We start from the raw sequence: 230,686 nt of genomic DNA, 5'->3' as shown, positions 1-230,686 counted from the left end.
ATCTGCAGCTCATAGAAACCGAACATGGACAGGGAGAGCAACACGAACAAGCCGCTGAACGTGATCAATATCCAGGGCTTCTGTACTTGCGCCTGAATGTTGGCGTCCTGACCCAGTTCGCCGAAGTGGCCTGCGGCGGCGCCCAGCGCGGTATATACGGCGGCCATGCCCATGATGTAACTAAAGGACAAGATAAACGAGCGCAGCATAGTGACTTCTTTCTGTCCGACGATAATGCTCGACAGGATAGGCACCATGGGGAACACGCAGGGTGTGAACGCCAGACCTATGCCCACCGCCATCAGAATGAAAAAGCTGAAGAGCAGGCCTTGAGAAATCAGATAGTCTGTAATTGATGTGGAGGACGTGAAATCAACACTCTCTGAACTGGGTTGCGCAGCGGGTGCGATTGCGCTCGATGAGACAGATTGCGCGCTCGTAACGGCGTTGGGGTCGGCAGGCGCTTCAGCAGAAGTAGGGGAGGGGGGGCTTCCTGAGTCGTCGCCAATAAATAGTGCGGATACTGTTTGCGGCGGGTAACACAGGCCGGCTTCTGCGCAGCCTTGGTAACGGACTTTAAACTCAACCTCCGTCCCATCCGGCGCGGCCACCGGCACGCGAATGGTGAGGTCGTCATGATATACGAAGACTTTGCCGAAATAGGGGTCTTCTTTCTCTTCGCCGGGGGAAGAGTAAGCCCAGCGGCCTTGCGCCACGCCTTCCGCGTCTGTCGTCACCGACGTGCGGTCTTTGTAGAGGTAGTAGCCTTCTTCAATTTTCCAATGGAGAATCAACTCATCGCCTTCCACCGATGACGAGAACCGGTAGGCCTCTTCCACAGGCAGGAATTCCGGCTCGGCCAGAAAGCCGCTATTGTCGCCGAACAGGTTGCTTTCCGCTCTGACTGCTGCGCAGCAAAGCAGCGTCAGTATGAATAGGGCTCTGAGTATTAGGGGCATGTTTCTCGCTACAGGTGCTTAAAATTAAAAGTGGCGCTATCCAGCGCTCCTGTTACCCGGGCGTCCCTTTGGTTGCGCGGGCATGGACTGGTTCAATATGACAATTTACCGGGCCGGAGGTTCAAAAAACTTGAACTTCTCGTTGAAATTACAATTGATTACCTTATCCATAAAATCGATAATCGGCCATCATAATCCAAGGCCCCTGTCTGCGCGACTTTCTGCGGTTAAGTTAAACTATTTTTAAGAACCGCCTGAATAAGTCGCAGCGCCTATACTCTAAGTGCTTCGCACAGGCGATGGGGCTTCCATAAGACGGGCATGCCGTCCGGCTTGATTGTAGCGACATGGAGCTGTCACGCATCGGGGTTTTTTACGCGTTGTCGAGTTATTCCAGATTAGACTTCTCCATGCCGGCCGCTACGGCGCATGACTTGCAGCTTTTGTTCGACGGTTTGTTCCGTGAAACACTGAATACAGTGCTGGTGCGCGGACAAGGCGAACCTGTTTACTTGCCCGCTTCCGCGACAGGTGGATGTAATGAAATTCATTTTGCTCATGGCTTTGTGAATAGCGCATTGCATGAGATTTCCCACTGGTGTATCGCAGGCGAAACGCGTCGCCAACAGGCCGACTACGGGTATTGGTACGAGCCTGATGGCCGCAGCGCTCAACGTCAGGCGGAGTTTGAGCGGGTTGAAGTCAAGCCGCAGGCGTTGGAGTGGATTCTGGCGGAAGCCTGTGGCGTAAAGTTTTTTATCAGTTTCGACAATCTCGACGGTCAAGGCGCCGCCGGGGAAGAGGCCTTCAAGGCCGCCGTTCATGAACAGGCGCGACGCTATCTGCAAGAAGGGTTGCCGCCGCGCGCCCAGCAACTTCTGGACTGTTTTTTGGACACATACATAGGGCGGGAAAATTTCGGACTGTCTCTGTTTGCACTGGATAAACTATGAATGTTTGCGGAGATCCCGGAATAACCCGAATAAGCGGTGCGCGATGGAGCGTCTGCGGATAAGCTTCTCAATATCCCATTCACTGGGCCTGTCGCAAAGAGCGGGCGGTTGGCGAATGAGGCGTTGGCGGGCTTGTTTTAAACAATTAATTGCAAACATTGCAGGTCCTGTCGCCCATCGCATAAAGTATGGGGTTTGGACTACGTCGGTTTGCCGGGAATATCTTCAAAAATCATGACAGTTAGTGATCAAACGACGGATAACGCCGTCCTCTTTTCTTCTCTGAATCTACACCCAAAACTTGAGCAGGCTATTAGCGATCTGACATTTGAGCGCTGCACCCCCATTCAGGGCCAGACGCTGCCGCACACGCTGCAGGGCGTAGACCTGATCGGTCAGGCGCAGACTGGCACCGGTAAGACCGCCGCGTTCCTGATCACTATCCTGCAGCGTCTGGTCTCCAATCCCATTCCGACTGAAGAGCGCTTCTCCAGCGAACCGAGAGCCCTGGTGGTGGCGCCGACCCGTGAGTTGGCGTTGCAGATTGAGAAAGACGCCAGCGCCCTCGCCAAACATTTGAAACTGAATATTATTTCCGTCATTGGCGGCACCCAGCTGGATCGTCAGCGCAGAAAGCTGCGCGACGAAGCCGTGGATCTGTTGATCGCAACACCAGGCCGTTTGCTCGATCATCTCACCAGCGCCGACATTTATCTGGATCAGGTGGAAGTGCTGGTGCTGGACGAGGCGGATCGCATGCTGGACATGGGTTTTATTCCCGACGTTAAACGCATTGTCCGGGCTACGCCGAGAGAGAGGCAGACTCTGCTGTTCAGCGCGACCTTCAGTGAAGACATCAAGAATCTGGCGCGGCGTTGGACTGAAGAACCGGTGGAAGTCATGCTGGCGGTGGATCATCTTCCCGCCAAAACGGTGGACCAGCGCATCTATATGGTGGAAAGCAGCGCCAAGCGCAAGCTGCTGGTGAATCTGTTGAAGGACAGTGAAACTCGTCGCGTGATTGTTTTTTGTAACCGTCGTGACGAAACCAGAAGCCTGTCGGAGGCCTTGAATCGCCACTCCATCAAAAATGAGCTTATCTCTGGTGAATTACCCCAGCAAAAACGCTTAAAGACGCTGGAGCGCTTCCGTAAAGGCGACTTCCGCGTGCTGGTCGCCACCGATGTCGCGGGCCGTGGTCTGCATATTGATGGAGTGACTCACGTGGTCAATTACAATCTCCCCGACGACCCGGAAGATTACGTTCACCGTATCGGGCGCACCGGGCGCGCGGGCGCGACGGGCGTTTCCATCAGCTTCGCCTGTGAGGATGATTCCTTCCTGATTCCGGAACTGGAGAAATATCTGGGTCATGAGCTGGCTCTGATTCACCCGGATGATGATTTACTGCAGTAGCCGAGCATACCGACCAAGAGGAAAGGGAAGATGAAAATAGTTGCAGATGAGAATATTCCCCTACTGCAGCCGTTTTTCGGATCAATGGGAGAAATTCATACGCTTCCGGGGCGTGAAATCAGCAATGAGCACCTGCGTGATGCGGATGTGCTGCTGGTGCGTTCAGTGACCAGGGTGGACGAACGTCTGCTGGAAAACACCAGTGTGAAGTTTGTCGGCTCCGCCACTATTGGCTGTAATCATGTCGACATGGACTACCTCACTTCACGGGGAGTGGGGTTCAGTAATGCGCCGGGCTGTAACGCCAGCGCTGTGGTTGAGTATGTGGTGAGCTGTCTGTCCGTACTGAGCGAACAGTTGGGCTTCGATCTGGAAGACAAGACCGTGGGCATTATCGGGCGCGGTGAAATTGGCGGGCGACTTGAGCGCGCGCTGACCTTGCTGGGGCTTGAGGTGAAATCCAATGATCCCCCCAGAGAGGCCGCAGGAGAGCAGAATCTGTTTTCTCTGGAAGAGGTGTTGCAGTGCGACATCATTACCTTGCACACCCCATTGACGGATTCCGGTCCCTGTCCGACGCGGGGCTTGTTGAACTCGGCGATGATCGAGAATTTGCGTTCGGACCAGATTCTGATCAACACCTGTCGCGGCGAAGTGATTGACGAAGTCGCACTCAAGGGCCGGCTGCAGAGAGGGGACGGCCTGACCGTCGTGCTTGACGTCTGGAACAACGAGCCCGCCATTGACGTGGAGCTGGCGATGCTGTGCCACTTCGCTACGCCGCATATTGCGGGCTACACGCTGGATGGCCGCACGGCGGGAACAGAGATTATCTATCAACACCTGAGCCGCTATCTCGGCTTGCCAGTGCGGCATAAACTGGGACAGTTCTTGCCTGAGCCGCCTTTGCGTAGAATGGCTTTCTCTTCTGGAGTTGATCCGGATTGGGCGCTGCATACGGCCATTAGGGCAAGTTATGACGTGCGTCATGATGACAGCCAGCTAAAGCGTACATTGCGTTTGGACGCGCCATTGCGGGCTCAGGAGTTTGATCGTTTGCGCAGAGAGTATCGCGTGCGCAGAGGGTTTGATCGGATCAAGATTGAACTCAAGGGCGGCAAAGCGGATCTCCTGGCCACCCTGAGCGCGGTTGGGTTTAATCTTAGCTCGAAATAGCTCAGCCCTTTTGCCGCTGGCCCATGCTCATGTGCTGGCGGCTCCACGGATTCCAATCATCTTCCATGGCTTTCAACGCCTGCTGAATCATCGCTTCAGTAATAGGGATTTCCTCACCGCTCTCCAAAATGATGGCGGCGCCGTTCATACGCTCGTCGTCGCCGGTTTCGCTTGCCGATTTCCGCCAATTGTTCGCTTGCATTTGCCCGGACCTCCAGAGTTTGCATCAGCCTAAACTTGTCTCATGACGATCCTGTGACACGAGATAGACGTCTGTTTTTAGGTCTGCTCCGTCCATTGCAGACGCCTTCATCTCTAAAGCTAGCCCATGGTGTCGGGTGGAGCCATCATCCTTCGAAAGGCGTTCCCAAGGCATTATGTGTCGAAAATGCGAAAAAGCTCGAAAAGTGGACGATAATATATTGAAAGGCCGATCAACCTGGATAGGCGATTATTTGTGAATCATTGCAAAAAAATACGCATTTGGGCTCACAAGCAGCGTCAGGCGGTCGATACTAAACTGTCGAAAATATCGTCACAGAATAATGAGGCGATCAATCCATCCGGCTTGAGCAATGGCGTTACAATATAGACGTCGTCGGATACTAGTCATGGAGAAATGGCTGAGTGGGTGATAAAGCAGCGGTGTATTCTCCCAAGGATGTGGAAATACCATTCGAAAAGCTGGGACTGCAAATTGGCGATCCATTGCATCTGGAGAGCATGGATCAGAGTGCGCGCTATCATGTGCGCTTGATTGGTTTTGCGCCAGGGCAGAGTGTGATGGTCACCGCGCCTGTTGTGGACGGCAAACAGTTGATTTTGAAAAAGGACCGGCCGTTCACTGTGCGTTCTGTGGCGAAAAACAAGGTGTGCGCCTTCACCAGTCAGGTTAAACACATGGCGCTACAGCCCTTCGCACACGTCCACTTGGAATATCCCAAGGAGCTTCTGGCGCTGCAAGTGCGCAATGCGGAGCGCCTGAAGGTCGAGATTCCCACTCAGGTCAACAGCGATTTCGACAGTGGCCTGGGGGACTGGCCTAAAGAGGCGGTGATTACCGACATCAGCAAAACAGGAGCAGGGATGAAGTCCGTCGCCAAGCTGGGCGACGCCGGAGAAGAGGTGATTCTGCGCTTCGCGCTTACGGTGGCGGATATTACCAAGACATTCAACGTCAACGGCATCATTCGCAATCGCACGATTATGGATCAGGATGATGCGCCTTTCAGATATCTCTACGGGGTGCAGTTTACTGGGTTGTCTGATGCGGCGAAGATCGTGATCAGCGGTTTTGTGCATGAACTGCAGCTGTCCAAGTAATCAACGGCAATAATATTGAAACGAGAAAGCCCGGCTCAGACGCCGGGCTTTTTTGATGGGGCTGGGACTTTCCTGGGCTCTCAGCGGTTAGCGACAAGAGCGGCGATACGCTCATCCAGGGGAGGATGGCTCGAAAACAGCGCTTTAAAGCCCTGTTTGACTCCCTCTGTAATGCCGAAAGCGGTCAGCGTGTCCGGCATTTCGTTCGGCATCTGAGTTTCTGCCTTCAGACGTTGTAGCGCGGCGATCATGGCTCCAGAACCCGCCAGTTTGGCGCCCATTGCGTCGGCGCGGAACTCGCGTTTGCGGGAGAACCACATGACAATAATGGAGGCGAGGATGCCCAGCACGATTTCGGCGAAAATAGTGGTGATGAAAAAGCCGATGCCATGACCGTTTTCATTTTTGAAAACAGCCTTGTCCACGACATTGCCGATGATGCGTGCAAAGAACATGACGAAGGTGTTGATGACGCCTTGTATCAGCGCCAGGGTGACCATGTCTCCATTCGCAACGTGACCGATTTCGTGAGCCAGCACGGCCCGTATTTCATCTTTACTGAAGCGACGCAGCAGCCCTTCGCTTACCGCCACCAGCGCATCGTTTTTATTCCAGCCTGTGGCGAAGGCGTTGGATTGCTGGGCGGGGAAAATGCCCACTTCCGGCATCTTGATGCCGGCTTCGCTGGAAAGCTCTCTTACCGTATCCAGTAGCCAGCGCTCCACCGCGTCCCGAGGTTGCTCGATCACTTGCGTGCGGGTGGACATCTTCGCTATCCATTTGGACAGGAAGAGAGAGATCATGGCGCCGCTCATGCCAAATACAGCGCAGAAAATCAAAAGCGAGGTGAGATTCAGTCCGCTGCCCTGCAGATAGGGTTCAACCCCCAAAAGCCGCAACGTCACGCTCGCTACAAGCACTACAGCAATGTTGGTTGCCAGAAACAGTAGAATCCTGAACATAGTCGCCTCAAACTAAAGGGATAAACCTAATGGAAAAATATGTTTCAGGTGGGGGAAAATCAATAAATCAGGGATTAAAGATTATTAACCGATCAGGGCGCAGGAGGATGCGCCCTATTTTGAGGTTAAACTCTAAACGTAGCCAAGTGTAAGTGGGTGATGTTTCTCATTTGGCCATCGCCGTCATTGCTACCTACATGGTATATTCGCTTGGTTTCGAAGTCCGAAGTGACGGTTTCTGCGTTGGCTGATTTTAAAGACTTTACTAATTCCTCGTGAGGAATTTTCTCATTAACCTTATTGCTGAATATCCATAGATTTATTGCTCCATGAATACCTAACAAGGTCGCAGCTTGTTGGATCGCCTGTGATACGCCTTTATAAAGGTGCTTGTTAGCTCTAACCAGAGCTTGCATTTCCATTTTGTTTTCACCCTCAGCATTGAGGTTTTTTACGTATATATCGCCAAACAGGTCACTTGCTTGGGCGTTGTAATAGTGCATGCCGATCCTGACTGCTATGCTTAAGTCCTGAGGCTTTGTCGCGTCAACTTCAAATACCCATATTTCGTCATCTATTTCGAATGCTTGCTTTGATGGGAAAGGGTTGTCATAGAGGTAAATTACCAACATTGGGTTGACGGAGTGTTTAGCTCTCCAAACGTCGAAGTGATCTAATGTGGTTCTTAATACGTATTCACGTGATACTTTATTAACACCAAGCACAACGGATGCATTAACTTTTTAATCGGTGTTTCCTTCGGCTATAGTCATCGCTCCCTTGCGACTAAGCATCTTATTCGCTCCCTAGTGCTATTAAAACTTCTGAAGATAACCCGCATGCGTAAAATACTTTGCTTTGTTCTTGCGCTTTCTTAATAGAGCGCTCTACTCCATTGGGGTCTTCGCTATCTAGGCCATAGTCATTTGCGTTGTGCTTAATACACTTCCAAATATCCAATAGTTGCATATGATTGTCTCTCAGATATTCGTGAAGCCTCGCCAAGGCCTCTTGCAGGTCTTTCCCAGGGGCGACTGCGATACCTACTGCATAGTTTGAACCATCCATGTTCATGGGGGTGTTAGGGCTTAATGACGCCTTGTGATGAATAAGCCAGATATCTTCAGTATTCATTTGATGTCTCCAATGTGTAAGCTAAGTGTGCAGTTTATTGTTGGGGGTCTATCCTGTCACTCGATTTTTTGCCAGCTATTTATTTGAATTATAAAGCTTGAAACGACATGTTTTTCAGAAATCGTTTGTGTGTGTTAGTTTGGTTCGTAGAGTTATGTTAGAGGTGGTTGTTTTTCGGATATTCTCGTATAAAGCCGCTTCGGACACTCGGAGTGTTTGTCTTTATTTGAAAACAAGTTTTTCTCTTTGTTTTTAGTCGTTATTTCATCATATTTCACTTTAGTGAATCAGGTATTCTCATTGTTTGTTTAAAGCATTATGTCGTATCACTGAGTATTTCGGGTTGGGATGAGTGACTGCATTGAGGTGTTTGCTTTCAATGACCTCAGCCCTTGTTCGTGGCGCTAATAAGTGGATTGGGGTTTGAATAGGGAGTGGAAGGAGCGTGACGGTTTCGATTTTTCTGGATGATGCAGGCAAGGAGTTGGAGAAGCGGGCCGCGGGGAAAAGGGTCGCTTTGGTGTTTCATTTGAAAATAAAGCGCAGCGAGGATTATCTGAGTTGGCTGCGAGAGAGTGTGAGTCAGTGTGGTGGTGAGCTGTTGTTTCGCGTGCAGGCGGACCCGGTCGCCAGGGAAGGGATGTGGCTGGATGAAATTCTGATTGATGAGTTTCCCTCGCCCAAGGCTGCTTTGAGCTTTATGGCGACTCATGGCGAAGCTTTGCGAAGGCATTGTGAGTCGTGGGCCGTGCTGGCGGTGGTTCCTGAATCGCCTTGGCTGTTTCGGATGGTGAGATGGATGTCTAGGCTGATTCAGGTGTTTAAAGGCGTTCGTGATACGGGGACGCCTGCTGCCGGGTGGGCGGCTGAAAATACGGCGATTTGGCCTGACCAAGCTCAAATGGCTGTCGCTCGAAGTCAAAGCCTGGATGATCCTTTGTTCGTCTACAATCTGAATAAATACAAAGCGGTAGCGGAGTATCAGGGAGAAGCGGAGTCCGAGCCTTCCGTTAGCGGTAAGGAAGCCTATGATCGCTACGCTAAATTGGCCGGATTTGAACTGATGCGACGAGGCGCGTTTCCCGTATATGGCGGAACGCCGGTTTGTTTGCTGGCGGGAGAACCGGACTGCATGCTGCAGGATAACTGGGATAAATTTATTTTTGTGCGTTATCCCCAGAGAAGGAATCTACTGGCTACGATAGAAGGCGATGCCTTCGGTGAGAGCCAGAAGTATCGCAATGCAGGGCTGGCGCGAGTGGCGATATTTATGGCCAGTTCGGTTGGCTCTGGCTGATTCTATTTCATGGCGGACGGATTCTCGGACTCCACCCGTTGCGCCAACCAGGCTTGAAACGCCTCCATCGCTGGGGTGGGCGACCGGGACTTCAGTCGCGTCAACCAGTATCCGCCTTCGGAAATGAAGCAGGAAAACGGCTGTTGAATGGTCCCGGAGGCGAGATGGCGGGCGAACATCAGTGGTGGCGCCAAAGCCACGCCCACACCTTGCAATGCCGCTTCCATCATGGCGATGGACGAGTCGAAAACAATGCCCTTTATCAGGTTGGCCGGTTGCGCCATGCCGGCGGCGGCGAACCAGTTGCTCCATTCGTTGGCGCGATAGGATCGCAACAGCGTGTGCCCGCTCAAATCTTCCGGCGTGCGCAACGTTTCCGCCAGGGCGGGGATGCACAGAGGCGTTAACGGCGCTTCGAAAAGCGGTGCGGCGTCGACGCCATGCCAGGCGCCATCTCCAAATCGGATGGCGTAATCCAGGCCTTCTGCAGCAATATCCACGCGATTGTTATTGGTCGACAGGCGTATCTCGACAAAGGGGTGCTTTTGCTGAAAGTCCGCTAGGCGCGGCAGTAACCATCCCAGTGCAAATGTCCCCACCACTCCCAGTGACAGCACCTCGCGAACTTGCCCGCCTTCCAGTCGGGACAGCGCTTCGGACATGCGGTCGAACGCCTGGTTAACGGTAGGCAGCAGGGCTTCGCCTTCCGGCGTGATCATCAGTCCACGGGGCAGCCGCCTGAACAACTTCACATTAAGTCGTTCTTCCAGCACCTTGACCTGATGGCTGACTGCGGCCTGAGTAACGCAGAGTTCGATGGCGGCCTGAGTAAAGCTCAGATGCCGCGCCGCTGCTTCGAAAGCTCTGATGGCGTTAAGAGGAAGGTGAGGTCTGGCCATGGATGCCCAAATTTAATTTATGTCTAATGCAAAAATTGGTCGTTTGTTATCGCATCTTTTGAATCATAAGCTATCCAACCCTAAGCGTTAAGGGCTTCGTCGCTGGTTTGGTATAAATATAATTTGTGCTCTATAAGCCAAACCCTTAGCTGGCGGTTATTGGGCCAACGCTTAGTCACTTCATTCAATATGACGAGTTATCTTGGAGATACTTATGAGTTTTAGGGTGACGCGTCGTCGTTTGACGGCGTTACTGGGATCAGCGTGCGTAGGCGGTTTATTGTTCTTTTCTGGCCTCAGCGCAGCGGCGGATAGGTCCGTTCAGTTGGAGAAGGTCTTCGCTAAGCTGGAAGATCGACTGGACGCCCGTATGGGGGTAATGGTGCTGGATACACAGACTGGCCGGACCTGGGAGCAGCGCGCACAGGAGCGTTTTCCACTGTGTAGTACTTTTAAGGTGTTGGCCTGTGCAGCCCTATTGGCGAAAGTGGACGCCGGCGAGGAAAATCTGGCGCGGCGCGTGCAGATTGAAGCACGGGATATTGTCACCTACTCTCCCGTCACCAAAGACCGTATCGGCGAAGAAGGGATGACGCTGGGAGAGCTGTGTCAGGCGGCGATGACCAAAAGCGATAATACGGCGGCCAATCTGGTTCTGGAGGCTGTTGGCGGCCCTTCCAGGTTGACGGAATATTTACGTGGGCTGGGAGATGAAACCACCCGTCTGGATCGCTGGGAAACTGAATTGAACGAGGCGACGCCGGGCGATCTGCGCGATACGACCTCGCCAGCGGCGATGGCGTCCACGTTGCAAAAGCTTTTTTTGAACTCGCCGCTATCGTCGGCGTCCCGTCAGCAACTGACGGCCTGGTTTCTCGCGAACGAAACTGGCGACGCCAAGTTGCGCGCAGGTCTGCCGCAAGGCTGGCGCATCGGCGATCGTACTGGCGGCGGCGCCTATGGTTCCACCAATGATGTGGCGGTGATATGGCCTCAAGGGCGCGAACCTTTGATCGTGACCGTGTATATCACGGAGACAGAAGCGGCTTTCGAAGATCGCAACAAAGCGATTGCCGATGTTGGTCGCGCGGTAGGGGCGGCGTTTCAGCCCTGAGGCCTGAATCGTTAAGACGAGCACCTAAAAACAAGGGTAAACCTGGTTTACCCTTGGTGTGCTTGAGTATGTTTGGCGGGCTCAGCGGAGACAGAGCGTAAGCTCTATCAATGCTGCGCTGGCGTAAACAGGACGCACTGCATGAGTTCCGCCAATTGTGTGGAGGTGGCTTTATGCAGCGCCTTCTTGATGAGCTGGATATTGCTCATGGCGGTATTGGGCGTGGCGTCGCCGCTTTCCTCCAGGGCGCTGATGAAGCGCTGCAGGGTTGGTGAGACTGCCTGATTGACGGCCAGGCTGTTGAGCTTCAAAAATGCCGGCTGGGTCAGCACCGCCTGATCAATCGCTTCCTGTCGGATCGTGTCCACAAAGCGAATCAGCCCCTCTTCCGACAACCAGATCATGGCCGCGAAACAGGCCTGGTGTCGCACGCTGTGCAGCCCGAACTCATCCGGCGTGTCCGCCCCGGATATATCCTCCACAAAGACAGCGTTTTTGCGGGGGAAGGAGTTGTAGAGCTGAATCAGGACTTTGGCTGCGTCCTTGTAGAACTCTTCTATGTGTATTTCTGGCACGATTCAATTCTCGGTTGGTTCGCTGTTTCTCTGCTAAGGCGGACGCATACCGAGTGCGTCCGCCTCAAGGACGACGAATTACTGCTCGTAGCCCTGCAGGAAGTGACTGATACGGCCGACTGCGCCCTCCAGTTCATCCACCCTTGGCAGGAACACCAGACGGAAATGCTGAGTGTCCGGTTGATTGAAGGCGGACCCTTGAACGATCAGGATGCGTTCCTGGCGCAGCAGATCCAGCACCATCTTCTCATCATTGTGGATGGTCAAAACCTTGGGATCAATTTTGGGGAAAAGATACATCGCCCCACGAGGCTTGACGCAACTGACGCCGGGAATCTGAGAGATCAGATTGTAGGCGATGTCGCGCTGTTCCCGTAGGCGTCCACCCGGCGCCACCAGGTCATTAATGCTCTGGTAGCCGCCCAGAGCGGTTTGAATGCCAAGTTGCGCCGGCACATTAGAGCATAGACGCATGGAGCTGAGCATGGTCAGGCCTTCAATGTAGTCATGAGCGCGTAATTTGGCGCCGCTGACGATCAGCCAGCCGGCGCGATATCCCGCCGCCCGATAGTTCTTGGACAGGCCGTTGAAGGTCAGGAACAACAGATCATCCGCCAGGGAAGCGATGCAGGTGTGCTCCGCTTCGTCATAAAGAATCTTGTCGTAAATCTCGTCCGCCAGAACGATCAGGCGATGGCGGCGCGCCAGCTCCACGATTTGCTGTAGCAACTCCCGTGAATAGACGGCGCCGGTGGGGTTGTTGGGGTTAATAATGACGATCGCCTTGGTGCGCTCGGTAATCTTGCTCTCGATATCCGCAATATCCGGGAACCAGTCCGATTGCTCATCGCAGCGGTAATGCACGGCGCGGCCACTGGACAAAGTGACGGCGGCGGTCCACAGGGGGTAATCCGGCGCTGGGATCAATACTTCGTCATTGGTGTTCAGCAACGCCTGCATCGCCATGACGATCAGTTCGCTGACGCCGTTGCCAAGATAAATGTCCTCAATGTCCACGTTGGCGATGCCGCACTGTTGGGTGTAATGCTGCACCGCCTTGCGCGCGGCGAACAGGCCTTTAGAATCCGCATAGCCCTGCGCGTGACTGAGATTATAAATAACGTCTTGCTGGATCTCTTCAGGAACATCAAACCCGAATGGGGCGGGGTTGCCGATGTTGAGTTTCAGGATTCGGTGGCCTTCTTCTTCCAGGTGTTTTGCTTCCTGGAGCACCTGTCCGCGAATTTCATAACAGACGTGGAGCAACTTATTTGATTTCTTTATTTCATGCATACTTAAACCGCTGCCGGGAACTGGCCTATAAGAAACATATATAGAACATAAAAGGGGGCTGCGTATTATTCAATTGATGTCCCCATAATTACAAGCGGGATGCGGAAAGTCGCATGTTTCCCGCCTGGGTCGACGCAGAGCGGCGGAACCATTCGTCAACGCCTGCGTCAAACAGTTGCAACATCGTTCAAGCGAGCAGAGAGTATTTGAGTCGGAGGTCTTATGGATAAAGTAAAGAAAAGCGACCAGGAGTGGCGTCAGCAATTAACGGATGAGCAGTATCGGGTGACCAGAGGGAAGGGGACTGAGCGTCCTTTCACGGGCGAGTACTATGACACTAAAGATGAAGGGGTGTATGTGTGTGTCTGCTGTGGCGAGCCACTGTTTGCATCGGATAATAAATACGATTCCGGCTGTGGCTGGCCGAGCTTCTGGGCCCCGATGGATAAAGAAAAAATCACGGAAGAAAAGGATTTGAGTCATATGATGGTGCGCACGGAAATCCTGTGCAGCAAATGCGATGCGCACCTGGGACATGTCTTTGAGGATGGCCCGCAACCTACCGGGCAGCGCTACTGTGTGAACTCCGCCTCGCTGCGCTTTCATTCCGCTGACGGCGACGCCAAACAAGAAGACGAATAACCGGCGCTCCGCGTCTCAGGAGAATTATCGTGAAATTTGCAGATCGGCTGGCGGCGGTGCGGGATCGTTTCGGCTCCGACGACGCCATGCGCGCCGCGTTGTCTGTGGCGGCGAGCGCGGAAGAGCTGGCGCAACAGTCCGACGCTTATTATCTTTCCAACATCAGTCGGCGGATATTTCGCGCGGGACTGAAACACAGCTTTGTCGATTCCCGCTGGCCAGCCTTTGAAGAAGCGTTTTTCAGCTTTGAGCCGGAAAAGGCGGAATTATTGTCGGAGTCGGATCTTGATGAGCGTATGAAAGATGCGCGCCTCATTCGGCATTGGGGCAAGATGTGTTCGATTCCATATAACGCCGCAATGGTGAGGGAAGTTTCCCTCGCCCATGACGGCTTTGGGCGTTTTCTGGCGCAGTGGCCGGAAACGGATATTGTGGGATTGTGGCGTTATCTCGCCAAGCAGGGCAAGCAAATGGGCGGGCAATCGGGAGCCCGCTTCTTGCGCATGGTTGGCAAAGACACCTTTTTGCTGACGGATGATGTGGTCGCCGCCCTGAAAGCGATGGGCGTAGTGGAGAAAATTCCGACTTCGCAGAAGCAATTACAGCACACTCAGACGTTTTTCAATGAGATGGCGCATACCTACTCATTGCAGCTCTGCCAGCTGAGTCAGATCCTGGCCTACAGTGTTGGCTAGGCGTCAGAAAAAGGAGCAGGGTGCGCAGCGATAGCCGCCTGGAGGTTGTCCGGCGGCGATGTTTTGTGACCCTGGACGCAAAAGATTTCAGGAGAGATTGAAAATATATATTGTGCACAATATTATTTTTTGAAATATAAAGGAGGAGCATATGAGCGTTTACGACTATCAGGTAGAAGACATCAAGGGCGCCAAGCGGGACATGTCCGAGTTCAAGGGCAAGGTTCTGCTGATTGTTAATACAGCCAGCAAATGCGGCTTTACGCCTCAGTTTTCCGGGCTGGAGTCTTTGTATGAGAAATACAAAGATCAGGGCCTGGAAGTGTTGGGCTTCCCCTGTAACCAGTTCATGCAACAGGACCCAGGCGAGAATGCTGAGATTGCGGAATTCTGTCAGCTTAATTACGGCGTCAGCTTCCCCATGTTCGCCAAGGTCGACGTCAACGGCGATAGCGCGCACCCGCTTTACAAGTTTCTGAAAAGCCAATCCAAGGGGCTTCTGGGAACGGAGGCGATTAAATGGAACTTTACCAAATTCCTGGTGGACAAGAATGGTAAAGTCCTTGAGCGCTTTCCGCCCACCGCTACCCCAGAGAAGCTGGAAAAGCCGATCAAGGAACTGCTGACGTGACCCTCCCTGCTTGTCAGGAGGAGAGGGAAGACCAGTTATTGGCGCTGGATAACCAGATTTGTTTTCTGCTGTACTCCTGCTCTCGCAGCATGACGTCTCTCTACCGTCCTTTGCTCAATGAGCTGGGGCTGACTTACCCCCAGTATCTGGCCATGCTTGTGCTATGGGAAGCGGACAAGTCCGGCGAGGCGATGAGCATCAAGCATATTTGCGAACGCCTGCTGCTGGATACCGGTACGGTGACGCCCCTACTGAAGCGGTTGCAGCAGCAGGGGTTGATTACCCGCCAGCGCTCAGCGAAAGATGAGCGCAGCGTTATGCTGGGGTTGACTGACGCGGGAAGGGAGCTTAAGGGGCGAGCGGCGAAGGTGCCGATGCAACTGCTGTGCAAGGCGAATGTGGCGATTGAGGAGCTTGAACGCTTGAAAGGCGATTTACGCGGTTTTCTGGACCGCATTCAACAATTGAGTTGAAGCGCGCTCAAGCGAATTTGCTGCTGGCGGCCGCTGCGACAGGGTCTTCCAGCCACTTCGCCAGCATTTGAGTGAGCGCTTTTTTCTCGTAGGGCTTGGTGAGGTAGTCATTCATACCACAGCTGAGACAGCGTTCTTTGTCGCCCTGCATGACGTTGGCGGTGACGGCGATGATGGGCAGCGCATCATATTTGGAATTCTGACGAATCAGTCGCGTGGCCTCGTAGCCATCCATGACCGGCATGTGGCAGTCCATCAATATGATGTCGTAATGGTCGTTGCCTACCAGATCCAAAGCATCTTGTCCGTTGTTGGCGATGCTGACCTCGTAACCCAGTTTGCGCAATATGGTTTTCGCCACCAATTGATTAACCTGATTGTCTTCCACCAGTAACACATGTTTCTTGCCGACCGGCGCCTCAGGTAAATCCGTCCCTTCTGTAATCACAGAAGTTCCGCCCGGGTTGGCGGCTTTGTATAAGGTGTCGTAGAGTCTGTCGCGACTGACTGGCGCGCTGATCATCTGCTCAATGCGCATGATTTTGAAAGCGTTGTTGTCTGAAGGGATATTCTGACGCGCGACCAGAATCATGTGCACATTTTCAATGTCCTGGTGCTCCACCAGCAGTGGAGACAGGGAGCGAGAGTCAAATAATATAATGGTGTTGGGCTCGAAGCGCTGCTCTTTCAGGTTGATATCCTGAGGGTGTTCATAGGGATAGGCTTCGCAGGGCAGTTTCCAGTTTTGCAGTTCGGCGCTGATGCACTCAAAGGTACGGTTCTCAGTCTGATGCAGAAGCGCAAAGCGATGTTTAAACAGGCTTTCGTCCACTTTTGGGCTGGGCGTGTTGTGGTCCGCCAAGAGGGGAAGGGTGACCATGAACGTGCTGCCGTGACTCCTCTCCGAAATCACCTCGATCTTGCCGCCCATATGAGTCACCAGTTGCCGGCATAGCGTCAGACCAAGGCCGGTGCCCCCGTATTTGCGGGTAATATCGGCGTCTCCCTGGGAAAATGGGGAAAAAATAGATTCAAGCCGGTCGGCTTCTATGCCGATGCCAGTGTCGGATACCCGGATTTCCACACTCTGATTTTTCAGAATGCTCAGGCTGACGGTCACGCTGCCTGTTTCCGTGAATTTGATGGCGTTGCCGGTCAGGTTGCTGACGATCTGTCGAATGCGCGTAGGATCGCCATAAACCCGCTCTGGGAAGGTGGGATCGATATTGGTGTACAACGCCACGTTCTTGGCGTGTGCGTTCTGCGCTAACAGGCGGGACACGTCTTCGACTGTTTTACGAAGATCAAAGGCGATGTTTTCCAGAGTGAGCTTGCCAGCTTCTACCTTGGATATATCCAGGATGTCATTGAGCAACTCCAGCAAGGCGACGCCGGAGCTATAGGCGACATTAAGCTGTTCCTTCTGCTTTTCGGACAACGGCTCCTCCAGCGTCAGGCTGATCATGCCGAGCACGCCGTTGAAAGGAGTGCGGATTTCATGGCTCATATTGGCGAGGAAGTCCGCCCGGGCTTTAGCGCGGCTGACCGCCTCTTCCTTGGCGACGCGGAGGTCGTGGTTACTCTTGATGAGCTGCTTGTTCTTCTCGGATAGTTCCTTGGTGCGGCTGTCTACAATCTGTTCCAACTGCTCCGAATAGGTCTTCAGGCGCGACTCCGCTTTCTTCAGCTTGTTGAGGTTTTCGTCGATGGCCTGCAGTTGGTTGTTGGTGGAGTTGACCAGCACGCCGATTTCATCCATCTCATGTCCTTTGGGCACCGGTAGGCGGATCTTCTCGGGTGTTTCCGGATCGACTTCACTGACTGCGGAAATCACTTTCACCAATGGCTGAGTCAGCATGATATAGAACAGAATCAGCAGCACGGCGGAGAGAATCAGACTGCGTAGAAAGCCTGACACCAGGGTGAATGCGGCTCGTTTAAGAAATTCTGCGCCGCTGGGATAGGTGTCCACGACCACATTCAGGTCGCCCAGGACAAAATCGTTCAGCTGTGGTACGAATAGTGTCTCAGTATAGGTGCGGCTGGGCTGGAACAGCAGGTCGCTGAGCCAGCGGTAAGCGGATGTCTGTGGTTCGCGCTCCTTACTGGCCAGCAACCGGTTGTCCGTATCGATAATTTCAGCATGAATAATCGACGGATGCTCAAGCAGCCCGTCCAGCAGTTCCGCGGCGAGTCTGGCGTCTATGTTGTAGGCGATTTGTGAGGCTGGCGCATGGCTGATGGCGACGACGGCGCGAATCTCCGCGTCCAGGGAGTTCTTTTCATTGAGGAAGTCGATGATGACCTGGATAAGGCTTAACACCATGCCCAGCAGTAAGGCGACGGCGACGGTATTGCGCGCCAGCCGAAAAGAAAGTCGGTTGTTGATGCTAATTTTCAAGGGTTATTCCCATGAACATCATGCGAGCGACGGAGACAGGCGAAACTGTCCGGCTCTCCGCCGGTCAGGAAAGCATAAGCGCTGTCCAGGCCGTCCGCTCTAATCATAAGACTGCTTTTTCTTCCACTTTTCTTCTTCTGTCATCATCTGGTCCAATTGCGCGCTCAGCCTGTCGCTCCCTTCTGCAACCGCCTCAGATTTAGTCTGCGCCGCTTCAGTGGCAAGTTTTTCCAGTTCTTTGATGCGTTGACGATAAATAAGCATGCTTTTTTGCGCAAGGGGATTCTTCTCTATTTTGCCCAAAGCCTCGATGGCGTCATGGTAATGGTGGATGGCGACGCGAACACGGTTAGTGGCTTGAGCGTGTTTTGCTTTATTGACGTGGGAATCCGCCAGGGAACGAACTATCAGGAATTGTGTGTTGAGGAGGTGTTTTACGCCGGTTTTCTTTTCTATGCGTCCTTTTTTAATCTGTGTCTCAATAAACTTATAAAGTCCTTTGAGCAGTTTGCGGACTTCTTGCATTACGGCTTGGTTCTGCAGGTCGAGTTGGGGGAAGTCGGCCTGACTTACTATGTTCTCCTTTATTTCCTCCCACTCTTCGGCCTGACTTTCAAAGTCGCCCCGATGACCCATATTGGCGAGCTCTTTGATGGTCGCCTGGGCGCGCGCGACTACCAGCAGACGGATGTCCTTGGGAGCGTATTGCGGCGGCAACCCTGTGGCTAACGCTTTGAGCAGGCGTAAACGATCGAGCAAAGCATTGAGCTGACGTTGCCGGGCGTCCTTCGCCTTTTCGCGCCACTGTCCCAAGTAAATCAGAAGCAACACCAAAATAATGACGCCGCCTATTATGGCGGTAATATTCGTTGCGGACATCTTGGTCGTATATTTTCTATATAAATTTAGAACTTACGGAAAGTATAGATGAAACTGGGAAAGTCTACGGGTTTCTGCAAAAAAATGTCTGTAAGTGAGGTGTGCGGGAGTGGCTTTATGCCGGTAAGGACTTGGGGGTTACAAAAAGCTGTAAAACTCCCTGGGTTTGAGGAAGGTCGGACCAGCGTTCTATGTCGAAGCGCACTTGAGCGACGCCACAGGTGGGCAAGTTAGCGATTCGACAGTCGGAAATAGCGTTCAGCAGATCTGTAAAACCGGGATTGTGTCCAATAATTGTGAGATTGACTTGCGTTTGCTGTTTGATCAGAGCCAGGAGTGTGGTGTAATCCGCCTCGTAAATTTTGGCGTTCTCCAGCACTACATTTAGTAGTACCGGGTTGTCTTGGCTCAGTAATTGCAGAGTTTGCCGGGTTCTGCGTGAAGGACTCAGCAGGCATATATCGGTGGAGAAATTCATTTTCTTCAAAAAGCCGCCGACTCTGGGCGCGTCCCGCAATCCTCGCTTTCCCAGCGGCCTTTCCACATCAGGCAGTTGCGGATTTTCCCAAGAGGATTTTGCGTGACGGATCAAGGTCAGGGTATGCATGAGGGGCTGCCGGAATTTGCGCGAACTCGTATTTATAACGTGAAAATTATTCTGCCATCAATTAATTCTGACGTGCGTCAACATTGTGCGTCGATGGAGAATTGTAATAGCATCCGCACTGTAATGATAAAAAGATCGTTCAGTCCTAGATCTACCAAGGATAATTATATGAAAAAAACTATAATTGCTGCTTGTATGGGGTTAACTTTGGTTCAGCCGGCGATCGCCGCGGACTTCAAACCGGCCGTTGTTTACGATAAAGCCGGCAAGTTCGACAAATCATTCAATGAAGCGGTTTTTCGAGGAGCGGAAAAGTTTAAAAAGGACACCGGCGTTGAAGTGAAAGAGGTGGAGCCTACTAACGAGGCTCAGGTTGAACAGGGTCTTGAGAAGCTGGCCCGTCGCGGCTCCAGCCCGATTGTAGCGGTTGGCTTCAGTCAGGCGAATGCGGTGTCTGCAGTATCCGCTAAATATCCGGACGTTCAGTTCACATTGATCGACATGGTGGTGGAGAATCCTAACGTTCACTCCATCGTGTTCAAAGAGCATGAAGGCTCATTTCTGGTCGGCGCATTGGCGGCGATGAAGTCCGCAACCGGTCAAGTCGGTTTTATCGGCGGCATGGACATTCCTTTGATTCGTAAGTTTGGCTGCGGTTTTGAGCAGGGCGCCAAGTACCAAAATCCGAAAGCGGAAGTTTTCACCAACATGATCGGCTCCACCGGCGCGGCGTTCAATAACCCGGGCAAAGCGGCGGAACTCGCCAAGAGCCAGTTTGACAGCGGCGCGGACGTTATCTTCGCAGCGGCTGGCAGCAGCGGCAGCGGCGTATATCAGGCAGCCAAAGACATGGGCAAATACGCTATTGGCGTAGACAGCAACCAGAACCATCTGCATCCAGGCACCATGCTGACCTCCATGGTCAAGCGCGTTGACGTTGCGGCGTACAGCAACTGGATGGCGGCCAAAGACGGCAAGTGGGAACCGGGCGTTCAGGCATTGGGATTGGCGGAAAACGGCGTTGATTGGGCGCTGGACGAGCACAACCGCGCGCTGGTGACCAAGGAAATGGAAGAGAAGGTCAATCAGATCAAGGCGGATATCATTTCCGGCAAGATCAAAGTGCACGACTACATGTCTGACAACAGCTGCAAATACTAATTAGCGGGTTGTGAATTTAACGACGGCCTTATAAGCGCCGCCACGTAAGAATATCGCCGGGCTTGAAGGGCCCGAAGCCGGGTTTTTAGACACCCCGGGACAAGTTTTTTCTTGCCCGGGTCTGTCATTTATCTTGACTACTTGGTCAGAAAAATGAGAAAAAACCCTGCGCGGGTGCTTAAGCCCGGCGGATTTCCGAGTAAACTAACAACCGATAAACCAATTCGGGATTTCCCATTTCCATGACTAGTAACGCATTGCAGCTTGAGAGTATCAGCAAGCGGTTCGGCGCTGTATTGGCTAATTCAGACGTTAGCCTTGCTGTCGAACAGGGAACTATACACGGCGTCATTGGTGAAAACGGCGCCGGTAAGTCGACCCTGATGAGCATACTCTACGGCTTTTACCAGGCGGACAGCGGTTCCATCAAAGTTTTCGGCAAGGAAGCAAAAATCCACGATTCCCAGGACGCCATCGACGTCGGCATCGGTATGGTGCATCAGCACTTCATGCTGGTGGATACCTTCACTGTACTGGAGAACATTACTCTGGGTTGCGAAGGCAGTATGCTGCTGAGCAAGGGCCAGGCGCAGGCGCGCGAGGCGTTGAGTAAACTGTCCCGGGAATACAATCTTAAAGTTGACCCTGACGCTTTGGTTGGCGAGTTACCGGTCGGCGTACAGCAACGGGTGGAAATCCTGAAGGCGCTGTACAAAGGCGCAAGAATTCTGATTCTGGACGAACCTACTGGCGTTCTCACGCCGCAGGAAACCGATGACCTGTTCAAGATTCTACTGTCGCTGAAAGAGCAGGGCGTTACTGTCCTTCTGATCACACACAAGCTGAAAGAAATCATGCACGTGACGGATAATGTGTCCGTTATGCGCCAAGGTAAAATGGTGGCCCATCGTCGTACTGCGGACACCAACCCTGAAGAACTTGCGGAGCTGATGGTCGGACGCAAGGTCGTTCTGCAGCTGGAAAAGCCCGCCACCGAAGCTGGCTCCAGGGCCCTTTCCGTATCCAACCTGACCGTGCGCGATGCGCAAGGCATTGAGCGAGTTAAAGGGGTTTCCTTTGAAGTCGCCGCCGGTGAAATTGTCGGTATCGCAGGGGTATCCGGCAACGGGCAGACGGAGTTGATGGAAGCGCTGGCGGGTATGGTCTCGCCGGAATCCGGGGAAATTCGTTACGGCGACCTGTTGATTTCCGCTGACCATAAAGTCTGTCCATCGGACATGCGTAAAACCGGTGTGGCCCACGTTCCCGAAGATCGCCATCGGGTTGGTTTGGTGACTTCCTTCAGCGCCAGTGAAAACGCCATTCTGGGCTATCATCGCAGCGCCGCCTGGAATAGTAAGGGCATATTAAGCGGCGCAACCGTCGGTAAACATTGCGCAGAACTGATGTCCGACTTCGATGTACGCCCCCAGGACCCCACTCTCAAATGCGCCAATTTCTCTGGCGGCAACCAGCAAAAACTCATACTCGCCCGCGAACTTGATCAGACGCCGAAGGTGCTGTTGGTTGGCCAGCCAACTCGCGGCGTGGACATTGGCGCTATTGAGTTTATTCATCAGCGTCTGCTGGATATGCGTAACCGCGGCGGCGCCATTCTATTGGTTTCCGTGGAGCTGGATGAGATTCTCTCTCTGAGCGACCGCATTATCGTCATGTGCGATGGCCGCGTCACTGGAGAGTTAGCCGCTTCAGAAGCGGATGAATGTACGCTGGGGCTGATGATGTCGTCGTCCCGGGATATCAACGCCAGCGAAGAGAAAGAATAATGAAAGGTCTGGATCGTAATTTGCCCACTTGGGTCAATGTCGGCTTATTGCCGCTATTGAACGTCGTTACCGCTCTGTTGGTATCCGCCGTGGTGTTCTGGCTGATTGACGTTAACCCGCTGGAAGCGGCTGAAATCCTGTTGTACGGCGCCTTTGGCTATCAGGAAGGCATTGGCTTTACGCTGTACTACACCACTAACTTCATCTTCACTGGACTGGCCGTGGCGATTGCGTTCCACGTAGGGCTGTTCAATATCGGCGGCGAAGGGCAAGCCTATATAGGCGGCCTTGGCGTCGGTCTGCTGTGTCTGGCGTTAGACGCCTCCGTGCCTGGGCCAGTGTTGCTGTTGCTGAGTGCAATGTCCGCCGCTCTGTTCGGCGCAGCCTGGGCGTTTATTCCAGGCTGGCTGCAGGCCTACCGCGGCAGTCATATTGTTATCACCACGATCATGTTCAACTTCCTGGCGTCATCGTTAATGGTGTACCTGATGGTGAACATACTGCGCGAACCCGGGCAGATGGCGCCGCAAAGCCGCGCCCTGGCGGAAACAGCCTGGCTGCCTTATATGCACGACTTATTCGCGGCGATTGGCGTTGATTTTGAGCGTTCACCGCTGAACATTTCTCTCTTCCTGGCGCTGTTATGCGCGCTTGGAGCCTGGGTGTTCGTTTGGAAAACCAAGTGGGGCTATGAAATCCGGACTGTGGGCAGCAACCAGCAGGCAGCGGTGTATGCAGGCATCAAACCCGCCCGCGTCATGTTGTTGGCCATGGCCATCTCAGGCGCTCTGGCGGGGTTCGTAGGCGTGAACGAAATCAATGGCGTACAGCATCGCCTATTGCTGGATTTCCACTATGGATACGGCTTTGCCGGGATTGCAGTGGCGTTGATGGGGCGTAACCACCCCATCGGCATCGTACTGGCGGCGTTGCTGTTTGGCGCGCTGTATCAGGGGGGCGCTGAGCTGGCTTTCGAGATGTCGAACGTGAACCGGGACATTGTCGTGGTGATGCAGGGTCTGGTTATTTTGTTCTGTGGCGCATTGGAGTTTTTGTATAAGCCCTTGATCGCCAATATGTTCAAGGAGAAAACAGCATGATCGATACCTTGATACTGACTCTGGACGCCACCATGCGAGTGTCCACGCCATTGATTTTCGCCGCTCTTGCCGGGATGTTTTCGGAGCGCTCTGGCGTTGTCGACATCAGCCTGGAAGGGAAAATGCTGGCGGCGGCCTTTAGCGCGGCGGCAGTAGCTTTTCTGACCAACTCCGCCTGGCTTGGCCTGGGCGCGGCCATCATGGTGTCAGTGAGTCTGGCGATGCTGCACGGCATTGCTTGCGTTACTTTCCGCGGCAATCAGGTCGTGAGCGGCGTGGCGATCAATATTCTGGCGGCCGGCTTGACCATGACTTTGGGGTTGAGCTGGTTTAAGCAAGGCGGACAGACGCCGCAGCTGACAGACGCTGCGCGTTTCTCCACCATCGACTTTCCCGGCGCTGAAATGATGCGCGAAGCGCCAGTGATCGGCGGGATCTACTCGGAAATGCTTAGCGGCCACAATATCTTTGTCTATCTGGCCTTCCTGGCTGTGCCGTTTACATGGTGGCTGCTGTTCCGCACCCGCTTCGGGCTGCGTTTGAGAGCGGTAGGCGAAAACCCCAAGGCGGTGGACACTGCAGGGATTTCCGTACATCGCATGCGTTATGCAGCGCTGTTGTGCGCGGGCATCCTATGTGGATTCGCAGGCGCTTATATCTCTTCCGCCCAGAATGCGCAGTTCGTGCGTGACATGACTGCAGGTCAGGGCTTTATCGCATTGGCGGCGTTGATTTTTGGTAAATGGCGTCCGCTTCCCGTATTGGGCGCCTGCCTGTTGTTTGGATTCCTTGATGCAGTAGCCGTGCGGCTGCAAGGTGTGGAAATCCCAGGACTGGGCAAAGCGCCAATACAGCTGATTGAGGCGTTGCCCTATATTCTTACTGTTGTTTTGCTGGCTGGCTTCTTTGGCAAAGCGGTTGCCCCTAAGGCGATCGGCTTGCCCTATGTGAAAGAACGCTAAGACGTAAAAACTGATAACAGCATACATCCGTCGTTACGACCTTCTTATGGTTGGGTCGTGGCGACGGAGTAAGGAAAACTATGAAAGTTCTGAACTTCGGATCGATTAATATTGATTACGTCTATCGGGTGCCCCATTTCGTGCGTCCCGGTGAAACGCTGGCCAGTGATTCCCTGACGACAGTTTTAGGCGGCAAAGGCGCAAACCAGTCAATCGCGCTGGCCCGGGCTGGCGTGGATACCATCCACTTAGGAAGGGTTTCCTCGGGGGATGCCTGGGCGGTGGATCTAATGCGGGACAGCGGCGTTAGCGTCGCGGCGGTCTCGCAAATCACTGAACCCAGCGGTCACGCGATCATTCAGGTGGATGACGCCGGTGAGAACGCAATTGTGCTGTTTGGAGGCGCTAACCGCAGTTTTACTCAGGAAGAGGTGGTCTCCGCTGTGTCCGCTCTGGATGAAGGCGACTGGCTGCTGATGCAAAACGAATGTAATGGCGTGGACTGGGCGATTGCCGCCGCCGCTGAGCGTAAGGTGAAGGTCGCGTTTAATCCTGCGCCAATGACGGAAGACGTCAAAAAGCTTCCTTTACATCACGTTGACCTATTGATTCTTAACGCCATGGAAGCCTGCGATCTGGCGTCGACCGACGATGCGGACGCCGCATTGCAAACGCTGGCGAGTAAATACCCTGACGCCACGGTGGTGGTGACGCTGGGTAGCGAAGGCGCCTTGGTGATGAGTGACGGCGAGACGGTCACGCGGCCGGCGGACAAAGTGACGCCTGTCGACACGACCGGCGCCGGCGACACCTTTGTCGGCTACTTCCTGGCTTCACTTATTTCCGGTTATGAACATTCCGCTGCTCTGGCCAGAGCAGTCAAGGCGGCTGGCATTGCGGTCACCCGCCCTGGCGCTTCTCCCAGTATTCCAACCGCCCAGGAGGTGGATTGAGTTATGTACCCGATTATTATCGATACGGACCCCGGTGTAGATGATGCGATGGCGATCGCTTTCGCCCTGGCGCATCCTGAGATTGAGCTGGTGGGCTTGACCACTGTTTTCGGCAATGTGCCCGTCGCCCGCGCCACTCGCAATGCGTTGGCGTTGGCGGAACACTTTGGCGCTCCCAACCTGCCGGTGGCGCAAGGCGCCAAATATCCGCTGGTGCAAACTCCTTTACCGCATCCGGATTTTGTGCACGGATCGGACGGTCTGGGCAACATGGATTACGAGGCTCCCAAAGGACAGGCTGTGGCGCAAAGCGCGGCGCAGTTTATTGTCGAGCAGGCCAATCGTTTGAATGGCGAATTGACTGTGGTGGCGATTGGTCCGCTGACTAATCTGGCATTGGCGCTCCAGCTGGACCCGGATCTGCCCAGCAAGCTGCGGTCTCTGGTGATCATGGGCGGCGCCGTCGATGAACCGGGCAATGTTTCTCCTATCGCCGAGGCGAATTTCCTATCTGACCCTCACGCTGCGGATGTGGTGCTGGGAGCAGACTGGCCGGCGGTTATTGTTGGCTTGGATGTGACGCACAAGATCATTCTGACGGACAGCAACCTGGCGCAACTGCGCGATAATGCAGGCGAAACCGGTAAGCGCTTATGGGAAACCAGCCGTTTCTACGTCAACTATTACTCCAATACCGGCGCTGCGTCCGGTCATCAAGAGCCGGGTTGCTGTATGCATGACGCGGCGGCGGTGGCCTATGTGGTGGCCCCGGAGTTGTTCACTTGCATCAGCGGCCCAGTGCGCGTCATCAGCGAAGGCGTTGGCGCAGGGCAGCTAACCATTAATCGCAAGGGCTACACATATCTGCTCAAGCATTGGGAAGGCCGTCCCGCCGCCAAAGTCTGTATGGACCTGGAGGTGGAGAAAGTACGTGCTTTGTTCCTGGATACGATCATCCAGCACAAAGTGCGCTGAACTGATAAATAGAATAATGACGGTAACGCATTTCTCATGATAAAAGGCCCTTGTACACCAAGGGCCTTTTGCGAAGTGAACGTTACTGAGCGGCCACGGGCGTTTAAAAATAACTCAGCTTAGGGCCCGGGTCTGTTGGCGATTGCTTTCGCCACCCCTTTTTGGCTATTTTCCCTTTCTCATTGCCGGAGACGCAATTTGGCGGCGTAGCCAGTCCGCCTGGGTTTCCACTATGAGTAATGAAAAAATGTTTCAAAATCGGCGCTGTTCCCAGAGGACAACGGGCCCGGATATAAAAACAGAAAGGAAAAACACATGGTAGCAAAGCAACGCAAACTGGGCTTGGCCATTCTGGCGGCCTGTTCATTGACGATCGTCGCCTGCGCCCCAATGCAAACGGGTCCGCAGAAAGACAAGACGTACCATATCACCCTCTTGCACACCAATGACCATCATGGCCGCTTCTGGGCGAATAAATACGGCGAATACGGTTTGGCGGCGCGTAAATCCCTGGTGGATGAAATCCGTCAGGAGGTGAAGGCGGAAGGCGGTCATGTGCTGCTGCTGTCTGGCGGCGATATTAATACTGGCGTTCCCGAATCTGATCTGCAGGACGCTGAGCCGGATTTCAAAGGGATGAACATGGTTGGTTACGACGCCATGGCGATCGGCAATCATGAGTTTGATAATCCCCTCGATATTTTACGCATGCAGGAACAGTGGGCGAATTTCCCGTTCCTGGCGGCGAACATATACGACTCCAATGGCAAGCGTCTGTTTGAGCCATACAAGATCTTCAACGTTGACGGCCTGCGTATCGGCGTAATGGGGCTGACGACCGAAGACACCAAAAAACTGGGCAACCCTGAGTTTATTGACGCAGTGCAGTTCACCAAGCCGACGGATGAAGCCGCGCGCGTACTGCCGGAGCTGAAGAAAAAAGCGGACATCGTTATCGCCGCTACTCACATGGGGCACTATGCTGACGCCGATTATGGCATTAACGCGCCGGGCGACGTGACCTTGGCGCGCACGGTCCCAGGCATTGACGTGATTGTCGGCGGCCACTCTCAGGACCCTGTGTGCATGACTGGCGAAAACCAGGCCAATGAGTCATACCAGCCAGGCGACGCCTGTATGCCGGATGTTCAGAACGGAACCTTGATCATGCAGGCGCATGAGTGGGGCAAATATGTTGGCCGTGCGGATCTGGAGTTCCGTAATGGTGAGTTGACGCTGGTTAAATATCAGTTGATTCCGGTTAACCTGAAGAAGAAAGTGAAGAACGCGCAAGGCGAAGATGAACGCGTGTTCGTCTCGAAAGAAATCAAGCCGGACCAGAAAGTACTGGCTTTCCTGCAGCCTTATCAGGATAAAGGCCAGGAGCAACTGAACCAGGTAGTGGGTGATGTAGACAAGCGTTTGGAAGGCGACCGCAATGTGGTGCGTTTCAAGCCGACTAACCTGGGCCATTTGATCGCAGCGGCGCAAATGGAAAAGGTTAAAGCGGATCTGGCGGTGATGAACTCCGGCGGCGTTCGCGACAGCATTGATGCGGGGCCTATCACTTACAAAGAAGTGCTGATGGTGCAGCCTTTCGCTAACATGGTCAGTTCGGTGGACCTGAGCGGTAAAGAGCTGTTGGACTACCTGCGCATCGTAGCGGAAAAGCCGGTGGATAGCGGCGCTTTCGCCCAGTTCGCCGGCGTACAACTGGAAGTGGTTGGCGGCAAACTGAAATCCGCCAAGGTCAACGGCAAGCCTATCAATCCAAAGCAAACCTATCGTATGGCTATCAACAGCTACATCGCCTCCGGCGGTGACGGCTATCCGAAGATTGACGCCCATCCTGGTTACGTAAACAGTGGATTTGTCGATGCGGAGGTGTTGATGACCTACCTGAAGAAACACTCTCCTGTTAAGGCGGCTGATCACGAGAAAGCGGAAGTTATTCGTAAATAAGCTTCTCTGAACTGAAAGCGCCTCAGCCTCCTCTTTCTCCCGGCATAAAGCTCAAAAGGAAGAAGGGGAGGCTTCGTCTCCCTTCTTTTATATTCCTCACTTAGAAATATTTAATCCACACGACGATACATTACATCGGTTCGAAGCACATATTTGATTCCAGCTTTGACTTCACAGCCTTCATGGACGATGTCGTGCTGGAACGCCAATCCTAATCCCGCCCTGGGTGTAATATTGATTTCCGGTTCTACGAAAAAAGCGGTGTCTCCGCCAGCTTCAACTTCATTCAGGTATAACAGAAAGGTGTAGAAGCTACGCTCGCTTTTCGTGCGCCCGTAAAAGCTGTCAGAGTGAGGGGCGAATTTCATTCCTGGCTTGTAACGGTAGCACCGGAACAGTTCGTTCAGTCCGGTTAGCGACCAGCCAAATACCGTCTGAGGCAGGCCGTTCTTTATTTTCTGGTACAGATAGTCGGCATAATCAGGATCGTTTTTCATAACCCTTTCATTATTTCGATAGTCTGGCTTATAAATTTCGCCTTTATGCGTATGAAGAGGAGCGATCTGAGGATTCTGATTATCAATGAACTGAATCCACTCATGGCATTCCTGCATCGTAATAATCTCTTCCACTGTGGAAATATATGGGGCGCTATGATCGATGTTCATATGGATTTTGCGGACGGGAATTATTAGGGGATGTGTACGTTTTATAATGGCGGTTATTATACCATTTTTAGCCTGTTTTCAGGCTTTTTCGTTAGTTCTTTTTCTTTGTTAACTATATAAAAATAAAGTATTTAATTTGACTTTATGTGAGGGTTTGTCTGGTTTTTTGGGGGATTCGTCAGAAGGCGTCATTGAAGTGTCCGTTGGACATTTTGACGGCCTAAATCCATTTGTTAATCCTGAAAATGACGGGACCTGCACATGGCGGGTCCCGTCTATGTCGCCTAGGGTTCGTCCAATACGCGCTGTAACTATTCCTTCTTCTTCAAATAAGCGCCCGGACATGCCCAGATATGCGCATCGGACAGTGGTTGATAGAAGACCCAGAGAGTGTCTTTAAGCGTCGCGATGGCGAGAGGCGTGTCAGAGTTGCGGAATACGCCGGAGACCGCGCTGGAGCCGCTCCAGCCCGCCTCAGCCAGGGTTCCGTATCCATTGCTGGTGGTGTCGTTTTCCGCCGGGTTATAGGAAACCGGATTGGCGGGCGTCAGCGTACCGCTGATGGAGAACGTTTCGAATAGCAGTTGACCGTTAGCCGGTCCATCGGAGCATCGATTGTGCGTTAGATAAACGACGCCATTCAGGGTTGCGGCGGCCAACTCTCCTGAGGCGCCGACGCCTTCCGCCACCGGCTCATCTTCATTCGGCGTCACCGGATTGGGCGCTTCGCTGAAGCGGCTCAGGGGGAAGGCGCTGGCGGACCACTGATTCACGGTGGTGTCGTCATAGGGGCCGGCGTATTTGCTGTTCTCCACTGTCACTTTATTGAATTCTCCGGTGTTGTAGCTCATGCAGGCTAACTGTCCGGTTTTCACAATTTTATAGATCAACAAAATGGTGGGCCCGAGGGCTGTGAGTGTGAAAGGGCCTTCGCTGTGGGTGCAAATCGCGGGGGAAGGACTCTGGCAGGCTCCATTGTTGAAGGTCAGGCTGTGCAATTGCTGGGTCGCATTATCGCGGTAGACCAGCATAAATCCTGACTGGTGCGGGATGCTGGTCAGAGCAATTTCTTCGACTTCTCCGGTATCGGGCGCTTCCGCCAGCCGCCAGCCGGTTTCAAGATCATAGTGCTTAATGATCAATCGCTTATTTGAATCCCGATAGGCCAGGGCGAGCCCGTCCGCATTGGAGGCCAAATGCAGATAGCCGTCGCCATCCTCGGCGACAGTGACTTCCGGCGACCATCTATGGCCGTCAAACACAGAGTACTTCAGCGTTCCATCCAGGTCCGCGCTGACGACATAGAGCTCATCCTGGTAGGCGGCGGCGCTCAGGTTCTGCTTGCCGCCAAGGGGCGTTTCCCGTGGAGGCAGCCATTGGAAGGATTTGCCCCACAGGAACTGAAACCAATTAGCGTCCCTGTCGTTTTTCTGCAGGTCGCCCAGATTGAAGTTCTTTTCGATGGTTTTAAGCAGGCTGTAATGGTTATAACCCTCCGCCTGTTTGCCGGGCTTGATCATGTCCCCGAGAAGAACGGTATAGATTTGATTGGGTCCATCGTAGGTGTACTTTTTGCCTTTGTCGTAAAAGGCTTCGAAGTCGGCTTCGTCGTAGGTGACCACCACCAGGGTTTTCGGCGGCAGTTTACTGTTGGGACCGGGAAAGTTCAGACCGGCGAAGAAGGATTGCAACCATCTCGCCTGCTGGTCGACCAATACCGGTGCGCGCTCGCCATTTAAGCTGTCATTGAGGGTGCCCACCAGGTAGTGGCCGTCGTTCCACATATTGGGCGTGAACCACGCATACTCAGGAAAGTCGTTATTGAGCAGGTCGCGCCAGAATCCGGCTTCGTTGTCTATTTTTTTCCAGCGCTCCTGATTGTCCAGGATGTTCTGGAAGGACGAAAACGGGTTGTGCTTGATCACGTAGGGATAGTGGTCGCGAGGCTTGAAGTTTTCAGGAACCCAGGGCGTATCGTCAGGGACATAGCTGTCCATATAGGCCTTCCAGCGCAAATTCAGCGGAGAGGCCTCGATAAGATCCACAATCGTCTTTTGTGGGAGCGGTTGAGGCTGGTCGTCATCGCTGACATTGCAGAGTTCTCCCGCAATGGAGGTAATGTAGTTGGTCTGAGAGGGATGCATGACGCCGAAGCTGTTGGTCAGCTCAATTCCCTGAGCGGCCAGATTACGCATGTATTCGTTTTCCTGTACGTAACCCCGGTACTCGTTCTCAAACATGATGATCAGGACATGATCAAAGACGCGCTCTTCCATAAAACCTCCCTGGCTTCGCTGACCGCTTCTTCATGGGCGCTGACTGATAGCCGTTTTTTACAGTCTACTGATGGTCAGTATAGACGTTTTTTTGATCACTCAGATGACTGGGTTTGGTTGTCAGGCCAGTAAGCTATGCGCGCCAGCCTGCTTGAGCTTGTGTGTGAAATGCAGTGTATAGTCGCCTATGGTGTGGAAATGAATGAAAAAGGAAAGCTTGACAGGGGGAAGGATGTAACGTTGAGATTATTAACGGGGCCTGACATAGGCAGGCCCCGTCGTCGCAGACAAATGGAAGGAAGTTATTTGTCCGCCTGATTAATAGTGTGACTTGAACAAGGTGACGAAATTTGGACAAAGGAATACAGGATGAATTGATCCAGGAAATAGGCTCATTGATCATAAACCATAAAAATTACGCCAAGGATCAATGGCGCGCTATCGCTTTGGTCGGCGACTTTTCCGATGGAATGGAGGCGATGCATGGCTATGCGTACTTTGAAGACGGTGAGTTTGCGTCACGAATAGCAGGCTTTGACTGTCTGGATAAAATTCAGGAATTGCGTGAGGAAATGATCAAGTGTGGCGACAAGGGGTGGAGCCAGTGTTTAATTCATATTGTCAGGCCAGACCTTCAAATAATAATTCGATTTGAGTACGAGAACCCTAAGCGCTGGTCTCCAGGAAAGGTGTCGCTTGATATGCGTGACTTTGCTGAACTCTTAAAGCCTTCCTTTTAAAGGTTGGCGAGTTCGGCGTTCGACCTGTTATTCGATGAGATTCGGAGACGTGTCAGCCTAACAAAAAAAGGCGACCTTGCGGCCGCCTTTTTTCGGGGACTTAGCGTGAAAATCGGTTCTTAGTGGAACTGATCTTCTTCAGTTGAGCCGGTCAGTGCGGTTACTGAAGACTGGCCGCCTTGAATAACGGTGGTCATGTCGTCGAAGTAGCCGGTGCCGACTTCTTGCTGGTGAGCAACGAAGGTGTAACCCCGTTCCGCAGCAGCAAATTCGGTTTCCTGCAGTTCCACGTATGCGGACATGTCGTTGCGAGCGTACTTGTACGCCAAGTCGAACATGTTGTACCACATGTTGTGGATGCCCGCCAAAGTGATGAACTGGAACTTGTAGCCCATGGCTGACAGTTCGCGCTGGAATTTGGCGATAGTGGCGTCGTCCAGGTTCTTCTTCCAGTTGAAGGAAGGAGAGCAGTTGTAGGACAACAGTTGGTCTGGGTATTCCTTCTTGATCGCTTCCGCGAATTTCTTGGCTTCAGCCAGATCCGGCGTCGCAGTTTCACACCACAGCAGGTCAGCGTAAGGCGCGTAAGCCAGACCGCGGGCGATGGCTTGGTCGATACCGGCTTTAACGCGGTAGAAACCTTCGGAAGTACGGTCGCCAGTGACGAACGGCTTGTCGTAGTCGTCGCAGTCGGAAGTCAGCAGGTCCGCCGCGTTGGCGTCAGTACGCGCCAGAACGATGGTGGAGGCGCCGGAAACGTCAGCAGCCAGACGCGCAGCGATCAGCTTTTGTACGGCTTCCTGAGTAGGAACCAGTACTTTTCCGCCCATGTGGCCGCACTTCTTGACGGAAGCCAACTGGTCTTCGAAGTGAACGCCGGAAGCGCCTGCTTCGATCATGGCGCGCATCAGTTCGTAAGCGTTCAATACGCCGCCGAAACCGGCTTCCGCGTCAGCGACGATTGGAGCGAAGTAATCAATGTAGCCTTCGTCGCCAGGGTTCAGGCCTTTTTTCCACTGAATCTGGTCAGCGCGACGGAAAGAGTTGTTGATGCGCTTAACGACTGCTGGGACAGAGTCCACTGGGTACAGAGACTGATCCGGGAACATGGACATGTAAGAGTTGTTGTCCGCAGCAACCTGCCAGCCTGACAGGTAGATAGCCTGGATGCCTGCTTTAACCTGTTGTACGGCCTGACCGCCAGTCAGAGCGCCCATGGCGTTTACGAAGTCCTTCTCAGGACGAAAAGTGGGTTTGGCGCCTTCATTGATCAGCTTCCACAGCTTCTCAGCGCCGCGCTTGGCGATAGTGTTTTCGATTTTCAGGGAACCACGCAGGCGCACTACGTCTTCAGCAGAGTAGGTGCGTCTTACGCCTTTCCAACGTGGGTTCTCCGCCCAGTCCTTCTCGATGGCTGCAATTTCTTCAGCGCGATTGTAATTTCCAGTTGTCATCGCTCAACGACCCTCTTTTGGTTTAGTTGAATTTTTGTACGAGACAAAGTGTACGACTTTAGTCATAATTTCTTAAATTTATAGTTTTTATTCTCGGTATTCGTGAAATGAATGTAAGTCGCATCGATTTGAATTTACTGGTTTTTTTAGATGTTTTATTGCGCGAAAAAAGCGTCACCAAGGCGGCGAATCACTTGGGAATCACTCAGCCTGCGATGAGTAATGGCCTGCGTCGTCTGCGGGATATGTTTGGCGATCCCTTGCTGGTGCGCACCAGCGAGGGTATGACGGCGACGGCGCGGGCGTTGGAGTTGCAGCCGATGGTGCGCTCGATCTTGTCTGACATTGATATGGTGGTGCAGCCGAAAGAAGTGTTTTCGCCAGCCACCAGCCGTCGCGTCTTTCGCATTATGGCCAGCGACTATGCGGAAAGCACTCTGATTCCCGCCCTGTTGCGGCGCCTGCGTAGAGTAGCGCCCAATATCATCCTGGATGTATTGACCCCCAGCGACGTTACGTTTCTTGATGTGGAGCAGGGTCGGGTGGATATGGCGATTAACCGCTTTGACAAAATGCCGCTGTCCTTTCATCAGAAAACCATCTGGGAGGATGGCTTTTCCTGCTTATTGAGCGTTCATAATCCGCTGGTATTTGATTTCACCCTGGAAAACTACCTTAACGCCAATCACATATGGGTCAGCAAAACCGGCTTTGGCGTTGGCGTCGGGGTTAATCCCAAGGATGTGCAGCGTCTGGGGTGGGTGGACGAGGCGCTGACGCGTTTGGGGAGTAAGCGGAAAATCAGCGTATTCACACGGCACTATCAGGTGGCGATGCTGTTGGCGCAGCAGCATGACTTGATCGCGACCCTGCCGAGCCGAGCCGCGCTGCTGACGCTGGATCACCCCGGTGTGGTGGTCAAGGAGCCGCCGTTTCCGATTCCGCCTATCGAGCTGAAGATGGCCTGGAGCCCCCTGCTGCAGAACAACTCAGATCACCGATGGCTGCGTCAGTTGATTACCGAAGTCGCTAACGAACCAGAAGAAAATGAAACCCGGGCGAAGGACTGACAGAACCGTCAGGTCTTTCGACTGGAGAATCAGGATTTTTGCATCACATCCACCAGCTTTTTGTTCAGCTCCAATATCTGCTTGGCCATATTTTCCATTAACGCCAGACAAGTGCGCGGCTGGTTGCGAATCAGAAAGATAAATTCGTCCATCGGCGCGGACATGACGGTGCAGGGTCGATCGGCGATGACCGTGGCCGTACGCGGCGTTTTGGTCAGCGCCGCCATAGCTCCGAAAATTTCATTGGGGCCGACTTTGCCCACCAGTTGATCCTTCACGTAAACCGAGGCTTCCCCGCTGATAAGGTCAAACACTTCGTCAGCAGGATCGCCTTCGCGGATGATGACCTCGCCTTGTTTGAAGGACTTGAAGGACGTGTGAGTCTCATTCTGGGTGTCGATTCCTTGGCAGCAGGCCTCGGCGAAGAAGGCCGAGATCTGCATGAGATATTCTTTGAAATGAACGGAGCCTGTCGCGGCGTCGCGAAATCGTTTTTTGCTGATTTGCGCCAGTGTGGCGGGACCGTCTGAGCGAATGACCGGCTCCGGAAAGCCTGATAACACCTGAATGCCAATTAAATCTCCCGGCTCGAAATGATAGATGGGACGGTCATCCGTGACGGCTTCCAGCTCGCCGGCTTCAACAAAATATAAGTAGTCGCCGTCGAATTCCCGGTACAGGTCGTCGATGTAGTCGAATTTGACGCTGTCGCACAGCATTTTGATATTGTCGTATAGTTTGGCGCTGCTCTGGGCTACATTAGCGCCCAGAGCTGTCAGTCTGTCCGTTGTGCCATTGATGAAACGCATGCTGTTAGTTCCCCCGCAGAGACGGACTTATTGTTGTTCCATAAGCAAAAGGCCTTCCACATGGACGTCAGGGTCGTCTATTTGCTGCAAATCGAAGGCGCCGGCGAAAGCGTCTCCCGGCGCCGCGAAAATGCCGTTGAGATTGCCGCTGACACAACTGCTGCAGTTGACTGATCCGCTGATGTTTCCGTCCAGCACGTTAAGGTATGCCTGCGCATCCTGGTAAGAACCTGAGAGTTGTGTGCTCCAGTTCTGGCTGGCTGTGCTGACGTCCAGCAGGCCGTTGCTGATGACGCCATTGTCGAAATCCACTTGGAAAGAGCCATTAACAGCAGTGACGACGCCGTCTGAACCGCTGCCGATAAAGTCCCCGGTTGTAGCGAAATTTGCGGTTCCCGTCAGGTCGGAAGTGTTGGCGGCTTCTGCTGACAGCCAGTAGATGGAGCGCTCCTCAGACCTGAAGATGCCGGGGTTGGACACGTCATCGTAAATTTCCACGCCAGCGCTGGCGGATGATTTCCAAAGCCCCCAACTGATATTGCCGCGGCCGCCCACGCTTGGGTCAAACTTTTCCAGGATGGCGTCGCCCCGTCGCACCACTGTGTAAGGCTCGGGGAAATTGTCCGGGTCAAAAAACATGTCTGTGGAAGACGGGCTGCCGGAGCCGGGATCGTCCACATCCGGCAGGATGAAAACCGGTTCGCCGTTAGTATCGAACACCATTTTTAGATTAGCGGACTGGGAGCCGTCGATACTGCCGTAGCCATACGAGCCTTCCATGATGCCGCCCAGGGTGCCGGCGATATCCGTGCTGGATGCGGAGGAGGAGATGGGGTCATAGGCCACCAGACCAAACAGTAAGCTGACGTCTCCAGTGGTAGTGTAAAACTCCAGTTTGCCGGGGTTTTGCATGGACTCGCGTACGCCGATAGGCGCGCCGGAGAGGGACAGGTCGTCGTCAATATCAGCAATGAGGCCGACCAGATCGGTAATATTGTCCTGCAGCATGATGGTGACGGTATTAATAGGCGGCGTGCCGCCGGAGCTGCTGAAGGAATATTCGATATTAAACGTCACCGGGCCGGCACTGGTGTAATCGAAAGGCGTTATTGTCTGGGGTGCGATGATGGTGGCGAGCACTTCTTCTCCGGCCCCAGCCACCACGGCTGCGCCGAATATGCGGTCGTTCATGAACTGCTCATACTCGGCGACGGTCAGGCGCGGGTCCTGAACAGATGGTCCAGAGCTGTCCCCGGATGACCCCGGCGTCAGTCCTCCGGCTAGATCCGGATTGGTGTCGGTGAAGTGGGTCGACTCCACATCATTGATAACATCGGCCGGGCTGGACGCGCCAAGCGCGGTTGCGTTAATCAAATCTCCGCCGCCAGTGCTTGAACCAGCGTCGTGGTTGGCGAACTCATCAGGAGAGGCTTTGACAGCGTCGGTTTGTGCGGTTTGTGTTGTGGACGTCGATGCGCTCTCGTCGTCTTCGCTGGACTCATTTGCAGTGGCTGGTGAGCGGGAGCGTCGGGCCTCTGCTTTTGGTACGGGCAGGCCTTGCTGCATTTCCGGCGGCGCCTGCAGTAGCCCCTCTGGGGCTTGGCCGGGGGTTATGGCGGAGAAGCGGAAGGCGACATCTTCCCCCAGATTCAAGGCGCCGGCGGTATTCTCCACTCTCAAGCCGCCTTGCCAGACCGCCAGCAGCAGCCTTTGTCCGCGGCTTTCCAGGGCTTCGTAGTGAGTGCCGCGGATACCAATGCTGGCGGCGTGAGTGGAGACTTTGTAGGCGTCGCTGTCGCCTTTGCCAATAGAGCCGGTAATAGTACGGAAGCCGCCTTCCAGCAGCTGCATGATAGCGGCTCCGCCTTTGTTTTCGTCCCCCGGTGAATATTCGGCAATGGTGAAGCGGGTGTTTTCTCGCAGCGTCATCAGCGCTTTATCGGTGAATCGTAGTTGCAGTATGGAGTCTGCCCCGGTAGTGAGCGTATCCCCCACATAAATAGCAGCGCGTCGATTCAAGGGGCGTTCCTCGCCGTTTTCTCCCAAGGCGGTGGCGACGCCGCGGGACATAATTACTTTTCCGGCTTCCAGTGGCGCGGCGGAGGCCATCGGCGCGAGCAAGCCGTAAGTCGTCAATATTGCCGCTATCGTACTGAATATGTGTTCTCGCATAAGGGGGACCTCCTTAAAACCGCCAACGGATGCGGAATTCTCCGCGCCATCGGGTGTAGTCATACAAGTCCAGGTTGCTTTCGTTGTCTGTGTAAGAAAGTTCGGCGAGCGCGCTTAGCTCGTGGTTGAGCTTCCATTCTCCGCCAGCGCTGAGCTGAGTGGATGTATCATCGCGGACTTCCCCGAATACCGGGTTTTCCGCCTTATAGTCAGCGAAAAAGCCGGAGTACCCCACATAAGGCGTCAGGGTGGGGGAGAGCTTGTAAGCGAGCCGATAGCCAAGACTATAGAAGTCTTTGGCGAGAGAAGACGCGTCCTGTTGTCTTGGGTTTTCTGTTCCTGCAAACAGGCTGAGGGTGTGCAATAGTCGCGCGCGAGGAACCAGAAAAGACAGACCCGTGAGAGGCTGGTAGTTGTTCAGGAGCGGATTGGCGAAGGAATCTTTGACAAAAACGCCAGCATAAAAAAACGTCAATAAGTGAGTATTCCACTGTTCCCGCCATTGCATGAAAACGCCGCTGTTACGCTGATAATCTTCCGAATCCAGCAGCACATGTTGATAGGACGCGCCGGCTTCCAACTCCCGATAAGCGCGACTGTTCTTCCATGAGGCGCTGAGGCGGGCGGAGTCTAAGTCGAAATCGCTGTTTTCAAAATTATGTTTATGCTGGCTGTCGAACTCCAGTCTGGCGGAATTCAGCTGAGAAACCGGGTAAGCATAGGCGAAGCTGGTGCGCAGTGCGGCGTAAGCGCTTTCGGTTTCCTGAGCTGAGTCGGGGAGTTCAAACAGGCCAACGAAGCGTTCGTCGGTGGCGTTGTTGATATTGCTGTCATAACCGCCCCCCAGGCCAATGTGGCCCCGCCAGCGACGTTGTAACTCGTACTCGCGTTCATCCAGCGCCGCCAGAAAGCGGGCGATATTGTCTTTTACCGCCTGTGGGGGGTCTCTGGCCAGGACAATAAGAAACTGCTCGCGGGCGGCGTTGTACTGCTGCAGGTTAAAAAGCGTTCTTGCGTATTCCAGGCGAAAGCGGTCATTGTCTGGATACAGCGCCGTAAGTCTTTCGAATACGAACTGGGCTTCTGGGTAGCGGCCGCTTTCTAAGGCGGACAGGCCGAAATAGAAATCGAACTCCGGGTCGCCTTCCATGCTTTCCATGCGCTCGACTCCAAGTCGATAAGCTTGCTCGTAGTCTCCGGCGGCGTTTAGCGACTTTAAGGTCGCTGCGATTGAGCTACTCTTAACAGAATCCTGGGCGTAGGCGGGCAGGCCCCAGATCATCAGCAAAATCAGTAGCAGGCGGCGGACTTTTTTCGTTATCAACAAAGCGATAATTCCTTTTGCCGATGGTGACGGAAACATCCAGTGCTTTAAGTCTAGAGAGAGAGGGTGATTTTGCCAGCCGCAGTTTTTTCGGAGTCGGCAATAAATTTATGAATTGCAACAGTTTCACATGCGAACGTATTCAGGGTTGCTCAAACATATCCCCGCCTTGCTGATCGCTGCGGTCTTTATTGGCTGGCAGTTGACCACTCAGGCTGGCGACCGTTCTTTATTAAATCGCCTTGACTATGTGTTCTATGACTGGCGGGCGCAGACGGCGGCGTTTTTCACCCGGGTGGAGCCATATTCTGACATTGTGATTGTGGATATTGACGAAGCTTCTATACAGCGTGAAGGTCGTTGGCCCTGGAGTCGCGCCCGTGTGGCGGCTCTGGTGGAGGCGCTGCAAAAGTCCGGCGCGGCGGTGGTGGCGTTTGATGTGGTGTTCTCTGAGTCTGAAAGCAATAACTTTATCGAATCCGTGGCCGCGTCCGCCGGGCCGGAGCTCAGTGAAGAGGATCGGGCGGCGCTCAATCGCATTGCTATGTCCTGGCGGCCGGATGAGCAGCTGGCGGAACGTTTGTCGGAGATTGATACGGTGCTGGGTTTTTTCATGCACCTGGACACCTCGATGCAAATCGGCAGATTGCCCGATCCTCTTGCGTCGGCGCCGACCGGCCATGTTCTGATCAACGCTTCCGGATACGCGGCGCCCCTGCTTGAGTTGCAAGACGCCGCGGCGGGGAGCGGTTTTGTCACGACCTTTCCAGATGCGGATGGTGTGATCCGACGCACGCCGGTATTCATGTCCTTTGATGGCGCTATCTATCCTTCTTTGGCGCTGTCCGCGGCGATGACGTATCTACTGGCGGATGAGGCGGCGCTTGAGTTCACGCCCCTTGGCGCGGTGCAAGCCGCGAGCGGAATGCGCCTGACTGACGTTCTCGTACAGACTGATGCGGTCGGCCGAGTGCTAATTCCTTATCGGCAGGGGCGAGGACAGTTTCGCTATATGCCCGCCTGGTTGGCGCTGGCGGGAGGGCTTGCGCCCCAGGAGCTGGAAGGCAAACTGGTATTTGTGGGGACTTCCGCTATCGGTCTCGCCGATCTTGTGAGTACGCCTTTCGCTACCGTCTTCCCTGGTGTGGAGGTGCAGGCGCTGGTGGCGCAAGGGCTGCTGCGAGGCGAATTTCCCTACCGTCCAGTATGGGAGCCAGGGGCGGTGTTGGTGTTTCAGCTGATTTTGCTGTTGCTGCTGGTATGGGTGCTGCCGGGGCGACGTCCCCTGACAATGGTGCTGGCGGCGATTATGATCAATCTTTTATTGGTGGCGCTGAACACCTTGATATGGACGCGCTGGCGTATGGATTTTCCCATGATCAGTACACTGTTGCTGGCCCAGAGCGTCTTTGGCTGGTATCTGGTGACGGAATTTATTCACGAGTACGCCATTGAGCGTCGCGTACGCGGCATGTTTGCGCAATATGTGCCGCCAGCCCATATCGACCGCATGCTGGATAACCCTGAGCAATATTCCATGGCGGGGGAAAGCAAGGAATTGACGGTGCTGTTCTCTGATATTCGCAGCTTCACCACTATTTCCGAGCAGTTATCCGCGGCGCAACTGAAAGAACTACTGAATCTCTACTTCACACCGATTACTGAGTCTATTTTTCGCAATGACGGCACCATCGATAAGTATGTTGGCGATATGGTGATGGCGTTTTGGGGAGCGCCAGTGGACGATCTGGAACATGCGGAAAAAGCGGTTAAGACCGCCATGGAGATGCAGGCGATCACCCGGCGTTTGTCAGTAGAGCTTTCCCAAAAAGGCTTTCCTCCCATTCGGATTGGCGTTGGCGTCAATACTGGGCTGATGAATGTCGGCGACATGGGGTCGCAATATCGCAAGGCCTATACGGTGCTGGGGGATGCGGTGAACCTGGGTTCTCGGCTGGAGGGGCTGACCAAATTCTATGGTGTGGATGTCCTGGTGGGAGAAATGACGGTAAAGGCGGCCGATGGCTACGCCTTTCGCTTCTGTGATCGCATTCAGGTGAAAGGCAAGGATATTCCGGTGGACGCCTATGAGCCGCTGGGAGAAAAAGGACGGCTTGACGCGGTAACTGTGAATCGTCTGACCCGTTATCAGCGGGCGATCGAATGTTACCGGGCGCGGCAATGGGAGCAGGCGGACGCTATATTCCAGCAACTGCAATTGGAAGAGCCGGGCCGCCGTTTGTATAACCTGTACAGGGAGCGGATTATCGGTCTAAGGCGGCAGACGCTGCCAGATGATTGGGATGGCGTCTATCGTCACACGTCCAAGTGATTTAATAATCAGGCGGATTCTGTTTGTCTGCAACGACAGGGCCTACAAAGAGAACTGACGCAGCTCCTGTGACACCTGACTGTGTTGCAACAAACGCATGAACTCGTCTTTCAGGCGTTTCACCGTGCCGGGGTCCTGGTAGCAGCAGAAGCCCTCCCATTTTTCGTAATGGTGGCGTAGCAAGATGCCGTCATCGTCAATCAGCACATAAACCTGCTCGGGAAAACTCAACTCAGGATTGAGCATCTTGATTTCAATATTGGAGGTGAGCCGACGGGCGAGGGCGAGCAGTTGGTTGCTCTGCGCTACAGGCGTTTTCGGGGCCCCCAGCAGGATTTTAATCTGCGTGGCGCGGCCGCCCCGGGCGAGGCTGCTTAAGGCGTCCAGCACATCGGGGTTGTCCAGTACGTTTTTTTCCAGGTCCCAAGTCAGAATATAGGCGCTTTGTCTGGCTTGCGAAGTGAGGGATTTCAGGTGCTCAAGGTAGTCCGGCTCAGAGTGAAAGCGATAAACCCGGTCATCTTGTCCCAGCGCGTTTTTCGCTTCGACCTTCGCAGACCCCAGTGTCAACTCCATGTGCTGGTGGAGCGAACCTGCTTCTGTATGAGGCTCGCTGATGGCCTGAAAGCCTTCGCTGGCGTACAGGGAGGTGGCTTCGATATTGGCGCTGAGCTGCAAGTGAGTAAGCCCTTCCGAACGGGCGTAGCCGATAACGAATTTAAGGAGACTTCTGGCGATTCCCTGACGGCGATACGCTGGCGTTACGGCAAGGCGGCCGAGCTTCGCTTTCTCCGGCGACAATCGCACCAGACGGGCGACCGCCAGATTACGGTCTTCCATATCCTTTACCAGGAAATGTACGGCGTTTTCGTCTTTGTCGTCCCACTCCAATTCCGGGGGGACGCCTTGCTCTTCCACAAAAGCCTGTTGGCGAATCGCGCGCAGTTCGCTTTCGTTTTCCAACCAAGTGGTGATGCGGGTGTACTTAAGCGTCGTCATCGTCCCAGTCTTCCTCATCGTCATCGAAGCCTTCCAGCACCAGACTGCCTCTATTCAACAAGGAACTCAACAACTTCAATGCGTCCTTATCCGCGCTCCACGGCAACAACTGCTCACGGTCTACATCATTGCTGCGGCACAAGGTTTCCACCAGGGGCGCAAAGCGTTCATCGGCGTCATAAGCTTCGCCGTCCACAGAAAACATGATGCGGCGCGCGCCGGCTTCTTCGTACAGGCTGTAGGTGTAGCGAGAGCCCTCATTCCAGCGCCACTGGATTTCCTGATCCTGCAGTGATTCGCCCACGTCTTCCGGCGAAAGGCGCATATCGGCGTCCAGCGGCGGTACGGCGGCGTCGAACTTCGGCGCGCTGATGAAGCGTCCGAAACTGCGGCGTAAACCCGCTTCGTCATCAAGCAGGGCTTGTAAACGGGATTTAATGTCCGCAAACACATCATCGCTGATCAAACCGGGGTTGCTCAATGGCGCTTCGGTGGCGTCGTGCAAATGAGTGGATAACGCTGGGTTCTCAAACCAATCGTCCGCCAGCGCGGACATCAGCTCCGCATAAGTCGGGGAGCGAAAGCCTACCGAAAGGGTGATGCAGGATGTTTCCGCGATGCCGTAGTGGGCGTAGCGTGGCGGCAAATACAGCGCATCGCCAGGCTCCAGCACCCATTCATCCGTCTGCTCGAAATTCTGCAGGATGCGCAACGGCGTGCCGTCCACACGTGGCGATTGGTGATCGCAGGGCGGGCCGATGCGCCAGCGGCGAGCGCCCGTCGCCTGGATCAGAAATACGTCGTAATGATCAAAATGCGGCCCTACGCTGCCTCCCGGCGGCGCAAAGCTGGCCATCACATCGTCCACGCGCCAGTTGGGCAGGAAACGGAAGCGATCGAGCAGGTCAGCGATTTCCGGAGCCCAGGTGTCTAGTCCCTGCACTAACAGAGTCCAGCCTTGAAGAGGCATATTTTCCAGCTTTTCTATGGAAAATGGGCCGTGCTCCAACTGCCAGGGAAGGCCGTTAAGCTCTTCGTAGACCAAACGGGATTCGACTTCTTCTTCCGTGGCGAGCCCCGCCAGATCATTCTCGTCCAGCGGGCATTCATAATCAGGCAGTAAGCCGCGAATAATCAGCGGCTTTTTTTGCCAGTAATGCGCCAGGAAGTCGGCGACGCTGATGTCGCCCAGGTGAGTCAACATATCGCTGTTACTCGCCGCTATAGTCTTTGATGCGCGCAGCTTGCTCTGCGGCGTTGCCGATGTATGTCGCCGGCGTCATTTCAAGCAGACGCTGCTTGGCTTCTTCAGGAATTTCCAGCGACTCAATGAACGGCTTCATGGCTTCCTGAGTAATCGCTTTGCCGCGAGTCAGTTCTTTCAGCTTCTCGTAAGCGCCTTCGATGCGGTAGCGACGCATGACAGTCTGGATAGGCTCCGCCAGCACTTCCCAGCTTTGGTTCAGGTCTTCGTCCAGACGCATGGGGTTCAGCTCCAGCTTGCCCAGGCCTTTCAGAGTAGAGTGATAAGCGATCAAGGACTGCGCCAAACCAACGCCCAGATTACGCAATACGGTAGAGTCGGTCAGATCGCGCTGCCAGCGGGAGACCGGCAACTTACGGCTCAAGTGCTCCATTACCGCATTGGCGATGCCCAGGTTGCCTTCGGAGTTTTCGAAATCAATCGGGTTGACCTTGTGAGGCATGGTGGAAGAGCCGACTTCGCCAGCCACCGCTTTTTGCTTGAAGTAACCCAGGGAAATGTAGCCCCAGACGTCGCGGTTCAGATCAATCAGGACCGTGTTGAAACGGCACACGGCGTCGAAGGCTTCGGCGATGAAATCGTGGGGTTCGATCTGAGTGGTGTATGGGTTCCATTCCAGTCCCAGCTCTTTGATCAGACTCTGTGCGTGGGCTTCCCAGTCGACATCGGGATAGGCGCTCAAGTGCGCGTTGTAGTTGCCGACGGCGCCGTTGATCTTGCCCAGCATTTTGACCTGGCGAATCTGCGCCATTTGTCTTTTCAGGCGAGCGACCACATTGGCGAGCTCTTTGCCGACGGTCGTGGGCGAAGCGGTTTGTCCGTGAGTACGGGACAGCATGGGCTGTGCGGCGAAGTTCAAGGCCAGTTCTTCCAGTCTGGCGACGACTTGCTGCATCACAGGCAGCGCCACGTCTTGTACGCCGCGCTTCAGCATCAGGGAGTAAGACAGGTTGTTGATGTCTTCCGAGGTGCAGGCGAAGTGTACGAATTCGTTAATATCCGTAAGAATTTTGGGAGCGCCGTCACGTTTGAACTGTTCTTTGATGAAGTACTCCACCGCTTTCACATCGTGATTGGTGGTGCGTTCGATTTCCTTGACCCGGGAGGCGTCTTCCAGCGACAGGTTCTCATAGATGGCGGTCAAAAAGGCTGTCGTTGCGTCGTCAAAAGCGGGAACCTCTGGGATACCGGGATTGGCGGCCAATTGCAGCAGCCATTTGATTTCCACTTCAATCCGCGCTTTGATCAGACCAAACTCACTGAAGATCGGCCGCAAATCGGCGACCCTACCGGCGTAACGGCCGTCGACGGGGGAGAGTGCTGTCAGCTCGTTAAGTATCATGTTTCTATCTCTTGCAGCGGTTGAACAAACGTTGAATTCTAACATTAAAGGGGCATGCGATCAGCGCAACATACCATTGGCGATCTGCAGAATCTTTTTGCGCATGAAGAACAGTTTCCAGCGGCGTCCGCCAACCTGTCTCCATAACACAGCGGCGCGAATGCCAGCCAGCAGCAGGGCGCGGATTTTATCCGCGTTTTCATCCACTCGCAGGAATCTGGGGTCGCCAGTCACCTGTATACGCTGAGGGAAGGTGCTGATGGTGTCGCTGTAAAGCGAGGCGAAAGCGCTGATGATGTTGGTGTGTGTGGGGTCGAAATGCAAAGTCTGGGTTTTGATTTGTGCGATGCGCTGGCTCATTACGTCCAGCATGTCGCCGCGCTTGTTGACCTTGCCTTCCAGATACAGGAGGGTCAGGGCGTAACGCACGACATCCACTTTTTTGCGGTCCTGCTTTCTTTCCAGTACGGCGATCAGCTCTTTCAAGCCCAGTTGCACGCCATAAACATCGCCATACACATCGAGAGTCGTCGTTGCGTCGACTTTGAGCAGGCTTTTCAGGCTGCATTCATAGCTGGTTGGTGCGATGGTACCTTGCTTGGCCAACTGATCCACCAGCGCGGCGGACTGGAAAACTCCCGCCAACGCTATCACTTGATTCTCAAGGTTATAGGACAAAGTCGACTGACTCCTATTTGAATACAGATTCGATAACGCCGCCGCCCAGGCAGCGCGCGCCATCATAAAATACGACCGACTGGCCGGGGGTGACCGCCCGCTGGGGCTTGTCGAATGTGACCCTTATTCCGTCGTCACCCACATCCACGCGACATAGCTGGTCGGGTTGCCGGTAACGGGTTTTGGCGTAGCAGGAGAAGGACGATGTCGCGGGAGCGCCGTTAATCCAGTCCAGTTTGCTGGCGGTCAGGCCTGCGCTGAACAACTGAGGGTGATCTCCGCCTTGGGCTACGATCAGCTCGTTGTTATCGAGATCTTTCTCCACCACATACCAGGGCGCGTCGTCATAGCCCTTCAGGCCGCCAATGCCGAGTCCCTGGCGCTGGCCGATAGTGTGGTACATCAATCCCTGGTGACGGCCGATCTCTTCGCCTTTATCCGTCACAATTTTACCGGGTTGAGCAGGCAGGTAGGTCTTCAGGAAGTCGGAAAACTTGCGCTCGCCAATAAAGCAGATGCCTGTACTGTCTTTTTTATCATGGGTGACCAGATCCTGCTCCCGGGCAATGCGACGGACTTCTTTCTTCAGAAGGCCGCCGACGGGGAATAGCGTTCTCGCTAACGCCTGACCAGGGACGGCGTGCAGGAAATAGCTCTGTTCTTTGCTGGGATCTGCGCCTTTCATCAGGTACGTGTGTTCGCCAAAACGAGAGAACTGGGCGTAATGTCCTGTAGCGATCAGGTCGCCGCCTAGCGCCTGGGCGTAATCCAGAAAGGCTTTGAACTTGATTTCTTTGTTGCACAGGATGTCCGGGTTTGGCGTTCTTCCGGCGCGGTATTCGTCAAGGAAATGCTCAAAAACGCGGTCCCAGTATTCTGCGGAGAAGCTAGCAGTATGCAGTTTGATGTCTAACTTATCGCAGACTTTTTGTGCGTCCTCAAGATCAGAGAGAGCAGTGCAGTAATCCGTACCGTCGTCCTCATCCCAGTTTTTCATGAACAAGCCTTCGACTTCATAGCCGAGCGCTTTCAGGAGGTAGGCGGATACGGAGGAATCGACTCCTCCGGAAATGCCGACGATGACGCGTTGTTTACGATATGTGGACATGGCTTAAACTTTCAGAGCTTGGATTTACTTAAGAGGCGCCAAGGCTTCAGCGTGAAAAAACGCCCTATTATAGGCGTCCGTCAGCAATATTTCTAAAGTTTCATTAGCTGGCGCTGGGTATTTGGCCTCTACCCCTGGATTTTGTAGTGACGTATCGTTTCCAGGGGAAGACGGCGGCCCTTGAGATAATCTTCCAGACAGAGCCTGACCAGACCGCTGCGTAAAGGGAGATCATTGTTAATCAGCTGCGTGTGAGACAGCCAGTGGGTGGCGGTTATGTCCGAGTCCAACGCGCGTCCGGTTTGACGTAAGGGGCGTGCGCTGAAGCAATAACGATGGAAAACTGTTTCCGGGTCGGACGTGTTCAGAACATAGACCCCAATGAAGTTCTCCAGCTCTGTTTCCCATCCTGTTTCCTCCAGGATTTCCCGTAGCGCCGCATCAAATATGCTTTCGCCTTTTTCGATATGTCCCGCAGGCTGATTCAATACGGCGCGCCCATCAATCTCCTCCTCCACGAACAGGAACTTATCGTCTTGGGGAATGATCGCAGCCACGACGGCTCTGGGGCTCCACACCATAAAAATGCTCCGAATATTTGAGTTAGCGTTTTTTGAAACGAACGACTTTCTGCGGGCTTCTGCGGTTGGAGGGAGACGGTTTCTGGGGAGCATGGACTTGCTCTTCCCGCCACTCTCCGGGCTGTAAACCGTTAATGCTCCAAGGGCCGATACTGTATCGAATCAGGCGCAGAGTTGGAAAGCCCACGGCGGCGGTCATGCGCCGTACTTGTCTGTTTCTGCCTTCAAACAGAGTCAGGGCGATCCAACTGGTTGGCGTATTCTTACGCTGCCGGATCGGCGGGTTGCGCTCCCAGACCTCGGGCGGACTGATGAGGCTGGCGTGTGCGGGGCGGGTGGGGCCGTCATTAAGCATTACCCCTTTTTCCAGTCTGCGTAATGCGGCTTCGCCAATAACGCCTTCAACTTGCACCCAGTAAGTTTTCGGGAGTTTAAACTTCGGTTGACTGATGCGAGCCTGAATGGCTCCGTCATCGGTCAACAACAACAGCCCTTCAGAGTCGTAATCCAGTCTACCGGCGGCGTATACGCCGGGTTTGTCGATATAGTTGGACAGGGTGTCGCGTCCCTGAGAGTCGTTAAACTGAGTCAGAACATTCATGGGCTTGTTGAATACGACTAAAGTAGCCATTGCTTGGGGTCACCAACTTCTGTAATAAAATTACGGTTTTTGCAGTGCTATACTATGGGCGCGGTAATAAAACTACAAAACGCGCACGCTTCTCGCCGTTCGGCGGAAGCTTCTTACTGTTCGATATTATGGAATAACACAAACCTAAAACCTACGGAGTAGAGAATGGGATACCAAAAGATCAGAGTTCCCGCTGACGGTGACAAAATCACGGTAAATGCGGATCTGTCCCTGAATGTCCCCAATCATCCAATTATACCTTTCATCGAAGGCGATGGGATTGGCGTCGACATTACCCCCCCAATGATCAAAGTTGTCAACGCGGCCGTTGAAAAAGCCTATGGCTCCAAGCGCGCCATCGCCTGGATGGAAATTTATTCGGGTGAGAAAGCGACCAAGGTGTATGGACCCAATGACTGGCTGCCTGAGGAGACTTTGGAGGCGCTGCGGGAGTTTTCTATTGGTATCAAAGGCCCTCTCACCACTCCCGTAGGCGGTGGCATTCGCTCTCTGAACGTTGCGCTGCGGCAGGAACTTGATCTGTATGTCTGTATGCGTCCGGTGCGCTGGTTCAAGGGGGTGCCGAGCCCCGTGGTGGCGCCGCAGAAAACCGACATGGTGATCTTTCGAGAAAATTCGGAAGATATTTACGCTGGCATTGAGTGGAAGGCGAACAGCCCGGAGGCGCAAAAAATCATTCGCTTTCTGCGCGAGGAGATGGGCGTCACCAAAATACGCTTTCCCGATAACTGTGGAATCGGCGTCAAACCTGTATCCGAAGAAGGGACTAAGCGATTGGTGAGAAAGGCGATTCAGTATGCGATAGACAATGATAAGTCCTCTGTGACGCTGGTTCACAAGGGCAATATCATGAAATTTACAGAAGGCGCGTTTAAGGATTGGGGGTATGAACTGGCGGCGGAGCGTTTTGGCGCAGAGCCTCTGGATGGAGGCCCATGGCACTCATTTAAAAACCCGAAAACTGGGCGTCAGGTTGTTGTAAAAGATGTTATCGCCGACGCTTTCCTGCAACAGATTTTGATGCGTCCTGAAGATTACAGCGTCATCGCGACGCTGAATTTAAATGGCGACTATATTTCCGACGCCTTGGCCGCGGAAGTTGGCGGGATCGGTATTGCGCCAGGCGCAAACATCGGCGGCAGCGTGGCGTTGTTTGAAGCCACGCATGGCACGGCCCCCAAGTATGCCGGGCAGGATAAAGTGAATCCCGGGTCGCTGATTCTTTCGGCGGAGATGATGTTGCGCCATATGGGATGGGAAGATGCGGCGGACCTGATCTTAAATGGCATGGCGGGCGCGATTGAAGCAAAAACGGTGACATATGACTTTGAGCGCTTGATGCCGGATGCGACCCTGCTGAAAACTTCCGAGTTTGGCGACGCGGTCATCAGGCATATGAAGTAAAGTTCGGCATAGGCTGGAAACTAAAAGCCCTGCAAGTTGCGGGGCTTTTTTTCGCCATCTCGTTTTATTTGTCGCCATAAATTCAGGCGTGTTTTAAAAGAGAGTGGCGCAAAGGCGGTGATTTGGCCGATTGATGTCGCAGACAGGGCAAAACACGCCCCGTGCAAGCCGGAGCATGTTTGGAATTTCAAGTATCCGTATGGCGAAGCTAGGCGCTTGCAGCCATTGGCGTCCTTGAATTCTCTTTTGATTTATTCTCGACTGTCTCGGTGTTTGCGGTGCTTTGTTGGCCTTCCGCAGACTCCGTTTCAGGTTCTTTCGAGGATTTTTCTGGTTCGGATTCTAGCGGAACAATATTGACCGCATGAAATCCTTTGCCGCTGGGCTGTGCGTCAAAATTAACAGCTTGTCCCGCTTTCAGCGTCTTGTATCCTTCCATTTGGATTGACGAGAAGTGGACGAACAGATCTTCTTTGCAGAGATCGCCGTTTCCTTCATCAGCGATGATAAAGCCGTAGCCCTTGGCATTATTGAACCATTTTACTTTACCTTGAGGCATGATCGACTCCCTTGTCTCCATAGAGATGGGCTTTTACCCTAGTTATTTTTGTCTATTGGCCAGTCCACTCTAATTTTACTACTTTCGCTTTACAACTAAAGCACCGGTAGCAGCAGTACAGCAATTCGAGTATCTCGGCCTAGTTTGCTACCAAAGCAGATAGTATTATAAAGCAGCGCATATTGAAAGTAACCGGCCAAAAGGCTGGGCCCATTGAAGTTTGGATGGGGCGACTCCACTTTTATATTTGGCGTATAGTGTAGTTGGCGGGCAGTTATTGTGTTGCAAAAAAGAGCTCAGAGCTGGTTGCCGGAAAGTTACGAACTACTGTAAAAATTTAACTAAATTATTCAATCCGGCTATGGGTAAAGTTGAAAATAGTCTACTAATATTAAATCAGGACAACGATGGCCTGGAGGATGAAGGGAACCAAGATGGGGACCACCCCGGGAGTCTAGCGCTAGCGCCTGAGAAACCGGCGCTGAAGCGGCCCTCGATGTATCAGGTTGTTATGTTGAATGACGACTATACACCGATGGACTTCGTTGTTGAGGTGTTGATAAGGTTTTTCAACATGTCGGAACCTAAGGCTACGCAAGTTATGCTGGCGGTGCATACCCAAGGGCGTGCAGTATGTGGAGTGTTCACCAGGGACATCGCTGAGTCGAAGGCGGCTCAGGTAAACCAGTACTCGTCCGAGTGTGAACACCCCCTGCTATGTGAGATAGAAAGAGCGGATTAGTCATTCCTGAGGTGCCAAATGCTAAGTAAAGACCTCGAATTAACTCTTAATGCAGCTTTCAAAAGCGCGCGCGAAAAACGTCATGAATTCATGACGGTCGAGCACCTTTTGCTTGCCCTGCTCGACAATGATTCCGCACTAAAAGTGCTAACCGCTTGCGGTGCGGACTTGAGCCAGCTGCGTAACGAGCTTTCGGAGTTTGTTGATTCGACTACGCCGTTGATTCCGAACAACGATCCAGAGCGGGAAACTCAGCCGACTCTTGGTTTTCAACGGGTGCTTCAAAGAGCCGTATTTCATGTCCAGTCCTCAGGCAAGAAAGAAGTGACTGGCGCTAATGTTCTGGTCGCCATTTTTAGCGAACAGGAAAGTCAGGCGGTATATGTTCTGAAGAAACAGAACGTCGCTCGTATTGATGTGGTTAACTATATCAGTCACGGCATTTCCAAAGTTTCCGGCGATCGTGAACAGGACGAGGAGCACGAACATCAAGAGGAAGGCTTGGAGGAAGGCGGCGGTTCGAAACCTTTGGAATCGTACGCAACCAATCTGAATGAGCAGGCCAGACTGGGTCGAATTGATCCATTGATCGGGCGTGACAAAGAATTGGAAAGGGTCATGCAGATTCTTTCTCGTCGGCGTAAAAACAACCCGCTTTTGGTGGGTGAGGCTGGCGTTGGTAAAACAGCCATTGCGGAAGGTCTGGCCAAACAAATTGTCGAAGGCAATGTGCCGGATATTATCAAAGATGCGGTGGTCTATTCCCTGGACCTTGGCGCACTGCTGGCGGGCACCAAATACCGCGGTGACTTCGAGAAGCGTTTCAAGGCGCTTTTGAAAGAGCTGAAGCGTCAAACCAAGTCCATTTTGTTTATTGACGAGATTCATACCATCATTGGCGCGGGTTCTGCCTCCGGCGGTGTTATGGATGCGTCTAACCTGCTGAAGCCGTTGCTGAGTTCAGGTGAAATCCGTTGTATTGGCTCTACCACCTTTACTGAGTTCCGCGGCATATTTGAGAAAGACAGCGCTTTGGCGCGTCGTTTCCAGAAGATTGACGTAGTCGAGCCTTCCGTAAATGACACATATCTGATTCTGAAAGGCCTAAAGCGGCAGTTCGAGAAGCATCATGAAGTTGAGTACACGGATGCGGCGTTGCGTTCAGCTGCGGACCTGGCGGATCGTTATATCAACGATCGCCATATGCCGGATAAGGCGATTGATGTTATTGATGAGGCGGGCGCCAGTCAGAGGCTGAAGCCTGAGGCCGAGCGCGCCAAGATTATCGATATTCATATTGTTGAGAGTGTCGTCGCGTCTATCGCGAGGATTCCGCCGAAAACCGTCTCCTCTTCAGATAAAGACAAGCTGCGTAACTTGCAGCGTAACCTGAAGATGGTGGTGTTTGGTCAAGATCCTGCGATTGAAGCCTTGGTGACCGCCATCAAGCTCTCCAGAGCTGGCCTTAAGTCAGATGGTAAGCCTGAAGGTTCATTCCTGTTTGCTGGCCCCACCGGGGTTGGTAAGACTGAGGTGACTCGTCAATTAGCCAAAATTCTAGGTGTGGAGCTTGTGCGTTTTGACATGTCCGAGTACATGGAAAGACATACTGTTTCCCGCTTGATTGGTGCGCCTCCCGGCTATGTCGGGTTTGATCAGGGTGGTTTATTGACCGAAGCAGTGAACAAAAATCCCCACTGCGTGTTGTTGCTGGATGAGATTGAGAAGGCGCACCCGGAAGTCTTTAACCTGCTTCTGCAGGTGATGGACCATGGCACTCTGACTGACAACAATGGCCGCAAAGCGGACTTCCGTCATGTGATTCTGGTGATGACAACCAATGCAGGCGCTGAAGAAATGAGTCGTCGCTCCATTGGTTTCCGCTCTCAGGACCACAGCACTGATGGCATGGAGATCATTACCAAAACCTTCACGCCTGAGTTTAGAAACCGTCTTGACGGCATTATTCAGTTCGGTCCATTGGACGCTACAACAATCACCCATGTGGTTGACAAGTTCCTGACCGAAATGCAGGCGCAGCTGGACGATAAGCGCATCCTGTTGGAGTTCGACACTGAAGCAAAAGCGTGGCTTGCGGTGCACGGATACGACGAAAAGATGGGGGCGAGGCCGATGGCGCGCCTTATTCAGGAGAGTATCAAAAAGCCGCTTGCAGAGCAGATTCTGTTCGGGGATTTGGCGGAGTGTGGCGGCACGGTATTTGTCAGTGTGAAAGACGATAAGCTGCACTTCAAATATGTGCCGGAGCGCGAGCTTCTAGATGAGTCTACGCCCTAACTGAAAAGGTGTTGAAAGCTAAAAAAGGGGCGGTAGCCCCTTTTTTATTTCGCCGGATTAAACCACCAGGATGTCACTGGTGATTTACAAGTCTCTCCAATTACAGAACATACTAAAATAGCTCTGGCGGCGTTATGGGAGGCTGTGTGAGGTATTAGCGGGCGCGGTATACGATGCGACCTTTGCTAAGGTCGTAGGGGGTCATTTCTACTTTGACTTTGTCTCCGGTCAGAATGCGGATGTAGTTCTTGCGCATTTTTCCAGAGATATGGGCGGTAACGACATGACCATTTTCGAGTTGAACCCTGAACATTGTATTGGGAAGGGTGTCAATGATGGTCCCTTCCATTTCAATATTACCTTCTTTCGCCATTCAGCTTTGTCCTCATGAAATTCGTGTTAAGCGCAAAAAGTTAAAAAATAGTAAGCGCTTTTTTAAGAGAGCGAATTTTGCCTTAATTATAATCAAAGTGCAAAAGCCAATTCTTTATTATCTGGATAATCGGCCTCTATTTCGCAATTTTTTCGAGTTGACGTAGAAATAAGGATGCATTGTCGTCGAGAGGTGTATGAATGTTAGCCTTTAAATGGTGATCCAAGAGTCTCTGACTAACACTTGAATGGGCCGGTAATTGGTTTTATAAGACATTTTCCGGCAGCCCCTTATCCAGTATCCCAGGTACAAAAACGGGAGGCGTTGCTCACGAGCGAATTGAAGCTGCCACAGAATGGCGTAGACGCCCAGGGCGCGTTTATCTTCATTGGGGTCGAAAAAGGTATAGATTGCCGAGAGGCCATCAGAGGTTCTGTCCGTCACCGCGATGGCGAGTAATTTAGCGCCTAGGCGAAACTCTACAAACAAGGTTTCTGGTCGGGCTTCCAGCAGAAAGGACTCATACTGATCCAGCGTAGGCGGATACATATCCCCATCTTGATGGCGGGCGCTGATGTAGCGTTGATAAAGAGCGAAGTGCTCTTGGTCAAACTGTGCGGTGCGAAGATGGACTTCCAGGTCTGAGTTGCGCTTCCAGGTGCGTTCCTGGCTGCGCGTACGGCTGAACTCCTCGGTTGGGATGCGCACGGCGATGCACGCGTTGCATCCATTGCAGCGAGGTTTGTAGTAATGGTTACCGCTGCGACGGAACCCCAATTGCGACAGGCGACTGTACAGGTCCAGGTTGATGTCCGCTTTAGGGTCCACGAACATGGTGGTGGCCAGGCGATCGTCAAGGTAACTGCACGGGTGTTCCGGCGTGGCGTAAAAAACCAGAGTCCTTAAATTCGACATCGTCAGCAGCCTGTGGGGTCTATCGTCATCTTCCAGGGGTGAGAGAAATCGGCTCGCACCTCTATTTCTAGTATAGATAAAAACTCTTTTCTTGAAATCTGGCAAGCCCCCAAAGAGAGAAGGTGCGGATTGGGCACCTGGCAGTCAATCAATCGATAGCCCCAGGCGTGTAACTGCCGGACCATAGTGATGAATGCCGCTTTGGAGGCGTTGGTTTCTCTGGAAAACATGGACTCGCCAAAAAAGCAGCGCCCGATGGCGAGGCCATACAATCCGCCAACCAGTTCGGACTCCCGCCATACTTCAATGCTGTGAGCGAGGCCAATCTGATGGAGATAGCTATACGCCTGAAGCATGTCCGGAGTAATCCAGGTTTCGTTTGAGTAGGACCGAGGCGCAGCGCAGGATTGCACTACCTGACTGAACTGCTGGTCGAAGCTGTAAGTAAGTCTGCTGTTACGCAAAAAGCGGCGCATGCTGCGGGATATATGCAAGTCTTCGTGTCGAATGACGCAGCGTGGATCGGGAGACCACCAAAGTATCGGCTGGTCGTCGCTGAACCAGGGAAAAATGCCGTTTTCATACGCTAGACGTAAGCGGGCGGGATGGAGATCGCCACCGACACAGAGCAGGCCGTTTGGATCCTTCAAGGCGCTGTCAGGATGAGGAAACCATAGGTTTTCGTCTAACCAGGGTAGGGCGGGCATAGAAATGGATCTTGCTGGGCTTGTTTTAAAATACAATATCGAAGAACACGGAAACAAAAACGCCCATTAGGATTAATGGGCGTTTAGTCGCATTCCCGGTGGGATTATTGGTCCAGGAACTTCTCGGCGTCAAGAGCGGCCATGCAGCCAAAGCCCGCCGAAGTTACCGCCTGGCGGTAGATATGGTCGGCAACGTCGCCTGCGGCGAATACGCCGGGTACGCTGGTCTGGGTTGCATTGCCTTCAGAGCCGGAGCGAATTTTGATGTAGCCGTCTTTCATATCCAGTTGGCCAGCGAAAATGTCGGTGTTGGGTTTGTGGCCGATAGCGATAAACACGCCAGTCAGCTCCAATTCCTGAGTGCTATCGTCCTTTGTGCTGCGCAGGCGCAGTCCTGTCACGCCGGAGTCGTCGCCCAAGACCTCATCCAGTGTGTGATCCCAGATAATCTTGATGTTGCCGTTTTGCTCTTTTTCGAACAGTTTGTCTTGCAGGATTTTTTCCGCGCGCAACTTGTCGCGGCGATGCACCAGGGTGACTTCTGCTGCAATATTGGACAAGTAAAGCGCTTCTTCTACAGCCGTGTTGCCGCCGCCGATAACTGCGACTTTCTGCTTGCGGTAAAAGAAACCGTCACAAGTGGCGCAAGCGCTGACGCCTTTGCCCTTAAACGCCTCTTCAGAGTCCAGGCCAAGATATTGCGCTGAAGCGCCAGTAGCGATAATCAAGGCGTCACAGGTGTATTCGCCATTGTCGCCTTTCAGGCGGAAAGGGCGCTGGCTCAGATCTGTTTCATTGATGTGGTCGAAAATGATTTCAGTGTCAAAACGCTCTGCGTGCTTCTGCATGCGCTGCATCAGCTCAGGACCTTGGACGCCAGCGTCGTCGCCAGGCCAGTTGTCTACGTCGGTAGTGGTGGTCAATTGTCCGCCCATCTGCATGCCGGTGATCATAACCGGGTCCAGATTGGCGCGCGCTGCGTAGACTGCAGCGGTGTAGCCGGCGGGGCCGGAGCCGAGAATAAGCAGTTTGATGTGCCTGGTTTCTTTACTCATTGACGTTCCTTAATGCTGAAATAAAACAATGCCTGGTACGGACCCCTTGCCGTTGCATCCGGTGATCCCTGTGGCTGGAAGGCATTAAAATAATGCGCTTAAAGTACCATAATTGTTTAATCGGATTGATTATATTTGGTTATGGAGCATATAGAGCTACGTAATTATAGGTGAGGCGGACTTCAGACCACGGTCACCTCTCTCAAGATTTGGGTGGACAGCGGATAATGTTCCGCACGGCTGGAGCCTCCGAGCCTATGTTCCACAACCGCAGGTAGCACGGTCTGCACATCGTCAGGCAATACATGCTGGCGGCCTTCCAGCAGCGCCCAGCCCTTAGCGGCCCGTAATAGCGCGATAGCCCCGCGAGGCGATATACCGTCTTTGAAGCCGCTGTGGCTGCGGGTGTAGGCAATGATGCGCTGAATGTAGTCTATCAGCGGGTCGGTGGCTCGCACTGCCAATACCTGTGTCTGGAGTTCCGCCAGCACATCTGGTGGCATAACGGGCTGCAGCTTGCTTAGCAGAGCCCGGCGATCATTGCCTTTCAGAAGTTCACGTTCAGCCTCCGGCGGTGGATAGCCAAGATGAATGCGCATAAAGAACCGATCCATTTGTGATTCTGGCAGCAGAAAGGTCCCTGACTGATCGGATGGGTTTTGGGTTGCGATGACAAAGAAGGGCTTTGGTAGTGCGTAAGTGGTCCCTTCAACACTGATCTGGCGCTCTTCCATGGCCTCTAGCAGAGCGCTTTGAGCTTTTGGCGTGGCGCGGTTGATCTCGTCGGCAAGCACCAATTGCGCGAACAGCGGGCCTTTGTGAAAAGTGAACTCGCTTTTATTTCTGTCGAATAGATTGATGCCGATGAGGTCTGAAGGCAACAGGTCGCTGGTGAACTGTACGCGGTTGTAGCTCAGGCCCAAGGTTTGCGCCATGGCGTGGGATAATGTGGTTTTACCCATTCCAGGCAAATCTTCTATCAGCAGGTGACCTTGGCAGAGGAGGGAGGTAAGTGCGAGTTTGATCTGGTGCTCTTTGCCCAAAACCACTTTGCCGACTTGTGCGACGGCCTGTCTGACGATTTCTGTCATGGTTCGTCCAATCATTGATAAACGGAAATCAGTTGGCTGCTGCCGCATGACTGTCTGAGAATTATAGTCGCACCAGAAAATTTGGGCGCTTAATAAAGAAGCGGACGTTAAAGTCCGCTTCTGGCGTCAGCTAGTCGATATACCGACGGGTCAGGTTATGGTAGGCGTCTACTCTGCGGTCGCGCAGGTAGGGCCAGATGCGGCGGACATCGTCGGTTCTCTGCAGGTCTACTTCCGCGGAAATGATCTGCACGCTGGAGTCGTCGGCCTGACGCAGAATTTCACCCTGCTGCCCGGCGATAAAGCTGTTGCCCCAAAACAGACTGCCAGGAGACTGTTGTGAGGGATCGGGTTCTTGGCCGACGCGGTTGGCGACAATGACTGGCAATCCGTTGGCGACGGCGTGAGCGCGCTGGATGGTGATCCAGGCTTCCAGTTGGCGTTTGTGTTCAGCCTGATCATCGCGTACGTCCCAGCCGATGGCGGTGGGATAAATCAGCATGTCTGCGCCGGCCAGCGCCATTAATCTTGCTGCCTCTGGATACCATTGATCCCAGCACACCAGTACGCCCAGTTTGCCGACAGAAGTCTGGATTGGCTTGAAGCCTGCGTCCGCATCGGCGTCGCCGGGAGTGAAGTAAAACTTCTCATAAAAACCGGGGTCGTCAGGAATATGCATCTTGCGGTATTTGCCGACCAATGATCCGTCTTTCTCCAATACGACCGCCGTATTGTGGTAGAGGCCTGGGGCGCGCTTCTCAAATAAAGAGCCAACGATCACCACATTGTGGTTGCGCGCGCACTCGGACAGGAACTCGGTGGTCGGGCCGGGAATCGGCTCCGCCAAATTAAAGACTTCGACGTCTTCTGTCTGACAGAAGTACAGGGTGGCGTGCAGTTCCTGCAACACGATCAATTCAGCGCCTTGCGCTGCTGCTTGAGCAATCAGCTCAGCCGTCAACGCCAGACTTTTTTCTTTCTCAGGAAAGCTTTGCTGTTGAAGGGCCGCCACCTGCAAGGTGGTTTTTTTCATCAGATCACTCCATCCGGTAGTTGCATGGTGACGCAGTGAAGACTTCCATGCTGTTCAATCAGGCTGCGGCAGTCAATGGCCTCAATATTACGATCAGGGAAGCATGACTGTATGGCTTCCAGCGCCGCCTGATCTTCAGGAACCCCATACACCGGAACCAGCACTGCATCGTTGATGATCAGAAAGTTGGCGTAGGTCGCTGGCAGGCGTTGGCCGTCTTCATCGTAGGCTGCGCTCGCCATTGGCAGCGGAACCAGTCTGTAAGGGGCGCCGTCTGCATCGACGAAAGACTGCAGCTGCTGTTCCATAGCGGACAATTCTGCGTAATGTTCGTCTTCTGAATCCTGGCACTGTACGTAACAGATAGTGCGTTCGTCGCAGAAGCGGGCGAGGGTGTCAATATGGCTGTCGGTGTCGTCACCCGCCAAATAACCGTGATCCAGCCACAAAGTGCGCTGAATGCCCAGATGCTCCGCCATTACAGCTTCCACTTTCTCTTTCGTGGCGTCCGGGTTGCGCGTCGGCGTTAACAGGCAGGCGGAGGTGGTCAGCAAGGTGCCGCGGCCGTCCGTCTCAATAGAGCCGCCTTCCAGAATATAAGGAATGTGGCGTAAGGCGGCGCCGTCAAACGCGCCCAGCTCATAAAGCGTCGCGGTTATCTGGTCGTCTTTTTCGTAATCAAACTTGCCGCCCCAGGCGTTGAAGTGAAAATCCAGCAGCACCGGCTCGTCATTGTCATAAATGGTGATGGGTCCGTGGTCCCGACTCCAGGTGTCGTTCGACGGGGCGCAAAACAGCGCCACTTTTTCAGGAGGCACGCCGTTTTCGTGCAATGCGTCGGCGATCGCCTCCAGCCGCGGAAACGATTGACAGTTAATGACCAGATTCTGGTGTTTGCATACCGCTATGGCGATATCCAAAAAAGTTCTGTCAACCTCTTCCAGGCGGTCGGCCCAGTCGGTTTGCTCATGAGGCCAAGTCAGCAGAACGGCGCTCTGCGGCGCCCATTCAGGAGGCAGGACAATAGTGCTCACTGGTTAATCCATCGTAAACAGTTTAAGGGGCGAGTAGTTTACGGTTTGACAGGCTTAAGTACAGTATGAATTACGCGATCGCCCTCAAAATATACGGAATAGCTTCCGTACTCCCATACTGTGATCGGCGGGTCTCCGACCGGGCCCTTTACATGAGAGGGGCTGCCATAGCGCTTTTCCACCGCGCTCATGGTCAGGCCTGTGCGTGGCGTTTCCATGCCAGCGCTCGATGAGCCTTGCTGCATGACAGGTGTAACTAGTTCATCAGCGTTGGCCAATGGCGCTAAACTGATTAAAGCGATAGCGAATAACTTATTCCAAGAATTTAGCATCGACTTATTCCTAAATTCGTTTTCTTTAACATACTAGTCTAGCTGTATTTAGCTGATTAGACACTTAAAATTTCATACGCAAGTCTTTGTCATTAATTGAATAACTCTAATTGGAGTTGCGTAACGGCCCCATCTTATTCCAGTTGACGTCTGCGTTGCTGTTGCTGGGTTCTCAGAATATGTCTTGCGATGATTTGGCGCTGAGACTCGCTGAAATTGATGAAATTGACACGTGTAATGAAGCCAGTCCCGTTCTCCTGATCTTGACTGAGCGCATTTTCAGGGTGCTCCTTGACGGACTCGGAGCTGACGACTTCCGCTTCGGTGAGAATGGAGATATAGCTCGGCACGAGTGTCGCCTTCAGAACCAACTGGCGTCCCGGACGTTCCTGATGAAGGCTGACGAAAGCCATACCGCCCTCGCTCAAATCAATGAACTGCAGTCTATCTTCTTTAATGTCCGACTCCACCAGAGAGACGGTGCGGGCTATCAAGTCGACTTTTTTGTTGAGAGCTTTTAACAGCGCCGCCAGAGAGCGGTCTTTTTCCGCGACCTGTCCCATCAGCTTGGTGGTTTCCAGGTCCAGGCTTTGTAATTCATTCAGCATCTCGAAATAGACCGGATGCCGGTAGAACTCCGCCATGGTGTGATTGCTCGCATTACGCTCCCTGTACTCTACCGAAGCCTGATCATGAATGCGGTAGTAGTCCCTCCGGTTATCTGGCGTGACGTCTGGGTCGGACATATTAATAAACCGTAGTAGTGAAACACTTATTAATAGATTATAGTTTTACGCCGCTTGATTTGGGCTAATTAACTTATTCAGCTAAAGCGGCCAGTCGGACGCTCCCATCCGATCATACTTTCAGGCGGCGATAAAGCCCGCCAACAAGCCAACCATTAATACCAGGTGCTCTGTGGATGTATAAACCCTTATCTCTATTTATAGGCTTGCGCTATACCTCGGCGAAGCGAGATAACCACTTTATTTCTTTTATCTCCTTGACGTCCATGATTGGGTTGATTCTTGGAGTGTTGGTGCTCATCACCGTTCTTTCGGTAATGAATGGTTTTGATCGGGAAATGAGGCAGCGAATTTTGGGCATGGTGCCGCATGCTGTGGTTAAGAGCTATGCGCCTATGGGTAATTGGCGAGAAGTAAAAGACTTCGCCATGCAGCATCCAGAAGTGGAAGGGGCTGCTCCATTTATATATGCCCAAGGTATGGCGACAGCCGCCGGTAACGTTCATGGCATCATGATCAACGGCATTGATCCCGAGGCGGAGAAACAGGTCTCCATCGTTCAGAATCACCTTATTTCCGGCGCCTTGGATGACTTGAAGCCAGGGGAGTTTGGTATTGTCCTTGGTGATATTCTGGCCAGCTACATGCGAGCAAGGGTTGGCGATAAGATCACAATTATTCTTCCTGAGGCCTCGGTGACGCCCGCAGGCGTATTTCCTCGTATGAAGAGGTTTACAGTTAAAGGAATATTTAGTGTTGGGGCGGAAGTGGACGGCACTCTGGCTTTAGTCAATATTGAAGACGCCGCGAAGATTAAACGTCTGGGGGATGCAGTTGAAGGCGTGCGCCTGCGAATGAAGGACCTGTTCAGCTCTGAAAAAGTCTCCCGGACAATCGTTTCAGAATTGGGGCGCAGTGAATATTACTCCAGCAACTGGACACGTACCCATGGCAATCTGTTTCAAGCTATTCAAATGGAAAAGAGACTGGTTGGATTGCTATTGATGTTCATCGTCGCAGTAGCGGCGTTCAACATTGTCTCCACTTTGGTTATGGTCGTTACTGATAAGAAGGCTGACATAGCCATTTTACGGACGATGGGCGCCACACCAGGAAAGATATTACGTATATTTATGGTGCAGGGTATGTTTATCGGCATTGTGGGCACGGCTTTAGGCGGCTTGCTCGGGTGTCTGTTGGCCCTTAACATCAGTGACATGGTTGAATGGTTTGAAGAAGTATCGGGAGTGCAGTTCTTGGATTCGGGGGTCTATTTTATAAGCTATTTGCCATCTGATTTGAGGTGGGGGGACGTTACGCTGATTTGTTCATCCACTCTGCTAATCAGTTTCCTTGTCACCATCTATCCTGCCTGGCGGGCTTCCAAAGTTGAACCAGCGGAGGCTCTAAGATATGAGTAATCCGGTGCTTGAATGCCGTTCTGTGCATAAAGTATATAAGCAAGGTAAAGAGTCTATTGAAGTTTTGCGTGGCGTTGAGATTGCTCTGTATCCAGAACAAACCGTCGCCATTGTCGGCGCTTCTGGGTCAGGTAAGTCCACGTTACTGAACATTATGGGCGCGCTGGATCACCCAAGTTCGGGCTCTATTAGCATCTCGGGGCAGGCAGTGCACAGCATGGACGAGAAAGCGAAGGCTCGACTACGTAACGCTCACGTCGGTTTTGTCTATCAGTTTCATCACTTGTTACCCGAATTCAGCGCGCTGGAAAATGTCAGCATGCCTTTGTTATTGAGAGGCGTTGCGGTCAAAGAGGCTAAAAAAGAAGCGGAATATTGGCTGGAGCGAGTGGGCTTGTCGCACCGCCTCAAGCACCGCCCGGGGCAGTTGTCTGGTGGTGAGCGTCAGCGTGTGGCGATAGCGCGAGCGCTTTCTCCCAGGCCTTCCTGTGTTCTGATGGATGAGCCTACCGGTAATCTGGACCCGGAAACAGCGGACTCTGTACAGGCCCTGCTATGGGATTTGGTGCGCCAGAATCAGACTGCGTTTGTGTTGGTAACCCATGATTACGGGCTCGCGGCGCGCATGGATGAGCAATATTCTTTAAAAGAAGGCGTATTGGCGAAAGTCAGTCGCGACTCTTTATAGAACATCGTAGCGGAAAATTCAGATGAAAATAAAAAGGCGGGCTCTGATAGGAGTCCGCCTTTTTTATAGGACTGGCCCGTCCAGAATGGGCCTATAGGGTTCAGCCCATCTTTTGCAGCAGCATTTGCTCCAACTTAACTTGATCCTCAGCGAACTTGCGAATGCCTTCGGCGAGTTTTTCGGTCGCCATAGCGTCTTCGTTCATGCCCCAGCGGAATGCAGCTTCGGTAATTGGCGCATCGCGCTCTGCGCTAGGTTGCTCAGAGGATAGGGCGCGGGTTAATTCGCCGGAATCAGCTTCCAGGTCATTCAATAGCTCGGGGCTGATGGTCAGTTTATCGCAGCCCGACAAAGCTTCAATTTGTCCGGCGTGACGGAAGCTGGCGCCCATTACGATAGTGTTATAGCCGCGCGACTTGTAGAACTCGTAAATAGATTTGACTGATTTCACGCCAGGATCTTCGTCGGCGGAAATTTCATCTTTGTTCCACTTGGTTTTGTACCAGTCATAGATGCGACCAACAAAAGGCGAAATCAGGAAGACGCCCGCCTCGGCGCAAGCCACGGCTTGCGTGAAGGAGAACAGCAACGTCAGGTTGCAGCGAATGCCTTGATTTTCCAGTACTTCTGCGGCGCGGATACCTTCCCAGGTGGAAGCTATTTTGATCAGAATGCGGTCTTTGCCAACGCCCATGTCACTATATAGCTTGATCAGTTGCTTGGCTTTGTCGATGGTGGAGTTGGTGTCGAAAGATAAGCGAGCGTCCACTTCAGTAGAAATATATCCCGAAACGACTTTAGAGATTTCTTTGCCGATGGAAACTGACAGATAGTCGATGGCATGGGCTACAGCTTCTTGTGGCGCAGCGGCTTGTTGTTTGCCATAGTTGAGCGCGTCATTGATCAGGCTCTCGTAGACGGGAAGAGACGCGGCCTTTAACAATAGCGAAGGATTGGTGGTTGCGTCGTCGGGTTTGTGCTTTTTGATTGCTTCGATATCGCCCGTGTCAGCGACAACGGAAGTCATTTGGCGTAATTGCTCGAGCTTGCTTAAAGCCATTGTATTTTTATCCCTGGGTTGGTTCTTTCAGACCGCCTCGGAGGCGGCGTTCAGAGAGTTGGACGGTTTGTAAGAAGATACTATATCTAAAGCGTCTCTAAAAACAGTCGGTGAGGCGGTGCGTTTGATGGCGTTTTCGCTTAAATATCTGCGAAACTGTTTCCCACCTTTTTGGCCGTGAAACAAACCCAGCGCGTGACGCGCCATATGCCAGACCGCAACGCCATTTTGGTAATTACGTTCGATATACTCTAAAAACTGATAGCCGATTTCCGTAGCGCTGAAACTCGGCGGCGGAGTCTGAAACAGGCGGTGGTCCACGTCCGCCAGCATCCATGGGCGCTGATAGGCTTCGCGCCCGATCATGACGCCATCGACTTCCTGCAATTGGCTTTCAGTCTCGTCCATGGTTTTTATGCCGCCATTAATAATGACCTCAAGCTCCGGATAGGTTTGTTTGATCATATAGGCGCGCGGATAAATCAGTGGCGGAATTTCCCGGTTTTCCTTTGGGCTGAGTCCTTTAAGGATCGCCTTGCGCGCATGAATGATAAAGGTGGAGCAACCTGCTGCTTTGACGGTGCGGACAAAGTTCAGCAAGAACTCTTCAGAGTCCAGGTCATCAATGCCTATGCGGTGCTTGACCGTCACCGGGATGGAAACGGCCGAGCGCATTGCGGCCACGCACTCCGCCACCCGTTCAGGATATCCCATCAGGCAGGCGCCTATCATGTTGTTTTGTACGCGGTCGCTGGGGCAACCTACATTCAGGTTGATCTCATCATAGCCCCAGTCTTCGCAGATCTTGGCGCACTCCTTTAATTCATCAGGATTGCTGCCTCCGAGCTGGACGGCGATAGGGTGCTCTTCCGCATTGAAGTCCAGGAAACGGTTGCGGTCGCCATGTATGATGGCGCCGGTGGTCACCATCTCGGTATATAAATAGGTATGTTTGGAAAGAAGGCGGGCCAGATAACGGTAATGACGATCCGTCCAATCCATCATCGGGGCCACGGAAAACCGACGAAGACCTGAAACACCCGAATCTATTGGCTTAGTGCTTGATTTTGTTGACATACTGCGTTGTATAAAACTGTACTTTCTTGTGCAAAATTAGGCGGTTTTATACAATTGGTGCACCACGCGTGCACCATGATCCACTAAAAATGCACCATGGAATTATAGGAAAGTGCACCAGCAATCGCGGTGCAAAATTCGTCCGGAAGGCAGTATAACATGGCAACCATCATCAAGCGTAAAGCCAAAGACGGCAGTACCCGCTATAGAGTGCAAATTAGAGTAAAAAAAGGAGGGGAGGTCGTTCATAGCGAGAGCGCCACTTTTCCGACTTTAAAGCTCGCGAAGGAGTATGAGCGTCGCAGAGAGACTGAATTAGATCAGCCCGGAGCGATAGAGAGATTACAGTTTAGCGGCCTGACGGTTCGTGACGTGCTTCAGTGGTACTTTGACGAATACCATGAGATTTCAGGGTTTGGTGAATCTAAGACGTATCATATAAAAATGATGCTGAATATGGAGCCTCTGGCAAGCACAGAACTTGTTACCCTAACTACAGCACACCTTGTCGACCACCTAAAGGATCGTCGCAAAACTGTAAGTGCATCTACGGCGAACAATGATTTAGTTTGGCTTCGGGTGGCGTTTCGAACTGCTAAGTCTCATTTTCCTGGCTACCCAATTAATTTGCAGGCTATTGATGACGCAGCGGTGATCGCACGCAAACACAAGCTTGTGGCGAAGTCTGTTCAGCGTGATCGTAGGCCTACCGCTGAAGAGTTGGCTTTACTCTCAGATTATTTCATGCAGCGCGATCAAGGCTCCTCAATTCCTATGCATGACATTATGTGGTTTGCAATTTATTCAGCGAGAAGGCAGGGGGAGATTGTTAAGCTAATGTGGTCTGATAACCATGATGATGTTCGGGTCGGATTAGTAAGGAATGCGAAACACCCGACTAAGAAAGATGGCAATCACAAAAAGTTCAAATATACCAATGAGGCGTGGGAAATCATCCAGCGTCAGCCTCGAAATAGTGAATATATCTTCCCGTACTCCGAGGGCACTATTAGTGCGATTTTTACTAGAGCCTGCCATCTCAATGGTATTGAAGACTTGAGATTTCATGATTTAAGGCATGAGGCGACAAGCCGGCTCTTTGAGGCCGGCTACAGCATAGTAGAGGTGCAACAGTTTACGTTGCACGAGAGCTGGGGAGTTTTGAAGAGGTACACAAACCTGAGGCCCGAGAACCTGGAGTTAAGGGCTTAACGTTAAACCCATTAATGGCGGCCCAGTTCTTGGCTGCCTCTTCTCTTTGCGTATCAATCCAGTTTGCCAAGTCGTGAACGTGAACAATCCACTCTGAAGCGTTGGATTTTGCGCGGTATACAGCAAAGGGAAATTGCTGTGCGCGAGCCTTTCTTTGTATCTCCGTGCGGACGGTAATGTTCAGATACTTTTCAGCAATTACGGTGAGTGGTATCTGGCTTGTTTCGTATTCGGCCATTAGTAAGAATGCAGTATTCATAATTTCCTTATCTTTCTTTGTGTCATTCAAAAAGGAATGTCGTCGAAGTCGTCAAATGCCTGACCTGTGGTAGGCGTCTGGACTGGTGGCGGCGTTGCTGGCCTGTATGGTTGCGGCGCAGGCTGGGTTTGTTTCGGGCTCGCAAAGTCGACCTTTACTATCCTGCAGCGAATCTTGGCGCTGGGTGTGCCGTCGCCCTTGGTGAACTGCTCCAGCTCCAGATCGTCAGCTGTCACGACCAGCTTTGTGCCTTTGGTCAGGTGTGGCTCCAGCGAGATAGCACGGTCGCCCCATAGCGCGCCGTCGATCCACTGGGTCCGCCTGTTGTCGCCGTGGCCGATGCTGTAGGCGAGGGCGAGCGTAGCCACTGCCTGTCCGCTTGGGGTGTATCTCAGTTCGGCGTCACGCCCGAGGGCGCAGAGTTTGATAAACATGTGTCTCCTTACTTAATGCGGATGTAACTCTTGCCAAGCTCCAGGCGGGCGCCGGGTACTTCTTTACCGGCTTTCAGGTCCTGGGTGATGGCCTGCTTGTTGGGTTTTATCGTCACGTCGACGGCGACGTAATCCTGTGGGAGGTCTGCTTCATTATCGATGTGAGCCACCTCCCGACCCGCTACGCATGAGATGGTGTGTAGCGGGGTGCTGACGGTTTTAATGCGTGTCAGCTCCATATGGTTCCGCAGGTATTCGCTTATGGATTCTTCTTTGCGCTCTATGCTTTTATCGCGCTTATTTAGTCGGTCCACTTCGGACTTGATGGCGGAGCGATCGGCCTCAAGGTTTTGAAGTAGTCGGGCGATCTGCGCGGCCTTGTCCTTAAACTCTCCCTCTACGGCTTCCAGTGTGTCAGCGATGGCTTGCTGCAGGGTTTCGTCGTTGTCGGCGTCAATGTTGTGTAGTTCGGCAAGCTTGCCGGTGATCTCGTATAGCTTCGGCACTTATGCTGGCTCCGCGTGCTCCAGGGTGTTTTTCTTGGCTGCGTACAGGATGGTCAGGCGACGTAATCCGGCGACGTCCCATCTGGATTTCAGGCGAATAGCGGCGCCCTTATAAAGCGCTTCCAGGTCGCTGATTGTGTCCGCTTCCTCTATCAGTCTCGCTTGATCGTCCAGCCATGCTTTGTCGGCGGCTTCTTGGCGTTTCCGTTCTGCGCTGTGGCTGGGGCCTGGGTCAGGCGGCAGGCGCTTGTGCATTCCTGTTGTAACGTCACCGGCAAAGCCAAGCATGTACAGGCACTTCTTGATGGCGTCCGTCAGCGTCTTTTTGGGTGCGTCTGCGTCGTACTGAATGCCGAAGGCGTCCCGATAGACGTAGGGTGTGTGTCCGTAGTGGATAAACTCGGCGATCTCGTTTTCGTAGGCATACCAGAAGCGGAGCTTGATGGTGTGTGTCTTCCCCATAATCATCTGCTGGCCTTCTGCGTCCAGGTTAAGCGGCGCGCCTTCGTCGATGCGCTCCTCTAAAATCTCATATCCCCAGCTAGTCCCAAGCGGGCCGAATTGCTCAGTGGCTCGCTTGATCAGGTAGGAGGCATTCACGCTGGTCCCAACAAAACCCGAGGGCAGGGTGTAGGCTTCGGTGTATTCGGGAGCGGTCTTATCGACTGCCTCCCAGATGTGTAGGTTGCTGTTCATGTTAGATCCTGTTGTTACTCACATAGCCCGTAGATGCTTGAGCAGGTTGGGGTAGAGTCCAAATTGATGGCGGATATCAGGTCATACTGATTGCCGCCGCGTCCGGTTTTGCTCCACTCAATGACGTCGTAAATGTTTGGCATCTTGATTCGAGAGTCTTTTTTGTGTGCTCCTGGCGTTTTGTCAGCGGCAAAGAACGTAGACATTCCGCGCTTGGATGCGCTGGAGACACGCTTCTCCCAAGCATCGATAGTCTGAGGAACATGCGGAAAGCGTCGGCTGATCTCGAATAACTCGCGCTTGCCAGCATGAATGCATGGCATGCATCCCACGCGCCCCATACCTTGCTCATAGAGCGGATTCCATTTGATGCCGTATTTTGCATGCATGGCGAAGCAGTCCTCCGCTTTCCAGTCCAACAAGGGGCGGTAGGTCCAGAAGCCGGCGCCGCTCTCAATGTCGCCAAAGTTGAGTTCCCACTCATCCAGGTTTGCCCGGGCCCGGGACTCGTCCCGGCGCACGCCATGCCAATGAACCACACGTTGATAGCCATGTTCTTTCCGCAGCTTGTTGATGTATTCGTCTACCGGAACATGCTTAAGCTCTTGGGAGCAGAATCGCGCACGTGTGGAGGGGAAGCGTCCCTTCCAGAGGCAAAGGTCCAAGAACGGATTCCCTGTTGGCTTGATCGCCTTTAGCGCCTGATAGATGCGGCGCTTAGCTTTGCGCCGTGATCGGTTGGACCGATCCTCTCCCATGAACTCCTTAAGCCACTTCTTCTGTACGTATCTGCGTTTACCCGCGATTTGCGCTGTAAAGTCCGCCTTAACTCGTGTGATCCCCTTGCCGCATAACCGCTTCAGTTCTTTGTCCAAATAGTCCACGTAGTCGTAAGTGGTCTGATGTTCGTGACCAGTATCCGCAAACACAAACTCTAGGTTTGAAGCGCCCTCCTCAATGGCGAGAAGGGCCAGGGCGGTGCTGTCTTTACCGCCCGATACAGAAACAACGTTTAGTTCTTTCAAGGCCCGGTCCCTGTTACTGAATGCTGTGGTAGTGCTGGTTGGTTTCGTAGCGATCAATCGCTATGTCTTCCTGCTCTTGTTTGTATGCTGCGTCAGCCAGATATTTCCCGATGCTGTAGGCTGCACTGTCGATCATCTGCTTGCAGGATATAACCGCGGTTTGACGGCCTTTCTTGTCATCCCTTGATTGGTAGAGAAGGGATAACACGGCGTCGATGTCGTCGCCTTGCTTTACTTCGTCTAGCACATCCTGAAAGCCCCACTTCTGGCCGTTCACATGCACGCGACGCCCCTCTAGCAAATCCTCGGCAATAGACTTAGCGGTACTCTCCAGAATGCGCTCTTTGATCTCTTGTCTTTCCATGTAGTCCATGTATTTCATTGCTCTAAGTCCTTCTGAAGTTGGGTAATGATGTTTTGTAGTTCGGCGATCTTGCGGTCACGTTCTTGAATGGCAGAGTTGGCGTCGACCAGATCGTCATGGCTGCATTCCAGATCAAATACCAAGTCGCTGTTCTTATCTCGTAGGTCGTCCAGTCTGTAGAGGATGGCTTCAGCCTCGACCGCGCACTTGATCATGAGGGCGTTTAGAAGCTCTCTGTCTGTCATGTGGGTGAGTAGAGTTCCGTTCATGTGTGGTCCTTATTGGTAGATAGCGACTGGAAACTTGGCGTTAGGGTTAACGGCCTTGATGGCTCGTTTGCTCTTGTATTGGGCCAGTCTGGATAGGTTGCTGATTGGTCCTTTGTGTGGAGCAACAGCGAGGGCTATTTCTCTTGATGTGCCTGTGTGCTTAGGGATGTTGTTCATTTTCAGTCCTACTGATTCGCTATGCTGCTGGAGTGAAAACAGAATATAACTAAAGTAATAATTCGGTCAACAACAAAAGTAATATTTTTGTTATTAAGAAGTGATATTTTTGGGCAGGCATAAAAAAACCCGCCAGCGGGGCGGGTTGTACGGTAGTTTGGTTGGTAGCTTCTACGCTATCCGAAAGGTCTCCCTGCGAAAATCACTACGCCTATAACTGTGCAGCGCTCGTCCAGCGGAACAATCTGCTCCGGCCATTGTGGATTGGCAGGCTTCAGATATTCTTGACCGGCTTCAACAACAACCTGCTTGATGGTTGCTTGTTTGCTGCCATTGAACCGGACGATCACGTTAGAGCCATGCTTGGGCTTGATGTCCGGATCAATAAAAATATATTCGCCCTCGCTTAACACGGGGCTCATGCTGATGCCTGGAACGATTAAAACAAAGGTTTGATCACTACACTTGATCGGGCAGGGGTAATGCATTGCGTCCTGAATATCGTGCTCTTTTTCTTCAACCCAGGTTGCCGCTTGCTCCCAGCTTATAAGTGGATAAAAGCCTTGGATTGGCGGCCCAAGGGTAATGCCTTCTACTACTGGCGACTCAGTGGGTTCATCCTTCCCATCAAGTAGCCATTCGGGTTGGCAGCGCAGTATGCGCGCCAATTCAATTATATTTCTTGGCTTTCTAGTTCGTCCTTCTTCCAGTTTATGAATAGCTGTCTGAGAAATTCCGACGGCTTTAGCCAACTCTTCCTGAGTCAGGCCCATTGCCTTACGGCGCTCCTTGATACGGTCTGCAATGCTCATTTTCAACTCTTCTTTTAATCCGAGCAGCTGGCAGCGTGCTATGTGGTTGGTAGTTATATGCGAAAGGTTATTCTCATTACTTTAGTTGTTTTTGGCAAAAAACTTTGGTTATAATTCGAATATTACTAAAGTTATAAAAAGGGAGATTGAGAAATGACTGCATTACTGAAGGCAATAGACATTGTCGGCGGCCAAGCCGTTCTGGCTCGCTCTATAGGGGTTAAGCAAGCCTATGTATGGAACTGGGCGAAACGCCGGCAACAGACCCCCGCCAAATATATCCGTGCTGTATCTGAGGCTACAAAAGGGGCGGTTACTTTAGAAGAACTCCTCAGAGATCACGAAAAAGCCGAGAAGCTCCCGCCTGTTTCAGCAACGAATAAAGCTTATCGAAGCCAAGGATTAATGTAATGAGTACGAATAAACACCGCTTGGTGATTCTGACCAAACACCTCAACCGATGGCTGGAGAAAGCGAACGTAAGCCAAACCGCCGCCGCTCAGGAGATCGTGGAGCAGTTTCGGGCGTTGGGGCTGGATAAAGAGTTACAGGCCGAGGACATATTCTTCATGGACACCGGCGATGTATTCACCGACGCCAACACGAACCGCCAAAAGATCTTTCGCTGGCTTGGCTACATGGACAACGGGACCAAAAAATCTATGGGCCGGTTGTGGCTGGTAGAGCAGGCGATAGTTGCAGCGATGCCTGCGGATATCCGGGTGGCTTATTTGAATGAAGTGTTTGGCGATTGTGGTGTGTGCATATCAAGCCTGGGTCAGGATCGGAGCTGTTCACGCCTGGATGTGAGCAGGGTGGTCGAGTCAATGATTAAAGAAGACTCGGAGGCGCAGATTGCATTGCTCAAGTTAGGGGTAAGCCCGACACCGGCGCAGGTATGCGACGCACATTTAGAACTGAGAGAGTCCGTAGGCACGCAGTTAGCTGTGCTGGACTGGCTCGAAAGGAAGTTTCCCGTATTGGCTAAGAAGAAATCCGCATCAGTGTTTGGCGACAGGGTTGCGGGCTCTATTCCGGCTAATACGAAGTAAGCAGGTAGGCGCGAATTTAAATGAGTTATCAGACGATTTCAACTTCCAACGTGGTGGAGTTCATCCCACGTCAGGAACAACCAGTTAAAGCAGATATCGAAAACGGGTACACCAAGATTGCTAATGAACTGTTAGAGGCGTTATGCCTTGTCCATCTCTCAAGCCGTCAGCATCGGGTGTTTCTGGCGGTCGTGCGCAAGACCTATGGCTTCAATAAAAAGAACGACTGGCTGACTGTAGAGCAGCTATGCGAGCTGATTGGTTATGACAGTGATTATAGAAACGTATGCGCAGATTTACGCGAGTTAAAAGCGCGTAAGTTAATCCTTCAGGAGGGGCGGAAAATAGGTCCTAACCCGGTGGTTTCTGAGTGGGTTTTGATTAAGCCAAGGTGTTCGAAATCAACTACCAAAGTGGTTGAAAACAACCACCAGCCAAGTGGTAGAAATCAACCACCTAAGTGTTCGAAATCAACCACTCAGGTAGTAGAAAACAACCACTACAGGTGTTTGAAATCAACCACTACAAAAGACAAGAAAGACAATAATTCAAAAAACACTAACCCAAAAGACAACACGCGGCAGAAGAAATCCGCCGCTCTGGATTTGTCGAATTTGCCCGCTTGGTTATCTGTCGCCTCGATGGAGGAATTCATCCGCCACCGCCGGGAAATCCGCAAGCCCTTAACGCCTCTCGCGCTGTCCAAGCTGGTCGGCAAGCTGGAGGCGTTCAGAGCCAAAGGCCACGACGTTCAAAGCATCCTCGACGAGTCCATAGCCAACGGCTGGCAAGGCGTGTTCGAACCCAAAGCCCCGCGCCAAACCGCCAACGTGGTGGACTGGAACGATACGAGCTGGGGCGACGATTTGGGAGAGTGGTGATGAAATCAGTCAACGAAATATCCCTGAGCGTTCAAGCGCAGATCGCCAAGCCGCAAGCGCCCGTCGCCATGGCGGCCCATACCTCGATCAACGACAAGGCCCGCGAGAACGTTAACGCGATTTTCAAAGCGCTCCAGGCTTCGTTTCCCGCCTGGAGACAGGCTTTCCCTGACACGGAAAGTTTGCTTGAAGCCAAGCGCGCCTGGACCAAAGCCATGGTGGAAAACCGGATCACCAGCGCCGACCAAATCCGCGTTGGGATACGCCGGGCGAGGGCGACGGCTTGTCCGTTCTTTCCGTCGATCGGTCAGTTCGTTTCATGGTGCAAACCGGAGCCGGAAGACTTTGGGCTGTTGCCCACTCCAGCAGCTTACCGGATGGCCTGCGGAGGCCTGCAAGAGTTGGAGCGCGGGGAGAGCATCGCCTATCTGGCGGTACGCATCGCAGCGAGATCGACCGGTAGCTTCGAGCTTAGGACACGCCCAGAGAGAGAAATGCTTCCGCTGTTTGAGCGCAATTACAGCATCGTTTGCCGCCGGGTAATGAACGGGGAAGACATCCAGGCGGACATCCCTAAAGCGCTACCAGAGCAACCAGCGAAGGCGTCTAAGCCTGTCTCCCGCGAGGAAGCCCGCCGACGCATGGCGGACCTATTGAAATCAGTTTCGGCCAGCAGTTAGGCCAAGGAAAAGCAGTAATGACACACGCAAGAAGAACCGATCCTATAACCAGCCATCTGGCGGCCGCAGCCAATGAGTCAAACCGTTGGACACAGACGCAGCTTGTAGCGCTGGAGCTGGCCAAACGCCCGGTCCCTGATTGGGTCATAGGGTGGACCAGTTCAGAGCTGGCCAGGACCGCCAAGCTGGATCGCTACATGGTAGCCAGAAGGCTTCCAGACGCGGAGAAGGCGGGCTTGGTGGAGCGCGTCGGGATCATGGAATGCTCGATTTCAGGGCGCAAGGCGGTGGCCTGGAGGGCGGTTAAGCATGACTAAGCGCCCGAGAGAATACGCCGCCGAGATTCTGCAAATGCAGGGCAGGGAGAAGCGAGCCAGAGCGCTGGCCGCCGTTCCTGCGCAGTTCCGGGCGATGGTTGAAGCGCATGTGCGGACCTACTTCGCGCTGAAGGCCAAACCGAAACCGGCGTCGACGGTGATCACGCCAGAGATGGCCAGGGCGATGATACGGAGGCGGGCGGCATGAGCGACGAAACCCTAGAGCAGAAACTACAGAACATCCGCAACAAGGCCGCCGAGTTCGCCCGAGCTAAGGCGAACCGGGTTTACCTGGAGGAGTTCAGGAAATCCAAGATCGCCATTCTCATGAGAGAGGCCGAGAGCGCGGACCCGGACCTGACGGCAGCGAACCGTCAGGAGGCGTGGGCGAGGCGTCACCCGGAATATCTGGAGCTGTTGAAAGGCCTGATGCAGGCGACGGAAGAGGAGGCCCGGCTGCATTGGGAGTTACGGACGGCGGAATGGGCGGTTGAAATCTGGCGGACCAAGTCGGCCAACAAGAGAGCGGAGAGGATGAGGTACGGCGCATGATTTATCGAAATAACAAACTACTGGCTGCCATTCGGCAATTGCCTTGCGCCTCTTGCGGTATTGAGGGCGGCTCTCAGGCGGCCCACTCCAACCTGCTGAGGCATGGCAAGGGCAGGGGATTGAAGGCGTCAGACGCCGCCACGTTCCCTTTGTGCGCGCCTTGCCACATGCGGTTTGACCAAGGGAAGGAGCTGACCAAGACGGAACGGGAACAACTGACCATGGACTGGCTTGCCTGGACGCACATTCAACTGATTGAAAACGAACTGTTGGGGGTGAGGTGAGCAAGTTGGAGGAAACCCTGGCGCTACATATTCGGGCGCTGAAACTGCCGGAGCCCGTCAGGGAATACCGATTTCATCCGGTGCGGCGCTGGCGCTTTGACTTCGCGTGGCCGGAGTACCGGATCGCGGCGGAGGTGGAGGGGATCACCTGCTACGGCAGGAACCAAAACGGAACTCTGAAACTAGGCCGGCACCAAACGGCGAAAGGCATCAGCGCGGACATGGAGAAATACGCCGAAGCCATGGCGCTGGGTTGGAGCGTGTTCCGCTGTGACGCCAAGCTCATTAACAGCGGGCGAGCGGTGGAAGTGATTACACAAATGATGAAGTTAAAAGAGGTCGCATGAATAGAGCAATGAATGAAACGCCCTGGCTGCTGGAGCAATGGGCGCGCTGGTCAAAGATGGACGCGGGCGTGGGGTATCCGACATCGACGCCTTTCTCCCGTTTAGGCGGCAGCTCTGTCCGCTCGCCGGTGATTACGGATCAGGAGGCTGCTAAGGTGGATATGGCGGTCTCCAAGCTGCGGGCGCGGGATGAGGAGATGGGGGAGGTGGTGCGGCTGTATTACATGGCGGGTGAAAACCTGTCCTATGTGGTTCGACGCATGCCGAAGCTGGACCGACGCAAGGCGGATCTGTTGGTTAAGTCGGGCGTCGCCTGGATCGATGCGGCGCTCCACGCCCATTAACGGAGTGTCTGGATATTCATACGCCTCCCAACATGCGCCGGTCAGTAAAACCGCTTTGCGGGCCTTTCATTGCAGGGAGTCAGGGGAGGTTTCGCAGCCGGTTAGGTGTGTTCGGTTTCTCTGACAGTTCCCGCCCCTTAGCGCCCCGATATCCTGACAGATAAAAAATACTCTCATCACGTCAAAGAATGTCGCTTCATTAGACTACCCTTAACGCCGCACGATTTCGCGCTGAATGAGCAGTGACACGCTTACTGGTCGCGCTGATTTAAATGGAACTTTTTTCAAACGAAATCGATTAAGAGGCCTTCTAATGAATCTAAACATAAATTAATATGCGCGGCGCTGTACGGAAACATAACTAATATCCCTGAAGGCAAAAGGAGTTGCTTGTGGCGCCCTTTCGTCTTTTGCGAGGTATCGAAGTAATAAGACGGTTGGGACGCCGTAGTTTTATCCTCCCTAGCTTGTACCCCTTCTTACTTTTAGCTGTTGCTCCGCGAACGGATGTTTGCGTTTTCGGTTTGTCATGGCGGCGTCTCGCCGCACCCTTACATCACTGAAAAAATCAAGTAATACAGAGGAAGTTATGCTCAGCAAAAAGCATAAATGGAGTTGGCTCGTCCCGTTGGCGTTATGCGCGGGGACGACCTTGGCTGATAACGATCAAATAGAAAGCACTTTTCTCGCTGCGGCGGACACCGGTAACGCTGTGATATCTGGCGAGCAAATAGACGAGTTTACGGGGGAGGTCAGATGGTCCGTTAAGGAGTTCTCCTTGCCAGGACAAGGCGGAATGGACATAGACATCTATCGCTCGTATAACCTGGCCGCGCATGGGAAAGAGATTCTAGGGCGTTGGACCATTGATGTTCCGCGTTTGTCATATGTGATTAAGGCTTGGAACGAATGTCGGGATCATGGAGAAAGAGGACAGCATTGCTGGGGAGAGCATGAGGTTAGCGGAATTACTCTGGAAATTCCCGGCGGTAAGTCCGTACCGTTAGTCATCAAAGACGGCGAGCTGCGATCCGTTCGTGGAGTGGTTGGCTGGAGAGGAAAAATAGACGGGCTTAATGTGACCGCCTACTCTCCGGACGGTAAGACTTATGTCTTTGACCAGAACCAGCAGTCTGATGGAGACATGAAGTTTAGTAGTGCTGGCTCGCTACTTGTTTATGCTTCCTCCGTCACCGACGCTTACGGCAATTGGATTAAATACAAGTACCACAGAAAAGCTTCATATGACTACGTGTTGAATGGCCAATGCGCCCAGACGCCACTGTCAACGAGTGAGAGAGAGAAATGCGAAGGCGACAAGATAGCAGTCAAAGAGAGCGTATTTCCGAAGCAAATAACGGCCAACGATGGGCGGCGAATTGACTTCAATTATGGAGAAGCGACTCAGGAGAATGTGACTTCCGTTTGGCGATTTGGTTCACCCTCACCTGCTGGTTTTATTCCTTACTTAACGGAAATTGTCGTTACAGAATCCACAGGGAATCGGGTCTGGAAATATGACCATTATTTTACTGAAAAGATGGGCCAGCAAACTCATGACGGTTTAAAAACCGTTACGCTTCCCGACAACACCACCTGGAGCTTTGCCTACACGGATAAAATGGGCAGAAGGTTGCAGCGCATCACTACACCAAACGGCGCCACAGTAACCTATGATTATGAAAAAATTTCTTCGCATGATCACCCCAGGGGGAAAGATCAATATTCCCTTTCTAAAAGAACTTTGGAAGGCGTAGAGCTTACAACCTCGGTCACGGAATACAGTTATGACGACGTCACTGTGGACAATGATCGCTTTTGGAAAACTGTTAGCGTCTCGCCATCGGCCAAAACTGAGAAAGTTTACTGGCATACAAACAAGAGCAATAGCGATTCACGTAAAGCCAGAGAGGGGCAGCTGTATTCAGTCAAGGTATTCGAACCCACCGGTGGAAATCCGCTGCGTACGATTGAATACACGTATGACACCTGGAAGAAAGTAGGAAGGTTCTATGGCGAGAACTTGAATATAAAAGATTTGTACGCCATCAAGAATACGACGCCTCTAATGCGGACTAAAGTGGTTGTGGACGGCAAGTTCGTCACCGAGTTTAGCGATTTCACTAACTACTACCAGCCCCAGACCAAGACTGAAATCACAGGGTCTAATAAACGGGTGACGCGTTATGCCTATTTAAATCAGCAATGGTCATCGCCTGCCAAGCCGCAGCTAATAGGCTTACCCACGCAAATTAAAGTCGAAGGCGAAAACGGAGATCTCTGGAGCAAAAACTATAGCTATTATGAGACTGGCAAACTTAAAGGGAGCAAAGTTGACGGTGTTCTTGCATGGTATACCTACCACCCCAGAGGAGATTTGGCTGATGAGATATATATCAATCACATAGGCAAACAAACGATTGCGCACCGTGATCATTTTCGCGGAGTGGCAAAGAGGGTGACATATCCAGACGGCTCCTCAGTTACCCGATCAGTTAACCCATCTGGGACCGTTGAATGGGAAGAGGACGGCGAGGGTAATCGCACATACTTCAGCTACGATCCACTGGGGCGAGTGACTAAAATGGCTCCCCCGGAAGTCGCCGCCACCCATTACGCCTATGAACCAAACAAATTCATAGAAACGATTGAGGGTACGGAATATCGAAAGGCTATTGCGCTTAACGGCCTTGGGCGGCCCTATCTTTTTAAAGAAAGCGGGGGTGGGCTTGATCCTGTCTACATCCGCCATGAGTACGACAGCGCAGGGCGGGAAGTCTTTGTATCCTATCCATCCCTTAACAACCGCGAAAGGGAAGGCATAGAGAAAACGTATGACGCCCTGAATCGCCCGCTGACTATTATCAATACCGTTGATGATAGCTACATGAAATATTGCCATGGCGTTAGCTGCGTCAGCAATGTCGCGGGTTATGACTTTGATGACGCCTATACGGTGGCGGACCTGCGCGGATTTAAAACCACTTATCTGCAACAAGTATATGGCGCTCCAGACCAGGCATGGGATAGCTTCATTATTCAAGATATATCGGGCACGGAAAAACAGCTCACAACGATTAAGCGCAATAAAGTTGGAAGCCCTATTTCTATTGAACAGGGCGGACTGGTTCGTACTTATAGCTATGCTTATGACTCTCAGCGCCTGAGTAGCGTCACAGAGCCCGAGCGTAATAATGTGACGTTGGAATACGATGACGCTGGGAATCTGCGGACAAGAACAGTCGCTGGAGAAGGCGTTACCACCTACAGCTATGACGAAATGAACCGGCTTGTCAGTGTGGACTACCCCAGCGGGCATGATACTACGTTCACCTACAATAAAAACGGACAGGTCAAAACGTTAAATAAGGGGCTTTCTGCAAGAACCTATCAGTACACGCCATTTGGCGAACTGGATAAGGAGACGTTGACGGTTACGGTTAACGCGCCCAAAACCTTCGAACTGGGTTATGTATACAACGAGCTGGGACAGATTAAGCGCCTCGACTACCCAAATGGCTTCTATGTCGAATATGGCTTGAATGATCTGGGGCAGGTTACCCGTATTGATTCGCCCCATGGCACATTGCTGGACCGCGCTCAATACTATCCCAATGGCGTTCTCAAGCTATATGAGTATGGAAATGGCCAAGTCATTGAGCAGTCGCTCAATAATCGACGCTTTGTAGACCGGACGACTAGCGCGAAAGGCTCCACTGTCGCCTCTGACCTGACTTACGCATTTTTCCATGACGGCAATATCGCCGGTATTCAGAATCACGTAGACAACGCTCAGTCCGTCTATGGCATGGTTTATGACGGCATTGGACGTTTGATCACCGCCAATGGCCCATGGGGAAGCGGAAGCTTCAAGTACGACTCTAAGGGGAATTTGCAAACCAAGAAGCTTGGCGCGTTAGGAGAATTAACCTACAACTACGATCCTTCCACCAACCTCCTCAATAGCACTACCGGAACGCCCTACGCCTTTCAATACGATGGTTATGGTAACGTCACCAATAATGGGCGGTTCACGATGTCCTACGACCACGCGGGCAACTTAACCAACATCGTTACTAATAGTAACCCCGTCGCCAGCGTTTCCAATTTGGATATCGATTACGAATATGACGGCAACGGTTTAAGAGTGCTGGAGATTCATGACGATAAAGGCATTTATCAAATGCACTCCCAGGCTGGTAGCGTCATGTATGAAGAAGACCTCATCAATGATATCGCCACTAATTATGTCTACTTCAGTGGTAAGTTGATTGCCGAAGTCGAAAGAACGATCACGCCGGGTTACTACTGCGCCCCAGGCTGGACGCTGGATGGCGTTACTTGTACCCGCACGCTGATGAAAGATCCTGGCCAAAGCTGTCCGGATGGCTTCGAGATCAAGTTTGGCGAATGCTCGAAAACGGAGTCGGCCAACCTGAAAGTCAAATGTCCGGATGGGTATGCTTATAACGGCGGGCAGCAATGGTGTTGGAAGAACGAATCCAAGCCGGCCACGCCACAATGCCCCGACGAGAACTGGTCTATGACCGAATATAATGGGTGGTATATCTGTCGGCATATTAACTTTCCCGGTCAATATCCTGAAGCGACTCCTATCTGTGAAAGCGGATGGAACACCAATAAAAACGCCAAAACCTGCTTCCGAGTGCTGCAGGCGCGGCTTGAAGCGGTATGCCCAGCGGATTACACAGAAAAGGATTCCAAGTGCTATAAAACCACCACCAACCCCATCAACTACTCCTGCCCCAGCGATTACTCGCTTTCCGGCGCTACGTGCCTGAAACATGAGTCGCAGCCAGCGGTTAAAGAAGGATTTTAGGGGGGAGACATGGAGTATTTCAAGATGATTAAACACATATGGTTAAGCCTCCTGATAGTGCTCATTAGCGCACTGGGGATAACGGCTCAAGCCGCCACACGAATCACCTACCTGCATCACGACAATTTGGGCTCACCCGTCGCCGCAACGGATGAAACCGGCGCTGTTTTATGGCGGGAAGTCTACGCGCCATTTGGTGAAAAGTCCGTTAAGTCGGAAAGTGCTTCAAATGAGCGGATTGGCTACACTGGGAAGCTGCATAGCAATGACACTGGGCTTGTATACATGAACGCACGGTACTACGATCCCAAAGTTGGCCGTTTTATGGCCGTTGATCCTATAGATGCTACCAGTGGTGGAGCGGCACACTTTAATAGGTATGCCTATGCTTACAGCAATCCATATAGATACAGAGACCCTTCTGGCTTAGAAGGACAATGTACTGTTAGTGATCAAGACGGTGATGGAGTTCCAGACTCAATGAGGGGGAGAACACAGGCTGACGCCTATGATTTTGACGGTTGGGTAACCGCGCCTGTAGCTTCTCATAATAGTGTTGCTGCATTGAGTATAGAGTTCGGGTTTCCTGGGCTAATCACTGCCTCTGGCGGACCTGAAATGATTGACCTAGGCTTGAACTTCACACTGGCAGCGAGCGTATTTGATGGAGTTTACGATTATCACTTTAACGTAGCCCCTACGGCAGGTGGAAGCTTTGGGCTTATTGCTGGGACAGCTCAGCTAGAAGTGTTTAGTGGAACATATCAAGAGTATAAAAAATCCCTTAACCCGTCTTTATATTGGTCGGCAGGCGGTGGTCTTCTGGTTACGGAAGACAATAAGGTTAAGGGGTTTACCGTTGGAACTGGATTTGGAGGACAATGGATGGAAAAATTTAAGTATACTCGACCTTTGAAGGGTTTTTTGCACAAGGGGTATACAGCTAGTGATGACGTAAACCTTTAAAAGGACTGTACTTATGGTATCGCTTTCTTGGTCTAGCTTTAAAGGATGTGGCTTTCCTGAAGAGTATTTTTTTTGGGGAATTGTAGCATCTTTTATATTGGTTTTTATTTCTTTTTTTCTAATGCATGGATGCGTGAAAGATGAGTATAGAAAGTACTTGTTTTTTCCAGTTATTTTTTTGCTGCACAAGCCTCAAGCCTTTGATTACTTTGGTCAGGTCCTGAGATGGGGACTTATAGTTGGAGGGCTTAGCCTTATTTGTATGTTGGGGGGGCTATATATTGGATTTGAGAGTGGTTTTTTTATGTGCGGAAAGATTTAACTGATTTATATTGGTTTGTGACGCGTCACAATCTGTAGTATTGAAGAAAGAGGAGAAGATGGAGGGGGGAGTATACCCCCCTTTTTTTGCGAATAATTTTTTGTAACAATCATATGAATAGCGTAATTCTACATTTTGACATCTCAAAGGAAGAGGTGCTTAACATTGCGTCATCAGTGGGGATACTCAATGGCGAATGTAACTCTAAGGATGGCGATAGGTTTCTGTTATGGATTTATAAAGATTACGAAAGTGAGTACGAAGAAGATGAAAAGGAAGTCGTTGAGTCTATGCTTGGATGTAAGCCCGTCAGTAGCTTTCAACTATTATGCCGCTACGCTTCTGGACACTTCGCCCTACAAAAAGTCATGGAGATATTTTCTGCGTCGAATGGCGTATTAGATGACGACAATGATGGCTATTGGAGGCTTAAGGATATTGAGCTTGCATATGGTTTTGGTGTCGAAGCGATAATATATAATATCTCCGATTTCATAAGTTAAAAAATATTTAGTAAAGTCAATTCTTAAGGCGTATGTATGGAATGGAGACTATGAAGAGATTTAAAAGCGACGAAATAGCTACTCAATTTGTTTCTGACTTCGGAATGACATTGGAGCTATTTATTGATACCGGGAATGAGACTATAGATGAAAGTGTAGACTATCCTCTCCTGAAATTTTCGCTGACGAAGAAAGCGAAGAGAAATTTGTAGAGTTTTGGTCTGGTAAAGAGTTAGTTCAAATTCCCGTATCCAAATTGAGAGAAGCGCTGGAGCTTGTGGATAAAGAAGTTCATTCAGAGGCTTGGTTTGAAAAAAATGTATTCAAGGACATTGAAAACACATAGCCATGAGCCGAAAAATTCGCAAACAGTACACTTATCAGCTGAATGCTATGCCTCAGGGAGAACTAAATGCCTTTAACGTGGAATGACCTTACGGTCAGCTTTGCACACATTGATCGAGGTAAACTAGTCGAAGATTGGAAGTGGCTCGTAGGCCAAGCCCTGCCGATATTAGTAACCTCTATTGGAGATGCCTTCCTACAGAATGAGTCAGGGGAAATATACTGGCTCATTACAGGTAGCGCCGAGTTTGAGAAAGTTGCGGAGTCTTACGAAGAGTTCAAAATAAAGCTGCAAGATAATGAGCTTGTCAACGAGTGGTTTTTGGTCCCTTTGGTGCTTCAACTCAAAGAGCAAGGCTCCGTGCTTGAGCAGGGTAAACTGTATGGCTTTAAGCGGCTGCCAGTTTTGGGTGGAAAATATGAGCCAGAAAACTTCGAACTCACTGATATAGAGGTTCATTTTGCTATGTCAGGTCAAATGAACTTCCTAATAAAAGATCTACCAGATGGTACGCAGGTTAATTTTCAGGTTTCCGAGTAAAGGCGCAACGTAGTGATCAAGTAATTACGGGCTAGTGGTTGATGCTGATTGTTGTATAATTTGGGATAATCGGGTTTTTTTTATTTAATTGTTGCTATTTTTGAAACAATTTGTTAGTGTATTTCCCATATTCTGCACTACTATGCCCTGACAACTCTCAGGGCGTTTTCATTTAAAGACCCGGTATCCGAAAAGGAGCCGGGTTTTTTTGCTTTCTAGAGCCTCGCTTACGCGGGGCTTTTTCGTTTATGGGTTATGCAAATATGAGCTTCTGCTTAGGTAAGCGCTCCAAGTCACGCTTGGTTGGCCTGCACCCTGACCTTGTGAAAGTAGTGGAAAGGGCGATTCAGAACACCCCGATAGACTTCACTGTGCTGGAAGGCCTGCGAACCATAGAGCGCCAAACGGAACTGTATAAGGCCCGCAAATCGAAAACGATGCGCAGCCGCCACTTGACTGGTCATGCGGTGGACCTGGGTGTGTTGATTAACGGCTCGATCACTTGGGAGGCTCGTTATTACCAGATACTCGCCGACGCTGTGAAGCAAGCCGCCGAAGGGCTGGGCATCCCTGTAGAGTGGGGCGGTGACTGGAATGGCTTTTTCGACGGACCTCATTATCAACTGCCGTGGAAAGAATACCCATGAGCGCCTGGGCTTCAATTCTGAACCTGTTTAAACCCGTCGCCGACCTGATCGACAACGTCCACACCAGCGACGAGGAGCGCCTGCAGGTACAGGCGCAACTATTCCAGATTCAGGCCGAGCTAACCCAGCGGGTGATGGAGTACGAAACCAAACTACTGGAGGCAAAGGCCAGAACGATCCAGGCAGAGGCGCAAGGCCAAAGCATCCTACAGCGCAACTGGCGCCCGTTAACCATGCTGTGCTTTCTGGCGCTGGTTATCTGCGACTCGTTCGGCCTGCTGACGTTCAGGCTAAGCGTAGAAGCCTGGGACCTGCTGCAAATAGGGCTGGGCGGATACGTCGCCGGCAGATCGCTGGAGAAGATCGCCCCCAAGGTAACCGACGTGATGAGTAAGAAATAATGGAAGAGAACCAAACCACCCGGAGGCACTGGCACTTGGACAAAACCATCAGTGTGGGCCACCTGATCAGCACGCTGGTAATCGCCATATCTGTGATCACCTGGGCGGGCTCTATAGATCGAAGGGTGGAGCAAAACGCGTTGGCGGTTAAGTACCTGAATGAAGAGCAGGTGCAACAGCGTCAGCGTATCGACGCCGTCCGTAATGAGATTAAGACTGACCTGCGGGCCATCAACGACAAGTTAGACCGCCTGATCGAGCGACAGAGTGAACGCTAATGCCCAAGGCATCGCTAAGGCCCTGCAAAGATAAGGGCTGTCCCAATACGACCCGGCACAAATCGCGATACTGTGAGAGCCACTCAGACAAGCGAGAGGCGACACGCTGGGGAGTCTGGCAAAAGCAGAAGGGCAGCGACACCCAACGCGGCTATGGTTGGCAATGGCGGAAGCTGAGAGCGCGGATACTGAGACGAGATAACTACTTGTGTCAGGTGTGCTTAAAGCAGGGCCGAACCAGTGCAGCGACAGAGGTGGATCACATTGTGCCCAAGGCGAGTGGCGGTGACGAGAAGGAGAAGAACCTGCAGGGAATTTGTAAGGGCTGCCATCGGTGCAAAACAACTAATACTCGGCAATGTATTTATTGAACTATCATATTTTTACTTGGCCAAATAAAAATATGAGGAGGATTTATGGGCATAGACGAAGCTGCGGAGGCTAGCTCTGATGAAGAGATTATTGCAATAGGTTCTCATTTCAATTTGGATGGGCTATCACGCACGAAAGGTGAGCTGATCTTCACGAATAAGAGGCTGCTATGGGTCAAGACAATGGGAAAAGCAGACATCTTTGCTTTATCTGGCTTCACCTCATTTATATCGAATGTAAGCGCAATGGGGAAGTCTGATGCACTTAAGGCTATGCCTCTACCCAAGATATTAAATTCAAAATATGAGGTTGAATCTTTTGTGTATTCGGAGATGGAAATGATGAAGCTTAAAAAGCCATTCTTCGGTAACGCAAGCATTATCTGTAAAATGAAAGGGAGTAAGAAAAAGAAGTTTTGGGCCCATCCAAGAGAGATAGTGCCTGTGCTAGACGCGGTAGAGCAGCTCAAAAGTCATCATGTGCCTCTACTTTGATCATTATTTGAGGGTAAGCAAAGAGGTGTCATACGAACTAAAAGAATGGAAAGCTACTCTGCGTGTAGTTGATGCGGGAGAGATTTTACTCGCCAAAACGTATCTCGGGAAGCTGATGCGTGATTTGTCTGATTTTGAGTGCATTGACTGCTTAGTAGGGCCGCGGGATTTTCATTTCACTCTTCCCTATTATGACTATATTGACCTAACTGTTCATGATCGCAAAGAAGCATTATTGATTACCCGCGCTACACTAGTCTGTATTCTTCACTCTGCTTGGTTTGTTTTTCAAGAAGGGGCTGGTGAATTCACTTCTTATACCCTAGAAAGATGTATGAGAAGGCTCAGCTATTACAAGCCAGTGGATGAGTTAGACATTAAGCTAAAGGGTTCAGTGTTGGTAGTATTAGAGCAATTCGAAAAGTGCGTTAGAGAAAGCCGCAGGGTTTACCAATATGAGCTAGCTGAGCTATACCCGGTGGGTGCTTGGGTCGTCAAGCATGTAGTCCCTAGGGTAGTGCGTGAGTGGGAGTCCATGGACGTGGGCCGCCTGAGAGAGGGGGGGGGCGGGTCAAATCTCTGACACCTGAGCGACCAACACCGCACCCCTAAGTCTTTTTTTATACCCGCGAAATTAAAAATTTCAGGCTAACGCAATGAGTGGAACCGCAACCAGAGCTGGACGGGGGCGGAAGCCCAAGCCCGTCGCGCAAAAGCTCCTGGCCGGCAACCCCGGAAAGCGTCAACTTAACACCCACGAACCCCAGTTTTCACAGATCACTAACATCGATTGCCCGGACTGGCTGGGCGACGACGCACGCCGCATGTGGGAGCTGATCGCCCCGGAGCTGTGCGCGCAAAAGATCATCGCCATTACAGACGTGCATAACCTGGAAGCCTTCTGCGCCGCCTATGGTCGCTGGCGTCAGGCGGAGCGCGAGATAGCGCAGTACGGCATTACGATTACGGACGCAAACGGCGGCCTGAAGAAAAACCCGGCGGCCACTGTCGCCAACGAATCCTTAAAACAACTGGCGACCTTCGGGGCGCTCCTGGGCCTGGACCCATCCAGTCGCCAACGTCTGACCGGCGGCGGCAACCACGACACATCAAACCCTTTCGATAAATTCTGATTTTCGGTTACTCCATGGCGGCTAAATATCCTCACGTCGAGGCGGCGACGCGGTACGCCCGCGCCGTGCTGGACGGGTCTATCCCTGCGTACCGGTACACGCGCTTGGCGTGCCAACGTTACCTGGACGACCTCGCCCAGGAGAGCGACCCGGACTATCCGTATTACTTCGACCGGGCGGAGGCCGAGCGGGTGTGCGAGTTCGTCCAGCTGCTGCCGCACACCAAGGGCGAGTGGGCGTTCAAGCGTCAGCTTATCAAGCTGGAGCCCTGGCAGGTGTTCGGCTTCGTCAACATCTTCGGATGGAAGAGCAAGGCCGACGACCTGCGCCGCTTTCGCGAAGTCTATTGGTGCGTCCCGCGCAAGAACGGCAAGTCGATCATCGCCGCCGGCGTGGGGCTGTATATGTTCGCCTGCGATAACGAGTTTGGCGCGGAGGTCTATAGCGGAGCGACCAACGAGCGCCAAGCCTGGGAGGTGTTTCGCCCCGCAAAGCTGATGGTCTCCAGAACGCCCCTGCTTCAGAAAGCAAAAGGGATCGCGGTCAATGCAAAGAACTTAAACCGCCCGGCGGATGAGGCGCGCTTCGAGCCGGTTATCGGCAAGCCCGGCGATGGCGCGAGTCCGTCTTGTGCGCTGATCGATGAATACCACGAACACGACGCCCCCGACTTATACGAGACCATGGTGACGGGGCAGGGCGCACGCCGGCAGCCGCTGACGTTTATTATCACCACCGCCGGCAACAACATCGAAGGCCCTTGCTACGACAAGCAGACCGAGGCGCAAGAGATGCTGGACGGCGTCGCGCCGAATGACGAGTTGTTCACGTTGATGTATGGCGTGGATGATCCAGAACGCTGGGCGGACCCGGACGTATTGGTCATGGCCAACCCTAATCTGGGCGTTAGCGTTTATAAAAAGTATTTGGAAAGTCAGCAACAGAAAGCGATTCGCAGCGCCCGCTTCCAGAACATATTCAAGATCAAGCATTTAAACATCTGGGTTACGGCGCGCTCGGCGTTCTTCAACATGGAGCAGTGGCAACGCTGCTACGACCCCAGCCTCAGCGTGGAAGACTTCGAAGGCCAAGAGTGTATCGGCGGCCTCGATTTGGCGGGCAAGCTGGATTTAAACGCCTTCGTCAAACTGTTCTATCGCGATCTGGAGGATGACGACCGCCGCGTGCGTCGGCATTACTACTGCCTCTCGCCGGTGTTCTGGGCGCCCGAGGATACGGTCAACAATCCAGATAATCGAAAGTTAAGCAGCCGCTATCAGAAGTGGGTCAACCTGGGTGCGCTCACCGCCACCGATGGCGCGGAAGTGGACTATCTGGAAGTGCTGGCGGAAGTCACCGACACCAACCAACGCCACCCCATTGCAGAGATCGGCATCGATCCGCACGGCGCGCTGAACCTCTCGCACCGCCTCGACGACGAGAACCTGAACCCGGTGCAGATCACGCAGAACTATTCCGGCATGTCCGCCGGCATGAAGGAGCTTGAAGCGGCCATCGCGGCCGGACGTTTCCATCACGACGGCCACCCCATTTTAACCTGGTGTATGGGCAACGTGGTCGGACGCTATATGGGCGGCGCCGATGACGATATCGTCCGCCCGACCAAGGAACACAAAGACAAAAAAATCGACGGCGCGGTCGCGCTCATCATGGCCGTGGGCCGCGCCATGCTGGCGGCGGAAACCACTGGTCCCAGCATAAGGTTTGCCTGATGTTTAATTTATTCAGACGTAAAAGCACGCCGGTGATTGATAGCTCGGCCAAGCTCGCGGAGTTGCTGGGCGCATGGTACGACGCCGACGCCGGTGTGCAGATCACCCCCGGCAACGCGCCGGAGATCAGCGCTGTGTTTTCGTGCATCAAAGTCCTAACCGAATCTATCGGCATGCTGCCCTTAAACCTGTTTAAAGAGCTGCCCGGCGGCGGATCGGAAAAGGCCAGCGGCCACCCGCTGCAGGCGCTGTTAAAGCACGGCCCGAACGATTACCTGACGGACCAAGAATATAAAGAACTGATTGTCGCGCACCTGTGCTTACGGGGTAACCATTACAGCTACATCAACCGCACGGCGGCGGGTCGGGTGCTGGAGCTGCTGCCCATGGCGCCGGATGCGGTGACGCCGAAACTCTCCAACGACTACGAACTGACTTATGACGTGCAGTTTAAAAGCGGCCCTGTGCGGACGCTGCCGGCGGAAGAGGTGCTGCATATCCGCTTATGGAGCCAGGACGGCTTAACAGGATTGAACCCGATTCAATACAACCGCCACTGTTTGGGGCTGGCCAAGGCGACGGAAAAGCATGGATCAACCTTGTTCGCCCATGGCGCGAAACCCTCTGGCGTGCTCTCCACCGATCACGCGCTGACAGATAAACAATACGAGCGCTTGAAACAGGAAATGGAGCTGCACCGCGGCGTCGCTAACCAGAACCGCGAGATGATCCTCGACGGCGGCCTTAAGTGGCTGCAGGTCTCCATGACGGCGGAAGACAGCCAGTTTTTAGAAACCCGCAAGTTTCAGCGCTCGGAGATCGCCGGATTTTTCCGGGTGCCGCCGCACATGATCGGCGATCTGGAGCGGGCGACCTTCAGCAACATTGAACACCAAGACCTCGCCTTTGCGCGACATTCATTAATCCCATACTGCACGCGTATTGAGAAGCGCATTAACAAGTCGCTGCTCTCAGACAAAGAGCGGGCCAGCCATTTCGTTAAGTTCAACATCAACGCCCTGATGCGCGGGGACATGAAGACCCGCAGCGAATACTACACGGCCATGATTCAAAACGGCGTCATGAGTCCGAACGAAGTCCGCATCCTGGAGGACATGAACCCCAGGGAAGGCGGCGACACCTACCTGACGCCGCTCAATATGGCGGTTAACGGCAAGCCTGCCGACGAGACGGAAACGAATTAAGCAGCCATACGAGGCACGCATGCACACCAAGCAAAAGCTGGATATTCCATTAAAGATTAAGTCTCTCTCCGACACCGGCGAGTTTGAGGGTTACGGCTCCGTATTCGGGGTTAAAGACTCCTACAGCGACATTGTCGTCAAGGGCGCGTTTGACGCATCCCTGGCGCGCTGGAAACAGCAAGGCCGCCTGCCGGCGCTGTTATGGCAACACCGCATGGACGAGCCTATAGGGGTTTACACCGCGATGGAGGAAGACGAGCACGGTCTGAAGTTGTCCGGGCGTCTGCTGATCGACGATGACCCACTGGCCAAGCGCGCATACGGGCATTTAAAAGCAGGCTCTATTTCCGGTCTCTCTATTGGTTATTCCGTCCCGTCCAACGGCATGGAATACGACAGCGCCAAAGAAGCGTTTTTGATTAAAGAAATCGACCTGTGGGAAGTGTCTCTGGTGACCTTCCCCGCCAACGATGAGGCGCGCATTGCGCAAGTCAAACACCGCCAACGAAACGCCGAGCACGCACAGGCCCTGGCTGCTATTTCATCCCTAAAACATATATTCACCACAAGGAACTAACCCTGATGCCAGTCGAATTAAAAGACATTCAAGACGTAGCGGAAGAACTGACTAGCCGCTTTACGGAATTTAAATCAGCCAATGACTCCTCTATGGAGGCCACCCGCGCAGAGGTAATCAAACTCACCGAGAAAACCGACAAGCTCAACGCCCAGCTGAGCGAGCTGGAGGCCCTGAAAAAGGAGTTGGACGGCCTTTATAAAAAGCAGAACCGCCCCGGGACCGTGGAGGGCGATGCGGAGTACCGCAAACATTTTGTTGACCAGTGGATGAGAAAAAACAACGCCGCCGGCATCGAGGTCAAGGCCGTCAACCTGGGTGCCAATCAGGACGGCGGCTTTGGCGTGCCGGAGGAACTGGACCGCCAGATTTTGGAATTGGAGCGCGAGCTGTCTCCCATGCGGGCGCTGTGCCGAAATATCCAGGTGTCCACCGACGGCTACAAACGTTTGGTTAACCTGGGCGGCGCCGGTTCCGGCTGGGTGGGCGAGACCGACGCCCGCCCGGAAACCAACACGCCCAAGCTGGCGCAGATTGAGGCGTACATGGGAGAAATCTACGCGAATCCCGCCACGACCCAAAAGGCGCTGGACGATGTGTATTTCAACGTTGAGCAGTGGATCGCCGACGAAGTGGCGCAAGAGTTCGTCGACCGCGAAGCCGACGCCTTTCTAAATGGCGATGGCGTGGGCAAACCGAAAGGCATCCTGTCTTACGCCATGGACGCCGCGCCGGATGCCTCCCGCGAGTTCGGCAAGCTGCAACGAGTGATCAGCGGCAAGGCGGGCGACTTCACCGCGGATAACCTGCTAAGCGTGATCTACCGTCTGAAGAAAGCATTTCGCCGTAACGCCAGCTGGATGATGACCGGAACCACGGTGGAGAAGGTGCGCAAGTTCAAGGACGCGGACGGCAACTACATGTGGCGTCCGGGCATCGAGGCGGGCCAGCCCTCCTTGCTGTTGGGCTACGGCATCGAGGAAAACGAAGACATGCCGGAAGTGGCGGCGGATGCTAACGCCATCTTGTTTGGCGACTTCATGCGGGGTTACAGCATTGTGGACCGTATTGGCGCGCGCATGCTGCGCGATCCCTACACGCATAAACCCTTCGTTCACTTCTACACCACCAAGCGGGTGGGCGGCATGTTGGTGGATTCCAACGCCATTAAGGTGCTGACATTGAGTAAGGGGGCGTAATGACCCCCATCACTTTAGAGGAAGCCAAGCAGCATCTACGCGTGGATCATGACGACGAAGACGCCTATATCGAAACCCTGATCGCCGTGGCGCGCAATCTGGCGGAGGAATATTCCGGGCTGTCCCTGGAGGAGGGCGAGAGCATTCCCGAGCTGGCCAAGCACGCCATAAAAATGATCATCGCCACCCTGTACGAGCAACGGGAGGACCAGACGGCGGCGACGGTCTCACAGGTGCCGCTATGTTCCAAGGCCCTGTTGGACCTGCTACGGATTCGGCGGCTATGAGAGCGGGACGACTGCGGCGGCGGGTGACGATTCAAGCCAACGTCGCCACCCAGGATGAGTACGGCGAAACCGTGCAAGGCTGGCGAGATGTCGCTACGCGTTGGGCGGGCGTGGAGCCGCTGTCCGGTCGGGAGTTCCTGGCCGCCAGCGGCCCCCGCGCCGAGCTGACCACCCGCATTGTGTTGCGCTGGGAGCAGGCGCTGGCCGGGCTCACGTCCCAGGATCACCGGGTGGTCTATCAAGGCCGCGTCTATGACATCCATTCCGCCATCAACACCCGCGAGGAAAACAAAGAGTGGGTGCTGATGTGCGCGGACACAGGGGCGGCGGTATGAGCAGCGGCGTCAAGATCAGCGGCTTGCGCGAGCTGCACCAAGCCTTACAGCAACTCGGCAAGCAGGCGGCCAACAAGGCGGCGCGGGACGGGCTGACCGAGGCGGCGAAAACGTTTAGAAAAGAGATCCGCCAAGGCGCGCCCGTGAAAAGCGGCCATCTGCGTAAACACATCCGCTACAAGCTGCGCAGGGATCGCAGCGGTCGCGGCTACACCGGTCGCGTGGGCGTGCATCCCAAGGCTTACTACGCCCGTTTTATCGAGTTTGGCGCGGCGCCGCACGCTATTCCTAACCCGACCACCGGGCGCGGTCGCAACAAGCGCAAAAACAAAAAGCGTCTGCGCATCGGCTCGCAGGTGGTGTCCGGCGTTAACCATCCCGGCATTGCCCCGCGTCCTTTCCTGCGCCCGGCGTTTCTACGCGCCAAGGATGCGGCGGTCAAAGCCGCCGGCAAACGCATGTGGCGTTCCATCATTCAAGCGAGGGCGCGCCGATGATCATCCCGCGATTGCTGAAGCGGCTGCGCAAGTCGGAAGAGGTGCGAGACCTGATTGCGCCGTCCGCGATTCATGGACGCTTTCTGCCGCCCCACGCATCAACGCCAGCGCTGTCCCTGCTGTATGTCGGCGACGATCCCGTCAACGACCTGGGCGGAGAGGACAACAGCCGACGCGAGCGGGCGCAGATAGACGCCTGGGCGCCGACGCTCAAGCAGGCGGACCAGTTAGCAAAGGCTGCGACGGCTGCATTGGCTTCACGCGGCCAAGACTTCACCGCCGTGCGCAATGGCAAAACCTACGAGTACGACGACGCGGCCCAGCTCCACCGGCTGATGCTGGATTATTCATTTACCTTTTACGAGGACTAAGCATGGCGAAAATGCCCGCCGACGGAACCAAAATTGAAATCGACGGTACGACCGCCGGCACGCCCGACATTGAGGTGACCGGGGTTAAATCTTTTTCCGGTTTTGATGGCGAACGCCCGGAAATTGACAACACGGACTTAAGTAGCGAGGCGTCCGAGTTCTTTCTCGGCAAGCGCGACTGGGGCTCTTTCTCTCTGGACTGGTTTATTAACTATGGCGATCCCGGCCAGAACGAAGTCCGCGCCGCTGAACTGTCCGGAGCGCTGAAGACCGTCAAGATCACGTTTCCCGACCTGACTACCGCCACATTCAAGGCTTACGTGAAGAACGCGACCAGCCTTTCCGGCGGGATCAGTGGCATGGTGGAAGGCTCCGCCGCGCTACGCATCACCGGTAAACCCACTTTCGCGAAACCCTAAACGAGGAACCTTTATGAGTTATTTGAACAAAGCCCAGATCCTGGCGGCGCAAGATATCACATCGGAAGACGTAGACGTGCCAGAGTGGGGCGGAACCGTTCGGGTCGCCCTGATGAGCGGCGCCGCCCGTGACGATTACGAAGGCTCGCTGGTGAAGTTATCTCCCGATGGCAGCGCGCATCGGGACCTGTCCAACATCCGCGCCAAGCTGGTGGCGGTCTGTCTGGTGGATGACAAAGGCGAGCGCCTATTTAACGAGAGCGACGTTAAAGCCCTGGGCGCGAAATCCTGCGCCGCCCTGGATCGCGTCTACCATGTCGCCGCCCGACTCAATCGCTTAACCCAAGGCGAAGTGGAGGGCGCCGCAAAAAACTCCTAAGCCGGCCCGAGCGCCGGTTTTACTTCTACCTCGCCGCCAAGCTGGGCAAGACGGTTAAGGCCCTCCTGCAAGAGATCGATTCGGCTGAACTGGCCGAGTGGATGGCTTACGAATCCCTGGACGCCTACGCCGAGCAATTCGAACGTGAGCGCCAGAGCAGCGCTGAGCGGTCGGACGCACTGAAGAACCTCCTATTCGGCGACGCCTGGCGCGACGCCTAACCCCTTTCTTCTCTCTCCCTTTTAACCTGGTTAAAGCCTTCTATGAGTCAGGAAATGATTGGCGCGTTGTCTATCGATCTGCGCCTTGCGACGGCCAAGGTCGAGGACGGATTGCGCAGCGTCAACAAGCATCTGGAGCGCACCGCGTCGGCGGCCAACAATGCCGGCAAGATGTTCACGACGCTGGCCACCATTGCCACGGCGGGCGTGTTTGGCGGGGTCATCAAAGGCAGTCTGGACGCGGCCAACCACCTGGGCGACCTGAGCGTGCGCTTGGGCGTGAGTGTGGAAGGGTTGAGTCGTCTCGCCTACGCGGCGGAATTGTCGGGCGTATCCGCCGGCACCCTGGAAACCGGCCTGCAGCGCATGACCCGACGCATCGCCGAGGCGGCCGCCGGCAGCGGTGAAGCTATAGGCGCGATCAAAGCGCTGGGACTGTCCGCGCAGAAGCTCCAGCAACTGCGTCCCGAACAGCAATTTGAAGTGCTGGCGGACGCACTGGCGGAGGTGCCTGCGAAGTCGGACCGGGTGCGCCTCGCCATGAAGCTGTTGGACTCCGAAGGCGTCGCCCTGCTGCAAACCATGGAAGGCGGCAGCGCCGCCATTCGGGCCATGGGTGAAGAGTCCGACCGCACCGGCAATACCATCAGCACAAGCTTTGCGACGCAGGCCACCGCCGCCAATGCGGCCATCATCAAGATGAACGCGGCGCTGACGGGCATGACCAACAACATGGCCGTGGCGTTGGGGCCGACCATCGAGCAAGTCGCGCACTTCCTGGGGGATGTGCTGCCTGAGGCGGCCAAGCTGGGCGGGCAGGCGGTGCGATTGCTCGCCGCCGGCGCGCTGGAGGTCAGCGCGAGCGTGGTCGAGTTTATCCGGGTGGCGACTTACTACCTGGGCAAGCTCTCAGACGATGTGGCGGAGGTCGACGCCGAGCTGTACAGCATGCAGGAGAATCTGCGCGGCGCCACGGGCGACATCTTCGCTCAGATGGCGGCGGCGGATCAGGAGACGGAAAAGTTCAACGTCACCCTGGGTCAAAGCGTCGTCACCTTGCAGGACTACCAAGGCGTGACCGCCACCGTAGCGGACAACCTGCAACGCGTAAAAGCCGCGCAGGAGGAAGCCAATGCCGCGCTGCAGCGTCAGAACGAAATCCGCGGCAATGTCGAAAGCATCCGTGAATCCCTGCTGACCGAGGAAGAGGCGGAACGGGAGTCCTACGAGCGCCGGCGGGACATGCTGCAGGAGGCGTTGGACGAAAACCTGTTAACCCAAACGCAGCATATGGAGCTGTTGGGCGAACTGTCCGCGCAGCATCAAGCCACGCTCACGGCCATAGAGGAAAGAGAGAAGGGCAAGCGCAAGGCCCTGGCGGAGGCGGAGCATCAAGAGCGGGTGTCGGTCATGACTGGCATGTTAGGCAATCTCTCAACGCTCATGGATACCAAATCCAAGAAGCTCTTCGAGATCGGCAAAAAGGCCGCCATCGCCAACGCTCTGGTGGCGGGTTATGAAGCCGCCGTGCATTCCTACAACAAAGGCGCGCAAATCGGCGGTCCTATTGTGGGCGCGGCGTTTGCGGCCACGTCCGTGATCGCCACCGCCGTGCAAATTCAAAAACTGAAGTCGCAGAAGTTTGGCGGCGGGGGAACGGTCAGCGCCGGTGGAGGTGGAGCGCCGCCGAACACCTACCAGCCGCCGCAACCCACGATCCCCAGCGGACCCGCCGGTGGCAAAGGCGAGGGCGCGCAGATCATTTTTCAGTTTAACGGATCGGTCAACGGCGACCCCTACCTAATCGCCGACGCCATCGCGCCGCACCTGCGGGACATTGTCAGCAAGAAAGACATCGTCCTCGTGGAAGCGAACAGCCGCAACGGCCAACAACTAAGAGGTCTGTAAATGTATATCGAGTATGTCGCGAGACGTTTTATCGCGCCCAGCCATGTTGCGGGCGGCAATTACTGGATCGACGTGAAACTGACGCGCTGTGACTTTGATGCGCAGGTTGAAGCGCAGACGACCACGGCGCTTAGTGGCAAATCGAAAACCTTGCTCCACCGCATCGACCAGACCTATGACATCGCCACCGTATACATGAACCAGCCGGAACAGCTGGCGGAGATGCGGGAGTTCTTAGGGTCCGTCAGTGGCGGGGAAAGCTTCATGGTCAGCCTGCATGGCGACCGGGTGAGCCCTCTGCAGCCCGCTATGCTGGACCCGATTACCTGGAAAGAGGAGCGCTACGGCACGACGGACTATTTCAGGTATACCTTGAAGCTGAGGATAGTTTAAGGCTGACCTTTATGGAGTCAGTCTCCGTTTATATGGTGCCAAGAAACATCATTAACATTAAAGCCGTGTTTTCTTTTCTTATGCATTACCCAGGCGGCGACTCCGAAGCCAGCGCTGAGCAGGAAAAGACCGGCGAGAACAAGCAGTCTAAAGCTTTGCTTCTCAGAGTCGGCAGAAGATAGGTCAAGATTATAGATTGTTGAAATGAGCAACAGGGTGAAAATAACGGTCATGCCTATGAAAAAGCGTTGAATAGCGGAAAAAATCATTTCCTTATGTACTTTCTGCATCATTAATACCCTAGCTAAATAAATAAGCGCGGCATGTTATTGCATTATCAAGCGTTAGTACACAAGCGCAGCATCCTACCAACTTGATGTAATTCCAAATGAGAAAAAGTAATAGCGAATTCGTCTCCGCCTGGAGCGGCGAGAGTGTGTCGCCCGTCTATGTCGTTGAGCTGTCGTTCGACCGCACCAACGAGGACGTGGTGTATCTGACCAGTGGTCTCGTCTCTGGTTTGTCCGGCGTAGTGTATGACGGCGTGTTGAACGCCCGCACCTTGTCTGGCACATCGCAAAAAATCCAACCTGACAAAGGCTTGGCGTCCATCGGCAGCCTGGAATTTGAGGCGCTGGACCACAACCTGAGCGCGCTGCAAAAAGCCAAGCTGGATGATCGCAAGGGCCTGCGCGGCAAACGCGTGCGCGTCTGGGTCGGCGAGCGTGGTTTGCAGTGGCAGGACTTTGTTCTGGTGGCCACGCAGATTATCGAGGACGCCGAGTTCCTGGACGGCGTTTATTCGTTTAGCTGCGCTGATGTGCAACGCACGCTGCGCAAGGATATTTTCGACGTTAAAAAAGTCGGCTTGGCGGCGTCCGCCGTGGGCAATAACGATGTGATTCAAGTGTATTCCACGGAAGGATTCGAGCCTGTTTACCAGCCGCGAGGGAGCGGTATTACTGACGCACCCAACCGAACCGTTGGTTATCTCAAAATGCCCAACGGCTGCATCGTGCGTTACAAATATACTACCGCTACCGCCTTTTGGGGCTGTGAGTGGGGCGCGCTGGGCACCAAACATCTGGTCGCGACGGTGAAAAAGTCCGAGGACACCAACGCCGATAACGCCCCCCAGGTGGAGGAGTACGTCTACATCGAGCAGCCGGCGCCCATGCTGCTGTATGGTTTGTTGACCGGCTATGTCTACGGCTATCCCGGCAAGCGTTACCCGGACCACTGGCACCTGGGCGTTGATCCGCAATATGTGCGCACGTCCGACTTTATCAATATTGGTGCAGACCTCTGGGATGTGACCGACGCGGATAAGGGCTTGCCGGCGGTGGTGCGCGGACAAACCAAGATTGACGGCAAGAAGTTCATCGAGGAGCAGCTGCTGTTGATGATGGGCGCCTTTTCGCCCATTTACGCCAATGGCGAAATGGGGCTGCGTCGCCGCACGGCGATCATGTCCAGCGGCGCTTACGTGCGCGAGCTGAACGCCAGCAACCTGCTGAAGGTGAACGCGCTACGCCACGACATGGGCGCGATCATCAATCAGATCGCCATCCACTGGCATTATGACCCGGACAAAAAAGAGTATCGCCGCGCCAACGTGCTGGTGGACCCGGACTCCATCGGCACCCATGGCGCGTCGGATTTGAAGGAATTGAAGTTTAAAACCCTGCACAGTTCCCGCCACGCCTATTCCGCCATCAAGCATCAGTTTGATGCACTCCGCGACGCCTACGCCGGGCCGCCTTTGCTCCTTGATGTCGTGGCCGATATGGACAACCACGATCTGGAAGTGGGCGACATTGTCCGGGTTAATCTGGAGCATGTGCAGGACTTCACCGGATCGATGGCGGACGGTCGCCTGGACCGTAACTTTGAGATTCAACAGATCGCCACGGACTGGGTGACGGGGCGGGTGAAGCTGGCCTTGCTGGGCTCCTCGCAACCGGCGGGCGCCTTGCCGCCGGATCAGAATGGCGCGGCGCTGCCCGATGCGTGGTACAGCTCCGCCGGCGTGGCGATCAACGCCGCCAGCTTCCCGGGCAAAGTTCTGGTCACTGATACACAGGTGCGCATCGTCGGCGATATTCACCTGACTGGCGGGGCCGATCTGAATCAGTCCGTTTACTACTGCGACCGGGATTTAACCGTGGACGCCGGCGTGATGGTCATTCTGTCCGGCAACGTACAACTACGTGTCAAAGGCTTTCTGCAGATCAACGGAACGGTGGACGGTAAAGGGCGCGGAATTGCAGGAGCCGCTGGCGGACAATCTGTTGCGCTAACCGGTATCGGCTCCACCGTAGCGGGAGACGGGATTGTCTTCGGCCTGGGGACGGGAGACCGTCGCCGCTTTGAGTCGGCCAACAACCGAGGCGGGATCAACGCCCGCGCCGCACGGGATAACGTCGCCTACCTCAATTTAAACGTGAATGCGCAAGGCCAACTGCAGGGCTTGCCGTCTGATATTCGCGGCAACGGCGGCCATGGCGGCGGCGCAGCCATCAACAGCTACGGCGGCAATACGGGAGAGACCCCAGGCGGTCGCGGCGGAAACGGCGGTGCCGGATTGCTGGTGGTGGCGCGGGGGATCGACCTGGGCGCCAATGGTCGTGTCGATACCAGCGGCGTGGACGGGGGGCTGGGCAGCCCACGACAGATCGGCGGGAACATGGACCCGCAGGCCTATCTCAAATCCGGCAGCGGCGCTGGTGGCGCGCCCGGCGCGGTGTATTACCTCGTGGATGGCAAGTACAACCCGCCCAACGTCACCGTGGGCAACAGCGCGGCGCGCTATGGCCTGAGCCCGGTGCAGGACGGCGTCTATTTCATCCAAGGCCGTAAGCATCAAAATGACACTGTGGGCGCGAGTTGGGACCCGTCTTTCGAGGGGATCGATAAGGCGGTCGCCTCCGCCTACGTGGGAAACTATCTTGGTCCTGAACGTGAGAACGCCGTACGCGGCTTTCTGACCAAGGCGACCGGGCAGGCGCCCAATATGGCGGAGTCCTGGCATCGCGTGCAGATCCTGTCCGGCTATCAGCCGCCTGTCGTCATGGAGGAGGTTGCGAAAAAGCCGCTGCGTATCTCCGTCACGGAGTCGGTGAACACGCCGCGCACGCCGGACGGCAATATCTCCACCCTGGAGTTGAGCGCGGTCCCGCCGGACGATCCCAACTATAGCCATGCCTTCTTTCAATACCGACCGGCGGAAGGCGCAGGTTGGACGGACCTGGGATCGGCGGCGCCGGAGCTGACCTTGCAACTGGTGAGCGATGGCAAGAAGTACTACTTCCGCGCCTTTGGCGTGAGCAAGTCGGGCAAACGCTCCGCTAACTACGCCGCCACGTCAGCCGCAGTGTCGCGCATTGAGATCGGCTCGCCTGACATACGCGAGGCGTTGCCTCTGGTGACGCCCAAAGTGATGCTGGTAGACCGAGGGCAAGAGGCCAATCACTTTATGGGCAGGGATGCGCACTTCTATATTTACTATGGCTCCAACTATCAGGAGCCGCCGCACTTCGCCTTCTACGAGGTGACGGTGTACCACAAAGGCCTGCAGGTGCGACGGGAGTACATACCCGGCAGAAGCTACACCTACACCAGCGAGATGAACCTGGAGGACGGCAACAGTCGAGAGATTGGCCTAAGCGTGCGCCCCTGGGGAAAACAGAACCAGACCGGGAAAACGGTGTTTATCAGCGTGTCCAACCCAGCCCCCAAGGTGACGGTCAACAATACGGTCGCCGGGATCGGGACGGCGCGCACCTATCTGACGGAGATCACCGACCCGGATTTCAAATCCATCAAAGTCTACCGGTCAACGGTGAAAGGCTTTACGCCCAGTTCGGATAACCTGGTGTATGACGGCTACACCAACCCGGTCATCCATGAAGGGCTCCAGCCGGACACCACCTATTATTTCCGGTTGCTGGGCGCGGATGAGTTCGGCGACGGTGAACTGACGCCGGAGTTTAACTTTAAGACGGAGGCCTTTAACCCGGCGGGTGAACTGAGCGACGGCGACAACCTGATCGTGCGCGGCAATGTCGTCAGCGAATACGGCGGCTCCCAAGTGATCCTGGGTCCGCTCAAGCGCGACGGCTATTTCAACGTGCTGGAAGCCAGCGCAGCGAACGCGCCTATATTCGAGGTTAGGGAAAACGGCGACCTTTTGCTGGGCAGCGAGCAAAGCGGCTCTTATGCGATCTGGGATCAGTCCGAAAAAGCGTTCAAAGTGTTCGGTCAGATCAACATCGCGGCGGGGAGCAAAGGCTATTCCGCCCTGCAGGATCGTCCCAACTCGTTGTCGTCCATCAACGCAGCGGAAGCCGGCAAGCTGCAAGGCATTCAGGACGGCGCCACCAAAGGCGCAGATTGGGGGCAAGTGTCGGGCATTCCGCAACGGTTTTCCGATAGCGCAACGCCCGGTCTCAACCTGACGGCGGACTACCTTGGATTTCATAACGGCAGCCGATTCACCACCTACATGGACCGAAACGGCCATTTCGCTTTGAACGCCGGCGCGGCGAATAACTGCCTGAGCTGGAACGGCTCGGTGCTGTCCGTGCGTGGGGATGTGTTGGCCACCAGCGTGGCGGCGAGCATCAGCCTAAGCGCGCCCACTATCACTGGTGGATCAATCCAAGGGACGAACATCACCGGGACCACCATTAACGGCGGCGCGATCAACGGAACCAGTATCACCGGCGCCACGGTGACGGGCTCCACGATGCAGACCGCCGCCAACGGCAAGCGGATAGTTTTGTCCTCGGCCACCAACGAAGCCCACTTCTACGGGGATCAGGGAGACGGATCGATTCAGGAGCTGGCGAGTATCGGCATACGACCGGTCGGAGGCGACAAGTATGTGATGCAGGTGGGGAACCTGAACCCGGGCAACCATCGGGCCGGCATACTGGCTCACTCGAACGATACGGTCGCGATCATGGCGCAATCGAATACGGGCATGCCGCTGTTTGCGGTGCATGAGTCCCAGACCGCACGGACCAGTCCGGCGATATACGCGCTCAACATGTCGCACGATCCGATATCCGTTGGCGTGAAGGCGAGCAGCGCAGGCGGGGTAGGGGTGAATGCGCAGGGGAGCAAGTACGCGGTTTACGCCAACTTTGGCGGCTATGGGCCTTTCACTGGCGCGCACGACTGCTTATTGCGTACCGGCAGCAATCCCAAGCCGGGACAAATCCTAGTCTATGGCGGGATTATCAACCGCCGGGATTTATCCAACGTGCTGCACGAAGTGCGCCTGTCATCGAAGCCGCGGCAGCGTGGCAAAGCGGGCGTGTATGTTTCCGCCACGGTCATTAACCCGGAACACTTTGACATGACGGACGACGAGTTTGCGGAGCTGGAGGACACATATACCGCTGGCATTATGAACGCCTTGGGGGAAGGTCAGATCCTGGTTTGTGGGGAAGGTGGAAATATCGAGATAGGCGACTACATCGTCACCTCAAGCCGTCCCGGAATTGGCATGCGCCAGGATGATGATGTGCTGCGTAGCTACACCATCGCGGAGGCCCGCGAGGCGGTTAACTGGTCAGAGGAGGGAAGCGGCGAGAGGTTGATCTCGTGTAAGTATCTGTGTGGCTAGTCTGACTGGCCGGCCTTATAGCTCCAGGCAAAAGCTATTCAAACATGGTTAAAAAGTGTCGTTTTGATTCCTAGAATGAGAGCTGACAATTATCTAATAAGTCTTCAGCTTACCGATACCACTTGATGGATCTATGGAGATGGATTTTGATTGATTATTGTCATGTTTATATTTTTAAAAATGTACGTTGTAAAAAGGAAGTTTAGTGATGATTAAGAAGGCCTTGTTTGTTCTGGCTACCATAGCTTCATGTCAGTTTGCAAATGCTGTTGAGTACCCAGGTTCATTTAAAATAAAAGAAATAATGGTCTCTGCACCTGATAATTTTCACTTTCGGGTTATAGCAGACTCTACAGATCCTGGCTACTGGCATTGCAATAATGGGCCAAGCAACCCGGCTTGGTCTTATATTAATGAATCAGATGCAGGTAGCAAAACAATGATTTCAACATTGCTTTCAGCTTATATGGCGAATAAAACTGTAACAGTTGTGACAGAGGGGTTGGATACGACTGCAGGGCGTCAATGTAAAATAGTAGAGCTTAAAGTATCTGACTAAGGTAGGAGTAAGCGATGAGCTTTAATAAAGGAATAGTAACCCTGGGGGCTGCACTATTTTCTGCTGCATCTGGCTCAGCAAATGCCTTATATGAAATAGATGAAAAGTATTACTCATCATACGACTCTGGTGAATACTTTGATGCTATTACAAAAGGCTCGTTTGAGCGAGCTTTAGAAATGATCTATGAAGATACTAGGCATGCAGTTGTAAATCAGATTAACGATCCAGTCAAGCAGAAAGAAATCATTGCTCGGCTCGTGGCAAAAGGAGCTAAAAAGCTACAAGATACGCTCGATGATGTGTCTGGAAATGAGTATGATGAAGAAGTCGCGCTAGATATTACTAAGGCGATAAATGAGTCTGTTCTTGAATATGAGGCTTCGCCGCAAGGTAGCTTGCAGCTTAGTGCTAAGTATTCAATTGATGCATTGACTGCTAGGTTGGAATGGCAACGGAAGCTGGAAACGCTAACCTGTAAAGAGTGGAAGATTACTCAAACTTGTAAGATAGACAGCTACGGAATTGAGCAGTGCTCATACGGCGGATATTACAAGCATGTTGATTATGCTATTGAGCCTGACTATAAGCTATATAGAGTTGTGGACGGGGTTGAACAGTATATAACTAGTATTAAAGGAGGTAAGTTTTGGAAGAATATAACATTTAGCACCACTCCAAATGATTGGGCAAAGATGGCGTGGGCAAAAATTGGCGGGGAAGACGAAGGTATTGTTGATCCGGGACGAGGAGTCTTCTTTGATTTTGATAGCGATATTAGGCCAAGTGGAACTACACTAAGTTATAGAGTGAAAGCAGATTCAAGCCGATTTTGGAATACAAAGTGGGGCTCTAAAACATTTTGCGATGGGTCATCAAGCTGGTCGTCAGAAGTGGTTTTTGATGGCGATGCAGATGGATATGCTGACTTCATTCCAAAAGAAGAATATGCAAGACGAAGCTTTGTATTCATGATTCCAATTGTTGATTTTATTTTGAACTGATTTTTTGGAAAAGAGATAAGTTATAACTATGAAGAAAATTATTCTAGGAATTATTGCTTTTTGCACTGTAAGCGCTAATGCTGCTACGATTACTAATACTCGTAGCATTGATAAGCTGGTTGTATATGAGGGATATGCAGTCGTAAAATTTTCACCAGCTGCCACTGGCGCGGAGTTGGAAACATGCTCTTCGTCTGGCGAAGAGAATGCTGTGCTTGAGTTTAAGGAAGGCACAAAAGAAATCTACGCAGCTCTACTTTCTGCTTATGCAAGCAAGAATGATAAAGTTGGATTCGCTGTTAGTGGTTGCCGCTCTGGTAATGGAAATAATTACCCGCTGATTTATCGGGTGGATATGGGCTCTTAATTTTACAAGGGCAAAGATTGATAACCTCCGGCTAAGCCGGAGGTTATTTAACTATAAGAAAGTTCCAGTATGACAACGTAGAGATATACAGTCATTCTAAAAACTACTACTTAGCGTCTGTCCTGTTAGGCAGACCCTCTGAGTGTATGCTTTTTGATTATTGAATAGCGCTATAGGTATTAATAAAATTTCAAGTAGAGTACGCAAGGAGTAGATTGACGGTAGTCAGAAAACACATTCCAGCCTTCGAAATGGTCTTTGAAAAATTCCAAAGTGTCGTTTTTTAAATGGCATTCAGTGGAACTATTTGTTGCTTCAAAAGCACTATCTTTATCCCGGGTGAATTGCAAATCCTGCTGGTAAATTCCAATTATCTTACCTTCATCATTTCTAACTATTAGATCAACGTGATGGTTTTCCTTTTTCCCTTTTTTGACAAAGCTGGCAAATTCCACCCTTTTTGAGTCACTAGATTGTTTGGGATACGATAAAAAGCTATCTGCTTCCTTGCTTTTATACCCAGTCCTAGGCAACAACGTCACTTCATCAACAACCTCGCCTGAGCTACTTAGCTCAAAATGTAATGTTTCAGAGGTGTCATTTGTAAAACCAATATATGTCTTGCCGTGACCTTCGCCTGCCATGACTGGCATAGAAAGTGAGCATAAGAGACCAATACCTAGGGCGTGTTGACGTTTCGTCATAGGTGATAGATAGGCGCAAACTCGTCATATTGCGGTTCCCACACCAACAACAAAACGAGTTTGCGATGCCCCGATTGATGCTCAGTGACGAGCTTTGGTCGAAGCTGAAAGAGATCATGCTGCAAGAGCGAATCTATAACAAGCCCACACTACGAATGATGGTGGAAGGCATGTTGTACCGAATGCGGACGGGGTGTCCCTGGCGAGACTTGCCAGGGCAGTTTGGAGACTGGAATTCGGTGTTCAAAAAATTCAATTCCTGGTCTACCCAAGGCAAGTGGTTGAGGATCTTCCGGAGCTTGGTCCGCGAGCCGGATTTGGAATGGGGGTTCATTGATGGCAGCTATGTGAAGGCCCATCAGCACAGCGCAGGAGCCTGTACGGAAGAGCCTCAGGCGATTGGAAAGAGTCGGGCGGGCAATACCACGAAAGTGCATCTGGCCGTGGATGCCTATGGTCTTCCAGTGGAATTTGAGATCACTGGAGGCGAGGTCAATGACTGCACAGCAGCGGCGGAGTTGATTGAAAAGCTTCCCTCGTCAGAGGCGATTGTCGGAGACAAAGGCTACGACAGTGAACGAGTGCGGGCACAGATCGAAAGGAAGGGGGCCAGGGCCGTGATACCGAGAAAGCGAAACTCTGTCAAAGGTAATGACGATATGGATTGGGGTTTATACAAGTATCGCCATTTGGTGGAAAATGCCTTCGCCCGACTCAAACAGTACCGGGCCATCGCGACGAGATATGACAAGTTGAAGAGAAACTATGAAAGTATGGTAGCCATGGCTTGTGGGTATTTATGGCTGCCGATGTGAAACGTCAACAGGCCCTAATGAATTTATTAACTTTTTCACGAACACTGCCTTTGTTGGAAAATTGCACAGAATTAATTGTTATAAAAATCATGCCATTTGTAGGCAGGGAGTATAAGTGCACCCATTTGCGAAAACAACTAGGGGGTAGATTAATTAATCTATTGATTTTATTCGTGTTTTTGGTTAGCTAAAGCTCTCGGCGGAGATAGTTCTCGAGACAACAAGGTCGCTTGCTGTAAATGGTGGGGATTAATTTCTAAGCGATTATTCGTAACTCGTTGCGAGAGTTTTCTTACAAACTACTTGGTGGCTAATTGAACAGGGTGTTTTTTGAGCTGGGCGAAAGGTTTATTGGTGCACCATTTTTGCACCATGAGATTTGAGGGTTTCCTAAGCTTTTGAAACAAAAGGATATATTTTATATGCCATCCAATCCATCATTGCTCGTCATGTCTGCGTTGTTTGCTGAAGTTGCAGGCATTATTACATCTTTAAAAACGGGGAGGCGTGCAGCGCACTGAAGTTGTTGTTGCGCCCTTAGTTTTTAGGTGACTGGGTTTGGTCAATTGGCGGGCGGTATATCGTGGCCGCCGCTGTAAGGCAGTGAGCATTGTGACGGCTTGTGTCACGATTTGGGCCTGTAACCCTAGAGGGGGTGCTATTGGAGGATTACATTGCTACTGGTATGCGTAGGTCTATTTATTACGTTTGTTTTTATTGCTCCGTTCTTTATATCTTCTTGGAAGTGGCTGAGCGCTTTGGTTTTAATCGTTGGAGGCTTGCTTCTGATGATTGGCGTTGAATACATGTATCGAGAATATTTGGATACAGAAGTAAAGGATTACGGGGCTTTGGGAATGCTGGGACCTATGCTCATCACTGCAACACTGGCGCTGATATTTACGGGAGGGCTTATTAAGTTACTTTATTTGGCGATCAAGGCGGATATTGTTCCCTCGCAGGAAGAGGTATAGCTGACGTACTTCAGCCTTTATTGTCTTTATTCAGGTTATGTGCGTAGGTCGCCTCCATCACAAGGGCGTATGGTGTCCAAGTTAATATGATCAAGGCGCTGAAGAAAACGCTCGAACCGATATGTATCCAGCCAACGCCTGTTGAGTACGCCAGTGCTAGCAGAGTGAAAAAAGCGGCGATGGACGCCAGCCCAAACCTCTTGCGTTCAAGAAGGGCGCGAAACAAATGCTTTCTGGCCAGGATGAAAAAAAACGCGAGCCCGATAAGTAGGAGCCCTGACTCTATCTGTGAATCCCCTGGATCCTGGCTGCAAAGCAGGTTTGCGCCGAGGGAAAAGTTGATGGGAGAGAATACCAAATATATATGATGAAGTGAGTCGCTCTTAATGTAATTGCATGTAATTGAAAGCCAATGGCCCTCTTTAAGTAGAAAAATATAAATTTTCTAATAAAATAGGCTACTTACGACCACCCGAGCTGATCATATTTTGCACCGTGAAGTACGTCAATCATCTTAAGCCCGCTGAAATAAAGACTCTTACCGATGGATTTCGCTACAGCCCGAGCTCCCGCTTTCGTATTCGCTGTCACGCCATATTGCTCAGCAATAAGGGGTATAAAATCGATAAAGTTGCCGACATTATCGACTTCCACCGCAACACCATTTCGATCTGGATTGAGCAGTGGGAAAGCATGGGAATATGTGGCCTCATTAGCGACGCCTCCCCGGGAAGGCTGCCCATTTACACGGAGCAGGAACAAGAAAGGGTTTGTAAGTGGATTGACGAGCAGCCCCAACAACTACGAGACGTCCAGATACGTCTGGAGAAAGAAACTGGAAAAAGCGCTAGTCTGGAGACCGTTAAACGGAACTTAAAAAAAATCAAAGTATAGCTTCAAGCGATTCCGCTTTTCGCTGCGCGCGCTTCGGGATGAAGACGCCTTCCGCCAGTTTCAGGGCTTTGTGAAAGATCTTCAATCCTGGGAGGATGCGGGCGAAATCGAGCTTTACTACTTTGATGAATCAGGCTTCAGTCAGCGTTCCAACTTACCTTATGGCTGGAGCCCTGTGGGGAAGCCGACGCAAATGAAATCCTATCCACACAATAAGAGACTGAACGTTCTGGGGTTTATGAGTCGCCGCCAGAAGCTGATATTCCATGCCACAGAGGAGCGGGTGGATTCCGCCAAAGTCGTAGCGCTTTTTAATAAGCTGGCGGGGAGTAAAGATCCGCTTAAGCCTGCCGTGGTGTTTCTGGACAACGCCTCCATGCATCGCTCTGCGGAGTTTCGCCGACATAGGTTGGATTGGGCGGATAAAGGCATCTGGCCGATCTATTTGCCGAAATATTCACCGGAGCTAAACCTGATAGAGATCTTGTGGCGAAAGGTGAAGTACAGCTGGCTGCCGCTAGGTTCGCATGAGACGTTCGAGAGACTGAAGGAGTCAGTCACCGATGTCCTGTCAAAGTTTGGGCAGGAGTATAAGATTAATTTTATTTAGATACTTAGTCTCGTTTCTGGTCAGGAACGGGATCCAGAAAGGCGCCGCCAGGAAGAAACCCAGAAACAGCAGCATGACGAGAAGGATAACCAAGGAAGATACCTCTGTAGGAATGTCAGATTTTACACTTTATAAAGATGGTCATTCGTCATCTTTTGACTTATGAGTATAAGATACGCAGCCAGTAAAGTGGTGGCGCGTAAAGGGCTGCGTTAGGCGGCGTTCGCCATGGAAGTATTAATTGAGATGATTAAATGATTTACGAGCATAAACGAAATACCAATATTGGCGTCGCTTTGGGCGTCATAATGCAGTTGGCGGGAAAGTCCATGAGCCACACCAGTCCTACAATGGGGCTTATAGTCGTCTTGTTAGGCGTGGTTCTGTTTGTCTGGGGTTGCGGACAATACGCGAAAAGTAAAGGCTATTCAGGTATGTGGGGATTCCTCGGCCTATTCAGCGTGATAGGCTTGATTATTCTGGTTTTCATGAAAGATAGACATCGCTAGCCCAGACTGTCTTTCTTGCGATTTTATGCGCCTGTTCACGGCGCATAGTCCTTCTGAGCGCTTGCAACCCCCCTCTAAATCATCTATCTCTTAGGATTCATATCGCGATCGGAATCGGCCGCCATGAATCTGGGTATTCGAACCCTGTTATCTCTTTCTCTCGCCGGAATAGTCTTTATCACCACTAGCCTCGTGAACGGGATTGTCGACTATGAAGCTTCTCATCGGCTGCGCAATGAGCTGGGAGAGCAGTACTCGGAGCTTGCCTATCAAATGGCGGACCGACTGGATAGAGGAATGTTTGAGCGACTCAGCGATATGATCAATGTGTCCAGCCTTCCCACCATACGCAATCTCAATGGCTCGCAGGCCGAGTTACAGCGCAACATCCTGGAAACGCTCAAGCGCACCTATGGCTATTACGCCTGGATCGGTCTTACTGACGCCAATGGGGTTGTGCTCAGGGCTACTGGCGGCTTGATGGAGGGAGCTGATATGTCTGGTTTACCCTGGTGGCGAGAGGGGCATCTCGCCCCTTATGTCGGCGATGTACGAGATAGCGAGCTGCTTGATCGCTATCCGCGACAAGGAGACCCGACACAGCCTTTGCGTATAGTGGATTTCGCTGCGCCGATTTTGGGAGCGGATGGCGCTCCTATCGGCGTGATGGGCGCCCACCTGAATTGGGACTGGGTAAAAGAAGCCGCTTCCAGTCTGCTGCAACAACGCAATCGCGATATTGAGCTGCTGGTCCTTTCGAAGGATGGAGAGGTCCTGCTGGCGCCGGAAAATACCCCTTTTAAGAAAGTGTCGCTTCCTGATTCACTCAAAGGCAATGAAACTCACATCATGACTTGGCCAGATGGAAAAAAGTATCTGACCGGCTTTTCCGGCACCAAAGGTTTTTTGGAATACTCTGGACTTGGATGGACCGTAATTGCGCGGCGTGAAGTTTCACAGGCCCTCGGGCCCATGCGTCAACTTAGCGTAGCCATATGGATGTGGGGGGGCTCAATCACGATTGTGTTCGCTATGATTGGTTGGATGATCGCTGCGCGTATATCTCGCCCTCTGCGAGAGCTGGCGGCGTCCGCCGAAGCGGTTGAGCGCACTGACGGTCGGTTGGCGTATACGGAGACATTTGCGCCAAGAGAAATACGCGGATTGGCGGCGGCGTTGCGAGACATGCTGGAAAAATTGCGTAACAGGGAGGAAACGCTGCGGCGTCAGTATTCCGAGTTGCAGATGCTATATGAAGGCTCTCCAGTGGGTATCGCCATGATTGGGCAGGACCTGAATTGTCTTCGCATTAACAGCCGTCTGGCTGACTGGTTTGAACTGGATGGCGTCCAGATGGTGGGGCGCAATATCAATGAGTTTCCCTGTGAACTGATGGAGGGGGTAAAACCCATCTTACTGAAAGTGCTGGCTTCCGGGGCGGCGGAGTTTGGCATTGAAGTGGCGATGAAGGAGTCCGGTGCGGGGAAGACCCGCCACTTTCTGGCCTCATGTTTGCCACTGTTTGAAGAGCGGCAGGCCTCTGCAGTGGGTGTGGCGTTACTGATCAATGAGATGACGGCGCAGCGGCAAGCGGAATATTTCGCAACCCATGATACGTTGACCGGACTCCCCAATCGCCGATTTCTCTCTACATTCATTACACAGGAGCTGGCTGTCGCCCGGCGGCAGCACAAAAAAGTCGCCGCACTATACCTTGACCTCGATCGCTTCAAAGCCGTCAATGATAACCATGGGCACGACGTAGGCGACGCATTGCTGCAAGAAGTTACCCGGAGACTGCGTCAAGTGGTCCGTGAATCAGATCTGATCGTTAGACTGGGCGGTGATGAGTTTGTTGTTGTGCTGCTGGATATCAAAGGCGTTTCCGACGTGACGCGGCTGGCCGAAAGTATCATTAAGACGCTGTCCGCTTCTTATCTGCTTGGCGGTGCTGAGGTGCGTACATCTCCCAGCATTGGCATCGCGGTTTATCCGGATGATGTAGCCGGCGAATCCCAACTGCTCTCCTGCGCTGATGAAGCCATGTATGAAGCTAAAAAAAGCGGGGCAGGGCAGTATCGGTATTACGCCGACCTGCATAGCAAAGAGGAGTAGCTTCAGACTTCAGCGCTATTAAATAGGCAAATGAATAGCTTCCTTCGGTTTGTCTGCAACAACAGGGTCTGCACGTGTCGGGCCCTGTCTTCCGCGGCTAGCCGCCGCGCAGTCGCAGTCGTTTCTCATTTAGACGTTTACTCACCGCCTTATGTCCGGTATTTAAACGCGCTTAAAGTAAAAACTTCATATAACTATCTATTAAGGAACAGCATGTACGATCTATCCGTCACCGTCTTTACGCGCTATTTGAAGCGTCTGTCTGTATTGATGGAGCGACTGGAGGCGTTCTCCGATATGTCGTCTACACAGGAGTCGATACTTAAAACGAGTCTCGCGCCGGGCATGTTCCCTCTTGTGCAGCAGGTGCGTACGGCAATCAGTTTCTCTCTGCGGACCTGCTATCCATTGGCGGGGCTGGAGATACCCGAATTGGAGTCTCATGAGGACACAATTGCAGATTTGCGTCGACAGATTAAGGAGGCGGAGCGCTATTTGGAGGTACTGTCGGCGCAAAATTTTAAAGAGGCTGGCTCACGGGAAATTGTGACGAAAGCAGGGTTCAAAGAGCTGCGATTGGATGGCGAAACGTTTCTCGCCCAATATGCATTGCCGAATTTTTTCTTCCATCTCGGCATGGTCTACGCGATTTTACGTCACTGCGGAGCGCCAGTCGGGAAGGGAGACTTTGATGGCTTTCATGAGTATCCCGCTGGTTTTGTATTTTGAGCTTCACTGCGCCTGCGCGCTTCGATGACTTTCGGGCGGAAAGAGCTGATCTATACTGAGTTGGCCTAACCCGCTATTGGGTAAAATGAGAAAGCTGAAATCAGTATGAGGAGTGTAATCCATGGAAAAGTTGTCCGGCGAACCTGAAAAGGGGAGTAAGACTGATCGTATTGAAGAGCAGTATTCGTTCAAATCACGCTTTGTGTTTATTTTCGGAGAGATCAATCATGAAATGGCGCAAGCCACGTGTCAGCGCCTCATAGCGTTGGCTGAAGATTCTGAGGACCCTATCAGGGTGCTGATATCTTCTCCCGGCGGACACGTGGAGTCTGGAGACGCTATTCACGACATTATTCGCTTTATCCGGGCGCCGGTAGTGACTGTGGGCGCCGGGTGGGTCGCCAGCGCAGGAACCCATATCTATCTGGCGGCCGAAAAAGAGCGTCGTGTTTGTTTGCCGAACACACGTTTTATGATTCACCAGCCCGGTGGCGGCGCTGGCGGCCCTGCGTCGGATATTGCGATTCAGGCCAAAGAGATTTTGAGAGCGAGGGAGCGTATCGCCCATGTGGTCGCCAGACAGACAGGCAAGCCATTTGATAAAGTCTTGGTGGATATAGAGCGAGATTTTTGGATGAGCCCGGAAGAAGCGATGGATTACGGGATCGTCTCCCGGGTCGTGGAGTCCTATAAAGATCTTCTTTAAATTTAATATTCAGCCAACCCTCATGGGCGCTGCTTGGAAGCGCTCATGATTTATTCATAACGATGTATATAACCGATATCGTCATATATATTCTTCATGCTGTCATAGATAGATAACAACCTGTCTCGACTTTCTTCCCAACCTGCTGATGCTAAAGAGGTTTTTAGGGTCATTTGGCTCTGGAGCATAGAAAAAAATGCTTGCCCCGTCACTATCCTATTCAGCCGATAAAACTGAAACTTGCAACATTCTTCTCAAAAATATTAAAAAAATAAATCACTGAGAAACTTTTTGGAAAACATGTTGTATTCTCAAGTGACCGGCGGACCTCTCATGCATATAAAGACGTTATCACAATACAGTGCGTTCTCCGGCAGTAACCCCTGCCAAGGGGCTATTCGCTCTTTTCCAATTACCCAGCGCTCGCAGTAGAGGGAATAGGCCTGTATCAGGGTTCTATCAATAAGGAAATAATAAGGAATTCAGTATGAGGAAAAGTACTGCTTTAGGATTCGTAACTTTGTTGGCTTGTAGTTTCATTTCCAATATAACGGCGGCCGAAACGGCCACTGTTAATCACTCGCCAGCATACTCTCCTGACATTCATTCTAAGTTCGCCCCGCCTGGCTTTATCAAACTCGCTAATGAAAAACGGATGATGGCCAGCGCCGCCGCCCGGGAAATTAATTCAGCGGACCTTGTGCGGCAATTAAAGGAAAATAACGGCAGCGTTTCGGTCTCCAGTGTATTGAAAGATGTAAAAGGCTTATCCAGTTCCTTCATTAATCAAGCGCAAAGCGCAGAAAGAAGTATCCTGAACAAGAAAGGCGTACGTACAAGGGGGGAAACATTGCTTGAGCTACGTATCGCCGCTCCACAGATGATGTCCCAGCTGCAAGAAGGTATGGAGCCTCTTTATGCATACGAGCCGGATGGAGATGAATCTTCCTGGCAATATATAGAAGCTTATGACAGCAATGGCGGTTTACACTTGCTGGATGTCTGGAGTATGCCGCAGCAGCCAGTGGTGGTGGTTGACATCAATGCAAAAAAAGATATGCAGCTTGGTCTGGCGCAAATGCGTGAGGTCTTTTTACGCTCCAAATCTAAATCCATTCAGATGAACAAAGTCCAGTCGGATACGACAGACGTGACTATTTTGGACAGTATTCGCTTGGAAGATGATGAAGAGCCATGGATATCCGGCAATGCGGAAGTATATGCGATTGTGACAGGCGTTGACCCCAGCAGAGATGAGCCGGCGTTGGATATTGTGGACATGCCCTATCTTGATGAAGATGGCAAAACCTATTACCCCAACCAGGTTGTTGTTTATTGGGAGCGTTACCGTTGGGGAGCGGCGAACATCATTCTGATGGAACATGACGATAACACTAACTATCAGACGTTGGCGCAAAAACTTCTGACCACTGCGGCAGAGGTGCTGTCCGCTCTGGGGCAGCCTGAAATAGGCGCTTTGGTGGCGTTAGGTAGCGGGATTGTGGAGCTAATGCCAGAACACTGGTTCAGCAACGACGACGATTACTTGGACTCGTTTTACACATTGGAAAAAAGCATGCATTACGGAAATCATATGGGTGTATCGGGTAATGCGATGACAACCATGAGGCCCTATACGCTGAACGGGATTAAATAACAGTAAAAAATAAGGCGTGATAAACACGCCTATATTAAGTAAAAGTAAGGCCCGCTCCGAGAAGTTGCCTCGGAGGGGCCTTCTTTTATGCCTCAATATTATTCCAGCACGATCAAGCTGCGATTCTTCTCCACTGTTTTTTCGCCTATACCTTTAACCAGCGCCAACTCGGAAATATCTTTGAAGGGGCCGTTTGTAGTGCGAAACTCAATAATAGCTTCCGCCTTTTTAAGGCCGACGCCATTTAGGGTTTTTGCTAATGCTGCGGCGTCAGCCGTATTAATATTCACTACGTCCTGTTGTACGGCTGGCTGTGTCTTTAGGGACGCCGTATCGGCAGCGAATGAAACATTAGCGAAGGCGAGAGTAAAAGCGAAGAAAATAACTGAAAGCAGTTTTTGCATGTGAAATCACTCCATTGAAATATTTGATTTAATACCCACCGATCCCGGTGGAGGCGCTATTATGCTCAAAGCGCATAAAAAAGCTGTACGCTTTATTCTGAACTTTTCGTAAGAAATAACGCACAACTGTAAGAAATGCTCCATATGCCTCTTGATATTTATTTAATTTTAATTACATTGTTATGTGATGAATGTAAACCTGAGCGAACAACCCCGGAGCTATAAATGAATAAACTATCTGCTTATATTGAAGCAAAGACTGCTTATGAAAATCTGAAGAAGAAAATCGAAGCGCTTGAGAGTGATGAGAGCGTTAAGAAAACGCTGGAATTTCGAAAGAAACTGCAAGACTTAATGGATAAGTACGGGGTATCCAAAGAAGATGTCGTTCGTATGTGGAATAAAGATGAAAAGCCCAGTGCGACGGACAAACGTCGTGGCGTTCGTCCTCTGAAAGTATACAAAAATCCCCATACTGGCGAAGTTGTTAAAACACGCGGCGGCAATCATAAAGTGCTGAACGAGTGGCGCGGCAAATACGGTAAGGAAACCGTCGACAGCTGGGTTGGCTAGGTTTTTTGGCGCTATCCGGTAATAGGTGCTTTAGCGGGTAGCGCAAACTTTGATCGGTGGCCTAATGCATTGATTTGGCTAAATAATGCTCAAAAATTAATTTTCCGCGCTTCCTACACATTCTAAAACATCTCTCCTATAATCCTTTTAAATAGCTGTATCTAATTATAATAACGCCAGCTCTCCTAATCAGAGTGGTATCAGACAACTACAAAAATCGGTAATAAGGGTGAAGGAATCACTAATTCCGGGGAGGAGGTCTGTACTTGCCTTACTCCTGGTCTGGTCACTTAATGCGCATGCTTCGCCATGGGCGGATACTGACGATATCCGTCTGCGCCATAGCTTGCAGCTCTTAGTCGATTCAGGGTATGCGAACCTGAATATAATGGCGTGGCCTGTCTCCTGGTCCAGCATCGATAGAGAGTTGATGCTGATTGATCGCGCTAGCCTTCCTTCCGATCGTATACGTACGGCCTTTGACTATCTTCAGTTTGAATTGCGCCGTTATAAAACTCAGAGCGTTCATTTTGAGGCGGGGTTTTATACCGCCAGTAGCTCCCCTTTCCTGAAAGGGTTTGGCGACAGTTTTACTGAAAAGAATGAGATTTGGCTGCAGGCGGAATTTCTGGGAAGTTTTCTGGCTGGTGGTCTTCGCGTGGGCGGAGTGAGTGGAGATTATGATGACTCCCCTGCTGTCAGAATGGACGGTTCCTATTTTGCTGGCATATTCGGTAATTGGGTATTGGGGGTAGGCGCCATAGACCGCTGGTGGGGGCCTGGGTGGCAATCCAGTCTTATCCTTTCTGATAACGCAAGGCCTGTTCCTGGTGTTTTCATTCGACGGAATTCTGATGCCGAATTTGAAACACGTTGGCTTTCTTGGCTGGGGCCGTGGAGCATCGAAATGTTTGGTGGGCAGCTGGAGAACGACCGTGCTGTTCCCGACGCCAAGCTGTTAGGGGCCCGGTTTTCGTTCAGGCCATTGCAAAACTTAGAGCTTGGCTTGTATCGAGTTGCTCAGTGGGGAGGAGAAGGGCGGCCTCAGTCAATTTCAAGTCTGGTGGACTTACTGCTGGGAAAAGACAATGTGGGCGACGGTGGCGTCACGGCAGAAAATGAGCCAGGTAATCAGTTGGGGGGCGTCGATCTACGTTTCTCGCTTAATTTCTTTTCACTGCCTTCCGCTTTGTATTTGCAAATGGTGGGGGAGGATGAAGCTGGGGGACTGCCGTCCAAACGATTATGGCTCGGCGGATTTGAAAGTTCATTTAATATGAATGAATGGGACTGTGGCTTTTTTATAGAGGCGACAGCGACTTCTACTGGTGGAGTTTTTGGCTCCCTTTCTTCCAATGTTGCATACAACCATCAGACTTACCGGACAGGATATAGATACCACGGACGCTCCATTGGCGCCTCCATAGATAATGATGCGGAAATCTATTCTATTGGAATGCGGGTAATTTCACCTGACTCTAAAGTCATAACCGGCTCCATTTCTAAAGTGCGGGCTAACATTGATGGCGCACGCACAGCCTATTCTCCCAGCGGCGAGTTTTATAAAGAGTCGCTTTGGGAAGCGAAGCTGACTTATCAAGGGGAGTGGGGAGCCTTACGCTATGAATTTGGAGGAGATTATTATTCTGATGAGCTGGTCAACGATTATGCTTCCAGCGGTGAATTTCAGTTCTGGCTTCAAGGGGCATATAGATTTTAATAATGAAGAACTTATCTATGCACAATATGTATAAAGCAATAGCGATTTTGTTTCTCTGGGGCTGGAGTATGCTCTCTAGCGCGCAGACGCTAACGCAAGAGCAAGTGCAGCAGTTTCTTTCGCTTCCGGAGGCGCAGCAAAAGGCATTAGCCCAACAGTATGGCTTGGATATAGACGCTCTGAAAAAATCGCAAAAATCTGCGAATGATAAAAAGCTTGAGTCTGCGCCTGAATCTCCCGTTAGGCCCTTGTCTGAGGATGAAAAGACAGACTACCTAGTAGACGAAGCCCCTAATAATCGCATGAAGGGGCTGGAGTATGACTGGACTTCGGATGAGGGCGATTATTCCTACGAGCAAGATTGGCTGCTACGCGATGATGGAGCTGAAGATGAACGCCAGCGGCTTGAATATGAGAAGGAGCGTAGCTGGTATTCAAGGGAGGGCAAAGAGGAAGGGCGGGAATCTTATAAGAACCGACTCAATAAGCAGTATGGGCGCGAGCAGAAGGAAAAAGACGAACGGCAAGAGCGAAGAGAGCGGCGAGAACGACGTGATGAGTCTGCTACTGCAGAGGTGTTAAATACATTTGGCTATGACTTGTTCGCCGGCGCGCCCACTACCTTTGCGCCAGTTACTGAAATACCAATACCTACCGAGTATATCGTCGGACCCGGTGACACAATTCGGGTTCAGATGTTTGGTAAGGAAAACCAATTACACGAACTTATAGTGACTAGAGATGGTCAGATCCAAATCCCTCAAATAGGCCCTATTTCCGTAGCAGGCTTATCTTTTAATGAGCTGAAAGATCAATTAACGCGCCTGATTCAACAAAAATATATTGGTGTTGAGAGTGCGATATCTCTTGGAGAGCTAAGAAGCATCAGGGTTTTCATCCTGGGAGAAGCCAGAACTCCGGGCGCTTATACAGTCAGTTCGCTTTCCACCATGACCAATGCGCTGTTCGTCAGCGGCGGCGTCAGACGAACAGGCTCATTGCGTAACATACAGTTGAAGCGTCAAGGGCGGCTGATATCTACATTGGACTTATATGATTTGCTATTGCATGGAGACACGGGCTCTGATCGTCGGTTGCAACCTGGGGACGTTATTTTTATTCCACCTAAAGGCAAAGCTGTGGGCGTCGCTGGCTATGTTCAACGCCCAGCCATTTATGAGTTGAAGAATGAAAAGAGCATATCTGAGGTTGTAGAACTTGCAGGGGGGTTGCGAGCAGAAGCATATCCGAAATTCACCAAAGTAGAGAGAGTGGCGGACGGTTTCAAGAAGACGGTGCAGGACGTGAATCTACTTACCAAACAAGGGGAGAGGTTTGGTGTAAAGAATGGTGACCTAATAACCGTCGGGGCTGTAGATGACCTTGTCGAAGGCTACGTTAAAATTTTGGGCGAGGTCAGTCGCCCAGGCGTCTATGACTGGAGCCAGGGTATGAGGGTCAGTGATGTTGTGCACTCGATAAATTCCGGGCTCAAGCCCCAGTCAGACTTGGAGTATGCGTTAATCATCAGAGAGAAAAACGCCTATAAAGACATTGAAGTGCTCCATATAAAACTGGGAGAAGCGCTGTCCAAGCCGGAAAGCGCCGCAAACGTAGTGATGAAGGACAAAGATCGATTACTGGTTTTCGATAAATATCGCACTAGAAGCAAAATGTTGGCAGGGCTATTGAGAAAAATGAAAGCACAGTCCAGCCCAGCGGAGAAAGAAAAGACCTTCTCTGTACTTGGAACGGCGCGCCTGCAAGGAAGCTTCCCATTACCTGAAAACTACTCCGTCAAAGACGCGATATTGGCGGCTGGTGGTATCGATCCGGCGGTTACGGACCTTAATTATGCTCTATTAGTAAGGGAGGTTAATCTCCGTGGGGATATTGCTGTCCAAGATTTGGACTTAGTGGGTATTTTTTCCGGAAAGGACGAGCGGGCTTACGTTATCAACCCTCGGGATAAGCTTATCTTGTTTAACAAAGACGCCAGCAGAGAGCCGCTATTGAGTGACGTTATTGACAGATTGAGAGAGCAGGCGCGTCCAGGTCTTCCCCCTCAGTACGTAACCATTAATGGCGCTGTGAAATTCCCCGGAACTTATCCAGTCACGAAAAACTTTTCAACTGATCGATTAATTCGAGCGGCAGGAGGCCTTCTTGACTCTTCGTATACACTGCAGGCCGAAATATCACGGATAAACGTATCTTCTACAAAAAGTGACCTGCAAGTATTCAATACACCGGTTAGCGCATTGAGTGAAGGGCGTTCCAGTCAATTGAAGGCGATGGATAGGGTATACATAAAAACTATACCTGAGTATGCGGAACGATATACCGTAACCTTGGAAGGTGAGGTCCAGTTCCCGGGTGAGTATGTTGTTAGAAAGGGGGAGACGCTGTCTCAGGTTATTCAACGGGCGGGAGGCTTTAGTTCGAATGCTTTTATAAAAGGGGCGGTCTATACAAGAGAGCGTCTAGCGGAATTGGAAGCTGAAAGATTGAAGGAGGCGGAAGCCCGGCTGAAGAGGGATCTAGCTTCATTGCAGCTACAACTGGCTAGAGAGAGCAGCTCAGGACAGGATGTTTCCCCGACAGACATAAGTACGTTAGAAAACTTACTTTCTCAGGTTAAGGAAAGTAAGCCATTGGGTCGCTTGGTTATTGATTTAAATGCGTTAATGAAAGGGGATCAAAAACAGGATGTTATTTTGCAGGAGGGCGACAAACTAACTGTTCCGCCGATTACGCAGTCTGTGACGGTCATTGGTGAGGTTCAGTTTTCCACCAGTCATATTTTTTATCAGAACCTTTCTGTTGAAGACTATGTTAAGAGAAGTGGAGGAGAAACAGCGCAGGCGGACGCTAATCGTACTTATGTTGTAAGAGCAAATGGTTCGGTTTGGCTGCCTAGCGGTTCCCCTTGGTTTAGCCGTGATGCTGAGAAAGTTGGCCCGGGAGATACTATTGTTGTGCCTTTGGAGACAGACAGGCTAAGTAAATTGCAGCTATGGACCAATGTCAGTCAGATCTTCTATCAGATGGCTTTAGGCGTGGCTGCGGTTGCAAGCTTATAAAGGAAATAATCTCTGAAATAACTATATTAATATAGTTATTGTTATTTTGGTTAGGAGGAAATATGAGAAGATTATTTATCCGGTTTGTACGAGAAATATACTTCTCAATGGACTGTTAAGATATGGAAAGAAAGACTTTTCCTGTAATTGAGACATATCAGGATAATGAAGTCAGTCTCAGAGATATGCTCCACACTCTTTGGAAAGGGAAGTGGCTAATTATATCGATAGCCTTTGTGTCTTTGATTATTACTTTTGTTATGGCCAAAAATCAGCCTGATATTTATAAGTCATCCACATTGCTGGTCCCCGCTCAGGAGGAACAAAAAGGAGGGCTTGCGGGACTTGCTGGTCAGTTTGGGGGACTGGCTGGAATAGCGGGAATAAATATTGGCGGAGGGAAGTCGGATGTGACTGAGGCATTGGCCATCTTAAAGTCACAGGACTTTCTTACCCATTTTTTAAAAGAGGAGAGCATTAAATCCTCTTTGTTTATTAAGAATTGGAATAAAGAAAGTGGTAAGTGGGAGAAACAAGGTTCTTTGCTGGGGGAGGTGGTAGGCTGGGTTAAAGGTGAGTCGGATACTGAAGACGCTTCTGCGCTTGAGCCTTCGTGGCAAAGAACATATCAGCAGTTTATAAGTAAACATTTAAGTGTATCCGAAGATCCTAAGTCCGGTTTGGTGACCATTTCTGTTATGGCCTACGAACCGGAAGAGGCGGCGCATTGGGCGACTCTGTTGGTTGATAAGCTTAATAGTCATGTCAGGTTGCAGAAGAAATCTGAGGCTCAAAGAAGCATAGAATATCTAAACGAGCAAATAAGACTGACTGTTAATGCGGAAATGCAAAGGGTTTTGTATCAGCTGGTCGAGGCGCAGGCTAAAGTGGCTATGCTGGCTAGCGTCAGAGAGGATTATGTTTTTAGAGTGATTGATCCGGCCTTTGTTCCTGAACAGAAGTATAAGCCGAACAGGTTTCAAATGGTTATAGTCGGCGGTATCGCTGGGTGTGTATTTGGTATTTTATTGGTTCTACTTATTCAAGTTGTTACTGAAAACAAACGAAGTGAATGAGCCTGAGTTTGCTGTCCTTGAGCTATCACTTTTCACATAAATAATATGAGGGCTTCTCAAGCCAATGTGTGGAATAGGCGGCTTTTATTATAGATCTTCGCAGAGTGTTCGGCTGGATGGCGCTGCCTTATTGCAGGGAATGTTGGCGAAGCAGCGGCATCGTGGCCCAGATGCATCCTCTTATTGGCTCAACGACTCTAAAACAGTAGGTCTCTGTCATTCCAGGTTAGCTATAGTCGACTTATCTCCGCAAGGAGATCAACCTATGCACAGTGTTTGCGGAAATCTAAGTGTGGTTTTTAATGGGGAAATATATAACTACAAAGAGTTAAGAGCTAAATATGAAGCGCAAGGGTATACATTTAAGACAGGTTCTGACACAGAAGTTTTGCTGGTCGCTTACAAAGCGCGAGGGAAGTCATTTCTTGAAGAGCTGAGAGGAATGTTCTCTCTTGCTTTATTTGATCATCAGAGAAGCATTCTTGTTTGCGCACGGGACCCTATTGGTAAAAAACCTTTTATATACACTGAAACTGAAAGCGGCTTCTATTTCTCTTCAGAGATTCCTGCGTTAGGAATGATCACTGATGTTGATAGACATATTGATCACTCTGCGTTGGCGGCGATGCTTTTACACAATCTGCGCCATATCCCAGAACCTCATACTGTATATCGAGGCGTCAAAAGGCTGCGCCCGGGACATGCTATGGTGGTTTGTGAAGGACGTGTGGAAACGATGTGGCGTCATTGGAGTCCGGCGCCAAGTATGGTGAAAGATGCTGGCGAACTGCGGGAAGTTATCGAAAGTGCGGTTGCAATCAGGTCCCAGGCCGATGTGCCTGTTGGCGCTCTACTGTCGGGAGGCGTTGATAGCTCCGCCATTGTCGCGATGATGAAGAAGCACACTGATCAGACTATTCGGACCTATGCATTTGGCTCCGGGCCAGATGATGAGGATTTGCGTCGAGCGAGAAAGATGGCGGAACACTTCGGCGTGCATCATAAAGAATTTTATTTCGACGCCAATAGACAATTTCAGGTTTTTAGAGATCTATTGGCGACCTGGGGCGAGCCGATAATGTTGCTGCCATTAATTCATACCTACGAAATGTCTGAAGCGATTCACGAGGATGGGGTAAAGGTTGTGATGAGCGGTAATGGGGCTGATGAATTGTTTTTTGGTTACACAGGACATTTTCATACCGCGAAAGTATCAAGATTGTTGAGTGGCATAGCTTTATTTCTGGCTTGCGCAAGAGTCGCCCCTGATAAGTGGAGAAAAGGGCCATTAAAGTTCCTCTTGGAAAGACCTGGTCTCAGAAAGGCTGCATATTATAGATATAAGGCTGCAGAACAATGGCCCTTGATCATTCCGCCGGATATAGCTCGGACTATGCTGAACTATGTGTCTGAGGAAATGAGTTACTGGGGGCCGCTACTGCCAAATAAAGACTTTATAGACGAGTCTAATTACTTGGCGTTGTTAATAGAGAATGCTCACTCGATAACCATTTCATCAGATTTGCCTGCCATGATGGCCTCCGTGGAGTTTCGTGCGCCTTTTCTTGATAAAGAAGTTATCGCAGCCGCCATGGGAATAAACTACAGAGATAAGGTGCGAAAAGGAGGAAGCGGCGAAGGTTTGAAGTATATCCTCAGAGAAGCCGTTAAAGACTTAATACCAGCAGAAATACTCTTTGCCCCAAAACGCGGTTTTGGAATGGGTATTCAAGAAGAAGACGTTCTAAAAGGTCCCTGGCGTCAGATGGGAGAGCGTATCTTCGCAGAAGCGGACGACTGCGAAGGAATGTTTGATGCAAGAAGCTTGAATAGTGTCTGGAATCGATATCTAGGGGGAGACTGCCGCGTAGACACCAGTACCGTAGCGAGACTCTTCGCCATTCAACTATGGAGGAATCATGAGAGCGCTAACCTCTGAGGCGGAAGCCCTTTGGCTGGATTTTTTGAGCAACGATGATAATAGAGGTCACGCGGAGCGAAAATTACAAGGAGGGAGTCTTCAGAGCCATTATGAAGCCTGTTCCCAGTCGTCTCAAGGTGTCGTTAAATGGGTCTCTCGGTTTGCTGAAAAAAATCAGATAAGAAATATCCTAGAAGTTGGTTCGTCTATCGGCATGAACTGCGTTGCGCTTGCCGAAGAATACCCCGGGGCTCAAGTAACGGGCATTGAGCCTGAAGGTGAAGCGATCAAAGTCGCGCAAGCCTTATCCAGAGACCTAGCTTCCTGTCGTTTCATTCAAGGCTTTGGCGAAAGTATGCCTTTTGAGGATGGCGAGTTTGATCTGATTTTATGCAGCACGGTTATTGAGCACGTCACAAACGTCGATCGAGTCATAAGCGAAATGTCCCGGGTGCTATCGAAGAATGGCGTTATATATATTGAAGCGCCAAACTATATATGGCCATATGAGCCACATTTGCAAATATGGACGATACCTAAGCTGGGCAAAAAGTGGATGGCCTTGAGTGCACTTGCGCAGAGAAAAAGCAGGCATGTCCACTTTTTGGAGCACTTGCAGTTAGTAACGCCTTACCAGATTAGGAGGTTATTAAAAAAGAATGGACTCTCAGTTAGAAATGCGTTTGCAGAAAAAGTGGAGAACTCATTGTTGGGGGACTCCATTGAAATAAAGGCCTATCCTGGCATTGCGAAGGCGCTGCGCTTCCTGAATAAGCTGGGGGTCGCCAAGGCTGCCATTCATATTATCCTCTTTATAGGCTTGTATCCCAGTCTTATGTATGTCGCCAAAAAGGGGTAATGCATTGATTGCTTTAGCATCAATAAAAATAATAAAGCCTTATCTAAGCACACTATCAAGTGGTTATATTCTCATGTTCGTTACAATGCTTGTTCAGCTTGTGACAATACCCTTATACCTGGAGAGTTATAGTAAATGGGGCTTTGGCGTTATATCTATGATGCTGGCGGCAGTTCCTTTGCTTGCATTAGGAATAACCTGGGTGAGCGGAGGAGGCGCAAGGTTAATGGGGGAGGCGGTAGCCAATAACGATATTGCAGGCGCCCGTCGGGTATATTCTGCGTCCAAGTACCTGTTTACAGGGTATGGAGTTATCGTCGCTGTACTTCTCGCGGTTATAGGAGTGTTATTTCAGGAAGATTGGCTTAGCGGTGCGCCTGACATATACACCAAGGTTGACTTATATAATTTAATATTAAGCTTCTGTGTTTATGTTGTTATTCAATATGAATTCTCTTCTGAACTGGCGGCGTTTGCTGCAACAAAGAAACAGCATGAGGGAAATGTGCTGCAAATTATTAATCCCTTGGTTATGGTTGTCGCCGTATATCTAATGATTCTGTCTGGTTTTGGCATGCAAGCGGTATTTGTCGCTATGTCGCTTGGTTATATAATGATGCGTATATGTACGCATTATTATTGGAGAAGAGTTTCGACATATGGGTGTTATGTGGTTCTATTGAGTCCTGACAAAATGCAGATGAAGATGGCCTCTAATATGCTTAGAAGCTTTGCTGCAGGTTACTCCATATACGGTGTTCTTCTTCTATTTCTGTTCTCGGATGTAATAATTGTAGGGTATCTAATGGGGGCGGAAGCTGCTGCTACTCTTACTCTTATCTGGAAGATTCCCAGCCTTCTTATACAGACCTTGTGGAGAATACCTGGCTATGCTGAGCCCTATGTTATTCATATGGACGCCAAAGGGGAAAAGGAAAAGCTGTCAGTACTGTTTAAGAAAGGGTTTTTTGTCTATGCGATAATGTGCTTCATAGCTGCATTGAGCTTCTACTTTTTAGGGGAGCGTATTTTAGATTTATGGGTGGGTAGTATTTCGGAGCTGGAAGATGACTTTAACTATTTCATGTGTGCCGGAGCGATATTTTTCTTAAGTCTGGCGCGGTGGCCGATTAGCTTCCTTTATGCAATGGTTAAACTGCGTATGCTAGTAAAAGTTATGGCGATAGAGCTTTTTTTTAAAGTTTTCTTAATACTTATCTTGTATGGGCATTATGATTTTATTTCCCCTGTCGTAGCGGTCAATGTCGAATACATTTTAGGTTTGGCTCTGGCTTATTATTTTATAATAAAAAGAGAGAGGTTGATCTAATGAAAATACTTGCAATTCATGTTGGCCATAATTCCACTGTCGCAGCTATGGAGGATGGTGAGATTAAAGGCGCCTTAAGCCAGGAGAAACTGGATAATAAGAAGAATTCGGCGGACTTTCCTGTTGATGCAATTTATGCGCTATGTAATGAGCTGGGGTGGAGTACGGATGAGATTGATAAGGTATTAATCGCGAGCTTGGAAGTGTTTCCTGAAATTTGCTACGACTATTTATTTGGCTCCACTCCAGAGACCCAGACATCTTTAAGTATTGCGGAACTAATAAAGAAAGCAGAAAAGGGAATTGCGGGGCGCCTAGCTCCCAAAGCATTTGACCGGCTAAGAACAATCCGAGCAAACCAGTTGAAAGAAATGGGGGTAGAGGAGCTTCAAGCCAATTTAGGAAAACTGGGGCTTGATCGTAAAGCAGTGGAGCATATTGAACATCATACCTGCCATGCTCGTGCGGCGCTCCATTCATTTTCCCCTACCCCTTTATTAAAAGACGCGCTTATTTTTACTTTAGACGGCAGTGGCGACGGCCTGTGCGCGACCGTCAGCATAGCTCGCGCCGATGGAGGGTGGGAGCGAATTGCCGAAACGCCAATGCGGTCTTCCCTGGGAGGGATATACAGCAATACCACTCGCTTTCTAGGTATGAAGATTTTGGAGCATGAATATAAGGTTATGGGGTTAGCGCCATATGCTAAGAGCTACTATCTGAAAACTTATGAAAGAGTCTTTAAATCGGTAATAGACCTGGACCCACTGAACCCGCTTAGCTTTTCCTCTACCGTAGATACTACAAAGTTCTATGACTATCTTGTTGAAAACGCAGTTGGAGAGCGCTTCGATAATATTGCAGCTGCATTACAGCATCTGACGGAGGATTTATGTGTTCGGTGGATTCAATATGGTATCCAGAAAACTGGACTACGGGATATATACGTGGGTGGTGGCGTCTTTATGAATGTCAAGCTAAACCAGAGAATCAAGGACTTGGCTGACGTTGATACAGTATGTTTTATGCCTTCATGTGGCGACGAGTCAAACCCCATTGGAGCATGTTATGACTATGCGGCGAGAAGTCATCAAGCTACAAAGCCATTAAAGGATCTATTTTTGGGTATTGGATACTCACGAGCAGACTTAGTTGATTACATAGAAAGCACCAGACTGAGTGAAAAGTATCAAATTCAGGAGTTCGATGATATTGAGCTAAAGATAGCGCAACTGCTTGCCAACAAAAACGTGGTCGCCAGGTTCCATGGTCGTTGTGAGTGGGGGGCGCGCTCTTTGGGTAACAGGGCGATATTGGCGCACCCAAGTTATATGGAAAGTTTTTACACTGTTAATGATTTGATTAAGTCAAGGGACTTCTGGATGCCTTTCGCGCCGAGTATTCTGGAGGATAGCGCAGCTCTATATTTGCAAAACTATAATCCTGATAAATCAGAAGCGCCCTATATGATTTGTACTTATCAAGCGACGGAAGAAGGGGTTGCGCAGTTACGAGCAGCAATTCACCAAGGCGACCACACTTTGAGGCCCCAGGTAGTTAAGAAGCTGGTAAACCCTGACTATTACAGACTGATTAGTGAGTTTAAGAATATCTCTGGCGTAGGTGCTGTGTTGAACACTAGTTTTAATCTTCACGGATATCCGTTGGTGGCTACGCCGGAACAGGCAATTATGACGTTTGAGAACTCGGGTTTACGAAACTTGGCGCTTGGCGACTTCTTAATATCTAAAGGTTAATTCTGCTTAATGTCCTGAAATAAAGGTATGCCATTATGAACGACATTGTACGGCTCTCTGAAGATAGAGTGGCTTATTTTGATCATGATTCTACTGCTGTACATGCTGTTTCACCGGTTGTAAACATAGTTCGCTCCCTTTTGGAAAACCCGACTTCAATAAATTTACTGGATGTCGGAGGAGGAAATGGGACTTTCTTGGATACCATGCTGAACTCAATGCCCGAATCAAGGGGGACAATTGTCGAAATGAGCCCGGCAATGGCTGGCAAAAATACGTCTCGCCATAACAAAGTAGTTGTGTGTGATAACTATTTGGATTGGGCAAATAGAAAGCTAGATAGCGATGAGAAGTTTGACGTCATATTCTTCAACTTTGTGCTTCATCACTTTGTCAGCGAGAGCTGGACATCCTCGGTAGCGCTTCAAAGCAAAGCACTGGAAGTATCTAGGAAGCTACTTGCAAGGAATGGGGTGATTGTAGTTTATGAAATCCATTACAACGGAGGAGTTTATAATGAAATAACAAGCAAAATAATATATATGGTATCTTCCAGTAAAGTGTTAGCGCCATTCGCGAAACTAATGGGGGCCAATACCGCGGGGTTTGGCGTTTGCTTCCATTCAGAATCCTTTTGGAAAGAGCTCTTTTTTAAGCAGGGGTTAGTATGTAGAAAGGAACACTTAATCATGGAAGGTGTGTTTGACGGTTTAATGCCTAAACTGCATAAATTACTTCTTAATATTAAAAGCATGAACTATAAGATTTGCTTTGTTGGTAGTGAGTAAAAATGCTTTTAGCTTTTTTGCTTGCTTCTACAGCTCTAATTATAGGGCTTTGGATATATGATTCCCAGCGTGTAGGTGTTTCTAAATCCTGCTTGAACCATTTTTGGTTCTTTTCTTTGCTATGGATCATCTACTTTCCATTTAGGGGGGTGTTGATAGATCAAGGAATTATATCTCTGCAGGTCAGTAGAGATTGGCTGGAATCGGAACTCATTGTCTCCATTTTTGTTGCGTTTTTGTTCTGGGTGTTCGCATATGTTGGATATCTTTCGCTGAATGGAGCCAGTCAGTGTCTTTCGATAAATATTGAGAGGCCAGTTAAGTATCCAGCCGCAAAAATATCTATGTTAGTCGGGTTTGCATGGATGTTCTTGTTTAATCGGGTAATTCATGAAGGCGTTTTTGTTCCTTTTCAAGGTAATGATCAAAATGAGATGAGGACTGGCGGAGGGCATATATTTTTATTTTCAGAGCTGTATCTGAATGCCTTCTTCTCATATGTGTGTGTGGTTCTGATATACAAGAAGAAGCCTGCAAGAGACAGTGTTTTCTTGGTGATTGTTTTGGCTGTTTTGGTAACCTCTCTCGCAATGACCGTTGCACTGGCTTCCAGGCGGATCATATCTATGACAATTTTTGTTCTGGCGGTGTGTTACATTGTTAGACGAGGGAGGAGTGTGGCGTTGGCTCCCGCGCTAATACTTTCTTCAATTTTTATGGCTCCGCTCCTTCAAACTTTAAGGTATACCGATCCGTATTTACTATTATCTGATGATGTCTCAATCAGCAAAATCATCATTAGTACATTTGTAATGAGGAACTTTCTTACTTCCTTATCTTCTTCGTTTGAAGGTATTGATCATTTGGCTGCATTTTTGGATAAGGCAAATTGTAGTCAGATTATATTTGGAGTTGATGGCGGTTTGGCTTGGTTGTTTAACCTGTTTTTGGGAGCATTTCCTAGGGCGATTTGGTCTGGCAAGCCGGAGATATATGGTAGTATATCTGAGCAGAAATTTCTTTACCCATGGATGTATGAGAATGGTTCTGCGACAACCACTCTACCATCTAGCTTTGTTGTTGATTTTATGTTTGGTATGGGGATATTCGTGGGGCTTATTATTTCATTTTTTATGGGGCGGCTGCTAAAAACTCTTTACTGTAGATTGTGGGTGCAGGAAGAAAATTATGCCGGAAAGGCAATATCTATATTTGTATTGGCAAATCTATTTAATATAGTCAGAAGCGGAACAGGGTTTGCGCAGCCACTGATAATATTTTTAATTGCTACGACAATAGTTTTAGGTGTTGGGCGAATGCATAGGGAGCTTAAGTCTATAGCCTGGGCGGTGTTTGGAGTCGGTGGTTATGGGCGAAAGAGTAATACAGATATTGGTTTGACTTTGAGATCAGGCTGAAATTATGGATGCAATTTATTTTTACCCACACGGCTATTTTAGAGATCGTCAACTCGATACGGTAAGAAATTGGCCGGGAGAGGTAGCTAATCCTGATGTTGGCAAACAATCAGGTAAGCAGGTCGCTTCTAAAAAATCTATTTCAAGTGTTGGGATAAGGTCCTGGGTAAACAGGGCCCCATTGATTAATGTCAAAGTCAGGCCCAAGGGGCTTGATAGTCATACTATTGTATATGTATGGGGCGCCTTGGTTCTACCTGGAAAATTTATCGTGGATTTGGATAATCCATATAGTCTCACTGGCTATAATATTAGGGCATTCAGAATATATAGATATATATTGAAAAGGGCACTGCTTTCTGAGAGATGTGTTCAGATAAGATGTATGAGCCGTGCTTGCCTGGAGAACCTACGGCTTACTTTAGGTGATGATGTGGCTGATAAAGCTGTCGTGTCTTACCCTTATATGCCAAAAGTTAGAGACCCTGGTGAGAGTGTTTTGGTCGGGGTGGGCGGAATTAAAAAGTTTCTTTATATATCAACGCAGTTTGATATAAAGGGTGGGCGGGCGCTTATAAATTCGTTTTTAAACGCCTATAAACGATGCCCGAATATTTCTCTGGAAATGATAACTCATCTACCGGAAAAGTATAGAGATTTAGTTGCAAGCTGTCCGGCTATAAACTTTCATCCAGCAGAGTTTAGTCGGCAGGAAATTGCCGATAAGTTCATGAAACGTTGCGATGTGCTGATCCATCCAACCTATGTAGACTCATTTGGCATGGTGGTGTTAGAAGCAATGTCTTATGGAATGGCTCTAATTGCAACTGATGTATACGCAATATCAGAAATGGTCAGAAATGAAGAAAATGGCGTTTTATTGCAACCGCCAGTTTCTATTTGGGATAAATATCTCCCATCTGAATACTACTATCAGCTTGGGAATATAAAATCATTGATAGAAAAGGTGGATGATACAGCTTTTTCTCAAAAGCTGGAGAATGCGATTGTCCATCTGGCTGAGGACGAAGAGCGATTAAGGCGGTACCGGAAGAATAGCCTGGAGATTTTTTTAAGGGAGTTTGGACGTCATGCTGCTTAGCGTCATTGTTCCAGCATTTAATGCCAGCGAGACTGTCCGGGCGACTTTGAAAAGCATAAGCACCGCCCTTTGTAATGCTGACTTCAAGGTAGAAGTACTGATAATTGACGACGGTAGCGATGACAGTGATTTGCTTGCAGATACATTGGTGGAGTATCCATTTGTTCGTTTGCTCAAGCATGAAGTAAATAAGGGGATGTGTGCTGCGCGGAATACTGGAATAAAAGCCAGTGGTGGCGACTTTGTCACAATCTTGGACGCGGACGATGAGTTTGTCGAAGGCTGGCCGGAACGCTTGCTATATATTATTTCTGAATGGCCGGACGACTGCCAAGTGTGCTATAGCGCATGTGTTAATTCTAACGGCGCTCCTACTGTCTCGGAGCCTGCTTATCGTGGCAGATTGACCTATAAAGACCTTCTGAACGAAAGGCATTCTGGAGAATATTTGCCTGTTTTTCGTGGAAATTTTGTAAGAAGTCAACTATATCATGACTTAGGGTTGCGGAAGTCCTGTGGGATAGTTAGCTACCTCTACTTCGCAAAAGAAAGCGACTTTTGGGTTACCCCTATCGTATTGAGGATATACCACGACCAAAGGCAAGGCTCTGTTTCCAGCGGCTGGTTAACGGAGAAAAAAGCCAGAGAAACAGCCTTGTGTTATGAAAGGCTCTTTCAAGAATTCAGTGCTGAATATCGGCGGTATGCTCCCAGAGTCTATCACACCAAGATGTTGCGTTACGCTGTTTATCGAAAGGTCGGCAATTTATCAGGGATATGGCGCCCTTGGCTGCGGGGCTTTTCCATACGCGCAATACCCGAATTTCTAGTTACGGCTTTTATTCTTGTCATGGGAGAGGGGGTAATGCGCCCTCTTATAATGTTTGCACGTAGAATCGGAGTACTGAGGAAATATGGATAACACACTGGATGACTCTGAATTTTATGAAGACTTTTGGCGGGACGCTGGCTACCAATATGCCTATGCGATGGACTCTGCAGTCAGGGACCGCTTTCCTGCGATCGAGAAAGTCTGGGGGGGGTTAAGGCGGCCGCATAGAGTACTTGATTTCGGTTGTGGCAATGGCGTTTTGTCTTACTGGATGTATCAGAATAGCTTTGCGTACAAGGTGCTTGGTGTTGATGTCAGTAAAACAGGGGTTCGTAACGCCCACCGAGAATTCGCCCAACCAGGACTGGACTACCGGGTAATTACTTCGCCAATGAATGTCAGGCAGCTAGGCGCATTTGATGCTGTTGTTTCCTCCCATGTGCTTGAGCACATTCCAGATGTAGATGAGGCGCTGGCGTCATTGAAAGGAGTCGCTAAGTGGTATGTCTTTGAGGTGCCGCTGGAGGATTGTTTTTTTCAGACCTTGAAATGGGCTGCTTCTAAAAAGCCAAGACATGAGAATGCACTAGGCCATGTACAGTTTTGGACGAGGAAAAGCTTCCGAGATTTGCTGTCTAGACATGGGTATGTGGTTGTGCGTGATTATAATTATGCATCGGCGCCGTTTTCGCCCTACAACCCCGGCTGGATCCGAGTGATGGAAAAGCTGCTTCTGAGGACGGCAGGACTAAACCTATATTCAAAAATAATGGCAACTCATTACGCGGTGCTGGCGTGTGAGAATCCATGGAAATGATAATGGCCTTTTCGTTCGAAAGGCAGACTTCATTATAGAAACTCGAACCAATAGGCTTAATAAGAAGTGCTTCTATTATAGAGCTGGCTGATAGTTGTTTCCCTACTGTGACACAAGGGGTCGTTTGCCTTTTTATTGGAGCGGGAAGTCTAATAGCGAGAAAGCATATCGACTGATTGCACATAGATAATAAGTATGAAACGAGAGAAGCCTTTCTGTGAAAGTTCTAATTTTACTTACCAGTAGTGAGTTGGGTGGGGCGGAGCGCAGTCTTACTAAAATGGCTAAGGCGGCTCTTCAGGCAACGCCAGAAGTTGAGTATTTCTTGGGTACATTGGATGGGGAGGGGCCATGGTGCGGATGGTCTCGTAGTATTGGCGTGCCACCGTATGTGTTTGGACGGCGCGAAGGCAAACATGGTTGCATTGGACTATCTGCGATAATTAGTGCTATCAGGTTTGTTCGAGAAAGAAATATAAATATTATTTACACTGTGGGCTTTCGTTCCTCGGTCCTCTTTCGCCTCTTTAGAATGTGTATGCCTGGTGTGAAAGTGGTTCAGGGCGTTAGATGGAATCCAAGCTCAACAAGTAAGTTGGATATTTGGTTCCGGCGTGTTGAGAAGTATGCGCACAGAATAACCGACGCTTACATCACCAACTCTGCTGCGGCTTTTAACACTTTGCATCGACTTGGCGTCCCTAGGGATAAACTTACGACGGCCTATAATGGTCTGGATGCTATGCCTTCGGCTGTAGATACGACCATGCCTGCTTCTCCAGTCGTTATTACCATCGCAAACTTAAATTATCGAAAAGGATATGAACCCTATCTACATGCGATCTCGAAAGTTGTTATGTCTGTTCCTTCGGCTCAGTTTGTGTTTTTAGGCAGGGACGACATGAATGGAGTCATACAAGGCAAGATTGACTCGATGAACTTGGTTAAGTGGGTCACATACTTAGGGTTTCAACAGGATATAAGCCCTTATCTACGGTCATCTGCTTTGATGGTTCTTCCATCACTATATTGTGAAGGGTGCCCTACATCCGTTATGGAAGCGATGAGCTATGGTGTGCCGGTGGTAGCTTATGCGATAGACGGTATTCCAGAGCTGGTTGAGTCTGGAAAAGAGGGTTTTTTAATTGATCAAGCTGGCGATATTGATGCGTTGGCGGATGCTATTGTCAACATTTTGGAAAACCCGGAGTTGAGGGGCGAGCTATCTATGGCGGCCAAATCCAAGGCGGAAGCCAGTTTCTCTATCATTAACTGCTGTAAGTCCCACGAACGATGTTGGAACAAACTAATCTATCGGGCTGAACCCCTGGCCGCTTATGACGGAAAGTAGGTAAGGCTAGAGGTTAAAGGATTAAAAGCTTATGCGGCGTTAGAAGGTAGCGCGGCGATTACGTGGAAGGCTTCTACTTATGTGTGGAATCTTGGGGTGGATTGGCGCTCGATTGAACGTACAGCACGCAAACCAAATGCTGGATCAGTTGACGCATCGAGGGCCGGATGATCGTGGGGATTGGTTTCATCCTGATCATCACGTTTGGTTTGGGCATCGGCGCCTCTCTATTTTGGACTTGAGTAGTGCGGGAAGGCAGCCTATGCGCAGTGAAAACGGGCGCTGGACGCTGACATTCAATGGGGAAATATATAACTTCCAACAGCTCAGAAAGCAGCTTTTAGACGAAGGTTGTCAATTTAAAGGAAGTTCGGATACGGAAGTTTTATTAAGAAGCATAGAGCAGCGCGGCGTTGTTGAGACGTTGAAGCGGCTGGTCGGAATGTTTGCTTTTGCTGCTTACGATGTTCACGGCAGAAAGCTCTATTTAGCGCGAGATCGGATGGGGGTGAAGCCTCTGTACTATTCTGTTGATGGCGCCGAAATCGCTTTCTCCTCGGAACTTGGGCCCTTAAGGAGTTTGCCTTGGTTTGACGCAGGGCTGAGTAGTGATGCGATGCATGCCTATTTTCGGTATCTAACGGTCCCCGCTCCAATCTCTATTTTTAAGCAGATACATAAGGTAAAGCCAGGTGTTTTGGTTGTGTGGTCTCCAGCCTCCGGCGTGAAAGAGAGTGTTTATTGGTCAGTCAAGGATTCTGTTCAAAATGGAATGCTGGCCCGAAAGGAAAAGCGGAATCTTGATATCAGGGCCGCCGCTGACGAGATGGAATCCATCCTCAGGGAGTCAGTCTCTCTTAGAATGATTTCCGATGTGCCGCTTGGGGTTTTTTTATCTGGCGGCGTGGATTCCTCTCTGGTTGCTGCGATGATGCGCAGGCTTTCAAATAGCAATATCTCTTCTTTTTCTATTGGCTTCGAAGAAGCGTCACACGATGAGTCGGGTTACGCTCGGGATGTGGCGCAAAGTCTGGGGCTTGAGCATCATGAGGCTATTCTGACGGAGCGGGATGCGATTGATTGGGTTCCTGAAATCGCTGGCGCGCAGGATGAGCCTTTTGCTGATAACAGCATTATTCCTACCTATTTGTTGAGTAAATTCACGCGTGAGAAAGTCACGGTTGCGCTTTCTGGTGATGGAGGAGATGAGCTGTTCGCCGGGTATCCGCGCTATTTTTGGGGGGATCGAATTAGCTCATTAAGAAAGGCATTGACGCCACTGGGGGCTAGGGCGGTAAGTAGGCTATTGAAGTCGGCGCCTGTTTCCTTTTGGGATGACTTTGTTCATCGCTTGACGCGAGGACGCTATACCAGTAGCGAAGGCTTGGCCTATAGGGTCCGGCGATTTGCCGACTACCTCTCTGTTCCAGAGAGTGAGGCTTACAGAAGGATAATATCGGTATGGGATGATCCTGAAACACTGGTTGGCGTAAGAGAGTTGCAGGATGTGGGTCCTAGTATTGATCGATACCCTGAAGTCCCTTGGTCTGAGCAGATGATGGCGTGTGACCAGGAACATTACTTGCCCAACGATATCTTGACGAAAGTTGATTGGGCGTCTATGCGATGTTCTTTGGAGGCGAGAGAACCGTTGCTTGACCATCGTCTGGTTGAGTGGTCTTGGACTCTGCCTTTTAGTTTTAAAAAATCTGGCGGCGTCGATCAGGGTAAGCGAGTGATGAGGGAGCTCCTATACCGCTATGTGCCGTCTCACTTAATAGAGCGGCCAAAAAAAGGATTTGGGCTTCCGATGGATCGTTGGCTCAGAGGCTCCCTCCGTGATTGGGCTGAGTCTCTTTTGGAGAAGAGGGCGATGGAGCGCTCATGCTTGGTGAATTTCGAGTTTGTGGCGAGTATGTGGAAGCGCCATCTGGGTGGGGAAAACTTCTCTTCACAACTGTGGACAATACTGGTGTTCAGAAGTTGGGAGGAGAAGGTTTTGCTGAGTTGTAGAAAAGAAGTAGTTGTTCCACCGGTAGCGCTTGCTTGATCAAGCGATCCGGAATTCCCGTAGTTAATTATAAGACTAAAACTATTAAGGGGGCGTCTGGTGTGTGGCATAGCGGGCTTTTGGGATGCGGCGGCGATAACTAAAAATCCAGAAAGCGTATTGCGTAATATGGCGAATTCTATTCGTTATCGGGGGCCTGATGATTTTGGCCTGTGGCATGACCCCGTCACAGGGATTGGTTTGGCCCACCGGCGACTCTCTATACAAGATCTGTCTGAACTGGGTCGTCAGCCCATGAAGTCGCCGAGTGGGCGCTACATCATCATTTTTAATGGCGAAGTTTATAACTTCAATTCATTGCGTGCGGAATTGGAGAAAGCTGGATATAAGTTTCATGGCCATTCAGACACGGAGGTCATACTTGCCTTATTTGAAGAACGGGGAATAGAGGGCTCATTAAGGGCAATGGTAGGCATGTTTGCTATCGCCTTATGGGATAACTTGGCGAGAAAGCTGTATCTGATTCGCGACCGCTTTGGCGAAAAGCCTTTGTACTATGGCGTATGTCAAGGCGTCTTACTATTCTCCTCTGAATTGAAGGCCGTAAGGGCTCATCCGTGCTTTAACAGTGATATTGACAGGGATGCTCTTGCAACATATTTAAGATTTAACTACATACCGACACCTTACTGTATTTATCAGGGCTTTAGAAAAGCCGTTCCAGGCACATACATAGTATTTAAGCCGGAGAACATTTCTGAACCAGAGTGCGTCAATTATTGGTCGGTGACTGATCACGCAAATTCTCCCCGAGATTCATTTTCTGGCGATGATCGTGGCGCTGTCGAAGAATTGGAGCAAGTGTTGCTGGACACCATCAGCGAAAAGATGGTTGCGGATGTGCCTCTGGGAGCGTTTCTATCTGGTGGAGTCGACTCCTCAACTATTGTTGCGCTGATGCAAAAGCAGAGTTCAAGGAAGGTCAGAACATTTTCTATTGGCTTTAACGAGGACGAATTTAATGAAGCGCACTTTGCGAAAGAGGTTGCCACTTACCTGAACACTGACCATACGGAGCTATATGTTACGCCTGAAATGGCGCAGTCAGTTATTCCAGATTTACCATTAATATATGACGAACCTTTCGCTGATGTCTCCCAGATACCGACGTATCTGGTCTCTCAGCTTGCGCGGAAGCGTGTGACCGTTGCGCTGTCTGGCGATGGGGGGGACGAACTTTTTGGAGGGTATACCAGATACTCATGGGCGACGGGTATCTGGGGGGCGGTGCGGAATGTTCCATTGCCGATCAGGCGAGCTGCCCAAGCCTTAATTAGCGGGGTGTCAGTTGAACGCTGGAATGACCTTGCAAGCCTAATGAGTCCGTTGACTCCGTCCAAGCTCAAGCATTCACACCCAGGAGATAAGCTTCATAAACTAGCCGGTGTTCTCAGCGCCGAGAGCGGAAGTGACGTTTATCGCTATTTGGTTTCCCAGTCAAAGGACCCCGACTCTTTAGTGCACGGAGGTCGAGAGTTGGCCTCTGTGCTAAGCGACCCAGCTGTTTGGGAATCATCTTTGAATTTTAGCGAACAGATGATGTTGATGGATCAGCTTAGCTATTTGCGTGATGACATCCTAACTAAAGTTGACCGGGCGGCGATGGCTGTTAGCTTGGAAACCAGGGTGCCCTTTCTGGATCATCGCGTCACCCAGTTTGCTTGGCGCCTGCCTTTATCCCTAAAAATCCGAAACGGAAAAGGTAAATGGATTTTGCGACAGGTTCTATACAAGCATGTGCCTGAAAAACTTATTGAGCGCCCTAAAACAGGGTTTGGTGTGCCAATTGCTGATTGGCTTAGGAGAGATTTGAGGGAGTGGGCGGAATCACTTCTGTCTCCTGAAGCACTGTCAGTTCCAGGGTGTTGGAATATTGATTTGGTCAGGAAAAAGTGGATAGAGCATGCAACAGGAAAGAGAAACTGGTGGTATGAAATATGGGGGGTGCTAATGTTCCAGGCGTGGCGCTTTTCTATAGATGATCAGTTCTCCGCTGGAGCGAAGAGCTTTAAGAAAGAGGTGGAAGCGAATATGTAAAGGAGTGCAGACATGAATAGAAAAGTAATCTTTTGCTCTAATACGTCCTGGTATTTGTTCAAATTCAGGCGTTCTACAATAGCCAGACTGCTTAATGAAGACTGCGACGTGTACTGTTTGGCTCCTCGCGATGACTACTCGCATAAGCTATTAGAGCTAGGCGCTGAGTTCGTCGAAATAAAAATGGATGGGAAAAGTATCAATCCGTTTAAGGAGCTTGGTGTTTTTTGTGAAATATTTGGAGCCATTAAACGTATAAAACCGGGCTATGTTTTTAATTTTACACCTAAAATGAACTTGTATAGTGGACTTGCCTGTAGGTGCATGGGGGTTCTCTACTCAAACAATATATCTGGTCTGGGTACAGCGTTTATTCACGATGCATTTATATATCGAATTGCTAGAAAGCTGCTCGGTTTCTCCAACAAGGGGGCGCATAGAGTCTTTTTCCAAAATGAAGACGATAAGTGCCTATTCGAGCGGTTAAATCTCATAAGACGACAAGGTGTCGATATTCTGCCTGGGTCTGGCGTAAATACTGAAGAGTTCCGTTTCTCCCCATTGCCGGATGGCCCAATAGTATTCCTGATGATAGCGAGGTTGATTGCGGATAAAGGCGTCCGGGAATTCGCTATGGCCTCTAAGGCTGTCAGGGCTCTACATTCTGATGTTAAGTGCATGCTGGTGGGGCCGATGGGAGTAAGCAATAAAACTGCCATCGGTGAAGAGGAAATCATTGAGTGGGAGCGTGAAGGATGGGTCGAGTATTTGGGTTATCAGGAGGATGTCAGGCCCCTGATAGGACAATCCCACGTGGTAGTGTTGCCTTCCTATCGAGAGGGGATGCCCAGAGTGATACTAGAGGCGGCGAGCATGGGAAGGCCTGCTATTGTGACGGATGCTCCGGGGTGTCGACAGTCTGTAGAGGCTGGGAGAACGGGGTTTCATTGTCAGCGGCGGAGCTCGGAAGATCTAGCGCGAGTGATGCTTGAAGTCATTGAACTTGATCGTAAACAGCTCTCCCTGATGGGGGCGGCCGCCCGCAGCAGGGTGGAAGAGGCTTTCTCGGAAGTTCACGTTATTAACCGGGCGTTGGAGTGTGTTGAATCCACATGCTGATCAGGCGTATCGGTCTATTTTAATCAGGAGAGTGGGGGGAAGGTGACGAATTTAATTCTTTTTCCAGCCAGGAAAACTTAAGCAAAAAAATAGAATGCGTCTAAGCTGAATAATACGAATCCCACAGGGTCGGACTTAGATCAGGAGGAACAGAAAGTGACGCCCTTGAGCGTCTTATAGCGTGGGGAATGGAAGGACGAGATCCGGATTGGAGTATCGGCCTGCGCAATGCGGGTTAAGTTACCGGAAAAGCCAAGATGTTAAGTAGTACCAGCTCTTTGACACTCGCGCTTAATGCGTGGTGGCGATCTATTAGCTGTTTTACTCACCTCTGGCTAAGCCAGAGCACCATTAACTGGTTTTATTCGAAGAATAAGAAGGGTGTATGGACGCGTTATTTCAGTTGGCTTTCTACAGTTTGGTGTTGGTAGGAACAATAGTTCTGCATAAAATTTTGATTCCGATGTCGCAAAAGCTGGAGTTGGTCGATGTGCCGGGAGGGCGTAAAGCTCACGATGGCAAAGTTCCCCTGGTTGGTGGTGTCGCAATGTTCTTCGGACTCTGCGTTAGCGGCGTCATTCTCACTCATGGGAATGAATATTTTCTTCTTTTAATGGTCGCTTTGGTAATTATCTTAACGACTGGCGTTCTGGACGACTTAAATGAGCTAGGGGTGAAAACCCGCTTTGCAGCTCAAACTGCGGCAACCTTGGTCATGATGATTTTTGGCGGCGTAACCCTGCAAAGTATGGGAGACCTCGTCGGAACAGGAGAAGTGACGCTTGGGGTGTTGGCATTGCCAGTTACTGTGTTCTGTGTAGTCGGGGTGATCAACGCCCTTAACATGGCGGATGGAGTAGATGGCTTGGCAGGGGGGGTTAGTCTTGTCACATTTATGGGTTTTTATGTATTGAGTCTATTTGGCGGTGACGGACTGTTTAAGCCCAGCATTCTCTTATTGTATATAAGTGTTATAGCGGCGTTCCTCTACTTTAATATGCGGGGCCCTGGTCAGCCTAGAGCTCGGGTGTTTATGGGGGACGCCGGCAGCATGTTTCTCGGGTTTTCAATCGCCTGGTTTTCCATAGACCTGTCACAAGGCGACCATCAAGTCATGAAACCCGTGACAGCTTTGTGGGTTTTCGCTGTTCCATTGTTTGACACCTGTAGGGTCATGGCGAGAAGAGTTAAGTTTAGACGCTCTCCTTTTACGGCAGGCCGAGACCATATTCATCACATCCTTCTGGATCATGGCGTCTCTATTAGCCGAGCCGTATTCATAATCGTCGGCGGACATTTCACCTTGGTTGCATGCGGGGTGCTAGGGGAGGTGGCGGATATTCCAGAGTATCTGATGTTCCCCTTATTTATCTTCACATTCATTGTTTACAGCTTGGTGGTGAACTTGCTTGATAGTAAGCGCGCTACTCAAAATACGTAGCCGTAGCTTTGCGTCGTAAATAACCAGAACTGCTTTAAATCAGCTCAGCTCGTCTACTAATATTGCTGGGCGGCGCAAGTTATAATGCTGGAGGAATTGAAATAGAGAAATAGTATTACTAATGAATATTCTGATTACCGGTTGTACAGGCTTTGTCGGTTCCGCGTTGGCGGTTGAAGCCGCTTCACGAGGCTATGTGGTTGTCGGTACTTCCCGCAGCGCTGATCTGCGTCCGCAGTTTCCGGGAAAGATAGAGTTAGCTCCAGCCTACGAAAGCGATGGTTGGATTGGTTTACTGCGCGGAGTAAACGTACTTATTCATTGCGCCGCGCGAGTTCATCAGGTCAAAGATGACGCAGTTGACCCCTTGACGGAGTTTCGCGCAGCGAATGCAGAGGCAACTAGGCTGTTGGCGTCTTGGGCTGTTAAAGCTGGCGTTAAAAAATTTGTATACCTCAGCACTATCAAAGTCAATGGAGAGGGTAGCTCCCCTGCACAGCCATTTACTTCATCGGATCTTCCAAATCCACTTACACCTTACGCAATATCCAAATGGGAAGGGGAGTGCGTTTTACGCGAGGTTGCTGCAGAAACGGCGATGTCCTACGAGATAATTCGTCCACCCTTGGTATATGGTGATGGCGCCAAGGGGAATCTGGCTATATTGGAAAAGCTGGCGAAGCTGCGTGCGCCTCTGCCATTGGCTGGCGTGGATAACCGTCGCAGCTTGATCAGTCGGGAAAATCTGGTGGATGTTATTCTCCGCTGTGCGGAGACCATGAATGTTGAGCCGGGTGCGGGAAATGTTTGGCTGGTTTCCGATGGCTACTCCGTAACCACCAGCCAGATTTACCTTTCTTTATGTCGCTCCATGAATATTAAAGGGCGAGTTTTCAGTCTTCCCGGCCCACTTAAGTCGCTTATGTTTCACGTGCTGGAACGCATTGGCATACAGGAAAAACTCTTCGGAAACTTGGAAGTAGATTGCTCGGCGACAATGTCGGGATTAGATTGGCGTCCTGCACCGGGTATTCGGTGACATCAGCATGAATCGCCGCGACTTGGCGCTATCGGCGCACGGACTGCGGTTGCCTCTTATAGAAAAAGGTCGAATTTATCTTTCCTCGCTAAGCACTTACCTTTTGAGGTAAAGGCGCTGGCGTCTCTCAGTGGGTTGCCGGTCCCATCAAAGAATTACAAAAAGCCGTGTTTCGGGTGAAGGGCCTCCGAAATTGCGGTTTTGCTATATAACGGTTTATTTATGATCGGCATCGAGCACATCAGTACGTATTTGCCAGAGGGACGAGTTAACAATCTGGAGCGTCAGGAGCAGTTCAACGTTAGTGAGACCTTTTTGACCGAGAAGACCGGGATGCGGTATTTAGCGGTAAAAGAGGAAGGGGAAGAAACCTCTGATTTATGTGTAAAGGCGTTTCGACGGTTGGAAGGTGAGCTTGGTCCGCTTGTGAGCGATATCGAGTGCCTCGTTGTCTGTACGCAAAACCCAGACGCCTATGGCGTTCCCCATGCTTCCGCTATAGTTCATGGCAAGCTTGGATTGCCAGTTCATTGCGCCTGTTTTGACATTTCTCTCGCCTGTTCGGGGTATGTCTACAGCGTTTCCATCATGAAAGCCTTTATGGAAGCCAACGGCTACAAAAAAGGCGTTCTCATCACGGCGGACCCCTATTCGAAAATAATCGATATGTCCGACAAAAATACCTCTCTTCTGTTTGGCGACGCCGCCACCGCCACGTTGTTCAGCGACAAGCCTAAATGGCTGATTGGTAAATGTGTTTTTGGCACTGACGGTACTCGTAACGCAGCTATTCGCGTCCGTGCGGAAGACCGTAAATTTGAAATGGCGGGCAGAGCGGTACTCGATTTTTGCGCCAACGTCGTTCCTGAAAATATTCACGCCACCCTGGCTCAAAACGACTGTGTTTTGGGCGATATCGACAAATTTATTCTCCATCAAGGAAGCAAGTTCATCGTAGATATGGTTATCAAGCGTATGAAACTTGACCCTGCCAAAGTCCCCTTCGAAGCCGCTGATTACGGCAACACAGTCTCCTCATCTATCCCAATGATTCTCGCCAATGAGAAAATGGCTAAGAAAGTGGTCATTTCTGGGTTTGGCGTTGGATTGTCTTGGGGGAGTTGTGTGTTGACTGCAGGTCACTGAAGACGCCTCTTTTTATGCTGTGAACCAGCCAAAGGCGCAGGCGTAGTGATATAAAAATTGTTAATTGCACTACGCTTGGGTTTTTGTAACACTACCCCGCTTTGTGAGTCCGCAGCCTAATTTCGCTGTGTTTAGCAGGGATCTAAAAGTGTTTCTCGTAGAAAAACGATATCGAGATATAATATATTTTAAAGCGTTTGTACACCTTAAATCAGAGGCGTCGCATACGTATTTAAGTTTTTTATGGTGGGTGCTTGATCCACTTATATCAATGTCCATTTATTACTTGATATTTGGAATTCTTTTTCAGAGAGGAACGGAAGACTTTATCCCCTTTCTACTTATAGGTCTTGTAACATGGCAGTGGTTTTCTAATACGACCTCTCATGCATTGAACTCTATTAATGGTAATATTGCACTAATCTCTCAGATAAACTTCCCCAAAATTATCTTACCTGGAGTGAATGTTGTTATTGATGCTTTTAAGTTTTCAATAGTCTTTCTGCTCCTCCTGGTATTTTTGTGGGGCTACGGAATGAAGCCTTCTATCCAGTATTTGGCGCTTCCCCTTATTTTGCTTTCGCAACACTTGTTGAACTGCATAGTAGCTAACGTAGTCGCTATAGTTGTTCCTGTCCTGCCTGATTTTAAGACCATAATAGGTAATATTCTTCGAGTGGGTATGTATCTGTCGGGTATAATGTATGACTATAAGGCATTCCCTGAGCAGTATCATATGTATTTTGAATTTAACCCATTTGCTGTTCTTATTAATGCTTACCGAGATGTGTTGATGTATCAAGTTTGGCCTAACTTTAATGTCATCTCTATATTTATTGTCGCGGGTTTTTTTGGTTTGGCTTGTAGTACATATGTATTGCGTCGACTGGACCCAGTTCTACCTAGACTATTACTACAAAAATGAGTGCTCACAACCCAGCCATCACGCTAAGAAATGTAGGTGTTACATACCGTAGCGGCTTGCCAATATTTAAGCAAAGAGTGGTGCATGAAGCACTTTCTGATGTGTCGTTTGAAATTAATCATGGCGAGTCTGTTGGTGTTATTGGCCGGAATGGCGCAGGTAAAAGTACGCTTTTAAGGCTGCTGAACGGTATTATTCAGCCTGATACAGGAAAGCTAATTAATCACAAGGTTAATACAACCTTACTTAGCTTAACTGTAGGTTATGATGAGAATGTTAGCGGTAGAAATAATGCAATTCTTCAGGGGATGTTGCTCGGGCTCCCCCGCAAAGAGATGCTTTCAAAAATGGAAAGCATTATAGAGTTTTCTGAGCTTGGAAGCTTTATTGATCAGCCGATTAAGAACTACTCAACCGGTATGAAGCAGCGTTTGGGGTTTGCCGTCGTGATGAATGTAAAAACGGATGTGCTGCTTATAGACGAGATTCTTGCTGTAGGGGATGCTCGCTTCAAAAAGAAATCTGAGGCTGTAATGCGAGAGCGAATTAGATCTGGAGACACAGTCGTGTTAGTCTCTCATCAGGTAAGCACTGTCAAGGAACTTTGCGATAAGGTAGTGTGGATTGAGAATGGACGGGTCCAACAGGTCGGGCCTCCAGAAATAGTCATTAATAGCTACAAAAGTTGTTAGGCTATAAATCTAGATAGTTGAAGCGCCGTGAGGCGTTATTGAAACAAAGGCTTTCATTCAGGCTTTTAAAGTATACCTCCTGCCCTTTGGAACGCCTGCCCTTATTTTGATCAGAAGGAAAAGCGTGAAGTATAAAAGAATATTATTAGTATTTGGCACCCGACCAGAGGCGATTAAGCTAGCGCCTTTGGTGCTTGAACTTAAGAAGTATGACGGAATATCAGTTAAAGTGTGTGTTACGGCGCAGCACCGACAAATGTTGGACCAGGTTTTGAATTTGTTTGGGGTCGAGCCTGATTATGATTTAGACATTATGCGTCCGAACCAAGACTTATATGATATTACGTCCGGTGTGCTCGTTGGTATGAGGCGAGTGTTAATAGATTCAAATCCTGATTTAGTTCTTGTACATGGTGATACCACAACCACTTTTGCTGCGTCTCTTGCTGCGTTCTATCATCGGGTGCCGGTAGGTCACGTTGAGGCGGGTTTGCGTACAGGGGATATATATAGTCCGTGGCCTGAAGAAGTGAACCGGAGGCTGGCAGCTCCACTATCAAAGTTACACTTTGCTCCAACTCCACATGCGCGTGATAATTTGCTTCGTGAAGGGGTTGATCCAGCAAGCATATACGTTACAGGGAACACGGTAATCGACGCTTTGCTACAAACTGTCTCAAAAATAGGTTCCGACTTGGAGTTAAAGACGAAGCTTGAGGACTGTTTTAGATACCTGGATTCAAGTAAAAAACTGATTCTTGTTACAGGGCACCGTAGAGAGAGTTTTGGTGGAGGATTTGAGCGTATATGTAACGCGCTAAAAAGTTTGGCGACGCGAGAGGATATACAGATATGCTATCCTGTGCATCTGAACCCTAATGTAAAAGGGATAGTATCTGGAATGCTGGGAGAAGCTCCCAACATATTTCTGATCTCGCCGCAGGAATACCTCCCATTCGTATATTTAATGTCTCGTGCATATCTTATCCTGACTGATTCGGGCGGCGTTCAGGAAGAGGCGCCATCCTTAGGGAAACCTGTTCTGGTTATGCGTGATACGACAGAGCGCCCTGAGGCGATCAAAGCAGGCACTGTCAAGCTTGTTGGCACTGATAGTGACAGGATTGTACGAGAAGTGGTTGATCTGCTGGTGGATGAGAAGTCATACCAGCAAATGAGCGTGGCGCATAATCCCTACGGCGATGGCGTATCTTGTGAGCGCATTGCATCTGTAATATGTTCGGCATAGAGCTGCAGGAAGCGGCGAATTATAGGCTGTAGATCCCTCAGGCTCGTAAGGTGTGAAGAGTTATGTTGCAACGGGTTTTTCTAGATATCTACTAGCGCCATAGATAAATACACTATGCAGTGACGCGAGGGGAGGGCTAGCCTCTCATTCGTATATTTTATAAAAAATGATTCCTAAGTTCAGAAATAAGGTGTGGCAAACGATATATGGTTAGCATTCTGTTTGCGGATCAATTTAATTTTAGTTACAGAAATTTTAAAGCACTTCATGAGGCGCTTAACTTAGTAAAAGTTAAAACGGATCATGATAAGGGGCATGAAAATTTGAAAAAGGCATTTGGAGACTATTCTGGTTACAGAGGTTTCTTGGACGCCTATATTTTAGAGCTTAGGAAGAATGAAAGTATTGATGCGCTTGTGAAGGTTGAGTATTTAGGTATTAATTTATTTGAGGTTTGTAAAAGGGAGATATATACAGGTGTATTTGATAGGTTGGAGCATGTCGAGCATTCGCCTGTTTTTGATGATGATTACTTCATAACAAAGCTTGCTGATATTTATTATGACGAAATACTGTTGAATATGGCGGCAGCATGGTTCTGGGTTTCATATTGGCAGAATAAACTTAAGTCAAGTTATGACTACATTTTTATATTCTCGGGAGGGCTTACTTATCAGTATACCCTCTCACTTTTAGCTAAGCGTCATGGTATATCTGTATTTCAGTTTGAGCACTTTTTTACTGGCGAAGACTTCTATATGGAGTCAAGGCACACTCCATTGCCTAATGCATCAGTAATAGGGAGAGTGTCGCAGTCGTCGCAAGCTGTTAGCGTGGTTCTTAGTCGTTACAATGAAAAGCTTCGTATAGCAAGGAATAAGAATGTAAGCCAACCTTCTTACAGTAGGTCAAGACTTTTTGAGAACGGAAAGAAAACGGTTTTGATAATTGGGCAAGTATATAATGACTTGGCTATATTTTCAGAAAGAAATAAGTTTAAAAATTCCATCTCGTTTTATAACGAGCTGATATCTTCGGTTCTTGATAAGACGGATTATAATGTTGTTATAAAATTACATCCTTATGAGCGGCAAAAAAACTCAAAGAAAGAGGCTGTAACGTTAAAGTCTCTGAGAAAGGCTTTCTCATACTCTCACATATCCAGCAATAGGCTGCTTATTGTAGAAGAGTATAATCTAAGGTCACTTGTGGACGATGCTGACCTTTGTGTCCTGCTTAACTCCCAGTCTGGAATTGAGTGTTTGTTGCACGGTAAGCCCGTTGTAACTTTTGGCTCTCCATTTTATGAGGAGGCGGGCTTTACATACCCTTACTCATCTATAGATTTGTTTTTATCAGACATAAAGGCAGGGAAAGACTTTTCTCTTACACCTGACATGGTTGATAATTTCTATAAGTTTTTAAATTTCTCTTTCTATTTTCTTATTAATAACAATTTAAACGAATATACAAAGGTAATAGATAAGTTGGGGATTGGTTATTCCGATGTGGCTAAACATCATGCTGCAGCGAAGGTCTGCAGTCGCAGCTCTACTTTTCGTATTAAAGAGTGGGCTAAGAAAGTAATTACAAAAGTCGACTCAAAGATCGATAAAATGTTAGACGATCCTGGGTTGGGTAAGAGCTTTAAAGAAGTGTTGAGATGGATTAAGTCTGTTGGTCGCATGATGTTTATTCATTTGTATCGTTGATGGTGTCATGAAAAATAGTGCAGCAATATTTATAAGTGAAGAGTGGCTCGATGAGCCTAATAGTGAACTCTATCATGTGGTGAGCTTGAAAGAGAGTGGAGTTTCTATTGAGTGCAGCTTTTCGGCTATTGGTAATTATAAGACGATAGTGCTAACAGATATTAACCCTTATATTGTAGAGAAAGTGCTTCCGGTTACCAAGAATAAAAAAGTTTACTTTCTTCTCGGGCATGATTTATTTCGTAAGAAAAGCCTTGAGATGGTGGAGGCTATGACTAAGAGCTCATCTGAAGTGATGGTGCTAGGAGGTCAAGGAAGGGAAGAGGCAAGATTTTTTGGGGTTGAGTTTTATCCTTGCTTCACTGTCGAAAAAGGGGATTTTGATGTTGAAAAAAGAGGTATTTTAGCTGTTAATCCGAGCGACTATTGCGCCCTAAGAGATCATGTTTTTGGACTAGCATCATCTATGGAAGTTCGAATTCTGGTAAATAAGTCTCATAGGGTTAACTACTCGATTCTACAGGATATAGAGGCGTCAGGTAGAAGGGTTACGCTTAGATATATTAATTACCAGGAGTATATTTCTTCACTTGCACAGGCCAGGGAAGTTTTTATTGACGATAACTCGTCTCGGCAGGTTTACTCAGACTGTCTCTTTCGAAATATAAAAACTATTGATAGAAGAGTGCTTCGAAGGGCGGAGGAGGCAACTTCTTCTGTAATCATAGACAGATTTTTGTCAAAATTTATAGACTCCTCTGTTATAACTGGAAGGAATGAAAAGCCGAAGATTAATGTTGTCTGTTATAAGCCAAGCTATCTGTTCAAAGATTTAACTGAGAGATTTATTAATCAGGGGTGCGAGCACTCAGATTACCCATTGCCAGATGCGGACGCATATATATGGATGAGGCCACAAGAAATTTGGCATTTGTCAGACCTGCAGAAAGGTAAGACGCCTAGTGAAGCCCCTAAAAGCTATACTCATATTCCAAGCGATATTAAAAACTTAAGTTACATCAATCGGTCAGTGGCGATACATCACGGAACATGTCACCCTCCATTGTATCAGTTCGACTATAGTCGTTTGGCGTCCAGTCTTTATAATGTAGCTAAAGTTGTAGGGGTTTGCGGGTTTGAAGAGTGTTATGGCCCATCATACATCGAAGCGAATGTTGACAACTTTCAAGTGACGCCCATTGGGTATGATTCGGCCTTATTTTCTGAGGATAAGCTATCTGACAGAGTTAAAATGCCTGGTGAAGAACTGAATATTGGCTTTGTAGGCAGGGCATATGGTACTGATGATCCCAACTTGTTGAGAAATAGTAAGCTTGCGCACCCTAAAGGTTATAGAAAGGGGGGGGATATACTCCTTAATATTGGCCTAAGACTCAAGGCTCAGGGTGTTAAATTTAAATTTACTATAATTGGGCAAAATTGGGACGACTTGGTTTTGCTCTTTGATAAATATGGAATTCGATACGACTACCATACTCGAGATAAGAACATAACTTATCAAGAATTCCCTGATATATATAAGAATTTGGATGTATTGTGCGTATCCGCAAGGTGTGAGGGTGGCCCAGTCAGTACTTTGGAGGCCTTATCTCTTGGTGTGCCTGTCATAGGGACCAACGTTGGGGTGATAAAGTATTTGTCTGAAGTTAAGGGTAATGAATTCTGTCACTGCTTTAACTTTGATAGGAAGTGGCATACAGTGGATTACGAACGAGCTTTGGCGTACTTTTCCGACTTGTACGAAATTAAAGTAGATATTGACTATAGGCGAAGAATTAGAACCTCTATTCGGGAATTTACAACCGACAACTGGGTGATGGATATTATCGCCGCAGCTCAGAAGGTGGCTAACGAGGTGCACTAGAATTTAGCTGAAAGAGGAGGTGTGTTCAATTCTTGATCCTTTGCATGCTTTCCTTTTTGCGGCTTGAATGATGGGAGGCTGCTTTTTCGTGAGCAGAAAGGAAGTTTGAGAGTACTTTTATATGAAGCGCTGCCTGATATTAACAGATCGAAAGTTATGGCTAGCATTGGCGTGGCGCTCACTCAGCTCGGGTATGAGGTCTTATTTGTTCTGGAGGCAGAGCAACTACATACTGTAAAAGGGTGTCTATACACTCAAAAATATATTAATTGCAAAGGTACATCTAACGCTTTTATCGCTTCACTCTTTCCAGACTCTCATCATTTTTTAAAATTAAAGCGTTGCTCTTCAAGGTTGAGCCCGGGCGCATGGCGTGAAAGGGAAGTTGAGAGGTTGGCTGAAATCAAGGAGGTCATACTCGAGTATAAGCCTGATATAGCGTTACTGTGGAATGGTGAGGCTGACTACCAGAATGTGTACTGGCATGCACTGCAGCAGCTGAAATTTAACATTACGACTTGGCGTTTTGAATTGGGATGGTTTCCACAGGGTGACTTCATTTATTGTGATCCGGAAGGCGTAAATGGAGGAAGTTTATTGGCAAAAACAGCTTTTAAGTCTCTCGGAGCAAGTGAGGAGAAGTCGCTTTCAGGATGGAGAAAGCGTTATGTGGAGAGGAAAAGAAAAGAAAGAATAAACCCGATAATTTTTGTGCCGCTGCAAGTTGACACGGATACAAATATCACCCGATTTAGCCCTTTCAACAATATGCAGGAGTTTGTCTCTTTTTTAGAGACTTGGTTACCTGCTTCTCAGTTTAATGTTGTAATTAGAGAGCACCCTAGAGCAGTTGAGAATAGCTCGATAGTACTAACTCGCGATGATTTTTTGATTGATAACACGACTTCTTTAAGTGAGCTCCTGGATGCGGCGAGTTGTGTGGTGGGTATTAATAGCACAGTATTGCTCGAGGCTGCTGCTATGGAGAAGCCAGTGGTGGCATGTGGAAGTGGAATACTTAATAGTGTCGGGGTTCATTTTGATGAAAGTAGAACTTTTGAAGAACACTTGGCACTTTGGGCGGAGTCGAAACTGTGTGGCAGGGTTGACGCCTTGCTATATGAGTTGATTTTTAGAAGGCAGATTCCAGTTCATAGTGATGAGGCAATGAAAGAAAGGCTTGAACGATTTTTTCCAAGAGTGTCTCGAATAGGTAAAAACGAGCCTTCTAGCATAAAGCTGAATCGTACTCCGAGAATGGCTAGAGCTTATTATAGGTTAAAGTTTTGGTTTATTGAGGTGTTGAGGCTTAATTAGTGATAGAGGAGTTCAAGGTTGTAGTAATGCTTTGTATACAAGTAGCGTCCTTTGGGCCATGGTTTCGATTTTTATTACACTATCTCTTTCCGAGGGCGCGCTTGGCATAGTCAGGGAGATGTGTAACTTCTGACGTAAATCTTCAGGATCTCCATTCTTAAAAATCATTTTTGGGTTAGATATGAGCTCGGCAGCACCTGGAACATCTGATGTTATGACTGGAATATTCTGAGCCAAGCATTCAAGCACTACTTGGGGTTGGTTTTCAGGAGAACGGCTAGGAACGACCATTAAGTCAACAGACTCGTAGAATTTCTCCATATCAGTTTCGTCCAGCCTCCCTAAAAACTCTATCCTAACGCCTTTTGCTAATGACTCTATTTCGTTGAAGTAGTCAGAGTCGCTAGCGGTTCCCGCCACTTTTAGAGATACCTTGGAGTAATTTAGAGAGTGTATGGCTTTAATGAGTATATCCAGACCTTTATGTGGGGCAATAGAGCCGGCAAACCCTATGGTTAACTTTTTCCTGTCTACTATTTCCAGAGCGTATGAATTACTTCTTTTCTTTCTAAACCATTTGGAGTTTATTCCGGCAGGTATGGTGTCTCCATGAGCTATGATGAAATGCTTTCTCATTAACTTGTGGCCGGTTTCTGATAACGTTATTACGTAATCCACGTTTTCCAATACATCTCTTATGATTTTGTTTCTGTTAAGCCAAGTATTGAAGGGCTCTCTTGTGCGAGTGAATGTGGTTTTTGCGCGGAGTAATGTGGTACAGGCTAGCTTTGCTGTTTTGGAAAGTTTATCAGGTGAAAAATTTAGACCTATCCTTTCACACACTATACAGGCGGAGCATTCACTTTCCTCTTTATAACCAGAGCATAATTCTGAGGTATTTAGGATCAAAGTGTGCTTTGGGCAAAGCCACCAATAATCCGTGACAGTAACAACAGTTTTTATGCCGAGTCTTTTGGCCGCAGTGAGAAGATTTAAACCTATGTGCCCTGGGTTGGCTAAATGTACGATGTCTGGAGAAAGCTCTTTCAACAAAGACTCAAGACTGCTAACGCTTACTCCGTTAACAGTTGTCCAACCAAAGCTGGGTAAGTGCAGAACTGGTGGGAACTCTTCAGAGGCAAGCGCTCCTAGCGGTATATTGCGAGGCCTTGTTCTCTCCGGGTCGCCGGCCAGGGATATTGCTTCATGACCCATTTCGATCAAGGCGCGAGATAGGTTTCTGACATACTTTTCCGTACCCTGGTAGTAATGGTCGCCTAGTTGCATGGTGGCGTAGAGAACTTTCAATGCATGCTCGCTATGTAGGGAAATTCGCGAATTTTAGCCATAGACAGGGCGAAATGGCACCTTTAATTTGAAATGCTTAAGAAACAGGGTAAGGTGCCGTCCGAGTCGGAAAGGTTTGGAAATTTCATGAGAATTGCTATCGATGCGCGCTGCCTCTCTGATCCTTTAACAGGGATTGGTCGTTATCTGGACGAACTGATGATAAGGCTCCCAGCTTTGGGGGGGCAATGGTTTTTGTACTCTCATAAGCCTTTGCTTAAAAGTTACGGCGGGGCAGGTAATGTACAGATTCGTTGTGGTAATTGGCGGGCAGGACTTGTTAGTACGTTTGTTGCGCAGTCCTTTTTTACAAAGTGGGCGGTTCAAGACAAAGTAGATATCTTTTGGTCTCCACGGCACCATTTGCCGCTGGCGTTAAGTATGGTTACAGGCATTAAAAAAGCCGTGACTATACATGACATGGTGTGGCGGAAATGTCCGGCCTCTATGAAAGGGGCGGGGCTACTGTTAGAGCGTGTGCTGATGCCTCCCTCCCTTGCTATGGCGAATCTGGTCATTGCTGTGTCGCACGCAACAGCTAAAGATATAGAAGAGTACAAACCCAGCTTAAGTAATAGAGTAAAAGTAATTTATGAAGCAGCGACGATTGGTCGGGACGAATCCCCCGGAAGCCCAATATATGCCGTTGAGTCATACTTTCTTTTTGTTGGAACTCTGGAACCAAGGAAAAACTTGGCTCGATTAATAGAGGCGTTCTCAAAGGTGGTTCACTCTGGCTTGAGAGCCCATAAGCTAGTGATTGTTGGCGGTAAGGGGTGGGGGGGGCTTTCGGTTGAGGGGCTGGCGAGACGGTATAATGTTTTGGATTATATCCTTATAAAAGGATATGTGGATGATGAGGAGTTATTGAGTCTGTACCGTGGCGCGACAGCTTTACTTATGCCCTCATTATATGAAGGTTTTGGGTTGCCTTTACTTGAGGCAATTGGTAGGGGGACGCCAGTTCTTACGTCTAATATATCCGCTATGCCTGAAATCGCCGGCTCTTGTGCGGTATTGATTGACCCATATGAAGTCTCATCGATTGCAGAGGGTATCAAAAAGTTGATAATAGACGCCCAACTGTATGGGGAGCTGAGAAAGGCGACATATGACCACTTTAAGCGATTTTCATGGGATACGGCAGCAGAAGAAACCTATTCGTCTCTGTTGTATATGGCTGAGCGCTAAGGGGTCTTCATTTTGAATGTACTGCATGTATATCGCACTTTTTTTCCCGATACCCAAGGCGGCTTGGAAGAAGTGATTCGCCAGTTGGCCAAAGGGGCTAGTGCAAAAGGGGGGCGGGTAAGAGTCTTCTATCCGTCTAAGAACACACGCTCAGTGGAGATTATGAATTACGACGGGTTTACCCTTATTCGTGTTCCTGAGTTATTCGAAGTTGCTTCCTGTAATTTTTTCATCCGTGGATTAAAAGAGTTCTCCAAGCAGGTTAAGTGGGCTGATGTAATTCATTATCACTTTCCGTGGCCTTTTCAGGATATTCTGCATACATTGATTGCGCGACAACATAATAAGGTGTCAGTAGTTACATATCACTCCGATATTATTCGTCAAAAAGGGTTAATGAAAATATATGCCCCTGTTATGAGGAAATTTTTGGCTCATGCTGATTGTATTGTGGCGACCTCTCCTAATTATGCAGACTCTAGCCCGATATTAAGGCAAGTCAGAGATAAGTTAAGAGTGATACCTCTGGGAATTGACGCTTCAGGCTTACCCCTGGTTTCGAAAGCTTCTTTTGAACATTGGCGAGAGCGAGTAGGGCAAGGCTTCTTTTTCTTTGTTGGAGTGCTGCGCTATTACAAGGGATTGGATGTTTTGCTGGAGGCGGCGAAAGGGCAGTCCTTCAAGGTCGTGATTGCTGGAGACGGGCCTTATCGTGAAGAGTTGGAAAAGCGTTGCAAAGAGCTGGAGCTGGATAATGTCACGCTGCTGGGAAGGGTGAATGATGAGGCGAAGAGCGCACTGTTCCAGCTATGTAAGGCAATCGTCTTTCCTTCTTATTTAAGGTCGGAAGCATTCGGTATTACTTTGCTGGAAGGTATGTACTTTGGCAAGGCGCTAATTACTGCTGAAATTAATTCCGGTACAAGTTATGTAAATCTGAATGGGCATACGGGTTTGTATGTGAAACCTGAAGACGCCGCATCTCTGCGCCAAGCAATGCTGAGTCTGGAGCAGAACGAGGCGATTACTCTTGAAATGGGAGAGAATGCCCTGCGCCGATATGAAGAGCTGTTTACTGGCGCAAGAATGGCGAATGCGTATGTTGATCTTTATAGGGAGCTTCTGGGCGCCACGGGCTATATGAAGCAGGAAGATAATTACACTGAAGATCACCAGGGCGTCATGGTAGCCGAGGACTTGGTGGAGTGATATTGCATTGTCGATATTGATAAATACGTCAGCAGTTCTCTGCGCAGTATTTGTGATAACGTCTGTTGTCGCAGGCTTTTATCGACGCATAGCTTTGCGTTTTGGCGTTTTGGACATTCCATGTCATAGAAGTTCCCATGTCGCCGCCGTTCCGCGCGGGGGCGGGGTGGCGTTCGTAGTGGTCGGGCTGGCCGCTATGGCGATTCTGCAGGGTATTTACGGCCAGAATTCTGCGCTGACGCCGTTTGTTATTGGCGGCGCCGCTGTTGCGGGGCTTGGGTTGCTTGACGACACGATGACTCTTTCCGCCTGGGGGAGGTTGTTTGGGCAATTTTTAATAGTGTCCTTGTCACTGTCGCAGGCGTCTGTGCTTCCTTCGATAAGCTTTATATGGTTCGACCTGCATAGTCCCGTATTGCTATTTGTTTTATATTTATTCGGAATGGTGTGGTTTACAAATTTGTATAACTTCATGGATGGAATTAATGGTATCGCCAGCATACAGGCGATCTTCGTATTGGTAAGCGCTGCAGGATTAATGACCCTGGGCGCGGAGAGCGATACTGGAGGCTGGTTGTTTCCAATTTGCATTATGGCCGCGTCAGTGGCGGGTTTTTTAGTGTGGAATTGGCCAAAAGCCCACATGTTCATGGGGGACGTCGGGAGCGGCTTTTTAGGTTTTTTTGTGGCGTGGCTGGCGATAATGACGACATCTGAGACGAACCTTAACCTATTTAGCTGGATAGTTCTTTCAGGCTTTTTTGTCGTTGATGCAACAATAACATTATTGCGTCGACTGGCGGCTGGAGAAAATGTATTGAGGTCGCATAACAGTCACTGTTATCAGCATTTGGCCCGTAAATGGGGGTCGCATACGAAAGTAAATGCCGTATTGTTGGCGATTAATGTTGCCTGGTTGTTGCCTTGTGCCGCTCTGACGGTGGTTTATCCTAAGGTATCAGGGGCTGTCGCTTTCATCGCTTTAGTTCCTGTCATAGTGTTTGTGTTGTGTAATGGGGCGGGAAGGAGTCTCGTGGAGATTAAGGGAAATAAATGATAGACCAATTGCTTAACTCAAATAGACACGCTAAGCAGGCGGTTGCAATGCTTGCGGACAGTATTTTTCTTCCCTTTGCATTGTGGCTTGCGTTAAGCCTGCGTTGGGATCGCCTTTATAGTCCAGAAGAGCATTCAGTCTGGATTTCCGCCATTATTACTACTTTCATCAGCATAACTATTTTTGTTCGGTTGGGCTTGTATCGCGCGGTTATCCGGTTTATGAGCAATCACGCTCTGGTGGCGGTGCTTGCTGGCGTGACTATTTCCAGCCTGGTTTTGGGCGCCTGCGGGTTTGTCCTGAAGGCTCCAATCCCACGTTCCGTGCCGCTGATCTACTGGTGTGTAGCGTTGGTTTTTGTCGGTGGCTCCCGCATGTTGATACGCTCTATTGTCCAGCATCAGTTTTTTCGGGCGAAAGATCGAGTGGTTGTTTATGGCGCGGGGCAGTCTGGATTGCAACTAAGTTCCATGCTTTATCAGGGGCAGGACTACCTTCCTGTTGCATTTGTTGATGACAACCCTCTTCGTCAGGGCATGATTTTAAATGGCCTGAAAGTTTATTCGCCGTCCCATCTCAGTAATTTAATCGATCGTTATGGCGCCAGTCGCGTGCTGTTGGCGCTGGGTGGCACGCCGCGCTCGAAGCGGAGTTTGATCCTGCGGTATCTTGAGGATTTGCCCGTCAAGGTGCAAACCATACCCTCTATCGGAGATCTGGTAAAAGGGCGTGCGAATATTGCTGAGATCAGGGACGTTGAGCTTGAGGACTTATTAGGGCGTGATGAAGTGCCGTGTAACAATACGCTTCTGGGGAAATGTATTGCGGGCAAAGTGGTCATGGTCACTGGCGCAGGAGGATCAATCGGCTCTGAGTTATGTCGGCAAATATTAGAGCATTCTCCTAAAGCTCTTGTTCTATTCGAGTTGTCCGAATACGGACTATATTCCATTGAACAAGAGCTCACTACGATCAACCAGCGCAGAAATCTGGGCGTTGAGATTAAGTCTGTGGTGGGGTCGGTGCAGAAGGAGCATCGCATGGAGGTGGTGCTCAGGAGCTTTGGCGTTAATACTGTATACCATGCTGCCGCCTACAAGCATGTGCCGATGGTCGAGAGAAATGTTGTGGAAGGTGTGCGAAACAATGTTTTTGGGACTTGGTATGCTGCTGAAGCCTCAATTAGAGCGGGGGTGGAGGCCTTTGTTCTAATCTCTACAGATAAGGCTGTTCGCCCAACGAATGTAATGGGGGCAAGTAAGCGTTTTGCTGAAATAGTTTTGCAGGGTTTGGCGAAGCGGCAAAACAAAACGCGGTTTTGTATGGTCAGGTTTGGCAATGTGCTGGGCTCTTCTGGGTCGGTAGTGCCGCTGTTTCGGGAGCAGATCCAGCAAGGGGGGCCAGTAACCGTCACTCATCCAGACATTATCCGTTACTTCATGACCATTGCGGAAGCTACGCAGCTTGTGATTCAGGCTGGGTCTATGGGAGAAGGGGGAGAGGTGTTCGTTTTGGACATGGGAGAGCCGGTTAAAATTGATCATCTCGCCAGAAAGCTGATACACCTGATGGGCTTCAGCATTAAAGATGAACGAAACCGCGACGGTGATATTGAAATAATTTATACCGGCTTGCGTCCTGGAGAGAAGCTATTTGAGGAACTATTGATTGGCAACGATCCGCAAGGTACGGAGCACCCTCGGATAATGAAGGCAAGAGAAATTTCCCTGGAGTGGGAGGTAGTTTCAACCTTGCTGTCTGAACTGGATAAAGCGTGCCATGCTTTTGATAGTGATGCGGTTAGAGGCATTCTGGAAAAATCGTCGCTATCTTATGCGCCCAATGGCGTAAATGAGGATCTTGTTTGGTGTGCTCATCAGCTAATGCTGAGTAAGGGGCAGACAGCTAATGTAAAAAGTATCGCGTCCTACAGGAAGGACGTGATTTAACTGACGCAAATTTAACTCAAGGAGCAATGCATTGTTGTTCTCAATCATTCTCTGCGGCGGCTCCGGCACGCGCCTTTGGCCATTATCCAGAGAAACCTATCCTAAGCAGTTTTTAAGTTTGGCGGCTGATGGCAGTCTGCTTGCTGAGACAATCGCTAGAGTGGCGGCGGTTGATAGTGGCGCTCATTTAAGCGTGGTCTCCAACGAAGATCACCGTTTCCTGGTGGCGGCTACATTGCAGATGCAGTGCCCGTCTTCAAAGAAAAATATTATTCTTGAGCCTTGTGCTCGCAATACCGCTCCAGCGATTGCTCTGGCCGCGCTGGATGCGGTAGCGTCAGACGCTGAGGCGGTTTTATTGGTGTTGCCGGCGGATCATGTCATTCGCAATGTACAGGCATTCGCTGAAGCTGTGAGGACTGGTGAACAGGCGGCGGCGCAAGGGAAGTTGGTGACTTTTGGCATTGTGCCGGACGCTCCTCATACGGGCTACGGATACATCAAGGCGAATGTTGGCGATAAAGAGTGGGCGCCAGTAGAGCAGTTTGTTGAAAAGCCGGATCTTGATACAGCTAAGAGCTATGTGGACTCTGGAAGCTATTTCTGGAACAGCGGCATGTTCATGTTTCGCGCCGATCGTTACCTGGAAGAGCTGAAGCAGTTCCGCGCAGATATCTATGAGGCTTGTGTAAGTGCTTATGCCGGCAAGGCTTCTGACCTGGACTTTGTGCGCGTGGATAAGCAGGCGTTCTCCGACTGCCCAGATGATTCCATTGATTATGCGGTGATGGAAAAGACTTCTGATGCGGTGGTCATTCCTCTTGATGCAGGGTGGAGTGATGTGGGTTCCTGGTCTACTTTGTGGGAAATTCAGGAAAAAGATGAAGCTGGCAATGTTTGTCGCGGTGATGTGATCACCGAAGATGTCGAAGGCTCTTATATTCATTCCGAGGGGCGTTTGATCGCCGCCATCGGTTTGAAAAATCATGTGATTGTCGAGACGGATGATGTTGTATTGGTGGCGGACAAGGAGCGTGTCCAGGATGTTAAAAAGCTGGTGGCGCAAGTCAGGCGGCAGAACCGTGCGGAGCATCGCTTTCATAAGAAAGTGCACCGTCCATGGGGGACTTATGAAGGCATCGCGATCTCCGACCGCTTTCAGGTGAAACGTATTGTTGTGAACCCAGGGGGCAGGCTTTCCCTGCAAAAGCACCATCATCGCGCGGAGCATTGGGTTGTGGTGAAAGGAACGGCAAGCGTTACCCGTGGAGAGGAAGTGATGCTGCTGAGCGAAGACCAGTCCACGTACATTCCGCTGGGCGTGGTGCATCGTTTGGAAAACCCAGGCGTGATACCGCTTGAATTGATCGAAGTGCAGACGGGTAGTTATCTTGGTGAAGACGACATCGTGCGCTTTGAGGATACTTACGGGCGCTCTTAAATTGGCGCTGAAGCGCACCCGGGGAGGGTGCGCTTTTCCAATTCCGATAGCCGCTGCGCGTTATCGGCTGCTTAGACACTCCAGAACTCTTTTCACCATTCCCCGATAATAGTCTGAATAGGTAACGTATTCGCTTCCCATGGGGTCAACTTCGGTAATCGCCAGATTGGGGATTGTGAAAAAGCGGTCAATTGCGGCTGCGCGATACTGTGGCTCAACTACGATGCAGGCCTGCAAAGAGATCGCTTTGGACTTGATGTCTGAAAGATGGCGAGCGCCCGGAGATGCTTCCGGTTGTAGTGCGACGACGTCCACAATATGCAAATTTAGCTCATTAGCAAAGTAGCTGAATCCGCTGTGATAAGTGAGCAGGTTTTTGTTGTTCAGCTGTTGCGCAGACAATTGCGACTCTTCTGTTAATTGCCGCATTTGCGTTTGATATTTTCTTGCCATTGCCCGGTAATCGGCGCTAATGGGATCTATTCGGGAAAGCGTTTCCGCCATGCTGATAGCGATAGCGCCGGACACTTCCGCGCTTAACCAGATATGTGGGTCATGCGCCTCGTCGTGATGGTGGTGATGAGAGCCACTGTGTTCGGTTGACGGATTGAACGCCAATAGTAAAGCGTCCTGATTGTTTTCCAGATAATTGAGAGCGCTCACTTTCTCCAGGCTTGTATATTTCTCCAGTATCTTTGGTAGGAAGCGCTCCAGTTCCGGGCCTACCCATAGAAACACGTCTGCGGCATGCAAGCGGCGTGCGTCGCTGGGCTTAAGTTGATACATGTGAGGGCTGGCCATGGGTGGAAGTAAATAGTCCACATGCACCGCGTCGCCAAATGCTTCGTTGACGATGAGACTTAAAGGTTTAATAGATGTAAGCACTTTGATTTTATCCCCGGCCTGGGCGGGCATTGAGGACAGGCAAAGTACAAGCAAGACTTTGGATAATTGTGACAGCGTGCGAATGATTGACTGCATGGTTTTCTGGGTAATGCGGCGTTTCGCCTTGAGGGTTTTCGGAAAGGTTATAACATAACATTATACAAATAACCCGGGGCATTTGATAGCTATTGCGCTAAACTCTGCGCGAGTTTGATTAAATTGGTATATGCTTGTCTTAGAACGAAAATCAAGGGAATAGAATACTATGCCTCCAAAATTTGGTGCTCGCAGTGGCATATTGACGTTAACCATAAAAGACAAAGCAGTGCTATATGCTGCTTACATGCCTTTTGTTCGTAATGGCGGACTGTTTATTCCTACCTCCAAGAACTACCAATTGGGCGATGAGGTCTTTCTGTTGTTGAACTTGATGGATGAGCCGGAAAAGATTCCGGTGGCGGGTAAAGTGGTTTGGGTGACGCCAAAAGGCGCTCAAGGTAACCGCGCAGCCGGCATCGGCGTACAGTTTAACAGCGATGACGAGACGGCTAAGAACAAGATCGAGACCTATCTGGCCGGAGCGTTGAACTCCGATCGTCCTACGCATACTATGTGATTGCGCGCCGTTCAGGTCATGCAGGAGGTCGGCTGATTCGGCCTCATGCCCTGAGTCCATTCTTTTTTCTACAGACCACACTTAAAGATGTTGATAGATTCCCATTGTCATTTGGATCGTATTGATCTGTCCCAGGCCGACGGCGATTTAACCGTCGCTTTGAACCAGGCGCGAGCGCGTGGCGTATCCGGTTTCCTCTGCGTCGATATCGACCTGGATAACTTCGATGATGTCTACCGTATCGCACAAACCTACGATGACGTTTGGTGCTCCGCGGGCGTGCATCCATTAGCAAAAATGGACGCGGCGGATTTGAGTCCTGATCACCTTACGCAGTTGGTGATGTCTGGAGACAAGGTGGTCGCTGTGGGCGAGTGTGGATTGGATTACTACTATGATCAGGACAGCAAAGCCAACCAGCAGGAAATGTTTGAAAAGCAATTGAGTGTAGCGTGCGACGTCGGCAAACCAGTCATCGTGCACACCCGCGAGGCGCGGGAAGATACGCTTAACCTATTGAGAAAGTACTCGACGAAGGGACTACAGGGCGTATTGCACTGCTTCACGGAAAGCTGGGATATGGCGAAAGCGGCGTTGGACCTGGACTTTTATATTTCCTTCTCCGGCATTATCACTTTTCGCAATGCGGAAGAGCTGCGCGCTGTAGTTAAGCAGACGCCGATAGAGCGCTTGCTGGTGGAGACTGACTCCCCTTATCTGGCGCCTGTTCCTTATCGAGGCAAAAGCAATCAACCGCAGTGGGTGGTAGAAGTCGCTCAATGTGTGGCGGATTTGAAGGGGTTGTCTTTGGACAAAACGGCGCAGGCCACTACCGCTAATTTTCATCGTCTGTTCAAAACGCAACCGAGTCTGGAGAGTAGCTGAACCAGATTATGGATGAACTTACCCTGCAGCTTCCTCACCTTAAGTTGGCGGCGTTACGCTGGGGGGAAGGGCGGCCGAATAAAATTCTGGCGCTGCATGGATGGTTGGATAACGCTGCGTCATTTTCTTTTCTTGGGCCTCGTCTGGCGGCCGCCGGATATGAGGTCATCGCTGTGGACTTACCTGGTCACGGCTACAGTCAGCACCGCCCCTTCGGGGTGAGTTACCATCTATTGGATTACCTCCATGACGTTGATCAGGCTCTGCTTGCTCTAGGGTGGAATCGACCGATTCTGTTGGGGCATTCGTTGGGTGCTGTGATCAGTTCGTTGTACGCGGCGGCGGCCCAGGATCGTATCGCCAGACTGATCCTGATCGAAGCGCTGGGGCCTGTCGCCGCAACCCCAGACGAGGTTCCCGTCAACCTAAGTAAAGCCTTGGCTAAAACCCGCACCAAATCAGGTCAGAAAAAGGTCTATTATACCATTGAGAAGTTGGTGGAGGATCGGCGGCGCGGCTTCGGCGGGCTGTCTGCGGAGGCTTCTCGCATATTGGTGGAGCGTAATATTCAGCCGGTGAAAGACGGCTGGGTATGGCGTACGGATGCGCGCTTGCGCTGGCCTTCCTATTTGCGTTTCAGTGAAGAGCAGGTGAAAGCCTATATTCGCTCAATCTCAACGCCGACCTTGTTGGTAGCGGGAGAGAGCGGTTTCGTTTCACTTGATCCTGACAAAAACTCTCGGGTTGAGGCGCTGGCGGCGGCGAGAAAAGAAACTCTTCGTGGCGGTCACCACCTGCATATGGATGGAGATGTCGACGGTCTCGCAAAAATTATCGATGAGTTTTTGCGTTGATCCACGGCACACAGAATACGGATAAGTAATGAAGAAAAAAGTTAGTTTGCGTGTATTGCGTGTATGGATTGTATTGTTGGCGGCCTACAGCCAAATAGCGATGGGGGCTAGTGGAATTCAATTGGATGATCTGCTGCCTCGGTTTCCTTTGGCGCAAGTGGTTGGCGATCAGGATGGGAATGCGCCGGAATATCGTTTGGCGACAGGCCCGCTCGCTTCCCTCGGTAGCTTGGCGAGACCGGAAAGGGAAGAACGTGTCAGCGGTCAGCTAATGCGGAGGTCATACGAGATTCCCCAAGTGCATGAACCCCGTGAAGTCATGCAGCACTACCTCAAAGAAATGCAGCGTCTGGGCGCGAATATCCTGTATCGCTGTGAAGGCCGTGATTGTGGGCGCAGCAACGATTGGGCGAATGTGATATTCAAACGCTCTTTTCTGTACGGACTGGATGACTATCAGCAATATCTCGCAGCAACGTTTCAGTCTCAGGACGCGGCTTATGCCGTGGCGGTTTACACGGTGCGCCGCGCTAATCAGCGCGTGTTTGCGCATGTTGAGTTGATCGAATTAAACGACGCCAAACTTGCTCCGCAGGCGCGAAAGCGGGGCCTGATCGCCATTGATGAATCTGAGTTGGGAGGATTCAGTTCGCTCAACGATAAACTAGGCTCCTGGCTGAACAAGATCAGAGCGAAGCCTTCGGGTTTCCAGGTCTTTATTGCTTCCTACAGTCATTCATCAAAACGTACGGATATTGAAAATTACGAACATGCCGCCGATCTTGCCCGCAGGTTTAGGGTCTATCTAACGCAACAAGCGATACCTTCCGGCGCAATTCGTTTGATAGTGATCGGTCCATTTGCGGATGAGGAGGATTTCACGGAGAGCGCAAGCTATATCGAGATACATACGGTTGAAACTGGCGACTAAGCGCCTTTTTATGATTGGGAGTGAATGACTGGCTATGGCGGAGAACAAAACGGTAGCGTTGGTGTTAGGAAGCGGCGGCGCCCGAGGCTATGCGCATGTTGGCGTCATCGAGGTATTGCTGGAGCGAGGTTATGACATTATCGCTCTGTCAGGGTGCTCAATGGGCGCGCTGGTTGGTGGGATATACGCCGCGGGCAAATTGAGAGAATTCAAGGACTGGGCTACCGGGCTTGACCAGTTTGATGTGCTGCGTTTACTGGATATTTCACTATCCTCGCCCGGCGCAATCCGTGGAGAAAAAGTTTTTTCCGTCGTGCGGGAATTGATAGGTGATATTCGTATAGAGGACCTGCCTATCGCCTACACGGCCGTGGCCACAGATCTACTGCACCAAAAAGAAGTGTGGTTTCAGGAAGGGCCGCTGCATCAGGCGATCAGGGCGTCCGTCGCCATTCCCAGTCTGCTGACGCCGGAAATCATTAAAGATCGCGTGTTGGTGGATGGCGGTCTGTTGAATCCCTTGCCGATTATCCCCACCATTTCCGCTCACGCTGACTATATTATTGCGGTCAATCTCAGCTATTACGATTATCAGGTTGAGAAAAAGTTATATGAGAAAACCGAGATCAAACAGGATCGCCGTTTTGAGGAGTGGGTAGCTGGCGTATGGGAAAAGGCTTCTCAATTCTTTGACCGCGATGAGGAGGAGCTGGATGGCGTCGAGGCGTCGCCTCCCAAGGCGCCAACCATAGGTGAGCCGACTCCGGAAAGCGCTGGCGGTGCGGAAGTGGTAAGCGCTGACGAGGCGGAACAAACCCGCCAAACCATGCAAACCCGCCTCAGCCTGGGTAAGTTCGACATTATGAACCTGTCTTTCGAGGCGATGCAGAGCTCGTTGACGCAGTACAAACTGGCGGGGTATCCGCCGGACATTCTGATCAACATTCCAAAGGGCGTATGCCGCACATTTGAATACCATAAAGCCCCGGAATTGATTCAACTGGGTCGGGATATCGCCCAACGCACTCTGGATAAACTCGCCAAAGAGGGCAAATTAGAAGGGAATGGCGTTGAATCCGGTTAGTCGCGGCCGCCAAGCGTGGCTATAATAGGGCTCCATTTTTTCTGAGGTGTGCTGTGTTCGAACCAGAGTCTTTTCTGCAATTGCAGACAATTCGTGATTTCATTCGTTATGCCTGGTCTCGTTTTAATCAGGAAGAGCTTTTCTTTGGGCACGGTACGGACAACGCCTGGGACGAGGCGGTGCATCTGGTGTTGGGCTCTTTGCATCTGCCTTGGGACCTAGACGCCAATATGCTTGATGCGCGTCTTGTCGATCACGAGAAGCTGGTTTTGGCCGAGGCCATCGGCAAGCGCGTGCTGCAGCGCATTCCTACGCCATATATTCTGGGTGAAGCCTGGTTTATGGGGCTGCCATTTCATATCACTCAGGACGTTCTGATTCCTCGCTCTCCCATCGCGGAGCTGCTGGAGAACGAGTTGCAACCCTGGCTTGAGCAACCTCCATTACGTATTCTGGATTTATGCTGCGGCAGCGGCTGCATTGGCATTGCTGCGGCGCATGTCTTCCCGGATGCAGAAGTCGTATTGGCGGATATCTCTCCGCTGGCGCTGGAAGTGGTGCGCAGAAATGTGGCCCGGCATCACTTGGGGGATCGCTGCAGGGTAGTGGAGACGGACATGTTCGACGCGCTGCATGGCGAATTCGATGTGATCCTCACTAACCCCCCATACGTCGACAAGCCGGATATGGACAGCCTGCCGCCGGAATATCTGCATGAGCCTGAGTTGGGGCTGGCTTCTGGAGCAGACGGTCTGGACGCTGCGCGTATTATTCTTGCCCGCGCGGCGGACTTCTTGAGCGATGGCGGGTTCATGGTGTGTGAGGTTGGCAATAGTATGGAAGCGCTGCAAAATTCCTATCCGGAGATCATGTTCATCTTCCCTGAATTTGAGAAAGGCGGAGATGGTGTCTTCGTTATGACTAAAGATGATTTGCTCGGCTGTCGCGAACTGTTATAGGCGATAGTCGTCGATTAAGTTTTAAATTGCAAAAAGTGATATACCCCTATGTCTGGAAATACATTTGGAAAGTTGTTCACGGTCACGACCTTTGGTGAAAGCCACGGCCCGGCGCTGGGCTGTATCGTTGACGGCTGCCCCCCAGGATTGCCGTTGACCGAAGAAGACCTGCAGGTGGATCTGGACCGCCGTAAGCCGGGAACCTCCCGTCATACGACGCAGCGCAGAGAGCCGGATCAGGTGAGGATTCTGTCGGGCGTATTTGAGGGAAAAACCACCGGTACGCCGATTGGTCTGTTAATCGAAAATACTGACCAGAAATCCAAAGACTATTCCAACATCAAAGACCAGTTCCGTCCGGCGCATGCGGATTACGCCTACTGGCACAAGTATGGCGTGCGCGACTATCGCGGCGGCGGTCGCAGCTCCGCTCGCGAGACCGCCATGCGGGTGGCCGCCGGGGCCATCGCCAAGAAGTTCTTGCAGACTGTCTATGGCGTCCGCATTCGCGGATATTTGTCTCAACTGGGACCGATCAAAGTCGAGAAAGTGGACTGGTCTATCGTCAACGACAACCCTTTCTTTTGTCCGGATGCGGATAAGATTCCGGAAATGGAAAAGTACATGGACGCCTTGCGCAAAGAGGGCGATTCCATCGGCGCTAAAATCACCGTGGTCGCCGAAGGCGTTCCTCCCGGTTTGGGAGAGCCGATTTTTGATCGTCTGGATGCGGATCTGGCGCATGCTCTGATGAGCATCAATGCGGTTAAGGGCGTAGAGATAGGGGCCGGGTTTGACGTGGTCGAGCAGAAAGGCACGGAGCATCGCGATGAGATGACGCCGGAAGGCTTTCTGAGCAACAACGCAGGCGGCGTGTTAGGCGGCATCTCCAGCGGCCAGGACGTAATCGCTCACATGGCGCTCAAGCCGACCTCCAGTCTGCGTCTGCCGGGCCAGTCCATTGATGTGAATGGCGATCCTGTAGAGGTGATCACCACTGGGCGTCACGATCCCTGTGTGGGTATTCGCGCCACGCCGATTGCGGAAGCCATGATGGCTATGGTGCTGATGGATCACTTGCTGCGTCATCGCGGCCAGAACGCGGACGTTAAAGTGGGCACGCCTGATATCGCCGCCATTGCGCGGACGAAGGCGCAAGACTAAGCGACGCGCTGTCGTCGATATCCAGATACAGGCAAGGCGCATGAGGCGGTAGTTCCTGCAGGGAAGTCAGGAGCCGCTAACGCCTCAGCGCCTAATTGCTCCCGGAATGTCGGGGCCTGTGCGCCCCGGTCAGCCTTGATGAAAGGGTGACGCCTTAGGTTGAAAGTATTGACGCGGCTTCTCATTGCAGAGGCTGCGTCTTGTCATCAGTTGTAACCTGACAAACGGATATCTCGTGACCAGAGAGCCCATATGGAAGCTCGCGGGCTTCTACTTTTTCTACTTCGCCCTGGTGGGCGGCATCTCGCCTTACTTCCCGGTTTATCTAGAGCATGTTGGCTTCGATGCGCTGGAGGTCGGGCAGCTCATGTCCATCCTTATGCTGACCCGGATTCTGGCTCCCAACCTGTGGGGATGGATTGCAGACGCCACCGGCAAACGGCTTTTGATGATCCGTATGGGCAGCGCCTGCGCCACCCTCTTTTTCGCTGGGCTGTTGATGATTCAGGGCTTCTGGTGGCATGCGGCGCTGATGACGCTGTTCAGTTGTTTCTGGAACGCAGTACTGCCTCAATTTGAGGTGGTTACGCTGCATAACCTGGGCGACGAAAGGGCGCGTTACAGCTCTGTGCGTCTCTGGGGCTCCATTGGTTTTGTCGTCTCCGTCACCAGCTTCGGCGCTCTGTTCAATCTGTACTCCGTGGCATTGTTGCCCTGGTTGTTATTGGCGCTATTGGTGGGTATTTTCCTCAGCGCCTGTATTATTCGCGGCGATACCGGCAAGGTGGAGTCGGCGGGTTTTGCTGGCTTTTTGGGACTGTTGCGGAACCGCTCGATTCTTTTGTTTTTCTTTATCGCCTGTCTTGGGCAGATTTCTTTCGGGCCGTTTTATACCTTCTTCAGCATTTATCTGAAGTCGCTGGGTTACGACATGACCATGATTGGCCTGCTCTGGAGCGTTGGCGTGGTGGCGGAGATTCTTTTGTTCTCCGCGATGCATCGACTGCTGGGTCGCTATTCGCTGTATGTTATCGTGGTCAGTTGTCTGTTACTGACGGCGCTACGCTGGTCCGGGGTGGCGTTACTGGCGGATTATTGGTGGGTGCTGGTGTTGACTCAAGCGTTGCATGCAGCCAGTTTTGGTGGACTGCACGCTGCTGCGATTGAGTTTGTCCATCGCGCCTTTCCCAAAGAGTACGCAGGGCAGGGGCAGGCGATGTACAGCGCGGTCAGCTTTGGCGTTGGCGGGGCGATTGGCGCCAATGTCAGCGGGGCAATCTACGACACTCAGGGCGCCCCCTTTACCTTTCTCGCCGCTGCGGGCGTTTGTCTTCTTTCTGCAATCATTTTGATACTTAAACGCCGTAATCTTGGTTCGTTATGGGACTGACCTGCTGCTGCGTTGCGCAGTCTGGGCTGGCCTTCCTCTGAAGTGACGCCAAGGCCGCCGCCAATTATCTCCGATGCGCTGTTGGCTGGCGGATAGTCGTATTGCAGGGGGCGGGAGGATGTTTCTACTATTTTTATCAGCCTGACGGAATGGCGTTGAGACGGGCTCGCGATTAGCCGTGAGCCTTGACTTGCATCAACGGCGCTGACAGGTCGCCGCTCTACACTGGGCTAACGGCTGTAAGCAGTCGCCCTGGAATAGAGCGCAATTTTTTGCTGTGAAGTTTCAGATATGGCAATAAAATACTTCTTCCCCGCAGGGAGTTTGTTGTCGCCGGGACAGGGTAGTTACGTTCAAACCAATCAGGAATATTTGGGTGATTACTATGCAATCATACTTCGGGAACTTTGCTGACCAAGCAAAACACATGTATGAACCAGTTGGGAAAATCGGTTCCTTAGTTGTGTCCAACCTGGAAAAAGTAGCTGAGTTTCAGATGGATGCCGCCAAGTCCTACGCAGACTTGACCATGAAACAGTGGAAGGATATCGCAGACATCAAGGATGTGGAGACTCTGAAAAACTTCGCCGCCGGGCAGGCGGAACTCGCCAGTGAAATCAGCAAGAAGTGGGTTGAAGATATGAAAGTGCTGGGCGACATGGGCATTGAGTTCAAAGACGAAGTTGAAAAAATTCTCGCCACCTCACGCAACGGCGCTGATAAACCGACCGGTAAAGCTGGCGTTTAGTAGCGTTCATAGACTTTCCACGATAAACGCCTGTCCTGCAGGCGTTTTTTCATGAGTCTGGCCGGTTCGCGCCCGGAGTTGTCAGGTTCCGGCCGACTCCTTAAGTCATTTCGACCAGGGGGAAATGGGAATAATGAGCGACGATAAGGGAAGCGTGGCCGGTAGAGCGCTACGCAGGGTTTTTCACGCGGTTAATACCTCCTCGGAAAATTACAGAAACTCTCTGCAGGATTTCTTAAATAAGAACTGGGACGTCAACGACGCTCAAGTGTCGGCTCTGATGGACATGCTCGGCTCATACAGGGATATCGCCGAGCAATTGGCGTTGCATCCGGCGCGTCTCGCCGGCAAAGAATTTGAGCTGGCGAAAGGGCATGTATCCCTGTTGGGCGGCAGCCTGAAACGCCTTATTGGCAAAAAGTCAGATCCAGTGGCCATTCCGGAAGACGGCGATCGCCGCTTTACTGACCCGGAATGGAATGACAACGTTCTCTTCGATTACCTCAAACAAGCCTATCTGTTGAACTCCAAGGCGGTGCTGGATCTGGTGGATACGCTGGAAGATTCCGGCAATCACACCCACGATCAGTTTATGTTCTACACCCGTCAGCTGGTCAATGCGCTGGCGCCGACCAACTTCTTTCTCACCAATCCCGAAGTGCTGCGGAAAACGCTGTCCAGCGGCGGCGGAAATTTACTGGAGGGCATGAAGAACTTTTGGGAGGACTACAAGAAGAATCCCAATCTGCTCAATATCTCCATGACGGACTTTTCCGCCTTCGAAGTGGGGCGTAACGTCGCCACCACGCCGGGCAAGGTGGTGTATCAGAATGACTTGATGCAGCTGATACAGTACACGCCTACCACAGAGCAGGTTTATAAGACGCCGCTGCTGATTATTCCGCCCTGGATCAACAAGTACTACATTCTGGATCTGAAAGAGAAAAACTCGTTGATCAAGTGGATTGTGGATCAGGGGCACACTGTGTTTGTGGTGTCCTGGGTTAACCCGGGGCCGGCTCTGCGGGACAAAACGTTTGAGAGCTATATGGTGGAAGGCGCGCTGGCCGCCATGGATGCGGTGGAGAAAGCCACAGGCGAGAAGGAGATGAACGCCATTGGTTATTGCGTCGGCGGTACATTGCTCGGCTGTACCCTGGCGTATCTGGCGGCGAAGAAGCAGACCAAGCGCATCAAGTCGGCGACTTATCTGACGACGCTGCTGGACTTCACTGACCCTGGTGGCATTGGCGTGTTCATCAATAAGCACGCGATCAGCGGCATAGAAAAGCAACTGGATAAAGCCGGCTATTATGACGGTCGCGCCATGGCCTTCAGCTTCAACATGCTGCGGGAGAACGATCTGTTCTGGTCTTTCTTCGTCAATAACTATCTGAAGGGGGAAAAACCGGCGGCTTTTGATTTGCTCTATTGGAACTCCGACAGCACTAACTTGCCGGCGGCCATGCACAGCTACTATCTGCGCAATATGTACCTGGAGAACAAGTTGATGGAGCCGGGGGGGATTTCTCTGATGAATACTCCCATTGACCTGCGCAAGATCAAAACGCCTGCCTTTTTCCTCTCCACCATTCAGGACCATATCGCCAAGTGGAAGACCACCTACGGCGGCGCCCGCGTTCACTCCGGTCCCACGCAGTTTGTATTATCCGGCTCCGGGCATATCGCCGGCGTGGTGAATCCCCCGAGTGCGGAGAAGTACGGTTTTTGGACTGGAGACCAGCTACCCGACGACCCGGATGACTGGTTCGCCATGGCGGAAAAACACAAAGGCTCCTGGTGGCCCCATTGGAGCGAATGGATACAACCCTTTACTGGAGAAAAAGTAGCCCCTCGGGTTCCGGGAGACCGGGAACTGGCTGTGATTGAAGACGCTCCTGGGACATACGTGAAGCAGCGCATTGCCGATGTCATCGGACATTAAGAGGCGGCTTCCAGCTTTTCTCCCTGGAGTTGTCGAAGAAAGGCTTCCGCGACCTTGCTCAGGGTGCGTCGGGAGTCATAAATGACGCCGAGCTTGCGATTGAGATTCGTCTCCAGCGCCAGCTCGGCGACGCTGTCGTCGAGCATGGAGTCCGGCAGTACGCCCCAGCCCAGTCCCACTGACACCATCATCTTGATCGTCTCTAAGTAGTTAGTAGGCATGGACGTCGCCAGCGGCAAAGACTGTCCGGCGAACAGCGACGAAATCAACTGAAACGTCACGGTATGCGGCGCTGGCAGCAGCGCGCGATACTCCGCCAGATCGGACAGTTGTAAGTCAGTGTGGTGAGTGAGAGGGTGATCCGGCTCCGCCACGAAAACCAGGCGATCCAGCCAAAGCTCATGGGCGGTGAAGGGCGCTTTTACCTGCTCTGGAAGCGTGACCAGGGCTAATTGCACTGATCCAGCCAGCAGCGCATGTTCGGCGTCTTCTGAGGCTAAAAACTGTAGATCGAATTCCGCTTCCGGATGCGCACGGGAAAAGCGTCTGATTTCCTTTGGCAACCTGTGCAGGCCGATATGATGGCTGGTGGCGAGGTGCACTACCCCGGCGACGCTGCTGTGCAGATTGAGGATTTCCGCCTGGGTGTTGTCGACCTCGCGCAGTATCGTTGCGGCGCGCTGGCGTAGCAGTTTGCCGGCGTCGGTCAATACCGCCTTGCGCGGCAGACGTTCGATCAATGGCGTGGCGAAATGCTGCTCCAGATTGGCCAGACGCTTTGATACCGCAGGCTGGGTGACATGCAGTAGTTCCGCTGCCTGCGAGAATGAGCCCGTATCTGCGATAGCCATGAAGGTCTTCAGATCGAGTAAATCCATGCTATTCCGTTTGGTTATGGAAAATATGAAAAATATGAATTGGATTTATTCTAACCTGAATACTAGCATTGCCGATACATGTCGCCCCATGACGTCGTTATCAACGGATGAGCGTGGAAGAGGCGACCCGGACGCGGATCAAGACGCAACAAAGTCCGGATAACAAATTCAAAAAGCGATGAATACTCTGAGGTAACTATCATGGCGGGCAAAACCCTCTACGACAAATTATGGGATTCCCATGTAGTGAAACAGCGCGACGACGGCAGCGCGCTTATCTATATCGATCGTCAATTACTGCACGAAGTTACCTCGCCCCAGGCGTTTGAAGGATTGCGTCTGGCGGGCAGAAAGCCCTGGCGTGTGGACGCCAACCTGGCGACGCCGGATCACAATGTTCCCACTACGGAACGCAGCGCTGGCGTACAGGGCATCGAAGACCCCATCTCTCGTATCCAGGTGCAGACGCTGGACGAGAACTGCGAAGAGTTCGGCATCGTTGAGTTCAAGATGCTGGATAAGCGTCAGGGCATCGTGCACGTCATTGGGCCGGAGCAGGGCGCGACCCTGCCAGGCATGACTATCGTCTGCGGCGATTCTCACACCTCGACCCACGGCGCTTTCGCTGCATTGGCCCATGGCATCGGCACCTCGGAAGTGGAGCATGTGCTGGCCACCCAGTGTCTGGTGCAAAAGAAAATGAAAAACCTGCTGATCAAAGTGAATGGTCAGTTGTCTCGCGGCGTCACCGCAAAAGACGTGATTTTGGCGATTATCGGTGTAATCGGCACGGCCGGCGGCACCGGCTACGCGATGGAGTTTGCAGGCGAGGCGATAGAAAGCCTGTCGATGGAAGGACGTATGACTATCTGCAACATGGCCATTGAAGCGGGCGCGCGCGCCGGACTGGTGGCGGTGGACGACAAGACCATCGAATATGTGAAGGGCCGTCCCTACAGCCCCAAGGGGGATTTGTGGGACAAAGCCGTCGCAGCATGGTGCGACTTGAAAAGCGACTCCGACGCCGTATTCGATAAAGTCGTTGAATTGAACGGCGCTGACATTGAGCCGCAAGTAACTTGGGGCACTTCCCCGGAAATGGTCGCTGGCGTCAACAGCAGCGTTCCCGATCCGGAAAAGGCGGAAGACGCCACCGCCAAAGAAGGCATCAGCCGCGCATTAAAATATATGGGCTTGCAAGCTGGCGCTGCGATTACTGACATCAAACTGGATCGCGTCTTTATCGGCTCCTGCACTAACTCGCGAATTGAAGACCTGCGCGAAGCTGCAGCGGTCGTCAAAGGCCGCAAGGTCGCCGCCAATGTCAAACAGGCGTTAGTGGTGCCAGGCTCTGGACTGGTGAAAGAGCAGGCGGAGCAGGAAGGCCTGGATAAAATCTTTATCGAAGCGGGTCTCGAATGGCGCGAACCTGGATGCTCCATGTGTCTGGCCATGAATGCGGATAAGTTGGGGCAGGGCGAGCACTGCGCGTCCACCTCCAACCGTAATTTCGAAGGCCGTCAGGGCTTTGGCGGTCGCACCCACTTGGTCAGTCCCGCTATGGCCGCCGCTGCGGCGGTGTTCGGTCATTTTGTTGATGTCAGAGAGCTGATTTAAGGAGCGCCCCATGAAGAAATTTACTCAGGTCACAGGTGTGGCGGCGCCCATTGATCGCGCCAATGTCGACACCGATATGATCATTCCGAAGCAGTTTTTGAAATCCATTAAACGTTCCGGCTTCGGTCCGAATCTGTTTGACGAATTGCGTTATCTGGATGAGGGGCAGCCCGATGCGGATTGCAGCAAGCGTCCGATCAACCCGGATTTCGTGTTGAATCAACCCCGTTATCAGGGCGCGAGCATCATGCTGGCCCGACGTAACTTCGGCTGCGGGTCCAGTCGCGAACATGCCCCTTGGGCGCTGGACGACTACGGATTTCGCGCCGTGATTGCGCCCAGCTTTGCAGATATTTTCTTCAATAACTGTTTCAAAAACGGGTTGTTGCCTATTGTTTTGGAAGAAAAAGAAGTTGATAAGCTGTTTGAAGAAACTTTCGCTCAGGAAGGTTATCAGCTGACCGTGGATTTGGAGCGTAAGAAAGTCATTAAGCCAGACGGAACTGAATTGTCATTCGACGTGGATGAATTCAGACAGCATTGCTTATTGAAAGGACTGGACGAAATTGGCGTCACATTGGAAGACAGAGAGGCGATTGCTGCTTATGAAGCGCGCCGTAAGGCCGAGGCGCCTTGGATGTTTTTAGGCGTGCAGTCCTAGTCGACGACCGCTCCATATTTACGGAAAGACATTAAAACAAACTCCAGAGATTGAACATGGCGAAACAAGTACTGATTTTACCTGGCGATGGTATTGGGCCAGAGATTGTGGCGCAGGCGCGCAATGTATTGGATGTGGTGAACAACAAGTTTTCCCTGGGCCTGACTTTCACTGAAGGTCTGGTGGGCGGCGCGGCCATTGACGCCACCGGCGTTCCTTTGCCGGAAGAGACGCTGGCCGCTGCGAAGGCGGCGGATGCAATTCTGCTGGGCGCAGTGGGTGGACCCAAATGGGATAAACTGGACATGGCGATTCGCCCTGAGAAAGGATTGCTGGGTCTGCGTAGCGGACTGGAGCTGTTCGCCAACCTGCGCCCCGCCATTCTGTATCCGCAGTTGGCGGAAGCATCCTCGCTGCGTCCGGAAGTGGTCGCCGGCCTGGATATTCTTATCGTGCGCGAGCTGACCGGCGGCATCTATTTCGGTAAGCCCCGTGGCGTTCGCACGCTGGAAAACGGCGAACGCGAGGGTTACAACACTTATGTTTATAGAGAGAGCGAGATTCGCCGCATCGGTCGCGTGGCCTTTGAAGCGGCGCAGAAGCGCAATAAGCGTCTGTGTTCCGTGGACAAGGCCAACGTACTGGAAGTCACTGTGCTATGGCGCGAAGTGATGGACGAGCTGGCGAAGGAATATCCGGATGTGGAATTGAGCCATATGTACGTGGACAACGCGGCTATGCAACTGGTGCGCGCGCCGAAGCAGTTTGACGTGATCGTCACCGGCAACATGTTCGGAGACATCCTGTCTGACGAAGCCGCCATGCTGACCGGCTCCATCGGCATGCTGCCATCCGCGTCGCTCAATGCGGCGGGTAAAGGCATGTACGAGCCTTGTCACGGCTCGGCTCCAGATATCGCGGGACAGAACATGGCCAACCCCCTGGCGACTATTCTTTCAGCAGCTATGATGCTACGCTATTCTCTCGCTGCGGAAGACGCGGCGGCGGCGATTGAGCAAGCAGTCAGCGACGTGCTGGACCAGGGTTTAAGAACCCGCGACATCGCCGGCTCCAGCGGGGAGTCCGTTTCAACTCAGGCAATGGGCGAAGCCGTGGCGAGGGTCCTGGCGGATCGCTGACCTGCCAGGCTGTACGCATACATCTGAATCAGGGGAGCCGCCAATTCTCGGGGCTTTCCCGGTCCGTCAGCATCATTCATCGAACGCATAGAGGTCTTGAAGCAAATGAAGAAAGTGGGTCTGGTAGGATGGCGGGGCATGGTAGGCTCCGTTTTGATGCAGCGCATGCAAGAAGAGAATGATTTCGCGCACATCGATCCGATATTCTTCACCACATCCCAGGTTGGTCAGGCGGCGCCTGACTTTGGCAAACCAGCCCCAGCGTTGAAAGACGCCACCTCCATTCAAGACCTGAGTGAAATGGACATTATTATTTCCTGCCAGGGCGGGGATTACACCAATGACGTGTATCCGCAATTGCGCGCCGCTGGCTGGAATGGCTACTGGATCGACGCCGCTTCCGCATTGCGTATGAAAGACGATGCGGTCATCGTGCTGGATCCGGTTAACCGTAAAGTTATCGATCGCGCGATTGACCAGGGACGTAAGGACTTCATAGGCGGTAACTGTACCGTCAGCTTGATGTTGCTGGCTCTGGGCGGCCTGTTTGAGCAAGATCTGGTTGAGTGGGTCAGCCCGATGACCTATCAGGCGGCTTCTGGCGCCGGCGCGCAGAACATGCGCGAACTGATCAGACAAATGGGCTCCGTTTACGACAGCGTTTCTGCTGAACTGGCCGACCCCGCCAGCTCCATTCTGGAAATCGATCGTCTGGTGGCGGAAAGAATGCGCGGCGGCGAATTCCCTGTGGATCAGTTTGGCGTGCCGTTGGCCGGCAGCCTGATTCCCTGGATCGACAAGCCTATGCCGTCCGGTCAGAGCAAGGAAGAATGGAAAGCGCAGGCGGAAGCCAACAAAATTCTGGGCAGAGAAGGGGCCCCGATTCCTATCGATGGCCTCTGCGTACGTATCGGCGCCATGCGTTGCCACAGCCAGGCGATGACGATCAAGCTGCGCAAGGATGTTCCTCTGCCGGAAATCGAGCAGATGCTGGCGACGTCCAACGATTGGGCGAAGGTGATTCCCAACGATCGCGATATCTCAATGCGTGAGTTGACGCCAGCGCGGGTAAATGGCGGCCTGGATATTCCAGTCGGCCGTTTGCGCAAGCTGAGCATGGGGCCAGAGTATCTGGGCGCATTCACTGTCGGCGATCAGTTATTGTGGGGCGCAGCCGAGCCGTTACGTCGCACGCTGGCGATTTTGCTGGGTAATATCTGATCTCAGGAGTTTGCGACGGCGCCGGTTTTTTGACGCAATCGGCGCCGTTAGAACTGGAAAAATCTGCATTCGTCGTTACAATACCGTCAAGTGAAAAGGCTTACTCCGATTCGCTTGCGCGGTATTCCCGCCTGACTCGGACGGAGTTATCAGTTTCCGAATAACTACCTCCGCCTTTGTTGCTCATTTCCATCTCTGGTCTAAATTTAACTGTGTGATGGCCGATATGGCTTTTGGGCGCAAGCGCTTATGATGCATTATCCGTTTCCGGATCTGGGGAAGTGGTTGATCTGCATGCAAATTGATCAACCAGGCGGCCTTGTATTAAAAATCATCCGTTTGGCCGTTTTGAATAGGCCTAATTTCTTGTAAAAATGCAGGACCTAATTAATACTTAGTAGCAATATTGAAAGTTTATTCTAAACATTCTCAATCAACTGAGATTTTTAACGACATTTGACGCCGTCAGATAACCTCGGGCGGCGCCGGAAGCATCGGCGCGCCACCTGATGAGGTGAAGAATTAATAGAAAGGAAAGACGCTATGGTTCGCAAACTCGCGATTGCAGTATTAACAATGTCCGCGCTTTCATCGGGGGTGGCTAAGGCGCTAGGGTTAGGCGAAGCAAAAGTTTATTCATCGCTCAATCAGCCGCTGAATGCGGAAATCGAGCTGATCAGCGTTCGCGATCTTACTGAGAGCGAAATTTTGACGAATCTGGCTACCCGGGAAGCATTCCAGCGCGCCAACCTGGACCGGGTGTATTTCCTTTCGGATTTGCGCTTCAAAGTGTTATTCAAAGACGGAAAGGCCTTTGTCCGGGTGACCAGCTCCAAACCGGTGCGCGAGCCTTACCTGAATTTCCTGATGGAAGTGACCTGGCCCAGTGGAAGGCTGTTGCGAGAGTATGCGCTTCTAATCGATCCGCCTACGTTTGGCAGTGAAAGCTCTAAGCCTGCGCAGGTTGCGCCAGCCAGAACCACCACCGCCAGCACGCCTGCCGCCACAACGCGCCCCTCCACATCGACCACCACTACCAGATCCACCGCTCCTTCCTCCTCGTCCACTTATGATGCGCCTTCTACTTCAGGCTCATATGGACCGACAGGCGGCGATGACACGCTATGGGAGATTGCGCTGAAAACCCGTCCGGACAGCAGCGTGTCTCCACAGCAGATGATGCTGGCGATTCAAGACTTGAATCCTGAGGCTTTCTTCGACGGCAATATCAACAAGCTGAAATCTGGTCAGGTATTGCGTATTCCCGACAAGGAGCAGATTCAGCAGCGCAGTAATCGCGATGCGGTGCGTGAAGTCAGTCTGCAAAACCGTGAGTTTGCGGAAGGGCGCGCGCCTTCCACCCGTCAGGTTGATGCGTCGGGAACAGGTCGCTCTCAAACCGGCTCTGCGGCGTCACAAACCGATGAAGACAAGTTGAGAATTATTGTCGCCAAAACGGGCGAGAATGCTTCCACGACTCCTGAGAAAGCGGGCGAATCCACTGGTTCGCGCGGCGGCACTTCGAAAACCGCGGAAGAGTTGAGCCTGGCTCAAGAGAAGCTGGATCAGGTTTCCCGTGAAAATGAAGACCTGAAGAGTCGAATGGAAGATCTGCAAAGTCAGTTGGAGACGATGCAGCGTCTGGTGTCGCTGAAAGATGATCAATTGGCGGCGCTACAGTCTAAAGCGGGCGAAACCGGCGGCGATACCACTGCGCCGACACTTCCTGAAGAGCCTGTTATGCCCGGCGACGAAGGCATGACGCCAGGGGAAGAGCCTGTGACGCCAAGCGATCCGTCCATGGGGCTTGGCGAAGAGCCATCCACAATCGGCGAAGAAACGCCAATGTCCCCTGGAATGGACTCGCCGGAAGATCAGACAGGCATGAGTTCGCCAGAGACGCCAGAGCCTGTTGCGCCAGTCACTCCGACCGAGCCTGAACAACCTCCGGTAGTCGTGGATAAGAAGCCTCCTGTAACGCCAGCGGTCACTGAGCCGACTCCACAGCCTGAACCAGAAAGCTGGATCGACCTCATCAAGAACAACGTTATTTACCAGGCGGCTATTGGAGGCGGCGCAGTTCTGTTGCTGCTGATCCTTTGGTTGCTGGCCCGTCGTGGTGGTAAAAAGGAAGCGGAAGCGGATGATGGCGCTCTGGATATCGCAGATCACGACAATCTGGCGCTGGACTTGGACATCGACGCGGAAGAAGGCGAGGGCGAAACCAAAGTTGGCGGCGATGATCCTATTGCGGAAGCGGACGTGTATATCGCGTATCAGCGTTTCGATCAGGCGGTGCAGGTGCTTGACTCCGCTCTGGAAGAGAATCCCAACAATCAGGAATATCGCCTGAAGTTGTTGGAAGTGCTTGGCGAAGCCAAAGAAGGCGCCCGCTTTAATGAAACTTATAACCACCTGCGCGAGGCCGGCAATACAGCTATTGTGAACCGCGCGGATGAAATCAAATCCCGTTTCTCCGACCTTGATGACGAGCCAGGTTTGTCCTTGGACGATCTGGAAAGCCAGTTGCTGGGCGGTGATGATTTCGCCTCTTCAACTGCGGAAGAAGACGAACTGGATTTGGATCTGGACGCTAATCTGGATGCGACGATTCCCAGTCAGCCTGCCGCACTGAGCGAACCGGAAGAGCTGGAGTCCGTCGAAGAAGCCGAAGATAACCTGGATATCGACTTTGACCTGAGCGAAATCGATCTGGGTGAAACTGACAAGGAAGAGGTTGAAGAATCGAAATCTTCCTCCGGTTATGACAAAGGCATTGATTACGTTTCCAGCAAAGCCCCTGCTGAGGAAGAATCCCTGGAGGACGCTTTCGAGACAGCGGATGACACTCTCGAGTCATTGGAGAATGAAGGCTTTGACTTGGCGGATGCGGAAGAGCTGGAGTCTGAGTTCGAATTGGATACCGTCGGGCTGGACGATGATCTGGAAACGCTGGATCTGGAGAGTGACCTCAGTGACGAGCTGCTGGATATGGATGCGCCCGCTGAAAGCGATGAGCTGGACGAAACCCTTGATCTGGATATGAATCTGGAAGAGGAAGAGCCTTCTCTGGATCTGGATGATAGCGATCTGGACTTGTCACTCGACGAGCAGGCTGAAGAAAACAAAGACTTCACCGGTGCTGAGCTGTCCAGCGATGTGGCGGAGGAGTTCGTGCAACAGGTTGATGATCTGGAGGATGAGCTGCCAGATCTGGCTTCTTTGGAAGATGAGCCCAAAGAGGATGTCGCCGCCGAGCTGGATACTGACCTTGACTTTAATCTGGATGATGACTTTGGCGACAAAACCATCGTGCAGCCGCAAGAGCCCGCGCCAAGTGTAGCGGCGGAATCGAAACCCGCAGCCAAAGAAGGCATGCAGGACGAGTTCGTGGAAGAGCTGGAAGAAGACTTCAACTTCCTCTCCGACACTGACGAAGCCGCCACTAAACTGGATCTGGCCAGAGCCTACATCGACATGGGCGACCGTGAAGGGGCCCGTGACATCCTGGAAGAGGTTGTCGAAGAAGGCAACAACGATCAGAAGCAGGAAGCCGCTTCCTTGCTGAAGAGACTTGCATAATTCCGCTACTTTTAAATAATGCTGCCCTCTAGTATTGAGGGCGGCTTATGAATCCAACCAGTTCGAACCAGTCATTGTACCCACTTTCCAACGACCTCTTGCCGGATACCGGGCGCGTTGCGCTGGTGTTGGGCTATGACGGCTCCCGTTATCACGGCTGGCAGGCGCAGAACTCCGGCGTACCCTCCGTGCAGGCGGAAGTAGAGGCCGCTTTATCAAAAGTCGCAGATCATCCCGTTAGTGTCGTGTGCGCGGGACGCACCGACGCCGGCGTTCATGCGGTGAACCAGGTGGTCCATTTCGAGACGAAGGCGTTGCGCAGCCCGTATTCCTGGGCGATGGGCGTCAATCACTTTTTGCCGGCGGATGTATCCGTGAGCTGGGCGGGCGCGGTGTCAGAGGACTTTCATGCCCGTTACACCGCGACCTCACGCAGCTATCGCTACATTATCTACAACCATCCGATCCGCCCCGCGTGGCTTAATAGCAACGTTACCTGGAACTACCGTCCTCTGGATGTGGAAAGTATGGCCGCCGCCGGCGCGCATCTGACCGGCGAGAATGACTTCAGCGCATTCCGCGGTTCCGACTGTCAATCCAAGACGCCTTTTCGCAATCTGACCCGTCTTGAAGTGAGCAGGGTCGGCGACATGGTTGTGATAGAAGTGGAGGCGAACGCGTTTTTACACCACATGGTGCGCAACATTTCAGGCACCTTAATGGCGGTGGGGGCAGGCAAGAAGCCGTCGGACTGGGTCGCGGACGTGCTGGCTTCCAGAGAGCGCTCAAAAGCCGGGGTGACCGCGCCGCCTTTTGGGTTATACCTGACCTCTGTCACCTATCCGGAGGAGTTTGCGATTCCCTCATTGCGGAAAGGGCCGTTTTTTCTCGGCGCCTGATTTCCTCGATTTCCCGAAGCCGCTTTAACTCGCTATAATCCCAAGCCTGTTATGCGCCGCCGAATCGCTGACTTGAACTTTTCCGGAAAAACGAAGAACAGCATAAAAAAGGAAGAGATAAAATGAATGCCCGCAACAAGCGCGTTCGCTGCAAAATCTGCGGCATCCTCGAGCTGGAGCATGCGCTGGCGGTCTCCGACGCCGGCGGCGACGCAATTGGATTTGTTTTTTATCCGCCCAGCCCCCGATACATTGACCCCGCTGCCGCCAGTCGCATTATCGCCCAGCTGCCTCCCTTTATTTCTACTGTTGGTCTCTTCGTCAATCATAGCGCGGAGCAGGTGAGGGAGATTTTGAGTGTCGTCCCTCTCAATGTGCTGCAGTTTCACGGCGATGAAGATAACGACTTTTGCCGCAGCTTCTCCCGTCCTTTCTACAAGGCGATTGGCGTGGGGGAGAACACGGACGTCGTTGCGGAATCCGCTAAGTATCCAGATGCGGCGGCCTTACTATTTGACACCCATGACCCGCAATTACGCGGCGGCACCGGAAGAGTGTTCGACTGGTCCCGCATTTGTCATGAGCTGGGCAAACCGGTGATTCTCGCCGGTGGCCTGAATCCGTCCAATGTAGCGGAAGCTATTCGCACTGTCAGGCCCTACGCCGTTGATGTCAGCGGTGGCGTCGAAGCGAGCAAGGGCGTGAAGAGCATTGAATTAATCCAGGAATTTATAGGTGAGGTATATCGTGAGTACGAGGTTTGACGCTGAAACGCTGGCCAATATTCCGGACCATCGCGGCCACTTCGGTCATTACGGCGGCCGATTCGTATCCGAGACGCTCATGTCTTCGCTGTTGGAGCTGGAGCAGCATTACGAAAAACTGCGTATCGACCCCAAATTTCAAGAAGAGTTCGACGCGGATCTGGCCGACTACGTAGGTCGTCCTTCTCCGTTGTATTTTGCTGAGCGTCTAACCAGGCAGGTTGGCGGCGCCAAGATTTATCTGAAGCGGGAAGATCTCAATCACACCGGCGCCCACAAGGTAAACAACACCATCGGTCAGGCGTTGCTGGCGAAATACCTCGGTAAGCCGCGCATCATCGCCGAAACCGGCGCAGGCCAGCACGGCGTCGCCACGGCCACCGTCGCCGCCCGTCTGGGGCTGAAATGCGTGGTCTATATGGGTGAAGAGGATGTGCATAGACAGTCTTTGAATGTCTACCGCATGAAACTATTGGGCGCTGAAGTGCGCCCGGTCACCAGCGGCACTAAGACCCTCAAGGATGCGATGAACGAAGCCTTGCGGGATTGGGTGACCTACGTCGACGACACTTTCTACATCATCGGTACGGTGGCGGGCCCGCACCCATATCCCAAGCTGGTGCGGGAATTCCAGTCCATTATTGGTCGTGAAGCGCGCCTGCAATGCATGGAAAAAGAAGGGCGTCTCCCGGATGCATTAGTAGCCTGCGTGGGCGGCGGCTCCAACGCCATTGGCTTGTTTTACCCCTTTATCGCGGACGAGCAGATCAAAATGTACGGCGTGGAAGCCGGCGGGCTTGGTTTGGAGACCGGGCGGCACGCGGCGCCGCTTTGCGCGGGTCGTCCCGGCGTATTGCATGGCAACCGCACCTATTTGATGGAAGATGAAAATGGCCAGATTTCCGCAACGCATTCTATATCCGCAGGTCTCGATTATCCGGGTGTTGGTCCTGAGCATGCCTGGCTCAAAGACATCAAACGCGCGGATTATGTTTCTGCGACAGATGAAGAAGCGCTGCGCGCCTTCCATACTCTGACTCGGGTGGAAGGCATCATGCCGGCGCTGGAGTCCAGCCATGCGGTGGCGTACGCCATGAAGCTGGCCAAGACCATGGAAAAAGACCAGATCATCATCGTCAACCTGTCCGGGCGCGGCGATAAAGACATCCATACTGTGGCCAAGCTTGACGGAATTGAATTTTAAAAAGGGTGTGACATGAGTCGAATTAAGCAATGCCTGGAGACGTTGAAGGCGAACAACAAAACCGCGTTGATTCCCTATGTGACCGCGGGCGATCCCGCGCCGCAGCACACGGTGGACATCATGCACGCCTTGGTTGAATCGGGCGCTGACATTATTGAGTTGGGCGTGCCATTTTCCGATCCCATGGCGGACGGCCCCGTGATTCAGCTGGCCTGTGAACGCGCGCTGGAGCATGGGACTTCCCTGAGAATGGTGTTGGGCATGGTGGAGGAGTTCCGCAAGACCAACACTGAGACGCCTGTCGTATTGATGGGATATTTGAATCCGGTGGAAGCCATGGGTGTACATCCATTCACCGACGCCGCCAAAGCGGCGGGAGTGGATGGCGTATTGATCGTGGACTTGCCGCCGGAAGAAGCGGACTTGGCGGCGCCGCACCTGAAAAGGGCGGGATTGGATGTGATCTTTCTGATTGCGCCAACCACTACCGAGGACCGTATCGCCGCCGCAGCGAAGTTCGGCAGCGGTTATCTATACTATGTGTCGCTGAAAGGGGTGACAGGCTCCAACGCTCTGGACGTCGACGATGTAGAGAGGCATGTCAGCGCTATCAAGGCTCTGACCGAAATGCCTGTCGGCGTGGGCTTTGGCATCAAAGACGCGGCCACGGCGAAAGCAGTGTCGGCAGTATCCGATGGTGTAATTGTCGGTAGCGCACTTGTGAATACAATAGCGACTAATGCTGAAAATCCGGAGCAGATGCGCGCCAAGGTAAAAGAGCTGCTTAGCTCCATGCGCGCCGCGATGGACGAATAAACAAGTGAGTAGGGTTTAATATGAGTAACTGGTTAGAAAAAATTATTCCGGGAATGGGGGGAGCTCAGTCCAAGCACAAGAGTAACGTTCCCGAAGGCTTGTGGAAAAAGTGCCCTAAGTGCAGCGCCGTACTCTATCGCCCTGAACTGGAAAAAAACCTGGATGTGTGCCCCAAATGTCAGCACCACATGCGCATATCCGCACGCAGACGTATCGACATCTTCCTGGACGGCGCGGACAGAGTGGAGATTGCTCCTGAACTGGAACCGGCGGATCGTCTGAAGTTCAAAGACACCAAGCGTTACAAAGACCGCTTGGTCAGCAATCAGAAGGCGACGGGTGAGAAAGACGCACTGGTGGCCTTCAAGGGAACTGTCGCTGGGGTGCCGGTTGCGGCGGTGGCGTTTGAGTTCAACTTCCTGGGCGGCTCCATGGGCGCTGTCGTAGGCGAGAAATTTGTTCGCGCCGTGAACGTCTGTCTGGAAGAGAACCGAGCTCTGATCTGCTTCTCCGCCAGTGGCGGCGCGCGTATGCAAGAAGCGCTGATTTCTCTGATGCAGATGGCGAAAACCGCAGCGGCGCTGGAAGTGATGAAACAGCGTGGCCTGCCTTATATCTCGGTGATGACCGACCCCGTGTTCGGCGGCGTATCCGCCAGTCTCGCCATGCTGGGCGACCTGAATGTGGCGGAGCCCAATGCGTTGATTGGCTTCGCCGGTCCTCGCGTTATTGAGCAGACTGTGCGTGAAAAGTTGCCCGAAGGCTTCCAGCGCAGTGAGTTCCTGCTGGAGCACGGGGCACTGGATATGATTCTTTCCCGTAATCAATTGCGTCGCAGGCTGTCCATGCTCATCTCCAAGATGATGAAGTTGCCAGAGCCTGAGTTTGAAAACGAAGAAGATCTTGAAGAAGAGGAAATGGAAATACCGGAACCGCCAGAAAACCTGGAATAAGCCGGTCTTAGCCTGATATCGGATCTCAAAGCGTAGATAAGAATATGGAACCTCGAAGACTGTCTGACTGGCTTGACTATGTGTCGCAACTGCATAGTCAAGTCATTGAAATGGGCCTGGATCGCGTCAATGACGTGTTTCGTCGATTGTGTCGCAACGCCAGACTGGCGAAGACCGTAGTCACTATTGCCGGAACTAATGGCAAAGGCTCTACGCTGGCTGCAGTGGAAGCGCTTGCTCTTGCTGCGGGTAAAACTGTCGGCGCCTATACGTCGCCGCATATTTTGCATTTTAACGAGCGCGTGCGCATCAATGGCGTTGATGTCAGCGATGAGGCGCTTGAAGGGGCGTTCGCCGCCGTGGAAACGGCACGCGGTCAAACGGCGTTGACCTATTTCGAGTTCACCACATTAGTGGGCTTTTATCTGTTTCTGCAGTCCAAACTGGATGTGGTTCTTTTGGAGGTCGGTCTGGGCGGACGTCTGGACGCGGTGAACATTGTTGATCCAGACCTTGCGGTGATCACCAGCGTGGATCTGGATCATCAGGAATGGCTGGGCGACTCCCGTGAAGATATCGGTCGTGAGAAGGCGGGTATTCTGAGGCCGGGCATTCCACTTGTCATTGCGGAAGAAGCTCCGCCGACCAGTGTGGTGGATGTGGCTGGAAAACTGGGGTGCGCAACCTTCATCTGGCGTCAGGATTATACGCTCGAACGCGCTGGCGAAGCGTCGCAAACCCTGCAATGGCGTGGTCGTCGCAAACATGCGGACGTCGCTATTGGCGGGCTGATCGATAACGGCCTGCCTATGGCCAATATGGCGGCGGCGATGCAGGCGGCGATGCTATTGGATTTTTCGCTGTCAGAGTCGCAAGTCGCGGCGGCGATTGCCGGAGTCAAAGTCCCGGGGCGCTTTCAACGGTTGAGCCGTGAGCCGGAGATATACGCGGATGTAGGGCATAACCCCCACGCCGCCCGCTACCTCAAGCAATGGCTGGGCGGATTGCCGATTAAAAAGCCGCAGGTAGCGGTATTTTCAGCGCTGAAAGATAAAGACGTGGCGGGCATCGTAAAAGAGCTCGCCGGCGTATTCGATCGCTGGATTGTTTTTCCTCTCAATGTGGACCGGGCCATGCCGCTGGCGCAGCTGGCGGAACTGGTCGAGCAGAACCAGTCCGCGCCGCTGCAAACTTGTGACTCCCTGCAGGAGTGTCTGGCCAGGGCGACATCCGAAGCGGGTGCGGATGGGCGCATTGTCGCCTTTGGTTCTTTTTTCACCGTGGCGGAAATTTTTCAAAACGGTATGATGGGAGCCGATGAGGGAGACGGCCGCTAAACGGATCGTCTCCATAGTCTTTTAATCCATTTGGTTTTTCCATCATGATTTTTATTTACAGTCTCAGGGTTTCTCTATGGATGGATTAAAGCAGCGTATTGTCGGCGCTATTGTGCTGGTGTCTCTGGCGGTCATATTTCTGCCGATGTTGTTCGATAACGCTCAACAGGAAAAGACGTCCCAGATCATTATTATCCCCGATAAACCGGAAACGCCCAACTTTACTATTGAGGAAGCGCAAGCGCCGCAGTTGAGTTCAGGCGAGGCTGGCGCCGCTACGCCAACACAGCCGGCTACAACACAGACAAGCGACGCAGTGGCGAATGAAACCTCTCGCATTTCCGGCTCCGCAGAAGAGATCGCTCAGGAAGCGGCTACAGCGGAGATGCATCAAATGAGTGAATCCAAGCCTGCGACTTCTGAGCCGGAGCCAGCTCCAGAAAAAGTCGTGGAGGCGAAACCTGAATCTAAACCCCAGCCTGAATCTAAACCTCAGTCTGAACCTAAACCTGCGGTGAAAGTGGAAGAAAAGCCGGCGACCGTCGCTGCGGCCACACCCAGCGTCAAGAGCGAGACCAAGGAAGCGCCTAAAGATTACAGTCTGGATAAAGACAAATCTCCCGCCGCCTGGTCGATCCAGATTGGCACATTCAAGAATCGCGACAGCGCCCTGAAAATCCGCAATGAATTACATGACGACGGCCACCCTGCATTTACTCAGGAATACCGCAGTTCAGAGGGCGAGAATCTGGTCAGAGTCTTCGCCGGGCCGGTTATGGAGCGCACTCAGGCGGATAAGCTCAAGGGCCAGGTGGATAAGCGCTACAAGGTCAATTCTCTCGTCGTGCAATATCGCCCCGGACAATAGTCCGCCGCGACAAAGCATTAGTTTTTCTGCCCCCGCCTTTTTGCTAGAATGATGCGCCCCCGAAGTACGGGGGCCAATTACGCTATTTCCAGGATGCTATGATGATTTGGGCCGATTGGGTCATTATTGGAATTATTGGTTTATCCACGGTAGTCAGCCTGGTCAGAGGCTTCGTCAAAGAAGCGCTTTCTCTGGTTACCTGGGTTCTCGCATTTATTGTGGCGCGCATGTTTTATGTGCATTTGGCCACGCTGCTGGAAGGGCTCATCTCCGTTCCTTCCGTCAGGCTGATCGCAGCCTTTGTCATACTTTTCATCGTAACGCTCATTATCGGTGCGTTGCTGAACCATTTGATTTCCGCATTGGTGAAGTCCACAGGCCTGTCCGGTACCGATCGTACCCTGGGCATGGCGTTTGGAATGATCCGGGGCGTGGTGTTGGTTGTCGTTGTCGTGGCGCTGTTGCGACTGACTCCCGTCGTACAGGACCCCTGGTGGTCGGAATCGACGTTAATTCCCCATTTTGAAAAGCTGGAAGCTTGGTCGCGGTCGGTTTTCGGCGATCCCATAGCGTCTATGCTTACATAAACCGCTTAATTTTTGCGCGAGATTCAAAGACGAGGTAACCATACATGTGCGGTATTGTTGGTATTGTGGGTAAAGCGAATGTTAATCAGGACCTTTACGACGCACTCACCGTGTTACAACACCGGGGCCAGGACGCCGCGGGAATCGTTACCTTCCAGGATGACCGCTTTTTCCTGAGAAAGGACAACGGTCTTGTGCGCGACGTGTTCCGCACCCGTCATATGATGCGTCTGGTCGGCAGCGTGGGCATTGGCCATGTTCGCTATCCCACGGCGGGCTCCTCCAGTTCTGCGGAAGCCCAGCCTTTCTATGTGAACTCGCCTTACGGCATCACGCTGGCCCACAACGGCAACCTCACCAATGCGGAAGAGTTGGCTCGCGATATCTTTCGCACCGACCTGCGTCACGTTAACACCAGTTCCGACTCTGAAGTGCTTCTGAATATCTTCGCTCATGAGCTGCAGAAGCTGGGCAAACTGGTGCCGGAAAAAGACGACGTCTTTGCGGCGGTCAAAGCCGTTCACAAGCGCGTGAAGGGCGCCTACGCCGTTATCGCCATGATTACAGGTTACGGTATTGTCGCGTTCCGTGATCCCAATGGCATTCGACCCGCTTGCTTTGGTAAACGTGAGACCGCTAAAGGTCCTGAATACATGATCGCGTCCGAAAGCGTGGCGCTCAGCGCGCTGGGCTTCGAGTTGCAGCGCGACATCGCCCCAGGTGAAGCGGTTTATATCGAAACCGACGGCAGTCTGCACACGCAGCAATGCGCGGAGAATCCAAAGCTGAATCCCTGTATTTTCGAATACGTGTACTTCGCGAGACCCGACTCCATCATGGACGGCATTTCCGTCTATAAGGCGCGTTTGCGCATGGGAGATCATCTGGCGGAGAAGATTCATCGTTTGCGACCAGATCATGACATCGATGTGGTGATGCCGATTCCCGACACCAGTCGCACCTCCGCCATGCAAATGGCGTTGAGCCTGGGAGTGAAATACCGGGAAGGCTTTATCAAGAACCGCTACATCGGCCGTACCTTTATCATGCCGGGCCAAAACCAGCGCAAGAAATCCGTGCGTCAGAAGCTGAATCCGATCGCGCTGGAATTCCGCGGCAAAAACGTGCTGCTGGTGGATGATTCCATCGTACGCGGCACCACCTGTCGCGAAATTGTACAGATGGCGCGGGACGCCGGCGCCAAGAAAGTCTACTTCGCTTCAGCGGCGCCGGCGGTGCGCTATCCCAACGTATACGGCATCGACATGCCTTCCGCCAACGAACTGATCGCCCACGGCCGCACGCCGGAAGAAGTGCAAGAGTTAATCGGCGCCGACTGGCTGGTGTATCAGGACCTGGAAGACTTGGTGTCTTGCGCTTTGGAAGGCAATCCCAACATTGAGAAGTTCGACTGTTCCGTGTTCAACGGCGATTATGTGACTGGCGATGTGAATGAGGAGTACCTTCAGAGACTGGAGGCCATTCGCAATGATAACAGTAAGTCCAAGCGCGAACAGGAGTTAATGTTGGCGCAAGCGCCGCTGGACCTGCATAACGATGACTGATCGCCTGCGACAGATTTAATCGCATGACGCTGGTCGCTATACCAGCGTCAGTCGCGGTATTATCCATGCTGCGGTCGGTTCAATAGGCCGCACGAAACAACGCTATATCACCGGATGTGGGAGCGCGCGGAATTCGCTCTCCCCAGGCGGACCCACTTCATATCCAGGAACAGGCGATGTCAGGTAGAAAAACTGAAACCCGTGAACTTCTGCTGCCTCCGGAAATTGACTGGCGTGACGCCACGCAGGCGATTCGCGCGGGTCAGATCCGCACTCAGGAGCAAGAGCATGCGGAAGTGATTTACCCCACTTCCAGCTACGTTTTCAAGTCGGCGGCGGAAGCTGCTGCGACATTCGCAGGCGATAATCCCGGCAATGTCTATTCGCGCTACACCAACCCCACCGTGCGCATGTTTGAAGAGCGTCTGGCGGCGTTGGAGGGGGCGGAAAACTGTGTGGCGACCGCCTCCGGCATGGCGGCGATTGTTTCCGCCTGTATGGCTTTGCTGAAAAGTGGCGATCATGTGGTTTGTTCCCGCAACGTATTTGGCACCACTCACGCCGTATTTGATAAGTACATGAAGAAGTTTGGCGTAGAAACGACTTTTGTGCCGCTGACGGACATGGATGGCTGGCGTGCGGCGATCAAATCCAATACGCGGTTATTGTTTATCGAAACGCCATCCAATCCTTTGAACGAAGTGGCCGACATTGCGACTCTGGCGCAGTTAGCGCACGCCAATGGCGCTTTGCTGGCGGTGGATAATTGTTTTTGTACGCCGGTTTTACAAAAGCCGCTGAGTCTGGGAGCAGATTTAGTGATTCACTCGGCGACCAAGTATCTGGACGGCCAGGGGCGTTGCCTGGGCGGTGCGGTAGTGGGAAACACTGCGTTAACGTTGGAAGTGTTGGCGTTCCTGCGCTCCGGCGGCTTCACCATGAGCCCCTTTAACGCCTGGGTGTTCCTGAAGGGTCTGGAGACGCTGCCTATTCGCATGAAAGCGCATTGTGAGAACGGCATGAAGGTCGCCCAATGGCTGAATGAGCAAAGCTGGGTGGAGAAAGTCCACTATTGCGGATTGCCTGACCATCCAGGCCATGAACTGGCCACGCGTCAGCAGAAAGGCTATGGCGGAGTGTTGTCATTCAAGGTGAAAGGCGACAGAGAAGAGGCCTGGTCATTTATCGACAATACCAAGTGGATCTCCATTACCGCCAATTTGGGGGATGTGAAGTCCACGATGACGCATCCGGCGACTACCACTCATGGTCGCCTTTCCGATGACGATAAGGTTCTGGCGGGTATTTCCGAAAATCTGATTCGTCTCTGTGTGGGACTGGAGGATTTCGAAGATATTCGCGATGACCTGTTGGCTGGCGCAGCGGCGCTGGGCGCTTGATTTTAGGCGCCGGGGCGGCTGAAAGCCCCGGCGTTTTTCGTCTGACCCCGCCTGATATGACAGCCAAGCCGTCGAAAAATGCATCTCCCGCCAACTTGAGCTAGAATAAAATCAATATAAACAAATAGATAGAGCGCAATTTTAATTTTTGGCGTTAAATTCTATTAATGCGCGGTTAAGCTGGGTTCACCTAGACTCCCGGCTTGTGTACACTACTGAATATTTAGCCAGCTAAAATCTTTATGCCAGCAGATATAGAAGACAACAGAGCGAAGCGCTACCTGGAGCAGGGGCTCCGTGAGGGGGTGTTGATCGCTTGTGTTACCATCGCCGTTTATCTGGTGTTGGCCCTGGTCTCATACAACCCATCAGACCCTGGCTGGACCAGCACAGGGCAGCATTCCCAGGTCGTTAATTACGCTGGACGCGTCGGCGCCTGGATTTCCGACGTACTGCTGTATTTCTTCGGTTACGTCGCCTACTTATTTCCCTTTTTGTTTGTCTTGCGTTCAGTGCAACTGTTCCGTCAGCGCCACATGCGTCATCCCATCAACTGGTGGATGGTGGTTATCCGTGTAGTCGGTCTGATCGTGCTGGTGCTGTCCACCTGCTCGTTGCTGACCATGTACTCTGTCAGCGGTCTGAACTCCAGCTCCGGTGGTATTGTCGGCGCGGAAGTCGCAGGGATGGCCGTCAACACTTTTAACATTATCGGCAGCACGCTGGTATGGGTGGCGCTTTCTCTGTTTGGTTTCAGCATCGCCACCGGTTTGTCCTGGCTGAAGATCATGGACTGGGTTGGCGCCAAGACACTGGCGTTGCTCCGTCGCATCAACGAAGAGTTTTCGTCTGCGAAAGTGAAGATGGGAGAGCGAGCGGAAGCCCGCCGTGAAGAGAAAGCCAGAATAGAGGCCGAAGCGCCGCCTCCCAAGCCTAAAAAAGCGAAACGGGAAGTGAAAGACTTCGATGATGAAGACGAACGTATTCCGTTGCTGGACTCTCGGGTAAACGTCCCTGAAGAACAAGAGGCCAAAAAACGCTCTCTATTGAGCTTCGGTAAGAAGAAAACCGAGGCCAAAGTTGAACCCAGCTTGGGCGATACCATGGACGTGGATAGCGATACGCCTGCGGACAAAAAGATCAAGATTCTGCCGTTCCAGAAAGAAGCGGGAGGGGAGAGCAAACGAGCCAAGCGCGCGTCGCAACCATCCCTGTTTAACTTTGCAGAAGGTCCGTTGCCTTCTTTGAATCTGCTGGATCCGCCTGAAGCTTCGAAAAAAGGCGGTTACTCCCCCGAGGTGCTGGAAAACCTGTCGCGCCTCCTGGAGGTGAAATTGAACGACTTTGGCGTCGTCGCCGAAGTGGTGGAGGTGAACCCCGGTCCGGTGATCACCCGTTTTGAAATCCAGCCTGCGCCCGGCGTCAAAGTCAGCCGCATCAGCAATCTGGCCAAGGACCTTGCGCGTTCGCTGGCGGTAATCAGCGTACGTGTGGTGGAGGTCATTCCCGGCAAATCTGTGGTGGGTATTGAAATTCCTAATGAAAACCGGGATATCGTGCGTTTGCGTGAGGTGCTGTCCTCTAAAGCTTATGACGACTCCAGTTCGCCATTATCCCTGGGACTGGGGAACGATATCGCGGGTAATCCAGTCGTCGCCAATCTGGCGAAAATGCCCCACTTGCTGGTGGCGGGCACCACGGGCTCAGGTAAGTCCGTGGGCGTAAACGCCATGTTGATCAGTATGCTTTACAAGGCGACTCCGGAAGAGCTGCGCCTCATCATGATCGACCCGAAAATGTTGGAACTGTCCATTTACGATGGTATTCCCCATCTGCTCACTCCTGTTGTGACGGACATGAAGGAAGCCGCCAATGCGTTGCGCTGGTGCGTTGGGGAAATGGAGCGCCGTTATCGTTTGATGGCCGCCATGGGCGTCAGAAACATCGCAGGCTTTAATAAAGTCGTGAAGGACGCCATCACCGCTGGCGAGCCGATTCGCGACCCGCTGTGGAAGCCGGGCGATAATGCGCTTGAAGAAGAGCCGCCGATGTTGACTCCACTGCCATTTGTTGTGGTGGTTGTTGACGAATTCGCCGATATGATGATGATTGTCGGTAAAAAAGTGGAAGAATTGATCGCCCGTATCGCCCAAAAGGCGCGGGCGGCGGGAATTCACTTGATCCTGGCGACCCAGCGGCCGTCGGTAGACGTCATTACCGGCTTGATCAAAGCCAACGTGCCTACCCGTATGGCGTTCCAGGTGTCCTCTAAGATTGATTCCCGCACTATTCTGGATCAGGGCGGCGCGGAGCAGTTGCTTGGACACGGCGACATGCTGTATCTGCCTCCCGGCACAGGCTTGCCTATTCGCGTGCATGGCGCTTTTGTCGATGACGATGAAGTGCATCGCGTAGTGGATGATTGGAAGCAGCGGGGCGAGCCCGATTACCTTGATGAAATTCTTGACGGCGCCACCGACAGCGAGTTTGTCGCTAGTTTCGACGGCGGCGGCGACAATAATAATGGCACTGAGAAGGACGATCTGTTCGATCAGGCTGTGGCCTTTGTGACGGAAAGTCGCAAGGCGTCCATATCCGCCGTGCAGCGTCGTCTGAAAATAGGCTACAACAGGGCGGCCAACCTGGTGGACGCGATGGAGTCGGCGGGCGTAATCTCGTCAGCCGGCCATAACGGTTCCCGGGAAGTTTTGGCGCCACCTCCTCCTAGAGACTGATATCCATGAAATTATTGAAACTACTCTCTGTGGCGGCGTTGAGCGCCGCCAGTATGATGGCGAATGCGGCGGGCGTGGATACGCTCTCCGGCCTTTTGAAAAACGTAGAAACATTCACTGCCAACTTCACCCAGACGATGCGTTCTCAAAACGGACAGGTGATGCAGGAAGTGGCTGGCGTTTTGAAGGCCAAACGTCCAGGTTTGTTCTATTGGAAAACCAAGGCTCCGTTGGAGCAGACTATTGTGACGGACGGCCAACAGGTGTGGATTTATGATCCGGATTTGGAGCAGGTAACCATTCAGCATCTGTCGCAGCAACTTTCCAACACCCCGGCGCTGCTGCTGAGCGGAGAAGTAGGAAAGATTGATGAGCAGTATCAGGTAGAGCAACAACCGGAATCACAGCCAGGACAGGTGGACTTCCTGCTGCGTCCAAAAGGCGTGGATTCCCTTTTTGATACGCTGCAACTGAGCTTCGTCAACGATCAACTAGTGAGCATGAAGCTGAAAGACTCTCTTGGTCAGCAAACCAGTTTGTTTTTTACGGCTGTATCGATCAATCAGGGCGTTAGCGATAAGGCGTTTCATTTTGAAATTCCCGATGGCGTCGACGTTATCCGGGAGGCGCCTTGACGCTGAACCTGTTTGAGTCGGAAGAACGCAGCCGGAGCGCGCAGTACGCGCCTCTGGCGGCGCGAATGCGTCCCCGCGCCATTGATGAATACGTTGGACAGACGCATCTGCTGGATGCAGATAAACCGCTACGCAAAGCGCTGGAACGTGATCAGCTGCACTCGGTTATTTTCTGGGGGCCGCCTGGAGTAGGTAAAACCTCTCTCGCTCGATTGGTGGCGGGATACACGGGCGCGGAGTTTATTACCTTGTCCGCCGTGCAGAGCGGAGTCAAGGAGATCCGCGAAGTCAGTCAGCGCGCCCGAGCGAATTCTCAAAGTGGACGCAAGACCATCGTGTTCGTGGACGAAGTCCACCGTTTCAATAAGTCCCAGCAGGACGCCTTTCTCCCCTACGTAGAAGAGGGCGCCTTTGTTTTTATTGGCGCTACCACGGAAAACCCTTCTTTTGAGCTGAATAACGCACTGTTATCACGGGCGCGGGTGTATCCACTAAAACCGCTCACCAATGATGACCTGACGGCGCTATTGCAACGGGCGCTGACAGACGCTGAAAACGGCCTGGGGCAAACTTCCTGGAGTTACGACGACGATTTGTTGCGAATGATCGCTGAGGCCGCCAATGGCGATGCGAGACAAGCGCTGAATATCCTTGAAACCATGTCCGATCTGGCGGACCCGGGCGAACAGGGCGGGGCGCTTTCCCGTGAGCTTTTAGCGTCGGTGATGCAGGTCTCTTTAAAGCGCTTTGATAAAGGTGGCGACGCGTTTTACGACCAGATTTCCGCCTTGCACAAATCCGTACGCGGCTCCAACCCTGACGGCGCTTTATATTGGTTCGCCCGCATGCTGAACGGGGGCTGCGATCCTTTGTATGTGGCCCGCCGCGTCGTGCGTATGGCCAGTGAAGACATCGGCAATGCCGATCCGCGAGGCCTGGATCTCGCACTCTCGGCCTGGGATGTGCAGGAGCGGCTGGGCTCTCCGGAAGGGGAGCTGGCGGTTGCTCAGGCGATTGTCTATCTAGCCTGCGCACCGAAGAGCAATGCGGTTTACACAGCTTTTAACGCTGCGATGAAGCTGGCGGCGGAGTCGCCGGATTATCCCGTTCCCGTGCATTTACGTAATGCGCCGACCAAGTTGATGAAAGAAATGGGCTACGGCAAAGAATACCGTTATGCTCATGACGAGCCTGGGGCCTATGCCGCCGGCGAGACATATTTGCCTGAAGAGCTGGATGGCCTGCGTCTTTATCACCCAGTTGAGCGAGGCCTGGAAAGCAAAGTTAAGGAAAAGCTGGAATACCTGCGGAGTCTGGACGAGGAGTATCAGAGCCGCTCCTGAACCACCTGAAATCTGTCCGTGATCATTATGAGCATTCCTCATCTTGTCTATGTCGCTCTTGGCGGCGCGCTCGGCGCCGTCAGCCGGTATTTAATCGTAGCCTGGGTCAGTAATATCGCTGGCGCCAAGTTTCCCTGGGGAACCTTGGCGGTCAATCTGCTTGGCTCTTTTCTTCTTGGGACGGCTTTTGTGTATGTGGTGGAGAAACTGCATGGACAACCCGAGCTGCGATCTTTGATAATGGTGGGCTTTTTAGGCGCATTGACCACGTTTTCCACCTTTTCGCTGGAAGCCTGGAGCCTCATGCAAAGCGATCAGCTGTTGCAAGGCCTCGCCTATATTTTAATGAGCGTTATACTATGTCTCTTCGCCGTGGGCGCAGGTATCGCTCTGACTCGGCTTATTCTTTGATTTAAAAAATTACTGGACGAATTCATGTTAGATCCAAAATTGCTTCGCAACAGCCTGGATGAAGTGGCTGCCAGACTAAAGACCAAACGCTATGACCTGGACGTAGACGCGTTCAGTCAATTAGAAGAGCGGCGCAAGTCCGTTCAGGTCCGTACTGAGGAACTGCAGAGCGAGCGCAACAGTAAGTCGAAGAATATCGGCATGATGATCAAGCAGGGTCAGGACCCGCAGCCTCTGAAAGACGAAGTGGCTAAAATCGGCGAAGAACTGGAGTCCGCCAAGGCGGAGCTGCAGGACATCCAGGACAAACTGGACGACCTGCTGCAAGGCATTCCCAACCTTCCTGACGCTGCTGTTCCTGAAGGAGCAAGTGAAGACGACAACGTGGAAGTGCGCAAATGGGGAAACATTCGCGAATTTGATTTCGAACCCAAAGATCATGTTGATCTGGGTGAGAGCCTGGGCCTGTTGGACTTCAACAGCGGCGCCAAGCTGGCCGGCTCCCGTTTTGTGGTGATGCGCCGCGAACTGGCCAGACTGCATCGCGCGCTGGCGCAGTTCATGTTGGATATTCACACCACTGAACACGGCTATCAGGAAACCATGACGCCGTTTTTGGTGCACGCGCATGCCTTGCAGGGCACGGGACAGTTGCCCAAATTTGAGGCGGACCTGTTTAAAGTGCCGGGCGAGCATGACTTTTATCTGATCCCAACGGCGGAAGTGCCTGTCACCAATTTGGTGCGTGAAGAAATTCTGGACGCCAAAGAACTGCCTCTTAAAATGACCAGCCATACTCCCTGTTTCCGTAGCGAAGCGGGCAGCTACGGCCGTGACGTGCGCGGAATGATCCGCCAGCACCAGTTTGAGAAGGTAGAGCTGATTCATGTGGTCGCGCCGGAGCAATCTGATGCGGCGTTGGAGGAACTCACCGGCAATGCGGAACGAATCCTGCAGTTGTTAAACCTGCCGTATCGTGTAGTGGCGTTGTGCGGGGGCGATCTGGGCTTTTCCGCGGCGAAAACCTACGACATCGAAGTCTGGTTGCCAGCGCAGAAGAAATATCGCGAGATTTCTTCCTGCAGCAACTGTCGTGACTTCCAGGCGCGTCGCATGCAGGCGCGCTGGCGTAACCCTGAGACTGGCAAGCCGGAGCTGGTGCATACGTTGAACGGCTCTGGACTGGCGATTGGGCGCACCCTGATCGCTGTGCTGGAGAACTACCAGCAGGCGGACGGCTCCATTTTGGTGCCGGATGTGCTGGAGCCATACATGGGCGGCGTGAAGGTGATCAAACCAGCTAACTGAGGCCATTGATGTCCACACAACTACAGACCTGGGACTTCCTGCCCATTTCCATGAATCTACAGGGCAGGGAATGTCTTGTAGTTGGTGACACCGAGCAGGCGGTGCGAAAAACCGACCTGCTATTGCGCGCAGGGGCCAAAGTGCGGCTCCTGGGCGATCCGGATGCGAAGGCGCTCATTGAGAGCGCTGACGTACTCAACGCCATTACCCTTACTTCTGAGTCTTTTCATCCCGAGCTGCTAAAGTCGTGCGCGATGGTTGTCGCGGCATCCGACTCCACAGAACTGAACCAACACGTGGCGCAAGCCGCTCAAGCGCGCGGCGTTCCTGTCAATGTTGTGGAGCAGCCGGAGCTAAGCAGTTTTATCTTTCCTTCTATTATCGACCGTCACCCGGTGTTGGTGTCCGTCACCAGTTCCGGCGGCGCGCCTGTATTGACCCGTTTGCTGCGCAACCGTCTGGAGTCGCTGATCCCCCATGGTTTCGGCAGGCTGGCGGACTTGGCGATGGAGTTCCGGGATAAGGTCCGGGCCCGTTTTGGCCATATCAATCAGCGGCGTCGCTTTTGGGAATCCGTACTGGAAGGCGTCGTTTCCGACCTGGTGTTTTGCGGACGCACGGACAAAGCCAGGGCGATGCTGGATGACATGCTAAGTGGTGAACAGGCGGATGCGATCAAAGATACGGGCGAAGTGTATCTGGTCGGCGCCGGCCCCGGCGATCCTGACTTGCTGACGTTTCGCGCGCTACGTTTGATGCGTCAGGCCGATGTGGTGTTGTACGACCGTTTGGTGTCGCCACAGATTCTGGATCTGGTGCGTCGCGACGCCAAGCGCATCAATGTGGGCAAAGCCCGTTCCAACCATACTTTGCCGCAGCAGGAAATCAACGCCATGTTGGTGGAGCTGGCCAGGGAAGGAAAACGGGTGTTGCGTCTGAAAGGCGGCGACCCCTTTATCTTTGGCCGCGGCGGAGAGGAAATCGATCAATTGGCGGACGCGGGCATTCCGTTTCAGGTCGTGCCCGGGATTACCGCCGCTTCAGGATGCGCGGCTTATTCCGGCATTCCATTGACCCACAGAGATCACTCGCAGTCGGTGCGTTTTGTGACCGGCCACCTGAAGTCCGATACCTGCGACCTGCCGTGGCGTGAGTTCGTTCAGGATAACCAGACCCTGGTGTTTTATATGGGGCTGGTAGGCTTGCCCATTATCAGTCGCGAGCTGATAGCGCATGGCATGAAAACGTCGACGCCAATCGCTCTGGTATCCAGAGGCACGCTGCCGGATCAACAGGTTTTAGTGGGAGAGCTGGGCAATATCGCCAAGAAGGTGGAAGAGCGACAGATTCCAGGCCCAACCATTATTATCATTGGCGATGTTGTGACCCTGCGTGATCGTCTGCGCTGGATGGATTAAAGATCGTCGATCTTGGCTCTGTCTACAGGTGCGGAGCCAATACAACTCTTGTTAAGCTCTCAACGGCTTTCCGGGCGCCACAAATACGCCTCAAGCTCCTTTTGCACCTCGTTTTCCAGTAACCCTGTCATCACATAAGCCCCCGCTTGTTTGAGAGCATCAATGCCGGCCCCGCGATTTTTCGGGTGGGGATCGATCATACCAACATACAGAGTGCGTATGCCTTGCTTGACCAGCGCCTGAGCGCAGGACGGCGTGCGGCCGTGGAAAGAGCAGGGCTCCAGGGTGACGAACGCGATGACGTCGTCGGTCGAACCAGGCAAATTTTGTAGCGCCATCGCCTCGGCGTGCGGCTGTCCTGGCTCGCCGGTGTGGCCCGATGCGACAACCTGACCGTTGCGCACCAGCACGCAGCCCACAGGCGGATTGGGGCGGCAATGCGCTATAGCTTTACGGCCTTCGATGATGGCCAGTCGCATGAAACGTTCTAGTTCACCGGTTTCCATTGGACTTTCTCTTTTTCAGGCGGTTAGTCGATCAAGGCCACGCTTTTCACCTGGGCGAACACCTGCATGCCTCTCTCAATACTTAATTGATCAATAGAGCGACGGGTGATGCGGGCGAGGATCGTTTCTTCACCCAGAGCCAGGCGCACCACCACCTGCGATGCCTCTCTGTCCGCGTTGATATCGATAACCTTGACGGGAATGCAGTTGGAGATACTGCTCAACTCGGGCGGCTTCAGCGCCAGGCTGACGTCCTTGGCGTGAATGCGAAGCCTGACCTGTTGGCCAATGGGGCCCTGTTTATGGTGCACCGCCAGCACGCCGCCAGGGACGTTCAGCAGGGTCTGGTGATATTCCAGGTCATGAGCCTGGATGGTGGCGTGCACGACGGCGCTGGCTTCTTCCAAGTGCGCCAGAGGCAGATCGGGGCGGGTGAGCAACTCGTTGATGGGACCGCCGGCGCGAACGCAGCCATGGTCCAGCAGCACCAGATGCGAAGCCAGGCGCATGACCTCATCGGGCGAGTGGCTCACGTAGAAAACAGGAATGTCCAATTGCTGAAACAGTTCATCCAGATAGGGAAGGATCTCTTCCTTGCTCTGTAAATCCAGGCTGGCCAAAGGCTCATCCATCAACAGTAGCTTCGGGCTGGTGAGCAGGGCGCGACCAATCGCGACCCGTTGCCGTTGTCCGCCTGACAGTGAAGGTGTATTGCGTCCAATCAGCGGCTCCAGTTCAAGCCAGCGAATGACCTCTTCCGGCGCTACCCTGCGTTCCCATTGCGGAATGCGCTGGTAGCCGTAGAGCAGGTTGTCCATGACTGATAAGTGGGCGAACAGGCTTGGTTCCTGGAACACGTAGCCAAGGGCGCGACGATGCGGTGGAACGAAAAGATCTGTGCTCTGCCAGACTTCGTCCTTGATTTGCAAGGCTCCTTTTTCCGCTCGCTCCAGACCGGCGATAAAACGCAGCAGCGTGGTCTTGCCGGAGCCGGAGCGGCCAAACAGAGCGGTGACTCCCTGGCCTGGCGTGGTGAACGCCACATCCAGGGTGAAGTCGCCTTTGTGAGAGAAGAAAGACGCGGAGATATCGTCGTTCATGCGATCACCTTCGCTGGCTTGCGGATAACCTGCAACGCCAACAGCACTGTGAAGGAAAAGATCAGCATGCCAGCGGAGAGAATATTAGCCTGCGTGTATTCGATGGCTTCCACATGGTCATAAATGGCCACCGACAGGACTTTGGTTTCGCCAGCGATGGCGCCGCCGATCATGAGCACGATGCCGAATTCGCCAATCGTATGGGCGAACACCAGTACAGCGGCGGTGATAAGCCCGGAACGGGACAGCGGCAGCGCGACGGTCATGAATCTATCCCAGGGGGAGGCGCGCAAGGTGGCGGCGACTTCCAGGGGACGATCGCCCAAGGTCTCGAAAGCGTTCTGAATAGGCTGCACCGCGAAGGGCAGCGAATAAATGACGGAAGCGACAACCAGGCCGGGAAAAGTAAAGGGCAGCACGCCCAATCCCAGGGCTTGAGTGATCTCGCCAATCGGGCCTTTGGGGCCTAACAGCAGCAACAGATAGAAGCCCAGTACCGTGGGCGGCAGCACCAAAGGCAGAGAGATGATCGCCTCCAGCGGACGTTTGCTCCAGTGTCGACTCTGCGCCAGTCCCCAGGCGATCGCCGTGCCCAGCGCCATCAGAATCAGGGTGGTCAGCCCCGCCAGTTTCAGCGTGATCCACACCGCCTGCCAGTCGACCAGCCCCTGAACGCCCAAAGCATTCATCTAATCAAGTTCCTTATGCCGGATATCGGGATGAAATAGGGCGTCATTATCGGCATTTCTCCTTATTCTTCAACATTGTAACCAAAGGATTCGATGATCGAGCGGGCGCGGGGGGATTTCAGGTAGTCGATAAACGCCACCGCCGCCGGGTTATCCTGACCTTTGGTCAACAGGACGCCTTCCTGCCGGATTGGCGTATACAGAGATTGAGGGACCAGCCAATAAGCGCCGCGCTCGGCTTCATCCATGGCGATCACTTGCGATAGGGCGACAAAGCCCAGTGTCGCTGCGCCGCTGTAAACGAACTGATAGGTTTGCGAAATGTTCTCGCCAAACACCAGCTGTGGTTGCAGATGCTCGTAAAGTTTGAGTGATTGCATGGCTTGGATCGCTGCGGCGCCGTAAGGCGCGGTTTTGGGATTGGCGATGGCCAGTTTGCCTTTGTTGAGTTCCAGCCACTGGCGGCCGTCCTCGCCATGGATTGGATCTTTGCTCCATAACGCCAGACGCCCGCTGGCGTAGACAAAGTTGGCGCCTGCTACGCCAACTCCAGCCTCGATGGCTTTTTTACTGCGCACGTCGTCCGCCGCGAGAAATATTTCAAAAGGCGCTCCGTTGGTGATTTGCGCGTAAAGCTTGCCAGTAGAGCCGAAGCTGGGTTTGAGATGATGGCCGGTCTGAGCCTCAAAGTCGGGAGCCAGCGCCTGAATGGCGGAAGTGAAATTGGCGGACACCGCCGCCAACACCTCATCTGCTTTGGCCTGCGCCGTCAGAGAGAAGGTAAGAATAGTCGTCGCGAGCGCGTGAACGACAGTATAGCGTTTCAACATGTACAGTTCCTTTTCGTGTTGATAAGCCCTGCTTCTCAGGGCGGCGTTTTTGGCGTCGTCGCTGATGCGTCGCAGAACCCTGGTCGCGCTCTACGACGGAGTGCGTTATTGATTGACCGCCAGAATGATATGGGACGCTTTGACGTAAGCCTGACAGGGAGCGCCCTGCGTCAGACCCAGGTCCTCCAGACTTTGTTCCGTGATGATGGCGGTCAATGTGCGGTCCCCGTTCAGGCGCACGCGCACCTCTGCATTCACCTGGCCGTGACGAATATCGGAGACGACGCCGCACAGGCGGTTGCGAGCGCTAAGTCGTAAACTCTCGTCTTTCGCCAGAATGACGAAACTGGACTTTATAATGGCGCAGGCTTCGCGCCCCGGCATGAGTCCAAGATCCTGAACTGACTCCTGCGTCACTACCGCCACCAGTTCCAGATCGTCTCCCAGGCTCAGGGCGACTTCTGCGTTCACTGCGCCCGCCTGAACGCGGCTGACGGTCCCCCGAAACTGATTGCGTGCGCTGGTTTTCATCGTCATGGCCTGCAGGACTCCATGTATATCGTCAAAATCGTCAATATCCCGCTGTAGGCGGCTTAATAGCGCAGAGTAGTGCGTTTCCATCGCCCGATAGGCGGACACCAGCTTGCGCCCTTGCGTAGTCAGTCGGGCCCCGCCGCCTTGTTTGCCACCGGTGATCCGCTCCACCAGCGGGCGCGGTGATAAATTATTCATCGCGTCCACGGCGTCCCAGGCGGTTTTGTAACTGACGCCGGTGAGCTTGGCCGCCCTGGTGATGGAGCCGGCGCCGTCGATATGCTCCAGGAGAGTGATGCGGGACCCTCCCTGCATACCGCGCAGGTTCTGGTTCAGCCAGAATTCTCCCGCCAACTTCAACACCCCGGCGCTATCGTTATTTTCACTCATCGTTGTTCATCCGGGAGGCTGGAGCAACGCCTATCCGTCTCCATCGGTTTATCTCCGTGCTGGCGCATTCATCTTGGGACCGATTATCAACGGGCCCCTGATCGGCGCTATGCTCATAACTGTAAGTGTTGGTGGTGACGGGAATGGACGTCGAATCCTTCCCTAAGCGCTATATAGTATTCTATATAACGATGATGCTATCAACTGTCATGTAAGCGGCCACGCGGGTTTACGGGTGGATAAGCATTGCATGACCCTTTGGCGTCGCCGTAAACTTTGTGAAAAAAGAATGACTGTTTTCACCTTCATTTGGCGCTTATACGCCTGATGTTTTGTCTAAAATTTAAGAACAGTGAATAAGTAAATGGAACTCATCCTCAAAGTGACTAAATGTCCCCCCGGAAGCGACATGTCTGGGGTGACTGTTACCGTCGGCAAAGACGGCGCGACCATAGGGAGAGCGACCACGAACTCCCTGGTGCTGCCGGACGCCAATCGGTATGTATCCTCGGACCACGGACGGATCGAGTTCGACGGAAGTCGATACAGCTTTATTGATATCAGCACTAACGGCAGCTACCTGAATCATCTGGGACACCCCCTTATCAAAGGCCACCCAGAGCCGCTCAAGAACGGCGACCGCCTGATGCTTGGGCAGTATGAGCTGCAAGTGGAGCTGGCGGAGCCCAGCGACGATCGTACGCAGATGTTTGCGCCTGACTCGGATATCGAGGCGACCCGAATTTCATCCGATATTGCTTCTCAAACCGCTATGTCAGATTTGGATGACTGGATTGGTTCCGGCGAGGAACCCTGGCCGGTCTACCAGCATGCGGCGAATACCACCGCCGTGCCGCCAGAGCAGGTAGCGGCGGAGAGGCCGGATGACCTGGACCCGCAGAGCGATGCGGACTTGGACGACGGCATCCTGGATGCGGAAATTATCGAAGATGTGGAAGCGCCGACATTGGTGAACCAGACCTCCCCCCGTGTTGATGAAGACGCGTCCGTTGACGCGGAACCGACGGCGGAAGAGGCGGCGACTGCCGAGCCTGATCAGGATGAGCAAACCTCGCAGTTCAGCAAGAAGGACATGACCCCGGACTGGCTGACTCAGGCCCTGGGTATGATGACGCTGTCGGAAGAAGCGCATAAGCAGGTCGTTGATAAATCCATGGATTTGCTGCGGGAGGCGGTGGAGGGCGTTCTCACGACGTTGCGTGAAAAACAGTCGCTCAAGAATGAGCTGCGCATCAATCAGACTCAGATTCGTGTGGCGGAAAACAACCCCCTTAAATTCTCGCCCACTCCTGAAGTGGCGTTGGAGAATCTGCTCCTGAAGCAGGGGACGACATACTTGTCCGCCGATGAAGCGATGAAAGAAGCGTTCGCCGATATACGTGATCACCAGCGCGCGCTGTATAAATCCGTAAGGGGGTTATACACCCGGATTATCAAGTCGCTCGATCCGGAGCAGATCGCCAAACACATCGACAACAAGCACGGACAGCCCTGGTTTGGCGGCAATCACCGTAAATACTGGGACGAATACCTGAAAGCCTATAACAAGCTGCGCAAAGATGAAGAGCAGGCGTTTCAAGGGAAATTCTCCGAAGATTTCGCTAACAGCTATGAGTTCTACTTCAATCAACTCAAGGCCCAGCGTAAAAACAATAAAGCGGATGAAGACGACCTGTAAGGCGTCATCCCGCACCGCTCTTAAGGCGCTCGCTGGACGGGCGCCGCCGTTCTGACCAGGCGGCGTTTGGCATCCGCCATCGCGCCTGACTTATCTGTTCTATACTTCTTCTACATGAATCAGCCCCAAGGGACGTAATCACTCTCTCCTGCGGTGTGCGCGGTATCGCAGTGCATTGGTCATGCGAATGTATGTGTTCCTCGGGGCGAGTCCTATTTCAGAGAGGGGAAAACACATTGTGAAGATTCGTCCGCTATTCATGACTATCTTTGGCGTGATCATCGTCAGCACCCTGGCCAACTTCTTACTGGCGTTCTATTTGCGTTCGGAAGTGACGGCGCTGAAGCAAACGACGGAAACCCGTTACGCTTCCTACCAGCGGGCGGATGAGTTGCGGCAGAGTTCGGATGACTTGACCCGGCTGGCGCGCACTTATGTGGTGACGGGCGACCCCAAGTACAAAGAGATGTATCTGACCGTCCTGGATATCCGCAATGGCGTTAAAGCGCGTCCGCAAGAATATCATCGTATCTATTGGGATTTGGTGCTGAATGCGGGGGACAAACCCAAGCCGGACGGCGATGTGATATCTCTGCAGAAGATGATGGAGAATCTCGGCTTCTCGCAAAAAGAGTTTGATTTGCTCAAAGAGGCGCAGCAGAACTCGGATGGCCTGGTGAATCTGGAAGTTGAGGCGATGAAAGCGGTGGAGGGCGGCAGTCTGGAGCGGGCCAGAGAATTGATGCACGGTCAGGACTACCATCGTGAGAAAGCCAAGATCATGCGCCCAATTGATGAGTTCTTCAAAGCGCTGGAGGCGCGCACCAGCCAACAGCTTTCCGGCATTCAGAATACGGTGTCGAATATAATTCTGGCGTTGATCTGTTTCCTGATACTGCTGGCGCTCGCGGCGGCGGCGGGATATCTGGTTGTGCTCAAGAAGATCGAAAGGCCGGTGTTGAATCTATATCGGTTAATTGGCGATGTGGAAAAAAATGCGGATTTAACCCTTCGTTCCGACCATAGCAGTCAAGACGAAATCGGCATGATGGCGAAGGGCTTTAACAGTCTTGTTGGTCGCTTCAGAGATATTCTCGGCGACGCCCGATCGTTGATCAGCCATGTGGCGGACGATTCTTCAACGGTCGCCCGCTTGACCGCTGACTCCAACGGCAGAATCGAGAGGCAGGCGAACGAGACGGACATGGTGGCTACGGCGATTACCGAAATGACCGCCGCCATGGAGGAGATCGCCGCATCCACCAATCAGGCCAAGACCTCCGTTGCGGAAGCAACTGAATACGCTTCCACCGCAAATGGAGTAGGGCGTCAGTCCATCAACAACATGAAACGCTTAAAAACCTGCTTTGATGACGCGTCTGGGCAGGTCAACGCCTTGTCGCAGGAGTTCTCCCAGATTGAGAATGTCCTTCAGGTCATCAAAAGCATCGCCGAGCAGACCAATCTCCTTGCGCTTAACGCAGCGATTGAGGCGGCCCGAGCCGGTGAACAGGGACGCGGCTTCGCCGTGGTGGCGGACGAAGTGAGAACGCTGGCGAAGCGGACGCAGGAGTCGACAGGCGAAATCGAATCCAACATCGCTAAACTGAGAGAAGGCATGGACAGTACCGTCACCTCAATGAGTAACGGGATTGGAGAGGTATCCCGCAGCAGTGAGTCGGTGGCGAAAACCATGACATCCCTTGAACAGATCGCCTCCAGCATCGACGCCCTCAACAACCTGAGTCTGCAAATCGCTTCCGCGACAGAAGAGCAGTCGGCGACCATTGGCTCTATTGATCAAAGTGTTGGGGCGGTCAGAGATCTGGCTGAAGAAACCTCCCAGGACTTGCGCGCGCTGGAAGAAAAGGCGAAATCCTTAAGCCAGTTGACCCGCGGACTTCAGGACAAGATTCAGGTCTTCAAGTTGCCTTAAGCGGGTTTAACTCCCACACCACAAAAGCGTTGCGACCCTGGCGTTTGGCTTCATACATAGCTTCATCCGCCCGCGCCACCAGCATCTCCGGCGTCAGGCTGCGATCGCCTATTGCTACCGCCACGCCGATGCTGGCGGTTACCTTAATCTGTTGATTTCTCACCAGCGCTAAGAGCTCTTGCAGAGCTTTGTGGATTTTACCTGCGACGAAGGAGGCGTCCTGTGTCGGCTGGGCGAGCGCCTCCAGCACCACCACAAACTCATCGCCGGCGATGCGCGCGATACTGTCGGTTTTACGCACAGCCATCATGAGTCGATCCGCGGTCGCGCGAAGCAATATATCTCCCGCGTCATGGCCATAGGTGTCGTTGATGGACTTGAAATGATCCAGATCCAAAAACATCACTGCTATGCCGGAGAGACTGCGACCAGCGCGTTCCACCGCCAGCTCCAACAGTATTTTTAGTCCTTGACGGTTGAGGACTCCGGTCAACGGGTCATGTTGCAGTTGCCAGCGCAATCCTGACTCGTGCTTTTTTCGTTCAGTGATATCGGAGATCATGATGAAAAAGCCGCAGGTGTCGCCATGACTGTTGATGTCGGGGATGTAGTTGATTTCGTAGTAGTGCTGACGACCGTTTACTGGCTGTTGGCTTTCGAAACATGCGCGCTGGCCAGCCAGGGCTTTTTGAATATAGGGAGAGGCCTCTGAGTACTTCGCGTCTCCCAGGACCTCGGCGATAGTGCGCCCATGTAGTTCCTGAGGGTCCAGGCTGAACCATTTTTTATATACAGCGTTATTAAACTGGTAGCGCTCCTGCCTGTCCGCATAGGCCACCAGCACTGGCAGACTGTCGGTGATGGTTTTCAGCTTGCGTTCGCTGGCCCCCAGAACTTTCAATGCGTTGCTCAGTTCTTCCGTGCGCTTATTAACCCGAAGCTCCAGTGTTTGATTCAACCGGGTTAACTCCTGTTCCTGAGCGGCGAGGTCGTTCATCATACTGCTTAATGACTTCGCCAGCTCGACCCCTTCCTTATACAGCGCCTGAGGCGGCGACGATACCACGCGCTCCCTGGCGAAGAGGGCGGCGGACTGAGAGAGCAGGGACAGTGGTTTAGTGATCCATATCGACGCGGGCCAGACGAGAGCGATAAACAGGACGCCGAAAAGGAGTCCCCATAGCAGTATTTCGCCCTGCAGGCGTTGAATTTCGCCGAACGCGGCGTCTACGTTCTGGCGAATCAGTATGCGCCAGTGAAAGTCTTTTAAACGCTCATATCCATCGCTGACGATCAGGGCGCAAAGAAACTCGCCTTCCTCGGGCCATGCGCTTACAAATGTTACTGATTCCGCGCCGGGAAGGAGGGGCGGACTGATGGGGAGAGGGGCGTTCGCCAGGTGCTCTGGACCCATTAGTACGACCCCGTCGTCGTCAACAATCAAGGCTTCTACGGCGTGTCGTTTTAATAAAGGCCGCAACACTTCCAGACTGAGTTGCTCCGCCCAGTCCCAACTCAAATGCGCGCCTAACACTCCCAGCACCTGTCCGTCAGCAGACTTGATTGGAATGGATGCGTCCACAAACCGCCATGGTTCCTCGCGGGACGGCATCAGATTGGCGAGTAACAACGCCTTGTGCACATCGCCGAAGAAGGGGGCGACCAGACCATGCTGAAACCAGGGGCGCGCAGAGACATCCGCCCCTTCCAGCATGCCGCCTGTGCTCACCTGAACTTTGCCGTCCGAGTCGGCGTAGCCGATCCAGGCGTAGAGAGGAAATTTTTGCTTTAACTCGTTGAGCCATGCCCGAGCCAGCTTCTTGTTTTGCAGCAAGGGACCAGCGGGCGTGGTGATGGAGGCGGCGAGGGACAGGTCGCGGTAGCGCTCGTAGAGACTGCGGTCAAGCTTGTCCGCTACTTGATAAGCGACGGCTTCAATCGCCGCTGATTGTTCTCGCACAAGCGGCTCTCGCGCCAGACTGCCAATAACGAAGGTGAGCAAAGCGGCCAGCGCGCACATCATAAAGCCAAAAACCAGCGTTAAGCTTGCCTTCAGCGGTAGCGCTTTGAATTTGGAGCGGCCATAGATAGGCATGTGAATATTTCGACAGTACGTTGGTGAAGCGAACTTTCTGAATCAGTCATTCTCGGCCCTACTGAAGGACGTTAAATGAGAGGCTCAGAAGGCGTAGCGGCTGGCGCTCATGGGCGTCTATGTAAAAGCCTAGCCTTATGTGGGCTAAATACAACCATATTAGTCAAGTATTCCGCTTATGCGCGCTGCTCCGTCAAGGCGGCATTTTCTTATTCACATGGACGGCGACTCCGTTAAAATGGCTGGCTTTTCACGCTCTGGCCACTGATAGATTACGACTAACCTTTGCTAGACTGAAAATGACGACAGCGCTGCGAGACAACCAGCAATAACGCCGATGAGAACCCAGTGTCACTGATGCCGCAAAGTAGCCGATCCCTTGTCAAAATTCCTGTGTCTGAACTTCAGGTGGGCATGTACGTGGCCCGTTTGGACCGTCCATGGGAAGAAACCTCGTTTCTTTATCAGGGGTTCTTCATTTATGACTGGCGCGACATTCAGGAGCTGCAGACGCAGTGTGAGTTCGTCTATGTGCAGTCGGAAACGGAAGTGGTTGAGGAAGAGAAAGTCGTCACGGCGCCCAGTGGCAAAAAGGTCCGTACCAGGGTCAAGAAAGAGAAGACGCGTCTGGTTCACAAAGTGCCCGCTTATCGGGAGCTGAGCAAAGCGTCCACCTCATTGGGACAGGCCAGACAGACGATTCATGATGTGTTTCGCGCCGTGAAGCTGGGCCGTGATATAGATATGGAGGCGGTGACCGTCGCCGTAACGGATATCGTCGACAGCATCATGCGTAACCCGAACGCGCTGCAATGGCTGTCCCTGATTAAAGATAAAGATGACTACACCGCTGAACATTGCCTGCGTGTTTGCATTTTGTCCATCATTATTGGGCGGGAGATGGGGTTCAACGAGTCTGAAATGGTGGATATCGGCGTTTGCGGAATGTTGCATGACGTAGGCAAGGTCAAGGTGCCGGATGAAATTCTCAATAAGCCAGGCAGTCTGGACAAGGATGAATTTGAGATCATGAAGCAGCATTCCCAGTACGGCAGGGATATTCTTATTTCGCTGTCTTCTGCTCCCAAGAGCGCGGTGGACGTCGCATACAGCCATCATGAAAAGGTGGATGGAACCGGGTATCCGCGAGGACTGGCTGCGCACCAGATCCCTCTCAAGGCGAAAATAGTCGGCGTCGTGGACGCCTATGACGCCATGACATCCGCCCGGGTCTATAAAGATCCCATGTCTGCGCTGGAGTCTCTGCGCATCATCTATGATGTTAGAGGCAAGCACTTTGACCTGGAGGTGGCGGAATTCTTCATCAAGACGATGGGCGTGTATCCGGCGGGCCATATTGCGGAACTCAGCAGCGGCGAAGTCGGCATCATTGTGCGCTCCAACAATGAATATCGTCTTAAGCCCAAGGTTTTGCTGGTGCTGGATGAGAAAAAACAACTGCGTAAAGAAAGCATTCTCGACCTTTCCATCAATTGCCTGACCGATGCAGGCAAACCGCTGCGCATCAAGGAGATTCACCCTAACGGAGCATTTGGCGTGCGGCTGGAAAACTACGTGAAGAAGGGGCTGCGGCTCGCCGAGTTCGACGACTGAGCCGCATTGGTTTCAGGCGCTTTCTGTCTTCGCCGCCAGCGTCCGTTTGAACTCCATGGTCATCTGATGTCCTTTAAGCGCTGGCCCCGACAGGGCGCTTAGGGCCAATTTACCAATGAGAATAAGCGTCGCCGTGGCCAGGGCGTCGAGAAACCATATCATTGGCGTTGTCAGCCATGCTGCGTCAAATGCTGGCTTGAATGTCCCGCCCAACGTCGTCATCCCCACCAAACCATGCAGCGCCAAGGCGATCCAGAACCCTGAACAGTAGGGGCAACGCCAATCCTCGTATAGTTTCGCCAGAGGGCGGGGCAGGCTTGCAATCATGCGACTAAACCAGGTTCCCCATTCCGGCAGCTTTTCCCATATCAGCAAATAAATACCTAATCCCACTAATGCGGCTGAATAATCCATGACTTCGCGACTCCCGATACTTCTCTAAAAGATGAATCAACAAAAACAGGACTTATGATGCGGGAGGCGGTATAGGATCGGGTAGAGCGTGGCTTGGGGGAAAATCGGCTTATTTTTAGATGGGGGAGGTGAAAGACTGATGCCGATATCCGTTTATATGATTGTATTTTGGTCTTTTTTGCGATGAATTCTCATTTATATCAGATTCAATTTGTAATATGTAAATGGCAGTTTACTTGAAATATATGAGTGAGGATTAATCCTCTCAATAATTAGGTAATTACCGGAACAAATTCATAAAAATTCTGTTGATTATTTCGCTTTACATATATTTAACTGAATGAAAAATATGGATTTTATAAAATATTGTTTTATTGATAAGGTTTAACTTATTAATAAATAGTAATATCGTGGGTTTATTGCTGGGAAGCGGGGTTGAGGCATAATCAGGATATTGCCGATGAAACAAGCTACTAATACAAATTAGAAAATACAGGACTGCTCATGCCAGCTAACTTTACCTCAAGAGATTTACACTATAACGGCATAGATCGCCGGTCGGGACCTCGCCGCACTAATGCTGATCGACGCAACAGCGTCCGTTTTGAGCCGGGGAATCCGGACCGGCGCCAGATCGCTGGACGCCGCGCAGGTGAAACAGGCGGTTGGGCGAGGACCACGCTGTAATCCTCAGCTTTCAGTCTTCATCCGCTGAGGTTTTGTCAGCGGCTTATTCCGCCTCGTAGGTGATCAGCCGATAGCCGACGCCCTGTTCCGTCACCAGAAAGCGGGGAGAGGAAGGGGCGTCGCCGAGCTTATTTCTCAGTTTGGCCACCACAATGCGCAGGTAATGCGTGTCTTCTTTGTGCGTCGGCCCCCAGATTTCCGCCAGCAGTTGCTGTTGCGTCACCACATGGTCGGGCGTGGCCGCCAGCCGCGCCAGCAGGGCATATTCCTTTTTGGACAGATGGATGTCCTCGCCATCCAGACTGACCGAGCGCTTTACGAAGTTGATCAGCAAGCCGGCGGAATGATAGTTCTCTGCCGAAGGTCGCAACGTTGTTGGTTCGCGATCCCGCAGCAGTACTCTGATACGGGCGACAAACTCGCGTATGCCGAAAGGCTTGGTGACGTAGTCGTTGGCGCCATTATCCAGCGCCTCCACTTTTTCCGCCTCCGAGGAGCGCACGGACAGTACTAACACCGGCGTCCGGCTGGTGCGCCGAAGTTGCTTCAGCGCCTCCTGACCGTCCATGTCCGGCAGTCCCAGATCAAGCACAATCACATCCGGCGTTTCTGTGGTCGCCAGCATCAATCCTTCAGTGGCTGAACCCGCCTGCAATACCTCATAGCCTTCCGAACGCAGGCTGATGCGCAGAAAGCGTAGAATCTGCGGTTCATCGTCGATAACAAGAATACGTGGTTTGGCGGCGGTCAATACGGGTCTCGTCGTTTGGTAAGCAGGCGAAAATCCGCACGAGGATATAGCTCCAAATACAAAAGCTCAATAAGCGTCAGTGTGGTGGGGCTCTTTCACTCAAAGGGCATAGTCTGACTTGCCTATGTTTTTTCCGACGTAGCTTTGCATAATGCTGTTTGTAGAAAACGATTTCATAAATTTGCAGTCATGGAGACGGATGTAAGCAATGTTAAAAACATGACGAAAAACATTGCAGGGCGGTCGCTTAATGATTCAGCGCAACAGATGAGAAAGGGACGTTTGTATAGAAAAAGTGGCGATTCAGGTCTAGACCCAAAACCCGATACTTTTTTACGTGATTTCATATCATTATTGCCGGAAATAGAGGCTTATAGCGCTATTTTGCGTTGTGAATCCGGCTTTGATCTAGTTAAAAAGGGCGTTTTTCAGTTCATTTTTTACAAACCGGCATTCGCAAACTAGACTGCTTTTATCATATAAGCCCACGCAAGCGAGCAGCCTTGCCGACGCAGGTGAAATAGTCGAACTAACGCGTAAAAAATTTTTACGTATAGTTGAAAACGTTTTCAGAAGTGATCAAAAATCAACCCTGACCCTGTTGGGGTCGATCATGAAGATTAAACGCGACCAACGTCCTGCCTGCGGCGAGTGATGCGGCTGACGTGAATCGGAATGGCGAAGTAAGGAGAAGGAATATGAAAAAACTACCAGTATGGGCTCTGTTAGGCGGATGCTCACTTATCTCCGCTCAGGGAATGGCGCAGGAGAATTATGGGGAAGCCCTGCAAAAATCCATTTACTTCTATGAAGCCCAACAGTCTGGCGTTCTGCCGGAATGGAATCGCGTCGAATGGCGGGATGACTCCGCTGTTCAGGATGGCGCCGATGTCGGCAAAGACCTTAGCGGCGGTTGGTATGACGCTGGCGATCATGTCAAATTTGGTTTCCCCATGGCGGCGTCGGCGACACTGCTGGCCTGGGGCGCGGTGGAGTACCGGGATGCATACGAGCAATCAGGGCAGTTGCAGCATATCCTTAATAACCTGCGTTTTGTCGCCGATTATTTCGTAAAAGCCCATACCGCGCCCAATGAGTTGTGGGGTCAGGTTGGCAACGGCGGCGCGGACCACGCATGGTGGGGCTCCGCCGAAGTCATGCCGATGGCGCGCCCGTCTTATAAAATAGACGCCAGTTGTCCGGGCTCGGATCTGGCGGGCGAAACCGCCGCGGCGCTGGCGGCGATCGCCATGGTTTTCAAACCGGTGGACAGCGCATACGCCAATACACTGCTGACCCACGCCAGCCAGTTGTATGAGTTCGCCAATACCTATCGCGGCAAATATTCCGATTGCATCACTGACGCCGGCAGTTACTACAAATCCTGGAGCGGTTATCAGGATGAACTGGTCTGGTCCGCGCTCTGGTTATATCGCGCCACCGGCGAAGCCAGCTACCTGCAGCAGGCGAAACAGGAATATCAAAAGCTGGGCGGGGAAGGGCAGCAAGACGTTAAAGCCTACAAGTGGGGACACGCCTGGGACAACAAAGCCTACGGCTCCTATGTCCTGATGGCGCAGATCACCGGGGAGGCCAGCTATCAGGCGGATGCGGAGCGTTGGCTGGATTATTGGACGACCGGCTACAACGGCGAGCGGGTGAACTATACCCCAGGCGGACTGGCTTATCTGGATGTGTGGGGCGCTAACCGCTACGCCGCTAATACCGCTTTCATTGCGCTGGTCTACGCGGACTTTTTGAACAACGCCGGCGTCAAGGCGGAGAAAGCGCAAGCCTATTACGATTTCGGCCGCAGCCAGATTGAATATCTGCTCGGAAACAATCCGGCGGGCGTCAGCTATCAGATCGGTTATGGCGCTAACTATCCCACCAATCCCCATCATCGTACGGCCCATGGAACCTGGACCAACAACCTGCGTACGCCGGAGCAGTCCCGCCATTTGCTGATTGGGGCGCTGGTAGGCGGTCCTGATAGCAATGACAACTATGCGGATGATCGCGGCGACTATGTGAAAAACGAAGTGGCCACGGATTATAACGCTGGCTTTACTTCCGCCTTGGCGCGCCTTTACTTGGATTTTGGCGGCGATGCGATTCCTGATAACGCTTTTCCCCAGGCGGAAGCAAAAGACGAAGAGTTTTATGCCGAAGCGAAACTGAACTCCAGCGGTCCCCGTTATGTGGAAATCGCCGCGCAAGTGCATAACCACAGCGCCTGGCCGGCGCGGGGCAGCGAGCAGCTGCGCTTCCGCTACTGGGTCGACCTTTCCAACGAGTTCGCCGCCGGTTATGGCCTGCAGGACATCAAAGTCACCACCGCCTACAGCCAGGCGACGGAAGTGAGCGGCCTGCAGTCCTGGGGCGATCCAGACGATCATATCTACTACGTCGACGCGTCTTTTCAGGGAGTGAATATCTATCCAGGCGGACAGTCGGAATCCCGCAGGGAAGTGCAACTCAGACTCTCATTGCCGACCAATACCAACGCCAGCGAATGGGGCAACGAAGGCGATCCATCCTGGGACAGCTATGACGGCGTCTACAAAAAAGCGAGCAAAATCGCGCTGTATGACGGCGCCGAACTGGTCTGGGGTGAAGAACCCGGCGCAGGTTGCGGCGGCGACTCCGGCGTCAACTGCCTGCCGCAGGCCCAGTCTCTGACTGTCACGGCGCGCATGGACGAGCCTGTCGAAATCACCCTGCAGGGCGAAGACAGCGACGGCTCCATCGTCGCCTATGAATACACGCAACCCGCCCATGGCGCCCTGACGGGAACAGGTCCAGCGGTCACCTATATGCCTCATGCCGGATACCATGGGTTGGATTCATTCACCTACACCGTGCTGGACAACGACGGTGGGCGCTCGCAACAGGCGCAGGTCGTCGTCGACGTCGACGCGCCGGATCTGCCGTCCCTTGAGATCACCGCGCCTACGGACGGATTCGAAGTGGCGCCGGGGCTGTCCTTTACTGTGCGTTATCGCCTGGAGAACGCGCCCAGCGTGCGTCTGTATTTGAATGCTGAACTTGTTGGGGAAGGGGACGCCGCCGGCATGATGGATGTGACGGCTCCTTCTGTAGAGGGAAGCTACACCCTGAAACTCATTGCGGTATCCGCCGAAGGTCAGGAAATCGGGGACGCCGCCGACACTATTGTCATCAACGTCGCCGAACCGGACGCAGGCGGGGATATCTCATGCAGCGTCGGCGGGCTGAATGTCTGGAATACCGGTTATGTGCTGGGCGACGTCAAAGTCGTCAATAACGGATCGTCTTCTATCAACGGGTGGGAAGTCGTTCTCACCTTTGATGAACCCACTTCCATCGTGAACCTGTGGAACGGGGCGTACACGCTGTCCGCGGACGGTAAAACCCTCACCGTGAAAAACATGCCTTACAACGGCTCACTAGGGCCAGACGCAGCGACCAGCTTTGGTCTGCAGGGCATTCACGATGGAAGTTTCACACCGCCAACCTGCACCGCCAGATAACCCCGCAATACCGCCAATCTCTGACCGGAAGCGGTTCCAGCGCGCTGGATTCCGGTCAGGACGGCGTTATCTGAGCGAGTGTGAATTAATAATATATACGGAGTCAAAACATGGACCTAACGTTCAAGAAAAGACCATTGAAGGGGATGCTGCTGCCTATCGCCGCAGCGGTTAGCTTCGCTACTTTCTGCTCCCACGCGCAAGCCAGCGCAGAGGAATACAATGAGCGCTTTATGGAGATGTGGAACAAGATTCACGATCCCGATAACGGATACTTCAGCGCTGACGGCGGTCCTTATCACTCTGTGGAGACGCTGATTGTCGAGGCGCCGGACCATGGCCATGAATCCACCAGTGAAGCTTACTCCTACTTTCTGCTGCTGGAAGCCTACTACGGTAAAGTGACCGGCGACTGGAGCAAGCTGCGCAACGCCTGGGCGAAGATGGAAGAACACATCATTCCCACCCATGAGATGCAGCCGACCAACAATTTCTACAACCCCTCCAAGCCTGCGTCCTATGCGGCGGAACATTCGCAGCCGTCCGGTTATCCGAGCCAGTTGGAGTTCGGCGTTCCCGTCGGCGAAGACCCGATCTCCGCCAAACTGGCGCAGACCTACGGCACCTGGGATGTTTACGGCATGCACTGGCTGCTGGATATGGACAACATCTACGGTTACGGCAACCTGGGCGATGGCGTCAGCACGCCTTCCTACATCAACACCTTCCAGCGCGGCGAGCAGGAGTCCGTGTGGGAAACCGTCACGCACCCTTCCTGGGAGAGCTTCAAATGGGGCGGCCCCAATGGGTTCCTGCCGTTGTTCACCAAGGACAACAACTACTCCAGACAATGGCGCTACACCAACGCCCCGGACGCCGACGCCCGCGCGGTGCAGGTGATGTACTGGGCGTATCAGTGGATCAAGGAGCAGGGTAAAGACTCGGAACAGGAAGTGCCTGGTTTGATGGCCAAGGCGGCCAAGATGGGGGACTACCTGCGTCTGGCCATGTTCGATAAATACTTCAAGAAAATGGGAACCCAGGACAAAAACGCCCAGGGTGGCCGTGGTTACGAGAGCGCCCATTACCTGATGTCCTGGTATTACGCTTGGGGCGGAGCGGCGGACCCCAGCGCCGGTTGGGCGTTCCGCATCGGCAGCAGCCATGTGCACTTCGGTTATCAGAACCCCATCGCCGCCATGGCGTTGTCGGAGTTCGACCCGCTTAAGCCGAAAACCCCGGGCGCCACGGAGGACTGGGCCACCGGTCTGAAGCGCTCCATGGAGTTCTACACTTGGCTGCAATCGGCGGAAGGCGGTATCGCCGGCGGCGCCACCAACAGCTGGGACGGCTCCTACAATCCCCATCCCCAGGATCGCGCCGACGCCACGTTCTACGGAATGGTGTACGACGAAAACCCGGTGTATCACGATCCAGGCAGCGGTACCTGGTTTGGCTGGCAGGCCTGGTCCATGCAGCGGGTGGCGGAATACTACTACCTGAAAGGGGACGCCCAGGCCAAGCAGTTGATGGATAAGTGGGCTCCCTGGGTGATGAACAATATCAACTGGCTGGAAGACGGCTCCTTTGAAATTCCCGCCACTCTTGAATGGACTGGTAAACCGGAGAAATGGGACCCGGCCAACCCGAAAGCCAACGCCAATCTGCACGTGAGTGTGGTGGATCATGGTCAGGATCTAGGTATCGCGGCGGGTGTGGCCAAGGCGTTAATGTTCTATGCGGCGGCGGCGGAGAAATACGATACGCCTCAGAACGAGGCCAAAGAGGCGTCCAAAAAATTACTCGACGCCATGTGGACCCACTTCCAGACTCCGAAAGGATTAGCGGCGCCGGAAAAACGCGGCGACTATGCGCGCTTTTTCGACAAGGTATACGTACCCGGCGAGTTCAACGGCTCCATGGCTAATGGGGACGCGATCAACAGCGAATCCACGTTCTTGAGCATGCGCTCGTTCTATTTGGACGACCCTATGTTCAAGCAGGTGGAAGACGCGTTGAATTCTGGTGAAGACCCTGTGTTCACCTACCACCGCTTCTGGGCGCAGGCGGAAGCGGCGACCGCATACGCCAACTACGCGTCATTGTTTGAAGCGGACAACCCTTGCGACGAAGGCTGCGCGCCGACAGCGCAACCGCTGTCCGTCTCCACCCGCGTCAACAAGGCGGTTTCCATCACCCTGAAAGGAACGGATAGCGACGGAACCGTCGTCGGTTATACCGTCAGCAAGCAACCCCAGCATGGAACCCTGTCCGGTTCTGGCTCCAATGTGACCTATCAGCCTGAAGCGGGTTTCAGCGGCAGCGATGCGTTCGAATACACCGTGACCGACAACAGCGGCGAAGTGTCCGCGCCAGCCAAAGTCAGCATTGATGTGGCGGAAGCGTCAATCAGTCTGACGTCTCCCGCAGATGGCGCTGAATTCGAGACTGGCGCGTCCGTCACGGTCAAAGTGAACAAAGAGGCTGGTTTGCAAGCGCAGGTGGTATTGAACGGAGCCGTAGCAGCGACTATCGCCGGCGATAGCGACGCCGCGCAAGTGACTTTGCCGACCAGCGAAGGAACGCACAGTCTGGCGGCGAAGTTGCTGGATGAAGACGGTTCCGTCATCGCTACCTCCAACAGTGTCTCCGTGAAGACCAAAAAAGCGCCTTCCGGCGATGGCCTGACCTGTACTGTACGCGAAGATGTTTGGAACAGCGGGTTTGTCGCGCATGTCACACTGACCAATAACACCAGTGAAGTAATCAATGGCTGGACAGTGAACATCCCGCTGGGCGCGACGGATCAATACACCAACGGCTGGAGCGCGCAGTATAGCGTCAACGGCTCTGTGTTAAAGGCGACCAACATGAGCTGGAACGGGACATTGCAGCCTGGCGCCTCCACCAGCATCGGCTTCCAGGGGACCCATGGAGGAACGCATGCGCCGATTAAGTGCGCAGAATAAACAGGGAATATTAGAGCGACCTATTACGCCTATCGCGTCACTGACCATTAGGTGTTGATAGCCCTTTTGGGGACGATTACGTCCCCTTTTTTTGCTTTGCTCATAGGTTTTACGCTTTGCCGTAGAGAACGATTCTTTCCTTAGACCGCTGCCCGCAAATCACCCTCGATAATAATATCGCCGCCCTCGAAACCGGGGTTTTCAATACGGTCCAGCAACATGTTGATGGCGGAGTGGCCCATCTGATAAGTGTCGTGGTGTACGCAAGGGATATTGAAGTCGAAGATATCCGCGTAGGGCGCTTCATCGATGCTGAACACCGCAGGATGGTGATTTTTGGCGCCCAATCTACGCAGCGCTTTAAGCGCGCCCAGGGTGATCAGAATGTTGAGGCCGAACACTGCGTCCGGTGATTGTTTGTGCTGTTTGAAGTAGGCGGTGGCGTTTTCAAACGCCGGTTCCATGGTGTAGTCGCCATAAAGCACTTCCAACCGGGTGGGTTCTTCGCATTCGGCAAGCGCTTTTTTCAGGCCTTCAAGTCGCAGTTTGGAAATGTTGGACTGCTCCGGACCCGCCAGCGCCAGGATATGGCGATGACCCTGTTCCAGTACATAACGGCCGCCTTTGTAACCGCTTGCGAGATTGTCCAGATACACGCCGGGGAAGGGCGCCGCCGGCAGACGACGGTCCACTTGCACCACCGGGATATTGGCGTGAATCAGCTGCTCCAGATATAGCGGGCGGTATTCGTCATAGTCGGACACCACGGACAGAATGATGCCGTCCACCTGATAACTGAGCATGGTTTCCATGGCTTTGTTTTCCAGCTCGGGAGAACCGTCAGTATCGAACAGCATGATGGAATAATTGCGCTTTTTGGCCGCGCGGGAGATCGCCTTGATCATTTCACTGTAGAAAGGGTTGTCCAGGCTGGCGGTGATAATGCCAATTAATCGGCTTTTGCTGCCTTTAAGGTTGCGGGCGAAAGCGTTGGGGACGTAATTCAGCTCTCGCGCCACTTCCAGAATCCGGTCCAGGGTTTCTTTTTTCACCAGCTCCGGCTTGGTCAATGCTCTGGATACGGTGATGGTGGTCATATTCACCCGGCGGGCGATATCGGTAATCGTTACTTTGCTCTTTCTGGGCATGATGCCTCTCAAACGCGTTGTCGGTAAGGGGGGGCGGAGACCCCGGAATGTATGTCGCGACTTGCTTGTTGCATTGGAAAATTCGCTATGATAGCTTAATGTTAACGTTAACATTCTCTCAATGCGAGGGATTGTTGCAAAAGTTGATATTTATTCTATATAGATGTCAACGTTAGCGTTCCCGTAGATGGAGGCCAGCTCCGGCTCCCTTCTACGGGTTTGTTCAACGTGGAAATGTTAACGTTAACATCTGGCGTAGAAGCCGCTTTGAACCACTAAAAATAAATAAAGGTTGAGTCATGTTGAAAATAAGTAAAACCCTTAAGACCCTTGTCGCCGGTATCGCTTGCAGTTTGGGCTTGGCTTCGCCAGCCGGAGCTGAACAACTGAAAATCGGCATGTCCTTTCAGGAGCTGAACAACGCTTATTTCGTCACCATGAAAAATGCGTTGGAAGACGCCGCCAAGGACATCGGCGCGGAACTCTATATCACGGACGCCCATCACGACGTTTCCAAACAGATCAACGATGTAGAAGACATGCTGCAGAAAGGCGTGGATATTCTGCTGTTGAACCCCACTGACTCCGTCGGCGTGCAATCCGCCGTCGTCTCCGCCAAAAAAGCGGGCGTCATTACTGTCGCCATCGACGCGGAGGCGGAAGGCCCCATCGATTCCTTCGTCGGCTCCAAGAACTACACCGCCGGTTACCTGGCCGGTAGATATCTTGGCGAACATTTGGGGGGCAAGGGCGAAGTCGCCATCCTTGACGGCATTCCCGTCGTACCCATTCTCGAACGCGTGCGCGGATTCAGCGACGCTATGCTGGAATTCCCCGACATCAAAGTGGTCGGCAAACAGAACGGCAAGCAGGAGCGCGACGTCGCCATGAACGTGACGGAAAACATGCTGCAGGCCAACCCCGGCCTGGATGGCGTATTCAGCGTTAACGACACTGGCGCTCTGGGCGCGCTGACCGCCATCGAAGCCAGCGGCATGGACGTCAAACTGGTCAGCGTGGACGGTCACCCGGAAGCGATCAAGGCCATGTTGAAACCTGACTCCAAATTCATCGCCACCTCGGCGCAGTTCCCCCGTGATCAGGTCCGTCTGGGGTTGGCCATCGCATTGGTCAAGCACTGGGGCTCTGAAATCCCCACCTCCATGCCGGTGGACGTGAAGTTGATCGACAAAGCCGGAGCCGCTGACTTTAGCTGGTAGAGGTTAAGCCGCGTTTTACTGGAATGAGTCTCTGTAGATGCGGGCCTTTCTCCCCCCAAGGGTAAGGCCCTTCGACAGGCTCAGGGTGAACAGAGCGCGTGCTCTTCTTCGCATAAACGCTGGGCGGCGAGCTTTCTATCGCCACGGCGTTCTCAGGAACAAGCAAGCCCGGAGACGGTTTCGCCATGCGCGTGAGCGCAGTGCGGCGGTGTTTTGGGCGGTGCAGGTGGAAGTTAGGTCGTATTACCGGGTGTAAGAGTCATGAACAGTCTTCTTTCCCTTGAACATATCAGCAAAGGTTTTCCCGGCGTGCGTGCGCTCAACGATATCAGCTTCGAGCTGCAATCCGGGGAGATTCACGCTCTGCTGGGCGAAAACGGGGCGGGTAAATCCACCCTGATGAAAATTTTGTGCGGCGTCTATAAGCAGGACGCCGGGCGCATTCTGATCGAAGGCGAACCGGTGGACTTTCGGCACTATCACGACGCCACTGACGCTGGCGTAGGCGTCATTTTTCAGGAATTCAGCCTGATACCTTACCTCAACGCAGTGGAGAACATTTTTCTTGGCCGCGAGTTGCGCAATGCCTTGGGCATGCTGCGCAAAAAGGATATGCGCGCTCAGGCGGAAAAAATCTGTCAGCGTCTGGATGTGAACATTGATCTGGACGCGCCAGTGGATCATCTGAGCGTGGCGGAGCAACAATTTGTGGAAATCGCCAAGGCGCTGTCGCTGGATGCGCGCATCCTGGTGCTGGACGAGCCTACCGCCACCCTGACGCCCAACGAGGCGGAACATCTGTTTCGAGTGATGCGGGAGCTCAAGGCGCAGGGCGTGGGCATGGTGTTTATTTCCCATCACATGGAAGAGATCTACGAGATTTGCGACCGCATTACCGTATTGCGCGATGGCGAAAAGGTTGGTGATCGCGATGTCAGCGAAGTGGCGGTGGACGATCTGCTGGAAATGATGGTGGGCCGTAAGATCAGCAATAGCTTTCCAGATAAAACGCCGCAGCAGGTTGACGGCGATATCGTCATAGACGCCCGCGCTATTCAACTGCACAAAAACGGTCCAGTGAACTGCTTTCAAGTGCGTAAAGGGGAAATTCTGGGATTCGCCGGGCTGGTGGGCTCCGGCCGCACGGAGACGGCGCTGGCCATGATCGGCGCATTGCCCGCCTGTCGCAAAGACGTGACCGTGGATGGCGAGCCCGCAGCGATGAAAACGCCGGCGGAGGCGCTGCGTCGCGGTATTGGTCTGTTGCCGGAGAGTCGTAAGAAAGAGGGGCTGATACTGCCGTTCTCAATTCGCGAAAACATCACATTGAACAACCTCGCCAAAGTCTCCGGCATGGCCTCCGTTATTGATCGTAAGAGGGAGAGCGAGGTTGCGGAAACCCTGTCGGCGAAAGTACGGGTGAAAGCGCCGGACTGCGAAACGCCGGTGGGCAATCTGAGCGGCGGCAACCAGCAGAAAGTGGTGATCGCCCGCTGGCTGAACAACGACTGCAAGGTGCTTATTTTCGACGAACCGACCCGAGGCATTGATGTTGGCGCGAAGGCGGAAATCTATCGCCTGATGAAGCAACTGACCGCCCAGGGGGTGTCGATCATCATGATTTCTTCCGAATTGCCGGAAGTGGTGGGCGTGAGCGATCGCGTCGCGGTTTTTCGGCAGGGAAGCATCGTCAAGATACTGGAAGGGGATGCGGTGAATTCCAATGAAATTATGCGCTATGCAACCGGAGGCGTAAAAGATGAATAAAATGACTGGCGGCGCCACGGCGAATGTAGAGGTGAACCTGATGCAAGGCTGGCTGAAAAAGTGGCGGAAATCCCCCGCGTTTTATCCACTGCTCGGCTTTATCGTGATTTTCGTCGCGATGGCGCTGGCGAACGAGAACTTTTTGACCGCCGCTAATCTGAGCAACGTGGCGCGACAGGTGTCCATCAATGCGATTATCGCCGTAGGCATGACCTGCGCGATTCTGACTGGCGGCATCGACTTGTCGGTGGGACCGGTGATGGCGTTGTCCGGCACCATTACCGCCGGTTTGATCCTGGCGGGATTTCCACCTGAAATCGCCATTATGGGCGGCTTGCTGGTGGGCGCGCTGTTCGGCGCAGGCAATGGCGCTTTTGTCGCTTACGCCAAAATGCCGCCGATTATTGTGACGCTGGCCACCATGGGCATCGCTCGCGGGTTGGCGTTGATCTACACCGGCGGATACCCCATCTCCGGCCTGCCTGACTCCTTTGCTGTACTGGGACGCGGCGAATTCTTCGGCATTCAGGCGCCGATTCTGGTGATGGCGGCGGTGTATCTGATCGCCTATGTTCTGCTTAATCATATGCCTTTTGGCCGCTATGTATACGCGATAGGAGGCAACGAAGAAGCCGCACGTCTGAGCGGGGTGAGGGTGCGCCGCTATAAGCTGGCGGTCTACACCATCAGCGGATTCACCGCCGCGCTGGCGGGCATCGTACTTACTTCCCGTCTCATGAGCGGCCAGCCCAACGCGGGCATAGGCTTCGAGCTGGACGCCATCGCCGCGGTGGTGCTTGGCGGCGCGGCCATCGCCGGCGGACGCGGAGCCATCATGGGCACCCTGATTGGCGCGATGATGCTGGGCGTGCTCAACAACGGCCTCAACCTGATGGGCGTTTCGCCCTACATTCAGAACATCATCAAGGGCGGCATCATTCTGCTCGCCATATTTATCAGCAGAAGCCGGGATAAATAATCCCGGTCCGTTCTCAAAACTCGAAATCATATAACACGAACAACAGCCATTATCAGCATGGCGATGATAGAGGCATGCTGATAATCAGGCGCATGGATGCGCCTGCGCGGCGGCAAGCCGCGGGAGACAGGACCTGACACGTGCAGGTCCTGTCGTTTCAGACAAATGGAAGGAAGCCATTTGTCTGCCAGATTAATAATATGGAGAATTCCGCATGTCTGCTTTACCTGAAATGATGACCGCGGTGGTCTGTCACGCTCCCAACGATTACCGCCTGGAACAGCGCCCCCGACCGGTGGCGGGGCCCGGCGAGCTGGTGATAAAAATCGAGGCCTGCGGCATTTGCGGCAGCGACTGCAAAGCCAGCTCCGGCGCGGATATGTTCTGGTGCGGCGATAATCCCTGGTTGAAAGCGCCGGTGATTCCCGGCCATGAATTCTATGGTCGCGTGGCGGAAATGGGACCGGGCGCGGCGGAGCGCTTCAACGTCAAGCTGGGAGAGAAAGTGATCGCCGAGCAGATTGTTCCCTGCGAACGCTGTCGCTTCTGTCGTTCCGGCAAATACTGGATGTGCGAAGTACACAATATCTTTGGATTCCAGAAAGACGTCGCCGAGGGCGGTATGGCTCAGTACATGCGCGTGCCCGCCAACGCCGTCGTGCATCGCATTCCCGAGTCGGTGTCTCTGGAGGACGCCGCGTTGATCGAGCCGATGGCCTGCGCCATCCACACCGTCAATCGGGCGGACATTCAATTGGATGATGTAGTGGTGCTGGCGGGCGCGGGCCCGTTGGGGCTGTGCATGATACAGGTCGCGCGATTGAAAACGCCGAAAAAACTGGTGGTGATCGACATGGTGGATGAGCGCCTGGAACTGGCCAAGGACTTCGGCGCGGACGTGGTGTTGAATCCCGCCCGCGACGATATCGACGCGGCTATCAAAGGCATGACCGACGGCTATGGCTGCGATGTCTATATCGAAGCTACCGGCGCGCCGGCGGCGGTCACTCAGGGCTTGCGCATCATTCGCAAACTGGGGCGTTTCGTCGAATTCAGCGTATTTGGCGCGGAAACCACCACCGACTGGTCCGTCATCGGCGATCGTAAGGAACTGGACATTCGCGGCGCGCATCTGGGGCCGTACACCTATCCCGTGGCCATTGATCTGTTTGAGCGCGGCCTGGTGACATCCCGAGGCATCGTCACTCATCAGCGTAAACTGGATGACTGGGAGAACGCCTTCAAACTGGCGTCCACCGCAGATTCCATCAAAGTACTGCTGGTACCCTGAGGAGGGGCGTCATGAACTACGTCATTGGCGTCGATATCGGCACCCAAAGCGCGAAGGCCCTGTTGGTGGCGGCGGACGGGGCCATCATCGCGAAAGCGTCGCAAAGTTACCAGGTGGACACGCCGCGTCCGCTGTGGGCGGAGCAGTGGCCGGATGTCTGGCTACAGGCGGTGTATAAAACCGTGGCCGAATGCGTGGCGGCCTCTGGAGTCGACCCTGCCAGCGTTCGCGGTATTTGCGTCAGCAGTCTTTATGGCGGCTCCGGCATTCCTGTGGATGCGGATATCAAACCGTTGCATCCCTGTCTGATCTGGATGGACCGCCGGGCCACCGCCGAGACGGAATGGGTGCGGGAGCAGCTGGATGTGGCGCGCTTGCAGGAAATTACCGGCAACGGCGTGGACAGCTATTACGGCTACACCAAGATGCTGTGGCTGAAGAACCACAAGCAGGATGTCTGGCGTCAAACCCGCTACCTGCTGCCCCCCAACAGTTACGTCAACTATCACCTGACTGGCGAGTTGGCGGTGGATCACAGCTCCGCCGGCAATATCGGCGGCGTATACGATCTGCGGCGGCGGAACTGGTCGCAGGAAGCGTTAGAGATGCTGGGTATCGATGTGGACAAAATGCCCAAACGGCTGGTGGCCTCAGGCGACATTGTCGGGCGCCTCACGGCGGAGGCGGGAGCGCATCTTGGGCTGCCCGCCGGGGTTCCCGTGGTGGCGGGCGGCGTTGATGCGGCCATGGCGACCCTGGCTGCGGGCGTCGTGGAACCGGGCAACCATGTCGCCATGATCGGCACCAGCATGTGCTGGGGCTTTGTGAATCGGGAGACGGATGCGCGCAACGGCTTGATCAGCATGCCTTATGTGGCCAATGGCGAAGAAGAGATATACATCTTCGGCGGCGCCATCACCGCGGGCGCTTCCATCAGTTGGTTTCGGGAGCAGTTCTGCGAGCAGGATCGGCAGGCGGCGCAAGCGCAGGGCGAAGCGGATGTCCATCAACTTATGGAAAGAGAAGCGGCGAAAACGCCGGCTGGCGCCAATGGACTGGTATTTCTGCCGTATCTCATGGGAGAGCGCAGTCCGATCTGGGACCCCAACGCTTCCGGCTCCTTCGTCGGGCTGACCTTGTATCACACCCGCGCGCATTTATATCGCTCCATTCTGGAAGGGCTGGCGTTTGCGTTACGGCATAACATCGAATGCGGCAGGCAAGGAGCGGCGCGCCTTGATCCTGAGCTGATTGTGGTAGGCGGCGCAGCGCGCTCGGATCTGTGGATGCAGATCATCGCGGACGTCACTGGTTATCCGGTTTTAACCATTGAGCAGGATGTGGAAGCGCCCATAGGGGCTGCGCTTCTGGCGGCGCAGGCGGGGGGCATGGTGGAAAACGCCGCGGCCATTCGCGACTGGATCAGCCTCACGCCCAGAGCCAGGCCCATTGCCGCGAACACTGAGGTCTACGAGCGTATGTTTAAACAATATTGCGCGCTGTATCCAAAGCTGCGCGACGCCATGCACGAACTGAGAGCCGTGGCGCAGGAGAAAGAGTAGAACGATGAAAAGTTTATTAAATCAATTACGCGATTACACCAAGGTCGTCGCCGACACTGGCGATCTGGAGGCGATTCGCCGTTTTGCGCCGGAAGACGCTACGACTAATCCTTCGCTGGTGTTGAAAGCCGCACAGTCCGGAGACTATGACGCCTTATTGCGGCAAAGCGTGGCGCTGGCGCGTCGACTGAATCCTCATGATGAGGAAAGAGCCATTGAAACCGCTCAGGACAATCTGGTCGTAGCTATGGCGCAGCGCATATTAGACGCGACGCCGGGTAAGGTTTCCATTGAGGTCAGCGCCCGCTACTCCTACGACATCGACGCTACTGTCGCTAAGGCGCGGGAACTGCGGCGTTTATTGAGTCAGGCCGGCGCGCCGGTGGAGCGGGTGTTGATCAAAATCGCCGCTACCTGGGAAGGCGCTCAGGCGGCGCGCATGCTGGAAAGGGAAGGCGTCAATTGCAATCTGACGTTGATCTTCAATCTGGCGCAGGCGCGCGCCTGCGCGGAGGCGGGCGCGTATCTGGTGTCTCCTTTCGTCGGCCGCATTCTGGACTGGTATAAGCAGGCGAATCCCCACAGGAATTATGCGCCGGAGCAAGAGCCTGGGGTGCTGTCGGTGAAGGACATCTATCACTACTACCGGCGTTATGGATATACCACTGTTGTGATGGGAGCCAGTTTCCGTAACGTCGGAGAAATCACGGCGCTGGCGGGATGCGACCGCCTTACTATCAGCCCCGCGTTGCTGGAGGAGTTGGCTGAAACCCAGGGGACTCTGCTGCCGTCCTTGTGTGACGAAGGCGTCCGCGCTGCGCCGCCTGAGCCCTTAACGGAGAAAGAGTTTCGCTGGCTGATGAATGAAGACGCCATGGCCACGGAAAAACTCGCGGAAGGCATTCGTGGGTTTTATGAGGACCAGTTAAAGCTGGAAGCGATGATTCGTGAACACTTGCGCGCCGAAGCCTGATGGCGCCGTATTGTAAAAAACGCTCAGCCTGGGCCTGGCGTCGTTATAACGGGAAAAGGAGCGCTTAAAAAAGCCGGATTACCGTATGGCGCGTTCGGTAAATCCGGCTTAGGCCTGAGTCGTTATCGCCTGACTCAAGTCAGGCTATTTGCTTGTAGAAGCCAGTTCGCCGGACTCTTCACTGGCTTCCATATGCGGGTCCCGCCACCACTTGTCGTCTCGGGGAACAGGGGAGGTCAGTGAGTTCAGAAACGCCACCAGTTGCGCCAACTCGTCTTCCGTCAACCCCAGTGGAATGATGTCGAAGTGCGGACGGCTGGGATGTTGTTCGCGGTCGTAGAAAGGCGGTTTGGGCTTGTTGTAGTGCTGCACCACGTCCATCAAGGTTGCGAGTTGTCCCGCCTGCATATAGGGCGCGGTGGCGGCGATATTGCGCAGGCTGGGGGTTTTGAACGCGCCCACCAGCTCTGGTCCTTGTTTCTTCAGAAACGCCATTTCCTCACACTGTTCCACTTCCGCGTCGCTCCAGGAAGACAGGCAGGTGAACTCGTTCTGGGTGAGTTCGGTTACGCCTTGATAGCGGCCCATGTCGACCATCTTCACGTCGGGTTCAGGGGCGCCGACATTGTGAAATTCGAAGTTGGTGAATAAAGGGCCGTTATGGCAGCTGGCGCAGTTGGCCTTGCCCATAAACAGGCGCATCCCTTTGATCTCTTCCTCGTTCATAACGGACTTCAGCTTCTCTTCGCCAGCTTTTTCGTCCAGTAGCGCTATGAACTGGTCGAAGCGGGCGGGAGGCAGTTCAAGCCTGCGTTCATAAGCCATGATGGCTTTGCCCATGTTGGCGAACACGCGATTGACGGCTTCCTGCTGGGCGGCGCTGAGTTGCGACCAGTTCTTCTCCGCCGCGCCGGCGACCTTCGGGCTGGCGGGAAGCGTGAGTCCGGAAACCGCATCCAGATCGTTGGCGTCGCCAAACAGTTTGACGTATTCCTCGCGATAGTCCGTCGCCATGATCTTGGCGGCGCTGGTGCGGTCAAGACCGTGTTCGTTCTGGTCCTCCATTGGCGACAGCGCTTGCGCCCACAGGCTATCGGAGCGACCGTCCCAGAATTGCCAGGGGCCGTAGATGGCGCCCGGGATGGAGGGCGCGCTGCGGCGTGTCGTTCCAATCGCCTGAGACTGTGGTAAGCCATCGGTAAAATAAAGCTGCGGGTTGTGGCATTGCGCGCAGGATACCTGACCATTGCCGCTCAGGCTGCGATCAAAGAAAAGCTTGTGGCCCAGCTCTGCGGCGTCTTCATTGTCCGCGTATTTGTTACTGGGCGCAGCGGGTAACTCGGGGAGGGCGGACAGGGAGAACTTGGCGATAAAATCCCGGTCCGCATTGGTAAACTGGTAGACGTCCGAGGCGGCCAGCGCGACGCTGGATACCGCCGCCAGTACGCCTGCTGCGATATGTTTGATCCTCAACATACAACCCTCTACAGAACGAGATTGAATACGATAGTGTCGGACTTGCCGTTGGCGGTCACGTCAAACTGGATGACCCACCAGCCCGCCATCTGGAACTTGACGCCGTCCACTTTATACACGCCGGGAGCGGACTCCGCCGTAATGCGGGGCTGCGTCGGCAGACCGTGAACGTGGCCGGGCATATGGCCGGAAAATTCAACCTTGGCGTCGGTGATGGGGTCTCCGTTCATGTCCGACAGCAGAAAGTTCCACTTATGGATCTCGTTCAAAGGCGTCAGCGGTTCCGGCGCGCCTTCCGTCAGCGGTTCGATATGGGCGAAAAAATTCAGGTCCCGGGACGCCTGAAACGTACGAATATCCAGGTCCGCTGGCGCTTGTTGCCCCGTCATCGCCGGCACTTCCAGGCTCATGGAGTCAGGTTGCACGGTTTCTGGCGTCGAGGTCATGCGGTTCAGCATGGACGGGTGTACGCTGCGGATCTGGGTGTTGTGGGCTAGCATTTGATTTTGTGACGATTCCAGCCGCATTGGGCCGGTTAATTTCACCCAGTCGCTCCATTGGAGGATGAAGCCTTCTTCGATAAGCGCCAGGGCGTAATTTTTCAGGTTGGCGCTGCTTGCGCGCAGGTCGGCGCCCTGTTTTTGCCAGAGTTCAAGCTGGCTGTTAAGCGTATCGATAGACTGGCCGTAGGATTCTTTCTGTTTTTTGTCCTTGAGGGAGCGTTCCACCACCCGCATTTCACTGACCTGTTTACGGATATGGCTGGCGTTGCGAAGGACGTTGACGGAGCTTAACTCCAGCTCTTTTGCTTCTGTGAGCAGGCGGCTGGCGACCTGCATGGAAAGATTGGGCGTTTCAGTTTCTGGCGCGGGAGGCTGTGTTTTGTCGTCAGCGACGGTGACTCCCGGAATCAGAGTGAGCAACAAAAAAACTTTGGCAATGTGTTTCATGAACAGTCCATCTTTATGTATTCCCTTCAGTTCCCCTTTCTGTCTCTGCGGGGCGCTCTGCGTCGCCTTGGGGAAACGTCTCTGAAGAGCTTTTTATTTTATTTAGGGTTCGGGTCTGGCGACGTCAGCCCGCCGGCGGACCCTGATATAAACGAAAACAGGGGCAAGTCTCCCCAACTTGCCCCTTTATCCGATTAGCGGACCAGTTAGAACTTGACGCCCCAACTATTCAGCGTACCGGTGTCGCGTCTGGCCTGGTCTTTGACTCGAAGCTTCCACTGTCCCGCGGAATCTTTGGCGCCGATGTCGACGCTAAAGGTCTGCTTGATATTGTCAGCGGAGCCGCCAGTGCGGTTATGCAGGTTGAACACGGTTCCGTCTGGATGCAGCAGGTCCACCACCAGGTCGCCTTTATAGGTGTGGGTGATGTCCACGGTGACGCTGACTGTGCCGGAAGCGCCAGTGCGGGTCACGTCAATCGGGCTGCTGACGCCGGTTCCGTTGTTATCCGGAATGTCGAACGGAGTAGTGTTCTCGTAGCTGTCCGGCTCAGTAGGCGGCTCGCCGCCACCGCCGATCTCTACGGTGTAGTCTTCCACTTCGCCATAGTTGAAGGTTCCGCAAGGGCTGGGCGCTGCGTTGTAACGCATGGCTACGCGCATACGGGTTTTGCCTTCAGCCGCTGCTGCAGGAATACTCAGGGAGCCGGTCACCACGGACGAGGTGGCGCTGCCGGAGCTGAACACTTCTTCGCCGCTGTCTTCGAAGTCGCCGTCGCCGTTCAGGTCAACCCAGATCTTCCAGTACTCTTTATAAGAACTGCCGCTGAAAGAAGGCGTCAACGTGAGGTCGGTGTCGCCGGAAGCCAGCGCAATGGTCATGTCAGTGAAATCGCTGTACTTGGACGAACCGGAAGCATTGGCGAAATCACCGATTTCCACTTTACCGATCCACTCTTCGCTGGCGTTGTTACCAGAGGCTTCACAGTAGTCGCTGGGATCTGGATCGGGATCCGGGTCCGGGTTTTCGATGGCGTCCCAATCCGGTTTCACCGTGAACAGGCCGTTACCGATATCGCTCAGGATGATATTGCCGCTGGCGAAGTAGGCGTAGTTACTCCAGGTGCCGGAGAACTGCGCTGCGTTGGAGCCTGGGATAGTGTCGAAGTACGCCACTTCCTCCAGGTTGCCGTTGGTAATATCGTCTGAGTTAAGGATCCGCAGACCTGCGCGATAGTTAGTTTCGAACACATAACCGTCTTTGGTGTAGAGGTTGTGGTCGATCGCTTCGGTTGGGCCAACGTAGCGTCCCAGTTCAACAGGGTTCTCCAGATCGCTCACGTCCCAGATATAGGAAGTGGTGTTGATGCCGGAGTTCTGCTCATCCAACTCGTCGTTCATGATCAGAACGGAGTGGTTGTCGTCAATGAACCAGCCCTGGTGCGTATACTGCGAGCCTTGATAAGGCGTACGCGAGATTTGCTGAGGGTTGCTCTTGTTGGACACATCGATGATGGTGATGGTGTCTTCGTTGTAGCCAACGCAGATTTCCTTGCCGAAGTAGCGCGAATCCGGACCGTTGTACACCACGCACTGAGTGTCGTGGGTATAACCGTCGGCGGAGAAGCAGCCGGCGTAGGAAGGCGCGCTTGGATTAGAAACATCCACCATGTACAAGCCGCCGCTACACTGGTTGCTGCCCACGATGTAGGCGTAACCGGTTTCTTCGTTAATGGCGATGTTGTGCGCGTTGCCGAAACCGCCCAGGTGGGTTGTTTCCGTCAGGGTGGAGCCTGGCGTCACGTTGCGCAGGGTGGTCAGGTCGAAAACCTGCAGGCCATGGGTGCGGTTGCCGCTGCCGTCAGCGACGATGAACGCATGGTCATTGTAGGTCTTGATATCCCGCCAGGAGTCGGAACCGTTGTTGTGTGAAGGCAGGAAGCCCAGATAAACCGGGTTTTCCGCATCCGTCACGTCAACGAAGGAAGTACCGTTCTCACGACCGACGATGGCGATTTCCTTGCCGGTCTGCGGATCGGTGTAACCCCAGATATCGTTCAGGTTGGCGGAGCCGCCGCCCATATCGCCTTTCGGCAAAAATGACATCAGATCGACGTTTTTGCAGGGGTAGCCTGCGGCGCTGCCATTCTGGCATTGTGTGCTTGCGGTGAAGCTTGCGACGCCCGCCGACCCCTCATCGGCCATCATCGCACTCATCATCGGGCTCGGCGCGCCTTCGTTAGAGTTGTCGTACTTAAAGCCGTCAGGAAACATTGCGCTGTGCCCCCAGGAATGAGAGGAGAGCAAGAGAGCGCTAGTCGCCGCTACAGCTTTTAAAGGAAGATTTTTCATCGTTATATTTCCTTATAACTCTGCGGTTTGAGTTTTATTAGTTCCGCTGAATTCCACTACCGACGAAGAAACGGTCATCGGGGAGAACATGACATTGTCCTTGTCAGCTGAGTACTGCGACGCAAGAGCCGAGTTCTACCCTCGGTTTTCCACGTCACTCGCGTGAAATCACGCAATCTTCGCCACTACGGAAACGCCCTGTTATTGAATACGATCATTGGCTTTTGGCCTATATGTCGTTCGTCCTAATTCATCTCGGGCGTTCGTTATAGCCGTGGCGAACCGGCTGTACAGCAATAATCGCACCACGACGCCGCTTCCCTGAAATCTGGCCTTGCGGTCAGTATTCGGACCGTGGCGGCGCTAAAATGGTGCGTTATTGCACCTTTTCGTAACACATTGATGTCACAATAGGTAACTAGAATTTACCAGTGTTAAATAAAATCGAAAATATCCGACGACTTACGTCGCCGGATATTTACGCAGTCCGAGACTGCGGTCACATTTAATGGTTTAGATCAGACCTTAAGGGTCTTGTCTTAGAACACCATTTTCCAGCTGTCGATGTAGCCAACGTCGCGTCTTGCGCGGTCAGTGACTTTCAACTCCCAGGTTCCGTCAACGTTTTTGCCGCCTACGTTTACGGTGTAGGTTTCATTCAGGTCGTCTGCGCTGCCGCCGGACCGGTTATGCAGCGTCTGAACGCTGCCATCCGGACCGACCAGCTGAACAACCAAGTCGCCGATATAGGTGTGAACGATGTTCACAGATACTTCAACGGAGTCGGCTGTGCCGATTTCTTTCACTTCGATCGGGCTGGAAACGCCATTGGCGTCGTTATCGGGAATCTCATAGTCATCCGTGTTTTCGAACTCGCCGCCGCCAGGATCAGTGTCGCCGTTAAAGTCGCCGACCAGGTTGACGCCGGAGTAGCTGGAGTAGCCGCGCAGCATGACGAAGTATTCGCCTTCGCTTGGATTCTCGAAGGTGCACACTTCATCGTTGCCGTTTTTGTATGGGCGGCAATCGTAGCTGGAGGTGGTTGGCTTGGAGCCGAACTTGACGTACATGTCCGCGTCGCCGCTGCCGCCGCTCATGGTGAAGACCAGGTCGGTAGCGTTGGCGGGCACGCTCAGTTTGTAGAACTTCTCGGTGCCTTGGTTGCCGGAGATGCCAGTGATCGGATCGCCTTTGGTCATGACAATAACTGTATCGTCCGGAGGAACGCCATCACAGCTTACGCCGACTTGTTCAAACGCAGCAGTAACGTCGGCTTTGCTGTAGCCTTTGTCTTCCGCAGCGGACTCAACGCCGCAGGCTCCATCGTCAAAGTTGGAGTTTGGCGTCCAGTAGGTCTGGTTGGCGCGTACGAATACTTCAAAAGCTTTTTTAGTGTCCCAGCCGCTGGTGGTGGCCAGCAGGTAGAAAGCCTTGTTGTAAACGCCGCTGCTATAGTGCACGTCTAGGCCGTCATAGTAGTCGCTGGCGTGGCCGATAGATCTGCCGTCACGGGGAGGGTTGTCCATGAAGCGCAAACCGTCGCCGTTTTTCATGATGGCGGCGCCGACATAGAAGTCGTTTTCGCCGTGCATGAAGAACTCAGCCGCTTCGCCCGCCATGTCGGAGAACGCTTCGTTCATACCGCCGGGCTGTCTTTCATATACCAGGCCGGAGTTGAACTCGGTGAAGCCGTGCGAGACTTCGTGCGCGACTACGTTGATGTCCACCAACGGGTAGAAGTAGCTGGCGCCGTCGCCGAAGGTCATTTGGCTGCCGTCCCAGAATGCGTTCTCATAGCCATTGCTGTAGTGCACGCGCAGTTTCAGCTTGGTGTTGAGCGGGGAGGTGTCGAACCACTCGCTGTACATTTTGAACACTTCGATGCCGAAAAAGTGCGCGTCGTTCAGCGGAGAGTATGCGCCGTTGATTTCCTTGACGGTGTTTCTCGGGCAAGTGAACTGGTGAATGCTGCCGCCGGAAGTGCGGTGATTCAGGTTGATCGTTTCAACATCGGCGGTGCTCATACGACACTGGGAGTCCACTTCAAAAGTGGGGTAGTCGGTGCCGTATTCGTATTTTCCTGTTTTCTGGTTGCCCCCGGGGCCCGTGGCCTCCTGGTGCGCCAGGCCGTTCCAGGTCTTGATCACGTCGCCGCTATGAGCGTCGATGATAAAGAATGGACGCTTGGGATCAGGCGCGCCTTTGGTGGCTTCGGAGAAGTAGTTGACCACATAGACCAGCTTCGCCTGCTCGGATTCCTGGTCGAAGTAGATCATCAGTTCGGTGGACTTATTACGATACTGCGGCGCATTTACAAAGGTGAAGCCGCTGTTGTTTTTCGCAATGCTCAGGGCTTCTTTGTCGGAAATGGTGGGGTTGGCTCCGGGTACGAAACCAT

At 52.2% G+C, this 230,686-nt stretch carries 210 protein-coding genes (2 of these 210 running past the window's edge); 147 read left to right on the top strand and 63 right to left on the bottom strand.

Translation table 11 applies throughout. The features are described 5' to 3' along the window. Positions 1–959, bottom strand: the 5' portion of a protein-coding gene (gene dsbD / locus AC2IBB_RS22790) for a protein-disulfide reductase DsbD (protein WP_486329031.1). 955 nt of this gene lie to the left of the window's left edge; the window shows 959 of its 1,914 coding nt (coding positions 1–959); the start codon lies at positions 957–959; the stop codon falls past the left edge of the window. A gap of 410 nt (positions 960–1,369) precedes the next feature. Between dsbD and AC2IBB_RS22785 the strand changes: the two genes are divergently transcribed. The 3 genes from AC2IBB_RS22785 to pdxB all read left to right on the top strand — a co-directional run bounded on the left by AC2IBB_RS22785 (position 1,370) and on the right by pdxB (position 4,504). Further along, on the top strand, positions 1,370–1,912 hold the full coding sequence (locus AC2IBB_RS22785; protein WP_486329030.1) for an elongation factor P hydroxylase: 543 nt from the start codon (positions 1,370–1,372) through the stop codon (positions 1,910–1,912). A 234-nt stretch (positions 1,913–2,146) separates the two neighbouring features. Further along, complete coding sequence (locus AC2IBB_RS22780) at positions 2,147–3,328, top strand: DEAD/DEAH box helicase (RefSeq protein ID WP_486329029.1); 1,182 nt, start codon at positions 2,147–2,149, stop codon at positions 3,326–3,328. A 30-nt stretch (positions 3,329–3,358) separates the two neighbouring features. Then, positions 3,359–4,504 carry a 4-phosphoerythronate dehydrogenase PdxB gene (gene pdxB / locus AC2IBB_RS22775; protein ID WP_486329028.1) on the top strand — a complete coding sequence of 382 codons (1,146 nt, stop codon included), beginning with the start codon at positions 3,359–3,361 and terminating at the stop codon, positions 4,502–4,504. Position 4,505: 1 nt separating this feature from the next. On the opposite strand, the gene AC2IBB_RS22770 is transcribed toward pdxB, so the two are convergent. Beyond that, on the bottom strand, positions 4,506–4,706 hold the full coding sequence (locus tag AC2IBB_RS22770; protein ID WP_486329027.1) for a PA1571 family protein: 201 nt from the start codon (positions 4,704–4,706) through the stop codon (positions 4,506–4,508). 425 nt (positions 4,707–5,131) lie between these two features. Between AC2IBB_RS22770 and AC2IBB_RS22765 the strand changes: the two genes are divergently transcribed. Further along, on the top strand, positions 5,132–5,827 hold the full coding sequence (locus AC2IBB_RS22765; protein ID WP_486329026.1) for a flagellar brake protein: 696 nt from the start codon (positions 5,132–5,134) through the stop codon (positions 5,825–5,827). Positions 5,828–5,907: 80 nt separating this feature from the next. Here the strand turns inward: AC2IBB_RS22765 and htpX are convergent, their stop codons facing one another. The 3 genes from htpX to AC2IBB_RS22750 form a co-directional block, all read right to left on the bottom strand. Then, the gene (gene htpX, locus AC2IBB_RS22760) at positions 5,908–6,789 is read right to left on the bottom strand and encodes a protease HtpX (protein WP_486329025.1); all 882 of its coding nucleotides are present in this window, start codon (positions 6,787–6,789) and stop codon (positions 5,908–5,910) included. A 125-nt stretch (positions 6,790–6,914) separates the two neighbouring features. Further along, entirely contained in the window at positions 6,915–7,514 is a 600-nt protein-coding gene (locus tag AC2IBB_RS22755) for a hypothetical protein (protein ID WP_486329024.1), read from the bottom strand. A gap of 70 nt (positions 7,515–7,584) precedes the next feature. Then, positions 7,585–7,923 carry a hypothetical protein gene (locus AC2IBB_RS22750; protein WP_486329023.1) on the bottom strand — a complete coding sequence of 113 codons (339 nt, stop codon included), beginning with the start codon at positions 7,921–7,923 and terminating at the stop codon, positions 7,585–7,587. A gap of 445 nt (positions 7,924–8,368) precedes the next feature. On the opposite strand from AC2IBB_RS22750, the gene AC2IBB_RS22745 reads away from it, so the two are divergent. Continuing rightward, positions 8,369–9,220: a Dimeric alpha-beta barrel gene (locus AC2IBB_RS22745; protein WP_486329022.1), complete on the top strand. Its 852-nt coding sequence runs from the start codon at positions 8,369–8,371 to the stop codon at positions 9,218–9,220. Between the two features lie 2 nt (positions 9,221–9,222). On the opposite strand, the gene AC2IBB_RS22740 is transcribed toward AC2IBB_RS22745, so the two are convergent. Then, the gene (locus AC2IBB_RS22740; RefSeq protein WP_486329021.1) at positions 9,223–10,119 is read right to left on the bottom strand and encodes a LysR family transcriptional regulator; all 897 of its coding nucleotides are present in this window, start codon (positions 10,117–10,119) and stop codon (positions 9,223–9,225) included. Between the two features lie 226 nt (positions 10,120–10,345). On the opposite strand from AC2IBB_RS22740, the gene bla reads away from it, so the two are divergent. Further along, a complete protein-coding gene (gene bla, locus AC2IBB_RS22735) occupies positions 10,346–11,233 on the top strand; it encodes a class A beta-lactamase (protein WP_486333991.1) in 888 nt (295 codons plus the stop codon). A gap of 107 nt (positions 11,234–11,340) precedes the next feature. Here the strand turns inward: bla and AC2IBB_RS22730 are convergent, their stop codons facing one another. Next, entirely contained in the window at positions 11,341–11,808 is a 468-nt protein-coding gene (locus AC2IBB_RS22730; protein WP_486329020.1) for a hypothetical protein, read from the bottom strand. Between the two features lie 78 nt (positions 11,809–11,886). Next, positions 11,887–13,101 carry a pyridoxal phosphate-dependent aminotransferase gene (locus AC2IBB_RS22725; protein ID WP_486329019.1) on the bottom strand — a complete coding sequence of 405 codons (1,215 nt, stop codon included), beginning with the start codon at positions 13,099–13,101 and terminating at the stop codon, positions 11,887–11,889. Positions 13,102–13,323: 222 nt separating this feature from the next. Between AC2IBB_RS22725 and msrB the strand changes: the two genes are divergently transcribed. From msrB to AC2IBB_RS22705, 4 genes are all read left to right on the top strand, one after another. Then, positions 13,324–13,743 (top strand): peptide-methionine (R)-S-oxide reductase MsrB, encoded by a 420-nt coding sequence (msrB, locus tag AC2IBB_RS22720; RefSeq protein WP_486329018.1) that lies wholly within the window; start codon positions 13,324–13,326, stop codon positions 13,741–13,743. A 29-nt stretch (positions 13,744–13,772) separates the two neighbouring features. Continuing rightward, positions 13,773–14,438, top strand: a complete 666-nt coding sequence (locus AC2IBB_RS22715; protein WP_486329017.1) for a DNA-3-methyladenine glycosylase I — start codon at positions 13,773–13,775, stop codon at positions 14,436–14,438. 151 nt (positions 14,439–14,589) lie between these two features. Further along, positions 14,590–15,069, top strand: coding sequence for a glutathione peroxidase (locus tag AC2IBB_RS22710; protein WP_486329016.1), 480 nt, complete (start codon positions 14,590–14,592; stop codon positions 15,067–15,069). Further along, complete coding sequence (locus AC2IBB_RS22705) at positions 15,066–15,542, top strand: MarR family winged helix-turn-helix transcriptional regulator (RefSeq protein WP_486329015.1); 477 nt, start codon at positions 15,066–15,068, stop codon at positions 15,540–15,542. Before AC2IBB_RS22710 ends, AC2IBB_RS22705 begins: the two co-directional genes overlap by 4 nt. A 7-nt stretch (positions 15,543–15,549) precedes the next feature. Here the strand turns inward: AC2IBB_RS22705 and AC2IBB_RS22700 are convergent, their stop codons facing one another. The 3 genes from AC2IBB_RS22700 to AC2IBB_RS22690 form a co-directional block, all read right to left on the bottom strand. Further along, positions 15,550–17,943 carry an ATP-binding protein gene (locus AC2IBB_RS22700; RefSeq protein WP_486329014.1) on the bottom strand — a complete coding sequence of 798 codons (2,394 nt, stop codon included), beginning with the start codon at positions 17,941–17,943 and terminating at the stop codon, positions 15,550–15,552. A 99-nt stretch (positions 17,944–18,042) separates the two neighbouring features. Further along, positions 18,043–18,822 (bottom strand): hypothetical protein, encoded by a 780-nt coding sequence (locus tag AC2IBB_RS22695; protein WP_486329013.1) that lies wholly within the window; start codon positions 18,820–18,822, stop codon positions 18,043–18,045. 115 nt (positions 18,823–18,937) lie between these two features. Then, a complete protein-coding gene (locus AC2IBB_RS22690; RefSeq protein ID WP_486329012.1) occupies positions 18,938–19,429 on the bottom strand; it encodes a SixA phosphatase family protein in 492 nt (163 codons plus the stop codon). Positions 19,430–19,597: 168 nt separating this feature from the next. On the opposite strand from AC2IBB_RS22690, the gene AC2IBB_RS22685 reads away from it, so the two are divergent. The 7 genes from AC2IBB_RS22685 to ushA all read left to right on the top strand — a co-directional run bounded on the left by AC2IBB_RS22685 (position 19,598) and on the right by ushA (position 28,329). Then, positions 19,598–20,590 (top strand): BMP family lipoprotein, encoded by a 993-nt coding sequence (locus AC2IBB_RS22685; protein WP_486329011.1) that lies wholly within the window; start codon positions 19,598–19,600, stop codon positions 20,588–20,590. Positions 20,591–20,832: 242 nt separating this feature from the next. Then, complete coding sequence (locus tag AC2IBB_RS22680; RefSeq protein ID WP_486329010.1) at positions 20,833–22,377, top strand: ABC transporter ATP-binding protein; 1,545 nt, start codon at positions 20,833–20,835, stop codon at positions 22,375–22,377. Further along, positions 22,377–23,477, top strand: a complete 1,101-nt coding sequence (locus AC2IBB_RS22675; protein ID WP_486329009.1) for an ABC transporter permease — start codon at positions 22,377–22,379, stop codon at positions 23,475–23,477. Before AC2IBB_RS22680 ends, AC2IBB_RS22675 begins: the two co-directional genes overlap by 1 nt. Next, positions 23,474–24,439: an ABC transporter permease gene (locus AC2IBB_RS22670; protein ID WP_486329008.1), complete on the top strand. Its 966-nt coding sequence runs from the start codon at positions 23,474–23,476 to the stop codon at positions 24,437–24,439. Before AC2IBB_RS22675 ends, AC2IBB_RS22670 begins: the two co-directional genes overlap by 4 nt. Before the next feature lie 80 nt (positions 24,440–24,519). Then, complete coding sequence (locus tag AC2IBB_RS22665) at positions 24,520–25,392, top strand: ribokinase (RefSeq protein WP_486329007.1); 873 nt, start codon at positions 24,520–24,522, stop codon at positions 25,390–25,392. Between the two features lie 3 nt (positions 25,393–25,395). Beyond that, complete coding sequence (locus tag AC2IBB_RS22660; protein WP_486329006.1) at positions 25,396–26,367, top strand: nucleoside hydrolase; 972 nt, start codon at positions 25,396–25,398, stop codon at positions 26,365–26,367. 315 nt (positions 26,368–26,682) lie between these two features. Then, positions 26,683–28,329 carry a bifunctional UDP-sugar hydrolase/5'-nucleotidase UshA gene (ushA, locus tag AC2IBB_RS22655; protein WP_486329005.1) on the top strand — a complete coding sequence of 549 codons (1,647 nt, stop codon included), beginning with the start codon at positions 26,683–26,685 and terminating at the stop codon, positions 28,327–28,329. A gap of 110 nt (positions 28,330–28,439) precedes the next feature. On the opposite strand, the gene AC2IBB_RS22650 is transcribed toward ushA, so the two are convergent. Then, positions 28,440–28,997, bottom strand: coding sequence for a 2OG-Fe(II) oxygenase (locus AC2IBB_RS22650; RefSeq protein ID WP_486329004.1), 558 nt, complete (start codon positions 28,995–28,997; stop codon positions 28,440–28,442). A 311-nt stretch (positions 28,998–29,308) separates the two neighbouring features. Further along, the gene (locus AC2IBB_RS22645; protein ID WP_486329003.1) at positions 29,309–31,273 is read right to left on the bottom strand and encodes an alkaline phosphatase family protein; all 1,965 of its coding nucleotides are present in this window, start codon (positions 31,271–31,273) and stop codon (positions 29,309–29,311) included. Between the two features lie 350 nt (positions 31,274–31,623). Here AC2IBB_RS22645 and AC2IBB_RS22640 point away from each other — a divergent pair, with 350 nt between their 5' ends. Then, a complete protein-coding gene (locus tag AC2IBB_RS22640; protein ID WP_486329002.1) occupies positions 31,624–32,013 on the top strand; it encodes a hypothetical protein in 390 nt (129 codons plus the stop codon). A gap of 119 nt (positions 32,014–32,132) precedes the next feature. Here AC2IBB_RS22640 and aceA read toward each other — a convergent pair whose 3' ends face one another. Next, positions 32,133–33,467 carry an isocitrate lyase gene (aceA, locus tag AC2IBB_RS22635; RefSeq protein WP_486329001.1) on the bottom strand — a complete coding sequence of 445 codons (1,335 nt, stop codon included), beginning with the start codon at positions 33,465–33,467 and terminating at the stop codon, positions 32,133–32,135. A gap of 107 nt (positions 33,468–33,574) precedes the next feature. Between aceA and AC2IBB_RS22630 the strand changes: the two genes are divergently transcribed. Further along, on the top strand, positions 33,575–34,537 hold the full coding sequence (locus AC2IBB_RS22630) for a LysR family transcriptional regulator (RefSeq protein ID WP_486329000.1): 963 nt from the start codon (positions 33,575–33,577) through the stop codon (positions 34,535–34,537). 29 nt (positions 34,538–34,566) lie between these two features. Here AC2IBB_RS22630 and AC2IBB_RS22625 read toward each other — a convergent pair whose 3' ends face one another. From AC2IBB_RS22625 to AC2IBB_RS22615, 3 genes are read right to left on the bottom strand one after another with little or no spacing between them, the layout of a single operon-like run. Continuing rightward, entirely contained in the window at positions 34,567–35,346 is a 780-nt protein-coding gene (locus AC2IBB_RS22625; protein ID WP_486328999.1) for a cyclic nucleotide-binding domain-containing protein, read from the bottom strand. Between the two features lie 27 nt (positions 35,347–35,373). Continuing rightward, a complete protein-coding gene (locus AC2IBB_RS22620) occupies positions 35,374–37,518 on the bottom strand; it encodes a FecR family protein (protein WP_486328998.1) in 2,145 nt (714 codons plus the stop codon). A 13-nt stretch (positions 37,519–37,531) separates the two neighbouring features. Continuing rightward, positions 37,532–38,845: a tetratricopeptide repeat protein gene (locus tag AC2IBB_RS22615; protein ID WP_486328997.1), complete on the bottom strand. Its 1,314-nt coding sequence runs from the start codon at positions 38,843–38,845 to the stop codon at positions 37,532–37,534. Between the two features lie 127 nt (positions 38,846–38,972). On the opposite strand from AC2IBB_RS22615, the gene AC2IBB_RS22610 reads away from it, so the two are divergent. Beyond that, a complete protein-coding gene (locus AC2IBB_RS22610) occupies positions 38,973–41,174 on the top strand; it encodes a CHASE2 domain-containing protein (RefSeq protein WP_486328996.1) in 2,202 nt (733 codons plus the stop codon). A gap of 42 nt (positions 41,175–41,216) precedes the next feature. Here AC2IBB_RS22610 and AC2IBB_RS22605 read toward each other — a convergent pair whose 3' ends face one another. The 7 genes from AC2IBB_RS22605 to AC2IBB_RS22575 all read right to left on the bottom strand — a co-directional run bounded on the left by AC2IBB_RS22605 (position 41,217) and on the right by AC2IBB_RS22575 (position 47,777). Further along, positions 41,217–42,173: a GNAT family N-acetyltransferase gene (locus tag AC2IBB_RS22605; protein WP_486328995.1), complete on the bottom strand. Its 957-nt coding sequence runs from the start codon at positions 42,171–42,173 to the stop codon at positions 41,217–41,219. Next, positions 42,160–43,377, bottom strand: a complete 1,218-nt coding sequence (locus AC2IBB_RS22600; RefSeq protein WP_486328994.1) for a JmjC domain-containing protein — start codon at positions 43,375–43,377, stop codon at positions 42,160–42,162. Before AC2IBB_RS22600 ends, AC2IBB_RS22605 begins: the two co-directional genes overlap by 14 nt. A 7-nt stretch (positions 43,378–43,384) precedes the next feature. Beyond that, a complete protein-coding gene (gene purB / locus AC2IBB_RS22595; RefSeq protein ID WP_486328993.1) occupies positions 43,385–44,779 on the bottom strand; it encodes an adenylosuccinate lyase in 1,395 nt (464 codons plus the stop codon). Positions 44,780–44,839: 60 nt separating this feature from the next. Continuing rightward, positions 44,840–45,457, bottom strand: a complete 618-nt coding sequence (gene hflD / locus AC2IBB_RS22590; RefSeq protein WP_486328992.1) for a high frequency lysogenization protein HflD — start codon at positions 45,455–45,457, stop codon at positions 44,840–44,842. Between the two features lie 13 nt (positions 45,458–45,470). Beyond that, on the bottom strand, positions 45,471–46,565 hold the full coding sequence (mnmA, locus tag AC2IBB_RS22585; protein WP_486328991.1) for a tRNA 2-thiouridine(34) synthase MnmA: 1,095 nt from the start codon (positions 46,563–46,565) through the stop codon (positions 45,471–45,473). A gap of 128 nt (positions 46,566–46,693) precedes the next feature. Then, complete coding sequence (locus AC2IBB_RS22580; RefSeq protein ID WP_486328990.1) at positions 46,694–47,146, bottom strand: NUDIX hydrolase; 453 nt, start codon at positions 47,144–47,146, stop codon at positions 46,694–46,696. Between the two features lie 22 nt (positions 47,147–47,168). After that, complete coding sequence (locus AC2IBB_RS22575) at positions 47,169–47,777, bottom strand: pseudouridine synthase (RefSeq protein WP_486328989.1); 609 nt, start codon at positions 47,775–47,777, stop codon at positions 47,169–47,171. Between the two features lie 165 nt (positions 47,778–47,942). Here AC2IBB_RS22575 and icd point away from each other — a divergent pair, with 165 nt between their 5' ends. Next, on the top strand, positions 47,943–49,202 hold the full coding sequence (gene icd / locus AC2IBB_RS22570) for an NADP-dependent isocitrate dehydrogenase (RefSeq protein WP_486328988.1): 1,260 nt from the start codon (positions 47,943–47,945) through the stop codon (positions 49,200–49,202). A 208-nt stretch (positions 49,203–49,410) separates the two neighbouring features. On the opposite strand, the gene AC2IBB_RS22565 is transcribed toward icd, so the two are convergent. Continuing rightward, positions 49,411–49,761, bottom strand: a complete 351-nt coding sequence (locus AC2IBB_RS22565) for a cold-shock protein (protein ID WP_486328987.1) — start codon at positions 49,759–49,761, stop codon at positions 49,411–49,413. 361 nt (positions 49,762–50,122) lie between these two features. On the opposite strand from AC2IBB_RS22565, the gene clpS reads away from it, so the two are divergent. Together clpS and clpA are read left to right on the top strand one after the other, a co-directional pair. Next, on the top strand, positions 50,123–50,503 hold the full coding sequence (gene clpS / locus AC2IBB_RS22560) for an ATP-dependent Clp protease adapter ClpS (RefSeq protein ID WP_011396230.1): 381 nt from the start codon (positions 50,123–50,125) through the stop codon (positions 50,501–50,503). Positions 50,504–50,521: 18 nt separating this feature from the next. Beyond that, positions 50,522–52,801, top strand: a complete 2,280-nt coding sequence (gene clpA, locus AC2IBB_RS22555) for an ATP-dependent Clp protease ATP-binding subunit ClpA (protein WP_486328986.1) — start codon at positions 50,522–50,524, stop codon at positions 52,799–52,801. Between the two features lie 154 nt (positions 52,802–52,955). Here clpA and infA read toward each other — a convergent pair whose 3' ends face one another. From infA to AC2IBB_RS22510, 9 genes are all read right to left on the bottom strand, one after another. Continuing rightward, positions 52,956–53,174, bottom strand: a complete 219-nt coding sequence (infA, locus tag AC2IBB_RS22550; RefSeq protein WP_011396232.1) for a translation initiation factor IF-1 — start codon at positions 53,172–53,174, stop codon at positions 52,956–52,958. Positions 53,175–53,384: 210 nt separating this feature from the next. Further along, the gene (locus AC2IBB_RS22545; protein WP_486328985.1) at positions 53,385–54,089 is read right to left on the bottom strand and encodes an arginyltransferase; all 705 of its coding nucleotides are present in this window, start codon (positions 54,087–54,089) and stop codon (positions 53,385–53,387) included. Between the two features lie 2 nt (positions 54,090–54,091). Then, positions 54,092–54,796, bottom strand: a complete 705-nt coding sequence (gene aat / locus AC2IBB_RS22540; RefSeq protein ID WP_486328984.1) for a leucyl/phenylalanyl-tRNA--protein transferase — start codon at positions 54,794–54,796, stop codon at positions 54,092–54,094. 104 nt (positions 54,797–54,900) lie between these two features. Further along, positions 54,901–55,851, bottom strand: a complete 951-nt coding sequence (gene trxB, locus AC2IBB_RS22535; RefSeq protein ID WP_486328983.1) for a thioredoxin-disulfide reductase — start codon at positions 55,849–55,851, stop codon at positions 54,901–54,903. A gap of 182 nt (positions 55,852–56,033) precedes the next feature. Then, a complete protein-coding gene (locus AC2IBB_RS22530) occupies positions 56,034–56,942 on the bottom strand; it encodes an AAA family ATPase (protein ID WP_486328982.1) in 909 nt (302 codons plus the stop codon). Positions 56,943–57,072: 130 nt separating this feature from the next. After that, positions 57,073–57,975, bottom strand: a complete 903-nt coding sequence (locus tag AC2IBB_RS22525) for a carbon-nitrogen hydrolase (protein WP_486328981.1) — start codon at positions 57,973–57,975, stop codon at positions 57,073–57,075. Next, complete coding sequence (locus AC2IBB_RS22520; RefSeq protein WP_486328980.1) at positions 57,975–59,009, bottom strand: agmatine deiminase family protein; 1,035 nt, start codon at positions 59,007–59,009, stop codon at positions 57,975–57,977. Before AC2IBB_RS22520 ends, AC2IBB_RS22525 begins: the two co-directional genes overlap by 1 nt. 38 nt (positions 59,010–59,047) lie before the next feature. Then, positions 59,048–59,341 (bottom strand): hypothetical protein, encoded by a 294-nt coding sequence (locus AC2IBB_RS22515; RefSeq protein WP_486328979.1) that lies wholly within the window; start codon positions 59,339–59,341, stop codon positions 59,048–59,050. 134 nt (positions 59,342–59,475) lie between these two features. After that, a complete protein-coding gene (locus AC2IBB_RS22510) occupies positions 59,476–60,087 on the bottom strand; it encodes a PilZ domain-containing protein (RefSeq protein WP_486328978.1) in 612 nt (203 codons plus the stop codon). A gap of 176 nt (positions 60,088–60,263) precedes the next feature. On the opposite strand from AC2IBB_RS22510, the gene AC2IBB_RS22505 reads away from it, so the two are divergent. Both AC2IBB_RS22505 and AC2IBB_RS22500 read left to right on the top strand, forming a co-directional pair. Next, positions 60,264–61,508: a lipoprotein-releasing ABC transporter permease subunit gene (locus tag AC2IBB_RS22505; RefSeq protein WP_486328977.1), complete on the top strand. Its 1,245-nt coding sequence runs from the start codon at positions 60,264–60,266 to the stop codon at positions 61,506–61,508. Beyond that, a complete protein-coding gene (locus AC2IBB_RS22500) occupies positions 61,501–62,196 on the top strand; it encodes an ABC transporter ATP-binding protein (RefSeq protein ID WP_486328976.1) in 696 nt (231 codons plus the stop codon). Before AC2IBB_RS22505 ends, AC2IBB_RS22500 begins: the two co-directional genes overlap by 8 nt. Positions 62,197–62,296: 100 nt before the next feature. Here the strand turns inward: AC2IBB_RS22500 and tal (AC2IBB_RS22495) are convergent, their stop codons facing one another. Together tal (AC2IBB_RS22495) and dusA are read right to left on the bottom strand one after the other, a co-directional pair. Further along, positions 62,297–63,256 carry a transaldolase gene (gene tal, locus AC2IBB_RS22495; RefSeq protein WP_486328975.1) on the bottom strand — a complete coding sequence of 320 codons (960 nt, stop codon included), beginning with the start codon at positions 63,254–63,256 and terminating at the stop codon, positions 62,297–62,299. Between the two features lie 27 nt (positions 63,257–63,283). Then, complete coding sequence (dusA, locus tag AC2IBB_RS22490; RefSeq protein WP_486328974.1) at positions 63,284–64,333, bottom strand: tRNA dihydrouridine(20/20a) synthase DusA; 1,050 nt, start codon at positions 64,331–64,333, stop codon at positions 63,284–63,286. A gap of 159 nt (positions 64,334–64,492) precedes the next feature. On the opposite strand from dusA, the gene AC2IBB_RS22485 reads away from it, so the two are divergent. Then, positions 64,493–65,545: a tyrosine-type recombinase/integrase gene (locus AC2IBB_RS22485; protein WP_486328973.1), complete on the top strand. Its 1,053-nt coding sequence runs from the start codon at positions 64,493–64,495 to the stop codon at positions 65,543–65,545. Here AC2IBB_RS22485 and AC2IBB_RS22480 read toward each other — a convergent pair. The 8 genes from AC2IBB_RS22480 to AC2IBB_RS22445 all read right to left on the bottom strand — a co-directional run bounded on the left by AC2IBB_RS22480 (position 65,469) and on the right by AC2IBB_RS22445 (position 70,087). After that, entirely contained in the window at positions 65,469–65,783 is a 315-nt protein-coding gene (locus AC2IBB_RS22480; RefSeq protein ID WP_486333990.1) for a pyocin activator PrtN family protein, read from the bottom strand. The two genes, AC2IBB_RS22485 and AC2IBB_RS22480, sit on opposite strands and share 77 nt — an antisense overlap. 47 nt (positions 65,784–65,830) lie before the next feature. Then, positions 65,831–66,238 carry a single-stranded DNA-binding protein gene (locus AC2IBB_RS22475; RefSeq protein ID WP_486328972.1) on the bottom strand — a complete coding sequence of 136 codons (408 nt, stop codon included), beginning with the start codon at positions 66,236–66,238 and terminating at the stop codon, positions 65,831–65,833. 8 nt (positions 66,239–66,246) lie between these two features. Further along, a complete protein-coding gene (locus AC2IBB_RS22470; RefSeq protein WP_486328971.1) occupies positions 66,247–66,744 on the bottom strand; it encodes a siphovirus Gp157 family protein in 498 nt (165 codons plus the stop codon). Next, positions 66,745–67,440: a hypothetical protein gene (locus AC2IBB_RS22465; protein ID WP_486328970.1), complete on the bottom strand. Its 696-nt coding sequence runs from the start codon at positions 67,438–67,440 to the stop codon at positions 66,745–66,747. 14 nt (positions 67,441–67,454) lie between these two features. After that, positions 67,455–68,465, bottom strand: a complete 1,011-nt coding sequence (locus tag AC2IBB_RS22460) for a phosphoadenosine phosphosulfate reductase domain-containing protein (RefSeq protein WP_486328969.1) — start codon at positions 68,463–68,465, stop codon at positions 67,455–67,457. A 13-nt stretch (positions 68,466–68,478) separates the two neighbouring features. Then, positions 68,479–68,847, bottom strand: a complete 369-nt coding sequence (locus AC2IBB_RS22455) for a hypothetical protein (RefSeq protein WP_486328968.1) — start codon at positions 68,845–68,847, stop codon at positions 68,479–68,481. Further along, positions 68,844–69,098: a hypothetical protein gene (locus AC2IBB_RS22450; protein WP_216740566.1), complete on the bottom strand. Its 255-nt coding sequence runs from the start codon at positions 69,096–69,098 to the stop codon at positions 68,844–68,846. The genes AC2IBB_RS22455 and AC2IBB_RS22450 overlap by 4 nt, the downstream gene beginning before the upstream one ends. 353 nt (positions 69,099–69,451) lie before the next feature. Next, positions 69,452–70,087, bottom strand: coding sequence for a LexA family protein (locus AC2IBB_RS22445; RefSeq protein ID WP_486328967.1), 636 nt, complete (start codon positions 70,085–70,087; stop codon positions 69,452–69,454). A 153-nt stretch (positions 70,088–70,240) separates the two neighbouring features. Between AC2IBB_RS22445 and AC2IBB_RS22440 the strand changes: the two genes are divergently transcribed. From AC2IBB_RS22440 to AC2IBB_RS22275, 34 genes are all read left to right on the top strand, one after another. After that, entirely contained in the window at positions 70,241–70,498 is a 258-nt protein-coding gene (locus tag AC2IBB_RS22440; protein WP_486328966.1) for a helix-turn-helix domain-containing protein, read from the top strand. Further along, on the top strand, positions 70,498–71,139 hold the full coding sequence (locus AC2IBB_RS22435) for a toxin YdaT domain-containing protein (protein ID WP_486328965.1): 642 nt from the start codon (positions 70,498–70,500) through the stop codon (positions 71,137–71,139). Before AC2IBB_RS22440 ends, AC2IBB_RS22435 begins: the two co-directional genes overlap by 1 nt. Positions 71,140–71,159: 20 nt before the next feature. Continuing rightward, complete coding sequence (locus AC2IBB_RS22430; RefSeq protein ID WP_486328964.1) at positions 71,160–72,020, top strand: replication protein; 861 nt, start codon at positions 71,160–71,162, stop codon at positions 72,018–72,020. Next, positions 72,020–72,700 (top strand): replication protein P, encoded by a 681-nt coding sequence (locus AC2IBB_RS22425; protein WP_486328963.1) that lies wholly within the window; start codon positions 72,020–72,022, stop codon positions 72,698–72,700. The genes AC2IBB_RS22430 and AC2IBB_RS22425 overlap by 1 nt, the downstream gene beginning before the upstream one ends. Before the next feature lie 17 nt (positions 72,701–72,717). Further along, positions 72,718–73,017, top strand: a complete 300-nt coding sequence (locus AC2IBB_RS22420; protein WP_486328962.1) for a hypothetical protein — start codon at positions 72,718–72,720, stop codon at positions 73,015–73,017. Next, on the top strand, positions 73,010–73,225 hold the full coding sequence (locus tag AC2IBB_RS22415; RefSeq protein WP_486328961.1) for a hypothetical protein: 216 nt from the start codon (positions 73,010–73,012) through the stop codon (positions 73,223–73,225). Before AC2IBB_RS22420 ends, AC2IBB_RS22415 begins: the two co-directional genes overlap by 8 nt. Continuing rightward, the gene (locus AC2IBB_RS22410) at positions 73,222–73,569 is read left to right on the top strand and encodes a hypothetical protein (protein ID WP_216740338.1); all 348 of its coding nucleotides are present in this window, start codon (positions 73,222–73,224) and stop codon (positions 73,567–73,569) included. The genes AC2IBB_RS22415 and AC2IBB_RS22410 overlap by 4 nt, the downstream gene beginning before the upstream one ends. Next, positions 73,566–73,853, top strand: a complete 288-nt coding sequence (locus tag AC2IBB_RS22405) for a hypothetical protein (RefSeq protein WP_486328960.1) — start codon at positions 73,566–73,568, stop codon at positions 73,851–73,853. Before AC2IBB_RS22410 ends, AC2IBB_RS22405 begins: the two co-directional genes overlap by 4 nt. Then, on the top strand, positions 73,850–74,200 hold the full coding sequence (locus AC2IBB_RS22400) for a hypothetical protein (RefSeq protein WP_486328959.1): 351 nt from the start codon (positions 73,850–73,852) through the stop codon (positions 74,198–74,200). Before AC2IBB_RS22405 ends, AC2IBB_RS22400 begins: the two co-directional genes overlap by 4 nt. After that, entirely contained in the window at positions 74,197–74,544 is a 348-nt protein-coding gene (locus AC2IBB_RS22395; RefSeq protein WP_486328958.1) for a hypothetical protein, read from the top strand. The genes AC2IBB_RS22400 and AC2IBB_RS22395 overlap by 4 nt, the downstream gene beginning before the upstream one ends. A gap of 589 nt (positions 74,545–75,133) precedes the next feature. Then, positions 75,134–79,384 carry an RHS repeat domain-containing protein gene (locus AC2IBB_RS22390; RefSeq protein WP_486328957.1) on the top strand — a complete coding sequence of 1,417 codons (4,251 nt, stop codon included), beginning with the start codon at positions 75,134–75,136 and terminating at the stop codon, positions 79,382–79,384. Between the two features lie 9 nt (positions 79,385–79,393). Then, complete coding sequence (locus AC2IBB_RS22385; protein ID WP_486328956.1) at positions 79,394–80,350, top strand: RHS repeat domain-containing protein; 957 nt, start codon at positions 79,394–79,396, stop codon at positions 80,348–80,350. Positions 80,351–80,363: 13 nt separating this feature from the next. Then, positions 80,364–80,672 (top strand): hypothetical protein, encoded by a 309-nt coding sequence (locus AC2IBB_RS22380; protein WP_486328955.1) that lies wholly within the window; start codon positions 80,364–80,366, stop codon positions 80,670–80,672. Between the two features lie 113 nt (positions 80,673–80,785). Further along, the gene (locus AC2IBB_RS22375) at positions 80,786–81,175 is read left to right on the top strand and encodes a hypothetical protein (protein ID WP_486328954.1); all 390 of its coding nucleotides are present in this window, start codon (positions 80,786–80,788) and stop codon (positions 81,173–81,175) included. Between the two features lie 412 nt (positions 81,176–81,587). Then, positions 81,588–82,061, top strand: coding sequence for a DUF1851 domain-containing protein (locus AC2IBB_RS22370; RefSeq protein WP_486328953.1), 474 nt, complete (start codon positions 81,588–81,590; stop codon positions 82,059–82,061). Between the two features lie 263 nt (positions 82,062–82,324). Further along, positions 82,325–82,708 (top strand): M15 family metallopeptidase, encoded by a 384-nt coding sequence (locus AC2IBB_RS22365; protein WP_486328952.1) that lies wholly within the window; start codon positions 82,325–82,327, stop codon positions 82,706–82,708. Further along, the gene (locus tag AC2IBB_RS22360; protein WP_486328951.1) at positions 82,705–83,109 is read left to right on the top strand and encodes a 3TM-type holin; all 405 of its coding nucleotides are present in this window, start codon (positions 82,705–82,707) and stop codon (positions 83,107–83,109) included. Before AC2IBB_RS22365 ends, AC2IBB_RS22360 begins: the two co-directional genes overlap by 4 nt. Beyond that, positions 83,109–83,387: a hypothetical protein gene (locus AC2IBB_RS22355; RefSeq protein ID WP_011398331.1), complete on the top strand. Its 279-nt coding sequence runs from the start codon at positions 83,109–83,111 to the stop codon at positions 83,385–83,387. Before AC2IBB_RS22360 ends, AC2IBB_RS22355 begins: the two co-directional genes overlap by 1 nt. Continuing rightward, positions 83,387–83,758, top strand: a complete 372-nt coding sequence (locus AC2IBB_RS22350; protein ID WP_486328950.1) for an HNH endonuclease — start codon at positions 83,387–83,389, stop codon at positions 83,756–83,758. Before AC2IBB_RS22355 ends, AC2IBB_RS22350 begins: the two co-directional genes overlap by 1 nt. 45 nt (positions 83,759–83,803) lie before the next feature. Then, on the top strand, positions 83,804–84,253 hold the full coding sequence (locus tag AC2IBB_RS22345) for a hypothetical protein (RefSeq protein ID WP_486328949.1): 450 nt from the start codon (positions 83,804–83,806) through the stop codon (positions 84,251–84,253). A gap of 25 nt (positions 84,254–84,278) precedes the next feature. Further along, positions 84,279–84,836: a hypothetical protein gene (locus tag AC2IBB_RS22340; protein ID WP_486328948.1), complete on the top strand. Its 558-nt coding sequence runs from the start codon at positions 84,279–84,281 to the stop codon at positions 84,834–84,836. A 73-nt stretch (positions 84,837–84,909) separates the two neighbouring features. Then, positions 84,910–85,386, top strand: a complete 477-nt coding sequence (locus tag AC2IBB_RS22335; protein ID WP_486328947.1) for a phage terminase small subunit P27 family — start codon at positions 84,910–84,912, stop codon at positions 85,384–85,386. Positions 85,387–85,400: 14 nt separating this feature from the next. Next, positions 85,401–87,119, top strand: coding sequence for a terminase large subunit (locus AC2IBB_RS22330; protein WP_486328946.1), 1,719 nt, complete (start codon positions 85,401–85,403; stop codon positions 87,117–87,119). Further along, positions 87,119–88,324, top strand: a complete 1,206-nt coding sequence (locus AC2IBB_RS22325) for a phage portal protein (RefSeq protein WP_486328945.1) — start codon at positions 87,119–87,121, stop codon at positions 88,322–88,324. The genes AC2IBB_RS22330 and AC2IBB_RS22325 overlap by 1 nt, the downstream gene beginning before the upstream one ends. A 19-nt stretch (positions 88,325–88,343) precedes the next feature. Then, positions 88,344–88,901: an HK97 family phage prohead protease gene (locus AC2IBB_RS22320; protein WP_486328944.1), complete on the top strand. Its 558-nt coding sequence runs from the start codon at positions 88,344–88,346 to the stop codon at positions 88,899–88,901. Between the two features lie 5 nt (positions 88,902–88,906). Beyond that, the gene (locus tag AC2IBB_RS22315; RefSeq protein WP_486328943.1) at positions 88,907–90,100 is read left to right on the top strand and encodes a phage major capsid protein; all 1,194 of its coding nucleotides are present in this window, start codon (positions 88,907–88,909) and stop codon (positions 90,098–90,100) included. Next, complete coding sequence (locus AC2IBB_RS22310) at positions 90,100–90,387, top strand: head-tail connector protein (protein WP_486328942.1); 288 nt, start codon at positions 90,100–90,102, stop codon at positions 90,385–90,387. The genes AC2IBB_RS22315 and AC2IBB_RS22310 overlap by 1 nt, the downstream gene beginning before the upstream one ends. Beyond that, a complete protein-coding gene (locus AC2IBB_RS22305; RefSeq protein WP_486328941.1) occupies positions 90,384–90,722 on the top strand; it encodes a phage head closure protein in 339 nt (112 codons plus the stop codon). Before AC2IBB_RS22310 ends, AC2IBB_RS22305 begins: the two co-directional genes overlap by 4 nt. Beyond that, positions 90,719–91,219 (top strand): HK97-gp10 family putative phage morphogenesis protein, encoded by a 501-nt coding sequence (locus AC2IBB_RS22300; RefSeq protein ID WP_486328940.1) that lies wholly within the window; start codon positions 90,719–90,721, stop codon positions 91,217–91,219. Before AC2IBB_RS22305 ends, AC2IBB_RS22300 begins: the two co-directional genes overlap by 4 nt. Further along, on the top strand, positions 91,216–91,590 hold the full coding sequence (gene gp17 / locus AC2IBB_RS22295) for a tail completion protein gp17 (protein ID WP_486328939.1): 375 nt from the start codon (positions 91,216–91,218) through the stop codon (positions 91,588–91,590). Before AC2IBB_RS22300 ends, gp17 begins: the two co-directional genes overlap by 4 nt. 2 nt (positions 91,591–91,592) lie before the next feature. Then, positions 91,593–92,009, top strand: a complete 417-nt coding sequence (locus AC2IBB_RS22290; protein WP_486328938.1) for a phage tail protein — start codon at positions 91,593–91,595, stop codon at positions 92,007–92,009. Between the two features lie 13 nt (positions 92,010–92,022). Continuing rightward, positions 92,023–92,388, top strand: a complete 366-nt coding sequence (locus AC2IBB_RS22285; RefSeq protein WP_486328937.1) for a hypothetical protein — start codon at positions 92,023–92,025, stop codon at positions 92,386–92,388. A 263-nt stretch (positions 92,389–92,651) separates the two neighbouring features. After that, positions 92,652–94,517, top strand: a complete 1,866-nt coding sequence (locus AC2IBB_RS22280; RefSeq protein ID WP_486328936.1) for a hypothetical protein — start codon at positions 92,652–92,654, stop codon at positions 94,515–94,517. Beyond that, a complete protein-coding gene (locus AC2IBB_RS22275) occupies positions 94,518–94,910 on the top strand; it encodes a hypothetical protein (RefSeq protein WP_486328935.1) in 393 nt (130 codons plus the stop codon). Positions 94,911–94,927: 17 nt separating this feature from the next. On the opposite strand, the gene AC2IBB_RS22270 is transcribed toward AC2IBB_RS22275, so the two are convergent. Beyond that, complete coding sequence (locus AC2IBB_RS22270) at positions 94,928–95,203, bottom strand: hypothetical protein (RefSeq protein WP_486328934.1); 276 nt, start codon at positions 95,201–95,203, stop codon at positions 94,928–94,930. Between the two features lie 95 nt (positions 95,204–95,298). Here AC2IBB_RS22270 and AC2IBB_RS22265 point away from each other — a divergent pair, with 95 nt between their 5' ends. The 4 genes from AC2IBB_RS22265 (at position 95,299) to AC2IBB_RS22250 (ending at position 102,472) form a co-directional block, all read left to right on the top strand. Next, entirely contained in the window at positions 95,299–100,542 is a 5,244-nt protein-coding gene (locus AC2IBB_RS22265; RefSeq protein ID WP_486328933.1) for a fibronectin type III domain-containing protein, read from the top strand. Between the two features lie 208 nt (positions 100,543–100,750). Next, entirely contained in the window at positions 100,751–101,101 is a 351-nt protein-coding gene (locus tag AC2IBB_RS22260) for a hypothetical protein (RefSeq protein WP_486328932.1), read from the top strand. A 14-nt stretch (positions 101,102–101,115) separates the two neighbouring features. Then, complete coding sequence (locus AC2IBB_RS22255) at positions 101,116–102,105, top strand: hypothetical protein (RefSeq protein WP_486328931.1); 990 nt, start codon at positions 101,116–101,118, stop codon at positions 102,103–102,105. 28 nt (positions 102,106–102,133) lie between these two features. Continuing rightward, positions 102,134–102,472 (top strand): hypothetical protein, encoded by a 339-nt coding sequence (locus tag AC2IBB_RS22250; RefSeq protein ID WP_486328930.1) that lies wholly within the window; start codon positions 102,134–102,136, stop codon positions 102,470–102,472. A gap of 179 nt (positions 102,473–102,651) precedes the next feature. Here the strand turns inward: AC2IBB_RS22250 and AC2IBB_RS22245 are convergent, their stop codons facing one another. Next, positions 102,652–103,176 carry a hypothetical protein gene (locus AC2IBB_RS22245; RefSeq protein ID WP_486328929.1) on the bottom strand — a complete coding sequence of 175 codons (525 nt, stop codon included), beginning with the start codon at positions 103,174–103,176 and terminating at the stop codon, positions 102,652–102,654. A 65-nt stretch (positions 103,177–103,241) separates the two neighbouring features. Here AC2IBB_RS22245 and AC2IBB_RS22240 point away from each other — a divergent pair, with 65 nt between their 5' ends. The 9 genes from AC2IBB_RS22240 (at position 103,242) to AC2IBB_RS22200 (ending at position 112,185) form a co-directional block, all read left to right on the top strand. Next, the gene (locus AC2IBB_RS22240) at positions 103,242–103,991 is read left to right on the top strand and encodes an IS5 family transposase (protein WP_486328406.1); all 750 of its coding nucleotides are present in this window, start codon (positions 103,242–103,244) and stop codon (positions 103,989–103,991) included. A 674-nt stretch (positions 103,992–104,665) separates the two neighbouring features. Then, positions 104,666–104,965, top strand: a complete 300-nt coding sequence (locus AC2IBB_RS22235) for a hypothetical protein (RefSeq protein ID WP_486328928.1) — start codon at positions 104,666–104,668, stop codon at positions 104,963–104,965. A gap of 495 nt (positions 104,966–105,460) precedes the next feature. Next, a complete protein-coding gene (locus AC2IBB_RS22230; RefSeq protein WP_486328927.1) occupies positions 105,461–105,859 on the top strand; it encodes a helix-turn-helix domain-containing protein in 399 nt (132 codons plus the stop codon). A 22-nt stretch (positions 105,860–105,881) separates the two neighbouring features. Further along, entirely contained in the window at positions 105,882–106,469 is a 588-nt protein-coding gene (locus tag AC2IBB_RS22225) for an IS630 family transposase (protein ID WP_486333989.1), read from the top strand. A 254-nt stretch (positions 106,470–106,723) separates the two neighbouring features. After that, positions 106,724–106,978: a hypothetical protein gene (locus AC2IBB_RS22220; RefSeq protein ID WP_486328926.1), complete on the top strand. Its 255-nt coding sequence runs from the start codon at positions 106,724–106,726 to the stop codon at positions 106,976–106,978. A 123-nt stretch (positions 106,979–107,101) separates the two neighbouring features. Continuing rightward, complete coding sequence (locus AC2IBB_RS22215; protein ID WP_486328925.1) at positions 107,102–109,093, top strand: diguanylate cyclase domain-containing protein; 1,992 nt, start codon at positions 107,102–107,104, stop codon at positions 109,091–109,093. A 213-nt stretch (positions 109,094–109,306) separates the two neighbouring features. Then, positions 109,307–109,822: a DUF1993 domain-containing protein gene (locus AC2IBB_RS22210; protein ID WP_486328924.1), complete on the top strand. Its 516-nt coding sequence runs from the start codon at positions 109,307–109,309 to the stop codon at positions 109,820–109,822. Positions 109,823–109,943: 121 nt separating this feature from the next. Next, a complete protein-coding gene (locus AC2IBB_RS22205) occupies positions 109,944–110,528 on the top strand; it encodes an ATP-dependent Clp protease proteolytic subunit (RefSeq protein WP_486328923.1) in 585 nt (194 codons plus the stop codon). A gap of 655 nt (positions 110,529–111,183) precedes the next feature. Beyond that, the gene (locus tag AC2IBB_RS22200; protein WP_486328922.1) at positions 111,184–112,185 is read left to right on the top strand and encodes a DUF3103 domain-containing protein; all 1,002 of its coding nucleotides are present in this window, start codon (positions 111,184–111,186) and stop codon (positions 112,183–112,185) included. Positions 112,186–112,283: 98 nt separating this feature from the next. Here AC2IBB_RS22200 and AC2IBB_RS22195 read toward each other — a convergent pair whose 3' ends face one another. Continuing rightward, positions 112,284–112,589: a ComEA family DNA-binding protein gene (locus AC2IBB_RS22195; protein ID WP_486328921.1), complete on the bottom strand. Its 306-nt coding sequence runs from the start codon at positions 112,587–112,589 to the stop codon at positions 112,284–112,286. 225 nt (positions 112,590–112,814) lie between these two features. Here AC2IBB_RS22195 and AC2IBB_RS22190 point away from each other — a divergent pair, with 225 nt between their 5' ends. The 26 genes from AC2IBB_RS22190 (at position 112,815) to AC2IBB_RS22065 (ending at position 147,849) form a co-directional block, all read left to right on the top strand. Next, entirely contained in the window at positions 112,815–113,162 is a 348-nt protein-coding gene (locus tag AC2IBB_RS22190) for a histone-like nucleoid-structuring protein, MvaT/MvaU family (RefSeq protein WP_486328920.1), read from the top strand. Between the two features lie 430 nt (positions 113,163–113,592). Beyond that, positions 113,593–114,882 carry a capsule assembly Wzi family protein gene (locus tag AC2IBB_RS22185; protein ID WP_486328919.1) on the top strand — a complete coding sequence of 430 codons (1,290 nt, stop codon included), beginning with the start codon at positions 113,593–113,595 and terminating at the stop codon, positions 114,880–114,882. A gap of 2 nt (positions 114,883–114,884) precedes the next feature. Continuing rightward, entirely contained in the window at positions 114,885–117,965 is a 3,081-nt protein-coding gene (locus AC2IBB_RS22180) for an SLBB domain-containing protein (RefSeq protein WP_486328918.1), read from the top strand. A 122-nt stretch (positions 117,966–118,087) separates the two neighbouring features. Beyond that, positions 118,088–119,041 carry a Wzz/FepE/Etk N-terminal domain-containing protein gene (locus AC2IBB_RS22175; protein ID WP_486328917.1) on the top strand — a complete coding sequence of 318 codons (954 nt, stop codon included), beginning with the start codon at positions 118,088–118,090 and terminating at the stop codon, positions 119,039–119,041. Between the two features lie 64 nt (positions 119,042–119,105). After that, on the top strand, positions 119,106–120,980 hold the full coding sequence (gene asnB / locus AC2IBB_RS22170; protein WP_486328916.1) for an asparagine synthase (glutamine-hydrolyzing): 1,875 nt from the start codon (positions 119,106–119,108) through the stop codon (positions 120,978–120,980). Beyond that, entirely contained in the window at positions 120,961–121,821 is an 861-nt protein-coding gene (locus AC2IBB_RS22165; RefSeq protein ID WP_486328915.1) for a class I SAM-dependent methyltransferase, read from the top strand. Before asnB (AC2IBB_RS22170) ends, AC2IBB_RS22165 begins: the two co-directional genes overlap by 20 nt. A gap of 4 nt (positions 121,822–121,825) precedes the next feature. Further along, a complete protein-coding gene (locus AC2IBB_RS22160) occupies positions 121,826–123,151 on the top strand; it encodes a lipopolysaccharide biosynthesis protein (RefSeq protein ID WP_486328914.1) in 1,326 nt (441 codons plus the stop codon). Continuing rightward, on the top strand, positions 123,151–124,908 hold the full coding sequence (locus tag AC2IBB_RS22155; protein WP_486328913.1) for a carbamoyltransferase C-terminal domain-containing protein: 1,758 nt from the start codon (positions 123,151–123,153) through the stop codon (positions 124,906–124,908). Before AC2IBB_RS22160 ends, AC2IBB_RS22155 begins: the two co-directional genes overlap by 1 nt. A gap of 35 nt (positions 124,909–124,943) precedes the next feature. After that, a complete protein-coding gene (locus AC2IBB_RS22150) occupies positions 124,944–125,696 on the top strand; it encodes a class I SAM-dependent methyltransferase (RefSeq protein ID WP_486328912.1) in 753 nt (250 codons plus the stop codon). 2 nt (positions 125,697–125,698) lie between these two features. Then, entirely contained in the window at positions 125,699–127,114 is a 1,416-nt protein-coding gene (locus AC2IBB_RS22145; RefSeq protein ID WP_486328911.1) for a hypothetical protein, read from the top strand. Between the two features lie 4 nt (positions 127,115–127,118). Continuing rightward, the gene (locus tag AC2IBB_RS22140) at positions 127,119–128,216 is read left to right on the top strand and encodes a glycosyltransferase family 4 protein (RefSeq protein ID WP_486328910.1); all 1,098 of its coding nucleotides are present in this window, start codon (positions 127,119–127,121) and stop codon (positions 128,214–128,216) included. Next, complete coding sequence (locus tag AC2IBB_RS22135; RefSeq protein ID WP_486328909.1) at positions 128,206–129,138, top strand: glycosyltransferase family 2 protein; 933 nt, start codon at positions 128,206–128,208, stop codon at positions 129,136–129,138. Before AC2IBB_RS22140 ends, AC2IBB_RS22135 begins: the two co-directional genes overlap by 11 nt. Continuing rightward, positions 129,131–129,865 carry a class I SAM-dependent methyltransferase gene (locus tag AC2IBB_RS22130; protein WP_486328908.1) on the top strand — a complete coding sequence of 245 codons (735 nt, stop codon included), beginning with the start codon at positions 129,131–129,133 and terminating at the stop codon, positions 129,863–129,865. Before AC2IBB_RS22135 ends, AC2IBB_RS22130 begins: the two co-directional genes overlap by 8 nt. A gap of 217 nt (positions 129,866–130,082) precedes the next feature. Beyond that, positions 130,083–131,216: a glycosyltransferase family 4 protein gene (locus AC2IBB_RS22125; protein ID WP_486328907.1), complete on the top strand. Its 1,134-nt coding sequence runs from the start codon at positions 130,083–130,085 to the stop codon at positions 131,214–131,216. A gap of 79 nt (positions 131,217–131,295) precedes the next feature. Beyond that, positions 131,296–133,266 carry an asparagine synthase (glutamine-hydrolyzing) gene (asnB, locus tag AC2IBB_RS22120; protein ID WP_486328906.1) on the top strand — a complete coding sequence of 657 codons (1,971 nt, stop codon included), beginning with the start codon at positions 131,296–131,298 and terminating at the stop codon, positions 133,264–133,266. Between the two features lie 60 nt (positions 133,267–133,326). Then, complete coding sequence (gene asnB / locus AC2IBB_RS22115) at positions 133,327–135,324, top strand: asparagine synthase (glutamine-hydrolyzing) (RefSeq protein ID WP_486328905.1); 1,998 nt, start codon at positions 133,327–133,329, stop codon at positions 135,322–135,324. A gap of 12 nt (positions 135,325–135,336) precedes the next feature. After that, positions 135,337–136,443 carry a glycosyltransferase family 4 protein gene (locus tag AC2IBB_RS22110; RefSeq protein ID WP_486328904.1) on the top strand — a complete coding sequence of 369 codons (1,107 nt, stop codon included), beginning with the start codon at positions 135,337–135,339 and terminating at the stop codon, positions 136,441–136,443. A gap of 385 nt (positions 136,444–136,828) precedes the next feature. Then, a complete protein-coding gene (locus tag AC2IBB_RS22105; RefSeq protein ID WP_486328903.1) occupies positions 136,829–137,884 on the top strand; it encodes an MraY family glycosyltransferase in 1,056 nt (351 codons plus the stop codon). 121 nt (positions 137,885–138,005) lie between these two features. Then, positions 138,006–138,923 (top strand): NAD-dependent epimerase/dehydratase family protein, encoded by a 918-nt coding sequence (locus AC2IBB_RS22100; RefSeq protein ID WP_486328902.1) that lies wholly within the window; start codon positions 138,006–138,008, stop codon positions 138,921–138,923. Positions 138,924–139,145: 222 nt separating this feature from the next. Beyond that, positions 139,146–140,069, top strand: a complete 924-nt coding sequence (locus AC2IBB_RS22095; protein ID WP_486328901.1) for a ketoacyl-ACP synthase III — start codon at positions 139,146–139,148, stop codon at positions 140,067–140,069. Between the two features lie 148 nt (positions 140,070–140,217). Continuing rightward, entirely contained in the window at positions 140,218–140,994 is a 777-nt protein-coding gene (locus tag AC2IBB_RS22090; RefSeq protein ID WP_486328900.1) for an ABC transporter permease, read from the top strand. Beyond that, positions 140,991–141,686, top strand: a complete 696-nt coding sequence (locus AC2IBB_RS22085) for an ABC transporter ATP-binding protein (protein WP_486328899.1) — start codon at positions 140,991–140,993, stop codon at positions 141,684–141,686. Before AC2IBB_RS22090 ends, AC2IBB_RS22085 begins: the two co-directional genes overlap by 4 nt. Before the next feature lie 124 nt (positions 141,687–141,810). Further along, positions 141,811–142,935, top strand: a complete 1,125-nt coding sequence (gene wecB / locus AC2IBB_RS22080; protein ID WP_486328898.1) for a non-hydrolyzing UDP-N-acetylglucosamine 2-epimerase — start codon at positions 141,811–141,813, stop codon at positions 142,933–142,935. A gap of 206 nt (positions 142,936–143,141) precedes the next feature. Then, positions 143,142–144,647, top strand: a complete 1,506-nt coding sequence (locus tag AC2IBB_RS22075; protein WP_486328897.1) for a capsular polysaccharide export protein, LipB/KpsS family — start codon at positions 143,142–143,144, stop codon at positions 144,645–144,647. Positions 144,648–144,654: 7 nt separating this feature from the next. Continuing rightward, positions 144,655–146,532 carry a glycosyltransferase gene (locus tag AC2IBB_RS22070; protein WP_486328896.1) on the top strand — a complete coding sequence of 626 codons (1,878 nt, stop codon included), beginning with the start codon at positions 144,655–144,657 and terminating at the stop codon, positions 146,530–146,532. A gap of 105 nt (positions 146,533–146,637) precedes the next feature. Continuing rightward, the gene (locus AC2IBB_RS22065) at positions 146,638–147,849 is read left to right on the top strand and encodes a capsular polysaccharide export protein, LipB/KpsS family (protein WP_486328895.1); all 1,212 of its coding nucleotides are present in this window, start codon (positions 146,638–146,640) and stop codon (positions 147,847–147,849) included. 12 nt (positions 147,850–147,861) lie between these two features. On the opposite strand, the gene AC2IBB_RS22060 is transcribed toward AC2IBB_RS22065, so the two are convergent. Continuing rightward, a complete protein-coding gene (locus tag AC2IBB_RS22060) occupies positions 147,862–149,157 on the bottom strand; it encodes a glycosyltransferase (protein ID WP_486328894.1) in 1,296 nt (431 codons plus the stop codon). A 126-nt stretch (positions 149,158–149,283) separates the two neighbouring features. Between AC2IBB_RS22060 and AC2IBB_RS22055 the strand changes: the two genes are divergently transcribed. The 5 genes from AC2IBB_RS22055 (at position 149,284) to AC2IBB_RS22035 (ending at position 156,043) form a co-directional block, all read left to right on the top strand. Continuing rightward, positions 149,284–150,387 (top strand): glycosyltransferase family 4 protein, encoded by a 1,104-nt coding sequence (locus tag AC2IBB_RS22055; RefSeq protein ID WP_486328893.1) that lies wholly within the window; start codon positions 149,284–149,286, stop codon positions 150,385–150,387. 12 nt (positions 150,388–150,399) lie between these two features. Next, positions 150,400–151,596: a glycosyltransferase gene (locus AC2IBB_RS22050; protein WP_486328892.1), complete on the top strand. Its 1,197-nt coding sequence runs from the start codon at positions 150,400–150,402 to the stop codon at positions 151,594–151,596. Positions 151,597–151,762: 166 nt separating this feature from the next. Next, the gene (locus AC2IBB_RS22045; RefSeq protein WP_486328891.1) at positions 151,763–152,653 is read left to right on the top strand and encodes an MraY family glycosyltransferase; all 891 of its coding nucleotides are present in this window, start codon (positions 151,763–151,765) and stop codon (positions 152,651–152,653) included. Further along, the gene (locus tag AC2IBB_RS22040) at positions 152,650–154,602 is read left to right on the top strand and encodes a polysaccharide biosynthesis protein (RefSeq protein WP_486328890.1); all 1,953 of its coding nucleotides are present in this window, start codon (positions 152,650–152,652) and stop codon (positions 154,600–154,602) included. The genes AC2IBB_RS22045 and AC2IBB_RS22040 overlap by 4 nt, the downstream gene beginning before the upstream one ends. A 31-nt stretch (positions 154,603–154,633) precedes the next feature. Further along, positions 154,634–156,043 (top strand): mannose-1-phosphate guanylyltransferase/mannose-6-phosphate isomerase, encoded by a 1,410-nt coding sequence (locus AC2IBB_RS22035; protein WP_486328889.1) that lies wholly within the window; start codon positions 154,634–154,636, stop codon positions 156,041–156,043. Positions 156,044–156,103: 60 nt separating this feature from the next. On the opposite strand, the gene AC2IBB_RS22030 is transcribed toward AC2IBB_RS22035, so the two are convergent. After that, the gene (locus AC2IBB_RS22030) at positions 156,104–157,024 is read right to left on the bottom strand and encodes a metal ABC transporter solute-binding protein, Zn/Mn family (RefSeq protein ID WP_486328888.1); all 921 of its coding nucleotides are present in this window, start codon (positions 157,022–157,024) and stop codon (positions 156,104–156,106) included. Positions 157,025–157,193: 169 nt separating this feature from the next. Between AC2IBB_RS22030 and AC2IBB_RS22025 the strand changes: the two genes are divergently transcribed. The 10 genes from AC2IBB_RS22025 to phaC all read left to right on the top strand — a co-directional run bounded on the left by AC2IBB_RS22025 (position 157,194) and on the right by phaC (position 167,504). Then, on the top strand, positions 157,194–157,544 hold the full coding sequence (locus AC2IBB_RS22025; protein ID WP_011396293.1) for a PilZ domain-containing protein: 351 nt from the start codon (positions 157,194–157,196) through the stop codon (positions 157,542–157,544). 87 nt (positions 157,545–157,631) lie between these two features. Further along, complete coding sequence (locus AC2IBB_RS22020; RefSeq protein WP_486328887.1) at positions 157,632–158,429, top strand: TatD family hydrolase; 798 nt, start codon at positions 157,632–157,634, stop codon at positions 158,427–158,429. 8 nt (positions 158,430–158,437) lie between these two features. Beyond that, a complete protein-coding gene (locus AC2IBB_RS22015) occupies positions 158,438–159,283 on the top strand; it encodes an alpha/beta hydrolase (protein ID WP_486328886.1) in 846 nt (281 codons plus the stop codon). Between the two features lie 28 nt (positions 159,284–159,311). Further along, on the top strand, positions 159,312–160,214 hold the full coding sequence (locus AC2IBB_RS22010; RefSeq protein WP_486328885.1) for a DUF4892 domain-containing protein: 903 nt from the start codon (positions 159,312–159,314) through the stop codon (positions 160,212–160,214). A gap of 34 nt (positions 160,215–160,248) precedes the next feature. After that, positions 160,249–161,298 (top strand): patatin-like phospholipase family protein, encoded by a 1,050-nt coding sequence (locus AC2IBB_RS22005; RefSeq protein WP_486328884.1) that lies wholly within the window; start codon positions 160,249–160,251, stop codon positions 161,296–161,298. A 53-nt stretch (positions 161,299–161,351) separates the two neighbouring features. Then, positions 161,352–162,257: a 50S ribosomal protein L3 N(5)-glutamine methyltransferase gene (gene prmB / locus AC2IBB_RS22000; RefSeq protein WP_486328883.1), complete on the top strand. Its 906-nt coding sequence runs from the start codon at positions 161,352–161,354 to the stop codon at positions 162,255–162,257. A gap of 48 nt (positions 162,258–162,305) precedes the next feature. Continuing rightward, on the top strand, positions 162,306–163,421 hold the full coding sequence (aroC, locus tag AC2IBB_RS21995; protein WP_486328882.1) for a chorismate synthase: 1,116 nt from the start codon (positions 162,306–162,308) through the stop codon (positions 163,419–163,421). A gap of 235 nt (positions 163,422–163,656) precedes the next feature. After that, the gene (locus tag AC2IBB_RS21990) at positions 163,657–164,811 is read left to right on the top strand and encodes an MFS transporter (RefSeq protein WP_486328881.1); all 1,155 of its coding nucleotides are present in this window, start codon (positions 163,657–163,659) and stop codon (positions 164,809–164,811) included. 427 nt (positions 164,812–165,238) lie between these two features. Then, on the top strand, positions 165,239–165,559 hold the full coding sequence (locus AC2IBB_RS21985) for a phasin family protein (RefSeq protein ID WP_486328880.1): 321 nt from the start codon (positions 165,239–165,241) through the stop codon (positions 165,557–165,559). A 133-nt stretch (positions 165,560–165,692) separates the two neighbouring features. Then, positions 165,693–167,504 (top strand): class I poly(R)-hydroxyalkanoic acid synthase, encoded by a 1,812-nt coding sequence (phaC, locus tag AC2IBB_RS21980; RefSeq protein WP_486328879.1) that lies wholly within the window; start codon positions 165,693–165,695, stop codon positions 167,502–167,504. On the opposite strand, the gene AC2IBB_RS21975 is transcribed toward phaC, so the two are convergent. Then, positions 167,501–168,382, bottom strand: a complete 882-nt coding sequence (locus AC2IBB_RS21975; protein WP_486328878.1) for a LysR family transcriptional regulator — start codon at positions 168,380–168,382, stop codon at positions 167,501–167,503. The two genes, phaC and AC2IBB_RS21975, sit on opposite strands and share 4 nt — an antisense overlap. 201 nt (positions 168,383–168,583) lie before the next feature. On the opposite strand from AC2IBB_RS21975, the gene leuC reads away from it, so the two are divergent. The 21 genes from leuC to cysG all read left to right on the top strand — a co-directional run bounded on the left by leuC (position 168,584) and on the right by cysG (position 194,845). After that, positions 168,584–169,999, top strand: coding sequence for a 3-isopropylmalate dehydratase large subunit (gene leuC / locus AC2IBB_RS21970; protein ID WP_486328877.1), 1,416 nt, complete (start codon positions 168,584–168,586; stop codon positions 169,997–169,999). A 10-nt stretch (positions 170,000–170,009) separates the two neighbouring features. Then, positions 170,010–170,660: a 3-isopropylmalate dehydratase small subunit gene (gene leuD, locus AC2IBB_RS21965; protein WP_486328876.1), complete on the top strand. Its 651-nt coding sequence runs from the start codon at positions 170,010–170,012 to the stop codon at positions 170,658–170,660. A gap of 56 nt (positions 170,661–170,716) precedes the next feature. After that, positions 170,717–171,799: a 3-isopropylmalate dehydrogenase gene (gene leuB, locus AC2IBB_RS21960; protein ID WP_486328875.1), complete on the top strand. Its 1,083-nt coding sequence runs from the start codon at positions 170,717–170,719 to the stop codon at positions 171,797–171,799. Between the two features lie 105 nt (positions 171,800–171,904). Continuing rightward, entirely contained in the window at positions 171,905–173,020 is a 1,116-nt protein-coding gene (gene asd, locus AC2IBB_RS21955; RefSeq protein ID WP_216735808.1) for an aspartate-semialdehyde dehydrogenase, read from the top strand. Positions 173,021–173,563: 543 nt separating this feature from the next. Continuing rightward, on the top strand, positions 173,564–176,602 hold the full coding sequence (locus tag AC2IBB_RS21950; RefSeq protein WP_486328874.1) for a motility hub landmark protein FimV: 3,039 nt from the start codon (positions 173,564–173,566) through the stop codon (positions 176,600–176,602). A 47-nt stretch (positions 176,603–176,649) separates the two neighbouring features. Continuing rightward, entirely contained in the window at positions 176,650–177,501 is an 852-nt protein-coding gene (gene truA / locus AC2IBB_RS21945; RefSeq protein WP_486328873.1) for a tRNA pseudouridine(38-40) synthase TruA, read from the top strand. 122 nt (positions 177,502–177,623) lie between these two features. Further along, a complete protein-coding gene (locus AC2IBB_RS21940) occupies positions 177,624–178,265 on the top strand; it encodes a phosphoribosylanthranilate isomerase (protein WP_486328872.1) in 642 nt (213 codons plus the stop codon). Further along, positions 178,249–179,469 carry a tryptophan synthase subunit beta gene (trpB, locus tag AC2IBB_RS21935; protein WP_486328871.1) on the top strand — a complete coding sequence of 407 codons (1,221 nt, stop codon included), beginning with the start codon at positions 178,249–178,251 and terminating at the stop codon, positions 179,467–179,469. The genes AC2IBB_RS21940 and trpB overlap by 17 nt, the downstream gene beginning before the upstream one ends. A 12-nt stretch (positions 179,470–179,481) precedes the next feature. Next, entirely contained in the window at positions 179,482–180,285 is an 804-nt protein-coding gene (gene trpA, locus AC2IBB_RS21930; RefSeq protein WP_486328870.1) for a tryptophan synthase subunit alpha, read from the top strand. Between the two features lie 20 nt (positions 180,286–180,305). Continuing rightward, on the top strand, positions 180,306–181,238 hold the full coding sequence (accD, locus tag AC2IBB_RS21925; protein WP_486328869.1) for an acetyl-CoA carboxylase, carboxyltransferase subunit beta: 933 nt from the start codon (positions 180,306–180,308) through the stop codon (positions 181,236–181,238). A 44-nt stretch (positions 181,239–181,282) separates the two neighbouring features. After that, positions 181,283–182,575: a bifunctional tetrahydrofolate synthase/dihydrofolate synthase gene (gene folC / locus AC2IBB_RS21920; RefSeq protein ID WP_486328868.1), complete on the top strand. Its 1,293-nt coding sequence runs from the start codon at positions 181,283–181,285 to the stop codon at positions 182,573–182,575. 76 nt (positions 182,576–182,651) lie between these two features. Beyond that, positions 182,652–183,443, top strand: a complete 792-nt coding sequence (locus tag AC2IBB_RS21915; protein WP_486328867.1) for an SPOR domain-containing protein — start codon at positions 182,652–182,654, stop codon at positions 183,441–183,443. A gap of 98 nt (positions 183,444–183,541) precedes the next feature. Further along, positions 183,542–184,030, top strand: a complete 489-nt coding sequence (locus tag AC2IBB_RS21910) for a CvpA family protein (RefSeq protein ID WP_011396317.1) — start codon at positions 183,542–183,544, stop codon at positions 184,028–184,030. 44 nt (positions 184,031–184,074) lie between these two features. Next, on the top strand, positions 184,075–185,595 hold the full coding sequence (purF, locus tag AC2IBB_RS21905) for an amidophosphoribosyltransferase (protein WP_486328866.1): 1,521 nt from the start codon (positions 184,075–184,077) through the stop codon (positions 185,593–185,595). Positions 185,596–185,771: 176 nt separating this feature from the next. Next, on the top strand, positions 185,772–186,995 hold the full coding sequence (locus AC2IBB_RS21900; RefSeq protein ID WP_486328865.1) for an O-succinylhomoserine sulfhydrylase: 1,224 nt from the start codon (positions 185,772–185,774) through the stop codon (positions 186,993–186,995). 242 nt (positions 186,996–187,237) lie between these two features. After that, positions 187,238–189,730: a DNA translocase FtsK gene (locus tag AC2IBB_RS21895; protein ID WP_486328864.1), complete on the top strand. Its 2,493-nt coding sequence runs from the start codon at positions 187,238–187,240 to the stop codon at positions 189,728–189,730. Positions 189,731–189,735: 5 nt separating this feature from the next. Beyond that, positions 189,736–190,365 carry an outer membrane lipoprotein periplasmic chaperone LolA gene (gene lolA / locus AC2IBB_RS21890; RefSeq protein WP_486328863.1) on the top strand — a complete coding sequence of 210 codons (630 nt, stop codon included), beginning with the start codon at positions 189,736–189,738 and terminating at the stop codon, positions 190,363–190,365. Further along, entirely contained in the window at positions 190,362–191,708 is a 1,347-nt protein-coding gene (locus AC2IBB_RS21885; protein WP_486328862.1) for a replication-associated recombination protein A, read from the top strand. Before lolA ends, AC2IBB_RS21885 begins: the two co-directional genes overlap by 4 nt. Positions 191,709–191,735: 27 nt before the next feature. Next, entirely contained in the window at positions 191,736–192,119 is a 384-nt protein-coding gene (gene crcB, locus AC2IBB_RS21880) for a fluoride efflux transporter CrcB (protein WP_486328861.1), read from the top strand. 24 nt (positions 192,120–192,143) lie between these two features. Next, the gene (gene serS, locus AC2IBB_RS21875) at positions 192,144–193,427 is read left to right on the top strand and encodes a serine--tRNA ligase (RefSeq protein ID WP_486328860.1); all 1,284 of its coding nucleotides are present in this window, start codon (positions 192,144–192,146) and stop codon (positions 193,425–193,427) included. Positions 193,428–193,435: 8 nt separating this feature from the next. Then, the gene (cysG, locus tag AC2IBB_RS21870; protein ID WP_486328859.1) at positions 193,436–194,845 is read left to right on the top strand and encodes a siroheme synthase CysG; all 1,410 of its coding nucleotides are present in this window, start codon (positions 193,436–193,438) and stop codon (positions 194,843–194,845) included. Positions 194,846–194,904: 59 nt separating this feature from the next. Here cysG and AC2IBB_RS21865 read toward each other — a convergent pair whose 3' ends face one another. The 5 genes from AC2IBB_RS21865 to AC2IBB_RS21845 all read right to left on the bottom strand — a co-directional run bounded on the left by AC2IBB_RS21865 (position 194,905) and on the right by AC2IBB_RS21845 (position 198,894). Further along, on the bottom strand, positions 194,905–195,351 hold the full coding sequence (locus tag AC2IBB_RS21865) for a bifunctional diaminohydroxyphosphoribosylaminopyrimidine deaminase/5-amino-6-(5-phosphoribosylamino)uracil reductase RibD (protein WP_486328858.1): 447 nt from the start codon (positions 195,349–195,351) through the stop codon (positions 194,905–194,907). A gap of 23 nt (positions 195,352–195,374) precedes the next feature. After that, positions 195,375–196,451 (bottom strand): molybdenum ABC transporter ATP-binding protein, encoded by a 1,077-nt coding sequence (modC, locus tag AC2IBB_RS21860; protein WP_486328857.1) that lies wholly within the window; start codon positions 196,449–196,451, stop codon positions 195,375–195,377. Further along, on the bottom strand, positions 196,448–197,140 hold the full coding sequence (modB, locus tag AC2IBB_RS21855) for a molybdate ABC transporter permease subunit (RefSeq protein WP_486328856.1): 693 nt from the start codon (positions 197,138–197,140) through the stop codon (positions 196,448–196,450). The genes modC and modB overlap by 4 nt, the downstream gene beginning before the upstream one ends. 62 nt (positions 197,141–197,202) lie before the next feature. Continuing rightward, positions 197,203–197,970: a molybdate ABC transporter substrate-binding protein gene (gene modA / locus AC2IBB_RS21850; RefSeq protein WP_486328855.1), complete on the bottom strand. Its 768-nt coding sequence runs from the start codon at positions 197,968–197,970 to the stop codon at positions 197,203–197,205. A gap of 105 nt (positions 197,971–198,075) precedes the next feature. Next, positions 198,076–198,894 (bottom strand): TOBE domain-containing protein, encoded by an 819-nt coding sequence (locus AC2IBB_RS21845; protein ID WP_486328854.1) that lies wholly within the window; start codon positions 198,892–198,894, stop codon positions 198,076–198,078. A gap of 409 nt (positions 198,895–199,303) precedes the next feature. On the opposite strand from AC2IBB_RS21845, the gene tagH reads away from it, so the two are divergent. Together tagH and AC2IBB_RS21835 are read left to right on the top strand one after the other, a co-directional pair. Next, positions 199,304–200,593 (top strand): type VI secretion system-associated FHA domain protein TagH, encoded by a 1,290-nt coding sequence (gene tagH, locus AC2IBB_RS21840; RefSeq protein WP_486328853.1) that lies wholly within the window; start codon positions 199,304–199,306, stop codon positions 200,591–200,593. Positions 200,594–200,831: 238 nt separating this feature from the next. Beyond that, entirely contained in the window at positions 200,832–202,529 is a 1,698-nt protein-coding gene (locus AC2IBB_RS21835) for a methyl-accepting chemotaxis protein (protein ID WP_486328852.1), read from the top strand. Here AC2IBB_RS21835 and AC2IBB_RS21830 read toward each other — a convergent pair. After that, the gene (locus AC2IBB_RS21830; protein ID WP_486328851.1) at positions 202,516–204,624 is read right to left on the bottom strand and encodes a sensor domain-containing diguanylate cyclase; all 2,109 of its coding nucleotides are present in this window, start codon (positions 204,622–204,624) and stop codon (positions 202,516–202,518) included. The two genes, AC2IBB_RS21835 and AC2IBB_RS21830, sit on opposite strands and share 14 nt — an antisense overlap. A gap of 393 nt (positions 204,625–205,017) precedes the next feature. Between AC2IBB_RS21830 and AC2IBB_RS21825 the strand changes: the two genes are divergently transcribed. Next, positions 205,018–206,238 carry a cyclic di-GMP phosphodiesterase gene (locus AC2IBB_RS21825; RefSeq protein ID WP_486328850.1) on the top strand — a complete coding sequence of 407 codons (1,221 nt, stop codon included), beginning with the start codon at positions 205,018–205,020 and terminating at the stop codon, positions 206,236–206,238. A gap of 12 nt (positions 206,239–206,250) precedes the next feature. Here the strand turns inward: AC2IBB_RS21825 and AC2IBB_RS21820 are convergent, their stop codons facing one another. Both AC2IBB_RS21820 and AC2IBB_RS21815 read right to left on the bottom strand, forming a co-directional pair. Next, positions 206,251–206,652, bottom strand: a complete 402-nt coding sequence (locus tag AC2IBB_RS21820) for a hypothetical protein (RefSeq protein WP_486328849.1) — start codon at positions 206,650–206,652, stop codon at positions 206,251–206,253. 730 nt (positions 206,653–207,382) lie between these two features. Next, a complete protein-coding gene (locus AC2IBB_RS21815) occupies positions 207,383–208,090 on the bottom strand; it encodes a response regulator (RefSeq protein ID WP_486328848.1) in 708 nt (235 codons plus the stop codon). Positions 208,091–208,309: 219 nt separating this feature from the next. Between AC2IBB_RS21815 and AC2IBB_RS21810 the strand changes: the two genes are divergently transcribed. From AC2IBB_RS21810 to AC2IBB_RS21800, 3 genes are all read left to right on the top strand, one after another. After that, positions 208,310–208,555: a hypothetical protein gene (locus AC2IBB_RS21810; RefSeq protein WP_486328847.1), complete on the top strand. Its 246-nt coding sequence runs from the start codon at positions 208,310–208,312 to the stop codon at positions 208,553–208,555. 233 nt (positions 208,556–208,788) lie between these two features. Then, the gene (locus AC2IBB_RS21805) at positions 208,789–211,602 is read left to right on the top strand and encodes a glycoside hydrolase family 9 protein (RefSeq protein ID WP_486328846.1); all 2,814 of its coding nucleotides are present in this window, start codon (positions 208,789–208,791) and stop codon (positions 211,600–211,602) included. A gap of 110 nt (positions 211,603–211,712) precedes the next feature. Beyond that, entirely contained in the window at positions 211,713–214,571 is a 2,859-nt protein-coding gene (locus AC2IBB_RS21800; protein WP_486328845.1) for a glycoside hydrolase family 48 protein, read from the top strand. A 140-nt stretch (positions 214,572–214,711) separates the two neighbouring features. Here the strand turns inward: AC2IBB_RS21800 and AC2IBB_RS21795 are convergent, their stop codons facing one another. After that, complete coding sequence (locus AC2IBB_RS21795; RefSeq protein ID WP_486328844.1) at positions 214,712–215,719, bottom strand: LacI family DNA-binding transcriptional regulator; 1,008 nt, start codon at positions 215,717–215,719, stop codon at positions 214,712–214,714. Between the two features lie 299 nt (positions 215,720–216,018). Here AC2IBB_RS21795 and AC2IBB_RS21790 point away from each other — a divergent pair, with 299 nt between their 5' ends. From AC2IBB_RS21790 to tal (AC2IBB_RS21765), 6 genes are all read left to right on the top strand, one after another. Next, entirely contained in the window at positions 216,019–216,939 is a 921-nt protein-coding gene (locus AC2IBB_RS21790; RefSeq protein WP_486328843.1) for an ABC transporter substrate-binding protein, read from the top strand. A gap of 261 nt (positions 216,940–217,200) precedes the next feature. Continuing rightward, a complete protein-coding gene (locus AC2IBB_RS21785; RefSeq protein ID WP_486328842.1) occupies positions 217,201–218,706 on the top strand; it encodes a sugar ABC transporter ATP-binding protein in 1,506 nt (501 codons plus the stop codon). After that, a complete protein-coding gene (locus AC2IBB_RS21780) occupies positions 218,699–219,685 on the top strand; it encodes an ABC transporter permease (RefSeq protein ID WP_486328841.1) in 987 nt (328 codons plus the stop codon). Before AC2IBB_RS21785 ends, AC2IBB_RS21780 begins: the two co-directional genes overlap by 8 nt. A gap of 214 nt (positions 219,686–219,899) precedes the next feature. Further along, positions 219,900–220,976 carry an erythritol/L-threitol dehydrogenase gene (locus AC2IBB_RS21775; protein ID WP_011396346.1) on the top strand — a complete coding sequence of 359 codons (1,077 nt, stop codon included), beginning with the start codon at positions 219,900–219,902 and terminating at the stop codon, positions 220,974–220,976. 11 nt (positions 220,977–220,987) lie between these two features. Beyond that, positions 220,988–222,538 (top strand): FGGY-family carbohydrate kinase, encoded by a 1,551-nt coding sequence (locus AC2IBB_RS21770; RefSeq protein WP_486328840.1) that lies wholly within the window; start codon positions 220,988–220,990, stop codon positions 222,536–222,538. 4 nt (positions 222,539–222,542) lie between these two features. Further along, positions 222,543–223,511 (top strand): transaldolase, encoded by a 969-nt coding sequence (gene tal / locus AC2IBB_RS21765; protein WP_486328839.1) that lies wholly within the window; start codon positions 222,543–222,545, stop codon positions 223,509–223,511. Between the two features lie 144 nt (positions 223,512–223,655). Here the strand turns inward: tal (AC2IBB_RS21765) and AC2IBB_RS21760 are convergent, their stop codons facing one another. The 4 genes from AC2IBB_RS21760 to AC2IBB_RS21745 form a co-directional block, all read right to left on the bottom strand. Next, positions 223,656–224,987, bottom strand: a complete 1,332-nt coding sequence (locus AC2IBB_RS21760) for a cytochrome-c peroxidase (protein ID WP_486328838.1) — start codon at positions 224,985–224,987, stop codon at positions 223,656–223,658. A gap of 8 nt (positions 224,988–224,995) precedes the next feature. Next, entirely contained in the window at positions 224,996–225,937 is a 942-nt protein-coding gene (locus tag AC2IBB_RS21755; RefSeq protein WP_486328837.1) for a FixH family protein, read from the bottom strand. 206 nt (positions 225,938–226,143) lie between these two features. Next, positions 226,144–228,288: a choice-of-anchor B family protein gene (locus tag AC2IBB_RS21750; RefSeq protein ID WP_486328836.1), complete on the bottom strand. Its 2,145-nt coding sequence runs from the start codon at positions 228,286–228,288 to the stop codon at positions 226,144–226,146. Between the two features lie 539 nt (positions 228,289–228,827). Then, a protein-coding gene (locus tag AC2IBB_RS21745; protein ID WP_486328835.1) for a M4 family metallopeptidase crosses the window boundary here: on the bottom strand, positions 228,828–230,686 show its 3' portion. Its footprint extends 358 nt past the window's final position; only the last 1,859 of its 2,217 coding nucleotides appear in the window; its start codon lies beyond the right edge, outside the window; it ends in the stop codon at positions 228,828–228,830.

The organism is Hahella sp. NS-SX17, from assembly GCF_057367735.1.
The sequence above is the reverse complement of the archived record's forward strand: the minus strand, read 5'-3'. Positions and strand labels throughout refer to the sequence as shown.

Bases quoted from the DNA above. Each gene is read 5' to 3' on its own strand.
- AC2IBB_RS22675 (WP_486329009.1), top strand. From the start codon at position 22,377: ATGAAAGGTCTGGATCGTAATTTGCCCACTTGGGTCAATGTCGGCTTA.
- AC2IBB_RS22465 (WP_486328970.1), bottom strand. From the start codon at position 67,440: ATGAACAGCAACCTACACATCTGGGAGGCAGTCGATAAGACCGCTCCC.
- AC2IBB_RS22110 (WP_486328904.1), top strand. From the start codon at position 135,337: ATGAATAGAAAAGTAATCTTTTGCTCTAATACGTCCTGGTATTTGTTC.
- AC2IBB_RS22355 (WP_011398331.1), top strand. From the start codon at position 83,109: ATGGAAGAGAACCAAACCACCCGGAGGCACTGGCACTTGGACAAAACC.
- msrB (WP_486329018.1), top strand. From the start codon at position 13,324: ATGGATAAAGTAAAGAAAAGCGACCAGGAGTGGCGTCAGCAATTAACG.
- infA (WP_011396232.1), bottom strand. From the start codon at position 53,174: ATGGCGAAAGAAGGTAATATTGAAATGGAAGGGACCATCATTGACACC.
- AC2IBB_RS22130 (WP_486328908.1), top strand. From the start codon at position 129,131: ATGGATAACACACTGGATGACTCTGAATTTTATGAAGACTTTTGGCGG.
- AC2IBB_RS22785 (WP_486329030.1), top strand. From the start codon at position 1,370: ATGCCGGCCGCTACGGCGCATGACTTGCAGCTTTTGTTCGACGGTTTG.
- AC2IBB_RS22750 (WP_486329023.1), bottom strand. From the start codon at position 7,923: ATGAATACTGAAGATATCTGGCTTATTCATCACAAGGCGTCATTAAGC.
- AC2IBB_RS22610 (WP_486328996.1), top strand. From the start codon at position 38,973: ATGCGAACGTATTCAGGGTTGCTCAAACATATCCCCGCCTTGCTGATC.
- asnB (WP_486328906.1), top strand. From the start codon at position 131,296: ATGTGTGGAATCTTGGGGTGGATTGGCGCTCGATTGAACGTACAGCAC.
- AC2IBB_RS22350 (WP_486328950.1), top strand. From the start codon at position 83,387: ATGCCCAAGGCATCGCTAAGGCCCTGCAAAGATAAGGGCTGTCCCAAT.
- tal (WP_486328975.1), bottom strand. From the start codon at position 63,256: ATGGCTTTAAGCAAGCTCGAGCAATTACGCCAAATGACTTCCGTTGTC.
- AC2IBB_RS22445 (WP_486328967.1), bottom strand. From the start codon at position 70,087: ATGAGCATTGCAGACCGTATCAAGGAGCGCCGTAAGGCAATGGGCCTG.
- AC2IBB_RS21770 (WP_486328840.1), top strand. From the start codon at position 220,988: ATGAACTACGTCATTGGCGTCGATATCGGCACCCAAAGCGCGAAGGCC.
- pdxB (WP_486329028.1), top strand. From the start codon at position 3,359: ATGAAAATAGTTGCAGATGAGAATATTCCCCTACTGCAGCCGTTTTTC.
- AC2IBB_RS22690 (WP_486329012.1), bottom strand. From the start codon at position 19,429: ATGCATACCCTGACCTTGATCCGTCACGCAAAATCCTCTTGGGAAAAT.
- accD (WP_486328869.1), top strand. From the start codon at position 180,306: ATGAGTAACTGGTTAGAAAAAATTATTCCGGGAATGGGGGGAGCTCAG.
- AC2IBB_RS22320 (WP_486328944.1), top strand. From the start codon at position 88,344: ATGCACACCAAGCAAAAGCTGGATATTCCATTAAAGATTAAGTCTCTC.
- AC2IBB_RS22255 (WP_486328931.1), top strand. From the start codon at position 101,116: ATGAGCTTTAATAAAGGAATAGTAACCCTGGGGGCTGCACTATTTTCT.
- AC2IBB_RS22330 (WP_486328946.1), top strand. From the start codon at position 85,401: ATGGCGGCTAAATATCCTCACGTCGAGGCGGCGACGCGGTACGCCCGC.
- AC2IBB_RS21915 (WP_486328867.1), top strand. From the start codon at position 182,652: ATGGATGGATTAAAGCAGCGTATTGTCGGCGCTATTGTGCTGGTGTCT.
- AC2IBB_RS22375 (WP_486328954.1), top strand. From the start codon at position 80,786: ATGAATAGCGTAATTCTACATTTTGACATCTCAAAGGAAGAGGTGCTT.
- AC2IBB_RS22365 (WP_486328952.1), top strand. From the start codon at position 82,325: ATGAGCTTCTGCTTAGGTAAGCGCTCCAAGTCACGCTTGGTTGGCCTG.
- AC2IBB_RS22135 (WP_486328909.1), top strand. From the start codon at position 128,206: ATGCTGCTTAGCGTCATTGTTCCAGCATTTAATGCCAGCGAGACTGTC.
- modB (WP_486328856.1), bottom strand. From the start codon at position 197,140: ATGAATGCTTTGGGCGTTCAGGGGCTGGTCGACTGGCAGGCGGTGTGG.
- AC2IBB_RS22680 (WP_486329010.1), top strand. From the start codon at position 20,833: ATGACTAGTAACGCATTGCAGCTTGAGAGTATCAGCAAGCGGTTCGGC.
- AC2IBB_RS21950 (WP_486328874.1), top strand. From the start codon at position 173,564: ATGGTTCGCAAACTCGCGATTGCAGTATTAACAATGTCCGCGCTTTCA.
- AC2IBB_RS22100 (WP_486328902.1), top strand. From the start codon at position 138,006: ATGAATATTCTGATTACCGGTTGTACAGGCTTTGTCGGTTCCGCGTTG.
- asd (WP_216735808.1), top strand. From the start codon at position 171,905: ATGAAGAAAGTGGGTCTGGTAGGATGGCGGGGCATGGTAGGCTCCGTT.
- AC2IBB_RS22545 (WP_486328985.1), bottom strand. From the start codon at position 54,089: ATGTCGAATTTAAGGACTCTGGTTTTTTACGCCACGCCGGAACACCCG.
- trxB (WP_486328983.1), bottom strand. From the start codon at position 55,851: ATGAGTAAAGAAACCAGGCACATCAAACTGCTTATTCTCGGCTCCGGC.
- AC2IBB_RS22260 (WP_486328932.1), top strand. From the start codon at position 100,751: ATGATTAAGAAGGCCTTGTTTGTTCTGGCTACCATAGCTTCATGTCAG.
- AC2IBB_RS22380 (WP_486328955.1), top strand. From the start codon at position 80,364: ATGGTATCGCTTTCTTGGTCTAGCTTTAAAGGATGTGGCTTTCCTGAA.
- AC2IBB_RS22600 (WP_486328994.1), bottom strand. From the start codon at position 43,377: ATGTTGACTCACCTGGGCGACATCAGCGTCGCCGACTTCCTGGCGCAT.
- AC2IBB_RS22020 (WP_486328887.1), top strand. From the start codon at position 157,632: ATGTTGATAGATTCCCATTGTCATTTGGATCGTATTGATCTGTCCCAG.
- AC2IBB_RS22370 (WP_486328953.1), top strand. From the start codon at position 81,588: ATGCCTTTAACGTGGAATGACCTTACGGTCAGCTTTGCACACATTGAT.
- AC2IBB_RS22335 (WP_486328947.1), top strand. From the start codon at position 84,910: ATGAGTGGAACCGCAACCAGAGCTGGACGGGGGCGGAAGCCCAAGCCC.
- AC2IBB_RS22405 (WP_486328960.1), top strand. From the start codon at position 73,566: ATGATTTATCGAAATAACAAACTACTGGCTGCCATTCGGCAATTGCCT.
- AC2IBB_RS22095 (WP_486328901.1), top strand. From the start codon at position 139,146: ATGATCGGCATCGAGCACATCAGTACGTATTTGCCAGAGGGACGAGTT.
- AC2IBB_RS22270 (WP_486328934.1), bottom strand. From the start codon at position 95,203: ATGATGCAGAAAGTACATAAGGAAATGATTTTTTCCGCTATTCAACGC.
- AC2IBB_RS21810 (WP_486328847.1), top strand. From the start codon at position 208,310: ATGACGAAAAACATTGCAGGGCGGTCGCTTAATGATTCAGCGCAACAG.
- AC2IBB_RS22305 (WP_486328941.1), top strand. From the start codon at position 90,384: ATGAGAGCGGGACGACTGCGGCGGCGGGTGACGATTCAAGCCAACGTC.
- cysG (WP_486328859.1), top strand. From the start codon at position 193,436: ATGTCCACACAACTACAGACCTGGGACTTCCTGCCCATTTCCATGAAT.
- AC2IBB_RS22180 (WP_486328918.1), top strand. From the start codon at position 114,885: ATGAAGAACTTATCTATGCACAATATGTATAAAGCAATAGCGATTTTG.
- AC2IBB_RS22285 (WP_486328937.1), top strand. From the start codon at position 92,023: ATGAGTTATTTGAACAAAGCCCAGATCCTGGCGGCGCAAGATATCACA.
- AC2IBB_RS22085 (WP_486328899.1), top strand. From the start codon at position 140,991: ATGAGTGCTCACAACCCAGCCATCACGCTAAGAAATGTAGGTGTTACA.
- AC2IBB_RS22605 (WP_486328995.1), bottom strand. From the start codon at position 42,173: ATGACGACGCTTAAGTACACCCGCATCACCACTTGGTTGGAAAACGAA.
- dusA (WP_486328974.1), bottom strand. From the start codon at position 64,333: ATGTCAACAAAATCAAGCACTAAGCCAATAGATTCGGGTGTTTCAGGT.
- AC2IBB_RS22345 (WP_486328949.1), top strand. From the start codon at position 83,804: ATGGGCATAGACGAAGCTGCGGAGGCTAGCTCTGATGAAGAGATTATT.
- aceA (WP_486329001.1), bottom strand. From the start codon at position 33,467: ATGACAACTGGAAATTACAATCGCGCTGAAGAAATTGCAGCCATCGAG.
- AC2IBB_RS22740 (WP_486329021.1), bottom strand. From the start codon at position 10,119: ATGGCCAGACCTCACCTTCCTCTTAACGCCATCAGAGCTTTCGAAGCA.
- AC2IBB_RS22420 (WP_486328962.1), top strand. From the start codon at position 72,718: ATGACACACGCAAGAAGAACCGATCCTATAACCAGCCATCTGGCGGCC.
- AC2IBB_RS22505 (WP_486328977.1), top strand. From the start codon at position 60,264: ATGTATAAACCCTTATCTCTATTTATAGGCTTGCGCTATACCTCGGCG.
- crcB (WP_486328861.1), top strand. From the start codon at position 191,736: ATGAGCATTCCTCATCTTGTCTATGTCGCTCTTGGCGGCGCGCTCGGC.
- AC2IBB_RS22575 (WP_486328989.1), bottom strand. From the start codon at position 47,777: ATGGCTACTTTAGTCGTATTCAACAAGCCCATGAATGTTCTGACTCAG.
- AC2IBB_RS22015 (WP_486328886.1), top strand. From the start codon at position 158,438: ATGGATGAACTTACCCTGCAGCTTCCTCACCTTAAGTTGGCGGCGTTA.
- AC2IBB_RS22190 (WP_486328920.1), top strand. From the start codon at position 112,815: ATGAATAAACTATCTGCTTATATTGAAGCAAAGACTGCTTATGAAAAT.
- AC2IBB_RS22455 (WP_486328968.1), bottom strand. From the start codon at position 68,847: ATGAAATACATGGACTACATGGAAAGACAAGAGATCAAAGAGCGCATT.
- AC2IBB_RS22425 (WP_486328963.1), top strand. From the start codon at position 72,020: ATGAAATCAGTCAACGAAATATCCCTGAGCGTTCAAGCGCAGATCGCC.
- AC2IBB_RS22390 (WP_486328957.1), top strand. From the start codon at position 75,134: ATGCTCAGCAAAAAGCATAAATGGAGTTGGCTCGTCCCGTTGGCGTTA.
- AC2IBB_RS22410 (WP_216740338.1), top strand. From the start codon at position 73,222: ATGAGCGACGAAACCCTAGAGCAGAAACTACAGAACATCCGCAACAAG.
- purB (WP_486328993.1), bottom strand. From the start codon at position 44,779: ATGATACTTAACGAGCTGACAGCACTCTCCCCCGTCGACGGCCGTTAC.
- tagH (WP_486328853.1), top strand. From the start codon at position 199,304: ATGTCTGGGGTGACTGTTACCGTCGGCAAAGACGGCGCGACCATAGGG.
- AC2IBB_RS21910 (WP_011396317.1), top strand. From the start codon at position 183,542: ATGATGATTTGGGCCGATTGGGTCATTATTGGAATTATTGGTTTATCC.
- tal (WP_486328839.1), top strand. From the start codon at position 222,543: ATGAAAAGTTTATTAAATCAATTACGCGATTACACCAAGGTCGTCGCC.
- AC2IBB_RS22215 (WP_486328925.1), top strand. From the start codon at position 107,102: ATGAATCTGGGTATTCGAACCCTGTTATCTCTTTCTCTCGCCGGAATA.
- AC2IBB_RS22220 (WP_486328926.1), top strand. From the start codon at position 106,724: ATGATTTACGAGCATAAACGAAATACCAATATTGGCGTCGCTTTGGGC.
- AC2IBB_RS22525 (WP_486328981.1), bottom strand. From the start codon at position 57,975: ATGAAAAAAACCACCTTGCAGGTGGCGGCCCTTCAACAGCAAAGCTTT.
- serS (WP_486328860.1), top strand. From the start codon at position 192,144: ATGTTAGATCCAAAATTGCTTCGCAACAGCCTGGATGAAGTGGCTGCC.
- aroC (WP_486328882.1), top strand. From the start codon at position 162,306: ATGTCTGGAAATACATTTGGAAAGTTGTTCACGGTCACGACCTTTGGT.
- AC2IBB_RS21760 (WP_486328838.1), bottom strand. From the start codon at position 224,987: ATGTTGAGGATCAAACATATCGCAGCAGGCGTACTGGCGGCGGTATCC.
- ushA (WP_486329005.1), top strand. From the start codon at position 26,683: ATGGTAGCAAAGCAACGCAAACTGGGCTTGGCCATTCTGGCGGCCTGT.
- AC2IBB_RS21900 (WP_486328865.1), top strand. From the start codon at position 185,772: ATGTCAGGTAGAAAAACTGAAACCCGTGAACTTCTGCTGCCTCCGGAA.
- AC2IBB_RS22075 (WP_486328897.1), top strand. From the start codon at position 143,142: ATGGTTAGCATTCTGTTTGCGGATCAATTTAATTTTAGTTACAGAAAT.
- AC2IBB_RS21780 (WP_486328841.1), top strand. From the start codon at position 218,699: ATGAATAAAATGACTGGCGGCGCCACGGCGAATGTAGAGGTGAACCTG.
- AC2IBB_RS22155 (WP_486328913.1), top strand. From the start codon at position 123,151: ATGAAAATACTTGCAATTCATGTTGGCCATAATTCCACTGTCGCAGCT.
- AC2IBB_RS22165 (WP_486328915.1), top strand. From the start codon at position 120,961: ATGAGAGCGCTAACCTCTGAGGCGGAAGCCCTTTGGCTGGATTTTTTG.
- gp17 (WP_486328939.1), top strand. From the start codon at position 91,216: ATGATCATCCCGCGATTGCTGAAGCGGCTGCGCAAGTCGGAAGAGGTG.
- AC2IBB_RS21940 (WP_486328872.1), top strand. From the start codon at position 177,624: ATGAATGCCCGCAACAAGCGCGTTCGCTGCAAAATCTGCGGCATCCTC.
- leuD (WP_486328876.1), top strand. From the start codon at position 170,010: ATGAAGAAATTTACTCAGGTCACAGGTGTGGCGGCGCCCATTGATCGC.
- AC2IBB_RS21830 (WP_486328851.1), bottom strand. From the start codon at position 204,624: ATGCCTATCTATGGCCGCTCCAAATTCAAAGCGCTACCGCTGAAGGCA.
- AC2IBB_RS22010 (WP_486328885.1), top strand. From the start codon at position 159,312: ATGAAGAAAAAAGTTAGTTTGCGTGTATTGCGTGTATGGATTGTATTG.
- AC2IBB_RS22645 (WP_486329003.1), bottom strand. From the start codon at position 31,273: ATGGAAGAGCGCGTCTTTGATCATGTCCTGATCATCATGTTTGAGAAC.
- phaC (WP_486328879.1), top strand. From the start codon at position 165,693: ATGAGCGACGATAAGGGAAGCGTGGCCGGTAGAGCGCTACGCAGGGTT.
- AC2IBB_RS22325 (WP_486328945.1), top strand. From the start codon at position 87,119: ATGTTTAATTTATTCAGACGTAAAAGCACGCCGGTGATTGATAGCTCG.
- AC2IBB_RS22665 (WP_486329007.1), top strand. From the start codon at position 24,520: ATGAAAGTTCTGAACTTCGGATCGATTAATATTGATTACGTCTATCGG.
- htpX (WP_486329025.1), bottom strand. From the start codon at position 6,789: ATGTTCAGGATTCTACTGTTTCTGGCAACCAACATTGCTGTAGTGCTT.
- AC2IBB_RS22770 (WP_486329027.1), bottom strand. From the start codon at position 4,706: ATGCAAGCGAACAATTGGCGGAAATCGGCAAGCGAAACCGGCGACGAC.
- AC2IBB_RS21845 (WP_486328854.1), bottom strand. From the start codon at position 198,894: ATGAGTGAAAATAACGATAGCGCCGGGGTGTTGAAGTTGGCGGGAGAA.
- AC2IBB_RS22040 (WP_486328890.1), top strand. From the start codon at position 152,650: ATGATAGACCAATTGCTTAACTCAAATAGACACGCTAAGCAGGCGGTT.
- mnmA (WP_486328991.1), bottom strand. From the start codon at position 46,565: ATGTCCACATATCGTAAACAACGCGTCATCGTCGGCATTTCCGGAGGA.
- purF (WP_486328866.1), top strand. From the start codon at position 184,075: ATGTGCGGTATTGTTGGTATTGTGGGTAAAGCGAATGTTAATCAGGAC.
- AC2IBB_RS22245 (WP_486328929.1), bottom strand. From the start codon at position 103,176: ATGACGAAACGTCAACACGCCCTAGGTATTGGTCTCTTATGCTCACTT.
- AC2IBB_RS21775 (WP_011396346.1), top strand. From the start codon at position 219,900: ATGTCTGCTTTACCTGAAATGATGACCGCGGTGGTCTGTCACGCTCCC.
- AC2IBB_RS22440 (WP_486328966.1), top strand. From the start codon at position 70,241: ATGACTGCATTACTGAAGGCAATAGACATTGTCGGCGGCCAAGCCGTT.
- AC2IBB_RS22565 (WP_486328987.1), bottom strand. From the start codon at position 49,761: ATGCCTCAAGGTAAAGTAAAATGGTTCAATAATGCCAAGGGCTACGGC.
- AC2IBB_RS22005 (WP_486328884.1), top strand. From the start codon at position 160,249: ATGGCGGAGAACAAAACGGTAGCGTTGGTGTTAGGAAGCGGCGGCGCC.
- AC2IBB_RS22030 (WP_486328888.1), bottom strand. From the start codon at position 157,024: ATGCAGTCAATCATTCGCACGCTGTCACAATTATCCAAAGTCTTGCTT.
- AC2IBB_RS22140 (WP_486328910.1), top strand. From the start codon at position 127,119: ATGGATGCAATTTATTTTTACCCACACGGCTATTTTAGAGATCGTCAA.
- AC2IBB_RS21805 (WP_486328846.1), top strand. From the start codon at position 208,789: ATGAAAAAACTACCAGTATGGGCTCTGTTAGGCGGATGCTCACTTATC.
- AC2IBB_RS22415 (WP_486328961.1), top strand. From the start codon at position 73,010: ATGACTAAGCGCCCGAGAGAATACGCCGCCGAGATTCTGCAAATGCAG.
- AC2IBB_RS21800 (WP_486328845.1), top strand. From the start codon at position 211,713: ATGGACCTAACGTTCAAGAAAAGACCATTGAAGGGGATGCTGCTGCCT.
- leuB (WP_486328875.1), top strand. From the start codon at position 170,717: ATGGCGAAACAAGTACTGATTTTACCTGGCGATGGTATTGGGCCAGAG.
- AC2IBB_RS22500 (WP_486328976.1), top strand. From the start codon at position 61,501: ATGAGTAATCCGGTGCTTGAATGCCGTTCTGTGCATAAAGTATATAAG.
- AC2IBB_RS22290 (WP_486328938.1), top strand. From the start codon at position 91,593: ATGGCGAAAATGCCCGCCGACGGAACCAAAATTGAAATCGACGGTACG.
- AC2IBB_RS22175 (WP_486328917.1), top strand. From the start codon at position 118,088: ATGGAAAGAAAGACTTTTCCTGTAATTGAGACATATCAGGATAATGAA.
- AC2IBB_RS22510 (WP_486328978.1), bottom strand. From the start codon at position 60,087: ATGTCCGACCCAGACGTCACGCCAGATAACCGGAGGGACTACTACCGC.
- AC2IBB_RS21975 (WP_486328878.1), bottom strand. From the start codon at position 168,382: ATGGATTTACTCGATCTGAAGACCTTCATGGCTATCGCAGATACGGGC.
- AC2IBB_RS22450 (WP_216740566.1), bottom strand. From the start codon at position 69,098: ATGAACGGAACTCTACTCACCCACATGACAGACAGAGAGCTTCTAAAC.
- AC2IBB_RS22210 (WP_486328924.1), top strand. From the start codon at position 109,307: ATGTACGATCTATCCGTCACCGTCTTTACGCGCTATTTGAAGCGTCTG.
- AC2IBB_RS21750 (WP_486328836.1), bottom strand. From the start codon at position 228,288: ATGAAAAATCTTCCTTTAAAAGCTGTAGCGGCGACTAGCGCTCTCTTG.
- AC2IBB_RS22360 (WP_486328951.1), top strand. From the start codon at position 82,705: ATGAGCGCCTGGGCTTCAATTCTGAACCTGTTTAAACCCGTCGCCGAC.
- truA (WP_486328873.1), top strand. From the start codon at position 176,650: ATGAATCCAACCAGTTCGAACCAGTCATTGTACCCACTTTCCAACGAC.
- AC2IBB_RS22580 (WP_486328990.1), bottom strand. From the start codon at position 47,146: ATGGTGTGGAGCCCCAGAGCCGTCGTGGCTGCGATCATTCCCCAAGAC.
- AC2IBB_RS22250 (WP_486328930.1), top strand. From the start codon at position 102,134: ATGAAGAAAATTATTCTAGGAATTATTGCTTTTTGCACTGTAAGCGCT.
- AC2IBB_RS22480 (WP_486333990.1), bottom strand. From the start codon at position 65,783: ATGGCCGAATACGAAACAAGCCAGATACCACTCACCGTAATTGCTGAA.
- AC2IBB_RS22265 (WP_486328933.1), top strand. From the start codon at position 95,299: ATGAGAAAAAGTAATAGCGAATTCGTCTCCGCCTGGAGCGGCGAGAGT.
- AC2IBB_RS21790 (WP_486328843.1), top strand. From the start codon at position 216,019: ATGTTGAAAATAAGTAAAACCCTTAAGACCCTTGTCGCCGGTATCGCT.
- AC2IBB_RS22710 (WP_486329016.1), top strand. From the start codon at position 14,590: ATGAGCGTTTACGACTATCAGGTAGAAGACATCAAGGGCGCCAAGCGG.
- modC (WP_486328857.1), bottom strand. From the start codon at position 196,451: ATGAACGACGATATCTCCGCGTCTTTCTTCTCTCACAAAGGCGACTTC.
- AC2IBB_RS22315 (WP_486328943.1), top strand. From the start codon at position 88,907: ATGCCAGTCGAATTAAAAGACATTCAAGACGTAGCGGAAGAACTGACT.
- AC2IBB_RS22395 (WP_486328958.1), top strand. From the start codon at position 74,197: ATGAATAGAGCAATGAATGAAACGCCCTGGCTGCTGGAGCAATGGGCG.
- AC2IBB_RS22630 (WP_486329000.1), top strand. From the start codon at position 33,575: ATGAATGTAAGTCGCATCGATTTGAATTTACTGGTTTTTTTAGATGTT.
- modA (WP_486328855.1), bottom strand. From the start codon at position 197,970: ATGTTGAAACGCTATACTGTCGTTCACGCGCTCGCGACGACTATTCTT.
- AC2IBB_RS22670 (WP_486329008.1), top strand. From the start codon at position 23,474: ATGATCGATACCTTGATACTGACTCTGGACGCCACCATGCGAGTGTCC.
- AC2IBB_RS22195 (WP_486328921.1), bottom strand. From the start codon at position 112,589: ATGCAAAAACTGCTTTCAGTTATTTTCTTCGCTTTTACTCTCGCCTTC.
- AC2IBB_RS22145 (WP_486328911.1), top strand. From the start codon at position 125,699: ATGCTTTTAGCTTTTTTGCTTGCTTCTACAGCTCTAATTATAGGGCTT.
- AC2IBB_RS22485 (WP_486328973.1), top strand. From the start codon at position 64,493: ATGGCAACCATCATCAAGCGTAAAGCCAAAGACGGCAGTACCCGCTAT.
- AC2IBB_RS22310 (WP_486328942.1), top strand. From the start codon at position 90,100: ATGACCCCCATCACTTTAGAGGAAGCCAAGCAGCATCTACGCGTGGAT.
- AC2IBB_RS22695 (WP_486329013.1), bottom strand. From the start codon at position 18,822: ATGTCCGCAACGAATATTACCGCCATAATAGGCGGCGTCATTATTTTG.
- AC2IBB_RS22725 (WP_486329019.1), bottom strand. From the start codon at position 13,101: ATGCATGAAATAAAGAAATCAAATAAGTTGCTCCACGTCTGTTATGAA.
- leuC (WP_486328877.1), top strand. From the start codon at position 168,584: ATGGCGGGCAAAACCCTCTACGACAAATTATGGGATTCCCATGTAGTG.
- AC2IBB_RS22515 (WP_486328979.1), bottom strand. From the start codon at position 59,341: ATGCTAAATTCTTGGAATAAGTTATTCGCTATCGCTTTAATCAGTTTA.
- AC2IBB_RS22205 (WP_486328923.1), top strand. From the start codon at position 109,944: ATGGAAAAGTTGTCCGGCGAACCTGAAAAGGGGAGTAAGACTGATCGT.
- trpA (WP_486328870.1), top strand. From the start codon at position 179,482: ATGAGTCGAATTAAGCAATGCCTGGAGACGTTGAAGGCGAACAACAAA.
- clpS (WP_011396230.1), top strand. From the start codon at position 50,123: ATGGGTAAAGTTGAAAATAGTCTACTAATATTAAATCAGGACAACGAT.
- icd (WP_486328988.1), top strand. From the start codon at position 47,943: ATGGGATACCAAAAGATCAGAGTTCCCGCTGACGGTGACAAAATCACG.
- AC2IBB_RS22650 (WP_486329004.1), bottom strand. From the start codon at position 28,997: ATGAACATCGATCATAGCGCCCCATATATTTCCACAGTGGAAGAGATT.
- AC2IBB_RS22620 (WP_486328998.1), bottom strand. From the start codon at position 37,518: ATGCGAGAACACATATTCAGTACGATAGCGGCAATATTGACGACTTAC.
- AC2IBB_RS22780 (WP_486329029.1), top strand. From the start codon at position 2,147: ATGACAGTTAGTGATCAAACGACGGATAACGCCGTCCTCTTTTCTTCT.
- AC2IBB_RS22070 (WP_486328896.1), top strand. From the start codon at position 144,655: ATGAAAAATAGTGCAGCAATATTTATAAGTGAAGAGTGGCTCGATGAG.
- AC2IBB_RS21865 (WP_486328858.1), bottom strand. From the start codon at position 195,351: ATGGAAACCGGTGAACTAGAACGTTTCATGCGACTGGCCATCATCGAA.
- AC2IBB_RS22150 (WP_486328912.1), top strand. From the start codon at position 124,944: ATGAACGACATTGTACGGCTCTCTGAAGATAGAGTGGCTTATTTTGAT.
- AC2IBB_RS21785 (WP_486328842.1), top strand. From the start codon at position 217,201: ATGAACAGTCTTCTTTCCCTTGAACATATCAGCAAAGGTTTTCCCGGC.
- AC2IBB_RS22280 (WP_486328936.1), top strand. From the start codon at position 92,652: ATGAGTCAGGAAATGATTGGCGCGTTGTCTATCGATCTGCGCCTTGCG.
- AC2IBB_RS22625 (WP_486328999.1), bottom strand. From the start codon at position 35,346: ATGCGTTTCATCAATGGCACAACGGACAGACTGACAGCTCTGGGCGCT.
- folC (WP_486328868.1), top strand. From the start codon at position 181,283: ATGGAACCTCGAAGACTGTCTGACTGGCTTGACTATGTGTCGCAACTG.
- AC2IBB_RS22475 (WP_486328972.1), bottom strand. From the start codon at position 66,238: ATGTTTATCAAACTCTGCGCCCTCGGGCGTGACGCCGAACTGAGATAC.
- AC2IBB_RS21755 (WP_486328837.1), bottom strand. From the start codon at position 225,937: ATGAAACACATTGCCAAAGTTTTTTTGTTGCTCACTCTGATTCCGGGA.
- AC2IBB_RS22685 (WP_486329011.1), top strand. From the start codon at position 19,598: ATGAAAAAAACTATAATTGCTGCTTGTATGGGGTTAACTTTGGTTCAG.
- AC2IBB_RS22275 (WP_486328935.1), top strand. From the start codon at position 94,518: ATGTATATCGAGTATGTCGCGAGACGTTTTATCGCGCCCAGCCATGTT.
- AC2IBB_RS21820 (WP_486328849.1), bottom strand. From the start codon at position 206,652: ATGGATTATTCAGCCGCATTAGTGGGATTAGGTATTTATTTGCTGATA.
- AC2IBB_RS22200 (WP_486328922.1), top strand. From the start codon at position 111,184: ATGATGGCCAGCGCCGCCGCCCGGGAAATTAATTCAGCGGACCTTGTG.
- AC2IBB_RS22660 (WP_486329006.1), top strand. From the start codon at position 25,396: ATGTACCCGATTATTATCGATACGGACCCCGGTGTAGATGATGCGATG.
- AC2IBB_RS21795 (WP_486328844.1), bottom strand. From the start codon at position 215,719: ATGCCCAGAAAGAGCAAAGTAACGATTACCGATATCGCCCGCCGGGTG.
- aat (WP_486328984.1), bottom strand. From the start codon at position 54,796: ATGCCCGCCCTACCCTGGTTAGACGAAAACCTATGGTTTCCTCATCCT.
- AC2IBB_RS21895 (WP_486328864.1), top strand. From the start codon at position 187,238: ATGCCAGCAGATATAGAAGACAACAGAGCGAAGCGCTACCTGGAGCAG.
- clpA (WP_486328986.1), top strand. From the start codon at position 50,522: ATGCTAAGTAAAGACCTCGAATTAACTCTTAATGCAGCTTTCAAAAGC.
- AC2IBB_RS22185 (WP_486328919.1), top strand. From the start codon at position 113,593: ATGCTGATTGATCGCGCTAGCCTTCCTTCCGATCGTATACGTACGGCC.
- lolA (WP_486328863.1), top strand. From the start codon at position 189,736: ATGAAATTATTGAAACTACTCTCTGTGGCGGCGTTGAGCGCCGCCAGT.
- AC2IBB_RS22105 (WP_486328903.1), top strand. From the start codon at position 136,829: ATGGACGCGTTATTTCAGTTGGCTTTCTACAGTTTGGTGTTGGTAGGA.
- AC2IBB_RS22530 (WP_486328982.1), bottom strand. From the start codon at position 56,942: ATGACAGAAATCGTCAGACAGGCCGTCGCACAAGTCGGCAAAGTGGTT.
- asnB (WP_486328916.1), top strand. From the start codon at position 119,106: ATGTGTGGAATAGGCGGCTTTTATTATAGATCTTCGCAGAGTGTTCGG.
- AC2IBB_RS22435 (WP_486328965.1), top strand. From the start codon at position 70,498: ATGAGTACGAATAAACACCGCTTGGTGATTCTGACCAAACACCTCAAC.
- AC2IBB_RS22300 (WP_486328940.1), top strand. From the start codon at position 90,719: ATGAGCAGCGGCGTCAAGATCAGCGGCTTGCGCGAGCTGCACCAAGCC.
- AC2IBB_RS22240 (WP_486328406.1), top strand. From the start codon at position 103,242: ATGCCCCGATTGATGCTCAGTGACGAGCTTTGGTCGAAGCTGAAAGAG.
- AC2IBB_RS22385 (WP_486328956.1), top strand. From the start codon at position 79,394: ATGGAGTATTTCAAGATGATTAAACACATATGGTTAAGCCTCCTGATA.
- AC2IBB_RS22430 (WP_486328964.1), top strand. From the start codon at position 71,160: ATGAGTTATCAGACGATTTCAACTTCCAACGTGGTGGAGTTCATCCCA.
- AC2IBB_RS21985 (WP_486328880.1), top strand. From the start codon at position 165,239: ATGTATGAACCAGTTGGGAAAATCGGTTCCTTAGTTGTGTCCAACCTG.
- AC2IBB_RS22025 (WP_011396293.1), top strand. From the start codon at position 157,194: ATGCCTCCAAAATTTGGTGCTCGCAGTGGCATATTGACGTTAACCATA.
- AC2IBB_RS22055 (WP_486328893.1), top strand. From the start codon at position 149,284: ATGAGAATTGCTATCGATGCGCGCTGCCTCTCTGATCCTTTAACAGGG.